Genomic DNA, 195,457 nt, shown 5'->3' with positions numbered 1-195,457 from the left:
GGTCAGGAGAGACACGCAACTGGAACCCTATCGGGACGGTGTATCTGAACCCTGAAAGGGAACTGACCGTGGTAATAAAAATCGCGTAGCGCGACGGTGGACGCGACAACTACCTTGAAAAACGCCGTGATCTTGATCTTGATCTTGATCTGCTTTTGATCTTAGGCGCCCCCCCCCGTTAAACCACGCTGGCCGGAATTCGACAGGGATTTGGGGGGTAAACCGGCAGGGATGCCGGTTTAGCCGCCCCGCGCCATGGATGGCGCGTGGCGGCGGCCCCCCAAATCCCTGGCGGATTACGGGCACACCGAGCCTAGGCGAGGTGCCGAGTGGTGGGGCAAGAGCGTTTTGCTTACTTTTGCGCTTTTCAAAAGTGAGCCGCTGTCAGAGCGGAACCCTAAGTGGCCGTTACCGCAGGAATGGATATGTACTCGGTATAACTGTGTTGATTGTCAGGCCGCCTTCGCGAGCAAGCCCGCTCCCACATTGGGACCGAGGGGCGCCAGGTAGATAGCCGCCGGCTGGCAGGCCGCTATCGCAGGCAAGCCAGCTCCCACAGTGGTTTGTGGCGGGTGGTAGGTGTGGGTATTCAGCCCTTGCCCTTGGTCCGAGTCATATTCGGCCCGCCGTTCTTTTCCAGATGCTGAATGATGATCCCCGCCACATCCTTACCGGTGGTGGTTTCGATCCCTTCCAGGCCTGGCGATGAGTTTACTTCCATCACCAACGGGCCATGGTTGGAGCGCAGGATGTCCACGCCCGCCACGCTCAGCCCCATCACCTTGGCCGCCCGTAGCGCGGTCATGCGTTCTTCAGGGGTGATCTTGATCAGGCTGGCGCTGCCGCCACGGTGCAGGTTGGAGCGGAACTCACCGGGCTTGGCCTGGCGCTTCATGGCCGCAATCACCTTGTCGCCCACCACGAAGCAGCGAATGTCCGCGCCGCCAGCTTCCTTGATGTATTCCTGCACCATGATGTTCTGCTTGAGGCCCATGAACGCTTCAATCACCGACTCCGCTGCCGTTGCTGTTTCACACAGCACCACACCGATGCCCTGGGTGCCTTCCAGCACCTTGATCACCAACGGTGCGCCGTTGACCATCTCGATCAGGTCGGGAATATCATCCGGGGAGTGGGCAAAACCGGTGACCGGGAGGCCGATGCCCCGACGCGACAGCAGTTGCAGGGAGCGCAGCTTGTCCCGCGAGCGCGCAATGGCCACGGATTCATTCAGCGGAAACACGCCCATCATTTCAAACTGGCGCAATACCGCGCAGCCATAGAACGTCACCGAAGCGCCGATACGCGGGATCACCGCATCAAAGCCTTCCAGGGGCTTGCCCCGGTAGTGGATCTGCGGCTTGTGGCTGGCGATGTTCATGTAGGCACGCAACGTGTCGATCACCACCATTTCATGGCCACGTTCAGTGCCGGCCTCGACCAGGCGGCGGGTGGAATACAGACGCGGGTTTCGCGACAGCACAGCGATCTTCATGCAGCACCTGGGGCAGAAATAGTGGAGACCGGGAACACCGGCTTGTCTTGAACGTACTTGAGGCCCGGATTGACCACCAACTGGCCGTCAATCAACGCCTTGGAGCCCAGCAGCAGGCGGTAACGCATGGCTTTGCGACAGGCGAGGGTGAACTCTACCCGCCATACCCGATCACCCAGGGCCAGGGTGGTGCTGATCACGTAGCGCACCTGTGCATGGCCGTTGGAGCTCTTGATGGTTTTCATCGTCACCAGGGGCGCTTCACAGCGCCGGTGACGTAATTGCACCACGCTGCCCAGGTGCGCGGTAAAGCGCACCCACTTTTCACCGTCGCGCTCAAACGGCTCGATATCGGTGGCGTGCAGGCTTGAGGTGCTGGCGCCGGTGTCGATCTTCGCGCGCAGGCCCGCCACTCCCAAGTCGGGAAGTGCCACCCACTCACGCAGACCTACAACGGTCAAATGGTCAAATGTCTTCAATAGGGTTAACCGGTCAATTTGCCCAGGCTTGAGGAGATACCTCAGCCAACGCTTTGAATGCAGGCTTGGCGAACCAGAAACCCTGCATCAGAAATATTCCGCAGTCGGATAGGAAGTCGCGCTCGCCGGCACTTTCGATGCCTTCGGCGATGACAGTAACCCCCAACTGCTCACAGATTGTGACAATCCCCCGGACGATCACTTGACGGACACGATCCTGGTCGACATCGCGAATCAGCGCCATGTCGAGCTTGATCAAGTCAGGTTGGAAATCGGCCAGCAGGTTCAGCCCCGAATAGCCCGCACCGAAGTCGTCGATGGCGGTCTTGAAGCCGAATTCGCGGTATTCACGCAGAATATTCGTCAAATGGCGATAGTTATCTACGTGTTCGCTTTCCAGGGTCTCGAAAATCAGCCGGTCCAGTGGGAAATTGTGCGCCCGGGCGGCCTCCAGCGTGCTGCGGATACACAGCTCCGGGCGATATACGGCATTGGGCATGAAGTTGATGGAAAGATGAGTCTGCATACCCAGGGCGGCGGCACCCGCGATGGCCTTGGTCCGGCAGCGCTGGTCGAAGCGGTAGCGATTGGTTTCGTTGACCTGAGCCAGCACCGACAGAGCGCCTTCTCCCTGGGTACCGCGCACCAAGGCTTCGTGGGCGAATATCGAATGGTCACGCAGGTCTACGATAGGCTGGTAGGCGAACGCAACATCGAACCCCAGCGGCTCGCTTTGCTGGCAACCCACGCACCGCTGGTTGGGCGAGGTGAGTGAAACGGGAAAGTCGGTCACGGCGTATCCTCGCGAAAACAGGGTGCTACCTGGCGTATCTTAGGTGAGCCTTGGGGTTTATGCGTCGAAGGGTTTCAACGGTAAAGTTGCGACATTTTTCAGAGCGAGGAATTCAAGTGGCTCAAAAGCAGGAAGAGCAAGAGAAGGTCCGGTTGGACAAGTGGTTGTGGGCAGCCCGGTTCTACAAGACCCGCGCCCTGGCCAAGGCGGCTATAGAGAGCGGCAAGGTGCACCATCGCGGCGAGCGCTGCAAACCGGGCAAGGAGCCGCGCGTCGGCGACGAGTTTCAGATTCGTACAGGGTTTGATGAAAAAACCATTGTGGTGCAGGCGCTTTCCATTGTGCGCCGCGGCGCGCCTGAAGCGCAGGCACTGTATGTCGAGACCGAAGCCAGCATCGCCAAGCGCGAAAACGCTGCGGCCATGCGCAAGGCGGGCGCTTCAGGCTTGACCACCGATGGCAAGCCGAGCAAGAAGCAGCGCCGCGATCTGTTCAAATTCCGCGGCAGCGGCAATGACGATTGATTACACGAGTCGCCCATGCAAACTCGACCAAATGTGAGAGTAAGCAAGCCCTAATGCCAGCCAGGTATGGCTTTTTTGTAGGAGCGAGCTTGCTCGCGAAAAACTTACAGGCGCCGCGTTCATTCAGCAACACGCGTTATCGTTGACGTTTTTCGCGAGCAAGCTCGCTCCTACAGAAGGCGATGACCGCTTAACTGACTGGCATTAGGGCAAGCCCACTTTTAGCCTTGGGGGGGTTAAAGAGTTGTGCGCATGACACTCAACCGCCCAAGAACGGGCAACTTGCTCAGTAGCCCGAAAAGGGGCGCCGTCATCCGCAACAAGGCGCCCGATACCTTCGCCGCAAACGGCGTGTAATACCCCCACCCCAACGCCAACAGCGCCAGCAGTACGCCACCGATGTAATCGTCCTGGCCCCAGTGCGCGCCGGCCACCAGCCGCGGCATCATGAACAGCAGCGCCAGGCCCCAGATCACCAGCACCTGGCCGATGCGCCGGGCGAAGACGCTCATGAACATCGCCCAGATCAACAGCACCGAAGCATGGTCGCCGGGGAAGCTCTGGCTCGAGCGGTCCTTCAGCTCCCAGGTTTTCTCCAGCCCTGGGAAAAAGTCGCTCATTTGAATCGCGCCGCTGATGACCATCGACGGGCTACTGTGCTGCCAGCCCATGTGCGCCGCGAGTTTGGAGAACAGCATGCGGATAAATAGCAACAACAGCAGAATGCCGAGAAAGCCAAAAAACGCCTGGCGCACCTGCACGGCCTTGAACACCCAGTCGCCGCGAATCAGCAGCGCCAGCAAAATCACGCCGACCACTGCATCAAACGGCCGCAGGCTCGCCACGGCCCATACATGCAACCAGGTCGAGTTCGTGGCCAATGGGCCATTGAGCAGGTGAAACAGCCACTCGTCGAAAATCACACAGAGCATCTGGCCCGTGGGCCACAGCCAAAAACACAGCAGCCCGATAGCGAGTAGATTGCAAAGAGCCCATCGCCGGAGGTTCCAGTTGGCTTGGAACAAACCCGGATTGTTCATAAACTGTCCCTCATCGCTCTATTGTGCTCCTTGAATTCAGGAGAAGTCGCACCAAGATGGTGCTAAAGCGTTTAATTTTATAAACCTTGTAATCATTTTGTCATCACTTCAGATACCCAGACCTATGACTGATCTACCGGATACCGACTTCACCCAACGCTTCATCTTCGATGAGAGCGATGCCCGCGGCGAGATGGTTTCGTTGGAGCTCAGCTATGCCGAAGTCCTTGCCAAACACGCCTATCCGGAGCCGGTCGCGCAATTGCTCGGCGAGTTGATGGCCGCCGCGGCGCTGTTGGTGGGCACCATGAAGTTCGACGGTTTGCTGATCTTGCAGGCTCGCTCCGAAGGGCCGGTGCCCATGTTGATGATCGAGTGCTCCAGCGAGCGCGAGATCCGTGGCCTGGCCCGTTACGACGCTGAGCAGATTGCTGCAGACGCTACCCTGGCCGACCTGATGCCCAACGGCGTCCTGGCACTGACTGTCGACCCGACCGAAGGCCAGCGCTACCAGGGTATTGTCGACCTCGACGGCCAGACCCTGTCGGAATGCTTCACCAACTACTTCGTCATGTCCCAGCAAGTGGGCACCAAGTTCTGGCTTAACGCCGACGGCAAGCGCGCTCGCGGTTTGCTGGTGCAACAACTGCCGGCCGATCGCATCAAGGATGAGGATGACCGTGCCGAAAGCTGGCGGCATATCATCGCCCTGGCCGACACCTTGAAGGCCGAAGAACTGCTGGGCCTGGACAACGAAACCATCCTGCACCGCCTCTACCACGAAGAAGCCGTGCGCCTGTTCGACGCACAAGGCCTGCGCTTCAATTGCAGCTGCTCGCGCGAGCGTTCCGGCAACGCGCTGGTCAGTCTGGGCCTGGAAGATGCGCAAAATCTGGTGGTGGAACATGGCGGCCATATCGAGATCGACTGCCAGTTCTGCAACCAGCGCTACCTGTTCGATGCGGCTGATGTAGCGCAATTGTTCGCTGGCGCAGGCAGCGACACCCCTTCCGACACCCGCCACTAAAACGTTTAAGCACAGGTAAATCACCTGACAAACGCCGGATTAGAGGTGTTCTGACGGGAGGGCCCTACTCTTTTTGGGCTTTTCTGGCATAATCCGGCCCACTTTTTTCGCGGTAGTAGTGCGCAACTTTCTACTACAAAACGTTTGGAGCACTCGGCCATAGGCCGACGGGGAACCTCATGACGCAAGCCAATAACGCCGTATACACCGATCTGAGTGTTGACGATCTGGTCAAAGAAGCCCTGCAGCGCGGTGAAGGCGTGCTTGCCGATACTGGCGCGCTGGTCGTAGAAACCGGTCACCGCACCGGTCGTTCGCCGGTTGACCGTTTCATCGTTGAAGAGCCTTCCACCCAGGACGCCATTGCCTGGGGCCCGATCAACCGCAAGTTCCCAGCCGACAAGTTCGATGCTCTGTGGGCTCGCGTCGAGGCCTTCAACAACGCGCAAGAGCATTTCGTTTCCCATGTTCACGTAGGGGCTGCAGAAGACCACTACCTGGCCGTGAAAATGACCACCCAGACTGCCTGGCAGAACCTGTTCGGTCGTTGCCTGTTCATCAACCCGGCCCAGTACAACCCGGCCGGTCGTGAAGAGTGGCAAGTGCTCAACGTGGCCAACTTCGAGTGCGTGCCAGAGCGTGACGGCACTAACTCCGACGGTTGCGTGATCCTCAACTTCGCCCAGAAAAAAGTACTGATTGCCGGCATGCGTTACGCCGGTGAAATGAAAAAAGCCATGTTCTCGGTGCAGAACTTCCTACTGCCGGCTGCCGACGTGCTGCCAATGCACTGCGCCGCCAACATCGGCGAAGCAGGCGACGTGACCCTGTTCTTCGGCCTGTCCGGCACTGGCAAGACCACCCTGTCGGCCGACGAAAGCCGTTACCTGATCGGTGACGACGAGCACGGCTGGGGCGAAGGCGTGGTGTTCAACATCGAAGGCGGTTGCTATGCCAAGTGCATCGACCTGTCCGAGAAGAACGAGCCGGTGATCTGGAAAGCCATCAAGCATGGCGCGGTGCTGGAAAACGTCGTGATCGACGAGGCCAAGCACGCCGACTACGCCGACGTCAGCCTGACCCAGAACAGCCGTGCCGCCTACCCGCTGGAGCACGTTGCCAAGCGTTCCGAGAAGAACCTGGGCGGCGAGCCAAACGCGGTGATCTTCCTGACCTGCGACCTGACCGGCGTACTGCCGCCTGTGTCGATCCTCAGCGAAGAACAAGCGGCCTACCACTTCCTGTCCGGCTACACCGCTCTGGTGGGTTCCACCGAAATGGGTTCGGGCAGCGGCATCAAGTCGACGTTCTCCACCTGCTTCGGCGCGCCGTTCTTCCCTCGTCCGGCTGGCGAATACGCAGAGCTTCTGATCAAGCGCATCCGTGGTTTCGGCTCCAAGGTCTACCTGGTCAACACCGGCTGGACCGGCGGCGGCTACGGCGTGGGTAAACGCTTCAACATCCCGACCACTCGCGGCGTGATTGCAGCCATCCAGAGCGGCGCGTTGATCGGTGCGCAAACCGAACACCTGGATACTATCAACCTCGACGTGCCATTGGCCGTACCCGGCGTTGAAACCGGCCTGCTGAACCCACGCAACACCTGGGCTGACAAGGCTGCCTACGACGAAGCGGCGAAGGCGCTGGCTGGCCTGTTCATCGAAAACTTCAAGAAGTTTGAAGTGAGTGATGCGATCAAGGCGGCGGGTCCTAAGTTGTAAGATTCTCTGGTTGTAAAAAAGCCGCCTCTTAAGTAGGCGGCTTTTTTATGCGCGAACGATTAGTCGGCGATGTGCAGTACCACTGCACCGACCAGCACCAGCACGACGCCTGCCACCTGCACCGCTGACAATCGTTCCTTGAAAAACACGAACCCCAGAATCGCCGCAATGCCTCCCGACAGCGTACTGATCACGGTCACCACCGACACCGAGCCGGCCATCGCGCCCCACGAAAACGCCGAGAACCCGCCGAGATTCATCAAGCTCGCCCCGGTCAACGTCGCGCAGTTTTTCAGCGGCGGGATCTTCAGGCCATCCTTGATCTTCAGCACCATCACCACCAGCACGCACAGGCCCACCAGGTAACCCAGCCACAACATGGTGATCGGCCCCAACGCCGGCAGTGTGTAGCGGCCTTGCAGCCAGAAACTGGTGCCGTACAAGGTTGCGGCGAACATGGCGTAGGTAATCGACAGGCGCGGGTTGTTGTGGGGCGTACCGTTGTCCTTGTGAATGCTGGACAGCACAACGCCGATCACGCATAAAGCGATGCAGCCCAGTTGTACCAGGCTGATGTGCTCACCGCTGGCCCAGGACAGCAGGGTGGTCACCACTCCATAGGACGTCACCAGCGGCGCGACGATGGCCGCTTTGCCCAAGGCAAAGGCTTTGGACAGTGCAAGGGCGCCCGACACCGTCAGCAGGGCGGCGGCGATACCCAAAAGCCAGACGCTGAATGGCGTATCAAGGGATTTGAAAAGGAAGGCCGGGAAAATGACCAGCAGGAGGGTCATGATCAAAAAGCCGAGGGCTTGGCCGAAATACACCGCGCGTTTAACGCCAACGGCGCGGGCGTTGAGGCCCACCAGAAAGTCCGTGCCACCCCAGAGCAGGGCGGCCAGCAGGCCCATTGTTACGTCCATGTAAGGTCCTTGTTTGTATACCGATCGCCAGCTTGGCGCAGTCTCAATGTGGGAGCGGGCTTGCTCGCGAATGCAATGTATCTGTAACGCAAATATTGGCTGACACGCCGCATTCGCGAGCAAGCCCGCTCCCACATTGTGTGCTCAGTGTTGCTCAGGTCAGCTCAGGTTTTCCAGCGTTTGCGTGTCCCACCTGTGGGTCTTGATCGCCAGGTAGAGCATGCCGATGGTCAACGGTATTTTGTCGCCACGGCCTTTGGCGCGACGCTTCAGGAACACGTCGAACACCGGCGGCTGGAAATAACGATAAGCGTCGTAGTCACCCAGGTCGACCCCGAAATCCTGTTCCAGCGCCTCCATGAATTGCTTGGCCTCAACGCCATCGCAAGCAAGGTCGAAGTTGAGCGAGGTTTGCAGGCTAATGGTCTTGTGTTTCGGCAGACCGATTTCTTCATGTAGCAATTGCAGGAGTTGCTGCATGACAGGGTCTTCGGGGAGGTTGGGGGCCAGGTTCATGGTTGGGGTGCGTAGGAGTGGGTGAGGAGGCCTTTTACGTTGCAGGCGGTATTTGTTTCGCGTGATGAAGAGAGTCAAACCTATCAAAAACAAGGCCAGGGGAAGAAGTTGAATGTTCAGGACAATGGCGATGTGGGGTAGCCAGAACAACAGAAGCAGTCCCGTTACGATGAAGGTAACGGCGAAACGCGTTCTTAACGTGCAGTCAGTGATTTTGTAATACAGCAGCAGATGGAGAGCGAATAATAGCGCTGTTTGTAGGTAAAGCCATTGACTAAAATTCATCTGGAGTACACATGCATTGAGACGCTTGAGCGCTGCGGGCCTATGCCACCGCTGACCTGAGCATCCAGGCCAATGACGATGTCTGCGCTGTGAAAGTTGCGGATCCTGCGAGAAATCAAATCGCTGATAGCGTTCTCGACTATCGACTCTGCTTTGCTGGATATGATCCCGACAGGGGCTGCCACTGCGCCAGAAATGATGTCTTTTATGAGGTTGTTCCGATTGTTCAAGCTATCTGCCTGCTTCCTGGTCAGTGGCTTTGAGACGACCACTGTCATGACGCAGGGTAGATCTCGGGCGAGCATCTTTTCGTACAACTTCTGAAGCCGCAAGCGGACCTCTATCGCTGAAGCTTTTGCTTCCAGCAAGCAAAGTGTGGCTAGCTCTTGTCGATTGTTTGGCATCACGGTGAGTCGAATTACCGTGAAAGTGATGCCATAGTGGCCGATATATTGAGTCCTTTCGATGTTCACGGTTTTTCCGAGACAGTTGATAGGAAGTTATTTTCAGGCGGCTACGCGTAACTGGTATAGAGGGTTGAACGGGTATTTGAAGCAGTTTGGGAAACGGACGACGCGCCGTTTTTTGGTTTCTTACAATGCCTTCCTGCATTTTATGACTTGATACCGATTCTGCCGGCTGAACCGAGCAGATGTGGAAACCGGGCTAGCCCTAAGGCCTTTTGTAGGAGCGAGCTTGCTCGCGAAAAACGTCAACGGTAACGCGTCCTTCCTGGATAAACGCGGTGCCTGTGAGTTTTTCGCGAGCAAGCTCGCTCCTACGGGTATTAGGGCTTGCCCGCGATGGCGGTGTGTCAGGTTTGGAAACGTAGTCCGATACGCCGCCATCGCAGGCAAGCCAGTTCCCACAGGTTTAGCTGTGTAGCGGATTGCTGTGTGGTGGCTGATCGGTCGCTGGTGGCAGTTGTACGTGTTGAGTAGCTTCCAGCAAATCACAGCCGTCCTGAACGAGCAGGTACAGCGCATTGATGATGTGGGATATGTCTTTGAGGTCGGCGTGTTCGAAGGTCAGGCAGGAGAAGGTTTCCAGTAAGTCGCTGGCGGCGCGGATGCGCTGGTGGGCGGCAGATTGGATGTCTTCGGCTGATGCTTGAGTGTCGATGAGAAGCGGGTGAGTGTCGGTGAAGTTGGTGCGTAGCTGACGATAGCGATTGGTGGGAAGGTTCGGCTTTGTCATCACAGTGTTCCAATACAGATTCAAAGAAATACGCCAGAAGAGCTGGCACGTTGTCTCTGCTGTTTTTCGGGTGACCAAGCCCGGTCGCTGAATTGGTAGCGACGAGCCCATCCTTAAAAGTGAGTTTGTTCTCGAGCAATAAACAGATGGTTTAGGCGTTCGAAGTTCGATCAGACACTGAGAGGCCTGCCGATACACCGCTCAAAAATCGCTTCCAATCCCCGATAGTCACACGCCACCGCATCAATATTCGCGGGTATCCAGGCCGCATGTTTTACCAGCCACCAATTCACCGAAAACCCCGCATTCACGATGATCTGTTCAAACAGGATCCGCTGCGCCCGTCCATTTCCCTCGCGGAAGGGATGAATGACATTCAGGTCGCCATAAGCTTCAGCGATTTGACGCACAAGGTCAGCCTGAGTCGCACCGACATACCAATTGGCGTCTTGCATATGCTGGACGATTTTCGCTGCTTCTGGGGGGATACGCTCCGGGGTGCAAAACAGCGTGTCGCCTTTCTGGATGTTGACGCTGCGCAGTTCGCCGGCCCAGTCATAAATGTCACCGAACAGGACGCGGTGAATGTGTTGCAGGCGATCGAGGTCGTAGGGCGGCGGAAAGAGTGGAAGGTTGCCTACGGCGATTTCGGATAATTCCCGCTCGGCCTGATGCAAGCGTGCTTCATCGAGCAAATCGAGGCGGTTGCGCAGGATGCTGCTACCGGGATAGCAGTACGGGTCCTGGCCCACCCCGTATTTGTCGAGCATCAGCGTGAGGTGTTGCGGTACTTGGCAAGGACGGCTTCGCGGGTCGGCAGGGGTTTGTCGACGTCGGTCGGTTGGGTATCGAACCCTTCCAGGCGCAGGCTGGCCAGGTAATTGGAACGGCGGATCTTGTGATAGTGATCCTGTTTTTGCTCAAACGTCAGTTCGCTCATCGCTGCGTCCTCTTGGAAAGCAAGGCTTGATTGTAGCGCAATGCGTAGCTCGGTAGGCGGGATAAAAAACCCGTCACAATCTGTATAAAAAATCTGCCAGCGAGCTCATTTCAGCGTATGTTTCACCGCAAAATCTTGTAGGGCGATTCCGCCCACTACTTAAAGGGAGTTAAGCATGGGTTTGCTTCGTGTCGCCTCGGCGATGTCTTTGTGTGCGGTGGCGTTTTCTGTCCAGGCCGAGCAGTTGCCGATTGAGGTGCTGAGTGCGGTGGTCAAGGACCAGAAAATCGCCGATGCCGAAGTGCTGCTGCAACGTAATGGTGCACAGAACGTGGTGGGCCGTACCAACGCGCAAGGCCAGGTCACGCTGACCAGTGAGGCGGCTGACGATGCCAGCAACCTGCTGATCATCAAGAAGCCTGGCTATTCCAACCTGGTGGTGAAGTGCCCGTGCAAAGGCATGACCTATGCCATCAGCCCGGTGATGGAAAACCTCGACGGCCTGCGTGTGGTGTTGACCTGGGGCAAGGCTCCGCGCGACCTCGACTCCCATATGATCTTCCCCGGCAATAACATCTTCTTCAACAATAAAAAGGGCACCGACGCCGAACTGGACGTGGATGACACCGACAGCTATGGCCCGGAAACCATCACCCTGCAGAAAAAGCACTACGGCGAAAGCTACGTCTATGCCGTGCACGACTATTCCAACAGCGGCTCTCCCACCTCCAGCGAGTTGTCCAACAGTGAGGCCAAGGTGTTCGTGTACATGGGGCAATCCCTGGTACGCACCTACTATGTGCCGCAGAACCGCACCGGCAACCTGTGGACCGTGTTCCGCATGACCGGCAGTGGCGACTTCCAGGACATCAACACCTTCACCGGCGTGAGAGTCGGCGCCGAAGATGTGCTCAACGAGGTCAAGCCGTTGCTGGATGACAGCGTGGCCGTCACCGCCGTGACGGTGAGCTCGTCGGTACAGGCCGATGCGAAAAAGCTGAACCTCAAGGGCGAAGCGGCCTACCAGGCCGGTAACCTGGACCAGGCCATCGACTTCTTCCGTCAAGCCATCGAGCTGGATAACGGCTTCGGCAAGGCTTACGGCAACCTGGGCCTGGCGTATCAGAAAGCCGGTAATACCGCGGAGTCGATCTGGGCCAACCGCAAGGCTATCGCCCTGGCCACCGGTACCAATGCCGCGACCGTGCGTGCCGGTGCTTACTACAACATTGCACGCATCTATGAAGCGGCCGGCCAGTTCCCGGATGCGTTGCGTCATTACCAGTTGGCCAAAGAGCAAAAGGCCAACCCGGTGTACGACACGGCGATTGAGCGGGTGCAGAACCGCTGATTCAGCTGTAGCTCGGTTGTGAAATGTGGGGGAGGGCTCGCCAGCCCCCCACATTTTTAATCTGCTGCTTCCTGTTACGTTCTCAGAAAACTCCCACTTCGGCCCTGGGCCATCCCTCCCCCTGTGTATCATCCTGTCTCTTTTTTCCTTGCGACCTTTCTCGATTCGCCGAACTTACTGGGCTACGTTTTTAAGCCACGTTCAGCGGTCAATGGAGTGACAGCCTTATGCACGACACCCTCCAGCAGGTCTTTGGTTACCCTCACTTTCGCTTGGGCCAGGAAGAGACGGTCAGCGCCGTTCTGGCCGGGCGATCTGCCGCCGCCATTTTCCCTACGGGCTCGGGCAAATCCTTGTGCTATCAGCTGTCGGCCGTGTTGCTGCCGCACCTCACGCTGGTGGTATCGCCTTTGCTGGCATTGATGCAGGACCAGTTGGGTTTTCTGCAACGCCATGGCATTTCGGCGGGCAGTATCGATTCGGCCCAGAGCCGTGATGAGGCCAATGATGTCATGGCCCGTGCGCGATCGGGCGAACTCAAGATCCTGATGATTTCCGTGGAGCGTTTGAAGAACGAGCGTTTCCGTAATTTCCTGAACAGCGTGCAGATCTCGTTGCTGGTGGTGGACGAGGCGCACTGTATTTCCGAGTGGGGCCACAACTTCCGTCCGGATTATTTGAAGCTGCCGGACTACCAGCGCCAGTTCAACATCCCGCAGGCGCTATTGCTGACGGCCACGGCCACACCCAAGGTGATCGCCGACATGCAGGCCAAGTTCGCCATTGCTGCCGGGGATGTAGTGACCACGGGCTTCTATCGGCCCAACCTCAACCTGCTGGTGGAACCGGTCAGCGGCCACGACAAACGCCGCAGGCTGGTGGAGTGGATGAAAGCGCGGGCCAACCAGCCGAGTATCGTCTACGTCACCTTGCAGAAAACCGCCGAACAGATTGCGGAGCATCTGAACCGCCACGGTATTCAGGCCGAGGCTTATCACGCGGGGCTGCCCCATGAAAAGCGCGAGGGTATCCAGCAGCGTTTCATGGGCGGGCGTTCCAATTGCATTGTCGCAACCATCGCGTTTGGCATGGGCATCGACAAGAGTGATATCCGCAATGTCGTGCACTTCGACTTGCCCAAGTCCATCGAGAACTACAGCCAGGAGATCGGCCGCGCCGGGCGTGACGGGCAGCCATCGGATTGCCTGGTGTTGGCCAACCGCGACAGCCTCAATGTGCTGGAAAACTTCGTGTACGGTGACACGCCGGAGCAGGAAGGCATTCGTCGTGTGCTGGAGGAGTTGCAGGCGGCGCGCAGCGAAGGGCAGTGGGAGTTCTTGCTCAGGTCGCTGTCGGACCACAGCAATATTCGCGAGCTGCCGCTCAAGACGCTCTTGGTGCAGTTGGAGCTCAAGGGCGTGATCGCACCGCGCTATGCGTTTTATGCGGAATACCGTTTTAAATACGTAATCGAACCCGAGGCCTTGTTGGCGCGTTTTTCCGGCGAGCGGCAGCAGTTTGTCGCGGCGATCATCCAGGTATGCAAGCGCGCTAAAACCTGGGCGACGGTGGATTTCGACGCGCTTTATCAACAGCACAATGCCGAACGTAGCCGGGTGGTGAAGGCGCTGGATTATTTTCAGGAGCAGGGCCTGATCGAACTCGAAAGCAAGCAGATGACTGAGGTCTACAGTTTGCTCGACACCGATTTTGACCCGCAGGCGCTAAGCGCCGAGTTATACACAGGCTTCAAGCAGCATGAGGTGACGGAGGTCGCGCGGATCCACACTATGCTCGACCTGTTCGCCACTGAGCACTGCCTGGGGCAACGCCTGGCGCGCTACTTTGGTGATGAAAATGCGCCCCAGCGTTGCGGGCATTGTTCGGTGTGCCACGGCCAGGTTGCCCATCTGCCGGCACCGCCGAGCCTGCCGCCGCTTGTGGATAAAAACTTCATGGGGCTGTGCGGTGATTTTATCCACAGGCATCATGAGTACACGGGGCACTTGCCGAATGCGGAGCGTTTGACGCGTTTTCTTGGCGGTATCAGCGTACCGTTGTTTACCAAGTTGAAGGCGCGGGGCATTCCCGGTTTTGCTGCGCTGGAAGACTACCCCTACGCTGAGGTGCGCGACTGGGCCCATGCTCAATTGGATCAACTTTGACGAGACTTGCCGATGCCTGACTCAACGCCTGTGCGCGACGATTACCGCCACTTCCAGCCGATCACCACGCGTTGGCATGACAACGATGCCTACGGCCATGTGAATAATGTCACTTACTACAGCTTCTTCGACACCGCCGTTAATACCTACCTGATCGAACAGGGCGGGTTGGATATTCATGACGGTGAGGTGGTGGGGTTTGTGGTGAGTTCTGCCTGCGATTACTTTGCGTCGATTGCGTTTCCCGAGCGCATTGAAATCGGCCTGCGGGTGGGCAAGCTGGGCAATAGCTCGGTGCAGTATGAGCTGGCGGTTTTCAAGGTGGGTGAGCAGGAGGCGTGTGCGGCGGGGCGCTTTGTCCATGTGTTTGTGGACCGAACGTCGAACCAGCCAGTGCCGATTCCGGGGATGTTGCGCGAGGCGATGCAGCGCTTGGTGGTTTGAGGGCACCTGCAAGCAACCCATACCAAATGTGGGAGCCGGGCTTGCCCGCGATGGCGCAGTATCAGGCAATACGTCTAAACCTGATTCACTGCGATCGCGGGCAAGCCCGGCTCCCACACTGGATGTGCTCGTCAGAGCACGTATTTATCAGTCGCGATAACGATGCTTGTTCTTGCGATGCCCATAGGCATGGCCGCGGCCTGGGTGGCCATCGCGGTAGTAGCGACGATCGTCACGGTCACGATCGCGGTAATGGCGGCTGTCGCGATCACTTTCGTTACCCATGTAGTTGCCCAGCGCACCGCCCGCGCCACCGCCGGCTGCTGAGCCGACCAATGCACCGGTACTACCGCCGACGCTGCGCCCCAAGACGTTGCCGCCGGCTGCGCCGAGTGCGCCACCAATGGCTGCTTCGCCACGGCTACGCTTGTCTGCGCCGACCGCGCTACCGCCAGCGCCGCCCAGGGCCGCGCCGATGGTCGAACCGGTGTTGCCGCCCAGCTGCTGGCCGACAACGGAACCTAGAACCCCACCCAATGCGCCGCCGACACCGGCTTCGGTGGTGCCGCCTGCCATGGCTGCGCCACTGACCAGGCCAAGGGACAACAAGAGAATCGAGGAGAACTTCATTCAGGGAAACCTCAAGGGATGACGGCGCGATCCTGAGGTTGTATCGAGCCGCTGACAATCGAAATCCGACCGGCGGCAGAGGTTGTATACAATTTGCTAAGTTGCTGTTTTGTATAGGGAACTTAAGTCGTTTTTGCAGGTCTTTAGTTACTTCGGAAGGGCCGCTTTTATGCAAAAGCGGCCTTTTTTTGTGCCTGCAGAATGTGCGGTGCTTGTGCTGGCCTCTTCGCGAGCAAGCCCGCTCCCACACTTGGAATGCATTTCAAATGTGGGAGCGGGCTTGCTCGCGAAAGCGGTAGTTCAAACAATAAGATCCCGGGTCAGGCCGAGCGCGCCATGATTAACCCAGTATCACTCGCCGCCTCCAGACGAATCGCAACGAACTTCGATGTTGGCGTGTGGCTACCGTCGCCAGTACTTTCCAATGGCACCAACGGGTTCACTTCCGGATAGTAAGCCGCCGCCTGCCCCGCCGGAATATCAAATGCCAGCAGCGTAAAGCCCTTCACGCGGCGCTCACGACCGTCTTCCCACAGCGACACGATGTCTGCCTTCTGCCCCGGCTTGAAGCCCAGGCGGATGATGTCGGCTTCGTTGACGAACAGCACATCCCGCTGGCCTTTGACCCCGCGATAACGGTCGTCCAGGCCATAGATGGTGGTGTTGTACTGATCATGGGAGCGCATCGACTGCATGATCAGGTCCGGCACCCGGCCCGTGGCGTGGGTGCGTTCGTGAATCAGGTCTTTGGGCAAGATGTTCGGGCGGAAGTTGGCGCGGCCCGACGGTGTGTTCCAGCGGCGTGCGCCGGCGGAGTTGCCCAGGTAGAAGCCACCTGGGTGTTTGATCTTCTCGTTGAAGTCCTTGAAGCCTGGGATGGTGTCGGCGATCAGGTCGCGGATGCGTCCGTAGTCGGCCACCAGCCAGTTCCAATCCACGGGCGTGCTGCCCAGCGTGGCGGCAGCAATGCCTGCCAGAATCGCCGGCTCGGACTTCATCAGTTTCGACAGCGGTTGCAGTTGGCCGTTGGAGCCGTGGACCATGCTGAACGAGTCTTCCACCGTCACCGCTTGCGGGCCGTCGGCCTGGATGTCGATGTCGGTGCGGCCCAGGCACGGCAGGATCAACGCATCTTTACCGTGCATCAGGTGGCTGCGGTTGAGCTTGGTGCTGATCTGCACGGTCAGGTCGCAATTGCGCAGTGCTTCAAAGGTGCGCGTGCTGTCTGGCGTGGCTTGGGCAAAGTTGCCGCCCAGGCCGATAAAGACTTTGGAGCGGCCTTCAAGCATGGCGTGAATCGCTTCCACCACGTTATGGCCATTGTCTCGCGGCACCTGGAACTGGAAACGACGCTCCAGTGCGTCCAGAAACGCCACCGGTGGGCGTTCGTTGATGCCCATGGTGCGGTCGCCCTGCACGTTACTGTGGCCGCGCACCGGGCACAGCCCGGCGCCTGGGCGGCCGATATTGCCGCGCAGCAGCATCAGGTTGGCGATTTCCTGGATGGTCGGCACCGAGTGGCGGTGCTGGGTAATCCCCATCGCCCAGCACATGATCACATTCTTGCCTTTGGCGTACATGCGTGCCGCTTGTTCGATCTCCACCAGGGTCAGGCCGGACTGCTCGACGATCTCCTCCCACGAGGTGTCGTCGATCTGACCCAGGTATTCCAGCACGTTGGTGGTGTGTTCGTTGAGGAAGTCGTGGTCGAACACCGCGTCCTTGCCTTCGGCCAGGGCTTGGCGTTCCCACAGCAGCAGGAATTTGGCCATGCCGCGCAAGATCGCCATATCGCCACCCAGCGCCGGGCGGAAGTAGGCGGTGTTGGTCGGCTTGTCACCGTTGGTGAGCATTTCCAGCGGATGCTGCGGGTGCTGGAAGCGCTCCAGGCCACGCTCTTTCAGTGGGTTGATACACACCACCTGGGCGCCGCGCTTCACTGCTTCGCGCAGCGGTTCAAGCATGCGTGGGTGGTTGGTGCCGGGGTTCTGGCCCCAGACGAAAATGGCATCGGCATGCTCGAAGTCATCAAAGGTCACGGTGCCTTTACCCACGCCCACGCTCTGTGCCAGGGCTACACCGCTGGCTTCGTGGCACATGTTCGAGCAGTCCGGGAAGTTGTTGGTGCCATAGGCGCGTACAAACAGCTGGTACAGGTAGGCGGCTTCGTTGCTGGCGCGGCCCGAGGTGTAGAACTCGGCCATGTTCGGGCTTGGCAATGCGTTGAGATGCTTGCCGACCAGGTCGAAGGCGGCTTCCCAACTGATGGGCGCGTAGCGATCGGTCTGGGCGTCATAGCGCATCGGCTCGGTCAGGCGGCCCTGGTATTCCAGCCAATAGTCGCTTTGCTCCAGCAACGCTGTGACGCTGTGCTTGGCGAAGAAGGCCGCATCGACGCGGCGCTTGGTGGCTTCCCAGTTGACTGCCTTGGCGCCGTTTTCGCAGAACTTGACCATGCCGCTTTCCGGCGAGTCGCCCCAGGCGCAGCCCGGGCAGTCGAAGCCGCCGTTCTGGTTGGTCTTGAGCATCATGCGCAGGTTTTTCAGGGCGTTGTCGCTGGTCAGCCAGGCTTGCGCCACGCTGATCAGGGCGCCCCAGCCACCGGCTGGGCCCTTGTAGGGCTTGTAGCGTGGGGTTGGGGTCTGGTCGGCTTGGTGGTGAAGGCTCATGGCTGGTGCTCCATCGCAGGGCTATAGACCCGTGGCGCGCTTTTTTGCGGCAGGTGGATGAGGTTGAGGTTGTGCCGGCGCGCCCATTGCAGGGCCAGGCCGGTGGGCGACGACAGGCTGACCAGGGTCTGGATGCCCGCGCGCAAAACTTTCTGAATCAATTCCAGGCTGCAGCGGCTGGTAACAATCGCCAGGCCGCCGTCGGTCGGAATCTTTTGGCGGATCAACGCGCCAATCAATTTATCCAGAGCGTTATGCCGACCGATGTCTTCGCGACCCATCAGCAATTCGCCCTGGCTATTCATAAACACTGCCGCATGCACGGCACCGCTGTGTTGGCCCAGGGGTTGGAATGCGCTGATACGTTGGCGCAGGCCATCGAGCCACTGCGCCGGCGGCAAGGGCGCGCCGGGCAGTATCTGGAGGTCGGGCAATGCTTGCTCCACCGCTTCCACGCCACAGAGGCCGCAGCCGCTGGTGCCCGCCAATTGGCGGCGTTGCTGCTTGAGGTTCCAGAACGCGCGGCTGGACACCTGTACCTGAGCATACTGGGCAGCCCCTGAACCGCTGATTTTCAGATCATAAATGTCGTTAACGTCGGTGATAATGCCGCTGCCGAGGCTGAAACCTACAATGAAGTCTTCCAGGTCCGTAGGCGTTACCAGCATCACCGCCTGGCTGATATCGTTATAGGCAATCGCCAACGCCACTTCTTCGGCCAGCGCAGTGCTGGCGACTTCTGTGTGTTCAAGATTGCAATAGTGATAGCTCTGGCTGGCGACGGGCGCGGTCGATTCTAGAGCGGGCGCCGCGCAGTGAGGGCGCTTGGCGTTCATGGGGCAGTACCACCGGCGGATTGATCAGTGTTTAGACTAGGCGCGACAAAGGGTCACGTCTAATCGCCAGTATTGATCTATTGATAGAGGGCGTCGATCAAGGTTCACCGGCGTTTTCGTCGGGCTTATTCCAGGCAGGGGTGATTGGGATACTTTTGAGTCTTTAGCCAGTCTGGAACCCAAGTCGGCAGGACTGGTCTAGTCTTGGGCATCTGGAAATTAAATCCCAAGGAGAGCGCACCATGAGTATTTTTAGCTTTATCAAAGAAGCCGGCGAAAAGATTGTCGACCTGTTGACGCCGGGTAATGCGAACGCCAGTGAGCAGTTGAAGGAGCATGTGAGCAAGGTGGGCCTGGGTAATCCAAACGTGCAGACCACGGTGGATGGCGACAAGGTCACAGTGACCGGTGAAGTGGCCACGCAGGAAGAGAAAGAAAAGATCCTTTTGGCGCTGGGCAACATTGCTGGCGTGGCAAGTGTGGATGACCAGATCACTGTCCCTGGCCCTGCAGTTGCCGCTGCTCGTTTCGTCGTAGTGAAAAAGGGCGATACCCTCAGCGCGATTTCCCTGGCGGTGTACGGTAATGCCAACCAGTACAACAAGATTTTCGAGGCTAACAAGCCACTGTTGTCGCACCCGGACAAGATCTACCCAGGCCAGACACTGCGTATCCCTGAGTAATACGCAGGATAAAATGAGCAAGCTCGCCCTTTTGTAGGAGCGAGCTTGCTCGCGAAAAACTCACAGGCACCGCGTTTATCCAGGAAGTACGCGTTATCGTTGACGTTTTTCGCGAGCAAGCTCGCTCCTACATAAGTCCGGCAATGAGTTCTCGATAGTCCCCGACGGCTAAAAATTCTGCAGTGTCCTTGGGTCCTTTCTTGCTATCAGGCTCTTTCACGGCCAGTAAATGCCCTACTCCGAAATCCCGGGCGCTGCGCAGGATCGGCAAGGTGTCGTCTATAAACAGGCTACGGGCCGGGTCAAAGTGGATATCCGCTTGCAGGGCTTGCCAGAATTGCGGGTTTTCCTTGGGAAAACCGTAGTCGTGAGAGCTGATCAATCGCTCGAAATACGGCGCCAGTTCAATGCGTTCCAACTTCAATGACAGCGAATCACGATGAGCGTTGGTGATCATGATCACGCGCTTGCCGGCCTGTTTGATCGCCGCCAGGAACGTATCGGCATCCGGGCGCAGGGCAATCAGGTGGGCGGTTTCCAGCTTGAGTTCGCGCACCGGGATCTTGAGTTCAGTGCTCCAGAAATCCAGGCAATACCATTGCAACTGTCCCGCGTTACGCTCAAACAGCGGTTGCAGCTCCATTTCGGCCATGGCCTGGCTCACACCGTGCAGTTCGGCGTAGCGCTGGGGCAGGTGCTCCATCCAGAAGTGGTTGTCGTAATGCAGGTCGAGCAGGGTGCCGTCCATGTCCAGCAGGACGGTGTCGATGGCGTGCCAGGGCAGAGAGGGCATGGTGGGGTCTCATGTAAGTAAAGATATCCGACACAGACAATCGGAAAAGCCACGGTATAGTAACCCGATCACGCCAAGGAGCCGTTTATGCGCCAGAAACCCACTGTCCTCGCCCGCGAAATAGTCGCCAGTAGCCGTTTGTTCCGCGTGGAGGAAGTGCAATTGCGCTTTTCCAATGGCGTTGAGCGCACCTACGAGCGTCTTGTCGGGCGTGGCACGGGCTACGGAGCCGTGATGATTGTAGCGATGATCGATGAAGATCATGCATTGCTGGTGGAAGAATACTGCGGCGGCACTGACGAATATGAATTGTCATTACCCAAAGGCTTGATCGAGCCCGGCGAAGACGTGCTGGCGGCGGCAGACCGCGAACTCAAGGAAGAGGCCGGCTATGGCGCACGGCAGTTGGAGCACATCACCGAGCTGTCATTGTCGCCTGGTTATATGAGCCAGAAAATCCAGGTGGTGCTGGCTACCGATCTTTATGAAGAGCGCCTTGAAGGTGATGAGCCCGAGCCGATGCGGGTAGACCGAGTCAACCTGCGTGAGCTATCGGCGTTGGCGCAAAACGAGCAATTCAGCGAAGGTCGCGCCCTGGCGGCGCTGTATCTGGTCAGAGACCTGTTGACCCAGCGTGGAGCGTTCAACGCATGAGCGAACTGTTTTTAGGTCACCCGTTTATCGCCCCGGTCATTGAGCTGGCGCGCCAGGCCGGTGAAGCCATCCTGCCGTACTGGCGTGCCGATGTGGCCGTGACCTCCAAAGCGGACGATTCCCCCGTGACGGCTGCCGACTTGGCTGCCCACCATCTGATTCTCGCAGGCCTCACCGCGCTGGACCCAAGCATTCCAGTGCTGTCTGAAGAGGACGCCGATATCGATCAGAGTGTGCGTGCCGGCTGGCAGCGCTGGTGGTTGGTGGACCCTTTGGATGGCACCAAGGAATTCATTTCCGGCAGTGAAGAATTCACCGTCAATATTGCCTTGATCGAACAGGGCCGCGTGGTGTTCGGCGTGGTGTCGATACCGACCACTGGCCGTTGCTACTTCGGCGGCGCGGGCCTGGGGGCTTGGCGGTCGGACGTCAATGCGGCGCCCAAGCAGATTCAGGTACGCCAGACCAGGGCGGCGGGCGAGGCCTTTACCGTGGTGGCCAGCCGTCGTCATACCAGCCCTGAGCAGGAGCGTCTGTTAGATGGTTTGAGCGAGGGCTTGGGCGAGTTGAAACTGGCCAATATCGGCAGTTCGTTGAAGTTTTGTTTGTTGGCCGAGGGCAGTGCCGATTGTTATCCGCGCCTGGCACCGACCTCGCAGTGGGATACCGCAGCGGCCCAGGGTGTATTGGAAGGAGCGGGGGGTGAAGTGCTGGAGTTGAATGGCAAGCCGTTCAGCTACCCGGCGCGGGAATCGCTGTTAAATCCGTTCTTTCTGGCGTTGCCAGCCAAGGCCGCGTGGCGTGAGCGGCTGTTGACCCTGGCCAGATCTTAAGGCCACTGCGGATTAAAACTGTGGGAGCGGGCTTGCTCGCGAATGCGCAGTGTCAGTCACCGAAGATATCGACTGATATACCGCATTCGCGAGCAAGCCCGCTCCCACATTTGTCTTGTGTAACGACTGCTAGCGATGCAGGACGTACTGGCCGGTAAAGACGACAGCACGCTCCTCACTGCCTTCATTCACAATCCACGTCTGTAGCGCCAATCGCGCCCGCCCATAGCGCTGATAGGTCGCCACAAAGCGTTTCCACACCTTCTCCTGCGGCGCCGCGCAAATGGCTGTCGCGTCTTGCGTCACCGGCAGTGGGTAGCTGATCTGCCCTTCCTGAATCACGATATGCCCGTCTTCAATCCCGGCTTCACGCAGCTTCAGGTGCAGCCAACCCCAACCCGCCAGCACCGCGCCGCAGTAGAGGCTGCCGCCAAACATGGTGCTCTTGTGGTTGATATTGGCCTGCAAGGGCAGGTGCAGTTGCAGTTGGTCGTGTTGCCAGTCGAGCACCTTGAGGCCCATTTCCCGCGTGAGTGGGATGTCATGGTGAAGGATGGATTCCAGGTAACGGCTATCGCGGCTCATGGCGGCCTCTTCGTGGGTAGACGATGTCATTCGTCGTCGGCGCTCTGGCTGGCACTGTCGGCGAAGTTCAGGCCGTGTTTGCGCAGTTTGTCATGCAAGGTTTTGCGCGGCACGCCCAGGGCTTCGGCGAGGCTGCGCACGGAGCTGTGGGGGCGGGTCAGTTCGGCGGCGATCAGGCTTTTTTCGAACTGTTCGACTTGCTCGCTCAGGCCTCCTGGCGTGGAGGTCAGCACGCCGGCGGCGGGATGGTCCTGGGTGTTGTCCAGGGCCAGCTCCAGGCCGAGGGCGAAACGCTCCGCGGCGTTTTGCAGTTCCCGCACATTGCCCGGCCAGCTGTGGCGCAGCAACAGCGCGCGCTGGCCCGGTTGCAGTTCGTGCAAGGGCAGGCCGTGACGGCTGCTGGCCTCATCGGTGAAGTGCTGGAACAGCATCAGCGCATCTTCACCCCGTTCACGTAGCGGTGGTATGCGCAGCGGCGCAACATTGAGGCGGTAATACAAGTCGGCACGGAAACGGCCCTGGTCAGCGGCCTGGCGCAGGTCTTCCTTGGTGGCGGCGATAATGCGGATGTCCAGCGGGATCAGCTGATTGCCACCCAGGCGTTCCACTACGCGCTCCTGTAAAAGGCGCAGCAACTTGACCTGTACATCCAGGCTCATGCTTTCAATTTCATCCAGAAACAGCGTGCCGCCATTGGCAAACTCGAACTTGCCGATGCGGCGCTTTTGCGCCCCGGTAAACGCGCCGGGTTCATGACCGAACAGTTCGCTTTCCACCACCGATTCCGCCAGGGCCCCGGCGTTGATCGCGACAAACGGGCCGCTGCGTCGGCTTGAGAGGTCGTGCAGGGCGCGGGCGACGACCTCCTTGCCCGCCCCGGTTTCGCCGAGGATCAGCACATCGGCCTTGGTCGCGGCCAGTGCACCGATTTGCTCGCGCAGGCGCAACATCTGTGGCGAGTGCCCTACCAGGCGCGTGCTCAGTTGCTGGCGGTCGCTGAGGGCCAGGCGCAGGCTGCGGTTGTCCAGCACCAGCCGGCGCAGGGCCAGGGCACGGCGCACGCTGTCGAGCAGCGCGTCACTGGCGAAGGGTTTTTCCAGGAAGTCATAGGCCCCGGCACGCATGGCCTGCACCGCCAACGGTACATCGCCGTGGCCGGTGATCAGCAGCACCGGCAGGTCTGGGTCCTGGCCGTGCAATTCAGCTAGCAGTTCCAGGCCGTCCATGCCGGGCATGCGGATGTCGCTGACCACCACGCCCGGCCAGTCGCGGGACAGGCGTGCGGTGAGCCCGGTGGCTTCGCCCAGGGGCAGGACTTTCAGGCCGGCCAGGTCCAGGGTCTGGCACAGGGCCTGACGCAGGTGTGGATCGTCGTCGATCAAGACCACCTGAATCGAGTTGTCGATACTCATACACTGCGGTCCTCGGACGGTTGCAGACTGACGCCCGGCGAGCCGGCACGCAATTTCAAGGTTAACAGCGCGCCGCCTTCCTTGTGGTTGGCAAACGACAGTTCGCCGCCAAAGGCGCGCATCAGGGTGTCGCAGATCGCCAGGCCCAGGCCCAGGCCTTGGGTGCGCGTCTTGGTGGTGTAGAAAGGCTCGCTGGCGCGGCCCAGGGCTTCCATGCAAAAGCCCGGGCCGTTGTCGCGAATATACAAGTTGACGCCTTGGGGCGTGGTTTCGGCACTCAGCCACAGTTTGCGTGGCGGGCCTTTTTCGGTGAGGGCGTCCAGAGCATTGGCCAGCAAGTTACCCAGCACCTGGCGCAGGCGAGTTTCACCTGCCTGCACCCACAAGGTCGCCTCTGGCAGGTCGCGGATCAACTCCACCTCCATCGAACGCCGACGCTTGGCCAGCAATGCCAGGGCGTCGTCGAGTGCCGGTTGCAGGGCCACGCTCTCCGGCGCATGCCGGTCGCGGCGGGCGAATGCGCGCAGGTGGGCGATGATCGAGGCCATGCGCCCGGTCAATTCGCTGATCAGCTTGAGGTTGCCGCGGGCATCGTTGGTGCGCTCATGGTCGAGCAGGATTTCGGCGTTTTCGGCATAGCTGCGAATCGCCGCCAGTGGCTGATTCAATTCATGGCTGATACTCGCCGACATGGTGCCCAGCGCCGAGAGTTTACCGGCCTGGACCAAGTCGTCCTGGGCGCGCACCAGTTCTTGCTGGGCATGCTCGCGCTCCAGCACTTCCTGTTTCAGGCGCCGGTTCAGGCCCTCCAGGTCGCTGGTACGCTCGGCCACGCGCATCTCCAACTCGCGGCGGGCCTTGGCTTCGAAGGCGATGCGTTCCAGGTAGTGCCGGCGGCGCTGCATCAGCAACCCCAGCAACAGCATCAGCACCAACAACGTGGCGCCGCCTACGGCGACGACCGTGCGCACCGGACGGTTGATCAGCGAGCGCGGCGCGAGGATTTCCACGTTCCAGCCGGTTTCGGCGATGGCCGTGGATTGGCGCAGCCAAGCGCTGCTGCTGAGGCTCAGTGGCTGCGGGTCGCGGGTGGGGTAGGGCTGGATAGCAATGATGGCCTGGCGTTCTTCGGCGGTCAGTGGCCGCGTGGCGCGGAATCGCCATTGCGGGCGCGAAGTGAGGATCACCACGCCGTTGTGGTCGGTGACCAACAGTTGTTCGGGGGTATTGCCCCACAGGCTTTCAGTGTGGTCCAGGTCGACCTTCACCACCAGCACCCCGATGATAGTATCGCCGTCACGTACCGCTGCTGCGAAGAAGTAGCCGCGCTTGGCCGAGGTGGTGCCCAGGCCGAAGAACCGGCCGAGGCGCCCGGCCATGGCTTCGCTGAAATACGGACGGAAGGAAAAGTTGCGCCCGACAAAGCTGTCTTGTTTGTCCCAGTTGGACGCGGCGAGGGTCTTGCCGGTGGTGTCCATCAAATACATCACCTCTACCCCGGCCTGGGCGGCGACGTCCTTGAGCAACTGGTTGGCACTGACCAGGTGGGTGCTGACGTGGGGCGCGTCCAATGCAGTGCGCAGGGCCGGCAAGTCACCGAGGATCTGCGGCAGTATTTCGTAGCGGTGCAGGGTACCCAACAAGTTGGCGACGTAGAGGTCGAGGGTCTGGCGGTTTTGCCCGGCCAGCTCGCTGCGGTAATAGCGCTCGGCCAAATGCTCCAGCGGCCACAACAGCGGCGCCAGGCACAGAGCCAGCAGAGCTAGGCTGCGCCAGCGGGGTCTTCGCGCAAGGGGTGGGGTCATGGAAGTCGCGCCTGTGGGTACAGGCGCATTATGCCTAGTGCTGCTGCGCAAGACACTCGTGCAATGCGTCCTGCCATTGTGGCTGGCTGACGTGCCATTGCTGTTGCAGGCGTGTGCAGTCCAGGCGCGAGTTCAGCGGGCGCTGGGCGGGGGTCGGGTAGGCGCTGGAAGGGATCGGTTCCAGCTCGGCGCAGGCCTTGCCTTCGGCGCGCAGTTGCTCGCCAATCGCCGCGGCAAAACCGAACCACGAGGTTTCACCCTGGGCGGTGAGGTGGTAAACACCCCAGGCCCCTGCCTTACCGGCCAACCACTGCTCGATCAGCACGCGGGTGCTGTTGGCGATGGTACCGGCCCAGGTCGGCGCGCCGATCTGGTCGGCCACGATGCGCATCTGCGGTTTTTCCTGCAGCAGGCGCTGCATGGTCAGCAGGAAATTCTTGCCATGGCTCGAATAGACCCAGCTGGTGCGCAAGATCAGGTACTGGCCACCTACAGCCGCAATCGCCTGCTCACCCGCCAGCTTGCTCTGGCCGTAGACGCCCAAGGGGTTTGGGGTGTCGTTTTCGGTGTACGGGGCAGGTTTGCTGCCGTCGAACACGTAGTCGGTCGAGTAATGGATCAGCGGGATACCCAGCGCCTTGGCTTCCTCGGCGAGGATGCCGGGGGCGATGGCATTGATGGCGAACGCAGCGTCCGGTTCGCTCTCGGCCAGATCGACGGCGGTGTGGGCCGCCGCGTTGATGATCAGGCCAGGGCGATGGGCGCGCACTTGCTGGCGGATGAGGTCTGCGTCTGCCAGGTCAAGCTGGTCGCGGCCCAGGACGATGAGTTCGCCCAGGTCCTGGAGCCGCTGTTGCAGCTCCTGGGAGACTTGGCCGTGCTGGCCAGTGATGAGGATTTTCATGGGAACAAGTCAGCTTCCATCAGCAGTTTGCCGACCTGATCCTTGGCGGAGAGTTGCGGCGGTTCGGCCAGCTCCCAGTCGATGGCCAGCGTCGGGTCATTCCAGAGAATGCTGCGCTCGGCGCTTGGCTGGTAGTAGTCGGTGGTTTTGTACAGGAATTCTGCGTACTCACTCAATACCACGAAACCATGGGCGAAGCCTTCCGGCACCCAGAGTTGGCGATGGTTCTGTGCCGACAGGCGGACACCCACCCACTGGCCAAAGTTGGGTGAGCTGCGACGGATGTCGACCGCTACGTCCAACACTTCACCGTAGGTGACACGTACCAGTTTTCCTTGAGTGTGTTCAAGCTGATAGTGCAAACCTCGCAGCACGCCTTTTTGCGAGCGTGAGTGATTGTCCTGCACGAAATTACGCTTGAGCCCGGTGGCCGCTTCAAAGGCGCGCGCATTGAAACTTTCGTAGAAGAAACCGCGTTCGTCGCCGAATACCTTTGGCTCGAGGATGAGTACGCCGGGTAGTGTGGTTTCAACTACATTCACTGGGTCTCTCCGGCAAGCGAGTAGAGGTATTGGCCGTAGCCGGTCTTGCCAAAGTACTTGGCGCGCTCCAGCAGATAGTCACGATCGATCCAGCCGTTTTCGTAGGCGATTTCTTCCAGGCAGGCCACTTTCAAGCCTTGGCGGTGCTCGATGGTCTGAACGTAGGTCGAGGCTTCCAACAGGCTGTCATGGGTGCCGGTGTCGAGCCAGGCGAAACCACGACCGAAGCGTTCAACGTGCAGATCGCCACGCTGGAGGTAGGCATTGTTGACGTCGGTGATCTCCAACTCGCCGCGTGGCGACGGCTTGACCGCCTTGGCGATCTTGATCACGTCGTTGTCGTAGAAGTACAGGCCGGTCACCGCGTAGTGGGACTTGGGTTTAGCCGGTTTTTCTTCGATGGACAAGGCGCGGCCTTCGCTATCGAAGTCAATCACACCGAAACGCTCAGGGTCTTTGACCCAGTAGCCGAACACCGTGGCGCCCGAAGGACGCTCGGCGGCGGTGCGCAGTTGATCGCCGAAATGCTGGCCGTGGAAGATGTTGTCCCCCAGGATCAAGCACACAGGGTCATCGCCAATGAACTCTTCACCGATGATAAACGCCTGGGCCAAGCCATCCGGCGAAGGCTGCTCCGCGTAGCTGAAGCGCACACCAAACTGGCTGCCATCGCCCAGCAGGTTCTGGTATTGCGGCAAGTCCACTGGCGTGGAAATCACCAGAATATCCTTGATCCCGGCCAGCATCAGTACCGAGATCGGGTAGTAGATCATCGGCTTGTCATACACCGGCAACAACTGTTTGGACACGCCCAGGGTAATGGGGTGCAAACGCGTGCCGGAACCGCCGGCCAATACAATTCCCTTCATCATGCGATCAAATCCTTCACGTCAGTATTGCCCAGTCGTTCACCTTGATAACTACCGTCTTGGACCCTGCGGCACCATTCCAGGTTATCGAGGTACCACTGCACGGTTTTGCGCAGGCCGGTCTCGAAGGTTTCTTCCGGGACCCAGCCCAGTTCGCGTTCGATTTTGCTGGCATCAATAGCGTAGCGTTGGTCGTGGCCTGGGCGATCCTTGACGAAGGTGATCAGGTCGGTGAATTTCTCCACGCCGGCTGGGCGTTGTGGCGCCAGTTCTTCCAGCAGGGCGCAAATGCCACGTACCACGTCGATGTTTTTCTGTTCGTTGTGGCCGCCGATGTTGTAGGTCTCGCCTACAACCCCAGTCGTCACCACTTTGAGCAGCGCACGGGCGTGATCCTCGACGAACAACCAGTCACGCACCTGCAGGCCATCGCCATACACCGGCAGTGGCTTGCCCGCCAGGGCGTTGAGAATCACCAGCGGGATCAATTTTTCGGGGAAGTGGAACGGCCCGTAATTGTTCGAGCAGTTGGTCAACAGAACCGGCAGGCCATAGGTGCGCTGCCAGGCGCGTACCAGGTGGTCAGACGCTGCCTTGCTCGCGGAATACGGCGAGCTCGGGGCGTAAGGCGTGGTCTCGGTGAAGAGGTCGTCCACGCCGTGCAGGTCGCCATACACCTCGTCAGTGGAGATGTGGTGGAAACGGAATGCGCTTTTTGCCGGCTCTACCAGCTTCTGCCAATAGGCGCGCGTGGCTTCCAGCAGGCTGTAGGTGCCCACGATGTTGGTCTGGATAAAATCCGACGGACCGTCAATGGAGCGGTCCACATGGGACTCGGCCGCCAGGTGCATGATCGCATCGGGTTCGAAGCGTGCGAGCACGGCGCTGACGGTGGCCTGGTCGATGATATCGGCCTGGACAAACTCATAGCGGCTGTTGGACGCGATGCTGGCCAGCGACTCAAGGTTGCCAGCGTAAGTCAGCTTATCCAGGTTGAGCACTTCATGCTCAGTGTGTTGAATCAAGTGCCGGATCAGGGCCGAGCCAATAAATCCGGCACCGCCGGTGATGAGAATGCGCATGTCGAGGGCCTTTTCCTTAGACGGACACTGGGCGAAAGTAGCATAGCTTGAGTTGTGAATCGGGCCGGCGCAAGCACCGTGAACAGAAGGGGTTGATTAACGCCACAGAACAATGGCGATATAGACGCCTGAAAAAACAAAGGTCGTCACAATGTCGTTAGCCACGTTGGCCCACCGTGCCAGCTTGCCTTGCCCACAAGTCACCCCCGAGCAGGCCGCATGCCTGCTCGATCGACACTATGGACTGACGGGCAAATTACGCTCATTGGGCAGCCAACAAGACCTCAACTACAGAATTGACAGCACGCGGGGCCGTTTCGTTCTGAAGATCTGCCGGGGTGACTACGCCGCGGTTGAACTCCAGGCCCAGCACGCAGCCTTCCACAGCCTGGGCACGCACCCCGGCCTGCGCGTGCCCAAGGTCATCCAGACCGTTGAGGGCGAGGAGCTGCTGACGGTCAACGTCGACGGCCAAACCCTGCACCTGCGGCTGTTGGACTACATCGACGGCCAGCCCCTGACGCATTTGCCCCACCTGAGCCGCACCGTGATCGAAGGCTTTGGTGAGCTGTGCGGGCAAATGAGCCATGCGCTGGCAGGTTTCGAACACCCTGGCCTGGAGCGCACCCTGCAATGGGACCCGCGCCACGCCCAGGCATTGATCACCCACCTGCTGGCAACCTTGCCCGATCTGCCGCAGCGTGCCGCTTTGGAACAGGTGGCCAGGCAGGTCGAGGCGCATGTGCAGCCGTTGGCGGCAAGCCTGCCCTGGCAAGCGGTGCACATGGACATCACCGATGACAACGTGGTGTGGCAGCGTGATGCCCAGCGGCACTGGCGTATTCAAGGCGTGATCGATTTTGGCGATCTGGTGCGCACCTGGCGAATTACCGACCTGTCGGTGACCTGCGCGTCGCTGTTGCACCATGCCGACGGTGATCCATTTGCCCTGTTGCCGGCGATCCAGGCCTGTCACGCGGTCACGCCGTTGCAGCGCGAAGAGTTAGAGGTGCTGTGGCCGTTGATCGTCGCTCGCGCGGCGGTGTTGGTGCTCAGCAGTGAGCAGCAGCAACGCCTGGACCCGGATAACGCTTATCTAAAGAAAAACGCCGAACACGAGTGGGAAATCTTCCATATCGCCACGTCGGTGTCCTTTGAACTCATGCAAACGGCGATTCTTAGCAGCGTCGGCGAAACATTACCGCCCGTCGCCATCCAAGACTTCGCGCCTTTATTGCCAAGCTTGGTGGGGCGCGAGTTCGCCCTGATCGACCTGGGCGTACTCAGCCCGCATTTCGAGGCTGGCAATTGGGAGACTCCCGGCATAGATCGGCGCTTGCTGGATGAAGCGGCGACGGCGCATGGGCAGGCGGCCAGTCGTTATGGGCAATACCGCTTGTCGCGCACCCGTCCCGACAGTGCGGTGGAGCCCGAGACATTCCCTCTGCATGTCGAGCTGCATCTGCCCCACGGCACGGTTTTGGAGGCGCCCTTTGCGGGAACGCTGCGCGAGGGCACCGACGGCTTACTGTGTTTGCATAGCAGTGGGCTGAGCCTGCGCCTGTGGGGCGTGCGCACATCACTCAAACCGGGCGCAACGCTGGTCAAAGGGCAGGTGCTGGGCGAGGTTCATGCGCCGTTGACCGTGCAGTTGTGCCGCGCCGACCTTGAGCCACCGCTGTTCTGCACACCTTCCCGGGCGTTGGCATGGCAGGCGTTGTGCCCGTCACCTTCGGCGCTGTTGGGCCTGGCCTGTGATGCGGAGCCGGAATTGGACCCAGAGGCCCTGCTGGCCCGGCGGGATGCCAGCTTTGCGCGCTCTCAGAAGCACTACTACGCCGACCCGCCGCGTATCGAGCGTGGCTGGCGTAACCACCTGATCGATATGCAGGGCCGATCCTACCTGGACATGCTCAACAACGTGGCCGTGCTGGGCCATGGCCACCCGCGCATGGCTGAAGTGGCAGCGCGGCAGTGGTCGTTGCTCAACACCAACTCGCGGTTTCACTATGCGGCAATTGCCGAGTTCTCCGAGCGCCTGCTGGCGTTGGCGCCGGAGGGCATGGACCGGGTGTTCCTGGTCAACAGCGGCACCGAGGCCAATGACCTGGCGATTCGCCTGGCCTGGGCCTACAGCGGCGGGCGCGACATGCTCAGCGTGCTGGAGGCCTATCACGGTTGGTCGGTGGCGGCGGATGCCGTGTCTACCTCGATTGCCGATAACCCCCAGGCCTTGAGCAGCCGCCCGGATTGGGTGCACCCAGTGACCGCGCCCAATACCTACCGCGGTGAGTTCCGTGGGCCAGATAGCGCGCCGGACTATGTACGAAGCGTGGAGCATAACCTGGCGAAAATTGCCGCGAGCCAGCGTCAATTGGCCGGGTTCATCTGTGAGCCGGTGTACGGCAATGCCGGCGGCATCTCCCTGCCAGCGGGTTACCTAAAACAGGTGTATGGCTTGGTCCGTGCCCAGGGTGGCGTGTGCATCGCCGACGAGGTGCAGGTGGGTTACGGCCGCATGGGGCATTTCTTCTGGGGGTTTGAACAGCAGGGAGTGGTGCCCGACATCATCACGATGGCCAAAGGCATGGGCAACGGCCAGCCGTTGGGCGCAGTGATCACCCGCCGAGAAATTGCCGAGGCGCTGGAGGCCGAGGGTTACTTCTTCTCGTCATCCGGAGGCAGCCCGGTCAGCTGCCGGATCGGGATGGCAGTGCTGGACGTGATGGCGGAGGAAAAGCTCTGGGAAAACGCCCAAGTGGTAGGCGGGCATTTCAAGGCACGACTGGAGGAATTGATCGACCGCCATCCACTCGTCGGTGCTGTACACGGTTCGGGATTCTATCTGGGCCTTGAACTGGTGCGTGATCGCCATACCCTCGAACCTGCGACGGCGGAAACCGTCTTGTTGTGTGATCGCCTGCGTGAGTTGGGGATTTTCATGCAGCCTACCGGGGATTACCTGAATATCCTCAAGATCAAGCCGCCGATGGTCACTTCCCGGCGCAGCGTGGATTTCTTTGTGGACATGCTGTCGAAAGTACTGGATGAGCAACTGTGATTTATCGATGGTTATCGGCTATTTTTTGCAATAGAAAGAACCTATCCTTTTTTTAGGCTGTTAAAGCCGATTTTTATCCATTATAAAGTTGCCCTTCACCCCATTCGGAGCCCTGATCGCCATGACCACCTTGCACAGCACACCCCGCGCCGATGGCTTTCACATGCCTGCCGAATGGGCGCCCCAGACCCAGACCTGGATGATCTGGCCCGAGCGCCCAGACAACTGGCGCCTGGGCGGCAAGCCTGCGCAGGCGGCCCATGTGGCGGTGGCCAAGGCCATCGCGCGTTTTGAGCCGGTGACTGTCGCGGTTTCCGCCGGCCAGTATGAAAACGCCCGTGCCCGCCTGGACGCACCCAATATCCGCCTGGTGGAAATGTCCAATGATGACGCCTGGGTTCGCGACACCGGCCCGACTTTCGTGATCAACGGCAGTGGTGAAGTACGGGGTGTGAACTGGGACTTCAACGCCTGGGGTGGTTTTGACGGCGGCCTGTATTCGCCGTGGAACCGTGATTCCCAGGTGGGAGGCAAGATCCTCGAGATGGAGCGCGCACCGCGGTACCGCACTGAAGGCTTTGTGCTTGAAGGCGGTTCGATTCATGTCGACGGCGAAGGCACCCTGATCACCACCGAAGAATGCCTGTTGAACCGCAACCGCAACCCGCACCTTGATCGTGCGGCCATTGAGGCGGTGCTCAGCGATAACCTGGCTGTGGATAAGATCATCTGGTTGCCGGACGGCCTGTTCAACGACGAAACCGACGGCCATGTGGATAACTTCTGCTGCTACGTGCGCCCGGGCGAGGTGCTGTTGGCCTGGACCGATGACCCGCAAGACCCGAACTACCCACGCTGCCACGCAGCCTTGGACGTGCTGCAAAGCAGCACCGATGCCCAGGGCCGCTCGTTCATCGTGCATAAAATGCCGATCCCGGGTCCGCTGTATGCCACCGAAGAGGAATGCGCCGGGGTAGACCTGGTTGACGGCAGCCAGGAGCGTAATCCGACCGTGCGGTTGGCCGGTTCCTACGTCAACTTCCTGATCGTCAACGGCGGCATCATCGCGCCGAGTTTCGATGACCCGTTGGACGGCCAGGCCAAGCAGATTCTGCAGAACCTCTTCCCACAGCATGAAGTGGTGATGGTGCCGGGCCGCGAACTGTTACTGGGTGGGGGCAATATCCATTGCCTGACCCAACAGCAGCCAGCCCCGCAGCGAAAGTGAGTGCAGTTGTAACAGCGCCTTGATGGCGTACGAGCACTGCGCCATTGCAGTGCTCCCCGCAAGCCCGCGACCCAGCCCGGTCGCGGGCTTTTTCATGCCTGTATGCCAATGAACAGGGCACATTGGCATAGCTCTTGTATCGCTGTGGTTACAGTGGCCCAAGGGGGATGACCGCGCAGTTCTGTCACAAACCTTGAGTAAGTTAGCCGCTCACGCAGTAGGAGAGAGCGCTGAAATGAATGCCGATGTCCACCTGATGAACACGCGTACGTTCCACCCTTTGCGGGTCGACGGTGATGCGATCCATGCGTTGGCGCTTTGGTTGAAGGCAAACGGCTCGCGACAGGTCAGGCAAGCGCCTGACTTGCGTAGCGTGATGAGTGAGCGCTACCCGGTGGGGTTGTTCACGGAGGATGAGGTGCAGGCTTTGTGTGATCTGATGTGTAGTTAAGCCGCTCTTTGTAGGAGCGAGCTTGCTCGCGAAAAACTTCTAGGCGCCGCGTTGAGTCAGGAAACACGCGTTATCGTTGACGTTTTTCGCGAGCAAGCTCGCTCCTACACAGTGATTTACGCCTAACGGGCGTTAGAAGCTGTAGGTGCCAGTAACCACCAGACTTCGCGGCTCACCCGGTTGAATCTGCGCCGCACTGGTCGCCGAGGAGTAGTAGTTTTTGTCGGCGATATTGTTCAGTGCTGCCCGCACGTCCCATTCTTTCTGACGGAACCCGGCCAGCGCGTCCCAGCGGCCATAACCCGGCAGCACCACGGTGTTGAGGTTGTCGGCATAACGATCACCCACCAGGGTCAAACCCGTTTCTGCGTACCAGCCCATCTCTGGTTTCCAGGTGATGAACAGGCTGGCGTTGCGCTTGGCCACGTCGCTGATTCGTTTGCCTTCAAAGCCATTGTTGTCTTTCTCGACCTTGGCGTCCTGCAGGCCCACGCCGCCGCGCACATACCAGTTATCGACGATCTTGCCGGTGGCGGTCAGCTCCACGCCGCGTGAGCGTTGTTCGCCAGTAAGCAGGGTAACGGTACGGTCCAGCGGGTCGCTGGTGCGGCGGTTGTAGAGTTCCAGCTCGTACACGGCCAGGGTGGTGCTCAGGCGCTCGTCGAACCAGTCGCTCTTCACGCCGATTTCCTTTTGCTTGGTCAGCTCCGGGCTCAGGTCGTTGACGCTCCCGGCGGCGTTCGGCGTGATGCCGATCAGGCCGCCGCCGGCTGGCGAGAAGGTCTTGCTCCACGAGGCATAGAACGAATGATGCGCCAGCGGCGTCCACACCACGCCGACGCGCGGGCTGGTGCTGTGGCTCTTCACGTTCTCCTGGGTGTTGAGTACCTTGCTGGTGGTGTCCACTTCAAAGCGGTCATAACGCAGCCCGCCCAAAAGTTGCCATTGTTCGTTCAGGCGCAGTTGATCCTGCACGTACAGCGCGCTGCTTTCGACTTCAGTGTGGTTGTAGCTCGACAGTCGCATGCTCCCGGTGTGGCTCAGGCGGCGATTGGGTTGGTTGAGGTCCAGGCTCGGCACTGTCTTGCCATCCCGAGCGGAGTACAGCTTCGGATCGCGGCGCTGGCTGCCCAGCTCGATACCAGTGAGCAGGCGGTGTTCCAGGCCAAAGGTGTCGAAACCGCCTTCCAGCTCCAGGTTGTTGAACACGTTGCGGGTGGTCAGGTCCTGCTGCCAGTGTTGGCGGGTGACGGTGTTGGTTTTCGGCTCATAGCCGGTCTGGTAGGTATTGTCGAAATCACTGTCGAGCTTGAACACGCCGAGGGTGTGGCGCAGTTGCCAGTCGGCGTTGAGCTCGTAGGCGAGTTTGGAGCGCAGGGACTGAGACTTATCGTCGATGTAATCGCCGTGATCAAAGTAAGTGGTGCTGCGGCTCACATCCGCCGGGCGCCCGTTGACGCCCGGAATGCCACGGTCTGGGGTGCGGTTGTAGCGGCTGTATTCGTATTGCACCAGCCAGTTCAGCGCTGGAGTGAGCTGCCAGCTCATCGACGGCGCGAACAACTGGCGGTTGCCGCTGACGCCATCGCGAAAGCTGTTGTTGTCCTGGTTGCCCATGTTCAGGCGCAGGCTGATGTTGTCGGTGGGGTCGGTGCTCAGGTCGGCATACAGGCTGCGCAAATCGTTGCTGCCGCCTTGGGCTTCGATACTGGACTTTTGCCCTGGGGTGGGCATTTTGCTCACCCGGTTGACGATCCCGCCCTGGCCGCCTCGCCCGTAAAGCACGGCGGCCGGCCCCTTGAGCACTTCGATACGCTCGATGTTATGCAGGTCGCGCACGTACTGGCTGTCGTCGCGAATACCGTCCAGATAGAAGTCATTGCTGGCGTCGAAGCCGCGTATGCGCAGGCTGTCGAAGCGTGTATCGGCGCCGCTGCTGACGTTGGGGATACCGCTCAAGGCCTGGCCCAGGTCGTTGGTGCCATAGGAACGCAGGCTTTCGGTTTTGACTGAGTCGATCGCCTGGGGCACATAGCGAACGGCCGTCGCGGTGCGTGTGGCGGTGCTGGTTTCCTTGACCCGGGGGTCGTCTTCATCTGCTTCCACACTGATCGAGGTTTCGGGCAAGACCGTGGCCGCACCGGCAAAACCGGCAGACAGCAGGACAGAGAGCCCAAGGGAGAGGGGCGTCAGGCGAGGGGCAGGCATGGGAGTGTATCCAAATGATGTGGCAGGAAAATTGTGCGCGAATGGTAATGCTTTGCATTTGCGTGCGTTATCTATTCCCTGATGCCTACCCTGTCGGATTTGTTACTTAATGTGTTTCGAGGGGGATTCAAGGCGCTTTTCAGGCTTTCATCCCCGGGCTTCATCGCGCCGCTTAGACGAATATCGCCTAAATACAGACGATTCACGAAATTGACACATAGTTCAACGCCCGCATAGGATTGCGCCCAACGCCTGTGGCTCACCACCATGACTAATCCAATAAAAAAAGGCTCGCGGCAGTTCAGTCGTCCGCGGGCCTTCTTTTTGCCGGCAAAGTCGACACCAGAAAAAGCAATAGGAGCCTGGTGTCACAGCGCGTACTCAACCCGTAATAAGGAATATAAGAAAATGTTGAAGCAACGGATGAGTCTGATCGCTCTGGGGATTTTGAGCGCATCGACAGCAATGGCAAACGACCAGGAGCAATCCAAGGGTTTCGTTGAAGACAGCCACCTGAACATCGCAGCACGTAACGCCTACATCAGCCGTGACTACAAAAACGGCAAGCAGGACAAAGCTGAATGGGGCCAAGGCTTCATCGGCAAGTTCGAGTCCGGCTTCACCCAAGGCACTGTAGGTGTGGGTGTGGATGTGATTGGCCAATACGCTATCCGCCTGGACGGTGGTAAAGGTCGCGCTGGCGCCGGCGGTATCGACTTCTTCAAGCAGGGCAACGGCACTGTTGATGACAACGGCAAGCCAAACCCAGGCTCGGCACCACACGACCTGGCCAAAGGCGGCGCTGCCGTGAAGTTCCGCGTTTCCAACACTGTACTCAAGTACGGTGATCAGTTCCCGGCTGTGCCTGTGCTGCAGTACGACAACTCTCGCCTGTTGTCGGAAACCTACACCGGTACTTCGATCGTCTCTAAAGAGATCGCCGGTCTGCAACTGGACGCGGGTCATTTCACCAAAGAAGCGCGCAAGAGCATGGAAGGCACCGACAGCGGCCGCCTGAAAAGCATCGACTATATCGGTGGTAGCTACAAATTCACCGAAAGCCTATCGGCCGCGCTGTATGCCTCCGACATGCAGGACGTGTTGAAGAAGCAATACGTCAACGTCAACTACGTGCTGGCCTTGCCGCAGCAGCAGTCGCTGACGTTTGACTTCAATGGCTACAAGACCAAGCTGGATCGCAGCTTCGCCTTGGAAAACCAAAAAGACGCGGACGCTCGCGACAACAAAATCTGGAGCCTGGGCGCTACCTGGGCCGTTGGCCCGCACAGCTTCACCATCGCTCACCAGCGTAGCACCGGTGACACCGGCTACCTGTACGGCGGCTACCGCAACGCTGGCGGCATCGGCGACGGCGGCAATACCATCTTGCTGGCCAACTCCTACTGGTCCGACTTCAACGGCAAGGACGAGCGCTCCTGGCAAGCAGGTTACGGCATCGACTTCGCCACCTTCGGCGTACCGGGCCTGACCTACAACATTGCCTACGTGCGCGGTACCAACATCGACGACGGCACCAACCGTGGCGATGGCACCGAGCGTGAAATCTGGAACCAGTTCAAGTACGTGGTACAGAGCGGCCCAGCCAAAGACCTGAGCCTGCGTGCGCGCGCCTCGTGGTTGCGCGTTTCCAACAACGCCAGCGAGTACAACGTAGGCGGTAACGAAATCCGTCTGTTCGCCGACTACCCGATCAACGTTTTCTAATTGATCGAATGTCGTGCCTGATGCCATGCAATAAAAAACCCCGACTGGTTCGGGGTTTTTTATTGCTCGCCGGCTAAGCGGGCGACCTGGAGGTGCACATACGCCACCCGCTTATTATTCGTTCACGGCGCTGTTAAATAGCTGACTGTGCATAAAGTCTATGAAGACTCGCAGCCTCAGTGAAAGGTGTTTGCTGGAAGGCCATACAAGCCGAAAGACTCCGGTATGAACCGTATAGTCCGTCAGCACTTGCACCAATTCGCCGTTCTTGATGGATTGGGTCGTCATGAAATCAGGCAGGCAGGCAACGCCCAAACCTGAACGAGCCACATCGACAATCACTTCAGTCGTGTTGCACACCATTGTTTGAGGCAGCTCGAAATCCGGCTCTCCAGCCGCAACGCGTAAAGGCCAAGGTTCCACTTTTCCCGTCGAAGGAAACTTGTGCAGCAGGCATGAATGCATGGCCAGATCCGCTGGGCGTTTGGGTACTCCATACGCTGCGAGATAGGCTGCAGACGCCACAATCTGCAGCTGGAAGCCCCCCAGCCGTTTAGAGATCAGCCGCGAGTCAGTGGGCTCGCCTGTGCGTAACACGGCGTCAAAACCTTCCTCGATAACGTCGACCATGCGATCAGAAAAGTCGATGTCGAGTTCTATTTCCGGGTAGGTGCGCATGAACTGAATGATTGCCGGCATGACGAGGCCGCTGACGAGAGGCAGGCTGATTCGCAATTTGCCCCTCGGTTTTTCACGCGCGTTGCTCAGCTCCATTTCTGCAGCTTCAAGCTCTGAAAGTATTCGTCGACAGCGTTCAAGAAACAGTGAGCCTTCCAGCGTCAGGGCGATGCTTCGCGTATTGCGCTGGAAAAGACGTACCCCGAGCCTGTCTTCCAGCCGACCAATACTTTTACCGACACCCGACGAAGAGATGCCCAATCGTTTCCCTGCCTCGGTAAAGCTTCGAGTTTCAGCCACCAATACAAATAATGAAATGCTGCCAAGCGACTCCAACGGATGGCCCTCACTGCGGACACCAGAGTCCGATATGTTCGGATTATAGGCCTGTTTTTGTTTGGAGACGCAAGCCCTAACCTTTGGATGGGCCGATCACCGCAGACAACTGTGCGCGAAGGACCGACACCTGCGCATATCAATGAAGGAACCATTCAGATGAACTCAACACACAGCGCTCAGACGGCTCCCCCGTTATTGAAGTGGCTGCAGCTTTTCGCAGCTTGCCTCACAGGCGTACTCATTCCGCTTTGCTTTACCGGGCCAGCCGTAGTGCTTTCTTCCATCAGTGCTGCCATGGGTGGATCTGCTGTAGAGCTCAGTTGGGTGGTCAACGCTTATATCCTCACTTATGGCAGCGCCATGATGGCGGCGGGGAGCCTGACGGATATCTATGGACGCAAGCGGGTATGGCTGGTTGGCCTGGTCATCTTCGTGTTGTCTACCGTCGCTATTCCCTTTTCTTCGACTGTTTTGCAGATCGACATCCTGCGCCTTGTGCAGGGGTTGGGCGGAGCAGCGGCGTTCGCTGGCGCCATGTCGTCATTGGCCCAGGTGTTCCACGGCGCAGAGCGCACCAAAGTATTCAGTCTGCTCGGTACGACGTTCGGCATTGGGCTAGCCTTCGGCCCGCTGGCCGCGGGAGTATTAGTCGACTCGGCTGGTTGGAAGTGGACGTTCCATGCGACTGCATTGATAGGCATCGCGGGCTTCGTGCTCGTGTGCGTGAGTGCGACGGACTCTAAAGATCCGGCTAACAACGGTATGGATTGGCCGGGAGCTCTGAGCTTTACGGCCGCATTGACGTTGTTTACCTATGGCGTCCTTCTCGCGCCAGAGGATGGTTGGGCCAGCCCCATCGTGTTGGGCTGTGTCGCTGGCGCGATCATTCTGTTCATGATTTTCGTGGCGATTGAGCGTCGTGTCAGTAGCCCGATGCTCGACCTTTCATTGTTCAAACAAGCCAAATTCGTAGGCGTGCAGATTCTTGCAGCCAGCCCGGCGTTCTTTTTTGTCGTGCTCATTATCATGCTGCCGGCGCGATTTATCGGGGTCGATGGACTCAGTGCCCTGCAAACCGGAAAAATGATGATTGCGTTGGCTGCACCGTTGTTGTTTGTACCGTTTCTAGCGGCCCAGCTCGCGCGTCACTACACCTCAGGGATGCTCTCGGCAGTCGGGCTGGTGTTGGTGGCTGCCGGGCTATTCTGGCTGGGTGTTGTGCTCGATAGTGGTGCCAGCAATGCAGTGATGCCCATGGCGCTGATCGGTATCGGCATTGGCCTGCCTTGGGGGTTGATGGATGGGATGGCCGTCAGCGTGGTGGAGAAAGAACGTGCGGGAATGGCGACTGGCATTTTCAACGCTGTTCGTGTGTCCGCCGACGGAATAGCGATCGCCATCGCCGGTGCGTTGCTGGCGACGTTCATTCAATGGGGGCTGTTCGACGCCGCTACCCATTTTGCTGTGGATCAGATTATGGGAGCCTCCAGCCGGGCAGCGCTCGGCGATCTGCACAGCGCAGGTAATCAGCTGCCAGGGCAGTCGGAGCTGTTGCGCCTCGAGTATGCGAAAGGGTTTCGGCACCTGCTGTTCATCCTTGGGGCTGGTAGCGTACTGACGGCCATTGCTGTGTACGCAACACTGGGTCGAGTCAGCGCGCATGATCATCAACCGGCGGAAGCAGTCCGCCCGGTGATCGTGGGTGACGGCGAATGATTGGCCAGATGCAAACGAGCGACGATTCCAATCGAACTCACCCTGCGTTTTCACGTGTGTTTGCGCCTGGCCATCTTACGTTTGGGCTGATCGCGCCGCTGGAAGGGTATCCCGATCGCATGGCACCGACCATGCAGGATCATGTTGATCTGGCGCGCCAAGCCGACATCGCGGGTTTCTCCGCGATATGGCTGCGCGACGTGCCCTTGCTGGACCCGGAGTTCGGGGACGCGGGGCAGATGTTCGATCCGCTGGTGTACGCCGCTCACTTAGGCGTGGTTACTCAACGTATCTGCATCGGCACTGCCGGCGTGGTGTTGACGTTGCGCGATCCCTTGATGGTTGCCAAGCAAGCCGCGACCCTTGATGTGTTACTGCAGGGGCGCTTTCTGCTTGGGCTCTCAACGGGTGATCGGCCCAGCGAATACCCAGCGTTCAGCCGGGAGTTCGACAATCGTGCGCAGCGTTTCAGGGAGGGTTGCGAAGTCCTGCGTATAGCGACCCAACAGGCGTTTCCCACGTACGAGTTTTGCCACTATGGCAGGCTCGACGGCACCCTGGATTTGCTTCCAAAGCCCTGGTCTACGGCAATGCCGATGCTTGCCGTTGGCCGTTGTGGTCAAGACATGAAGTGGTTGGCGTCGAATATGGATGGATGGCTCTGGCACCAGAGTGACTTTGGCAGCCTGCCCAATTTGATTGAGCAGTGGCGGTCTTGTTCTGCGCCAGGAACGTTCAAGCCATATGGTTATGCGACATTCTTCAATCTGGAAGAAAATCCCGACGCTCCGTTGAAGGTGGGGCGAGGCATAAGCACCGGACGCAATGCGCTTATTGATTTGTGGGAGCGACAACAAGCGCAAGGTGTTTCACATGTCGCATTGAACCTGAAGCCGTTACGTCGCCCTGCCAAAGATGTCTTACAGGAGCTAGCAGAATATGTGCTGCCGCATTTTCCAGCCCAGGGAGCAAACCTTGTCTGAACAAAACGCGCCGTCAGCTCAGGACTTGTTGAGTCAAAGCATGGTTGTCCCACGCAGTCCGCTACGTATGTGGCTGGCGGGTTGGATGGTGGTGTCGGTGTTTATTCTGTCCAATACCGCGACCCCGCTCTATGTCGTGTGGCAGGGGCAACTCGGGTTTGCATCTTCGACCCTCACGTTAATATTCGCGGCCTATATCCTGGGGCTATTGCTCAGTTTGCTGGTTGCCGGGCAAGTCTCTGACCGCTACGGGCGCAGGGTGGTACTCCTGCCGGGCCTGGTCTGCGCGATGTCGGCTGCATGGTTATTCAAGTCCGCCGAATCGGTGGAGAGTTTGCTGTTCGCAAGGCTGCTTACAGGTATTGCCGTAGGGATCATTGTCTCGGCGGGGATGGCAAGTGTGGTGGATCAAGGAGGTCTATCGCGGCGAAGGTTATCTTCGCTAGTGGCCTCGATGTCAATGGTGCTGGGAGCAGGTCTCGGGCCCTTGCTGGCTGGCAGCTTTGCCACGTTTGCAAGTCAGCCGATCGAAAAGGTGTTTACCTTGGAGCTAGGGATACTTGCACTCGCTTTCCTGATCGCCTGGACGATGCCAGACGAAGCCAATAAGGCCCAGCCAATAGGCCATGCAAAATGGAAGTTCCCTTCGGTCGAGCGACATCATCGCCTTCACATACTGTTAGGAGTCGCGCTGTTCGGTCCTGGTATTACAGCGACCTCATTTGTCTTGTCGTTAGGGCCATCGCTATTGGCAAGTCTGCTTAACATCAAGACGCCGCTGATGGCAGGAGCCACTGCGTTTCTAATGTTCATCTCGGCTTTCGTCGTCCAGATGGCGCTGCGCCGACGCACTGTGGAACATATCTTCTATTTCAGTGCCACTGCGACCTTCTTCTCGATGCTGGGTATCTGCACTGCGATAGCAATTTCCTCTCCCGTCGTCCTGATTATCGCCGCCTTGTTAGCGGGTGCGGGTCAAGGGCTGGGGCAGTTGGGAGGATTGACGTTAATCGCGTTAAGGATATCGGACAGCAAGCGAGCGCAGGCTAACGCATTGCTCAATATGGGGGGCTATGTCCCTGCAGGTCTGCTGCCTGTAGCAACAGGTTTCCTGATCGATCGAACTGACTTGGCCTTCGGCGCTTATACGCTGGCGGGTCTGCTCGCTAGCTGTGCCCTGCTCGCCGCCTGGTTTGTTGCGAGAAATAAGCAAGAAGTTCACCACTACTGACGACCTGGGAGGTCATCATGCGCACGACAAAGTCCACCCCTGTAAAACCTAATCCAATGCGTGTCAGTCGTAACAAGATGCAACTAGGGGTATTTTCTACGAACACCGAGGGCGGCTGTACGGTGACGAATGCGCCCGAGCGGATTCGCGGGGATGACTGGGCGGGCAATCTGGAAATTGCAAAAGACGCGGACCGGGCAGGGTTTGAAGCGTTCATTCCGGTAGGCCGCTGGAAAGGCTTTGGTGGTGCCAACAACACCGGTGGCGTGTGTTACGAAACTTACACTTGGGCGGCGGGCATCGCCGCATTGACCGATCAGATCGCAGTGTTCACCACCTCGCACTTACCCACTGTGCACCCTCTGTTTGCCGCCAAACAGGCGGTTACGATTGACCACATCAGCGGCGGACGCTTTGGCCTGAATATTTTGTGTGGCTGGTACGGCGCTGAGATGAGGATGTTCAGCGGTCACATGATGGAACACGACAAGCGATATGACTACGCTGAGGAATGGTTGCACATCGCGCAGAACGCCTGGCAGCAGCAGACGCCTTTTGATTTCAAAGGTGAGTACTTCACGATCTGCGACGCGATCTCCCAGCCACAGCCACTCAACAAGCCTTACCTTATCAACGCTGGCGGCTCCCCACGTGGAAAAAGGTTTTGTGCAGAACATTGTGATGCGGCGTTCTTGATCATCAAGCATTTGGATGGCGAAGCGGCGGTGCGTGAACAGATCGCGTCCTACAAGGATCTGGCCAAAAATGAGTTCGGCAGAGACCTCAAGATCTGGTGCTATGGCTACGTTGTTCAAAAAGACACTCAGGAAGAAGCTGAGGCGTACCTGGATTATTACGCCAACCAAATGGGCGACGATGAAGGATGCGACATCATCACGACCGAGTTGGGCATTCAGACCGGGATTTTCACTCCCGAGGATGCGGTTCGGTTCCGTTTCCACTTCAAGGCCGGTTTTGCCGGCGTACCGTTAGTGGGCACGCCAGAACAGATTGTAGAGCTCTTCAAGAAATATTCAGACTGGGGCATTGATGGCATTGCGCTCACCTGGTTGGACTACCACCAAGGCATCAAGGACTTCGTAGCGGGCGTTCAACCGCTCATGGAAGCGGCAGGTTTGCGCGAGCCGTTCCTCAGTGATGCATCGCCCGTGCTCAACGAGGCGCGCGAAGCTGTGGAAATGGTGTGATCGCTGGCCCCCAGGCGAATGCACCTGGGGGCCCAACTCCCATTCAGAGCTCCAACATTTTCTGCGGATTGGCAAGGGTCACTTGCACGCGGCGAGCGTTATCCAGCTCAAACGTATCAAACCACCGCTGGCTTTGTTCGAGCCAGTCGTTGACGTCCATCTGGCTCGTTTGGCCCAAATCTGAGCTGTAGACAACATTGGGGACGGTCGATAGCACCTCGCGAAAGTCGTCTTCTTGTTGATAGCCTAAAAGATAGGTGAGGGCGGTCTGCTCAATGAATACGTTAGGAGCCGTGGCGATCTCCAAAAGCTCGGCAGCCTTCAAATCAGTCAATGGATTGGCCGGCTGGTTGAGCATCAGGCGCGGCACGCCCAATCGAACAGATTCATCTACCAGAGCACGTACCTCGCGAGCGTCAGCGTGGCCGGTAGAAATGACCAGGGGGTAATCACACGCCATCTTGAGTATGTCCAGGGCCTGGGGCGTTAAGCGCCCGGCGTCTGTTGTGACGCGCAGAGGCTTGATGGGTTTACTTACCAGCAATGGATGGCTGACATTTCGCGCGAGGGTGCTGGTGTGCTTTCGTCCTGTCACCGTCGGGAAGTGCACAATGAAGCGTCCCGGTTCGTCGCCGCGCATACATAGGCTTCGCTCCACCACCCTGAAGTCCACACCGCCTGCAATCTCATTCAAAACCAAGGAACCACTGACAGGGAAACCCTGTGAGCGCGCTTCCCAGGCCTGTGCGGCAGTGCAGCCCAAGTGGTTTTTCAATACCACCCGGCCGTTGGCCGCTGCGTACAGTTTTCCGGCATCTATTGCGCCGTGGCGGCGAACGAACGCGTCCGGGTTCGCGTGGTAGTGCAGGTCGATAAAGTTCGGGGAATGGCTGGTGTCTTTGAGCGCGTTCATGCCGCGTGTTCCGAGCGAGGTATAAGAAAAGTGTCGATAGCGTTCACAACCGAATCGAGATCGTCAGCCAACGGCCGCATGCCTCCCGCTCTTATGCACAGTGTGCGTTGGTGGGTTCCAGAGGTGCGTACCACGTGCGGTTGGTTGACAAGTTGGGAGCGCTCGCCAAAAACGCTCAGAACCCTTCCTTGGTATGCCAGCAGACTGTGACTGAGATCGATACCGGCTAACAACCCAAAACCACCTGAGAGGCGCTGCCCCTGTATTTCAAGATGAACACTGTTTTGGGTTTCTGGACTTTGCTGGGGGTGTTTGCCTTCGGGTAGGACGAGTGCATCCAGCAGACGCTTGGCCTCTTCAACGTGGCCAAGCTGTGCAAGTTCCGCCATTCTTCCAAGCCTGGCATCCAATATAGCGTCGGCTTTGGCTGGGGAAGAGAGCAGCAACAAAGCTGCCGTTGACGCAAGCGAGGAGGTACGCACCAGTTCCAGCGCCAGCGCGCCGCCCAACGCGACACCGACAAGCACGTCGGGTACGCCCCAGGGTTGCAGCAACTCAGCCCAACGCTCACTGAAAGTGTTCAGCGTCTCACCGCAGGCAACGGGTATCGAGAGCGAATCAAACACCACCACCCGATAGCCTGCGCTGAGAAAATGACCTGTCAGCGGCGCGATAAAGGCGCCCTCGTCCCATGTGGGCATGACGGGTGAAAGTACAAAAACGCACTGTTTTCCTTGCCCATACACTTTGAATTGCACGTCCTGGTTCATTGTTTCGCTCCTGCAGAAATAACAAAGCCTACTTTTACAAGCAGGCTGGTTGTGCCCCGTGAGTCCGATTAGAGGGTGCGTCCCAGCTTGGCGACAGTATCGGCATAGCCCTTGAGAGTGGCCTCGACTATCGAGCGTGCCGGCTGTACGTCCTTGATCAGGTCGGCCACCTCGCCTGCCCAGATCGCTTTAGTTCCTACGTCGTCTGCTGCCAGTGCCCGTTCGTACTGGGGCCGCAACTCATCAAGGGCCAGCGAGAACGCCTGCTCGTTACCAACCCACGACTCGGAAAACTGGTTCGCGATCGCCCGACCGCTGTACTCTGCGGGCCAAGATATTCCGCGCACATCATCAAAGATGCGAGTTCTGACGGTGTCGCTTGCGACGGCGTGGAGCAGCCTGTTTTTCACACGCTCAGAGGGAAGCGCTTCGTCGCAGGCCAGGAATCGCGTTCCCATCATTACCCCATCCATTCCGAGTGCCATGGCGGCGGCCATTCCTCGGCCATCAGCTATCCCACCTGTTCCGATCAGGATTACGCTCTCGCCCACGGCATCGCGAACTGCCGGGAACAAAGGCATGGAGGATCTGCGCAAGCTGTGCCCCCCAGCTTCTGCACCCTGCACGATCAATGCATCGGCACCGGCGTCGAGTGCGTATAACGCCTGGTCAACGTCATGTACTTGCACGATGACTTTGGCGTTCGCTTGATGAATGGGCTCGATAAATGGACGAGCGTCACCAAAGGACAGCGCTACAACCTGCGGGCCGAACTCAAGTGCCAAATGCAGTAGCTCGAAACGTTTCGCCACCGTGAACATGACCAGCCCGACGCCCCAGGGCTTGTCCAAATCCTGCATGAGCGACAACTGTTGAACCATCCAGTCAGGATCTCCGTAGCTTGCTCCCACCAGGCCTAGCCCCCCTGCGTTTGAAACGGCGGCTGCCAGGTGTCCTCCTGATGCACCTCCCATCGGTGCGAGGACCAGTGGGTGCTGGATGCCCAAGAAGGTTGTCAATGCTGAACGGATTGCGGCCATAACTTCTTCCTTGATCGAATATTGAATAGGCTTGGGTATTGCGCAGCGCCAAGCGCTGCGCATGCGATTGCAGTTAGCCGACAGTTTCGCGGGCGGTGGCAGGGGTGATGTAGGTGGCGACGGTGTACAAGTGATATTCCCAGGTACCGGTTTCTTTCAAGCGCGAATAACGTGATAAAAACTCTTCGTCGATAAAAAGCGATTCGAACTGCCCACGATCGCTCCACTGAGCCTGGTTGATGACCGTCTTGCCGTCTGTGCTCTTCATCAAACGGCTCCACTGAAAGGCACTGTACGTTCGCGCAACATAGTTGACCGTGTCCTCCAGTATTTCCACTGCAAGGTCCTGCGCGCCTTCTTCAACATGCACCACATTCACGAGATAAATCGCCGTGTCATCCGAAACAGATTGAGTATCAAACAATTCCATTTTCATGATTATCTTCCAATAGTGAAAAACGAGTGTTCAAGGCATTACAGGTATGGAGCCTGTGGGTTTCCCGTCCTGCCAGAGCAGTGGAGTGATGTCTTGCGCCACGACAAGGTCGTCGACGTGACCGATGATTATTTCGTGGGTTCCATGGCTCATGCGTTGGGCAACGGTGCAGAAAAGAGAAGCCTGGGCACTGGGCAGATACGGTAGGCCGTTGGAGTGTTGCCAGTCGGCTGTCTCGAACCGGGCAGGGCCGGTGACTGCGCCACCAAAAACCTTCACCAAGTCCTCTTGGCCAACCCGAAGCAAGTTCACCGAAAACCTTCCATGACCAATCAGAGGCCTGTACATGCTTGCCCCGTGATTAATGCAGACAAGGATGGAGGAAGGGTCTGTACACACCGACGTTACGGCGGTTGCAGCCATCCCAAAAGGTGCACCCTCATGTTCAGTCGCAATAAGAGTGACCGTGGAGGTCAGGCGACGCATCGCTTTCTTGAACTCTTGAGTGACTGAACCCTTGTCTGTGAAGCAGTGCGGTTTCAACGGCGCGCTCAAGACCCTGGCGCTGGCGGATAGCTCATGCGAAAGGCTCATTGGGCTAACTCCGCTTCTACCTTCTGAGCAGCACCCAACCAAGGCTGGTCGTAGCGGTAGGTCTTGCGAGCCTCCTCTAATGAGGCCCCCGCGGTTATCGCTCCGATAATCTGGCGTTCGGTGTGTTCTACGGCACGCGCACGGCGAATAACTTCGGCCGCTATATGCTGCGCAATGACAAGGCAGCCGCTGCCATCACAGACCAGCAGGTCTCCAGGATTGACGGTGACGCCACCGATCTCAAGCGAGACCTGCACCGCTTTGAGCTGAGTCCGGTTTTTTGCGGACTGCATGAACCGTCCGCGGCTGAACAGGGGATACCCCAGCTTGACGACGGTATCGATGTCCCTGGCCACTCCATCAATTACAGTGCCTTTTATGCCTCTGGCCACGGCGAAGTGCGTCATGATATCGCCCCATACCGTGCAGTCTTGGCGCCCCGCATTGGAGCTGACGATCACGGCTCCAGGCGGGACCTGATCAATATAATTGGCCGCATTTTTGAACCCATGAGAATCTCCGACCGGCTCATACTGCACGGTAAAAGCAATGCCCACGCAGCGACTACCAGGAACTTGGGTGGTGATGCCCAGAAGGCCGCCAGAAACGCCAAGGCTGTCCAGGGCATCGGACAGTGACGCGGTATCCAATTGTTCGCATTCGTCCAGCAATGCTTGAGAGAGTTGGACCGATTCAAAGAGCTTGGGCATGTGTTGCTCCCTGGGGTGAGGTTGAAACGCAAGGTTGTGCCCAGTTCAGCGCGGCCATGGAAACGCATTCTCCAATAATGGCTTCGCCAACCTGCGCGGTGGAGTGCGAACCCCCCATGTCATAGGTGCGCACGCTTGAACGCGCCACCCGGCTGACCGCCGCCGTCACGTATTGTGCTTCCTGCGGATAACCCAGATGCTCGAGCATCAGAGCGATGGTCATGAACATCGCGCTGGGATTGGCTTTGTTGAGCCCTGCATGGGCCGGAGCGCTGCCGTGAACCGGCTCGAAATATGCGCCCAGCTTTCCGAAGTTCCCACTCGGGGCGAAACCCAGGCCACCCATGACGCCTGCGCCGAGATCAGAAAGGATATCGCCGAACATATTCTCAGCCACTACAACGGAGAAACGCTCCGGGCGTTGCACCATCCAAAGCGCTACTGCGTCCACGTTCTCGATTACGCCTTCAATGCCGGGGTATCGCTGGGCGACACTTTCAAATACACCTCGAGTGAAAGCGCTGCTGTGACGAAGTACCATGGGTTTGTCTACGAAGGTGACCCGGTCGAATCCATGCCGGGACGCATAGTCAAATGCGTATTCGAAGATGCGCTCAAGCCCGCTGCGCGTTTGTAGGCGCACGGAAATGGTCGCGTCCTCCTGCCCTTCACGACGCCATGGCGCGCCCAATGCTTCCCGCTCTTGCAGCAAGGGCAGGAATTGATCAGGTATCCGTCCATAATCCAGACCGGCGTACAGCCCTTCAGTGTTTTCCCGGATGACGACAAAACGGAATCGATTTTCGCCCGTGATGTCAGTGACCGGCCGCACGTTTGCGTAAAGATCCAGGTTTTGCCTTAGCTGGATCACCGGGCTTACATAGCGGCGGTTCTGCCCCTGAAGATGAGGGGGCAGCTCTGCTTCTGTTTCGGCAAGGGGTTTGCTAGTGATGGCGCCTAACAAGGTGGCGTCGCACTGATTGATCTTTTCCCAGGTTTCATCCGGAACGGTATTGCCCTCCCGCTTCCAGCATTCCCAACCGATGTCCCCGAACTCGAGATCGAACGGCAGGTTCAAGGCCTTAAGGACTGGCAGTGCGGCCTCCATGACTTCGATGCCAATACCGTCACCGGGAAGCACACAAATACGCTTGCGTGTCAGGTAGTCGCTCATCCAGCTATCTCCTGTGCGGTCATGGTGTCGCGACCGTAAACATTCGCGATGGCTCTGGGTGCAAGGCGTGCGACCTGATCCTGTTGATGCATGATTTCAAGAGCACGATACTCGGACGTCAGTTGAAAGCGCTCGACGGTTTCTCGCATGCGTTTTGTACTGTCGAACGGGAAGTTGTACGCCCCCATAATGATGTCCAGCAGAGGGCTTGGGATGTTGTTGAATGGGATAGACGCTGCGGTCAGGTTCGAAAGTTCAAGAACCTTGACGAGGTCAAATCCATGATTAGTGCCAATGCGCTCGAGATAGGCGACGAGCATGCTCAAGTGCAAGTTGCCGGCCCCTTTCCCCATCCCACAGATGGACGTGTCGATGTACTCGGCGCCCGATTCGATGGCAGCGGCTGCGTTAGCCAGAGCCATTGAAAGATTGTTATGGGCGTGGAAACCCAATGGCACTGCCAGTCGGTTGGAGAGGCGACTGATCAGTCGATCGACATCGCTTGGGAGCATGTGCCCATTAGAGTCTGCGAAACAGATGATGTCTGCACCAGCGCCCTCAGCGCGCACCGAGGTGTCAATGACGGCACTGAGCGTTTGTGCCGTCACATGGGTGACATTTGCACTAACGCTGAAACCGTAATCGCGAGCGAGTGAAAGAGTGGCAAGCCCTTCGGTCAACTGCTCTCGGCGTAAGCAGACTCGGATCATCGAGACGCCCTGCTCCTTGAGCATGGCGAAATCCTCGTTACCCACGTTTTTAGGGTGGACCATCACCGCCAGCTCGATTCGGCCACCGCCAGCCCGGCGAACGCGCTCGATAAATTCAGCATTTATATTGCTTGTCAGTCCATGCTCAACGTTGGGCGCGAACGACCCCCTGCAATAGCCAACTTCACATACATTAATCCCGGCCTCTGCCAAGCTTGATGTTATTACCAGGGCCTGTTCGTCCGTGAAGTTGAAATTATTGCGATATCCTCCGTCACGCAGCGTGACGTCCACAACTTTTACTTTCCCCATGATAATTTCTCCTGCGGTTGATGGCAGTTAAGAGGTGGGCACACATTTGACCGAAGGTAGTTAATCCCCCCCCTTTATTTTTTTTGTAGGGGGTGACCTTCGTTGGGTATATAGAGCCAGCCGAAACTCATTGCAGTTCGGTCTTGCAAACACCTGTTGAGGTGTTCGGTATTGATCCTCGTCAATACGTATAGTTTTGTAAACGTGCGTTAATCACCGGTGCCTGTGAATTTTTTCCCATACTGGATCAATGCCGACTGACACAGGGCGCTTGATCAGTTTGTTGCCTTTAATCATTGTCGTGGAAGCAGGCCTCAACGTAATTCATGGCGGCCTGGATGGAGGGGATCGCACGGAAGTCCTCGTGCACCCCTAGCCAGACGTCCACCATCAACGGGTCTGCAAGCTCAAGCCGGCAAAGCTGTGAGCTATGTTGCACTGCGAAGCTGGGCAGCAGCGCAATGCCCACGCCGGCCTCGGCTGCCCGGACCTGCAGCTCGACCGTTTTTGCTTTGAGGACGCATGGACGATCCCCGACAATTTTTTTTAGCCAGTCATTTTGAGGAAGTGTCATGGCTTCGGCTTCGTAGCCGATGAACTCATATTGCTCGGGAGAACGGTCTTGGAGATAGGTCTTGGCGCCATAGAATGAAAAGGAGGCCGAACCTATCCGGCGCGCGACAATTCCAATTTGGCGAGGCTTGGCGAAGCGAATGCACAGATGTGTCTGGCACTTGGACAGAGATGAATATTGGCTATCGCCTAGAAGACGCAAAACTATGTTCGGATGCGTTGACCGGAAACGTCCCAGGCTGGGTATCAGTTTCTCGGAGGTAACGGAAGGCGGGGCGCTGACCGTCACCTCGACAACTTGCTGGGTTTGCGCGGCCGCGACAGCCAGGCGTTCAATCGCCTCCGTTTGAGTCTCGATCTGTTTTCCCAGGTCTGCGAGTTTGCGCCCGACCGTTGTAAGTTCGTACAGGCGCTTTCTACGATCAACTAATTTTACGCTGAGTGATTTTTCTAGCGCCGCGATACGTCGAGACACGGTAGCATGCTCGACGCCCAAGACACGCGCCGCTCCACTCAAGGAGTTCACTTGGGAGAACGCCACGAAGTAACGAAGGTCTTCCCAGTTTAAATGTGCTGTTTGACAGGATATAGCTGGCTCTGCATTCGACGCGATTCTATTCCTGGATGCTATATTCATTTAATATTTCCTTATATCAATAGCAACGGTAAAAAATGTCGGGCACAACCGACGGCGTAGTAATTATCCAGTCAGGCTCAATGCTGGATAAGTCCTATTGGATCCAATGTGGAAACTGAATCGCATCGATGTTATGTGTTTGCGCAGGGTCTATGTGCGTCGAAAATGTCAGATCACAAAGGACAAAACTGTCCGATATTTTGGTGACTCGCGTTGTGTTTTTTTGGTAGGGAGAGGGCGATGCAATTGGCAGATGTGGAGCGGCGATAGGAGGTTATCGCGTCATCGGGGTGCGCTGAAGTGTAGTGCTTAATTTCCAAACCGCAGAAACCACAAAGCCCCGCATTGCGGGGCTTCGAGATATGGTGCCGGCACCAGGAGTCGAACCCGGGACCTACTGATTACAAGTCAGTTGCTCTACCAACTGAGCTATACCGGCGTGTTAGGGCGACGATTATAGCGATTGGAAAGGTTCTGTAAACCCCTGAATTCTGACTATTTTTGCAAAATCGGAAGTTTCTCTCGATTAGGGCGTTTTCCCTGTGTTTTCACAGGTTGAAAAGGACTTGCATAGTTCGGGTCCAGCTCCAGGTAGCAGACGAACGCCGATAGGTTCAAGCATCGCTTGGGCAGACCTCCCTCCTAACCTGATACTCGTTGCCGAACACGCCAAAACAGCGCGCATAAGGCGCCCGTTATGCGCGTGGCGCCAGATGCTTATGCACAATCGGTTGGTAATAGCTGTCACGAAACAGCCATTTTGTGCAGCAGTTCTCAACACGCTGCAACTGCCTGTTTTGTGTGCACTTTATTTTGTGAACAAAAAATGACCAGATTGGCTTTTGGTGTGAAGGGCCGGTATCTACGGCCTCTGTAAAGAATTCATCAACAGAGTTATCCACAGGTCGCGTGTAGGATTTTTTGCCCTTTATTGGCGCTCGGCCAGTACCATCAAGTTGCGAGGAGTCAACGACGGTTCGCAGAAGCTGCCTACCTCGACGTTGTAGCCCTGGTCCACCATAAACAGCGCCCGATCCAGCACCAACCACAGTTCCAATGGACGTCGAAACAAGCCTCTCACGAGTTCCAGGTTGCGCACCTCGGCCAGGCGCTGCCAGCCGTGGGCTTCCAGGGCCTGCCAGTCCTGTTCGCCTGTGGATAAGCCTTTGAGGCTTGCCAGTTCTTGGCAATAGTCGGCGAAGGGTTTATCTAGCCAACTGGCGGGCAGGGAGGGTGTTGGCAGGTAGTCGTCGCAGCCACGCAGTTGACGTTGCAGTTGGTCAAAGCCCAGGCGCCGGGCCATGGAGGTGTCTCGTTGTTGGCGTACGCGGTTGCCGGCGGTGACGGTTTCGCTCAGGGGCAGGCCGAGGTCGTCAATCGACAGTTGTAGCAGGGAGGCGCGCCCAGCGGCGGAGAGGGCCTGATAACTGTCGGCGGTGATGCGGTTGTAGCAGCAGGGCGCCAGGGCCAGTTGTTTGCAACCGACGGCGCTGGCCAGTTGCAGCAGGCGCACGTGCAGGTCGCCGCAGGCATGCAGGGCGACGGGGGTGTGTTCAGGCTGGATCGCTACATCCGCCATCACGTCTTGGAGGTGATGGGTTGCGGGCAGGCCGTGGCGATCACTCAAGGCTTGGCCGGAGGCGATCAGGGCGGGGTCGTATTCCAGGCAGGTCAGATGTTGGCCGGGTTGCAGCAGGCGGCGGCCTAGGTGGCCTTTGCCGGCGCACCAGTCCAGCCAGTGGGCAGGCGTTTGGGTAAAGGTCAGCGCGGCGCCGAAGGCTTCGATCTGTTGCCATTTGCGCCCGGGCACGTCGACATTCAGGCGATGGCGAGCGGGTTCAAGGGTGTGTGTGGGCAACTTATCCACAGTGCCGAGGCGCAGCGCGTGAGCGGCCAGCTGTGGAAAAGGGGCGGGCGCGGGCAGGTGGTGAGGTTGGTTGTGACTGGCTTCGGCCTCGGCCAGTGAACGCTGGCGCAGCCATTGGGATAACGCAGGGAGCTCGGTTTCCCAGGGCAACTGTAACTGGGTAAAGGGCCGTGGTCGCCACAGCCCTTGGTGTTCAGTCAGGAATGCATCCAGCTCCTGGAAGCGTGCCTCAACGTCCTTGGCACGCATCGACGCGCAGCCATTTTTCCAGCAGTTTGAAGCCGCGCACCAGCACGTAGGCCATCAGCAGGTAGAACAGCCCGGCGGCGAAGAAGATCTCGACCGGCAGGTAGGTGCGGGCAATGATGGTGCGCGCCATGCCGGTCAGTTCCAGCAGGGTCACGGTGCTGGCCAGGGCGCTGGCCTTGAGCATCAGGATCACTTCGTTGCTGTAGGCCGGCAGGCCGATGCGCGAGGCGCGGGGCAGGATGATGTAGAACAGCGTCTTGGGCTTGGACATGCCCAGGGCGCGCGCCGCTTCGATTTCGCCAGGCGGTATGGCCTGGATCGCGCCGCGCAGGATCTCGGCAATGTAGGCGGCGGTGTGCAGGGTCATGGTGGCGGTGGCGCACCAGAACGGGTCGCGCAGGTACGGCCACATGAAGCTGTTGCGCACGGCATCGAACTGCGCCAGGCCGTAATACACCAAAAACAACTGCACCAGCAACGGCGTGCCACGGAAGAAGAAAATGTAGCCATAGGGCAGGGCGCTCACGTACCAGCGGCGCGAAGAGCGGGCGATGCCCAGTGGGATCGCCAGCAGCAGGCCGGCGATCACGGCGATTGCCACCAGCTCCAGGGTCAGTGTGGCGCCCTGGGCCAACTTCGGCAGCCACTTGATGATCACGGCCCAGTTCAGGCCCAGGTCAAAGTGCGATAACCAACTGTAGTCGCCGCTCATTGGGTGCTCCTTGCAAAGCCGCGGGCGGCGCGTTTTTCCAGAAAGTGCATGCTGGTCATCGCCAGTACGGTCAGGCCCAGGTACATGAATGCGGCGACCATGAAGAAGGTGAACGGTTGCTTGGTCACGGTCACGCCGATCTGCGCGTGGCGCATGATTTCTTCCAGGCCGATCACCGACACCAGCGCGGTGTCTTTCATCAGGATCATGAACAGGTTGCCCAGGCCCGGTAGGGCGATGCGCCACATCTGCGGCATGATCAGCCGGGTGAAAATCCGAAACTTCGACAGCCCCAACGCCACACCGGCTTCGCGGTGGCCCTTGGGAATGGCGAGGATCGCGCCGCGGAACACTTCCGTTGCGTAGGCGCCGAAGCACAGGCCCAGGGCGATGACGCCGGCGGCAAAGGCACTCAGCGACAGGTCGGGGTTGCCGAAGAACTCACCGAGCGCACGCATCAGGTTGACGGTGCCGAAGTAAATCAGCAGCACCCACAGCAGCTCGGGAATACCGCGAACGATGGTCGAATACGCGCCGCCCAGCCATTGCAGTGGCTTGTACGGGGAAGTCTTGGCCAAGGCGCCGGCAAGGCCGAGCAGCAGCCCCAGGCACAGGGCCGTGAGCGCCAGTTTGACGGTCATCAGCGCGCCGGCGGCGAGGGCCGGGCCGAATCCGTAGAGATCGAAATTCATGGTGTTTTCATATCGCGGCAGGCATTGCTAAAAGCCAGCGCGCTCACCAGGAGCGCGCTGGGCAGGCCGTTCAGATCATTCGATGCTGAACGGGAAGTACTTGTCGTTGATCTTCTTGTAGGTGCCGTCTGCCTTGATCTCTGCCAGGGCTTTGTTCAGGCGCTCGCGCAGCGGGTCGCCCTTGCGTACGGCGATACCGATCTTGTCGCTTTCTACAACAGGTTCACCTTTGAATTCATATTTGGAGCCGGCTTCGCTTTTGAGCCACTCATACTGCACGTACTTATCCGCCAGGATGCCATCGACACGGCCGGAGGTCAGGTCGAGGTAGGCGTTTTCCTGGGTGTCGTACAGGGTGATCTTGACGTTGTAGTCGTCTTCCATATTGCGGTCGTCCAGCCAGGTACCGGCCAGGGTTGCGCGTTGGGCACCGATGGTCTTGCCGCCGAGATAAGCTTTATCGGTCTTGAAGTCGGTGGTCTTGGGCGCAATGAACTGCAGCTTGTTGGAGTAGTACGGGTCGGTGAAGTCCACTGCCTGCTTGCGTTCGTCGGTGATCGACAGCGAGGACACCAGGAAGTCGAACTTCTTGGCGTTCAGGGCCGGGATGATGCCGTCCCAGTCGGACACATACACTTCGCACTTCTCGACTTTCATCTTGGCGCACAGGGCGTCGCCGATGTCTTTGTCGAAGCCGACAACGTTGCCGCTGGCGTCTTTATTGTTGAATGGCGGGTAGGCCGCTTCGATCCCCATCTTCAAGGTTTCTGCCATGGCTGTGGCGCTGAACGCCATCGAGACGGCCGCGGCCAGAAGGAATTTTTTATAGTTCTGCATGCATGTTGCTCCGTTAGCGGTTGCTGGACATGAATTGTTTGCAGCGCGCCGAAAGCGGGTTTTCAAATACCTGCTGTGGCGATCCTTGCTCCTCGACCAGGCCCTGGTGCAAAAACACCACTTCGCTGGATACCTGACGGGCGAAGCCCATTTCGTGGGTGACCAGCAGCATGGTGCGGCCTTCTTCGGCCAGTGCGCGGATCACATTAAGTACTTCCTGGACCATTTCCGGGTCAAGCGCAGAAGTCGGCTCGTCGAACAGAATGACCTTAGGCTGCATCGCCAGGGTACGCGCAATCGCCGCGCGTTGTTGTTGGCCGCCAGAGAGCTGGGCAGGGTAGGCGTGGCGCTTGTCGGCGATCCCGACCTTGGCCAGCAGGGCCTCGGCCACTTCTATGGCTTCGGCCTTGCTCTGGCCGAGCACGCGGCGAGGGGCCTCGATGATGTTGTCGAGGATGGTCATGTGCGGCCATAGGTTAAAGTTTTGAAACACAAACCCGATTTCGCTGCGCAGGCGGTTGATCTGCTTGCCGTCGGCTGCCATCAGTTCGCCGTTTTTCGCGGCCTTGAGCTTGAGTTCTTCGCCGGCCACCAGGATCTGGCCCTGATGCGGGTTTTCCAGCAGGTTGATGCAGCGCAGGAAGGTGGACTTGCCGGAACCGGAGGAACCCAGGATCGAGATCACATCGCCGTCGCGAGCGGTCAGCGAGATACCTTTGAGTACCTCAAGCTCACCATAGCGTTTATGCAAGTTGCGGATTTCAAGCGCGGGCGTGGCCTGGGCCATGTGCGGTCCTCATTGTGTTCGTTGCGATCTTCGCTGTTGGGCCGCCTTCCTGGCGAGGCGCCAAGCTAGCATAGCGTTTGGACGACAGCCAACAGCGCTGCGGACGGTTAACCGGTGGCCTGCGGCAGGGTGTCGCATCGGCGCAGCAGTGTGTCGCGCCATCAACAACCTACAGACGTTTGACCCGGAAAGATCCACAGGCTTCGCGTAAAAAAGGGCGCGATGGTGCCAGCTTTGGCCGGGTGTTGGAAGGGTTAACCCGGCAAACGGTCCATGTCAGCCCGCTTATGGGGCGTCACGTACTTTTTGTGTGTGTTTTTGGTGCGTCGGTGCGCCGTGAATGTGAGTCGCACGGTAACGCTATAGCGGAATGCCATTGTTCTCAATGACTTGCGATGGGTGGCGAATTGTCCTACAGCCCCCGTCAACTGTGGCTCTGAAATATTTTGGCGCAAATCTTGCGTAAAAAATAAAGAACGCCCTGTTGGATTCTTTTCACGAGAAAGGCTGCAAGCCGGGCGAACCGTTTTCGCAATTCCTCGCAAAGGTGTGTCAATGAGTAGTACGCAAAGCTCCAATGACCTCGAACAGGGGCTCAAACCGCGTCACGTCACCATGCTGTCGATTGCCGGTGTCATCGGCGCCGGTTTGTTTGTCGGCTCCGGCCATGCGATCGCTGCTGCCGGCCCGGCTGTACTGTTGGCCTATGCAGCCGCCGGCACGCTGGTGGTCTTGGTGATGCGCATGCTGGCCGAGATGGCCGTTGCGTCACCGGATACCGGTTCGTTCTCTACCTATGCCGACCGGGCCATCGGCCACTGGGCCGGTTTCACCATCGGCTGGCTGTACTGGTGGTTCTGGGTGCTGGTGATTCCGCTGGAAGCCAACGCGGCGGCGACCATCCTGCACGCCTGGTTCCCCGACGTGGCGATCTGGGTGTTCACCCTGGTGATTACCTTGTTGCTCACCGCAACCAACCTGTTCAGCGTGAAAAACTACGGTGAATTCGAGTTCTGGTTCGCGTTGATCAAAGTCGTGGCCATCGTCGGCTTTGTGATCCTCGGCCTGGCCGCGATCTTCGGCTTCTTGCCTACCAGCCAGGTCAGCGGTGTTTCGCACCTGTTCGATACCCAAGGGTTCATGCCCAACGGCATGGGCGCGGTATTGGCAGCGATCCTGACCACTATGTTCTCGTTCATGGGCACCGAGATTGTCACCATCGCCGCCGCCGAATCGAAGAACCCAGGCCAGCAAATCACCAAGGCCACCAATTCGGTGATCTGGCGGATTGGTTTGTTCTACCTGTTGTCGATCTTCATCGTGGTGTCCCTGGTGCCTTGGAACGATCCGACCCTGGCGGCCGTAGGTTCCTACCAGACTGTGCTGGAACGCATGGGCATTCCGAACGCCAAGCTGATTGTCGACCTGGTGGTGCTGGTTGCCGTAACCAGTTGCCTCAACTCGGCGCTGTACACCGCGTCGCGCATGCTGTTCTCCCTGGGCCGTCGCGGTGACGCACCGGCCGTGGCCAAGCGTACCAACAAGAGCGGCACGCCTTACTGGGCGGTGTTGCTGTCTACCGGTGCTGCGTTCCTGGCGGTATTCGCTAACTACGTCGCCCCGGCGGCGGTGTTCGAATTCCTGCTGGCCAGCTCTGGCGCCATCGCGTTGTTGGTGTACCTGGTGATTGCCGTGTCGCAGCTGCGCATGCGCCAGAAGCGTACGGCGGCGGGCGAGAAGATCGTCTTCAAGATGTGGCTGTTCCCAGGCCTGACGTACGCGGTAATGGTGTTTATCGTCGGTACGTTGACCATCATGCTGTTCCAGGAAGCGCACCGGGTCGAGATCATCGCCACCGGGGTTCTGAGCTTGCTGGTGGTCTTGGCGGGGTTGGTGGTGGCGAGCCGTCGCAAGGCCCAAAGAGTGGGGGCTGCGGCGCTTAACTGATACGCCGCTATTCAAACTGTGGGAGCGGGCTTGCTCGCGAATGCATTCTGACAGTCATTCAATTATTGACTGGTCTAGCGCATTCGCGAGCAAGCCCGCTCCCACATTTTTGTTTGGTGTTAGTCGGGGGCGTTGGCCAGCGCCTGGGACGCCGCCACGTAATCGGCTTGGAACTGCGGCGACTCAATCCACGCCAGCGCGGCGGCTTCGTCATCGCTGTCCGTCGCCCACTGCCGATACTCGATCAGCGCCGCCAGGATAAAGTCGGTCGCTTCCTCTTCGCCTTCCTGCTCCAGCACCAACGCCAGCAACGGGTGGGCCAGGAACACCGCACACAGGGCCTGCTGGCTGATCTCGCCGGCGGTACGCATTTCGACGAACAGTTCAGTCAAATCCACCGACTCAAGGTCGATGCGGCTGTCGTCGCCCGCGAAAGCATCCGGTTTGTGCGCCACGGCGCGCTGGGTGCGGTTTTGCTTGGCCTTGGCTTTTGCCCGATGGGCGCGTTTTTGCTGCTTGTTTGGCGAGGCCATGGGCTCGACGTCCTTGGGGTTTGGGTCTAGAGGGTGTATTGAAGCGCAGGTTGGGGCAAATCCCAAGGGTTTCTCGGGCGGCACCGATTGCTGTAATGCTCGACCTTCTCTGCGCGAGTACTTAGGCTGACAGTCTATTGACCCACCAGAGCCCGCCCATGACCCGCGACACCCTGGAACAGCATCAGGTCCCGATCTACTTCGTTGCCGTCTTTTTGGCCGTCACGTTTGGCCTGCTCTGGCCCTTGTCGGCGCAGGGCCTCAGCCTTTGGGTGACACCTGCCATCGCCGTGCTGATGTATGCGATGTTTTTGCAAATTCCCTTTCTTGAGCTGCGCCAAGCCGTGGGCAATAAGCGTTTCATGGCGGCCTTGCTGTTGGCCAATTTCATCCTGGTGCCCTTGCTGGTTTGGGGGTTGACCCGTGGCCTGGTGGAGCGCCCGGCGTTGCTGGTGGGCGCTCTGCTGGTGTTGCTGACGCCCTGTATCGACTATGTGGTGGTGTTTACCCATATCGGCAAGGGCGATTCGCGGTCGATGCTGGCGGCAACACCGCTGCTGCTGTTGCTGCAACTGCTGTTGTTGCCGGTCTACCTGGGGCTGATGTTGGGCGAGCAATCCAGCGGGGTGGTGGCGGCGGGGCCGTTTGTCGAAGCGTTCGTGGGGCTGATTGTGGTGCCGATACTTCTGGCGGTTGTGACCAGCGCTTTCGCGCGGCGGTCGAGCGCCATTAGCCTTTGGAACAGCGCCTGGGCCTGGTTGCCGGTGCCAGCGATGGCCTTGGTGTTGTTTGTAGTGCTGGCTTCGCACATCACGGCAGTGGTGCGGGATATCAATGTGTTACTGCCAGTCATTCCGGTCTACGTGGCCTTTGTGTTGCTGGCGCCGTTGATGGGCATTGTGGCTGCGCGGCTTTTCGCACTGCCAGCGTTGACGGCGCGGGCGGTGGCCTTCAGTGCGTCGACCCGTAACTCGCTGGTGGTTTTGCCATTGGCGCTGGCCCTGCCGGAGGATGTGCGCGGCTTGGCCGCAACGGTGGTGATCCTGCAGACCCTGATCGAACTGGTTGCCGAATTGCTCTACGTTCGCCTGATCCCGGCAGTGGTGTGGCCCACCAGCCGGTAACTGCGTGAATGTTCAGGTCTGTTCAGGCGCCATTCAGGGGCGCGGTCGGCACCATACGCCAGCGCTTCCCACCTGACAGGTCACCCGATGGATCACCGCAACCGTTTTCGCCTGGCGTCACTGGGTCTTTTCCTGGTCGCTCTCTTGTTATTCACAGTGGGCATCTGGGATCAGCAGCCCCAGGGCTTTGACGGGCGTTGGGCGCTGTTCATGCAGGAAATGTATCGCCATGGCGCGAGTCTTTTCCCCACTACCTACGGCCAGCCCTATGCGGATTACCCCGGCACCGCGACCTTCTTCAGTTATCTATTCGCCCGCTTGTTTGACGCGCCGAACCACTTGGCGAATGTGCTGCCCACGGCGCTCGCGTCGGCGGGGGTGATCGCGCTGATGTACCGCCTGCTGGCGCCCTACAGCCGTGCCTGGGCGCTGCTGACGGTGTTACTGACTCTGCTCACCGCCCAGTTGCTCGAAAAGTCGCGCTCGGTGTGCCTGGATCAGATGGTTGCATTGTTATGCGTGGGCAGTTTCTACCTGCTGCACACCGGCGAGCGCCTCGGGTCGCGGCTGAGGCAACTGGCGGTGTTCCCGCTGTTCATCCTGGGTTTCGCCATACGTGGGCCGCTGGGGTTGATTGAAGTCTGCGCGGTGGTGTGTGTGTATTGGGCGTTGGGCAAGCCGGGGGAGCGTGTCCGGCAGGTGCTGAGCCACGGCGTTGTCGGCCTGGTGCTGCTCGCAGCGTGCTGGTGGCTTCTGATGAAGCTTGCGCGGTTCAGTGGTGGCGCTGCGTTTGCCGATGAGGTCTTCAGGATGCAAGTCGGTGGGCGTCTGGATGAGTCGGGTGAGCCGTTTTACTTTTACTTCCAGCTGAGCTTGTACCGCTACTTCCCGGTGGTACCCCTGGCATTTGCGAGCCTGTTTGCGTTGCGCCATCGCTGGCCCGAGCGTTGGGCCAATGAGCACCTGCAATTGCTGGTGCGCTTGGGGGGCTGCGGCTTAATAATTCTGCTCGGCCTGTCGGTACCGCATTTCAAGCGCGCTTATTACATCCTGCCGATGGTGCCGATGTTTGCGGCTGCCGCTGCCTATGGGCTGCTTCACGCGCAAGGCTGGCTGGTGGGCGTGCGCCGTTGCTATGAATGGCTGGTCGCGGCGCTGCCGACGTTGTGCGTGGTGGTGTTGTTTGTGTGCCGACACGCCTGGCACAAGCAGGGCTACTGGCCGCAGATTTCCTTGCCGTTGTTGATCGGCGCGTTGGTGGTGCTGCAAGCCGCAGCGTTGATTGCCTGGCAGCGAGCATGGCGGTTGGTGTGGCTCAGTCTGATCGCCCTGGCGGCGCAATGGCTGTTGCTGGTGACGGTGATAGAACCGGCCAAGGACCTGCAATTCGACACCCGGCGGTTTGTCAGCCAGGTGGAGGCGTTGCGCGAGGCTCAGCCGGGCCCTTTGGTGTTTGTCGACCTGGCGCGGGACACCTGGGCTGTGCGCTACATGATGAACCTGGATCACGATGAACAGCCGCTGTTTGTCGGGCGTCACGAGCTTGAGAAGCTGGCGGCGCTGCCCCGGCCTTCCTGGGTGATTGTGTCGCGCAAGGAGACTGCGCTGTTGAAGGGGTCGCCGGTGGAGCACCTGGCACCGAGCTATCAAGGGCGTTTGAATGACAACCCGTTGATGGTGTTTTTGCTCAAGTAAGGAGGCCCTTGAGCCAAGGGCCTGCCGAGCAGCTGATTACTTGCAACGGAAGCTTTCAGGCATCGTGACCGTGTAATTGCGCTGCACACGGTCCTGGAAATTCAGGTTCTGCAAACCCTGCTGTACCAGAAAGGCTTCGACCTTGGCGGCTTGGCAATCGTCGTTATAGGACGACGCCCGTAGCAGGTAGACCGCGCGCCTGCTCGCTTCATCGCGAGCGGTGACCCGGAAGGTGGTAAGCGTGGTGTAGCCGGTGCGCTCCGAAGTTCCTACCGGGCCGTAGGAGGTGTTTGGGGTGCTAGTGCAGGTCAGTTGGTCGGTCTTTTTCTTGTTCTTCTTGCATTGGGTGGTGGTGCTGTTTGCCACTTGCCCGTATTCGGTAGCGGTGTAGCGATAAGTCACCTGCTTGCTATCGACATCCAGGGTGACGGTCATTTTGATCGGCGCGTGGTTCTTGGGCAGCGTGGTATCGGTAAAAACATTGCCAAAGCCCTGGTCCTGCATGGCGCGGACCATGTCGCGCAGGTAGTAGCGGGCATTGAGCGAGTTTTCATCGCTGCCGCCCGTGGAGGTCACCAACACGGTTGCCTGTCGGTCAAATTGATAATCGGGATCAGGCGTCGCGTTGATTGCTACGTCCAACTGCGTGGCACACCCACTGAGCAGGGCGGTCAGTATGAATAGGGTGCAAAGCAAGAAGCGGGTCATGAAAAAACCTTACAACTGAGAATTGGGTAAAGGCTGAACGATTGAACCCAGAGAAAAATAACCAGCACGGAGGATAAAAGCCTGATGGCTTTCCTCTGCCAATCGCAGGCACTAGGCCACTAAGGATACAGGGCAGCGGTCCTGGTCGTCATGGCGCCCGTGGTTATTCCGCCTTCTGGGGGGCTGGCAACCATCCACCACCGTCTTCGAATTTCTCGATCAGGAAGTCCACAAAGACCCGCAACTTGGGCACGGCAAACTTGCTCGGCAAGAAAATCGCATGAATGCTGTCGCCGAACGTACCCTCTGCAATGTACTTGGGCAAAATCACGCTAAGGCTGCCCTTGCGCAAATCGTCGGCGATGGAGAACGTGGGCAGCAAGCCTATGCCCACACCTTCCATCACGGCCTGCCTCACCGACTCACTGCTGTTGACACAGAAACGCCCTGATACGCGCACTTCGGTCACTTCGCCGTCGCGAAGAAAACGCCAGGATGCTTCCCGCGCCAGGCCATTGATCAAGCAGTTATGTGCGGCCAAATCACCGAGAGTGGCGATGGGGGAGTGGCTGCTTAAATAACCGGGTGTTGCACATAACACGTAATCGAGTTTGGCCAAGCGTCGCGCTATAAAACTGTCCACGGGCGTACTGGTCAGGCGTATCGCAATATCGAACCCCTCTTCGACAATATCCACATAGCGGTCGCTCAAGGAGAGCGTGACGCTGATATCGGGGTAGGCGTTGAGGAATTGCCCAACCAGGTTGCTCAAGTGGAGATTGCCAAAGGCAACCGATGTGGTGACCCGCAGGTGGCCCCGGGGCGCTGATTGCAAGCTCTCGACCGAGTTGAGTAAGGCGCCGGTTTCCTCGGTAATCCGAACACCGTGCTGATAGGCAAGTTCTCCCGCTTCTGTGAGCGCCAGGCTTCGCGTGGTGCGGTTTAACAACTTGGCCCCGAGCGTTTCCTCAAGCCTGCGCATTTGTTTGCTGACGGTTGAGGTGGTCGAACCGAAGAAACGGGCCGCTTTGGAGAAACTTTTCAGTTCGACAACTTTAACGAAAACAAAGACATCCGAAATATTATCTGAGAAAGATTCCATTGTTTCTCCAGAGGACACAGGCTTGTTCTTTTTGGCCGTATTGTGCGCAGCGGGTGGGTTAAATACTTTGAATTCTCTAGCGGTTAAACCTTGGAGGATTCATGAAAGCCCTGACCAGAAGTTTCAATATTGCCCTGCCCGCCACTCTACTGCCTTTGCTCTTCATCGTCATGTGGAGTTCCGGTTATGTCGTTGGCAAAGTGGCACTCCCCTTTGTGGGGCCCTACACCCTGATCTTCATTCGCTTTGCCAGTGCCGCGCTGATCCTGCTGGGCGTGGCGCTTGCGACTAAAGCCCCGTGGCCGAAAACCCGCGCTCAGTTCGGCCATCTGGTGGTGGTGGGCATCTTGATCCAGGCGCTTCAGTTTGCTGGCCTGTACATGGGGCTGGATCTGGGCGTGTCGGCTGCTGTGGCCGCGCTGATTGTTGGCACGATGCCGGTGTTTACCGCGTTGGGCGCCACTCGGTTTCTTAACGAAAAAGTCAGTCGTGTCGAGTGGCTCGGCTTGGTGGGCGGATTGTTCGGTGTCGCCCTGGTGGTCTATGAACAGCTTGGTGTAAGTGCAACGGCGAGCCTGACAGGTTACTTGTGCGTAGTGCTGGCACTGGTTGGCATCACGGCCGGCAGCCTGTATCAGAAGAAATACTGCACCGGCATGGACTTACGCACGGGTGGTTTTATCCAGTTGGCCACGGCCTCTTTCGTGATGTTCTTTCTCGCCGACCACTTTGAAAATCTAGCGGTTCAGTGGACCCCAACAATGATCTTCGCGTCCGGTTGGTTGTCACTGGTCAACTCTATTGGCGCTATCAGCATCCTCTACATCCTCATGCGCAAAGGTGAGGCGAGCAAAGTAGCAGGCCTGTTCCATCTTATTCCCGCAGTAACAGCCTTAATGGGCTTTGTATTCCTCGGTGAATCGTTCAGTGCAATTAACGCTGTAGGTTTTGCGATTACCGCACTGGCTGTTTATGCGTGCACCCATGTCAAGAAGTGAGCTCAACGTTTAACCACCCCTATCTAACGCCTCTTTATCCAGCGAACAAGGAAGTATCATGCATACCGGACAAATCCTTAAAGATGTACTCAACGCAGTACGCAGCAAAGAAGCCTTGCCGTGGGTGCCCTATACCGCCAATGGCCGAACCAAGACCGATATCGTGCATTTGTACCAAGGCCCGGAAGTGGATGGGCCATCAGCGGCCCTGGTACGTTATCAGCCGGGTGCCCGTACCCAGCGCCACCTTCATCCTGGCTACGAACTGATTTTCGTGCTCGATGGCGTGCTGCATAACGATGCCGGTGCACACCCAGCAGGCACGCTTGAAGTCTGCCCGCCTGACAGTGAGCATGCGCTGTGGAGCGATGAAGGCTGCACCTTCCTGGTAGTGTGGGAAAAGCCCGTGCAGACCGTTTCCCTGCCGCAGGCGCAGGCATGATGGGCGCCCTCAATAGCGGCTTCAACGTCCAGGCTCCCCCGGCGACGCTCGCAGCGGCCTCGTTCGGCAGTGATTATGTGATGGAGCCTAAGCGCGTCATTACCGCCAGCCAGGCGGCGGCCCTGGTACCCGATAATTGCACGATCACCACTGGGGGGTTCGGCAGTTGTGGGCACCCAGACTTGCTCACCGAAGCACTGGCGGCGCGTTTTGCCGCTACCGCACAGCCATCGGACCTGACCCTGGTTTTTGCGGCCGGCCAGGGTGACAAGGCCAGCCGTGGGCTTAATCAACTGGCTGTCAAAGGCCTGCTGAAAAAGGTGATCGGAGGCTACTGGGCGCTTGCACCGTCGATAGGCCAGATGGCACTGCGTGGTGAAATCCAAGCGCACAACTGGCCTCAGGGCGTGATAAGCCACCTGTTCCGCTCAATCGCCGGGGGCAAAAGTGGGGTGCTCTCAGGGATTGGCTTGCACACCTTTATCGACCCCAGGCAGGAGGGGGGCAAAGTCGGCCCGGCTACGACTGAAGAGCTGATCTCAGTGGTAAACGTTGGGGGGCGTGAAGAACTTTTCTATCCGTCGATGCCCATCAATGTCGCCTTTTTGCGCGGAAGCCGAGCAGATGTCGACGGCAATATCAGCATGGAGGACGAAGCCAACTTTCAGGACAGCCTCGCCCAGGCGCAGGCCGTTCACAATTGCGGCGGTATCGTCATCGTGCAAGTGATGGAATTGGTCGACCGTAACTCGCTCGATCCTCAGGCGATCCGTATTCCGGGGATCTTTGTTGATTATCTGGTTTTATCCACACCAGACACACATTGGCAAACCTACGGTGAGGTCAGAAACAACACCTATACCGGGCGGTCGCGCTCCGATACCGCAGTCACGCCGTTACCCCTGTGCGCCAAAAAAATCGTCGCGCGCCGAGCCTTGTATGAAATAGCCCGGTACAACGCGCCGATCGTTAACCTGGGTATTGGCACCCCAGAGTTCATTGCAAGGGTGGCGAGCGAGGAGCGCTGCTCCGCCCATGTGCTTACTGTCGAGTCAGGGGTTATCGGTGGGACGCCTGCGCGCGGGCTGTCATTCGGCGCTTCGAGCAACCCTCAAGCGATCCTCGATCAAGCCAGCCAGTTCGACTTCTATGACGGTGGCGGTATCGATCTGGCCTTCCTCGGGTTTGGTCAGGCCGACAGCGGTGGCAACGTCAACATCAGTCGATTCGGCGGGCGGCTCAACGGCGTCGGTGGTTTTATCAACATTTCGCAAAGCGCCAAGCGCGTAGTGTTTTGTGGAACCTTCACGGCCGGTGGTCTGGAGCTGGGGTTTGAATCCGGGCAGTTAAGCATTGAGCGTGAAGGGGATATCACCAAGTTTATCCAGGCCGTTGAGCACATGAGCTTCAATGCCGCACATGCCCAATCGCGCAACTGCCCGATTCTGTTCATCACCGAACGGGCTGTGCTCGTATTGAAGGACGGCCGCTTGATACTCAAGGAAGTTGCGCCGGGTATCGACATCGAGCGCGATATTCTGGCTCGCAGTACGGCCGATATCATCGTGGCTGACCACGTGGAGTTGATGCCCGCGTCGATTTTTCTCCATCAGCCGCTCTCTGTCACGGACAAGTACTGGCGTTCGCGTGACTAACTCATCATTTCATTGATGGCTCTTCATTCTTCGCACTACGCGTTTTGGAAAACACCATGAAAAAAATAACAATTGCCATAGTGGGCGGTGGTTCTGTCGGCGTTGCATATTTTACGCAACTCATTGATGAAGCTGTTCGTCAGGGGCTGAGTCATCATTTGGATGTGCTGATCTTTGAGTCACAGAAAACACCTGGGCCGGGTTATGCGTACCAGGACGACTTTGAGTGCAACTTGCTCAACACGCGAGCCGACGCCATGTCTGCGGTAGCAGGCGACAAGCGGCATTTTATTCGCTGGCTGGAACAGCATGGCGCAGATCAGGCGGTAGATTTTCCACAAACAGTCATCGACGATCACGCCTTCCTGCCGCGCAGCCTGTTCGGCAGATACCTGGCACATCAGTATGAGCAGACGATGGCCGTGGCCCGCGCCCATGGCATTAAGGTCACTGCAGTGACCTCAACCGTCACAGACTTGATCTCACTGTCTGACCAGCGCCCTTGCATTGATACCGAGAGCGGCGTGGCCTACGTGGCGGATCGGGTTGTCCTCAGCATGGGAAACCTGCCATCGACGCGGTTTACTCAGCTCAATGATGTGGCTGGCTTCGTGCGCACCCCATACCCAACCCGGGACATGGTGCGCAACATACCGGCCAACGCGTCGGTGTGTGTGCTAGGGACCGGGCTGTCGGCCATTGACACTGTGCTCTCACTGACAGAAGCCGGGCACCAGGGGAAAATTGTCATGGCATCGCGCACCGGCCGCCTGCCCAGTGTGCGCGGCACCTTTAATCGGCCTCATACACTGACTCATCTGACCCGGGCCCACATCGATAACTTCTGTGATGCAAATGGTGGTCAGCTCAAGCTGCATGACGTCTTTACGATGTTGCTGCGTGAGATCGAGGAGGTTACCGGTGACGCCGTGGACTTGAAGCGCATCTTGAATTCGGGCGCCGGTGTGTTGGACTACATAACGTCCGAAATCATCCAGGCAGACAATGCCGAGCGTCTGTGGCAGTCGGTCATTTACTCGACCAACTCCATTATCGATTATGTCTGGCATCGCCTGTCTCGCGACGACAAGCAGGTATTTCAGACGACATTCGGCAGTCTCTGGTCTTCTTACCGAGTCTCGGTGCCGGTCAAAAATGCCCATAAGTTGCAGGCGTTGCTGAAGGCTGATCGCATACTGGTGCTCGGCGGCGTCAGGCAAGTCACTTACAACGAGGCTTCAAAGGTCTTTGAGACGCGCATTGACGACCGTCGCAGTGCATTTCGTACCGTCGTCGAGAGTGAGTATGTTATCAACGCCACCGGTTACTCCGTTCAGGTGGAGCAGTCTGACGTGCCGCTCGTGGTGAATTTGCTCCGTCGCAAGTTGGCCAAGCCCAATGAGTTCGGCGGCTTTGAGTTGGACTTCGAGACAGGAAGGTTGGTGGGGGCTGCTGGTGAGGCCTGGCCGCATGTCTCGGTACTGGGCAGCCTGGCCGCTGGCACGTATTTCTGGACGAATGCGATGGACGTCAATGTCAGGTTGGCCCGGCGTCAGGTTGAAGATGCGCTCAGCGTATTGTCAGGCAGCATTTCTCACGCGGCGTTGCCTTCGGCGCGAGCGCCTCGTCGTCGCTCTGTCACTCGAAGAGGTCGTACGGCCTCCGCGTCGGCGAGCACCAGGCAGAGTAGACGCTACGGCCTGAAGGCTGCTCAGGGGAACGCAAGCGTGCTTGGGTCACCCGTGCGAGGGGAACTGGCGTCGCCGACGACTCAGCTGGTCTGAGGGCGCTTTGAGCCTGGCCATTTAAATCAAGCCCGCGCAGATCGTTTCGGCTCCGGGACCTGAAGCCGGTTGAATCGCAGGCAATAAAAAACCCCAAGGAACTGGTTCCTTGGGGTTTCTCGGTATTTTGGTGCCCAGAGACGGAATCGAACCGCCGACACGGGGATTTTCAATCCCCTGCTCTACCGACTGAGCTATCTGGGCAACGGGGCGCATTAAACGGGTTTTTCAGGGGGTCGTCAAGCAAGTTTTCAAAAAATATTTAATTATTACCGTCGCTTACGTGCAGACCCCGGTTTTTGATCAATTATTGAGCAGGTGGGACGTAGCCTTCGGCCTGGGCGTATTCCTCGCCGGAAAAGAACTTGTCCATTTCGCCGGCCAGGTATTTGCGGTCTTCGGCGTTCATCATGTTCAGGCGTTTTTCGTTGATCAGCAGAGTCTGGTGTTTCAACCAGTCGCCCCAGGCTTTGGCCGAGACGTGGTCGTAAATGTCCTGGCCCTTGGCACCTGGGTAAGGAGGGCGTTCCAGGGCTGGCAGTTCTTCTTTGTACTTGCGGCACATAACGGTGCGGGTCATGACGAAACTCCTGCGTTCAATACGTCGGCCGCGCGCTTGAGCAATGTTTTTACCGGGGCGGCAAGGCCCAGGCGCGGCGGGGTGGCGAGGTTATACCAGAGCCAGTCGGCCTCGGCCACGTGATGGGCGGATTCCTCAACCTGGACCAGCCAGGGTTCGATGGCCAGCTGGAAGTGGCTGAAGGTGTGGATCAGCCCCGGCAGTTCCTGATGCTTGCCCAGCGCCAGCGCGTGCTGGTTGGCGAGGTGATCGAGGTCGCCCAGGTCGTCCAGCTCCGGCAAGCTCCACAAGCCGCCCCACAAGCCCGTGGACGGGCGACGGTAAAGCAGGATCGCGCCCTCGGCGTTCGCCAGCATGGGCATCAGCGTGCGCTTTTGCGGGATGGTCTTGCGCGGCTTGGGGATCGGGTAGCGCGTCTCCAGGCCGAGCATGTGGGCTTCGCAGCCTTTTTCCAGCGGGCACAGCAAGCAACTGGGTTTGCTGCGGGTGCACAGGGTGGCGCCCATGTCCATCATGGCCTGGGTGTAGGCGTTGACACGCTCAAAGGGCGTGAAGCGCTCTGCAGTGGCCCACAGCTGCTTGGCCACCTTGGGCTCGCCCGGGTAACCCTCTTGCGCGGTAAAGCGCGCCAGCACGCGTTTGACGTTGCCGTCGAGGATCGGTGCGCGCAGGCCCATGCTCAGGCTGGCAATCGCGCCTGCGGTCGACAGGCCGATACCTGGCAGCTCGGTGAGTTTCTCCACGTCGCGAGGGAATTCGCCGCCGTATTCGGCCACCACGATCTTCGCGGTCTTTTGCAGGTTGCGCGCCCGGGTGTAGTAGCCCAGGCCCGTCCACAGGTGCAGCACTTCATCTTCCGGCGCGGCGGCCAGGGCTTCGACCGTCGGCAAGGAGGCCATGAACCGGTCGAAGTAGTTGAGCACGGTGCTGACCTGGGTCTGTTGCAGCATGATCTCCGACACCCACACCCGGTAAGGGGTGATGCCCTGTTGCCAGGGTAGGTCGTGGCGGCCATGGCGGTCGTACCAGTCCAGCACCGCTTGTGAAAACTGCTCGTTTCTCATCGGTTGAACAAGCCTTTCAATGCGTCTTTGAGCTTGGGGTTAACCTTGTCGAGCTTTTCTTCCAGCTTCTCGTTAAGGCGATTGCCGGCCGCCTTGAGGGCGACCTGGCCCAGGCCGTCCTTGTCCAGGCGGCAGGCCTTGGCGCCCAACTCCAGCGGGCCACGGCAACGCAGCGGCACTTCAATGCCCTGGAAATTGGCGCCGACCTGGCAGGCCGGGTCCGGCACCTCGCGCTTGTCGCCTTCGACGATAATGCCGACGCGGTAGTCCATGCCCAGCACGCGCAAATCCACATCACCGTTGCCGTTGAGCGTCAGGCCGGGGATACGCACTTTCAGGTCGGGGTTGCTGGCCACGCCGTTACGGAACGTGAGGTTGCCGCGCAGCTCCTGGAAGGGTGTGTCCTTGCCGCCTGGGGTGGTGCTCAGGGTCTTGCGGTTGAGCAGGGCGATGCCGGTACACAGTTGCTGCTCGATGTTGGCATTGAGCAGCACACCGTTGTTGATCACGATGCTGGTGGTGCCGTTGAGGCTGTCGATCAGGGCCTTCTGGCTATTGCCACGGCCGCTGAGGTTACTGTCGAGGGTGAGCTGGCCTTTGACCGGCGGTGTTTTCCCTTGGGCCTGCAGGATGCGTTCGACAGGCACCTGCTTGATGTGGCTTTGCAGGGCCAACACTGGCGTGTCCTGGCGCACGTCGAGTGTGCCGTTGGCCTGGAACGTGCCGTTGTAGAGACCGCCGCTAAGGGTTTCGAGCTTGAGTTGCCCGTCAATGCCGGAGGCTTTGAGCACCGCGTTCTGAATGGGTAACTGGCTCAGGGTCAGCTCGCCAAAGGCCAGGTCTGCATTCACGTCCAGGCTGCGCAGGCGGGTCAGCGGCAGCAGTTTGTCATTGCTCCAGGCACCTTTGGTCGGCGCCTCCGGCAATGGCGTGTTGCCGCCTGCCGCCATGGCGCCAGCTTCGCTGCTTTGCACTTCGGCCTGGCGTGCGGCGGTTGCACCTTTGGCGGCTTCGGATTTGGCCGGCAGGTAATTGTCGGCATTGAAAGTATCGCCCTTGAGCTGCACACGCAGGGACTGCTTGGCGAAATCATCCACGGCGACGCGGCCGGTGAAGGTGCTGCCATCGAGCTTCAGGTTCAGGTCTTCCAGGGCGACGCTGGTGGGCGTGCCCTTGAGGCGGCTCACCAGCTCGACCTTGCTCAGGCTACCGGGGGCCATGGCAGGCAACGGATGACCGACGCTTTCAAGAAACTTGGCCAGGTCAAACTGGGCGACCGACAGGGCGCCGCTGATCTGCGGGGTCTTGTCCAGGTCATTGGCCTTCAGTTCGCCCAAGGCGCGCAGTTGGTTGGCCGCCAGTTTCAGGTTGGTCCATTCGGCGACGTTGGCCGCCAGGTCCACCAGCAATTGGCCCTGGGTGGAGAAGCTCACCGTCTTGCCCTGCAACGGCTCACCAGTGGCCTCGCCACTTAAGCGCATGTCTTCGAACTGATAACGCTTGAGCGCACGCTGGATGCGCAGGTTGCCGTTCAGCTCAGTCTTGACCCGCATCAGCGGCTGGTTGCTGCCCAGGAAGGCCGTGAGTTTCAGCGGGATGCTGGCGCCTTCGTGGATGGCACCGGCACTCAGCTGGATGCTTTCGGCACTCAGGTGCTTGCCGGTCTGTTCATCGGTGTATTCGACGCGGGCGTTGTTGATGGTCAGGCTGTCGATGTCCAGGCGGATCGGCTGCGGTGGCTTTTCCGGCTTGGTTTCAGCCACGGGTTCGACCGGCGCGGGAGCGGGGGTGCCTGTGGTTTCGTCGGGCAGGTTCTTGCCGATGTCTTCCCAGTTGCCGTGGCCTTGCTTGTCGCGGTTCAGGCGCAGGTTCAGGCCCTCGACACGCACATCGCTCATCTGCACTTCGCGGCGCAGCAGCGGCAGTACGCGTACCGACAGGCCGAGCATCTGCAAGTCGGCAAAGGGTTGAGTGGGCGCGGTCAGGGTCGCGACGCTGGCTTCGTGAAGCTCCAGGCCCAGCCAGGGGAACAGGCTCCAGCCGATATCGCCATTGAGCGTCAGCTCGATGTGGGCCTTGTCGCGGGCTATCTGGCGAATTTCTTCTTTGTAGTCGTTGGGATCGAAAAGGTGGGTCAGGGCAAAGCCGAGCGCCACAATGATCAGCAACAGCCCGAGAAGTACCAGACCCAGGATTTTGCCGAACGCTTTCATGGGCGAGTCCTTGTATGTCGATTTCAAAATTTAGCCGCAGAGTATAACGCCCGACGGCCCGCGTCAGTTCACGGATCGTTACATTGTATCCATGGGCGCGGAAATAGGATTTTGACGTCAGAAAAGTACAGATAATCCAAAAAAGGTAGTGGCAGTTTGATTTTTCTGTCATCCACTGGTGCTAATCTCTGCACGTTCGTCCGCCTTCTGCGACTTAACGTCGCGCCTAAAAGGGAGCTTCACTCAACGAAACGGCCACGCTTTGCGTGCAAGGCCGAGGGAGAGAGCGCCTGACGGACGCATACCAATAACTGGGGGAAACACCAATGAGCACTAGCACTGTGGCCGGCACTGCCGCCGCACAGCCTGCGTTCCTGTCCAAGGAGCGCATCATCGCCAAGCCGGGCTTCAACCGCTGGCTGGTTCCACCGGCCGCCCTGGCCATCCACCTGTGCATCGGCATGGCCTACGGCTTCTCGGTGTTCTGGCTGCCGTTGTCCAAGGCGCTGGGTATCACCGCGCCGGTGGCTTGCGCGCCGGACATGGGCTTTATCGCTCAAGTCTTCTCGTCTCAATGCGACTGGCCCATTTCCATGCTGGGCTGGATCTACACCCTGTTCTTCATCTTCCTGGGCTGCTCCGCAGCGATCTGGGGCGGCTGGCTGGAACACGCCGGGCCGCGCAAGGCCGGGGTTGTCTCGGCGCTGTGCTGGTGTGGTGGCCTGCTGATCTCGGCCCTGGGTATCTATACCCACCAGATCTGGCTGATGTGGATCGGCTCCGGGGTCATTGGCGGCATTGGCCTGGGCCTGGGCTATATCTCGCCCGTTTCGACCTTGATCAAGTGGTTCCCGGACAAGCGCGGCATGGCGACCGGCATGGCGATCATGGGCTTTGGCGGCGGCGCGATGGTGGGTGCACCTTTGGCCGCGGCGCTGATGGGCCATTTCTCTTCGCCGACCAGCGTCGGTGTATGGCAGAGCTTTGTGGTCATGGCGGCGATTTACTTCGTGTTCATGATTGGTGGCGCCCTGCTGTATCGCGTACCCCCGACCGGCTGGAAGCCTGAGGGCTGGACCGCGCCAGCGAAGAAAGCCAGCAATGCGATGATCACTCACCGCCATGTGCATGTGAATGTTGCGTGGAAAACCCCGCAGTTCCGCCTGGTCTGGCTGGTGCTGTGCCTGAACGTGTCGGCCGGTATCGGCATCCTGGGCATGGCTTCGCCGCTGCTGCAGGAAGTGTTTGGCGGCAAACTCCTGGGTGTCGATGTGCCATTTGGTCAATTGGATGCGGGCCAGTTGGCATCCATTGCAGCCATTGCCGCTGGTTTTACCGGCCTGTTGAGCCTGTTCAACATCGGTGGCCGGTTCTTCTGGGCCTCGTTCTCTGACTACCTGGGGCGTAAAAACACCTACTTCGTGTTCTTCGCCCTGGGCTTTGCCCTGTATGCGCTGATCCCGAACCTGGGGCACCTGGGTAATGTGGCGCTGTTCGTGGCCGCGTTCTGCATCATCCTGTCGATGTACGGCGGTGGTTTTGCCACGGTCCCGGCCTACCTGGCCGACCTGTTCGGCACCCAGATGGTTGGCGCGATCCACGGTCGCCTGTTGACCGCCTGGGCCGCTGCGGGCGTGTTGGGCCCGGTGCTGGTGAACTACCTGCGTGAATACCAGTTGAGCATCGGCGTTGAACGGGCCGCGGCCTACGACATCACCTTGTACATCCTCGCCGGCCTGTTGGTGCTGGGCTTCATCTGCAACCTGCTGGTGCGCCCGGTGGCCGATAAGTACTTCATGACTGATGCAGAACTTGCCGCCGAACAGGCGCTGGGTCATGACAAAGGTGCCGATGCCAGCACCGTGCTGGAGTGGAAAGCCTCCGCCGCCAGCAAGCCGCTGGCGATTGCCGCGTGGCTGGTGGTAGGTATTCCGTTGGCGTGGGGTGTGTGGGTGACCCTGCAGAAGACCGCAGTACTGTTCCACTGATACCGCAATAAGGGTGGGCCCGGCTCCTGTGGGGGCCGGGCTTGTGTGGGAGCTGGCTTGCCTGCGATAGCATCACTGCGGTGTAACTGATACACCGAGGTGTCTGCATCGCAGGCAAGCCAGCTCCCACACAAGCCAGCTCCCACATAAACCCATGCTCACATGTATGCACATGTCTATCCCCGACATTCCTCGCTCCAACTCGTCAGTCTTATCCCCTTCGTTGTTTCTGTTTAGCGCCCGCGCCCCTATAATGGCTGCCTTTTTCGCCCAATGATTTTGCGGAGCTGGTGATGGCCGAACGTAAGGCATCTGTCGAGCGCGACACTCTGGAAACCCAGATCAAAGCCTCGATCAACCTGGATGGCACCGGAAAGGCCCGATTTGATATCGGTGTCCCTTTTCTTGAGCACATGCTGGACCAGATCGCCCGTCACGGGCTGATCGACCTGGATATCGTCGGCAAAGGCGACCTGCACATCGACGACCACCACATGGTGGAAGACGTGGGTATCACCCTCGGCCAGGCGTTTGCCAAGGCCATCGGCGACAAAAAAGGCATCCGTCGCTACGGCCATGCCTATGTCCCGCTGGATGAAGCGCTGTCCCGTGTGGTCATCGACTTCTCCGGTCGCCCGGGTTTGCAGATGCACGTGCCTTACACCCGCGCGAACGTGGGCCGTGGCTTTGACGTCGACCTGTTCCAGGAATTCTTCCAGGGTTTCGTTAACCACGCACTGGTCAGCCTGCACATCGACAACCTGCGCGGCACCAACACTCACCACCAGATCGAAACCGTGTTCAAGGCTTTCGGCCGCGCGTTGCGCATGGCTGTGGAAGTCGATGAGCGCATGGGCGGGCAAATGCCGTCGACCAAGGGCGTCCTGTAATGCAGACGGTCGCGGTTATCGACTACGGCATGGGTAACCTGCACTCGGTGGCCAAGGCCCTTGAGCACGTAGGCGCTGGCAAGGTGCTGATCACCAGCGATGCCAACGTGATTCGCGAAGCCGACCGCGTGGTGTTCCCCGGTGTAGGCGCGATTCGCGATTGCATGGCCGAGATTCGCCGCCTGGGTTTTGACGGCCTGGTGCGCGAAGTCAGCCAGGACCGCCCGTTCCTCGGCATCTGCGTGGGCATGCAAGCCTTGCTCGACAGCAGTGAAGAGAACGGTGGTGTCGACTGCATCGGCCTGTTTCCGGGCCAGGTGAAGTTCTTCGGCAAAGACCTGCATGAAGAGGGCGAGCACCTCAAAGTCCCGCACATGGGCTGGAACGAAGTGCGCCGCACCGTCGACCACCCGCTGTGGCACGACATCCCGGACATGGCGCGTTTCTACTTCGTGCACAGCTACTACATCGCCGCCGGTAACCCGCGCCAGGTGGTGGGTGGCGGGCATTACGGCGTCGACTTCGCCGCCGCGCTGGCCGATGGTTCGCGTTTTGCCGTGCAGTTTCACCCGGAGAAGAGCCATACCCATGGCCTGCAATTGCTGCAGAACTTCGCCGCATGGGATGGTCGCTGGTAAATGGCCAGGAAACCGAAGCAGCCGATCTTGAACCTCACGCCCGAGCAGGAGCGTGCGGCCACCGACAAGATCAAACGTTTCATGGAGGACCGCTTCGAGCTCAAGTTGGGCTCGTTCGAGGTCGCCGAGATTCTTGAGCTGTTCACCACCGAAGTGGCGCCGCATTATTACAACAGGGCGGTTTTCGACACGCAGACGCTCCTTAAGGAAAGGTTCGAAAGCATCGAAAGCGACTTGTGGTCGCTTGAGAAACCCTGATTTCCCAAGCATTGCTGAATATCGAATAAGGTTTGCCAGATGCTGATTATCCCCGCTATCGATCTCAAGGACGGCGCTTGTGTCCGCCTGCGCCAAGGCCGCATGGAAGATTCCACCGTGTTCTCCGATGACCCGGTGAGCATGGCTGCCAAATGGGTAGAAGGGGGCTGCCGTCGTCTGCATCTGGTGGACTTGAACGGCGCCTTCGAAGGCCAGCCGGTCAATGGCGAGGTGGTCACCGCCATCGCCAAGCGCTACCCGAACCTGCCGATCCAGATCGGCGGCGGTATCCGTTCCCTGGAAACCATCGAGCACTACGTCAAAGCGGGCGTGAGCTACGTGATCATCGGCACCAAGGCCGTGAAAGACCCAGCCTTCGTCGCCGAAGCCTGCCGCGCTTTCCCGGGCAAAGTGATCGTAGGCCTGGATGCCAAAGATGGCTTCGTCGCTACCGACGGCTGGGCTGAAATCAGCACCGTGCAGGTGATCGACCTGGCCAAGCAGTTCGAAGCCGACGGCGTGTCTGCCATCGTTTATACCGACATCGCCAAAGACGGCATGATGCAGGGCTGCAACGTACCCTTCACCGCAGCCCTGGCAGCGGCCACCAAGATTCCGGTGATCGCTTCCGGCGGCATTCACAACCTGGGTGACATCAAGTCGCTGCTGGACGCCAAGGCTCCCGGCATTATCGGCGCCATCACCGGCCGTGCGATCTATGAAGGCACCCTGGACGTTGCCGAAGCTCAGGCTTACTGCGACGCCTACAACGGCTGAGGACTGACCATGGCGCTGGCCAAACGCATCATCCCTTGCCTGGACGTCGACAACGGTCGCGTGGTCAAGGGCGTCAAGTTCGAGAACATCCGTGACGCCGGCGACCCGGTGGAAATTGCTCGTCGCTACGATGAGCAAGGTGCCGACGAGATTACCTTTCTCGACATCACTGCCAGCGTCGATGGCCGCGACACCACGCTGCATACCGTCGAGCGCATGGCCAGCCAGGTGTTTATCCCGCTGACCGTGGGCGGTGGCGTGCGCACCGTGCAAGACATCCGCAACCTGCTCAATGCCGGGGCCGACAAGGTCTCGATCAACACCGCAGCGGTGTTCAACCCCGAGTTTGTCGGCGAAGCCGCGCAGCACTTCGGCTCGCAATGCATCGTGGTGGCTATCGACGCCAAGAAGGTGTCCGGCCCGGGCGAAACCCCACGCTGGGAGATCTTCACCCACGGCGGGCGCAAGCCTACCGGGCTGGACGCGGTGGAGTGGGCGATGAAGATGGAAGGCCTGGGCGCCGGTGAGATCCTGCTGACCAGCATGGACCAGGACGGCATGAAAAACGGCTTCGACCTGGGCGTCACCCGCGCCATCAGCGATGCCCTCGGCATTCCGGTGATCGCATCGGGTGGGGTGGGCAGCCTGCAGCACTTGGCCGATGGCGTGCTTGAAGGCCACGCCAGCGCAGTGCTGGCGGCGAGTATTTTCCACTTTGGCGAATACACCGTACCCGAGGCCAAGGCCTACATGGCCGCACGCGGTATCGTCGTGCGCTAAACGCTGCTGGACACCATGGCAGGCTCGCGGCACTCTCTGCGCTTGCCATGGATTCCGGTAGCCTTCATGTTCAAACACCTGCTGCTCGCCCTCGCCAGTTCCTCCATGCTCATGGTGGCTACGGCACGCGCCGAACAACCGTCTGACGCCTCCCTGGTGTTGCTGACAGAAAATTTCCCGCCCTACAACATGGCGAAAAACGGCAAGAACTTCGCCAAGGACGAGAACATCGAAGGCATCGCCGTAGACATCATGCGCGAAACCTTCAAGCGCGCCGGCATTTCCTACAACCTGACCCTGCGTTTCCCTTGGGAGCGAATCTACAAGCTCGCCCTGGAAAAACCCGGTTACGGTGTGTTTGTGATGGCGCGTCTGCCAGACCGTGAAGCCTTGTTCAAATGGGTCGGCCCCATCGGCCCGGACGATTGGGTGCTATTGGCCAAGGCCGACAGCAAGATTCAGCTGGAAAGCCTGGAACAAGCGCGCCGCTACAAGATTGGCGCCTACAAAGGCGACGCTATCGCCGAAAGCCTGGACAAGCAGGGGCTCAAGCCGATTGTTGCCTTGCGTGACCAGGACAATGCGCAAAAGCTCATGGAGGGCCAGATCGACCTGTGGGCCACTGGCGATCCTGCTGGGCGCTACCTGGCGCGGCAGGTGGGGGTGAACGGGCTCAAGACGGTATTGCGCTTCAACAGTGCGCAGCTTTACCTGGCGTTGAACAAGGACGTACCGGATGAGGTGGTGGCCAGGCTCCAGGCCGCGCTGGAGCAGTTGCGTGAAGAAGGCCGTATCGACCAGATCATGGCCAACTACCTGTAGGAGCGAGCTTGCTCGCGAAGGACGTCAACGATGATGCGGGTATCCGGAGTGTACGCGGCGGTCTCAAGTTTTTCGCGAGCAAGCTCGCTCCTACAGGGGGGGCGTCAGCGATAGATGCCGTTCTTGCCATGCCCGGCCATCGCCCGGTTACTGCGCACGCTGATCATCAACTTGATATCGATCCACTCCACGCCCTGCGCCTTGAGCTTGGGCAATTCGCGCTCCAGCACCGCCAGCGTCTGTGGGTAAGGATGCCCGATCATCACCGCCGAACCCTGCTTATGCGCCAGTTTGATCGCGGTCTGCAATTGCGTGGTAATCGCCGCTTCGGTGCGTTCGTCGTCGAGAAAAACATCCCGCGACACATGGGCCAAACCGATCTTCTGCGCCTCGGCGGCGGCGACGGTCTGCGCGCTGGTGCGGCTGTCGACGAAGAACTTGTGGCGCCGTTGCAACTCACCCATCAGCCAGGCCATCGCCACCGGTTGTGCGGTCATGCGGCTGCCCATGTGGTTGTTGATGCCTGCCGTATAGGGCACGGCATCGAACGCGGCATCCAGGCGCTTGCCCAGTTCTTCGATGGACAGCTCCGGGTGCCAGGCGAAGGGGCCGGTGGCCGGGTCCATGGGCATGTGCAGGATCACGATCTTGCCGGCCTTGTGGGCCTCACGGGCGAATTCGGCGGCGTGGGGCGTGTCCGGCATGATGGCGGTGGTCACCGGGCCGGGTAGCGCGAGCACACGACGATCCCGAGGCAGGTTTTGCCCCAGGTCGTCGATGATCAGTGTCAGGTAGGCTTTGTGCGGTTCGCTGGCAGGGGCCGCTTGAGCGACCCCTGCCAGGCTGCACAGCACAGCGATGATCAGGGCAAGGCGCATGATCAACGGCTGCGGGTGATGCTCAAGCCCTTGAGCAGGCTGAGTGCCTGGGCCAGTTGGTAGTCATCGTCCTGCGGCATCGGCTTGGCCTTGGCGCGGCTGCCGGTTGGCTGGTCGGCACCGCCGTTGCCATTGCCCAGGTGACCTTGCAGGTCGGCCTCTTTGTAGTATTCGCTATCGATCTCGTTGGTGATCTTGGCGCGGCGTACTTCGCTGTCCGGCACGATGCCCTGGGCCTGGATCGAGCGGCCGTTGGGCGTGTAATACAGAGCGGTGGTGATCTTCAGCGCACGCTCGTTGTTCAGCGGCAATACGGTCTGCACCGAGCCTTTGCCGAAGCTGGTGGTGCCCATCAGCACCCCGCGCTTGAGGTCTTGCAGGGCACCGGCGACGATTTCCGAGGCCGAGGCGCTGCCACCGTTGATCAAGACCGCCAGTGGCACGTTCTCGCTGAGGTCGTTACCGGTCGCCGAGAAGCGCAACTCGGAGTTGGCGATACGGCCCTTGGTGTAGACGATCAGGCCCTTGGTGACGAAGTGGTCGACCACCTCGACCGCCGACTGCAACACGCCGCCTGGGTTGTTGCGCAGGTCAAGCACGATGCCGTTGAGCTTCTTGCCGTTGTCTTTGCGCAGCTTGGCCAGCGCCTTGGCCACTTCGTCGCCGGTCTTGACCTGGAACTGGGTGATACGGATATAACCGTAGCCCGACTCCAGCAGCTGGCTTTTCACGCTCTTGACCGTGATGGTCGCACGGGCCAGGGTCACGTCAAACGGGTTGCCGCCGTCTCGTACCAGGGTCAGGGTGATCTTCTGGCCGAGCTTGCCACGCATCTTGTCGACGGCTTCGGTCATGGTCTGGCCACGGGTCGGCTGGCCGTTGATCTTCACGATCAGGTCGCCGGCCTGGATACCGGCCTTGGACGCCGGGGTGTCGTCGATAGGCGAGACCACTTTGATCTGGCCGTCTTCGGAGCCCACTTCGATGCCCAGGCCGCCGAACTCACCGCTGGTGCTTTCCTGCAGCTCGGCGAAATCTTCCGGGCCCAGGTAGGCGGAGTGCGGGTCGAGGTTGCTGAGCATGCCCTTGATGGCATTTTCCAGCAGGGCCTTGTCGTCTACGGGTTCGACATACGCTGCCTTGATCCGGTCCATGACCTCGGCAAAGGTGCGCAGCTCGTCCAGCGGCAACGGCGCCTTGGTCGTCGCAGCCATGGCGGGTGCAGCCGGTGCGGCCTGGTCGGCAAAAGCCAGAGGCGCGCCGATCACCAGGGCGATCGTCAGGGCCAGCGAAGTGAGGCGGGACAAATGCAGCATGTCGAACGAACTCCTAATGTAGATGCGACCCTATCCTTGGGACCGGCACCATTGTGCAGGGTCGCTCGGGCGGCCCTGCTGACGAATAGCGAAGTACAGCGCCGGGGTGTCCTGGCCACCACTGTTACCGACAGTGGAGATGGATTCACCGGCTTTTACAACATCACCTGCCGACTTGAGTAATGTCTGATTGTGGCCGTAAAGGCTCAAATAGCCATTACCGTGGTCAAGAATCACCAGCAAGCCGGCGCCCCGCAACCAATCGGCGAACACTACGCGCCCACCATGCACGGCGTGGACCTGGCTGCCGGCAGAGGCGCTGATCATCACGCCATCCCACTTGGCACGGGTGTCATCGCCACGGGTTTCCCCAAAGCGTGCCAGTAATCGACCATCAACCGGCCATGGAAGTTTGCCGCGCGCTGAAGCAAAAGGGCCGCCGAAGGACTCACCACTGCTGGAAACCAGCGGGCCAGGCGCTGCACGCGCCGGTTTGCGCGGGGCTGGAGCGTCGGTGGTGGCAGCCAGTTCGGCCTCACGCTGACGCTTTTTTTCGGCTTCCTGCTGGGCGATCAGCGCTTTTTGCCGCGCTTCTTCGGCCTCGCGTGCCTGGCGGGCCAGGGTTTCTTCAATGGTCTTGAGCACTTTGGCCAGGTCGGCCTGGTCTTGCTCGCGGGCCTGCAACTTGGCGTCGCGGGCTTTGACGTCGCTGTTGAGCTTGGCCAGGGCCTGTTGGCGTTCCTTGCGTACTTTATCGAGCTGGTCGCGCTGGGTGTCCAGGGCGGTTTTCTGGTCGAGCAGCTGCGATTGCTGGTCGGCGATTTCCTGTTCGACATTGGCCAATTGGCGCAGGGTTTCGTTAAACCCCTTCAATTGCGCCAGGCGGGCCTGGCTCAGGTAGTCGTAATAGGTGAGGGTGCGGGCGAATTTTTCCGGGTTCTGCTGGTTGAGCAGCAGCTTGAGGTACTCCTGGCGGCCGCTCTGGTACGCGGCACGGGCCTGGATCGCGATCAGGCGTTGCTGTTCAACGCGTGCGCTCTGGAGTTTTTTTTTCTCAGCGTCGAGTCGCTCCAGTTCCGACTCGCTCTTCTTTAGTTCTTTTTGCAGCTCCTGGACCTGCTTCTCCAGCTTGCCCATCTCGGTTTCCGTGCCGCGCAGGTCTTTCTGCACCCCGGATTTTTCTTCCTGGAGCTTGCCGAGCAGCTTTTTCAGCTCGGTAATGTCCTGACGCGTAGCGTCCAACTGTTGTTGGGTTTGTGCACGCTCATCGGCAAACGCCGGTTGGAGCAGGCAGACAAGAGCAAGGGTTATCAAGGCGCGAAGCATAGAGGCGGGCGACACCAGGGGAAAAGGACGGCCTAGTATGCCCGCCAAGCGCTGCAAAAAAAACGCCCAATTGGGGCTGGCGGTCAAGATAGGCGCCGAGTGGCGATGGTATGGCGAAAAGACATCTACCAAACACCACAAAACCAATGTGGGAGCGGGCTTGCTCGCGAATACGGTGTGTCAGTCGCAGAAGATATTGACTGAACTACCGCATTCGCGAGCAAGCCCGCTCCCACAGGGTTTTGCAGTGATGCGGGGGTCAGACCAGGATCGAGGTGCCGGTCATCTCCTTCGGCTGTTCCAGCCCCATCAGTTTCAGCATGGTCGGCGCCACATCCGCCAGCACGCCACCTTCACGCACTTTCAGGTCACGTTTGCCGACATAGATGAACGGCACCGGCTCGGTGGTGTGCGCGGTGTGCGCCTGGCCGGTGGATTCGTCGGACATCTGCTCGCAGTTGCCGTGGTCGGCGGTGATCAGCGCTTCGCCGCCGACTTTATCCAGCGCGTCGACGATGCGGCCAACGCACAGGTCCAGGCATTCAACCGCTTTGACCGCCGCTTCCAGGTTGCCGCTGTGGCCAACCATGTCGCCGTTGGCGTAGTTGACCACGATTACGTCATAACGCTGGTTTTCAATGGCGTCGACGATCTTGTCGGTGACTTCCGGTGCGCTCATTTCCGGCTGCAGGTCGTAGGTCGCGACTTTTGGCGACGGGATCAGGATGCGCTCTTCGCCAGGGAACGGCTCTTCGCGGCCACCGGAGAAGAAGAACGTCACGTGGGCGTATTTCTCGGTCTCGGCGATGCGCAGCTGGGTCTTGCCGTTCTTGGCCAGATAGTCGCCCAGCACGTTCTCCAGGCTGCCCGGGGCAAAAGCCGACGGGGCCGGGATGTTGGCGGCATATTGGGTGAGCATGACGAACTCGACCTTCGGCTGACGCGCGCGCTCGAAGTCCTTGAAGCCTTCATCGACGAACACATGGCTCAGCTCACGGGCACGGTCGGCGCGGAAGTTCATGAACACCACGGCGTCGCCGTCTTCGACCTTCACCGGCTCGCCGATGGTGGTGGCCTTGACGAATTCATCGCTCTCGCCACGGGCATAGGCCGCTTCCAGGCCTTCCTGGGCGGTGGCTGCGTTGAATTCGGCCTGGCCGTCGACGATCAGGTTGTAGGCCTGGGAGACACGGTCCCAACGGTTGTCGCGGTCCATGGCGAAGTAGCGGCCCACCAGGCTGGCGATGCGGCCTTTGCCCAGGGCAGCGAAGGTGGTGTCCAGCAGTTCGATGGAGGATTGCGCGCTTTTGGGCGGCGTGTCGCGGCCGTCGAGGAAGGCGTGCAGGTAGATTTTGTCAGCGCCGCGCTTGAATGCCAGTTCGGCCATGGCGACCAGGTGATCCTGATGGCTGTGTACGCCGCCGTCCGATAACAGGCCCATGAAGTGCACGGCTTTGCCGGCGGCAACGGCTTTATCGACCGCCGCGCAGATGGTTGGGTTCTCGAAGAACTCGCCATCGCGGATCGCTTTGGTGACACGGGTGAAGTCCTGGTACACCACTCGTCCGGCGCCGAGGTTCATGTGGCCGACTTCCGAGTTGCCCATCTGGCCGTCCGGCAGGCCCACGTCCATGCCGGAACCTGAGATCAAACCGTTGGGAACGGTGGCGGTCAGACGGTCCAGTACCGGCTTGTTGGCCGAGTAAACCGCGTTGTCGTGGTGGCTTTCACTGTGTCCGAAGCCATCGAGAATTATCAGGACCAAAGGTTTAGGCGTGGTAGTCATAGATCCTCTCGCGGCGTTAATAAAGGAAGACAATTGAAAAGGGAGTGGCAGTTTAAAGCGAAGTTCCAACCACGTCACCGCTTTACGGGGGTTGGCCCCCCCTGGCGGCTGTGTATACTTACCGCCATTTTAACGCCCTGGAACCTCCTTGATGGTTGATCACCTGATTGCATTTGCCACTGCCCACTACCTGCTTGTGGGCGCCTTCGTCATCCTGCTGGCGCTGCTGATCGCTCATGAACTGAGCCGCGGTGGTCGCAGCCTGAGCACGTCGGAGCTGACCGCGCTGGTCAACAAGGATGAGGCTGTCGTCGTCGATATTCGCCCGGCCAAGGATTATGCCGCCGGCCATATCGTGGGCGCCCTGAACATTCCCCAGGACAAGCTGATGGCGCGCCTGGGCGAACTGGAAAAGCACAAGGCCAAGACCATCATCCTGGTCGATGCCCAGGGCCAGCACTCCGGCACCCACGCCCGCGAGATGCTCAAGACCGGCTTCACCGCCGCCAAGCTGTCCGGTGGTATCAGCAGCTGGCGTGGCGATAACCTGCCGTTGGTGAAGTGATATGAGCCAGGTTGTCGTGTATTCCAGCGATTATTGCCCTTACTGCATGCGGGCCAAGGCCTTGCTTGAGAAAAAGGGCATTGCCTTCGAAGAGATCAAGGTCGATGGCAAGCCCCAGGTGCGCGCCGAAATGGCCCAGAAGGCTGGCCGCACGTCGGTCCCGCAGATCTGGATCGGCACCCGGCACATCGGTGGTTGCGACGACCTGTTTGCCCTGGAGCGCGCCGGTAAACTTGATGCGCTGCTGTCCGTCTGACTCCTAAACCCTTAAGAACCCAAGATAAAGAAGGATCTGCGATGACTGATCAACAGAACACCGAAGCAGCAGAAGCTCAAGGCCCACAGTTCTCGCTGCAGCGGATCTATGTGCGTGACCTGTCGTTCGAAGCGCCAAAAAGCCCGGCCATCTTCCGTCAGGAATGGACCCCAAGCGTTGCGCTGGACCTGAACACTCGTCAGAAATCCCTGGAAGGTGACTTCCACGAAGTGGTGCTGACCCTGTCGGTCACCGTCAAGAATGGTGAAGAAGTTGCTTTCATCGCTGAAGTGCAACAGGCCGGTATCTTCCTGATCCAGGGCCTGGACGAAGCGTCCATGAGCCACACCCTGGGCGCGTTCTGCCCGAACATCCTGTTCCCGTACGCCCGTGAGACCCTGGACAGCCTGGTCACCCGTGGCTCGTTCCCGGCACTGATGCTGGCGCCGGTGAACTTCGATGCCCTGTATGCCCAAGAGCTGCAGCGCATGCAACAAGAAGGCGCGCCGACCGTTCAGTAATTTGCTGAGCGGCGCCGTTCTAAAATGTGGGAGCGGGCTTGTGTGGGAGCTGGCTTGCCTGCGATAGCATCACTGCGGTGTGACTGACACACCGAGGTGCCTGCATCGCGGGCAAGCCAGCTCCCACACAAGCCCGCTCCCACATTTGTTATGTGGTGTTACTTGAAGCCCAGTTGGCGCCAGCCTTCATAGACGGCGACGGCCACGGTGTTGGACAGGTTCAGGCTGCGGCAGCCTTCACGCATCGGCAAGCGCAGGCGATGGCCATCGGGTAATGCGTCAAGCACCTCGGCCGGCAGGCCGCGGCTCTCGGGGCCGAACAGGAACGCGTCGCCCTCGGCAAAGCTGGCATCGTGAAACGGGCGCGAACCCTTGGTGGTGAACGCGAACAAGCGCGGATGGCCCAGGCTTTCCAGGCAACTGGCCAGGTCGGCGTGACGCTTGAGGGTGGCGTACTCGTGGTAGTCCAGCCCAGCCCGGCGCAGGCGCTTGTCGTCCATGTCAAAGCCTAGAGGCTCGATCAAATGCAGGTGGCAGCCACTGTTGGCGCACAGCCTGATAACGTTGCCGGTATTCGGCGGAATTTCTGGTTGAAAAAGGATGACGTGAAACATGCACGGCTCCGAAGGCAAAGATGCGCTGCATTCTACCCCCGAAGACGACCCGAGACCGAAGCTATTGCCGAGGGTGTTGGGCTCATTGGCAATTGTCGGCTTGATGATTGGCTTGATGATCGGCCGCTTGACTACCCCCGAGCCGCTTGAGCTGCAACAGGTAGAACCTGCGGCGGATGGTTTGGTGGTGTGGTTCAACAACGAACCCAAGCTGCACGGCGAGCATATCGACGGCACCGTGGCGTTGCTGTTTGACGCCCAGGGCAAGGCTGCCAGCGGGCAGCTCAAGGTCAATGACAAGGATGTGAATTGGCGCATACGCAAGACCGATGCTGGCTTGCTGCTGAACCTGGTAGCGGCCCGGCCGTTGCGTGGGGCGTGGAGCGATGCAGAGGTCGATGGCCGCTGGCGGCTGGAGATCCATCTCCAAGAGCAATAAAAGAGGGAGTTCCCGGCCTGCCTGTACCAGGGCTCCCAAAACGGGGTGAAGCCTGAGGCTTCGGTGTTAAAGAGGGGATTCTCGGCCTGCCTGTACCAAGGTCCCCGAAACTGGGTAGTACTGGGGTTATTGCAGGGGGCGTGCCAAAACTTGCAATTGCTGCTTGAAAAAAATGCCAAAAAGCGCAAAGCCCCGGAATACGGGGCTTTGGTTGTTTCTACGGTTATGAACTTCGCAGCGAAAGCGCTCTGTGAGGTTTCGGGTCTGTGCTCAATGGCGGTTCATCGTGCATTGAAGCGGTGCACAACCCCGAGCTTTATGAAGATCCAAATGTGGGAGCGGGCTTGCTCGCGAAGGCGGTAGGCCAGCCAATACATCCGGCGACTGACACACTGCATTCGCGAGCAAGCCCGCTCCCACATTGGATCTTCAGTGGGTTTGGGAAATGTGATCAGGCCTCATCACCCTCATCATCATCCCCACCATCCACCTTCATCCCCAGTTCCTTGATCTTGCGCGTCAGGGTATTGCGACCCCAACCCAGCAGCACGGCGGCATCGCGGCGGCGGCCGGCGGTGTGCTTCAACGCAGTCTCGATCATGATCCGCTCGAACGCCGGCACGGCGCTGTCCAGCAGGTTCGACTGGCCGCGTGCCAGGGCCTGGTCGGCCCATTGGCGCAGCGCCTGTTCCCAGTTGGTCACGGGGGCCGAGTCTTGCGGCAGGCTCAGCAGCTCCGGCGGCAGGTCGCTGATGTGCACTTCGCGCCCGGACGCCATCACGGTGATCCAGCGGCAGGTGTTCTCCAGCTGGCGCACGTTGCCGGGCCACGGCAGGTTCTTGAGGTATTCCTCGGTCTCGCTTTTGAGCAGCTTGGGCTCTACGGCCAGCTCCAGGGCGGCGCGGCTGAGGAAGTGGCGGGCGAGGGTGGGGATGTCTTCGCGACGGTCCGACATGCGCGGGATGTGGATGCGGATCACGTTGAGGCGGTGGAACAAGTCCTCACGGAATTTACCCGCATGCACCAGTGTTTCCAGGTTCTGGTGGGTGGCCGCGATAATGCGCACATCCACCTTGACCGGTGTATGCCCGCCCACACGGTAGAACTCGCCGTCAGCCAGCACGCGCAGCAAGCGAGTCTGGGTATCGGCCGGCATGTCGCCGATCTCATCGAGGAACAGCGTGCCGCCGTCCGCCTGTTCAAAGCGTCCGCGACGCAGGTTGGCTGCCCCAGTGAACGCGCCTTTTTCATGGCCGAACAGCTCGGACTCCCTTAAATCCTTGGGAATCGCCGCCATGTTCAGCGCGATGAACGGCGAGGCCGCCCGTGGGCTGTGGCGGTGCAGGGCGTGGGCCACCAGTTCTTTACCGGTCCCCGATTCGCCGTTGATCAGTACGGTGATGTTGGAGTGGCTCAAGCGCCCGATGGCGCGAAACACTTCCTGCATCGCCGGCGCTTCCCCGATGATTTCCGGGGTGCGGGTCAGGGTCGGCGGGGCTTCCTGGTTCTGTTGTTCCTGGGCGTGCTGGTTGGCGCGCTTGACCAGCGCCACCGCCTCATCCACGTCGAATGGCTTGGGCAGGTATTCAAAGGCGCCGCCCTGGTAGGACGCGACAGCGCTGTCCAGGTCCGAGTGGGCGGTCATGATGATCACCGGCAAACGCGGATGCTGCTCGCGAATGCGCGCCAGCAAGTCCAGGCCACTGGCCCCAGGCATGCGAATGTCGGAAATGATCACGTCCGGCTGCTGGCGTGCCAGGCGACTCATCACCCCATCGGCGCTGTCGAAGCTCTGGGTGGTCATGCCTTCTTGTTGCAAGGCTTTTTCGAGGACCCAGCGGATAGAACGGTCGTCGTCGACGATCCAGACAGTTTCACTACGGCTCATGTCGTGGGGGCTCCTTGTTCCAATGGCAGGAAGATCGAGAACGTGGTGTGGCCAGGGTGGCTCTCACATTCGATCAGGCCCTGGTGCTGGCTGATGATGTTCTGGGTAATGGCCAGGCCCAGCCCGGTACCGTCCGGGCGGCCGCTGACCATGGGAAAGAAGATGGTTTCCTGCAGCTCCGCAGGAATGCCGGGGCCGTTGTCGATGATCTCGACCTTGGTCACCAGGCGATGGCGCACATGGCCGATGGTGAACTGGCGCAGTGCGCGGGTGCGCAGGCTGATGCGGCCCAGGCGCAGCTCGTTCTGGCTGCTGATAGCCTGCATGGCGTTGCGCACGATATTGAGTACCGCCTGGATCATCTGCTCGCGGTCGATCAACACGTCGGGAATGCTTGGGTCGTAGTCGCGCACCAAGGTGATGCAGCCCTGGCTTTCGGCCTCGACCAGTTGGCAGACGCGCTCCAGCACCTCATGCACGTTGGTCATCGCCAGGGACGGCAGCTTGTTGGAGCCCAGCATGCGGTCCACCAGGTTACGCAGGCGGTCGGCTTCTTCGATGATGACGTTGGTGTAGTCCTTGAGGTGCTCGTCCGGCAGCTCGCGGGACAACAACTGTGCCGCGCCGCGAATACCGCCCAGCGGGTTCTTGATCTCATGGGCGAGGCCGCGCACCAGCATCTTGCTGGTTTCCTGCTTGGATAGCTGCGCTTCCTCCTTGGTGATGCGCAGCAGGCGGTCGCGGGGGTGGACTTCGAGCAGCAGCAGGGTCGCGCCATTGCTCAAGATCGGGGTCACGGCGTAGTCGACGGTCAGCGTCTGCCCGGTGAGCGCGGTGAGCATCGCTTCGCGCTTGGTGAACGGGTGTGCCTGCTCCACGGCCTGGCGCAGCGAACTCAAGGCTTCAGCCGACTCGGTGAACAATTCGCTGATGAACTGCCCATGGCTGCGCTGGCCGCTGATGGCCAGGAGCATCTCCGCCGCCGGGTTCATGTACTCAAGGCGCAGGTCGGCATTGAGCAGGATGGTCGCGGTGGTCAGGTTGTCGAGTAACAAACGGTGCAGTGCATCGCTGATGGTCATCGGGACCTCTTTTGGAGCAAGGCGCGGGCTTGAGGCACACGCTGATACAAGGAAAATGCAAAAACCAAACCAAGGCTCCGAAAAGAAGCGCTAATCCCCTGAAATAAGGGGTTCAGGCGCGAAACTGTGGCGTTCTGCCAGCCTCAACGGGAAGTTTCGAACCAAAATGGGCTGGGCAATTGAGAAGGGTGCAGGCTATCGCACCAATATAGTGCGATTTTGTGAAGGTTGTTCAGCAACTGAAGATTTAAGGCAAATCGCAGTCAGTGTGGGAGCTGGCTTGCCTGCGATAGCTGTGGTGCATTCAACATCGTTATCGCATGCAAGCCAGCTCCCACATTTTTAATTGGATTTGCAGTCCTTTTAACCTTTATAGACGCAAAGCTCGGCGGTGGCGCGGATCATCGCCAGTTGGCGCAGCGGATCGTTCAACGGTTCATGCACGGCCTCGGCCAGCCATTGGGGGCATTTGGGGTCGGTGCGCAGGGGCGTGAAGTCGGCCAACTGCAGCAGCAGCCTTTTTTGCAGCTCGTCCAATCGCGGGCGGATCTGCTGGACCAAGTCCGGGCGTGGGTCGTCGGGCGCCTTGCCCTGGAACGGCCAATCGGACAGGTGGGTGTATTGCACCAGTTTGTTGGCTTCGATCTGCGCGGCGAAGAACTGCTCGGCAGCGGCCGGGTCCAGCTTGTAGCTCGGCGCCTGGGCAGTAACGCTGGCGATCACCTCTTGTTCGCGCTTCTTGTCCTCCACGGGCTTGTGGCTGTCCCACTTGCTCAGTGCTACCTGGTCGGCAATTTCCAGGCGTTCGGCGATGCTGTTGAGCAAGGGTTCGAGCGTAGGCGGCGCTGCGTTTGCTGTGGCACTGGCCAATAGCAGGGCAAATACGAGTCGATGTTTCAAGGGCGATCCTCTGTAGGAGCGAGCTTGCTCGCGAAGGTCGCTAACGATAACGCGTCAATGTTGAAAAGAATGCGGTGTCTTGGCGTTTTTCGCGAGCAAGCTCGCTCCTACAGGAAAGGGGAATAATAATTTCAGGCAAAAAAAAGACCTCCCGAAGGAGGCCTTTTTCATCACGCTGCCTCAAGCAGCGCTACCGGATCAGCAGCTGTAGTACAGCTCGTATTCCAGTGGGTGTACGAAGGTGCGTACTTTGATTTCTTCTTCGCTTTTCAGGGCGATGTAAGCGTCGATGAAGTCGTCGCTGAAAACGCCGCCTTTGGTCAGGAACGCACGGCCCTTGTCCAGCTCTTCCAGGGCTTCTTTCAGGCTGCCGCACACTTGTGGGATCTCTTTGGCCTCTTCAGGCGGCAGGTCGTACAAGTTTTTGTCGGCGGCGTCGCCAGGGTGGATCTTGTTCTGGATACCGTCCAGGCCGGCCATCATCAGGGCGGCGAAGGCCAGGTAAGGGTTGGCAGCCGGGTCCGGGAAACGCGCTTCGATACGACGGCCTTTAGGGCTGTTGACGTAAGGAATACGGATCGAAGCGGAGCGGTTGCGTGCCGAGTAGGCCAGCATCACCGGCGCTTCAAAACCTGGGACCAGACGCTTGTAGGAGTTGGTCGACGGGTTGGTGAAGCCGTTCAGGGCCTTACCGTGCTTGATGATGCCGCCGATGAAGTACAGGGCGGTATCGGACAGGCCGGCATAGCCTTCGCCAGCGAAGGTGTTCTTGCCGTCTTTGGAAATCGATACGTGAACGTGCATGCCCGAGCCGTTATCGCCGTACAGCGGCTTAGGCATGAAGGTAGCGGTGCGGCCGTAGGCATCGGCAACGTTGTGCACGCAGTATTTCAGAGTTTGAACTTCGTCAGCCTTCTTCACCAGCGTGTTGAATTTCACGCCGATTTCGTTCTGGCCGGCAGTCGCCACTTCGTGGTGGTGAACTTCAACGGTCTGGCCCATTTCTTCCAGTGCGTTGCACATGGAGGTACGGATTTCGTGGTCGAAGTCGAACGGTGGTACTGGGAAGTAGCCGCCTTTCACGCCTGGACGGTGGCCTTTGTTGCCGCCTTCCACGTCCTGGTCGGACATCCACGAGCCTTGCTCGGAGAAAATCTTGAACATGGAGCCGGAGATGTCGGATTTGAACTTCACCGAGTCGAAGATGAAGAACTCTGGCTCAGGGCCGAAGAAAGCGGTGTCGCCGATACCGGTGGACTTCAGGTATTCCTCGGCACGGTGGGCGATGGCGCGTGGGTCGCGGTCATAGCCTTGCATGGTCGAAGGCTCGATGATGTCGCACACCAGGATCAGGGTTGGCTCTTCGGTGAACGGGTCGAGTACGGCGGTGCTGTCGTCTGGCAGCAGGATCATGTCGGAGGCTTCGATGCCTTTCCAGCCGGCGATGGAGGAACCGTCGAACATCTTGCCGACTTCGAAGAAGTCATCTTCCAGCGCATCGCGAGCCGGCATGGTCACGTGGTGCTGAGTGCCTTTTGTGTCCGTGAAGCGCAGATCAATCCATTTAACGTCATGATCTTTGATGAGTTGAACCGACTTCGACATGGTGTCCTCCGGGTGGCTTCGGGCTTGGGGTAGTGGAGTTAGCCCTTAGAATTTGGGTGATGCCGGCGCGGATACTCCGCCAAGGCAACCTGCCTCACAAGAGAGCAAATTGCATGCCAGTGCGCCAACATGGCCGTTTTGCCTCAAAATGGCCCCTATAACGGTGCAATCGGCAAAAACGGCATAAATCGCGCACTGCAATGTAGCGTTTATTTGGGTAAATGACCCGTTTTGGTGCATTGCGTAGGCAATGCATATTAACTGGTTAAACCTTGAGCGATTTCCGCTATAATCCGCGCCCCCCTTTTTCAGCAGGCCCGGCGCGCGCTGTTTCCATGAAATTAATCGTTAAAGTCTTCCCCGAGATCACCATCAAAAGCCGACCGGTACGGACGCGTTTCATCCGTCAGTTGGCCAAGAACATCCGTGCCGTGCTCCGTGACCTGGACCCGGCTGTGGTGGTGAACGGCGTGTGGGACAACCTCGAGCTGGAAACCCGCATTACCGACGCCAAAGCCTTGAAGGACATGACCGAGCGCCTGAGCTGCATGCCGGGCATCGCGCATTTCCTGCAGGTGGATGAGTACCCACTGGGCGACTTCGACGACATCACCGAAAAGTGCAAGCAGCATTACGGCAGTGCGCTTGAAGGCAAGATTTTTTCGGTGCGTTGCAAGCGTGCCGGCAAGCACCCGTTCAGCTCCATGGACGTCGAAAAATACGTCGGCAGCAAGCTGCGTCGCGAGTGCGGTGCCGCTGGAATTTCCTTGAAAGCGCCACAAATTGAAGTGCGCATGGAAATTCGCGACCAACGGTTGTTTGTGATCCACAGCCAGCACAACAGCATCGGCGGCTACCCGCTGGGCGCCCTGGAACAGACCCTGGTATTGATGTCCGGCGGTTTCGATTCCACGGTGGCGGCCTACCAGATCATGCGTCGCGGCCTGATGAGCCACTTCTGCTTCTTCAACCTGGGCGGGCGTGCACATGAATTGGGCGTGATGGAAGTCGCGCACTTTATCTGGAAGAAATACGGCAGCTCCCAACGCGTGCTATTTGTAAGCGTACCGTTCGAGGAAGTGCTGGGCGAAATTCTCGGCAAAGTCGATAACAGTCATATGGGCGTAGTATTGAAGCGTATGATGTTGCGCGCTGCGTCCCGAATCGCCGATCAATTGCAGATTGACGCCCTGGTGACCGGCGAAGCGATTTCCCAGGTTTCCAGCCAGACGCTGCCTAACCTGTCGATCATTGACTGCGTGACCGAGAAGCTGGTGCTGCGCCCGCTGATCGCCAGCCACAAGCAGGACATCATCGACTTGGCAGAGCAAATCGGCACCGCCGACTTTGCCAAGCATATGCCTGAATACTGCGGGGTCATTTCGGTGAACCCCAAGACCCACGCCAAGCGTCACCGCGTGGAGCATGAAGAAAAAGAATTCGACATGGCGATTCTGGAGCGTGCGCTCGAGAACGCCAAGCTGGTCCCAATCGATCGGGTAATCGACGAGTTGGGCCAGGATGTAAAAATCGAAGAAGTCAGCGAAGCCCTGGCCGGCCAGATCGTCATCGACATCCGTCACCCGGATGCCGCTGAAGACGAGCCGCTTGAAATCGCTGGCATCGACGTGCAAACGCTGCCGTTCTACGCACTGAACGCGCGTTTCAAGGAACTGGATAACAGCCGTCAGTACCTGTTGTATTGCGACAAAGGCGTGATGAGTCGCCTGCATGCCCACCATTTGCTCAGTGAGGGGCATGCCAATGTGCGCGTTTATCGACCGAGCTAAGAGCCCGGGGCTGTTTGCCTGTGGCCTGCGTCACCGGCCCCCCGACTCTGCCGTCAAGCTGTAACGGCAAGGCCTGACTCTACTGTTAATCGCTGCCACGACCTGTCAGCACACCGAATCCTCTGATCGAGATACACAAGTGATCGAAAATCTACGTAACATCGCCATCATTGCTCACGTTGACCATGGTAAAACCACCCTGGTAGACAAACTCCTGCGTCAATCCGGCACCCTGGAGCGCAACGAGCTCAACGACGAGCGCGTGATGGACTCCAACGACCAGGAAAAAGAGCGCGGTATTACCATCCTGGCAAAAAACACCGCTATCAACTGGAACGGCTACCACATCAACATCGTGGATACCCCGGGCCACGCCGACTTCGGCGGCGAAGTAGAACGCGTAATGTCGATGGTTGACTCCGTTCTGCTGCTGGTTGACGCTCAAGACGGCCCTATGCCGCAAACCCGTTTCGTGACCAAGAAGGCTTTCGAAGCCGGCCTGCGTCCGATCGTGTGCATCAACAAGGTTGACCGTCCAGGCGCGCGTCCGGACTGGGTTCTGGACCAGATCTTCGACTTGTTCGACAACCTGGGTGCTACCGAAGAACAGCTGGACTTCCAAGTCATCTACGCCTCCGCCCTGAACGGTATTGCTGGTCTTGACCACACCGACATGGCTGAAGACATGACTCCGCTGTACCAGTCGATCGTCGACAACGTACCAGCACCGAAAGTTGACCGTGAAGGCCCGTTCCAGATGCAAATCTCGGCACTGGACTACAACAGCTTCCTGGGTGTTATCGGCGTTGGCCGTATCGCTCGTGGTAGCGTCAAGCCGAACACCCCGGTTGTCGCTATCGGCGCTGACGGCAAGAAGCGTAACGGTCGTATCCTGAAGCTGATGGGTCACCACGGTCTGCACCGTGTAGACGTTGAAGAAGCTTTCGCTGGCGACATCGTATGCGTGAGCGGTATGGACTCGCTGTTCATCTCCGACACCCTGTGCCAGCCGGACAACGTCGAGGCGATGAAGCCTCTGACCGTTGACGAGCCAACCGTTTCCATGACCTTCCAGGTAAACGACTCGCCTTTCTGCGGTAAAGAAGGCAAGTTCGTGACCTCCCGTAACATCAAGGAACGTCTGGACAAAGAGCTGCTGTACAACGTTGCTCTGCGCGTTGAAGAAGGCGACTCGGCTGACAAGTTCAAGGTCTCCGGCCGTGGTGAGCTGCACCTCTCTGTACTGATCGAAACCATGCGTCGCGAAGGCTTCGAAATGGGTGTTGGTCGTCCGGAAGTGATCATCCGTCAGGTTGAAGGCGTGAAGCAGGAACCGTTCGAAAACGTCACCATCGACACCCCTGAAGAATCCCAGGGCAAGGTCATGGAAGAGATGGGCCTGCGTAAGGGCGACCTGACCAACATGGTGCCGGATGGCAAAGGCCGTGTTCGTCTGGAGTACAACATCCCTGCTCGTGGTCTGATCGGTTTCCGTAACCAGTTCCTGACCCTGACCAACGGTGCTGGCATCCTGACCTCGATCTTCGATCGCTACGACACCATGAAGTCCGGCGACATGTCCGGCCGTCAGAACGGTGTTCTGGTATCGGTAGAAACCGGCAAGGCGCTGACCTACTCCCTGGAAACTCTCCAGGCACGTGGCAAGCTGTTCGTTGAACACGGTCAAGAGATCTACAACGGCCAGATCGTTGGTCTGAACAGCCGTGACAACGACATGGGCGTCAACCCAACCAAAGGCAAGAAGCTCGACAACATGCGTGCTTCGGGCAAAGACGAAACCATCGCTCTGGTTCCACCTGTTCGCTTCACCCTGGAACAGGCCCTGGAATTCATCCAGGACGACGAGCTGTGCGAAGTCACGCCTAAGTCGATCCGCCTGCGTAAGAAGATCCTGGACGAAGGCGAGCGTACCCGCGCTGCCAAGAAAGCCAAGAACTGAGTTAACTCAGGCTGAATGAAAAACGCCCCCGGTCGAAAGGCCGGGGGCGTTTTTTTATGCCCGCAGGTTTTGTGGTGACTGTGCCGGCCTCATCGCGGGCAAGCCCGGCTCCCACATTTTGGATCTGTGAATACATTCAAATGTGGGAGCTGGCTTGCCTGCGATGAGGCCCTTGAGGGCACTACAAAATCCGGATCAGAACTTGTCGAGGGTCTTGAAGTTGGTCTCGCGCACCACTTCCTTGGGCTTATACGCGCAATACCCCGGCCGTGGCCCGATTTTCGGGTGGTTGCGGCAGGTATCCGGGCGCTTGTCATAAATAGTGCAAAAGCGCGTCTTACGATCCAGGTACAGGCAGTCGTTGTTGCTCATGCGCTGCAGGGTGAAAATTTCGGACTTGTTGTTGTACCGCTCGACGATGCCTTCTTTCTGCAAACGCTTGGCGATGTTCTTGGGCGGATCGCCGCGCTCGAACTCATCGACGATGCCAATGCGGATCAGGTCCTTGATCTTCACCTCCACCGGCAGCGTGCAGCAGCTGGACACGCAGCCGCCGCACATATGGGCGGAGTATTTCTGCCAGGTCTCTAGACGGTCGAGTTCCGCGGCGGCGATCAGTTGAGGCTTCATCAAGGTTCCAAGGTGGGGCGTTATCCGGGCGCGCGATCATACCGGGATTGGTGGTTTTTTGAACAATATTTTGCAGGTTTCAGCTCAAAGGTTTGGCCAGGGCCTGATCGGGCACGACCCCTGCATCAAATTCAGCCACAGGCCAATGAGTTAAAAAACTGCCGAACCAGCGCGTCTACCGTCTGTCAGACCGACTAGGCTCTAGCAACTCCTTCAATCTCGCCCGAGGTCGCACCGATGTCTCAGGAACCGCTTGCACGAGAAGCAGAGGTAGCCGCATTCCGCGATGCTGTCTTGACCAAACTCACCTACGCGGTGGGCAAGGACCCGGATCACGCCTTCGACCATGACTGGTTCGAAGCCATTGCCCTGGCCGCCCGCGACCAGATGGTCGACCACTGGATGGACCACACGCGGCGTATTTATCGCAAAGGCCAGAAGCGCGTTTATTACCTTTCGCTGGAATTTCTCATTGGCCGTCTGCTGTACGACAGCCTGAGCAACCTGGGCGTGTTGGAGATCGCCCGTGAAGCGCTGTCGGAGCTGGGCGTGGATCTGGAGCGCATTCGCCTGCTGGAGCCCGACGCGGCGCTTGGCAACGGTGGCCTGGGCCGTCTGGCGGCGTGCTTTATGGAAAGCATGTCGACGCTAGGCGTTGCCGGCCACGGTTACGGCATTCGTTATGAACACGGCTTGTTCCGCCAAGCGATTGTCGACGGTTGGCAGCAGGAACAGACCGAGCGCTGGCTGGATTTCGGTAACCCTTGGGAATTCGAACGCGCCGAGGTGATTTACCCGATTGGCTTTGGCGGCAGCGTCGAAACCGTGGCGGACGCCTCCGGCAAGATGATCCAGGTGTGGTCGCCCAACGAAACCGTGCGCGCCGTGGCCTATGACACGCCGGTCGTCGGCTGGCGCGGCGCCAGCGTCAACACCCTGCGCCTTTGGCGTGCGCGCGCCGTAGAAGACCTGCACCTGGAGCGCTTCAACGCCGGTGACCATTTGGGCGCCGTCGCCGAAGTGGCCCGCGCCGAAAGCATCTCCCGAGTGCTTTACCCGGCCGACAGCACCGAAGCAGGGCAAGAACTTCGCCTGCGCCAAGAGTACTTCTTCGTCTCCGCCTCGCTGCAGGATTTGCTGCGCCGCCACAAGAACATGCACGGTTCGGTACTCAGCCTGGGCGAGCACGCCGCCATCCAGCTCAACGACACCCACCCGTCCATCGCCGTGGCCGAGTTGATGCGCCAGTTGGTCGACCTGCATGACATTCCCTGGGAAGCCGCCTGGGATGTCACCGTCGAGACCCTTTCGTACACCAACCACACCCTGCTGCCCGAGGCGCTGGAAACCTGGCCGGTAGGTTTGATGGAGCGCATGCTGCCGCGGCACATGCAGATCATCTACCTGATCAACGCCCAGCACATTGACTCGCTGCGTGCCAAAGGCATCCATGACTTTGATGTGTTGCGCGCGGTGTCGCTGATCGAAGAAGACAACGGCCGCCGCGTGCGCATGGGCAACCTGGCGTTCCTGGGTTCCCATAGCGTCAACGGCGTGTCCGGTTTGCATACCCAGTTGATGCGCAGCACGGTGTTCTCCGAACTGCACAAGCTCTACCCCGAACGCATCAATAACAAAACCAACGGCATTACCTTCCGTCGCTGGCTGTACCAGGCCAATCCAAAGCTGACCGATATGTTGGTGGAAGCGCTGGGCCCGGACATTCTCGATCAGCCCGAACAGCGCCTGATCGAGTTGGAACCCTTTGCCGAGAAACCGGCCTTTCGCAAAGCATTTGCTGAGCAGCGCCTGCACAGCAAGCGCGCCCTGGCGCAGATCATCCATGAGCGCCTGGGCATTGCGATCAACCCGGCCGCGATGTTCGATGTGCAGGTCAAGCGTATTCACGAGTACAAGCGCCAACTGCTCAACCTGTTGCACACCGTGGCGCTGTACCAGGCGATCCGTGCCGAGCCGGGCATCGACTGGGTGCCTCGGGTCAAGATCTTTGCCGGCAAGGCGGCGGCCAGCTACCACCAGGCCAAGCTGATCATCAAGCTGACCAACGACATCGCCCGCACCGTCAACAACGACCCGACCGTGCGCGGTTTGCTCAAGGTGGTGTTCCTGCCCAACTACAACGTCAGCCTGGCGGAAAGCATCATTCCGGCAGCGGATTTGTCGGAGCAGATTTCCACCGCCGGCTTCGAAGCGTCGGGCACCAGCAACATGAAGTTCGGCCTCAACGGTGCGCTGACCATCGGCACCATGGACGGCGCCAATGTGGAGATGCACGAGCGGGTCGGCGCCGAGCACATGTTTATCTTCGGTCTCAGTGCCCAGCAGGTGGAAGCTCGCAAGCATGCCGGCGAGTTCAGCGCCGGGCCGGACATCGCCGCGTCCCATCGTTTGAACGACGTGCTGCAAGCTATCCGTGGCGGGGTGTTTTCGCCGGATGACCCGGGGCGTTATGTGGGCCTGATCGATGGGCTGATCGACTACGACCGCTTCCTGGTGTGTGCCGACTTTGACGCCTACTGGGACGCCCAGGCACGGGTCGAGGCGCATTGGCATGACTCCAAGGCGTGGTGGCGCTCGGCGGTGCTCAACACGGCGCGCATGGGTTGGTTCAGCTCTGACCGCACCATCCGCGAGTACGCCACCGAGATCTGGAAAGCCCTCGACTGACCCCTGATGCCACTGTAGGAGCGAGCTTGCTCGCGAAGAACGTCAACGATAACGCGTGCTTGCTGAATGAACGCGGCGCGTGTGAGTTTTTCGCGAGCAAGCTCGCTCCTACAGAGGGCTATTGCGTTGGGTCGTGAACTCTATTGGCGTTAAATCCTCTGATTAGAGGAAATCAGCCCCGACTCGCGCTAAACTGCGCGGGTTTTTAGCCCCCCATTCTCCGGAGCCGTCCATGTCCCGCGTTACCTTGAGTCGCTATTTGATCGAGCAGACCCGCAGCAACAACACGCCTGCCGATCTGCGCTTCCTTATCGAAGTGGTGGCGCGTGCTTGCAAGGAAATCAGCCACGCCGTTTCCAAAGGCGCACTGGGCGGTGTCCTGGGCAGCATGGGCACTGAAAACGTGCAGGGCGAAGTGCAGAAGAAGCTGGACGTGCTGTCCAACGAAATCCTGCTCGAAGCCAACGAATGGGGCGGCCACCTGGCTGGCATGGCGTCTGAAGAAATGGACAATGCCTACCAGATCCCAGGTAAATACCCGAAGGGCGCATACCTCTTGGTATTCGACCCACTGGACGGTTCGTCCAACATCGACATCAACGCACCGGTCGGCACCATCTTCTCGGTACTGCGTTGCCCCAACGAATACCTGAGCCAGAACGAAGCCCTGAACGAAAAGGCCTTCCTGCAGCCAGGCACTGAGCAAGTGGCTGCCGGCTACGCGATCTACGGCCCACAGACCATGCTGGTGCTGACCCTGGGTGATGGCGTCAAAGGCTTCACCCTGGACCGTGAAATGGGCAGCTTCGTACTCACCCACGAAGACATTTCGATTCCTGCTTCTACCCAGGAATTTGCCATCAACATGTCCAACCAGCGCCACTGGGAAGAACCGGTGAAGCGCTACGTCAACGAGCTGATGGAAGGCGAAGAAGGCCCGTTGAAGAAGAATTTCAACATGCGCTGGGTAGCCGCGATGGTTGCCGACGTGCACCGCATCCTGACCCGTGGTGGCCTGTTCATGTACCCACGCGACAGCCGCGAGCCGTCCAAGCCGGGCAAACTGCGCCTGATGTACGAAGCCAACCCGATGTCGTTTTTGGTTGAACAGGCAGGCGGTGCGTCTACCGACGGCCACCAGCGCATCCTCGACATCCAGCCAGAAGGCCTGCACCAGCGTGTGGCGGTGTTCCTGGGTTCGAAGGAAGAAGTTGAGCGCGTGACGGCCTATCACAAGTAGGAGCGAGCTTGCTCGCGAAAAGCTGACAGGCAACGCGGGCATCCAGACAGCCCGCGTCATCATTAATGTTCTTCGCGAGCAAGCTCGCTCCTACCCTGGGCCCCGAAACGTTTCAGCGTTTTCGGGGCTTTTTTGTTTTCGCTCGTCGGGAACCAGACACCCCTTTTCCCTTCTAAGCTTCTGGCAGATACCCCAGCTGCTTTGTCTCTCCAGGAGCTTTTCCATGTCTATACGCCGTCTCGCCCTGCTGGCTTTTTGCGTGCTCTTAGCCGCTTGCAGCAAGGTCACCCAAGAAAACTACCAAAAGCTCTCAGCCGGCATGGCCAAGGCCGAGGTGGAGTCGTTGCTGGGCAAGCCAACCGATTGTTCCGGCGCACTGGGCATGTCCAGCTGCACCTGGGGCGATAAAAGCAGCTTTATCAGCGTGCAGTACGCCGGTGACAAAGTTCTGATGTTTTCCGGGCAAGGCCTGAAGTAAACCGGGGCGCGAGCCTGCGGGAGAAGAAGAATGATGCGTTTTGTTTTGTTCCTTTGCGCCAGCCTGTTTTTGGCGGGCTGTGCCAGCCATTCTGGCGATGATCTGCAACCCAAGACGGCGAGCAACGTCAACCTCAAGCGTTACCAGGGCACCTGGTATGAGTTGGCCCGGTTGCCGATGTACTTTCAGCGCAACTGTGCGCAATCCGAAGCCCGCTATACCTTGCTGCCTGATGGTGACATGTCGGTGTTCAACCGCTGCCTGACGCCTGAGTGGAAGTGGCAAGAGGCCAAAGGCACGGCGACGCCGCAGGTACCAGGCAAGACCGACAAGCTGTGGGTGGAATTCAATAACTGGTTTACGTCACTGTTGCCGGGCGTTGCCAAGGGCGACTACTGGGTGCTGTACGTCAGCGATGACTACAAGACCGCCATCGTCGGCAGCCCGAGCCGGCGCTATATGTGGATCCTGTCGCGCACGCTGACGGTGAGTGCCGAGACCCGCGAAGACTTGCTGAGCAGGGCGCGACAGCAAGGGTATGACACCACGCGATTGATCTGGCGTACCTCGGACAAGCAGATGGCAAAGTCCTCTCAGTAATGCTGAGTATCCTCAATCCAATGTGGGAGCTGGCTTGCCTGCGATAGCATCAACCCGGTGTAACTGATGCACCGAGTTGTCTGTATCGCAGGCAAGCCAGCTCCCACAGTTGTTATGGATTGGCCGTTAGTTCAGCAAGTCCTTCAGGACCTGGGTGAATGCCTGGCGGCTGTCTTCTTCGCCAGCATGATGCCCATCTCGCACCACCCACTTGCCATTGACCAGTACATCGCGCACTTGCCGATCACCGCCGGCAAATAGCCAGCGGTTGAGAATCCCATCCTCACTGGCCGTCGCCAGGTACGGATCGCTACCGTCCAGCACAATCCAATCCGCACGCTTACCCACTTGCAGTCGACCAATCGGCTGGCCCAGCGCTTGTGCGCCACCGTCCAGCGCAGCATCGAACAGCGTGCGACCCACCATCGGTTGATCACTGCGGTACAGCCGATTACGCCGCTGATCACGCAGTCGCTGGCCGTATTCCAGCCAACGCAATTCTTCCACCACGCTCAGTGATACATGGCTATCGGAGCCGATACCCATGCGCCCACCTTGGGCGAGGAAGTCCACCGCCGGAAAAATCCCATCGCCCAGGTTGGCTTCGGTGGTCAGGCACAAACCGGCAATCGCTCGGCTGTTGGCCATGCGGGTGACTTCATCGGCATCGGCGTGGGTGGCATGCACCAGGCACCAGCGCTCATCCACCTCGACATTGTCATACAGCCATTGCAACGGGCGCTTGCCGCTCCAGGCCAGGCAGTCGTCGACTTCTTTTTGCTGTTCAGCGATGTGGATATGCACCGGGCAGGCCTTGTCACTGGCGGCCAGCACGGTGTGGATTTGTTCGGGGGTGACGGCGCGCAGGGAATGGAAGCACAGGCCCAGTTGCTGCGCTGGTTGTGCCGCCAGAATGGGCTGCAAGCGGGCTTGCAGGTCCAGGTAGTGTTCTGTGCTGTTGATAAACCGTCGTTGGCCTTCATTTGGCGCCTGGCCACCAAAGCCTGCGTGGGTGTAGAGCACCGGCAGCAAGGTCAGGCCGATCCCGCTGCTGGCGGCCGCCTGGCTGATCTGGCGGGACAGTTCCGTACGGTCGGCATAGGGCTGGCCGCTGAGATCGTGATGCACATAATGAAACTCGGCCACTGAGGTGTAGCCGGCCTTGAGCATTTCGATATACAGCTGGCGCGCGATGACCTGTAACTGCTCGGGGTTGATCTTGCCGACCATGCGGTACATCAAATCGCGCCAAGTCCAAAAGCTGTCATTGGGGTTGCCAGCCACTTCGGCCAAGCCCGCCATGGCGCGCTGGAAGGCATGGGAGTGCAGGTTCGGCATGCCCGCCAACACCGGGCCCCTGAGCCGTTCGGCGCCTTCTGCACTGGCATTGGGCTCAACCTTTGTCAGCAGGCCATCGGCGCTGACTTCAAGACGTACATCATTGGCCCATCCATTAGGCAGCAGTGCGCGTTCGGCAAAGAAAGCGGACATGATCAAGGCACCCCGGTCGTGTGTTTATTTGTATATACATATACAGACGTTTGCCTGCTCGGTAAACTCCGGCAATCTATGCATCTTTTTCCCCCGCAAGGATTCCCTGTGCCGACTCCGCCCGCCAACTCTTCGCTGGCTGCCCACATGGACGAAAGTCCGGCGCCCTTGTATGCCCGCGTCAAACAGATGATCAGCCAGCAGATCCTCAACGGCAACTGGCCGCCCCATTACCGCGTGCCGTCGGAAAGCGAGCTGGTCAGCCAGTTGGGCTTCAGCCGCATGACCATCAACCGCGCCCTGCGCGAGCTGACCGCTGAAGGTTTGCTGGTGCGCATGCAAGGCGTCGGTACGTTCGTGGCTGAGCCTAAAAGCCAGTCAGCCCTGTTTGAAGTGCACAACATCGCCGATGAAATCGCCTCCCGCGGGCATCGGCACACCTGCCAGGTGATCACCCTGGGCGAAGAGGCCGCCGGCTCCGAGCGCGCCGTCGCCTTGGAAATGCGCGAAGGCGGGCGGGTGTTCCACTCGTTGATCGTGCATTACGAGAACGACATTCCCGTGCAAATCGAAGACCGTTTCGTCAACGCCCTGGTCGCGCCGCAATACCTGCAGCAGGACTTCACCCAGCAAACCCCGTATGCCTATTTGAACCTGGTCGCGCCGTTGACTGAGGGCGAGCATGTGGTTGAGGCGATCCTCGCCGATGCCGCCGAGTGCAAGTTGTTGCAGATCGAGCCGAGCGAGCCGTGCCTGTTGATTCGCCGACGCACCTGGTCGGGTCGCCAGCCGGTGACTGCGGCGCGGTTGATCCACCCCGGTTCCCGTCACAGCCTCGAAGGACGCTTCAGTAAATGAGTAAGATCAACGTCTGGCGTGCCGCCGACTACGTGCGCATGCCGTGGAAGAACGGCGGCGGCAGTACCGAAGAAATCAGTCGCGACGCCGGCACCGGCCTGGAGGGCTTTGGCTGGCGTTTGTCGATTGCCGATATCGCCGAGTCGGGTGGGTTTTCCAGCTTTGCCGGTTACCAGCGCGTGATCACGGTGATCAAGGGCGCGGGCATGGTGTTGACCGTAGACGGCGAGGAACAGCGCGGGTTGTTACCGTTGCAGCCGTTCGCGTTCCTGGGTGAAAGCCAGGTTTCGTGCCGCTTGATCACCGGGCCGATCCGCGACTTCAACCTGATCTACTCGCCACAGCGTTACCATGCACGCTTGCAGTGGGTGGATGGTGTGCAGCAGTTTTTCAGCTCCGCGCAGACGGTGCTGGTGTTCAGCGTGGCGGACGAAGTGAAGGTGCTGGGCGAGAAGCTCGGCCACCATGACTGCCTCCAAGTGGACGGTAACACGGGCCTGCTGGATATCTCTGTCACTGGCCGCTGCTGCATCATCGAACTGACCGCGCGCGGTTAAAAACTGTGGGAGCAGGCAAGCCAGCTCCCACATTTGTTTGTGCGCTGTTCCCAAGACCGCGCACCAATTTGTTACCGAACGCCCCAGCGTGACGCAAAGCCACGCTGTCGTGACAAATCCTCTCTGCTGTAAAACGCCTCCGTAAGAAATTTCATCAAGCCGCCAAGCCTTGATTATCAAGGCGTGTGCGCACCTGCGAAAAAAATCTGCAGGGCTCATTTCAAAAGTTGGCCGCTCGATTGCATATGCTTGTACATACAAGTAAAGATGTGTGCGTAAGACCTCGCACCATCCATGTCCGCGCATCGTTCGCCGAGGAGTCCTAGCTGTGACCAAGCCTACAAAATACCGTGACGTCGAAATCCGCGCCGCCCGCGGTAACAAGCTCACCGCCAAAAGCTGGCTGACCGAAGCGCCGCTGCGCATGCTGATGAACAACCTCGACCCCCAAGTGGCCGAGAACCCCAAGGAACTGGTGGTGTACGGCGGTATCGGCCGTGCGGCGCGTAACTGGGAGTGCTACGACCAGATCGTCGAGAGCCTCACCAATCTTAACGACGACGAAACCCTGCTGGTGCAATCCGGTAAGCCGGTCGGCGTGTTCAAGACCCACAGCAACGCCCCGCGCGTGCTGATCGCCAACTCCAACCTGGTGCCGCACTGGGCCAGCTGGGAGCATTTCAACGAACTGGATGCCAAGGGCCTGGCCATGTACGGCCAGATGACCGCCGGCAGTTGGATCTACATCGGCAGCCAAGGCATCGTTCAAGGCACCTACGAAACCTTCGTCGAAGCCGGCCGCCAGCACTACAACAGCGACTTGACCGGCCGTTGGGTGCTCACCGCCGGCCTCGGCGGCATGGGCGGCGCGCAGCCATTGGCCGCGACCCTGGCCGGCGCCTGCTCGCTGAATATCGAGTGCCAGCAAGTCAGCATCGACTTCCGCCTGAACAGCCGTTACGTCGACGAGCAGGCCACCGACCTCGACGACGCCCTGGCGCGCATCGCCAAATACACCAAGGAAGGCAAGGCCATCTCCATCGCGCTGCTGGGCAACGCCGCAGAGATCCTGCCAGAACTGGTCAAGCGTGGCGTGCGCCCGGACATGGTCACCGACCAGACCAGCGCCCACGACCCACTCAATGGTTACCTGCCGGCCGGTTGGACCTGGGACGAATACCGCGCCCGCGCCAAGACCGAGCCAGCCGCCGTGATCAAGGCTGCCAAGCAGTCGATGGCCGTACACGTTAAAGCCATGCTGGAATTCCAGAAGCAAGGCATCCCGACCTTCGACTACGGCAACAACATCCGCCAGATGGCCCAGGAAGAGGGCGTGGAAAATGCGTTCGACTTCCCAGGTTTCGTACCGGCCTACATCCGCCCACTGTTCTGCCGTGGCATCGGCCCGTTCCGCTGGGCGGCGCTGTCCGGTGACCCACAAGACATCTACAAGACCGACGCCAAAGTCAAAGAACTGATCCCGGACGACGCCCACCTGCACAACTGGCTGGACATGGCCCGCGAGCGCATCAGCTTCCAGGGCCTGCCGGCACGTATCTGCTGGGTCGGCCTGGGCCAGCGTGCCAAGTTGGGCCTGGCGTTCAACGAAATGGTGCGCAGCGGCGAGCTGTCCGCGCCGGTCGTGATCGGCCGTGACCACCTGGACTCCGGCTCGGTCGCCAGCCCGAACCGCGAAACCGAAGCCATGCAGGACGGCTCCGACGCTGTGTCCGACTGGCCACTGCTCAACGCCTTGCTCAACACCGCGAGCGGCGCCACCTGGGTCTCGCTGCACCACGGTGGTGGTGTGGGCATGGGCTTCTCCCAGCACTCGGGGATGGTGATTGTCTGCGACGGTACTGACGAAGCGGCCGAGCGGATTGCCCGCGTGCTGCACAACGACCCGGCGACCGGGGTGATGCGCCATGCCGATGCGGGTTATCAGATTGCTATCGACTGCGCCAAGGAGCAGGGCCTGAACCTGCCGATGATCAACGGCTGACGCACCCACTGTAGGAGCGAGCTTGCTCGCGAAGGTATTCCAGGCGCCTCGCTGCGTTGAATGTACATTTTTCGCGAGCAAGCTCGCTCCTACAGAAAAGCATCGAACAATCCATCAGAGGTTGAACAACATGGCTGCAAACGACACCACCCCGTTGATCGAGAAACGTTCGATCGACTACATCCCGGAAGCGGAAAGACATGGTCGTCTATTCAGTCAATTCACCCTGTGGATGGGTGCCAACCTGCAGATCACTGCGATTGTCACCGGGGCGTTGGCCGTGGTGATGGGCGGTGATGTGTTCTGGTCGTTGATCGGCTTGCTCATCGGTCAACTGATCGGCGGTGGCGTCATGGCGCTGCATGCGGCGCAAGGGCCCAAGCTTGGCCTGCCGCAGATGATTTCCAGCCGGGTGCAGTTCGGCGTTTACGGCGCGGCCATTCCGATCGTGCTGGTGTGCTTGATGTACCTGGGCTTCACCGCCACCGGTACCGTGCTGTCGGGCCAGGCGCTGGGCCAGTTGTTCGGGGTCAGCGACAGCGTAGGCATCCTGATCTTCGCCAGTGTCATCGTGCTTGTTACGGTGCTGGGTTACCGGGTGATCCACTTCATCGGCCGTGTCGCGAGCGTCATTGGCGTGATTGCCTTTGTGTACCTGTTCAGCCGCCTGATGAGCCAGACCGACGTTGGCGCGCTCCTGCAAATCCGCCACTTCAGCTGGAGCAGCTTCCTTTTGGCCGTGTCACTTGCGGCCTCCTGGCAGATCGCCTTCGGCCCTTACGTGGCGGACTACTCGCGTTATCTGCCGAGCCGCACGTCATCGGTGAAAACCTTTCTGGCTGCTGGCGCAGGTTCGGTCATCGGTGCCCAAGTGGCGATGGTCCTCGGCGTGTTTGCCGCGGCCATGTCCAACGGGCAGTTTGCCGGCCACGAGGTGGCGTACATCGTGGGCTTGAGCGGCACGGGGGCCACCGCTGCGTTGCTGTATTTCAGCATCGCGTTCGGCAAGGTCACCATCTCGACGCTCAATTCCTACGGCAGCTTCATGTGCATCGCCACTATCATCAGCGGCTTTCGTGGGCGCCTGGAAGTCACGCGGCTGCAGCGTCTGGTGTTCGTGCTGTTGATTGTCGGCACGGCCACGCTGATCGCGTTGCTCGGCCAGCATTCGTTCCTCGGTGCATTTAAGTCGTTCATCTTGTTCCTGCTGGCGTTCTTTACGCCCTGGAGTGCGATCAACCTGGTGGATTACTACTGCATCACCCGCGAGCGTTATGACGTGCCGGCGCTGGCCGACCCGAACGGTCGCTACGGCCGCTGGAACCTGCTGGGCATCAGCGTCTACGTATTCGGCGTGCTGGTGCAGTTGCCGTTCATCTCCACCAAGTTCTACACCGGCCCCCTGGTGGCCGCGCTAGGGGATGTGGATATCTCCTGGATCATCGGCCTGGTACTGCCGGCGGCCCTGTATTACGTGTGTGCGAAAAAATGGCATGGCACGGTACCCGATCACCTGATCCTGCCAAAAGAGCAGGGCGCTTCACCCATAACAAACGAGCTGGCTGCACAAGCCTGATGGGACGTGGACAGGGCAGGACGCCTACTGACTGCCGTAATCCATTTCATGATTGGGAGCGTCACAACAATGACTATGAATAAGACCTTGCTGGCTACTTTGTTCGCCGCTGGCGTGCTGGCAAGTGCCGGCGCCCAGGCGGCCGGCTGGTGTGAATCCGGCAAGCCGGTGAAATTCGCCGGCCTGAATTGGGAAAGCGGCATGTTGCTCACCGACATCCTGCAAACCGTGCTGGAAAAAGGCTACGACTGTAAAACCGACAGCCTGCCGGGCAACTCCATCACCATGGAAAACGCGCTGGGCAGTAACGACATCCAAGTGTTCGCCGAGGAGTGGGTAGGGCGCAGCGAGGTCTGGAACAAAGCCGAGAAGGCCGGCAAAGTCGTGGGCGTCGGGGCTCCGGTGGTCGGCGCGGTCGAAGGCTGGTACGTGCCGCGCTATGTGATCGAAGGCGACGCCAAGCGCAAGCTGGAAGCCAAGGCGCCGGACCTGAAAAACATCGCCGACCTGGCCAAGTACGCCTCGGTGTTCAAGGACCAGGAAGAGCCGTCCAAGGGCCGTTTCTACAACTGCCCGGCCGGCTGGACCTGCGAGCTGGACAACAGCGAAATGCTCAAGAGCTACGGCCTGGAAAGCACCTACACCAACTTCCGCCCGGGCACCGGCCCGGCGCTGGATGCGGCGGTGCTGTCGAGCTACAAGCGCGGCGAGCCGATCCTGTTCTACTACTGGTCACCGACACCGCTGATGGGCCAGGTCGACCTGGTCAAGCTGGAAGAAAAGCCCGGCGTGGATAAAAGCGTGAGCATCAAAGTCGGCCTGTCCAAGACTTTCCACGAGCAAGCCCCGGAACTGGTGGCCGTGCTGGAAAAGGTCAACCTGCCCATCGACCTGCTGAACCAGAACCTGGGCCGCATGGCCAAGGAGCGGATCGAGTCGCCGAAACTGGCGAAAATATTCCTCAAGGAACATCCTGAAGTCTGGCACGCCTGGGTGAGCGAAGACGCAGCCAAGAAAATCGACGCGGCCTTGTAGGTCAAGGGTGCACGGCTACCCTCAAGGGTGGCCGGGCGGCTGGCCACAACCCACTGGATCGAGAGCACGATATGTTTCCTGAGAGTTTTACCTTTTCCATCGCCGACTGGGTCAACGGTTGGGTGGACGCACTGGTCACCAACTACGGCGATGTGTTCCGGCACATCTCCGACACGCTGCTGTGGGCCATCGTCAACCTGGAAGGCCTGCTGCGCGCGGCGCCCTGGTGGCTGATGCTGGCCATCGTCGGCGGTATTGCCTGGCACGCCACCCGCAAGGTGGTGACCACCGCGGTAATTGTCGGCTTGCTGTTCCTGGTGGGCGCGGTTGGCCTGTGGGACAAACTGATGCAAACCCTGGCATTGATGATGGTGGCCACGGTGATCTCGGTGTTGATCGGCATCCCCTTGGGCATCCTGTCGGCGCGCAGTAATCGCCTGCGTTCGGTGCTGATGCCGTTGCTGGACATCATGCAAACCATGCCCAGCTTCGTGTACCTGATCCCGGTGCTGATGCTGTTCGGCCTGGGCAAGGTCCCGGCGATTTTCGCCACGGTGATCTACGCCGCGCCGCCGCTGATCCGCCTCACAGATCTGGGTATTCGCCAGGTCGATGGCGAAGTCATGGAAGCTATCAACGCCTTCGGTGCCAACCGCTGGCAGCAACTGTTCGGCGTGCAATTGCCGCTGGCGCTGCCAAGCATCATGGCCGGTATCAACCAGACCACCATGATGGCGCTATCGATGGTGGTGATCGCCTCGATGATCGGTGCCCGTGGCTTGGGTGAAGACGTGCTCGTCGGCATCCAGACCCTCAACGTCGGCCGTGGCCTTGAAGCCGGGCTGGCGATCGTGATTCTTGCAGTGGTCATCGACCGCATTACCCAGGCTTATGGCCGCCCACGGCATGAGGCGAGCAAATGACGACTGTCAGCAAAATCGAAGTCAAAAACGTCTTCAAGATTTTCGGCGCGCGCGCCCAGGATGCGCTGGCCATGGTCGGCCAGGGCAAGACCAAGGACCAGGTACTGGCCGAGACCGGTTGCGTGGTCGGTGTGAATGACCTGTCCCTGAGCATCGGCACCGGTGAGATCTTTGTGATCATGGGCTTGTCGGGTTCGGGCAAATCCACCCTGGTGCGCCACTTCAACCGGCTGATCGACCCCACCAGCGGCGCGATCCTGGTGGACGGCGAAGACATCCTGCAACTGGACATGGAAGCCCTGCGCCAATTCCGTCGGCACAAGATCAGCATGGTGTTCCAGAGCTTCGGCCTGCTGCCGCACAAGAGCGTGCTCGACAACGTTGCCTACGGCCTGAAAGTGCGTGGCGAGACCAAGCAGGTCTGCGCCGAACGTGCGTTGCACTGGATCGAAACCGTGGGCCTCAAGGGCTACGAAAACAAATACCCGCACCAGCTGTCCGGCGGCATGCGCCAGCGCGTGGGCCTGGCCCGCGCCTTGGCGGCCGACACCGACATCATCCTGATGGACGAAGCCTTCAGCGCCCTCGACCCGTTGATCCGCGCCGAGATGCAGGATCAATTGCTCGAGCTGCAAAAGACCCTGCACAAGACCATCGTATTCATCACCCACGACCTCGACGAGGCTGTGCGCATCGGTAACCGCATTGCGATCCTCAAGGACGGCAAGCTGATCCAGGTCGGCACCCCGCGAGAGATTCTGCACTCGCCGGCGGATGAGTATGTGGACCGCTTTGTTCAGCGGCGGGCGGCGGTGGTCTGATCCGGGCTGTGTGGTGAATCGGCTGGCGCCATCGCAGGCAAGCCAGCTCCCACACTTGATTGGGTTCACATCGGTCAAATGTGGGAGCCGGGCTTGCCCGCGATGAGGCCGGCAATGCTGTAGAGATTATGAAGAGGTCAACGATGTCCCAGGCAACAACAATCATCATCGCCGACACCCCAATGCGCTGGCAGGACGTCACCGCCGTTGCCCGTCACGGCGCCATGCTCGAACTCTCCGGCCACGCCTGGGCGCGCATCGACAATGCCCAAGCCATCGTGCAGCGCATCGTCACCAGCGGTGAGCGCGCCTATGGCGTGAACACCGGCCTGGGCGCGCTGTGCAACGTCTCGCTCAAGACCGAGCAACTGAGCCAACTGTCGCGCAACACGCTGCTGAGCCACGCCTGCGGCGTCGGCCCGGTGCTCAGCGATGAGCAGACCCGCGCGATCATCTGCGCGGCGATCATCAACTACAGCCACGGCAAGTCCGGCCTGCATCCGCAGGTGGTGCACGCGCTGCTGGCGCTGCTCAACCATGGCATCACCCCGCAAGTGCCGTCCCAAGGCTCGGTGGGGTATCTGACCCACATGGCCCATATCGGCGTGGCCCTGCTGGGCGTCGGCAATGTGAGCTACCGCGGCCAGATCGTCACGGCGCAACACGCGTTGCACGCTGAAGGTTTGCAGCCCGTGGTACTCGGCGCCAAGGACGGCCTGTGCCTGGTCAACGGCACGCCGTGCATGACCGGCCTGAGCTGCCTGGCCCTGGCCGATGCGCATCACTTGCTGCAATGGGCCGACGTGATCGGTGCCATGAGTTTCGAAGCCCAGCGCGGCCAGATCGACGCCTTCGACGAAGCCATCATCGCCCTCAAGCCGCACCCGGGCATGCAGCATGTAGGTATCAACCTGCGTGCCCTGCTCGACGGCAGTGAGGTGATTGCCAGCAGTAAAGGTATTCGCACCCAGGACGCCTTGAGCATTCGCTCGATCCCGCAGATCCACGGCGCGGCCCGCGACCAGGTGGAGCACGCCACGCGCCAGATCGAGACCGAACTCAACAGCGCCACCGACAACCCGCTGCTGCTGGGCACGCCGGACAATTACCGCGTGGTGTCCCAGGCCAACCCCCACGGGCAGTCCGTCGCGTTGGCGGCCGACATGCTCGCCATCGCCATGGCCGAGATCGGCTCGGTGGCCGAGCGCCGCCTGGACCGCCTGGTCAACCCGCATGTCAGCGGCCTGCCAGCCTTTCTGGTGAGCAACCCGGGCGTCAACTCCGGAATGATGATCGTGCAGTACGTCGCCGCGTCCTTGTGTGGGCAGAACCGCCAGTTGGCGCAACCTGCGGTGCTGGACAACTTCGTCACCTCGGGCCTGCAGGAAGACCACTTGAGCATGGGCACCAATGCCGCGCTCAAGCTGCACCAAGTGCTGGCCAACGTCACCCAGATTCTTGCCATCGAGTACCTGCTGGCGGCCCAGGCTTTCGAGTTTCTCAAGGACCAGCGCTTCGGCGCCGGTACCGACCGCGCCTGGCGGCTGCTGCGCGAAGTGGTCCCCGCCTATGAACAGGACCGCTGGCTGGCGCCGGATATTGCCGCCGCTGCCCAGTTGCTTAAAGACACTGCATTACCGAATTTGCACTGAACACCTAAGAACAATTCACAAGGAGAATGAATGTGACTGCGCTAAACCTGATTCCAGGCCAACTGAGCCTCGCCCAACTGCGTGCCATCTACCAGCAGCCAGTAACCCTCAGCCTGGATGACAGCGCCTCGGCCCAGATCGAAGCCAGCGTTGCCTGTGTGGAGCAGATTCTCGCCGAGAACCGCACCGCCTATGGCATCAACACCGGTTTTGGCCTGTTGGCCTCGACCCGCATCGCCAGCGAAGACCTGGAAAATCTCCAGCGCTCCCTGGTGCTGTCCCATGCTGCCGGCGTCGGTGAGCCGATCAGCGATGCGCTGGTGCGACTGGTCATGGTGCTCAAGGTCAACAGCCTGAGCCGTGGCTTCTCCGGGATTCGTCGCCAGGTGATCGACGCGCTGATCGCATTGATCAACGCCGAGGTGTACCCGCACATTCCACTTAAAGGTTCGGTCGGCGCCTCCGGTGACCTGGCGCCGTTGGCACACATGTCCTTGGTACTGCTTGGCGAAGGCAAAGCGCGTCACAAGGGCGAATGGCTGGAAGCCACCGAGGCACTGAAAGTCGCCGGCCTCACGCCGCTGACCCTGGCCGCCAAAGAAGGCCTGGCCCTGCTCAATGGCACCCAGGTGTCCACGGCCTATGCCCTGCGTGGCCTGTTCGAAGGCGAAGACCTGTTCGCCGGCGCCCTCGCGTGCGGCGGCCTCACTGTGGAAGCGGTACTGGGTTCGCGCTCGCCGTTCGATGCGCGTATTCATGCGGCGCGTGGCCAGCGCGGCCAGATCGACTCGGCAGCGGCCTATCGCGACCTGCTCGGTGAGAGCAGCCAGGTGTCCCAATCGCACCAGAACTGCGACAAGGTGCAAGACCCGTATTCCCTGCGTTGCCAACCACAGGTCATGGGCGCCTGCCTGACCCAATTGCGCCAGGCCGCCGAGGTGCTGGTGGTAGAAGCCAACGCGGTGTCGGATAACCCGCTGGTCTTTGCTGCCGAGGGCGATGTGATTTCCGGTGGCAACTTCCACGCCGAACCCGTGGCCATGGCTGCCGACAATATGGCGCTGGCCATTGCCGAAATCGGCTCCCTGAGCGAGCGCCGGATCTCGTTGATGATGGACAAGCACATGTCGCAACTGCCGCCGTTTCTGGTGGGCAATGGCGGGGTGAACTCGGGCTTCATGATTGCCCAGGTGACTGCCGCCGCGCTCGCCAGCGAGAACAAGGCGCTGGCCCATCCCCATAGCGTCGATAGCTTGCCGACCTCGGCCAACCAGGAAGACCACGTGTCCATGGCCCCAGCTGCGGGCAAGCGTTTGTGGGAAATGGCCGAGAACACTCGGGGCATCCTCGCGGTGGAATGGCTCGCGGCGTGCCAGGGCCTGGACCTGCGCGACGGCCTGAAGACCTCGCCCAAGCTGGAAAAAGCCCGTGGCATCCTGCGCGGCAAAGTGGCGTTCTATGACAAGGACCGTTTCTTCGCCCCGGACATCAACGCCGCCAGCGAACTGCTCGCCAGCCGCTGCCTGAATGAGCTGGTGCCGGCCAAGTTGCTGCCAAGCCTCTAACACGCCGCCGCCCCCACTGTAGGAGCGAGCTTGCTCGCGAAAATCGCCAACGATAACGCGACGAACCTGATGCCCCTCTGTGCTCTCAGGTTTTTCGCGAGCAAGCTCGCTCCTACATGTGAGGGCGCGTTTTTCTCGGGATAAGAATAATTAGGGAAGAGAAATGCACCAGCCAGAAAAAGGTTTGAAACGCGGGCTCAACGCCCGACATATTCGCTTCATGGCCCTGGGTTCCGCGATCGGCACCGGGCTGTTCTATGGCTCTGCCTCCGCCATCCAGATGGCCGGCCCCGCCGTGCTGCTGGCCTACCTGATCGGCGGCGCCGCCGTCTTCATGGTGATGCGCGCCCTCGGTGAGATGGCCGTGCACAACCCGGTGTCCGGCTCCTTCGGCCACTACGCCAGCACCTACCTGGGGCCGATGGCCGGGTTTATCCTCGGCTGGACCTACGCCTTTGAAATGATCATCGTCTGCCTCGCGGACGTCACCGCGTTCGGCATCTACATGGGCTTCTGGTTTCCCGAAGTGGCCCGTTGGGTCTGGGTGCTGGGCATCGTGTTTTTGATCGGCGGCCTGAACCTGTGCAACGTCAAAGTCTTTGGCGAGATGGAGTTCTGGCTGTCGCTGCTCAAGGTCGGCGCCATTGTGGCGATGATCCTCGGCGGCTTCGGCATCATGTTGTTCGGCATTCACTCGGCAGGCGAAACCCAGGCCAGCGGTCTGAGCAACCTGTGGGCCCACGGTGGCTTCATGCCTAACGGCATCGGCGGGTTGATTGCCTCGTTTGCGGTGGTGATGTTCGCCTTTGGCGGCATCGAAATCATCGGCATCACCGCCGGTGAAGCCAAGGACCCGCAGCGCGTGATCCCCAAGGCGATCAACGCGGTGCCGCTGCGTATCCTGCTGTTCTACGTGCTTACCCTGTTCGTGTTGATGGCGATCTACCCGTGGCCGCAGATCGGCAGCCAGGGCAGCCCGTTCGTGCAGATCTTCAGCAACCTGGGGATTGGCTCGGCGGCGACTATCCTTAACATCGTGGTGATCTCGGCGGCGGTGTCGGCGATCAACAGCGACATCTTCGGCGCCGGGCGCATGATGTACGGCCTGGCTCAACAAGGGCAGGCGCCCAAGGGCTTCGCGCAATTGTCCAAACAGGGCGTACCGTGGATGACCGTGGTGGTCATGGGCGCCGCCTTGCTCGGCGGTGTGGTGCTCAACTACCTGATCCCGGAAAACGTGTTCCTGCTGATCGCCTCGATTGCCACCTTCGCCACCGTGTGGGTCTGGCTGATGATCCTGTTTACCCAGGTCGCCATGCGCCGCTCCATGACCAAGGCACAGGTCGCCGAACTGAAATTCCCGGTGCCGTTCTGGCCCTATGCGCCGGCAGCGGCCATTGTGTTCATGCTGTTTGTGTTTGGTGTACTCGGTTACTTCCCGGACACCCAGGCGGCGTTGATGGTGGGCGCCGTGTGGATCGTGCTGCTGATCATCGCCTACTGGCTGTGGGTCAAGCCTGCCGCCGGGCAAACGGCCAAGGTCGATTACGACCCGGTTTTGTCTCATCGATAACTTAGGGAGGCGTTGATGAAAACGCTTTGGCAACACTGCCACGTCGCAACCATGGCCAACGGCAAATACTCGATCATCGAGGATGCCGCCATGGTGACTGCCGGCTCGCTCATCGAGTGGGTCGGCCCCCGCAGCCAGGCGCCGACGGCGGATTACGCCCAGGTGCATGACCTGCAAGGCGCGTGGGTCACCCCCGGGCTGATCGACTGCCACACCCATGCGGTGTTTGGTGGTAATCGCAGCGGCGAATTCGAGCAGCGCCTCGAAGGCGTCAGCTACGCCGAGATTGCGGCCAAGGGCGGCGGCATTGCCAGTACGGTGCGCGCAACCCGTGCGGCGAGCGAAGATGAGCTGTTCTCGAGTGCCGAAAAGCGCCTGCGCAGTTTGCTGCGTGACGGCGTGACCACCGTGGAGATCAAGTCCGGCTACGGCCTGGACCTGGCCAACGAACGCAAGATGCTGCGCGTGGCCCGGCGTCTGGGTGAAGCACTGCCGGTCAGCGTGCGCGCCACCTGCCTGGCCGCCCACGCGTTGCCGCCGGAGTACAAGGACCGTGCCGACGACTACATTGAGCACATCTGCAAGGAGATGCTGCCGGCGCTGGCAGCAGAAGGGCTGGTGGATGCGGTGGATGCCTTCTGTGAATACTTGGCCTTTTCCCCCGAACAGGTCGAGCGCGTATTCAAGGTTGCCCAACAGCTTGGCTTGCCCGTGAAGCTGCACGCCGAGCAGCTCTCATCGCTGCACGGCTCCAGCCTGGCGGCGCGCTACCACGCGCTGTCGGCCGACCACCTGGAATTCATGACCGAAGAAGACGCCATCGCCATGGCCGCTGCTGGCACCGTCGCCGTGTTGCTGCCGGGCGCTTTTTACTTCCTGCGTGAAACCCAACTGCCGCCCATGGAGGCCCTGCGCAAACACGGCGTGAAGATCGCTATCGCCAGCGACCTCAACCCCGGCACCTCGCCGGCACTGTCGGTGCGGCTGATGCTGAACATGGCCTGCACCCTGTTCCGCATGACCCCGGAAGAAGCCCTGGCCGGCGCCACGCAACACGCGGCCACCGCGTTGGGGCTGGGTGATACCCATGGTTCCCTGGAAGTGGGCAAGGTCGCGGACTTTGTCGCCTGGCAGATCGACCGCCCCGCCGACCTGGCCTACTGGCTGGGTGGCGAACTGGATAAACGCGTCGTGCGCCACGGCGTCGATGTCACTGTTTGAGAGGATGCTGTTGTGGATAAGGTTCTGACATTCAAACAAGGCCGTGTACCGCTGCTGATCAGCATGCCCCACGCCGGCCTGCGCCTCACCCCTGCGGTCCAGGACGGGTTGATCCCCGAGGCGCAAAGCCTGCCGGACACCGACTGGCATATCCCCCTGTTGTATGACTTTGCCGAAGAACTGGGCGCCAGCACCCTGGCTGCGCAGTACTCGCGGTTTGTCATCGACCTCAACCGGCCTTCCGACAACACGCCGCTGTATGCCGGCGCTACTACCGGCCTGTACCCCGAGACGCTGTTCGACGGCGTGCCGTTGTTCCGTGAAGGGCAAACGCCCTCCGACGAAGAGCGGGCCAGCTACCTGCAAAAAATCTGGGGGCCGTACCACCGTCAACTGCAAGAAGAACTGGCACGCCTCAAGGCCGAGTTCGGTTATGCGTTGCTGTTCGACGCGCACTCGATCCGCTCGGTGATCCCGCACCTGTTTGACGGCAAATTGCCGGACTTCAATTTGGGTACCTTCAACGGCGCTGCGTGCGACCCGCAGCTGGCCAGCCAGCTGGAAGCCATCTGCGCCCAGCATCCGCAATACACCCATGTGCTGAATGGGCGCTTCAAGGGCGGCCATATCACCCGTCACTACGGCAACCCGGCGCAGGATATCCATGCGGTGCAGCTGGAGTTGTGCCAGAGCACCTATATGGAGGAGTTCGAGCCGTTCCGTTATCGCCATGATTTGGCCGAGCCGACGCAGGTGGTGTTGAGGCAGTTGCTGGAAGGGCTGTTGGCTTGGGGGCAGAAGCACTACCGGTAATTGTTGGTGCTGCTGCAATAGCTTTCGCGAGCAAGCCCGCTCCCACGCTTGACCGCGCTCTATCATGAGAATGCGCTCCAAATGTGGGAGCTGGCTTGCCTGCGATAACGGTGGTTCAGCAACACTTTTATCAACTGACACACCGCCATCCCGGCAAAGGGCTGGTCCACGGTTGTTTGCGGGCATGCGGCCAGGTGCCGGAGGTGGATCGGTTGTATGACTATCTGCTTGGTTACCTGAGGCGCGAACTGCTGACACAGGTCTAAGTGCTCAAGGACATGCTCATTGCACAATTCGGGTTTATGATGCCAAACGGCAAAATAATAGACGTCCCCCCAGGGATGAACCCGACACCCTACGGAGCACGCAATGCAGACTTGGTACCCGCAGATCAAACCCTACGCCCGGCACGATCTGGCTGTCGATGACACCCACACCCTGTATGTCGATGAAAGTGGCTCCCCCGAAGGCTTGCCTGTCGTGTTCATCCATGGCGGCCCCGGCTCCGGTTGCGACGCCCAGAGCCGCTGCTATTTCGACCCGAACCTCTACCATATTGTCACCTTCGACCAGCGTGGCTGCGGCCGTTCCACGCCGAGGGCGAGCCTGGAGAACAACACCACCTGGGATCTGGTCGCCGACCTTGAACGCATCCGCGAGCACCTGGGCATCGACAAATGGGTGCTGTTCGGCGGGTCCTGGGGCTCGACCCTGGCCCTGGCCTACGCGCAAACCCATCCCGAGCGTGTGCTCGGCCTGATCGTGCGCGGCATCTTCCTCGCCCGCCCCCAGGATATTCGCTGGTTCTACCAGGAGGGCGCGAGCCGTCTGTTCCCGGATTACTGGCAGGACTACGTGGCCCCGATCCCGGTGGAGGAGCGCCACGACATGATCGCCGCTTACCACAAGCGCCTGACCGGCAATGACCAGATCGCCCAGATGCACGCGGCCAAAGCCTGGTCGGGCTGGGAAGGCCGCATGCTGGGCCTGTGCCCGAGCCCACAGCATGTGGAGCGGTTTTCCGAGCCGCAGCGCGCCTTGTCCATCGCACGTATCGAATGCCATTACTTCACCAACAACTCCTTCCTGGAGCCCAACCAGCTGATTCGCGATATGCACAAGATCGCCCATCTGCCTGGCGTCATCATCCATGGCCGCTACGATATGATCTGCACGCTGGATAACGCCTGGGAACTGCATCAGGCCTGGCCCAACAGCGAGTTGCAGGTGATCCGCGAGGCCGGGCATGCGGCATCCGAGCCGGGTATCACTGACGCGCTGGTACGCGCGACCGGCGAAATGGCCCGACGCTTGCTCGACCTGCCGCCTGAAGAAGCATGAAGGGCCTGTTGCAGCGGGTGCGTGGCGCCCGGGTCGAGGTCGCGGGTGAGGTGGTAGGCTCGATCGACCAGGGTTTGCTGGTACTGGTGGCCGTCGAGCCTTCAGATACCCCCGAAAGCGCCGACAAACTGCTGCACAAGCTGCTTAACTATCGGGTGTTCAGTGACGAGGAGGGCAAGATGAACCTGTCCCTCAAGGACATCGGCGGCGGTTTGCTGCTGGTGTCGCAGTTCACCTTGGCGGCGGATACCAAAAGCGGGCTGCGGCCCAGCTTCTCCACAGCGGCTCCACCGGCCCTGGGAGCGGCGCTTTTTGATCACTTGTTGTTACAAGCGCAACAATTGCATGGCAAGGTGGCGTCAGGGCGTTTTGGCGCGGATATGCAGGTGCACTTGGTCAATGATGGCCCTGTGACCTTCCTCTTACAGACATGAATGTATGAAAAACGACGTTAATGCCTAAAAACGCAGGGTTTCGCTACAAATACTTCGCTGCCCCTGATGCGTTGTCTCGCGGGCTACTAGATAATCGCGCGCTACGGGGATCAGCGTTGTTTGGTCCATTTTTGACTTAGGTAGAGCCTTGTCCGACAACCGCGTGGGGAATCATTTTGCCCCAGAGGAGTCGGAACATTGCTCGCCAACCTGGCATATAGATAGCTGGCAGTTGGTTTTTTGATCTGTTTTCGGCGAGGGTTGCTCGTGATTGTTAGTCCCTGTAATGCACCAAAATTGTCTGCCAAACGGTTACGAAACGCACTGGTGACGGGCTCCGCCCTGTTTTGCCTGTTCGGCGCGGGTCAACTGTGGGCGTTCAGTCTGGATGATGTGTCGGCCAAGGCAAAAGAGCTGGCTGGGCAGAAATACGAAGCTCCGCGCAGCAATTTGCCGAACGAATTCCGCGAAATGAAATTCGCTGATTACCAGAAAATTCGTTTCCGCAATGAAAAAGCCGAGTGGGCCGATCAGAACACCCCGTTCAAGCTGTCCTTCTATCACCAGGGGATGCATTTCGACACCCCGGTGAAAATCAACGAAGTCACCGCCGACAGCGTGCATGAAATCAAGTACGACCCGACGCGTTTCGATTTCGGCGATGTGAAATTTGATCCTAAAGCCACCGAACAGTTGGGTTACGCCGGTTTCCGTGTGCTTTTCCCGATCAACAAGGCCGACAAGCAAGACGAAATCATGACCATGCTCGGCGCCAGCTATTTCCGCGTCGTCGGCAAGGACCAGGTGTATGGCCTGTCTGCCCGTGGCATGGCGATCGACACCGCATTGCCGTCTGGCGAAGAATTCCCGCGTTTCACCGAGTTCTGGATCGAGCGTCCAAAGCCGGGTGACAAGCACCTGGTGATCTTTGCGCTGCTGGATTCGCCACGTGCCACTGGCGCTTATCGTCTGATCCTGCGCCCTGGCACCGACACCGTGGTGGACGTCAAATCCCAGATGTTCCTGCGTGACAAGGTCAGCAAGCTGGGCGTTGCGCCGTTGACCTCGATGTTCCTGTTCGGCGCCAACCAGCCGTCCAAGGTCCTCAACTACCGTCGCGAGCTCCACGACTCCAGCGGCCTGTCGATCCACGCCGGCAATGGCGAGTGGATCTGGCGTCCACTGAACAACCCCAAACACCTGTCGGTCAGCAACTTCAGCGTCGAAAACCCGCGTGGGTTCGGCCTGCTGCAACGTGGTCGCAACTTCAGCCACTACGAAGACCTGGACGACAACTACGACAAGCGCCCAAGCGCCTGGATCGAACCTGAAGGCGATTGGGGCAAAGGCTCCGTCGACCTGGTCGAGATCCCGACTGCCGATGAGACCAACGACAACATCGTGGCCTTCTGGAGCCCGGCCGAACTGCCGGAAGTCGGCAAGCCGCTGGACGTGGCCTACCGCCTGCACTGGACATTGGACGACGCGGCTTTCCATTCGCCAGACAGTGCCTGGGTCAAGCAGACCCTGCGCTCCACCGGTGACGTGAAGCAATCCAACCTGATCCGTCAGCCCGATGGCAGCGTGGCCTACCTGGTGGACTTCGAGGGCCCGTCCCTGAAGAAACTGCTGCCGGACGCGCCGGTACGTAGCCAGGTGAGCGTGGGTGATAACGCCGAACTGGTTGAAAACAGCGTGCGTTACAACGAACACACCAAAGGCTGGCGCCTGACCCTGCGTATGAAGATCAAGGACGCAAGCAAGCCGACCGAAATGCGTGCGGCGCTGGTGCAAGATATCGTGCAGCCTGAGCCTGAGTCGGTTTCCAACCATGTGCTCAAGGCCGACAAAGTCGTGGCCAAGCAGCATGAGAAACAGGCCAAGAAAGACGCCAAGGACAAGGAAGCCAAACAGCCTGAGGCTGCCCCAGCCACACCGGAGCCGATCAAGACCGAGCAAGTCCTGACCGAAACCTGGAGCTATCAGTTGCCTGCCGATGAGTAATTCTCAAGTCAAGCCAGAGACTCTGTCCGAGTACCTGGCGCATCTACCCATGACGGCTGAGCAGCGCGCCGAGCTGGCGGGCTGCACGTCCTTCAGCGAGTTGCACGAACGTCTGTCGTCCAAGACCTTCGACGCACCGACCGACGCTGCCCAAGCGTCGGTTGGCCGCCGCTTGACCCTCAACAGCGCCGAAGAGCTGGAAGACGCCGAGATGCTGGCGCTCGATGCCAGCGGTCGCGTGTGCCTGAAGGCCACGCCGCCGATCCGTCGGACCAAAGTGGTGCCCGAGCCTTGGCGCACCAACATCCTGGTGCGCGGTTGGCGCCGGATGACCGGTCGCACCAACCCGCCCAAGCCACCGAAAGATGAGCGGGTACTGCCGGCTGCGCGCTGGCGTACCGTCGGCTCGATCCGTCGTTACATCCTGTTGGTGCTGATGCTGGGACAGACCATCGTGGCCGGCTGGTACATGAAAGGCATCATGCCGTACCAGGGCTGGTCGCTGGTCGACTTCGACGAAATTCGCAACCAGACCCTGCTGCAAACTGCCACCCAGGTACTGCCTTACGCCCTGCAAACCAGCATCCTGATCATGTTCGGGATTCTGTTCTGCTGGGTGTCGGCCGGTTTCTGGACCGCGCTCATGGGCTTCCTGGAACTGCTGACTGGTCACGATAAATACCGTATATCCGGTAAAAGTGCCGGCGACGAGCCGATTCCCAAGGATGCGCGCACCGCGCTTGTGATGCCGATCTGCAACGAAGACGTGCCGCGTGTATTCGCCGGTTTGCGTGCAACGTTCGAATCGGTGGCCGCGACCGGTGACCTGGATCGCTTCGATTTCTTCGTGCTCAGCGACAGTAACGACGCCGACATCTGCATCGCCGAACAGCAAGCCTGGCTCGACGTATGCCGCGAAGCGGGTGGTTTCGGCAAGATCTTCTATCGCCGTCGCCGCCGCCGCGTTAAGCGCAAGAGCGGCAACCTCGACGACTTCTGCCGTCGTTGGGGCGGTGACTACAAGTACATGGTCGTTCTCGACGCCGACAGCGTGATGAGCGGCGAGTGCCTGACCAGCCTGGTGCGCCTGATGGAAGCCACGCCGGATGCCGGGATTATCCAGACCGCGCCGCGTGCGTCGGGCATGGACACCCTGTATGCGCGCATGCAGCAGTTCGCCACTCGCGTGTACGGCCCGCTGTTTACTGCCGGCCTGCACTTCTGGCAGTTGGGTGAATCCCACTATTGGGGCCACAACGCCATTATCCGTATGAAGCCGTTTATCGAGCACTGCGCCCTGGCGCCGTTGCCAGGTAAGGGCGCGTTTGCCGGTGCGATCCTTTCCCACGACTTCGTTGAAGCCGCGCTGATGCGCCGCGCCGGCTGGGGCGTGTGGATTGCCTACGACCTGCCGGGCAGCTACGAAGAACTGCCGCCGAACCTGCTGGATGAACTCAAGCGTGACCGCCGCTGGTGCCACGGTAACCTGATGAACTTCCGCCTGTTCCTGGTCAAAGGCATGCACCCGGTACACCGTGCGGTGTTCCTCACCGGCGTGATGTCCTACCTGTCGGCGCCGTTGTGGTTCTTCTTTCTGGTGCTGTCCACAGCGTTGCTGGCGGTGAATACGCTGATGGAGCCGCAGTACTTCATGGCTCCGCGCCAGTTGTACCCGCTGTGGCCACAATGGCACCCGGACAAGGCGGTAGCGCTGTTCTCCACCACCATCGTGCTGTTGTTCCTGCCTAAACTGCTCAGCATCATCCTGATCTGGGCCAAGGGCGCCAAAGAGTTCGGTGGCAAGTTCAAGGTGACCCTGTCGATGCTGCTGGAGATGCTGTTCTCCATGCTGCTGGCGCCGGTGCGGATGATTTTCCACACCCGTTTCGTCCTCGCTGCGTTCCTCGGCTGGGCCGCTACCTGGAACTCGCCACAACGTGACGACGACTCCACGCCATGGAGCGAGGCGGTCAAGCGCCACGGTCCGCAAACCGTGCTGGGCTTTTTATGGGCGCTGCTGGTGGTGTGGTTGAACCCAAGCTTCCTGTGGTGGCTGGTGCCGATCGTCGGTTCGCTGATGCTGTCGATCCCGGTGTCGGTGATTTCCAGCCGGGTCAAGCTGGGCCTCAAGTCCCGCGACGAGAGCCTGTTCCTGATCCCTGAGGAATACAATCCGCCGCAAGCCCTGCTGTCGACCGAGCAGTACACCCACGAAAACCGTTGGCACGCCCTCAATGACGGCTTTGTGCGTTCGGTGGTCGACCCGCAGCAGAACGCCCTGGCCTGCGCCTTGGCGACCTCGCGGCACCGTGAGGCCGAGCCCATCGAGTACCTGCGCATGGAGCGTGTTCGCCACGCGTTGAAAGTCGGCCCGGCCGGCCTCAACAACAGCGAACGTTTGGCGCTGCTCAGCGATCCGGTGGCTTTGGCTCGCCTGCATGAGCAGGTGTGGAGCGAAGGTCATGCCGAGTGGCTCGGCGCTTGGCGTGCCTCGATCAAGGCCGATCCGCACGCGCCATTGCTGCCCCTGCAACCACAGTCCCCCCAGGCCCAACCGGCCTGATTCAGGCACCCCCGAAGGCTCACTTCGGGGGTGTTTCAAACGTTGGTCCTACAGCGTTTTTAGCCCCTTCCTTTTTATTCCTAACTCCTTGTTATTTCGAAACAAAAGACCTTTGTTCGAAGCGTATTGCCGTGCCTGCGGCTGGGTTAGGATCGCCCCCCACATTGGACTCGCCACGGGGGCATTCATGATCAAAAGGTATTGTTTGGCATTGCTGATGGGCTTTTTCCTGGGGGGACACGCAGGCCTGCTTTACGCGGGCGCGCTGGACAACGCTGTGCGCCGTGGCGTACTTAAAGTCGGCACCACCCCCAATAACGTGCCGTTCGAAATGCTCGATAGGCAGGGACGCATCGTCGGCTTTGAAATTGACTTGCTCCACGCCATGAGTCGCGCGCTGGGTGTAGAGCTGGAGTTGGTGGCGGTGCCCTACACGGAGTTGCTGCCAGGGCTGACGGCAAACAAATTTGATCTGATTGGCAGCGGCATGACGGTCACCCAGGAGCGCAACCTCAAGCTCAACTTCAGTGACTCCTTTATCGTGGTGGGCCAGACGGTGCTGCTGCATCCGCGCCTGGGCGCGAAGGTGTCCAGTATTGAAGAGCTGGACGACGCCAGTTACCGCGTCGTTACCATCCAAGGCACCACCGGCGAAGCCGCTGCGCAGCGCTTTCTCGTATCCGCTCGGCTCAGCAGTGTGGCTGACCCGGAAGAGGGCGTGCGGCAGGTGGTGGAAGGCAAGGCCGATGCTTTTATCCATGATGCGCCCTACAACCTGATCGCAATGAGTCGGCCACAGAACAGTGCCTTGTTGGCACTGGAGCAACCTTTTACCTTTGAGCCCTTGGCGTTTGGCCTGAAAAAAGGTGATTACGACAGCCTCAATTGGATCAACCACTTTCTCAATCAGATCGCCCAAGACGGCACCTACGATCGCCTGCATGACAAGTGGTTAAGGGACACGGCCTGGATCGCCGAGATCGACTGATCGTCATAACTGCTTACACATCAATTCCTAAGCGAGAGGCTGCGCGCAAGCGTCTGCTCCTGCTCTGGGCCTGGCCGCTGTCAGTGTTTTCCGATACACGCCGATAACATTTACCGGTGAAACCTTTGTGGCGGGCAACGAGTGGGTTAGGATCGCCCCCCGAAATGGCGCAGCCCTTTTGTGCGCCAACCTTATAAGAATCGTTCAGGGGTCTTGATGATGAAAAAGTATCTTTCGATGCTGATGCTTGGCGTCACCGCGCTGGTCGCTGCCACCGTGGCACAGGCCGGCGCCATTGATGAGGCGGTCAAGCGCGGCACGTTGAAAGTCGGCATGGACCCCACCTACATGCCGTTCGAAATGACCGACAAGCGCGGTGAAATCATCGGTTTCGAGGTCGACATCCTCAAGGCCATGGCCAAGTCCATGGGCGTCAAGCTGGAGCTGGTGTCCACCGGCTACGACGGCATCATCCCGGCTTTCCTGACCGGCAAGTTCGACATGATCGGCAGCGGCATGACCCTGACCCAGGAACGCAACCTGCGCCTGAACTTCAGCGAACCCTTCATCGTGGTCGGCCAGACGCTGCTGATCCGTAAGGAACTGGAAGGCACCATCAAGTCCTACAAAGACCTGAACGACGAGAAATACCGCCTGACCTCCAAGCTCGGCACCACCGGCGAGATGGTGGCCAAGAAGTTGATCTCCAAAGCCAAGTACCACGGCTACGACAACGAGCAGGAAGGCGTGCTCGACGTGGTCAACGGTAAGGCTGATGCGTTCGTCTACGACGCACCGTACAACGTGGTGGCCGAGAAGAAAGTCGGTAACGGCAAGCTGGTGTTCCTGGACGAACCCTTCACCTTTGAACCCCTGGCGTTCGGTTTGAAGAAAGGCGATTACGACAGCATCAACTTCATCAACAACTTCCTGCACCAGATCCGTAACGACGGCACCTACGATCGCATCCATGACAAGTGGTTCAAGAGCTCCGAGTGGCTCAAGGACATGGAATAAGGCCTCACTGGGCACCGCGTCGCGCCCTTCGCGAGCAAGCCCGCTCCCACATTTTGACCGCATTTTGATGTTACAACTCGGTCAAGTGTGGGAGCGGGCTTGCTCGCGAAGGAGGCATGACAGGCGACAAAAAACTGGAAAGTGAAATGAAACAGAAAAAAGCCCAATGGCCCTGGCACCTGCTCACGGTGGTCGTGCTGGTCGGCCTGGCGGGTGCCTTGTATTACGCCACCTCGTTGATGTCCTACGAATGGCGCTGGAACCGCGTCCCGCAGTACTTCGCTTATCAAGCCGAAACTTCCCAGCGCGCCGCGGATATTTCCACAGTGGTCGAGTTGGTACGCAAAGGCGATACGGCCGAAGTCACCCTGCGCAACGACGCCGGTGTCGAGCAAAAGCTCACCGTTGCCGATAACAGCCTGCAAGTGGCGCGCGGCGACGACGTGGCTGAAGGCGATGTGGTCGGCGTGACCCGGCAATGGGCATTGGGGCCGTTGATGTGGGGCTTGTGGACCACATTGTGGCTGTCGGTAGTGTCCGGCATCCTGGGTTTGGCGATTGGCTTGGCGACCGGGCTGTGCCGGCTGTCGAAAAACCCCACCTTGCGCGACCTGTCGACGATCTACGTCGAATTGGTGCGGGGTACGCCGCTGCTGGTGCAGATCTTCATTTTCTATTTCTTTATCGGCACGGTGCTCAACCTGTCCCGAGAGTTCGCCGGGATCGCCGCGCTGTCGTTGTTCACCGGTGCCTACGTGGCGGAAATCGTGCGCGCTGGCGTGCAGTCCATCACCCGTGGCCAGGACGAAGCGGCGCGCTCCCTGGGCTTGAGCGCCAGCCAGTCGATGCGCCACGTGGTACTGCCGCAGGCGTTCAAGCGCGTGCTGCCGCCCCTGGCCGGGCAATTTATCAGCCTGGTCAAGGACACCTCCCTGGTGTCGGTGATCGCGATTACCGAGTTGCTCAAGAGCGGCCGCGAGGTGATCACCACCTCGTTCTCGCCGTTTGAGATTCTGTTCTGTGTGGCGGGCTTGTACCTGCTGATCAACCTGCCGCTGTCGAAGATGGCCAGCCGGCTTGAGCGGAGGCTCGCCCAAAGTGATTGAAGTGCGCGATCTGGTAAAAGTCTTCGATACCCGTGGGCAAGTGGTGCGCGCGGTGGATCACGTCACCACTCAAGTGGCCAAGGGCGAGGTGCTGGTGGTTATCGGCCCTTCGGGCTCCGGCAAGTCCACTTTCCTGCGCTGCCTTAACGGCTTGGAGGCGTTCGACTCAGGTTCGGTGAGCATCGACGGCCTGCAACTGGCCGACCCCAAGACTGACGTGAATGCCTACCGCCGTGAAGTCGGCATGGTGTTCCAACACTTCAACCTCTTCCCCCACATGACCGTGCTGGAAAACCTGTGCCTGGCGCAAAAGGTCGTGCGCAAGCGTGGCAAGCCAGAGCGCGAGGCCAAGGCCCTGGCGCTGCTGGAAAAGGTCGGTATCGCGCAGAAGGCCCACGAGTTTCCATCGCGCCTGTCTGGCGGCCAGCAGCAACGTGTCGCCATTGCCCGGGCCCTGGCGATGGAGCCCAAGGTGATGCTGTTTGACGAGCCCACCTCGGCCCTCGACCCGGAAATGGTCGGTGAAGTGCTGGACGTGATGAAGACCCTGGCCCTGGAAGGCATGACCATGGTGTGCGTCACCCACGAGATGGGCTTTGCCCGGGAAGTGGCAGACCGGGTGTTGTTTTTCGACCACGGCAAATTGCTGGAAGACGCCGCCCCGGCCGAGTTCTTCAATGCGCCAAAAGACCCCCGCGCCCAAGCCTTCCTGCGCCAGGTGCTATGACTGTAGGAGCGAGCTTGCTCGCGAAAACCTTCAACGATAACGCAGCGCACCCTGAATGAACGCAGCGGCCTTGGGTTTTTTCGCGAGCAAGCTCGCTCCTACAGGGGGGAGGTTCAGAGCTTGAATTTGTCGACCAGCGTTTGCAAATCCAGGCTCAACCGCGTCAACTGAACACTCGCCGCCGCCGTTTCCTCGCTGGCGGCGGCGGTCTTTTCCGACACGTCCCGTACCTTCAACACACTGCGGTTGATCTCCTCGGCCACGGCGCTTTGCTGTTCGGCTGCGGCGGCGATCTGCGGGTTCATTTCCTGGATAATCGTCACCGTGCGGGCAATGGCAATCAGGGCATCACCGGCGTCGCGGGTCAGGGCGACGCTGTTGTCGGTCAGGCTGCGGCTGCTGTCCATGATGTCCGCCACCTGTTGGGTGCCGTTATGCAGGCCGAGGATCAGCCCTTCGATCTCCTCGGCCGATTCCTGAGTGCGTTGGGCCAGGCTGCGCACTTCGTCGGCGACCACCGCAAAGCCTTGGCCGGCAGTGCCCGCACGCGCCGCTTCAATGGCGGCGTTCAGGGCTAGCAGGTTGGTCTGCTGAGACACGGACTTGATCACGTCCAGCACACTGGCGATCTTCTGGCTCTCCTGTTGCAACGCGAGCATCGCACGGCCCGACAGCGCCATTTCACTGGCCAGGTTGCCAATCTGCTCCACGGCCTGGGTGACCACCTGCTCACCGGCGCCGGCCTGCTGGTCGGCTTCATTGGCTGCCACCGAGGCGCGTTCGGCGTGGCGCGCCACTTCCTGGGCAGTGGCGAGCATTTCATTCATTGCCGTCGCCACCTGGTCGGTTTCGTCTTTCTGCTCGTTGAGACCGCTGCGGGTCTGCTCGGTGACCGTGGATAACTGTGTAGCCGCCCCGGCGATCTGCCGGGCACTGTCGCCGATACTGCTGATCAGGCTACGCAGGCTGCGGGTCATTTGCCCGATGCTTTGCTGCAACTGGCCAAGTTCGTCACGACGGTCGACCGCCATGTCATGGCTGAGATCGCCCTCGGCAACGCGGTGCGCGGCGCTAAGGATCTCCCGCAATGGCGCTGCAATCTGCCGGGCGATCCACCAGGCGGCCAGCGCGCCGAGTGCCAGGGCGGCCACTGTCACGCTGATCAGCAACGTACGGGTGTGGTCTGCCTCGTCGTTTCGCTTGGTGTTTTGGCTTTGGCTCAACTGGTTGCTGTTTTCGCGCAGGTCATTGAGTTGCTGTTCGAAGCGGTTTTGCACGGTCTCCACATTGAGCTGGGCTTCCTTGAGCTTGATCAACTGCTCGCGATAGTTAGCCAGGTCGGTCTTGAGCAGTGCTGAGTCCACCGGCAGTGCTGTGACGGCCAGTTGCGCGATCTCCAGAGCGTCCAGCGCCTTGCCGATGGCCTCTGCATACATCGCCAGCGATTGCGCGGCCCAGGCGGGGCTCTGGGCGCGATCTTCGGCCAGCTCCATGGCCTGGCGCAGTTGCTCGATGGCATCGAGGGCCTTCTCGTCGTTCTGGTCAGGCAGGTCACTGGCAAATTGGGCGAGGGTATCGCTGGCTTGCAGAGCGATTTTTTTCAGCGCCGGGCGGATGCGCTCGCGCTGTTCGATCAAGGGCGGCAGTTGCGCCAGTGCCGCCTTGAAGTTGCTTGCAAGGCGCTTGGCTTCTTCAAGTCGCTGCAGGTCGGCTGGCTCTTTCAGGCGGTTTGAAAGGTCGGCCAGGTGCTGGTCGATCCGCTCGATTTTCGCGGCCATTTTGCCCAGGCTATCGCTGTCTGTCAGGGTGCGGTACACGATGCGGTCGGCGCGCATGGCCTCGGCGTCGACCGCCAGTTGCCCCAGGGTCGTCAGGCTGTTGGATCGGTAAAGCACGGCGTTCAAGGCTTGCCAGCCGGTGGCGGCGATCAGGAAACTGAGAATCAGCACTTGGCCAAAACCCAGGGCGAGCTTGAGGCGGACGCTGGCATTGACCAGCACGCGGGTCAGCCGAGGAAACATGGTGAACCTCCGAATCAGAGAAAGCGTTTGGCGACACCTGAAACGCTAATTCGATTCGGGCCCGTGGAGGGCTGATAACTGCGTAGGAAATTTCACAAGATGCGGCGGCTTTGGTAAGCCGCCGCGTAGGGTAATTCAGACCCGGAAGCGCCCGACCAAGGTCTGCAGGTAGATCCCCAGGCGCGCCAGTTCGGCACTGGAGGACGCGGTTTCTTCGCTGGCCGACGAAGTTTGCTCGGAGATATCCCGCACATTCAACACGCTGCGGTTGATCTCTTCAGCCACGGCGCTTTGCTGCTCGGCGGCGGTGGCGATCTGCGAGTTCATCGCCTGGATGGTCGAGACGGTGCGGGTGATATTGCCTAGCGCGTGGCCGGCGCGGCGCGTCAGCTCAACACTGCTCTCGGTCAGCCCGCGGCTGTTGTCCATGATGGTTGCCACCTGCTGGGTACCGCTTTGCAGGCCGACGATCAGCTCTTCGATCTCTTCAGTGGACTTCTGCGTGCGCTGGGCCAGGCTGCGCACCTCGTCGGCCACCACGGCAAAGCCGCGACCGGCTTCACCCGCACGCGCGGCCTCAATGGCGGCGTTAAGGGCCAGCAGGTTGGTTTGCTGGGCCACGGATTTAATCACGTCGAGCACGCTGCCGATCTTGTCGCTTTCGCGCTTGAGCTCACCCATGGCCACTGTGGAATTACCCACTTCGGTGGCCAGGCGCTCGATCTGGGCGATGGCTTCACCCACCACCTGGTCGCCTTCACGGGCTTGCTGGTCGGCGGCCACGGCGGCTTCCGAGGCCTCTTCGGCGTTGCGCGCCACTTCCTGCACGGTGGCCGCCATTTCGTTCATGGCGGTGGCCACCTGGTCGGTCTCGACCTTCTGGCTGTTGACCCCGGCGCTGGTTTGTTCGGTCACGGCCGACAACTGCTCGGCGGCGCTGGCGATCTGGGTGACACCGTCGCTGATCCCGCCGATCAACTCGCGCAGGCCCACGGTCATGCTTTGCATGGCGCGCTGCAATTGGCCCAGTTCGTCCTGGCGGCCCGATTCCAGGTTGTGGCTCAGGTCGCCGGAGGCCACGCGCTCGGCGACTTTGAGGGTCTGGTTCAGCGGGATGACGATCTGGCGGGTAATGGCCCAGGCCGCGAAGACGCCGACGATCAGCGCCAGCACGGTGGCAAGCAGCAACAGGTATTTGGCCTGCGCGGCATCTGCGTCACGCACGGCGGTCTGGGAGACGGTGAGTTTTTCACTGTGGCCCAGCAGGATGTCGCCTTGGGCGATCATGGTTTTCAGCGCTGCGGCGCTGGCGACCTGGGAATCGCGATACTGGCTGACGGCGACGCGGTAGGCTTGCAGTGAAGTCCCGGCTTCTTGCAGGTTGGCCTGGTATTGCGCAGGCAACTGGCCTTGCAGCTCGGTGATTTTCTTCAGGGCGTTGTCGATGGCATCCAGGGCCGGTTGCTCGGCTTCGACCTTGCCGCTGTAGGTGTAGCCGCGTACCTGGAAGCGCGACTGCTGGATCAGCTTGCTCTGCTCAACCACGCTGTTGAACTGGGCGACGCTGTCACCTTGCAACAGGGCTTTTTCGATTTCGTTGATCTTGGCGACGGCATTGTCGGCAGTGTCGCCGAGTTTGCTGCGCGCGCCCTCACGCTTGAGGCCCGCCTGGACCATGGCGGCGAAGGCCTTTTTGTATTGGTTCAGGGCTTCCTGCTGCTGCTCGACCAGGGCTTTATCGTCAGGTTGCTCGATCAGCTCGGCAGCGGTCTTCAGGCCACTGTCGAGGTGGGCGAGCAGGCCGTCGACCTTGTCCGTGCCTTGCTCGCCACGGCGCATATCGAAGTCCAGGCGTGCCAGGCGCAGGTCTTTGGTCAGGCCATTGAGGCTGGAAATAAAGCCCAGCTTGTCACCGCGACTGATCACATCCCCCAGGCCGGTCCAGCCGGTAAAGGTGATCAACAGCGTCAGGAGCAACACCAGGCCAAAGCCCACGCTCAGCTTGCGGTTGACGCTTACATTCCCCAGTTTCTCGGCTAACCAACGATACATGCTGCGAACTCCCCTGGAACAAGGCTTGGACTTATTCACAGGCTATCGGCACGGGGGCAGGATACTGTAGCGATGCACATCTAATGTAGCAGCGAGCTTGCTCGCGAAAAACGTCAACGGTAACGCGTGCTTCCTGAGTAAACGCGGCGTCTGTGAGGTTTTCGCGAGCAAGCTCGCTCCTACAGAAGGCGAGATGATCGCTTGATCTGCGGGGGGTTAGAACAGGCGGGCGAGCAGGGCGGTTACGGCGGTTTCGACGCGCAAAATACGTGCACCCAACTGCACCGGCTGCAACCCGGCCTTGGCCAGCAGGTCCACTTCATAGGGAATCCAGCCGCCTTCCGGGCCGATGGCCAGGGTCACCGGTTCTTCCAGGGCTCGGGGGCAAGCCGGGTAATCGCCCGGATGGCCGATCAGACCCAGGGTGCCAGCCGCCATGGCCGGCAGCCGGTCTTCGACAAACGGCTTGAAGCGTTTCTCGATAATGATCTCGGGCAGTACCGTGTCCCGCGCTTGTTCCAGGCCGAGAATCAGTTGCTCGCGCACCGCTTCAGGCTCCAGGAACGGGGTTTGCCAGAAGCTTTTTTCCACCCGGTAGCTGTTGACCAGTACCACCTTGGGCACGCCCATGGCCGCCACTGTTTGCAGCACCCGGCGTAGCATCTTCGGGCGGGGCAGAGCCAGCAGCAAGGTCACGGGCAGTTTGCTCGGCGGCGGTTGGTCGAAGCTCACTTGCAGTTCGGCTTCGGCGGCTTCCAGGCGCAGCAATTGGGCATTGCCCATCAGCCCGCCAATGCGGCCTACGCGCAGGGTGTCACCGACGGCGGCGCGGTGAACCTCCTGCATATGCACCAGGCGCCGATCACGCAGCACTACGCGGTCGGCCGCGATAAAGTCGGCCTCTTCGAGCAGCAGCAGGTTCACGGCTGGGTCGCTGGCGGCTGGTCGTCGTCGACAGGCGCGTCATCCGGGTGTTCGCCACGCTTGCTGATCAAGCCGCTGAACAGGATGCCCACTTCGAACAGCATCCACATCGGCACCGCCAACAAGGTCTGGGAGAAGATGTCCGGCGGTGTGAGGATCATGCCGACCACGAAGCAGCCAATGATCACGTACGGGCGGATCTTCTTCAGGTACTTGACGTCGACCACGCCGATCCACACCAGCAACACCACCGCCACCGGGATTTCGAATGCCACGCCGAAGGCGAAGAACAGCGTCATCACGAAATCGAGGTAGCTGGTGATATCGGTCATCATTTCCACGCCGGCCGGGGTGGCAGCGGCGAAGAACTTGAAGATCAGCGGGAACACCAGGAAGTAGGCGAAGGCCATGCCGGTGTAGAACAGCAGGATGCTCGACACCAGCAACGGCACGGCGATGCGCTTCTCATGCTTGTACAGGCCCGGCGCGATAAAGCCCCAGATTTGATGCAGGATCACCGGGATCGCCAGGAACAGCGAGACCATCATGGTCAGCTTCAAGGGCGTCAGGAACGGCGACGAGACATCGGTGGCGATCATCGTCGCGCCGGCTGGCAGGTACTGGCGCAGGGGCGTCGAGACGAAGGTGTAGATCTGCTGGGTAAAGGCGAACAGCCCGGCAAAGATGATGAAGATCGCCGCCACGCAACGCAGCAGGCGGGTACGCAGCTCGGTGAGGTGCGAGACCAGCGGCATGTGCTGGTCGTTTTCCGGTTTATCAGCGCTCATGGGGCTCGCGGCGGCAATGTAGGGTCATGGGGGGCGGGCGACGCAACGGGCGTCGGCGCAGGCGTCGTTGGGGCTGGCGCTGCCGGTGCGGCGTCGGCCACAGGGGCTGGCGCGATGCTGTGCTCGGCCACCGGCGTTACCGGCTTGGCCGGCTCTTGCACCGGGGAAAGAATCTTGCGGGCTTCCTGCTCCAACGAGAGGATATGTTCGTTGTGCAATTGCCGGCGGATTTCGTCGGCACCGATTTCCCGTTCAACTTCCTGTTTGATCGCGTTGAAACTGCGCTTGAGGCGCCCGATCCACAAGCCGGCGGTGCGTGCGGCACCGGGCAGGCGTTCCGGCCCCAGTACCAGCAAGGCCACCAGGCCGACGAGCAGCAGTTCAGAGAAGCTGATACCAAACATTAGTCAGTGCTCACGAGTCTTTGCGGGTCGGCTCTTGGACCTTTTCAGCCTGAACGTCGAAGGTACGGCGCTCGGTGATCGGCTGGGTGGCCTGCGGGTGAACAGGCTGGGCCGGTGGCACCGGGTTGGCGCTTGGCTCGGCTGGCTTTTCATCATCGTTCATGGCTTTGCGAAAGCCCTTGATCGACTCGCCCACATCGGTGCCCAGGTTCTTGAGTTTCTTGGTACCGAACACCAATACCACCACCACCAGAATGACGATCCAGTGTTTCCAGTCAAAAATGCCCATGCTTCAAATCCTCAAGTCTTAGTTATTCAGGCGGACGGGCGCGAAGCCTTCTCGGCGTGCCCGGACAAGCCGAAGCGACGGTCCAGTTCATCCAGCACGACCTGTGGGTGCTGCCCCAGTTGGGCGAGCATCACCAGGCTATGGAACCACAAGTCTGCGGTCTCATAGATTACATCGCTGTAATCACCGCTGATTTGCGCGTCCTTGGCCGCAATGATGGTCTCGACGGATTCTTCGCCGAGTTTTTCCAGAATCTTGTTCAGACCCTTGTGGTACAGGCTGGCGACGTAGGAGCTGTCGGCATCCGCGCCTTTGCGGTCTTCCAGCACCTGGGCCACACGGTTCAGGGTATCGCTCATGTTCAGTGTCCTGCTGGGTAGATGGCGTGCGGGTCTTTGAGCACCGGCTCCACAATCTTCCATTCGCCATTCTCGAACACGCGATAGAAGCAACTGTGGCGGCCAGTGTGGCAGGCAATGCCGCCGATCTGTTCGACCTTGAGGATCACCACGTCGGCATCGCAGTCCAGGCGCAGCTCATGCAGGGTCTGCACGTGCCCGGATTCTTCGCCCTTGCGCCACAGTTTGCCACGCGAACGTGACCAGTAGATGGCGCGCTGCTCGGCGGCGGTAAGGCTCAGGGCCTCGCGGTTCATCCAGGCCATCATCAGCACGCGCCCGGTCTTGTAGTCCTGGGCAATGGCCGGCACCAGGCCGTCATTGTCCCATTTGATCTCATCCAGCCAGTCTTTCATGTTCGGCTCCGGCAATTTGCGACAGTGTATAACCGGATTGGCTATCGACGCACGATCAGATAAACACCCACGGCGACCATGATGCCGGCTGGCCAGTGGCCCAGTTGGTTCAATGGCCCACCAATCGCCAGCATCACCCCGCCCACCAGGTGCGCGGCGCCGAGCAGGCGCAGGAACCAATCGTCCTTGCGCTTGCGCCACGGTGGCTCAGGGTCCTTGGCGTGGGGCTGGGACATGCGCTCCAGCAGGTCGCGGGTCATGTTGGCCAGGTGCGGCAGCTGTTCGAACTGGCTGTGCAGGTTGCCCAGCATGGTTTTGGGGCTCATGCGCTCGCGCATCCAGCGTTCCAGGAAGGGTTGCGCGGTGTTCCACAAATCGAGGTCCGGGTACAGCTGGCGGCCCAGGCCTTCGATGTTCAGCAGGGTCTTTTGCAACAGCACCAGTTGCGGCTGCACTTCCATATTGAAGCGCCGCGCGGTCTGGAACAGGCGCATCAGCACCTGGCCGAAGGAAATATCTTTTAACGGTTTTTCGAAGATCGGCTCACACACCGTGCGGATCGCCGCTTCGAATTCATTGAGCTTGGTTTCCGCCGGCACCCAGCCCGAATCAATGTGCAACTGCGCCACACGGCGGTAGTCGCGCTTGAAGAAGGCAAACAGGTTGCGCGCCAGGTAATCCTGGTCTTCAGGGGTGAGGCTGCCGACGATGCCGCAGTCGATGGCGATGTACTGCGGGCTCCACGGGTTGACGGTGCTGACGAAGATGTTGCCCGGGTGCATGTCGGCGTGGAAGAAACTGTCGCGGAACACTTGGGTGAAGAAAATCTCCACGCCGCGCTCGGCCAGCATCTTCATGTCGGTGCGCTGGTCGGCCAGGGTCGCAAGGTCGGTGACCTGCACGCCGTAGATGCGCTCCATCACCAGCACTTTTGGCCGGCACCAGTCCCAATACACTTGCGGCACGTACAGCAATTGCGAACCTTCGAAGTTGCGTCGCAATTGGCTGGCGTTGGCCGCCTCGCGCAGCAGGTCGAGTTCGTCGTAGATGGTTTTTTCGTAGTCGGCGACCACGTCCACCGGGTGCAGCAGGCGCGCATCGGCCGAGAAGCGTTCGGCCGCGCGGGCGAGGACAAACAGCCACGCCAGGTCCTGGCCGATGATCGGCTTGAGGCCTGGGCGAATGACTTTCACCACCACTTCTTCGCCGGTCTTGAGTTGCGCGGCGTGCACTTGCGCCACCGACGCCGAGGCCAGGGGCTCGACGTCGAAGCGGCTGAACACCTCGCTGATCTTCTGGCCCAGCTGTTCTTCGATCAGCGCCATCGACTGCTGCGAGTCGAATGGCGGCACGCGGTCTTGCAGCAGCATCAGCTCGTCGGCGATGTCTTCGGGCAACAGGTCGCGGCGGGTGGAGAGGATCTGCCCGAACTTGATGAAGATCGGCCCCAAGTCCTGCAACGCCAGGCGCAGGCTGGCGCCACGGCTCAACGGCGACGGCTTGCGCGGCAACCAGCGCCACGGCAGCACATAACGCACCGCCAGCAAAAACCACGGCAAGGGCAGGGCAAACAGCAGGTCATCGAGACGGTAGCGGATTACGACGCGCTGGATACGAAACAAACGGCGGACGGCGAGCAGCTTCATGCGTTATCGCTTGGATCAAGGGAACGGCTCAAGCGCTCGAAGCGGGCCTCGAGGCGTTCCAGGTCGATTTTGGCCTTGTCGAGCTCGCGAAAGCGCGCTTGCGCTTCCCGTTGCCCGACCAGGGTGCGCGATTCTTCGCTCAGGTATTCGGCAAGGTTCTGGTTGAGGCTGGCGAACCCTTGCTGATACCAGCGCGAGCGGCTGCGCAGGTGCCCGCTGATCAACTGGGTGGCGACGGGGCCGATCCAGCGCGACAGTTCGTATTCCCAGTCCAGCTCCAGGTCTTGCAGCACGGCGGCCAGGTCCATCAGCACCGCGCTGTCGCCTTCCAGCTCCACCTCGGGGCTGTGGAGGATGGCAGTCTTGTTGCGGCTCAGTGCCAGGTGCAACAGGCTGGAGGCCGGCGCACGCAAGGTGCAATCGGCTTCAGCGGCCCATTGGGTGGCGAGCAGCAGGCCTTCATCGCTGGGCAGGATAAACAGCTGCAAGGTGGGGCTGCGGCAATCGACGGCGATGACTTTGCCGGTCAGGTGCGCGAGCCGCGCCAGGGCGGTGCTGTCCAGGCGCAGTACACGGTTGAGGCCGTGCTCGACGCTGGCGAGAAGACCTTGCAGCAGCATCAGGGCTTGATGCCGCGGTGCAGGGCGACGATGCCGGACGTCATGTTGTGGTAGGTCACGCGGTCGAAACCGGCCTCCACCATCATCGACTTCAGGGTTTCCTGGTCCGGGTGCATGCGGATCGACTCGGCCAGGTAGCGGTAGCTCTCGGCATCGTTGGTGATCAACTTGCCCATCAACGGCATGAAGGCGAAGGAGTACGTGTCGTAGACCTTGGACATCAGCGCGTTGGTCGGCTTGGAGAACTCCAGCACCAGCAGGCGGCCACCCGGCTTGAGCACGCGCAGCATCGAGCGGATCGCGTCTTCCTTGTGGGTCACGTTTCGCAGGCCGAAGGCAATGGTCACGCAGTCGAAATGGTTGTCGGGGAACGGCAGCTTTTCAGCGTCGGCCTGGACGAATTCGATATTGCCGGCCACGCCTTTGTCGAGCAGGCGGTCGCGGCCAACCTTGAGCATCGAGCCGTTGATATCGGCCAATACCACCTGGCCGGTGGGGCCAACCAGCTTGGAGAACTTGGCCGCCAGGTCGCCGGTGCCACCGGCGATGTCCAGCACCCGGTTGCCGGTGCGTACGCCCGACAACTCGATGGTGAAGCGCTTCCACAGGCGGTGCATGCCGCCGGAGAGCACGTCGTTCATCAGGTCGTACTTGGCTGCCACGGAGTGGAACACCTCAGCGACTTTTTCCGCCTTTTGGCTTTCCGGGACGTTCTTGAAGCCGAAGTGAGTGGTGGGTTCGGCATCGCTGCCTTTGCGCTGATCAGTCATATCGCTGTCACCAAAAGAGAATGCGGGACATGATAATCCCCAGGGCCTACTTTGTCTTGGCAAGGCTGCAGGTAAGATAGGCGCTCATCGAGACCTTTTGCCGCATGGCGGGTGTTCTGAGTCGTTATAAAGAGGAGTCATTGCAATGGCCCGTATTACCGTTGAGCGTGAACACACCCTGGGAAAAGAACAGGCGCGGGCCAAGGCTGAGCAATTGGCGCGCAAACTCGAGGATAAATATGGGGTGGAGTCCTCATGGGCTGGCGACACCCTGAAGCTCAAGCGCTCCGGGGTTAAAGGCACGGTATTGGTGGCCGATGATTCGCTGCGCATTGATGTGGAACTTGGCCTGTTGATGTCGGCCATGAGTGGCACGATCAAGTCCGAAATCGAAAAAGCCCTGGATAAGGCCCTGGCCTGATACGCCTGTGCTTAGGGTGCCGATTCTAATTTTAAACCCTACTTTGTGCCCAAGCCCTCAACTCCTGCGGGCTGTCCGCCACCCAATTCTGTGTGAGGTGCACCATGGCCAAAGTTATTTTGAAGAAAAAAATCGACGTTCAGACTACCCCTCTGAGTGAGGTTAAAAGCTATGCCCGCAAGATCTGGCTGGCGGGTCTTGGTGCCTACGCCAAGGTCGGCAGCGAGGGCGGCGAGTACTTCAAGGAACTCGTTAGAAGCGGTCAACGTGTTGAAAGTAAAGGTAAAAAAGTTGTAGTTGAACAACTTGATGCCGCCAACAGTCAGATTGACCAAGTAAAGAGTAACGTCTCCGGCGTCAAAGGCCTGGTTGAAGTTCAACTGGATAAAGTTGAAAAAGCTTTTGATACTCGTGTCGCCAGTGCCTTGAATCGGATCGGCATTGCGTCTAAACATGACGTGGAGACACTCTCTGCTAAGCTCGAAGAGCTGACGGCATTGCTCGAACGTGTCGCGCGTAAACACTAAGGAGACATCGGGATGGCTGTTAAAAAGACTACTCAGAAAGAAGGCAGCTCGTGGGTCGGGAAAGTTGAAGAATATTCCCGCAAAATCTGGCTCGCTGGTTTAGGCGTGTACTCGAAGATCGACAGTGACGGCAGCAAACTCTTCGAGACCCTGGTTAAAGACGGCGAGAAAGCCGAGAAGTTGACCAAGAGCACGGTTGGTAAAAAAGTCGACGCTGCCAAGGCGAGCGCGGGTTCCGCCAAGTCGAGCATTTCGGATACCTGGGGCAAGTTGGAAGAGACTTTCGACAAACGCCTCAACAGTGCTATTTCGCGACTGGGCGTACCGAGCAAGGCGGAGTTGAAGGCGCTGCACAGCAAGGTCGATACCTTGACCAAGCAAATCGAAAAACTCACCGGCGCCAAAGCGGCTCCCGCCAAGACCGCCGCCGCCAAGCCTGCAGCAAAACCGGCGGCCAAACCAGCAGCTAAAACCGCAGCTGCAAAACCCGCCGCCAAAACTGCCGCCAAGCCTCTGGTTAAAGCCGCCGCCAAACCGGCTGCAAAACCTGCTGCAAAAGCGCCAGCCAAAGCTGCTGCAAAACCTGCGGCCAAGCCAGCGGCTAAAACCGCTGCCGCCAAACCTGCAGCCAAGCCTGCCGCTAAGCCAGTGGCCGCTAAAACCGCCGCCAAACCAGCGGCGAAACCGGCTGCCAAACCTGCGGCTAAAACCGCTGCGGCTAAACCTGCTGCCAAGCCCGCCGCTGCGAAACCAGCGGCCAAACCTGCCGCGGCCAAAAAGCCTGCGGTAGCGAAAAAACCGGCAGCCGCCAAGCCCGCCGCAACGGCCAAGCCAGCCACGGCGCCAGCACCGGCCGCTTCTACCGCTAATTCGGTGTCCGCACCGACGCATGCGGCAGCTACCCCGACTGCAACGCCGGCCACCCCGACGCCATCCAGTCAGTCCTGATTTCTACGGGACACAAAAAAACGCCCGGTCTGCGAAGATCGGGCGTTTTTTATGAAGATCCAAGAAACGCCGCATTTCCAATGTGGGAGCGGGCTTGCGCGCGAAGGCGGTGTGTCAGTTGATGCATGTGCAAGCTGATACTCCGCCTTCGCGAGCAAGCCCGCTCCCACACTTCAATCCAGGTCATCCAGATATTTGAGTGCGAACCGCTCGGTCGCCTGCCGCGCCGTTGGCAGCAGATGCGGCGCCACCAGCATCATGATCTGGTACACCACCACCCGCACCTCACCTTCACGGTCCAGGATCCGCTGGTAATCCAGCGAAAACAGCAAAGTCAGGGTGATCTGCTCCACCAGTTGCCCCAACGCCTGGGTATCGCTGACCAGTTGCCCTGCCGCCTTCAGCCGAGCAAGCAATGACGCCAAGGTGCGCTTGAGCGCCGTGAGCAGGTGACGGATCCCCTTGGCCAGCTTGGGCAAGCGCCCGGCCAGGTTCGACAGGTCCTGGAACAGAAACCGGTAGTGGGCCATGCGCTCGACAATCAGGTGCAGGAACAGCCAGTAATCCTCGGCCTCCAGTTGCGCATCGACGGGAGGGTCCAGCAGAGGCGCCAGCTCAGATTGAAAACGCTCGAACAGCCCGAGCACCAGGGGCTCTTTGCCATGGAAGTGGTAGTAGAGGTTGCCGGGGCTGATCCCCATTTCATTGGCCACCTCCATGGTCGACACGTTCGGTTCGCCCTTTTGGTTGAACAACTGCAGGGCACATTCAAGGATACGGTCGCGGGTCTTCATCCAGTCTTCTTAAAGTTGATCGCTGAGCTCAGCGCACTCGCACGTAAGTGCCCGGCGCCGCTTCCATCGGTGGGTAATTCTGGTTGCCCAGGGCGGTGAGGGTTTCGCGTTGTACACCGGAACGTTTTTGCACCCACTCCAGCCACTGCGGCCACCAACTGCCTTCGACGTGCTGGGCGTCGTAATACCAGGCCCGTGGGTCGCTGCTCAGCTTGGGGTTCTCGACGTAGTTGGCCTTGGGGTTGCCCGGTGGGTTGAGGATGCTCTGGATATGCCCGCTGTTGGACAGCACAAAGCGCCGCTCGCCACCCAGCAGTTGCGTGGAGCGATACACCGCATCCCACGGGGTGATGTGGTCGTTGATGCCGGCCACGCTGAAGCTGTCCACCGCGACCTTGCGCAAGTCGATGGGCGTGCCGCATACCTCCAGGCCGCCAGGGTGGCTCAGGGGGTTGTGCTTGAAAAAATCCAGCAGATCGCCGTGCAAGGCCGCAGGCAGGCGCGTGTTGTCGTTGTTCCAGTACAGGATGTCGAATGCCGGCGGTTCCTTGCCCAGCAGGTAATTGTTGATCCAGTAATTCCAGATCAGGTCGTTGGGGCGCATCCAGGCAAACACCTTGGCCATGTCGCGACCATCCAGCACGCCTTGCTGGTAGGAGCGGCGCTTGGCGGCCTCCAGGGTTTGCTCATCGGCGAATAGGGTTGCGGGGCTGTCGATCTGGCTGTCCAGCAGGCTTACCAGGTAACTGGCGCTGGAGATGCGCCGCAACTGGCGCTTGGCTTGCAGGTGGCCTTGCAGCGCGGCGATGGTCAGGCCCCCGGCGCAGGCGCCCATCAGGTTGACCTCGCGGGCGCCGGTGATGGCCCGGCACACGTTGAGCGCTTCTTCCAGCGCCGCCACGTAGGTGGACAGGCCCCATTCGCGATGCCGCACGTCCGGGTTACGCCAGCTGACCATAAAGGTCTGCAGGCCGTTTTTGAGCGCGTATTGCACAAAGCTGTTGGCCGGGCTCAGGTCGAAAATGTAGTACTTGTTGATTTGCGGCGGCACCACCAGCAGTGGCTTGGCGTACTGTTTTTCGCTCATGGGCTTGTATTGGATCAGCTCCAGCAGCTCATTGCGAAACACCACCGAACCGGGCGTGGTCGCCACGGTCTTGCCCACTTCGAAAGCGTGCTTGCTGACCTGGCGCGGCAAACCGTTGTTGTGCAGCAGGTCTTCGAACAAATTACTCACGCCACGCACTACGCTGTTGCCGCCGGAGTTGAGCAACTCCTTGATCGCCAGCGGGTTGAGCAGGGTGTTGGAAGGGGACACGGCATCGTTGAGCAGGGCGAAGGCGAACTGCGCGCGGGCGCGATCATCGTCACTGAGGGCGCTGTCATCGATCCACTGCCGTGTCTGTTTTTGCCAGCTCAGATAGGCTTGCAAGCTGCGGCGGTACAGCGGGTTGAGCTTCCAGGTGGGGTCGCTGAAGCGATGGTCCCTGGGGTTGGGTTCGTGCACGGTCTCACCCAGCAGCACGCGGCCCAGTTGGCCGCCCAGGGCCAGGGCGTGGCGGGCGGTGTGCACCGGGTTGCGCAGGCCATGCGCGGCCACGGTACGCAGGGTCGACAGCAAGTCCCGGCCACGCAGGCCGGTGATCGCATTTTGTGCGTTGATGAACGTAGCGGGGGTGGGCGCCGGGTTCGTCACGGGTCTTTCTCGCATGAGCCAACACTCCTTCGTCAAGACATCAAGCAGGCACGCCAATCCAGAACCATAGTCGGTTCCTGGCAAGTTGCGCGGTGGTGTGTTCCTTCACACCGCCGGTCGCGGATGTATCACGGCGCGTAGGCGCTCCTCTTCGAGAAACTTCATGATGATCGGCGCCACGGCTTCGGCCCGGGTGATCAGGAACAGGTGGCCGTCATCGATGATGTGCAACTGTGCATTGGGGATGCGCCAGGCGAGCAGGCGCATGTTGACCAGCGGGATCAGCGGGTCATCGTCGCCGGCCAGCACCAGGGTGGGCTGGCGGATCTTGTGCAGCCAATGAATGCTGGTCCAGCCCAACCCGGCAAACAACTGCCAGTAGTAACCCAGCTTGCCGGCCGAGCGCACTTTGCTGGCGTGTTCGGCGGCCAGTTTGGAATCACGGCGGAACGAGCCGCCATAAATCATCGGTGCAATGCGCACCACGTGGGACGGCTGGATATAACGCCTGGGGCTTGCCATCAGCCACAAAACCTTCGGTTTGCCCGGCACCATGAAGGCCCCGGCCGCCGTGGCCGCCAGGATCAATTTCTTGCAGCGCTCGGGATAGTCATAGGCAAATTGCTGGGCCAGCGCGCCGCCCCAGGACACGCCCACGGCGTTCACTTGGCCGTAGTCCAGGTAGTCGAGCATGCGCGCGGTGAGCTTGGCCAGGCCGGGGAAACGGTAGGGCCGGTTCGGCGTCGAGGAACCGCCCACGCCGGGCACGTCGAAGGCGATCACTTCCAGGTCCGGGTCCAGGGCCTGGACGAACGGAAACACCAGCTCAAGGTTGGCGCCGATGCCGTTGAAGATCAGCAGGGGCGTCAAGTGCGGCTTGCCCGGACGCACCGCCGTGCGGATGGTCTGGCCATCCAGGTCGATGGTACGGAAGATGAACGGTTGCGGCATGCTCAAGCCCTGTGAAATGGTGCTATTGGACTGTAGGAACTCGGTCAGTGTGGGAGCTGGCTTGCCTGCGATTGCATTCTGTCAGTCAGCGATTAGTTAGCAGGCCCATCGCTATCGCAGGCAAGCCAGCTCCCACATCTGATCTCATTTCAATTACAAAAAATGCCTAGCGTTCATGTACATAGGTACCCGGCGCCGCTTCGGCGGCGGCATAGGTTTTATTGCCTAATATCGTGGGGGCTTTTTTCAGTTTCCCCGCCCGTTCCGCCTGCCACACCTGCCAATGCAGCCACCACGAGTCGGTGTGCTTGGTCGCATTCTCCTGCCACTCCAGCGCACTGCCGGCCAGGCCCTCGCTGGTCTGGTAGCGCGCCTTGGGGTTGCCCGGCGGGTTGAGGATGCTCTGGATATGCCCGCTGCTGGACAGCACAAACTCGACTTTGCCGCCGAACAATTGCGCTGACTTGTAGCAGGACTGCCACGGCGTGATGTGGTCGTTGGTGCCGGCCAGGGAATAGATATCGGCGGTGACCTGCTTGAGGTCGATAGGCGTGCCGCACACTTCCAGAGCGTTGGGGCGTACCAGTGGGTTGTTCTTGAACAGTTCGATCAGGTCGCCATGGAACGCCGCCGGCAAGCGGGTGGTGTCGTTGTTCCAGAACAGGATGTCGAATACCGGCGGCTCGTTGCCCAGCAGGTAGTTGTTGACCCAATAGTTCCAGATCAGGTCGTTGGGGCGCATCCAGGCAAAGACCTTGGCCATGTCACGGCCTTCCAGCACGCCGGCCTGGTAAGAGTGGCGCTTGGCCGCTTCCAGGGTCTGTTCATCCACAAACAGCGCCACCTGGGTGTCCAGGGTGGTATCCAGCACGCTCACCAGCAGGGTCAGGGCGTTGACCTTCTTCTGCCCCAGCGCCGCGTAGTGGCCCAACAGCGCGGTGCAGGTGATGCCGCCGGAGCAGGCGCCGAGCATATTCACGTCTTTGCTGCCGGTAATCGCCGTGACCACCTCGACCGCTTCCTTCAGCGCCTCGATATAGGTGGACAGCCCCCATTCGCGCTGGGCCTTGGTGGGGTTGCGCCAACTGACGATAAAGGTCTGCTGGCCATTGCGCAGGCAGAAGCGCGCCAGGCTTTTATCCGGGCACAGGTCGAAGACGTAGAACTTGTTGATCTGCGGCGGCACCACCAGCAGCGGGCGTTCGTGTACCTGTTCGGTAATGGGCTTGTACTGGATCAGCTCCAGTACATCGTTGCGAAACACCACCGCGCCTTCGCTGGTGCCCAGGGTTTTGCCGACTTCGAAGGCGCCCATGTTGACCTGGCTGGGCATGCCGCCGTTATGCACCATGTCCTTGGCCAGGTGGGACAGGCCGTCGAGCAGGCTTTTGCCGCCGGTTTCAAAGAAGCGTTTGACCGCCGCCGGGTTGGCCGCGCTGTTGGTGGGGGCCATGGCTTCGGTCATCAGGTTGATCACGAAGTGGCCGCGGCTGATGTCTTGTGCCGACAGGTTGCTGTCGTCGATCCAGTCGTGAAGTTCCTTGCGCCACGCCAGGTAAGTCTGCAAATAACGTTTGTAGAGCGGGTTCTGGCTCCAGGCCGGGTCGTTGAAGCGACGGTCGTCGCCCTCGGGCACCAGTGCGGATTTGCCGAACATGACGTTCTTCAATTCGACGCCAAAGTGGGCGACGTGCTTGACGCTGTGCAACGGTTGCTTGATGGCTTGGGTCAGCACCATCTTGGCCGAGGCCAATAAATCCTTTTTGCGTAACGCGATGATCGGGTTCAACCCCAGGGTGTTTTCCGAGGCCTGGCGTTTCAAGTCATCGTTATTCTTGTTACTCATCTACGACGCTCCATTGTCCGAAAGACGAGTACCGGCGATTGCTGCGCACCCAATTTCGATACACGACACCAGCCTGGTACTGCGACTCGGGTGACCGTTGATACCGCATCGTCAAATGCAGGGAACTTGCCAGCTCCATTGGTTACCCGAGTTTATTTTTTTTCGCAAGCGGGCCAATCGTTGGCCACGCGACAGGGCATTCAAGCAGATGAAATTAGAAAATGCGCTCTAAACAGCAAGACCCTTGGGCTAGAGCATCAGCCGCACGACCGACTCACTCGGATCGCGGGTTTTTCCAGCGGCTTTGAGCTCGGCCAGGTAGTCGGCCCACAAAGCGTCCTGACGTACGGCCAACTGATAGAGGTAATCCCAGGTGAACAGTCCGCTGTCATGACCGTCGTCGAAGGTCAATTTCAGTGCGTACTGGCCGGCCGGTTCCAGCTTGATCAACCGGACGTTGAGCTTGCCGAATTGCAGGATGGGTTTGCCGTGGCCCTGGACCTCGGCGGAAGGCGAGTGCACCCGCAGGAATTCGGCGGGCAACTGATAGGTTTCATCCGGCCCGTAGGTCAGGCCGAGGGTGTTGGAGGTTTTATGCAGGTTTACAGCAGTCGGAAACTTGGCCATTGGGGATAATCCTGAAGGAACCGGCTTCAACCCTGTGGGAGCGGGCTTGCTCGCGAAAGCGGTGTGTCAGCCAGCACATCTGGTACTGATATACCGCTTTCGCGAGCAAGCCCGCTCCCACATTGAAGCAACGCGGTTTCGCGTTAAGGCTTACAGGATATAACGAGACAAGTCTTCGTTCTGCGCCAATTCGCCCAGGTGGCTGTTGACGTAATCAGCATCGATCTTGATCGCTTCGCCATTCTGCGCACCGGCCATGTCGCCGGCACTGAAGGACACTTCCTCCAGCAAGCGCTCAAGCAAGGTATGCAGGCGACGGGCACCGATGTTCTCGGTCTTCTCGTTGACCTGCCAGGCGATCTCCGCCAGGCGCTTGATACCGTCTGCCTGGAATTCGATACCCAGCCCTTCGGTTTTCAGCAACTCGCGGTACTGCTCGGTGAGCGAGGCATGCGGCTCGCTGAGGATGCGCTCGAAGTCGCCCGGCGTCAGCGCCTTGAGTTCCACCCGAATTGGCAGGCGGCCTTGCAGCTCGGGCACCAGGTCGCTGGGCTTGCTCAGGTGGAAGGCACCGGAGGCGATAAACAGGATGTGGTCAGTCTTGACCATGCCCAGCTTGGTGTTGACCGTGCAGCCCTCGATCAGCGGCAGCAAATCGCGCTGCACGCCTTCGCGGGACACATCCACGCCGCCGGAGTTGCCGCGCTTGGCCACTTTGTCGATCTCGTCGATAAACACGATGCCATGTTGCTCGACCGCTTCCAGGGCCTTGGCCTTGAGTTCTTCCTCATTGACCAGGCGCCCGGCTTCTTCGTCGCGCACCAGCTTGAGCGCGTCCTTGACCTTGAGCTTGCGGCTTTTCTTCTTGCCCTTGCCCATGTTGGCGAACAGGTTTTGCAACTGGCTGGTCATTTCTTCCATGCCAGGCGGGGCAGAGATATCCACGCCGGACACTTCGGCCACTTCGATCTCGATTTCCTTGTCATCCAACTGGCCTTCACGCAGGCGCTTGCGGAACAGCTGACGGGTGTTGGAATCCGACGAAGGTGCGGCATCTTCGTTGAAACCCATGCGTGCCGGTGGCAACAGGGCGTCGAGGATGCGCTCTTCAGCGGCGTCTTCGGCGCGGTGGCTGACCTTGGTCACTTCCTGTTCGCGCAGCATCTTCAGGGCGGCGTCAGCCAGGTCTCGAATGATCGACTCGACATCGCGGCCCACATAGCCGACTTCGGTGAACTTGGTCGCTTCGACCTTGATGAACGGTGCATTGGCCAGTTTGGCCAGGCGCCGGGCGATCTCGGTTTTACCGACGCCGGTAGGGCCGATCATCAGGATGTTCTTGGGCGTTACTTCAACGCGCAGTTCTTCCGGCAGTTGCATCCGGCGCCAGCGGTTACGCAGCGCAATGGCAACGGCGCGCTTGGCATCGTCCTGGCCGATGATATGGCGGTTGAGTTCATGGACGATTTCGCGGGGAGTCATGGACATAGTGTTTGGCGGCCTCAAGCCTGAATAAGCCCAGGGCTTATTCGGCGAGGTCCTGCTCCTCAATGGTCTGGTTGTGGTTGGTGAACACGCAGATATCGCCAGCGATACCCAAGGCGGTCTCGACGATTTCACGGGCCGACAGGTCGGTTTTCTTCAGCAGCGCGCTGGCCGCAGCCTGGGCGTAGCCGCCGCCGGAACCCATGGCGATCAGGCCATGCTCGGGTTCAACCACGTCGCCGTTGCCGGTGATGATCAGGGAAGCGTCTTTGTTCGCAACCGCGAGCATGGCCTCCAGGCGGCTGAGGGAGCGGTCGGTGCGCCATTCTTTGGCAAGTTCCACAGCGGCGCGCACCAGGTGGCCCTGGTGTTTCTCAAGCTGGCCTTCGAAACGCTCGAACAGGGTAAAGGCGTCGGCGGTTGCGCCTGCGAAGCCGGCAAGCACCTGGCCGTGGTACAGGCGGCGCACTTTCTTGGCGTTGCCTTTCATCACGGTGTTGCCCAGGGAAACCTGGCCGTCGCCGCCCATGACAACTTTGCCGTGGCGACGTACTGAAACGATGGTGGTCAAGGGGAGAGTCTCCACGCAGCGGGGCGAAAATGCCCTGATGGAAACTCATATGGGGGTGGCGAGGGGGATTTCAACCGTAGGAAGGCAGGGCGGACGAGTGGTGTTTATGGGTTCGACACTTACTTGAGCACGCTGCAAACCAAAGTGGGAGCTGGCTTGCCTGCGATAGCGGTGCGTCAGTCACTGAAACATTGACTGTCACACCGCTATCGCAGGCAAGCCAGCTCCCACATTAAAACCGGGTTGGCTGCTGGATCAGCGGCTCTGGCGTTGTTGTAACAACAGGTTGCTAAACCCGGCGCCGGCCAATTGTTTTTGCGCCACGGTCAGCTGTTCACGGTTGCTGAACGGCCCCACCAAGACGCGATACCAGGTCGCGTCCTTCACCGTGCCAGACTCAACCGATACCGACTGGCCCAACAGAATGATCTGTGCGCGTACACGGTCCGCATCCGCCTGTTTCGGGAACGAACCCGCTTGCAGGAAGAACTTGGTCACCGGCGCGGCCTTGGTGGCTGCCACTGGCGGTGCTGGTGGCGGCGTGATGCCGGCCAGCGCGGCCTGGGCGCGTGCGGTGTCGATTTTCGCCGCTTCTGCTGGGGTTACCGGCGTGGTCGGCACCTGTGGCGTCGGCAGGGTTTTTTCCGGCACGGCGTCAGGCGGCACGATCACTTCCGACTCCGGCAGCAGCGTGTAGAAGTCGTACTTGGGCTTTACCGGTGCAGTCGGGCTCGGCGCGGTCTTGTTGGCTTCGGCGATTTTCGTGGCCTTTTGCTGCTCCTGTTTGACGCGCTTGACGTCATCGCCCTGGCCGGGCTCCAGCTTCATCAGAAACACGATAAATGCGCCGACCGTAAGGCCGATGGCCATCCACAGCCAACCCGGAATCGGTTGCTTCGCCGGGGCCTGGTAGCGGCTGGCGCCGCGCTTGGGTGCAGGTTTTTTCTTGGCAGCCAACTTACATACGCTCCAGAGTTTCCAGGCCCAAGAGTTCCAGGCCTTGCTTGAGGGTGCGTCCAGCCAATGCGGCAAGGCGCAGGCGACTTTGTTTCTGGGCTTCGTCGTCGGCGGTCAGGATCGGGCAGTTCTCGTAGAAGCTGGAGAACAGACCGGCCACTTCGTACAAATAGGTGCACAGGATGTGCGGCGTGCCTTTTTCGCCAACGCTGTTGAGCACTTCGCCAAATTGCGCGAGCTTGGCCGCCAGTTCCTGTTCATGGGCGGCGTCCAGCGCAATCTGGCCTTGGACTTCGCTGAAGTCTTTGCCCAGTTTGCGGAATACCCCGGCCACGCGAGTGTAGGCGTACAGCAGGTACGGTGCGGTGTTGCCTTCGAAGTTGAGCATCAGGTCGAAGTTGAAGCTGTAGTCGCTGGTGCGGTGCTTGGACAGGTCGGCGTATTTCACCGCGCCAATGCCCACCACGCGGGCGATGTTGCGCAGGTCGGCCTCGGCCAGCTCCGGGTTCTTTTCCTTCACCAGGTTGTAGGCACGTTCCTGGGCTTCGGTCAGCAGGTCGATCAGCTTCACGGTGCCGCCGTCACGGGTCTTGAATGGGCGGCCATCGGCGCCGTTCATGGTGCCAAAGCCCATGTGCTCCATGTGCATCGGGTGGGTGACGAAACCGGCGCGCCGCGCCACTTCGAACACCTGCTGGAAGTGCAGGGCCTGGCGCTGGTCGACGAAGTACAGCGCACGGTCAGCCTTGAGCACGCCACTGCGGTAACGCACGGCGGCCAGGTCAGTGGTGGCGTAGAGGTAGCCGCCATCGGCCTTGACGATGATCACCGGCAGCGGCTCGCCGTCGGCGGTCTTGAATTCTTCGAGGAACACGCACTGGGCGCCGTTGCTCTCGACCAGCAGGCCCTTGGCCTTGAGGTCGTTGACCACGTTGATCAGGTCGTCGTTATAGGCGCTTTCGCCCATCACGTCGGCCATGGTCAGTTTCACGTTGAGCAGCTCGTAGATTTCCTGGCAGTGAGACAGGGAAATCTCACGGAAGCGGTTCCACAGCGCCAGGCACTCTTGGTCGCCGGCCTGTAGTTTGACCACCAGGCCACGGGCGCGGTCCGCGAACTCTTCAGACTCGTCGAACCGCTTTTTGGCGGCACGGTAGAAGTTTTCCAGGTCGGCCAGTTCGTTGCTGGTGATCGGGTTTTCTTGCAGGTAGGCCATCAGCATGCCGAACTGGGTACCCCAGTCGCCCACGTGGTTCTGGCGGATCACGGTGTCGCCGAGAAACTCCAACACCCGTGCCACGCCGTCGCCAATGATGGTGGAGCGCAGGTGGCCCACGTGCATTTCCTTGGCCAGGTTCGGCGCCGACAGGTCAATGACCACGCGCTGGCTGTCGCCGGCCTTGCGTGCACCGATGCGGGCATCGGCCAGGGCGGCATCCAGGCGCGACGCCAGGGCCTGGGTGTTCTGGAAGAAGTTGATAAAGCCTGGGCCTGCGATTTCGGCCTTGGTGACACTGGCGTCAGCCGGCAGGGCTGCGATGATTTTTTCGGCCAGGTCGCGCGGCTTCATGCCGGCCGGCTTGGACAGCATCATCGCGATGTTGCTGGCGAAGTCGCCGTGGGTCTTGTCGCGGGTGTTCTCCACCTGGATCGCCGGCGACAGGCCTTCAGGCAACACACCTTCGTTGACGAGTTGGGTGAGGGCTTGTTGGATCAGCTGGCGAATGGTGTCTTTCATGGTGTTCTCTTTCGACCGCAAGCGGCGGCGCGCGATGCGCAGGTGGAAAAACTGGGCATTATCCGTGGCGAGGGCGGGCTTGCCAACCGTTCAGACTATATGGCGGACCTGCGGGCCTCTTCGCGGGCAAGCCCGCTCCCACATTTAAGGGTATTCACATTTCATAATGTGGGAGCTGGCTTGCCTGCGATGACGTAATTACCCTCAATACAAATCTACCGGGTCTACATCCAACGACCATCGCACCTGCCGACCGCTGGGCAGTTGCTCCAGCTCAAGCATCCAGCGACTTAATAGCCGATGCAGCGGTGCGCGGGAGGTTGCCTGCAAGAGTAGCTGAGCCCGATAACGTCCGGCGCGTCGCTCCATGGGCGCTGGCACCGGGCCGAGTAATTCGATGCCACTGAGGGCCAGTTCGCCCAATAAACGTTCGGCGGCGCTGCAGGCCTCATCAAGAAAGCCTTCGGCCTGCCCGGGTTTGTGGGCTTCGGCACGCAGCAGCGCCAGGTGTGCAAAGGGCGGCAGGCCGGCGGCGCGGCGTTCGCTCAAGGCTTGCTCGGCGAAGGCAAAGTAGCCTTGTTCCGTCAGTTGAATCAGCAGCGGGTGGTCGGCCAGGTGCGTCTGGATAATCACCCGGCCTGGCTCTTCGGCCCGCCCGGCGCGCCCTGCTACCTGCACGATCAACTGCGCCATGCGCTCGCTGGCGCGAAAATCGCCGGAAAACAGCCCACCGTCGGCATCCAGGATCGACACCAGGGTCACCCGTGGGAAGTGATGCCCTTTGGCGAGCATTTGCGTGCCCACCAGAATGCACGGTTGGCCCTTATGGATGGTGGTGAACAGTTGGTTCATAGCGTCCTTGCGCGACGTGCTGTCGCGGTCGACCCGCAGCACCGGGTAGTCCGGGAACAGAATGCCCAGGCGTTCTTCGGCGCGCTCGGTGCCGGCGCCCACGGGCCGCAGGTCCACCTTGCCGCACTGTGGGCAATGGCGCGGTACCCGTTCCACATGGCCGCAGTGATGGCAGCGCAACTCGCCGTGGCGCTGGTGCACGGTCATGCGCGCATCGCAGCGCTCGCAGCCAGACATCCAGCCGCAGTCATGGCACAGCAGCGTGGGGGCAAAGCCGCGGCGGTTGAGAAACACCAATACCTGCTGGCCGGCGGCGAGGGTTTGGCCGATAGCCTGTTGCATCGGGCCGGAAATGCCGCTGTCCAGCGGGCGGCTTTTCACGTCCAGGCGCAGGAAGCGCGGTTGTTTGGCGCCGCCAGCGCGCTCGTTCAAGCGCAGCAGCCCGTAACGGCCGGTGTAGGCGTTATGCAGGCTTTCCAGGGAAGGCGTGGCCGAGCCCAGCACAATCGGGATGTCTTCCTGGCGTGCGCGCACCAGCGCCAGGTCGCGGGCGTGGTAGCGCAAACCTTCCTGCTGTTTATAGGAGCCGTCGTGCTCCTCGTCGACGATGATCAGCCCGGGGTTTTTCATCGGCGTGAACAGCGCCGAGCGCGTGCCGATAATAATGTCGGCCTCGCCGTCCCGCGCCGCCAGCCACGACTCCAGGCGTTCACGGTCATTGACCGCCGAGTGCACCAGGGCGATACGGGCATTGAAGCGTTGCTCGAAACGCGCCACGGTCTGCGGGCCCAGGTTGATCTCCGGGATCAGCACCAGTGCCTGCTTGCCGGCCTGCAGGGTCTCGCGGATCAGTTGCAAATAGACTTCGGTCTTGCCACTGCCGGTGACACCGGCCAACAGGAACGCGTGGAAACTGTCGAAACCGGCGCGAATCGCCTCATACGCGGCGCGTTGCTCGGGGTTCAGCGGCAACTCCGGTTGGGCCAGCCAGTGTTCGTGGCGCGGGTCCGGGGCGTGCTTGCGGATTTCCACCTGCACCAGGCCCTTGGCCAGCAGCAGGTCGAGGCTGTCTTTGCTCAGCATCAGCTTGCTTAATAGCTGGTGGGCCACGCCGTGGGGATGCTGCGCCAAGGTGGCCAGGGCCTCACGCTGGCGCGGGGCGCGGGCGATGCGCGGGTCATCGAGGCGTGCGCCGGGCACCATCGACCAGAAACGCTCCTGGCGCGCTTCGGCCAGTTCGCCCTGGCGCAGCAGCACAGGCAGCGCCCAGCTCAAGGTATCGCCCAGGCTGTGTTGGTAATACTGCGCGGTCCACAGGCACAGCTTGAACAGTGCGGGCGGCAGCGGCGGCGTGGCGTCGAGCAAGGCAATCGCCGGCTTGAGCTTTTCGGCAGGCACTTCGCTGTGGTCGGCGACTTCCACCAGAATACCGATCAGTTCCCTGCGCCCGAATGGCACGCGCACACGCATGCCCGGTTGCAACTGCGCACGCGACACGCCGGGCGGGGCCCGGTAATCGAACAGGCGGCGCAGGGGCGAGGGCAGGGCTAGGCGCAAAATGGCGTCGGGCACGCGAGGAGTCTCATCTATTAAGGCAAGCGGTGGCGCAGGGGCGCGAGCCTAGCAGACCGGGGGTGTCCCGTCTTCAGTACTGGAACCGGATGTTGTGGGAGCTGGCTTGCCCCAATCGCCTACCGTAGGAGCGGGCTTGCTCGCGAAAAACGTCAACGATAACGCGTGCTTCCTGAATCAACGCGGCGTCTGTGAGGTTTTCGCGAGCAAGCTCGCTCCTACAAAAAGCCCTTGACTGACTGGCATTGGAGCAAGCCCGGCTCCCACATAGATGGCGCAGTGCCAGGGTTTTCTGATGAAAGGTGTTTTTTGGCCATTGCCGTCGCTTGCGCGATTAAAAAGGTCTGGTAGAATCCGCGGCCTAATTACGTGCGGTATTCGACAATAGTGTCGAGTGGCGGCACGCTAGCCTGAGGAAGTGCCATGAAAGCCGATATCCATCCAGCGTACGAAACCATCGTAGTTACCTGCAGCTGCGGCAACAAGTTCGAAACTCGTTCGAACCTGTGCAAGCCACTGGGTACTGACGTATGCAACGAGTGCCACCCGTTCTACACCGGTAAGCAGAAAACTCTGGACACCGGCGGCCGCGTACAGCGCTTCGCAGATCGCTTTGGTGCTTTCGGCAAGAAGCCTGCTACTCCAGCAGAGTAAGGTTCAAGAGCCTTATGGGCTTTTACCCGCTGTTGAAAAAGGCGTCCCTTGTGGGCGCCTTTTTTGTGCCTGGGATTTGGCTGGCGACCGCTCAGGCCCAAGCATTCTGCCCCGCCCCGGCGGCCATCGCCCGGGTCGAGGTGCAGCGTGTGGTGGATGGCGACACGGTGCGGCTCAAGGATGGTCGCAGCGTACGCATGATCGGCTTCAATGCACCGGAAACCGGCAAGAAGGGTCGCCCTGACGAGCCATTTGCCGTCGCCGCGCGCCAGCGCCTGCAGGCGTTGGTCAAGGCCAGTGATGGGCGTGTCGGCCTGGTGCCGGGGCGTGAGGCCAAAGACCATTACGGGCGCACCCTGGCTCACCTCTACGGCGCCAATGGCGAGAACCTGGAGGCGCAACTGCTGGCCGAGGGCCTGGGGTACCAGGTGGGTGTGGCGCCGAATGTGGACCTGGTTGCCTGCCAGCAGGCAGCCGAAAACAGCGCCCGCCAGGCACGGCTCGGTTTGTGGCGCCAATCGCCGGTGCAAAGCGTGGCCAATCTCAAGCGCTCCGGGTTTGCCCTGGTGGCTGGTCGGGTCAGCAAGGTTGAGCGCAATCGCGGCGGAATCTGGATTGAACTGCAGGGTTCACTGGTATTACGCATTGCGCCCGAATTGATCAGCCAATTCGATACGGCCATGCTCAATGGTTTGCAAGGCCGCACCCTGGAGGCGCGTGGCTGGGTGCAGGATCGCGCCCGCCGTGGCAGCCTGAAAAAAGGCCAAGCACGCTGGTTGTTGCCAATAACCGACCCCGGCATGCTGAAATCGACGCTTTGAATAAAAAATTGTAGACATTTTTTATTTCGATTGTGAACAGTTGAGCCCTTGTATCCCGTGGCTCTTGGCCAAAAGTCGTAGCCCAGGGCCCTTGACACCTGTGACTGCCCAGTCTTGTAGGGACTTTACGACACGCGTATCCTCGGCGGTCCGTCGACCAACAGTAAAAGCGGAATGCCGATATGTCTGATTTGAAAACTGCCGCTCTCGAATACCATGCCAATCCTCGTCCAGGAAAGCTGAGTGTAGAGCTCACCAAAGCCACTGCCACTGCCCGCGACCTGTCGCTGGCCTACAGCCCTGGTGTTGCCGAACCCGTACGTGAAATCGCCCGTGACAAAGAGCTGGCGTACAAGTACACCGGCAAAGGCAACCTGGTTGCAGTGATTTCCGATGGCACCGCGATTCTGGGCCTGGGTAACCTCGGCCCATTGGCTTCCAAGCCAGTCATGGAAGGTAAGGGCGTGCTGTTCAAGCGCTTTGCCGGCATCGACGTGTTCGACATCGAAGTCGACTCCGAAAGCCCGCAGGCGTTCATCGACACCGTCAAGCGCATTTCCATCACGTTCGGTGGCATCAACCTGGAAGACATCAAGGCACCTGAGTGCTTCGAGATCGAAAAGGCCCTGATCGAGCAGTGCGACATTCCGGTATTCCACGATGACCAGCACGGCACCGCGATCGTTACCGCAGCCGGCATGATCAACGCCCTGGAAATTGCTGGCAAAACCCTGAGCGAGGCGAAAATCGTCTGCCTGGGCGCCGGTGCCGCGGCCATTTCCTGCATGAAGCTGATCATCAGCATGGGCGCCAAGCTGGAAAACATCTACATGGTCGACAGCAAGGGCGTGATCCAGTCCGAGCGTACCGACCTGAACCAGTACAAGGCGATGTTTGCCCACCCGTCCTCCAAGCGCACCCTGGCTGACGCCCTCGACGGTGCCGACGTGTTCGTTGGCCTGTCCGGCCCGAACCTGCTGAGCGCTGAAGGCCTCAAATCCATGGCGCCGAACCCTATCGTGTTCGCCTGCTCCAACCCGGACCCGGAAATCGCGCCTGAGCTGGCCCACGCCACCCGCAGCGACGTGATCATGGCCACCGGCCGTTCGGACTACCCGAACCAGGTCAACAACGTATTGGGCTTCCCATTCATCTTCCGTGGTGCCCTGGACGTTCGCGCCAAGCGCATCAACGAAGAAATGAAAGTGGCTGCTGCCAACGCCCTGCGTGAACTGGCCAAGCTGCCGGTACCTCAGGACGTGTGCGACGCCTACGGTGGCGCCAAGCTGGAATTCGGTCGTGAGTACATCATTCCCAAACCAATGGACAAGCGCCTGATCACCCTGATCTCCGATGCCGTGGCCAAGGCCGCTATCGAGACCGGTGTGGCCACCCTGCCGTATCCGAAGAACTACCCGCTGCAAAGCGTGGATGATGTGTTCAACGGCTAAGCTGTTGTAGCGCACCAACAAAAAGCCCCGGCTCGAATGAGTCGGGGCTTTTTTGTGGCTGACAAACCCGTTAGAACAAATCGATCGGTGCGCCTTCATCCGCCGGCAGCGGGCTGCCCGGCACTACGCCGTTGCCCAGTTCGTTGACCGACGGTGGCGTGTCTTCGCTCTTGAACAGTTCGAAGTACGCATTCGGCGTGCTCGGCGAAGCCGCGCGGCCACTGATCGGGTCGATGCGCAGGCTGAGGATGCCTTCTGGCTCTGGCTGGGTGTGCAGCGGCTTGTCCTTGAGCGCTGCGCCCATGTAGCTCATCCAGATCGGCAGGGCGACGGTGCCACCAAACTCGCGGCGACCCAGGCTTTCAGGCTGGTCATAGCCGGTCCACACGGTGGTCACGTAGTCGCCGTTGTAGCCGGAGAACCACGCGTCCTTGGACTCGTTGGTGGTACCGGTCTTGCCAGCGATATCCGCACGGCCCAGGGCCAGTGCGCGGCGGCCGGTGCCCTTCTTGATCACGTCTTGCAGGATGCTGTTGAGGATGTAGGTAGTGCGGCCGTCCACGATGCGCTCGGCAACCGCTGGCGCTTGCGGTTCGGCCGGTGCGCTGGCGTTTGCGGCCGCTGGCGTGCCTGGCGTCGGCTCGATGGTGATACCGCCGTTGGTCGGTGCCGCAAGCCCGTCGGTGGCGGCCACGCCATTGACCACATCGCCGGGTACTCGTGGCGGGTTGGCGGTGAACAGGGTGTCGCCATTGCGGCTTTCGATCTTGTCGATCAGGTACGGCGCGATCTTGTAGCCGCCATTGGCAAAGGTGCTCCAGCCGGTGGCGATTTCCATCGGCGTAAGGGTCGCGGTACCCAGGGCCAGGGACAGGTTCGGTGGCAGGTCCGACTTGGCGAAGCCAAAGCGCGTCATGTAGTCGATGGTCTTGCCTACGCCCATCGCCTGCAGCAGGCGGATCGACACCAGGTTGCGCGACTTGTACAGCGCCTCGCGGATACGGATCGGGCCGAGGAAGGTGTTGGTGTCATTCTTCGGGCGCCAGACCTTATCCAGGTATTCATCGACAAACACGATGGGCGCGTCGTTCACCAGGCTGGCAGCGGTGTAGCCGTTGTCCAGCGCGGCACTGTAGACGAATGGCTTGAAGCTGGAGCCCGGCTGGCGCTTGGCCTGGGTAGCGCGGTTGTAGTTGCTCTGCTCGAAGGCAAAGCCGCCGACCAGCGCGCGAATTGCACCGTTCTGCGGGTCCAGGGACACCAGGGCGCCCTGGGCGAGCGGCACCTGGCTGAATTTGAGGCTGTCATCCTTCTGGCGTTGCACGCGGATCAAGTCACCCACCTGGGCCACGTCGGAGGGCTGCTTGGGCATCGGGCCCATGCTGTTGGTGTTCAGGAACGGACGCGCCCACTTCATGCTGTCCCAGGCTACATGGGCTTCGCCAGAGCGGGTCAGCACTTGAATGCCGTCTTTCGATACCTGGGTAACGATGGCCGGGTCCAGGCCGCTGATCGAACGCTGTTTGCCCAATTCGGTGGTCCAGGCACTCAGGGTCTTGCCCGGCAGGCGCGACTCGGGGCCGCGGTAGCCGTGACGCTGGTCATAGGTGATCAGGCCTTCATGTACCGAATGGTTGGCGATTTCCTGCAAGTTGCTCGGCACCGTCGTGGTAACGCGGAAACCTTCGGTGTAGGCCTCGCTGCCATAACGGCCCACCATCTCGGCGCGGGCCATTTCGGCTATATAGGGTGCATTCACTTCCGGCGTCGGCACGTGATAGCTGGCGTTCAGCGGCTCGGCCACGGCGCTTTCATAAGCGGCCTGGTCGATCTTGCCCAGCTTGTACATGCGGCCCAGGATCCAGTCGCGGCGTTCTTTGCTGCGCGCCGGGTTGGCCAGCGGGTTGAAGCGCGACGGTGCCTTGGGCAGGCCGGCAATCATGGCCATCTGCGCCAGGCTGGCGTCACGAATCGACTTGCCGTAGTAAACCTGGGACGCGGCCTCGATGCCGTAAGCGCGGTTGCCCAAATAGATCTTGTTGACGTACAGCTCGAGGATTTCATCCTTGGTTAGCTGGCGTTCGATCTGCAGTGCCAGGAGGATTTCAGTGGCCTTGCGGGAAAAGCTGCGCTCGCTGGTAAGGAAGAAGTTCTTCGCCACCTGCATGGTGATGGTGCTGCCGCCGGATTGAATGTGTCCGCTTTTTACCAATTGCGTGGCTGCACGCACCAGGCTGCTGGGGTCTACGCCGTAGTGGTTGGCGAAATTATCGTCTTCGGCAGACAGCAAAGCGCTGATGAAATTGGGCGGAATGTCGGCAAAACGGATCGGTGTGCGGCGCATTTCGCCGAACTCCGCGATCAGTTTTTCATCGCTGCTGTAGACCCGCAAAGGAATCTGCAACTGGATACTTCTGAGGGCCTCTACGGAGGGCAAACCCGGACTAAGGTAGAGGTAGGCCCCGCTGAATACGAGCAGCAGCCCGCAGACGATGGCGACAATGGAGTACCCGAAAAACTTCAGCAGACGAATCAAGGCTTTTGGATTTCCAGAGAAAAGAAAGAGTTACGCGTCGGGGCATACATGGCAAACGATGGATCGACCCGGGCAGCAGATAAAAAGCGGGAAAAAACGCTGGGCATTAAAGCATTTTTCGGCTTGGGGCGTCATTCGCGAGCCTTGAACAAGCCGACCGAATGCAAGGTGCCTGGCAGCAATCAGGCGAGATGACAGCTGGTATGACAGGGAAAGTTTTGGGGAGTTTTATGGGAAAGGGATTTTTCAGGCGAAAAGTCGACACGGTGTTGGGGGTCGATATCAATGACAGCGGTATCAAGCTGATCGAACTGGGCCGTTCATCCGGCGGTTTCAGCGTCCAGGGCTATGTCACGCAAGTGCTGCCACCCCACGCGGTGGTCGACGGCACCCTGCTGGACCTGGAGTGTGTGGGCCTCGTGCTGCAACAGGCACTGTCGCGCCTGGGGTCCTCTGCCCGCTACGCCGCCGTGGCGGTTGCAGGCCCGTCGGTGATTACCCGGCTGATTGACATGGACGCCGGCCTCAGCGACGAGGAAATGGCCTGGAAGATCCAGATGGAGGCTGACCAGTTCATCCCTTATCCATTGGATGAAGTGGCCATCGACTTTCAGGTTCAAGGGCCATCGGTTCAAGGCCCGCAGTGGGTAGAGGTGATGCTGGCGGCGTGCCTGCGCGAGCAGGTCGAAGCGCGCGAGGCGGTTTTGGCCATGGCGGGGCTGGTGCCGCGAGTGGTCGATGTAGAAGGGTTTGCATTGCAGCGCGCTAGCCTTCAGGATTTTGCCAGCTTCACGCCGGGTCATAGAGTCGATGGTGCACAATGGGCCTTGGATGCCCAAGGGATGGGAGTGGCTTGCGGGCTGGCCCTGAGGAGTTTCGCTGGATGACACGAATCAATCTTTTGCCTTGGCGCCAGGCCCTGGCGCAGCGCAGGCGCAAATACCTGTTGGTGCTATTGCTGGCCTTCGCCTGCGTGGCGCTCGCGGCACTGTGGTTGGCTGATCAAGTGATCGACCAGGCGATAGACCGGCAGGTAAGCCGCAACAGCCGCCTGGAAGAGCACATCGCCACCCAGGACTCGCGCATCAAGACCATCGACGATCTGCAGGAGCGAAGCCAGCAACTGGCCGAACGCATGAAGGTGGTGCAGGACCTGCACGATGCCCGCTCTTCCGGGGCCCGATTGTTCGAGCAATTGGCTCGCTCGGTGCCTGAAGGTGTCCATCTGCATGAGGTGGTTGCGAACGGCGACACCATCAGCATCCGCGGCACAGCTGAAAGCAACCAAGATATCGCCCGTTTGATGCAGCAGCTCAAGCCAGCTCAGGGCTCCAGTTCGACCCGTCTGCAGCGCGTGCAGGCCGAAGGAGCGCGCGGCGAAAGTGAATTCCAGCTGATGGTGCGCCAGGGGGAATCCAGCGAGGCGCAACCATGAGCCTGCCCTGGCTCGATTTTTCCACGCTCTCTGACAACGCTGCTAAATGGTCCCTGCCGGGCAAGGTGCTGCTTGGCTGTGCGCTGGCCGGCCTGGTGCTGGCGATAGGCGAGGTTTCGCATGGGGGGCCGCAGCGGGAGCGATTGCACGGGCTTGAGGCACGGGAGCAGGCGCTGCAGCAGCAACTCACAGAAAAGACCGGCTTGGCCGCCAGCCTTGAGCTGCGCACCCAGCAGGTGCGGAGTATGGAAGACAAGGTTGCCAGCCTTCTCGGGCAATTGCCCGGCGAGTCCGAGGTGCCTGCCGTGCTGGAAGACCTCGCCCGGCTGGAGGCTGCCCATGGGGTGTGGGTCGAAGGCATCAGTGTGCTGGATGAAATACCTCGCCAGCTTTATATCGAACAACCCATGCAGATAAGCGCCTCCGGGGCTTACCACGACCTGGCGACGTTTGTCAGTGCCTTGGGTGGGTTGCCTCGGGTGGTCACCGTGCAGGACGTTACGCTTGGGCATCAGGGCGCCTTGCTGCGTCTGGACATGCTCGCCAAGACCTATCGTAGCCCCCTGCAAAACGGCAAGGCCCGTCAGGTACTCGACCCCGGGCCGCTATTTATCTACGAGCCCTCGTCCCTGCGCGACCCGTTCAAGCCGCCTGCCCTGCAGGCAGCCCATGTGCCTGGCCGGCCCGCTCTTGCACCGGATTTCACCCGGCCACGGGGGCTGTTGGAGGGTATGCGCCTGGAACAGTTCGAAATGGTCGGCACGCTGTCCAGGGGTATGCAGGCTTTCGCCTTGCTGCGCGCTGGAGCCAGGGTGTATCGACTGGCGGTGGGTGATTACCTGGGGCCGGATCATGGCCAGGTCACGGCCATCCAAGATGCGGCTGTCGAGCTGGTGGAGCTGTTTCCCGATGGACAGGGCGCCTGGTTGCAACGCCCGCGAACCCTTGTGCTGAACGTCAACTCATAACGGAATCAAACAATGAAAAGGACCTTCTCGTCCTTCGGTGTGGCGCTATGGATAGCGTTCACGGCACCGATGGCTGCTGCTGTGCCCAATCGCCTGGACCTGATCCAACTGCCGCCGCCCGACGGGGCCTCGTCGGTCAGCTATACAGGCGCCAAACTGACTCTGAACTTCCAGGACATCGACCTGCGCGCGGTATTGCAGCAAATCGCCGATGTCGCCGGGCTCAACCTGGTGACCAGTGATGAGGTGCAGGGCTCGATCACTCTGCGGCTCAAGGATGTGCCCTGGGACCAGGCGCTGGACCTGGTGCTGCAAACCAAGGGCTTGGACAAGCGGGTCAAGGCGGGCGTGTTGCTGGTGGCGCCCGCCGATGAGTTGGCCGCTCGCGAGCTGTTGATGCTGGAGTCGCGCAAGCAGATGGCTGAGCTCGCGCCCTTGCGGCGGGAGCTGCTGCAGGTCAATTACGCCAAGGCCGCCGACCTGGCCAAGCTGTTTCAGTCGGTGACCGGCTTTGAGGGCGCCACCGATGAGCGCGGTTCGGTGGCGGTGGATGACCGCACCAACAACATCATCGCCTACCAGACTGGCGAGCGGCTCGAAGAACTGCGGCGCATCGTGGCGCAGTTGGATATCCCGGTACGCCAGGTCATGATCGAAGCGCGGATTGTGGAGGCCAATGTCGACTACGACAAAAGCCTGGGTGTGCGCTGGGGCGGGCGGCTCACCCGTGGCGGCGGCGGTGTTGGTGGTATTGCCAAGCCGCAGGCAGACGGCGCCGAGCCGCCGCAAAACCTGCCCAGTTCACCCTTTGTCGACTTGGGGTCGCTGGCCGGAACCTCGGGCCTGGGGATCGCCTACATCACCGACAACCTGTTGCTGGACCTTGAGCTGACCGCCATGGAAAAAACCGGCAACGGTGAAATCGTCTCGCAACCCAAGGTCGTCACCTCCGACAAAGAGACTGCACGCATCCTCAAAGGCACCGAGATTCCTTACCAGGAATCCACCTCCCAGGGCGCCACCTCGGTGTCGTTCAAAGAGGCTTCGCTGTCGCTGGAGGTGACGCCGCAAATCACCCCCGACGACCATGTGATCATGGCGGTCAAGGTCACCAAGGATGAGCCCGACTACCTGAACCGCCTCAATGACGTGCCGCCGATCAAGAAAAACGAGGTCAACGCCAAGGTTCTGGTCAGGGATGGCGAGACCATCGTCATTGGCGGGGTTTTCTCCAATACCCAAAGCAAAGTGGTAGATAAAGTGCCATTTTTGGGCGATGTGCCGTATCTTGGCCGCCTTTTCCGGCGCGATGTGCTGGCGGAGAAAAAATCCGAGCTGCTGGTATTCCTGACTCCGCGTATCATGAATAACCAGGCGATTGCTGTGAGTCGTTGATTCTGTGCGAAATTTGATTCTTGTAGGGCCGATGGGGGCTGGAAAAAGCACCATCGGCCGTTTGCTGGCCAAAGAGCTGCGCCTGCCGTTCAAAGATTCCGACAAGGAAATTGAATTGCGCACGGGTGCCAATATCCCATGGATCTTCGATAAAGAAGGCGAGCTGGGCTTTCGTGACCGCGAGCAGGCGATGATTGCCGAGCTGTGCGGCTGCGATGGCGTGGTATTGGCGACTGGCGGTGGCGCCGTCATGCGCGATGAAAACCGTCGGGCGCTGCATGCTGGTGGTCGCGTGGTGTATTTGCACGCATCGGTCGAACAGCAGGTGGGCCGTACCGCCCGTGATCGCAATCGCCCGTTGCTGCGCACCGCTGACCCGGCCAAAACCCTGCGGGACCTGCTGGCGCTGCGCGATCCGCTGTATCGGGAAATCGCCGATCTGGTGGTAGAAACCGATGAGCGGCCACCTCGGATGGTCGTACTCGACATCCTTGAGCGCCTGCAACGGTTGCCACCCCGTTAAAGCCTGGCCCGAAATGCGCTATTCTCGGCGGCGCGCCATCACCTTGTAAGGTATGGCGTAGAGCCACTAGGCGGTGTCGAGATATCGACAGTGCCGGTCGTCACTCCATCTTCAACGCGGGGACACATGCAGACACTTAAGGTCGATCTAGGCGAGCGCAGCTACCCGATCCACATTGGCGCAGGTCTGTTGGACCAGCCCGAACTGCTTGCGCCGCATATTGCCGGCCGGCAGGTGGCGATCATCTCCAACGAAACGGTCGCGCCGCTGTATCTTGAGCGTTTGAGCCGTAGCCTGGCGGCGTACTCGGTGATCTCCGTGGTGTTGCCTGACGGCGAAGCCCACAAAAACTGGGAAACCCTGCAACTGATCTTTGATGGCCTGCTGACCGCGCGCCATGACCGTCGAACCACCGTGGTCGCCCTGGGCGGCGGTGTGATTGGCGATATGGCCGGTTTTGCTGCGGCCTGCTACCAGCGCGGCGTGGACTTTATCCAGGTGCCGACCACCTTGCTGTCCCAGGTCGACTCGTCGGTGGGCGGCAAGACCGGTATCAACCACCCGCTGGGCAAGAACATGGTCGGCGCGTTCTATCAGCCCCAAGCTGTGCTGATCGACACCGCTACCCTCAACACCTTGCCGCCGCGCGAGTTGTCGGCGGGCCTGGCGGAAGTCATCAAGTACGGGCTGATCTGCGATGAGCCGTTCCTGACCTGGCTGGAAGAGCACATGGACGCCTTGCGCGGCCTCGACCAGGTGGCGCTCACCGAAGCGATTTCCCGCTCCTGCGCGGCCAAGGCGCTGGTGGTCAACGCCGACGAGCGCGAGTCCGGCGTGCGGGCCACGCTGAACCTGGGCCACACCTTCGGCCATGCGATCGAAACGCACATGGGCTATGGTGTGTGGTTGCATGGGGAAGCCGTAGCGGCTGGCACGGTGATGGCATTGGACATGTCGCAGCGCCTGGGCTGGATCAGCGCCCAAGAGCGTGATCGCGGTATCCGCCTGTTCCAGCGCGCCGGTTTGCCGGTTGTTCCGCCTGCGGAGATGACCGAGGCGGATTTCCTTGAACATATGGCGATAGACAAGAAAGTGATCGACGGTCGACTTCGACTGGTACTGCTGCGCCACATGGGCGAAGCCGTGGTGACCGACGATTATCCAAAAGAGATTCTACAGGCCACGCTGGGAGCGGATTACCGCGCCCTGGCCCAGCTCAAAGGTTAATAAGACCCGATGACTAGTTTGCATGCCGACGAGGCGTTCCTCGGCCATTACCACTTGAGCCACGACCCCTTCGCTCCACGGGTGCCGGGTTTCAAATTCTTCCCCGCCCAGCGCAAGCCGGTGCTTGGGCAGTTGCATCACCTCGCGCGCTACAGCCAGCTGCTGCTGGTGGTCACCGGCCCTCTGGGCAGCGGCAAGACCTTGCTGCGCCAGGCGCTGGTGGCCAGCACCAACAAGCAATCGGTGCAGAGCGTGGTGGTATCAGCCCGCGGTGCCGGTGATGCGGCCGGCGTACTGCACCAGGTGGCGCAGGCGTTGGACGTCTCCAATGCCGAGCCGAACGCGATTCTCAAGCAGGTGGTGCAGCTGGGCCTCACCGGCCAGGAAGTCTACCTGCTGGTAGACGACGCCGAGCAGCTCGACGAGTCCGCCCTCGAAGCACTGCTGGCGCTGGCGGCGGGTACGCCGGAAGGTCGCCCGCATGTGTTCCTGTTCGGTGAGTCGTCGTTGATCGCCGATCTGGAGCAGATCAGTGGTGAGCAGGAGCTGTTTCACGTCATCGAGTTGCAGCCGTACGAAGAGGAAGAAACCCGCGAATACCTGGCACAACGCCTTGAAGGCGCCGGGGCGGGTATCGAACTTTTCACCGCTGCGCAGATCTCTGATATTCACGAAAGCTCCGATGGCTGGCCTGGAAACATCAACCAGGTTGCCCGCGATGCCATGATCGAAGCCATGATTGCCAGCCGCTCTGCGGTCAAGCGTCCAAAGATGGGGTTCACTATGCCTAAGAAGCACGTATTGGCTATTTCCGCCGTTGTCGTGGTCGCTGTTGCCGCCGCCTGGTTGATCCCGGGCCGCAACAAAGCACCGACAACCACCGGCGCGCCAACCGAACAGGCGCAGTTGCCACTGGGCAAACCCACGCCAAACGTCGAATTTGCCAACTCCGGCCAACCGACCAACCTGCCGATGGTCGGCCAACCTGTGATGCGCGGCCCTCTGGCCGAAGAAGCCGGTGGCATCTCCGAAGGCGACGACGGTGTGCCGGTGGAAGGCTCCAGCGCTACGCCGCCGACCGTGACCACCACCGCGCCACCTGCAGGCGTACCGGCCGGTGTGCCAGCGACGCCGGTTGCTCCGGTCGCCAAGCCTGCTCCGACGCCGGCGCCGACTGTTGCTACCGCCAAGCCTGCTCCGGTGACCAAGCCTGTTGCACCGGCGCCAGCCGCCAAACCAGCCCCGGCTGCCAAGCCTGCGGAAAAACCAGCCGCCACCGTTGCCAAGGCCGGCGCTGCTGGCAGCAGCTGGTACAGCAGCCAGCCTACCGGCAACTATGTGGTACAGATCCTCGGCACCAGCTCCGAAGCCAACGCCCAGGCGTTCGTCAAAGAGCAGGGCGGCCAGTACCGTTATTTCAAGAAAGTGCTCAACGGCAAGCCTCTCTACGTGATCACCTACGGCAGCTTCCCAAGCCGCGCCGCAGCCGATTCTGCCATCAAAGCCTTGCCAGCGAAGGTTCAGGCTGGTAAACCTTGGCCTCGCACTGTTGCCAGCGTTCAACAAGAACTGGCAGCAACTCGCTGAAGATCCGGCGGCCTTACCCAGGCCGCCCTCCCGGCACCTCAAAAAAATCCGCAAGTGCGTGCTGCCCTTACAGGCCGCGCGCTTTGTGGTGTCTGCGCCACAGTAGCTTTTGAGTCGTAGCGGTCAGAATTAAAAAAGTTTTGACTAGCACAGCATATCGCTTTAAACCTTTCATAAATGCGACATAGATTTGCGACATTTCGTCGCTAAATTTGTGAGCGTCTGTGTCGGTGTGTACAATGACCTCCCTTTTGCCCCCGCTAAGCCGGCGTACGTTCGGCGTGGAAGGTAACCGGTTGAATTGAAAAGAAATTTGCCTCGGTAAAAGAGGCAGCCTGGTGAGAAAGTGTCTATGAAAGCAGGTCTGTACCAACCCGATGAATTCAAGGATAACTGCGGTTTCGGCCTGATAGCCCACATGCAGGGCGAGCCCAGTCATACCCTTTTGCAAACGGCCATCGAGGCCCTGACCTGCATGACCCACCGCGGTGGGATCAACGCCGACGGCAAGACCGGTGACGGCTGTGGCTTGCTGATTCAAAAGCCCGACCAGTTCCTGCGCGCTGTCGCCCAAGAGCAATTTGCGGTCGAACTGCCCAAGCAGTACGCCGTGGGCATGGTGTTTTTCAACCAGGACCCGGTAAAGGCCCAAGCCGCTCGCGAGAACATGAACCGCGAGATCGCCGCCGCCGGCCTGCACATCGTCGGCTGGCGCAAAGTGCCCATCGACACCAGCGTGCTCGGCCGCCTGGCCCTGGAGCGCCTGCCGCAGATCGAACAAGTGTTCATCGCAGGCGATGGCCTGAGCGACCAAGACATGGCGATCAAGCTGTTCACGTCCCGTCGTCGTTCGTCGGTGCTCAACGCCGCCGACACCGACCACTACATCTGCAGCTTTTCCCACAAGACCATCATTTATAAAGGCCTGATGATGCCGGCGGACCTCACCGCCTTCTATCCAGACCTGAGCGATGAGCGCCTGCAAACCGCGATCTGCGTGTTCCACCAGCGCTTCTCCACGAACACCCTGCCGAAATGGCCGCTGGCCCAGCCATTCCGCTTCCTCGCCCACAACGGCGAGATCAACACCATCACCGGCAACCGCAACTGGGCCCAGGCTCGTCGCACCAAGTTCGCCAACGATTTGATGGACCTGGAAGAGCTCGGCCCGCTGGTCAACCGCGTGGGTTCCGACTCCTCCAGCATGGACAACATGCTCGAGCTGATGGTTACCGGCGGCATCGACCTGTTCCGTGGCGTGCGCATGATCATTCCGCCTGCGTGGCAGAACGTCGAGACCATGGACCCGGACCTGCGTGCGTTCTACGAGTACAACTCGATGCACATGGAGCCGTGGGACGGCCCGGCCGGCGTGGTCATGACCGACGGCCGCTACGCGGTGTGCCTGCTCGACCGTAACGGCCTGCGCCCGGCGCGTTGGGTGACCACCACCAACGGTTTCATCACCCTCGCTTCGGAAATCGGCGTGTGGGACTACAAGCCGGAAGACGTGATCGCCAAAGGCCGTGTCGGCCCTGGCCAGATCCTGGCCGTGGACACCGAAACCGGGCAGATCCTCGACACCGACGCCATCGACAACCGTTTGAAGTCGCGTCACCCGTACAAGCAATGGCTGCGCAAGAACGCCCTGCGCATCCAGGCGACCATGGAAGACAACGACCACGGTTCGGCTTTCTACGACGTCGACCAGCTCAAGCAATACATGAAGATGTACCAGGTCACGTTCGAAGAGCGCGACCAGGTGCTGCGCCCGCTTGGTGAGCAAGGCTACGAGGCCGTCGGCTCCATGGGCGATGACACGCCAATGGCCGTGCTGTCCCAGCGCGTGCGCACGCCGTACGACTATTTCCGCCAGCAGTTCGCCCAGGTGACCAACCCACCGATCGACCCGCTGCGTGAAGCCATCGTGATGTCCCTGGAAGTGTGCCTCGGCGCCGAGCGCAACATCTTCCAGGAATCGCCTGAGCATGCCTCGCGCGTGATCCTCAGCTCGCCGGTCGTTTCCCCGGCCAAATGGCGTTCGCTGATGACCCTGGAGCGTCCAGGCTTCGACCGCCAGATCATCGACCTGAACTACGACGAGAGCCTGGGCCTTGAAGCCGCGGTGCGTAACGTTGCTGACCAGGCTGAAGAGGCCGTGCGCGCCGGTCGTACCCAGATCGTACTGACCGACCGCCACATTGCGCCTGGCAAGTTGCCGATCCACGCGTCCCTGGCGACCGGTGCGGTGCACCACCGCTTGACCGAAAAAGGCCTGCGTTGCGACTCCAACATCCTCGTGGAAACCGCCACCGCCCGCGACCCGCATCACTTTGCGGTGCTGATCGGTTTCGGCGCCTCGGCGGTGTACCCGTTCCTCGCGTACGAAGTGCTGGGTGACCTGATCCGTACCGGTGAAGTGCTGGGCGACCTCTACGAGGTGTTCAAGAACTACCGCAAGGGCATCACCAAGGGCCTGCTGAAGATCCTGTCGAAGATGGGTATCTCCACCGTCACCTCGTACCGTGGCGCGCAGTTGTTCGAAGCCATCGGCTTGTCCGAAGAAGTCTGCGAGCTGAGTTTCCGTGGCGTACCGAGCCGCATCAAGGGTGCGCGTTTCGTCGACATCGAAGCCGAGCAGAAAGCCCTGGCGGCCGAAGCGTGGAGCGCGCGCAAGCCGATCCAGCAAGGTGGCCTGCTCAAGTTCGTGCACGGTGGCGAATACCACGCCTACAACCCGGACGTGGTCAACACCCTGCAAGCCGCTGTGCAACAGGGCGACTACGCCAAGTTCAAGGAATACACGAGCCTGGTGGATAACCGCCCGGTGTCGATGATCCGTGACCTGTTCAAGGTGAAAACCCTGGACACGCCGATGGACATCAGCCAGGTCGAGCCGCTGGAGTCGATCCTCAAGCGCTTTGACTCCGCTGGTATTTCCCTGGGCGCCTTGTCGCCGGAAGCTCACGAGGCCCTGGCCGAAGCCATGAACCGCCTGGGTGCGCGTTCCAACTCCGGCGAAGGCGGCGAAGACCCGGCGCGCTACGGCACGCTCAAAAGCTCGAAGATCAAGCAGGTGGCCACCGGCCGTTTCGGTGTGACTCCGGAGTATCTGGTCAACGCCGAAGTGCTGCAGATCAAGGTGGCCCAAGGCGCCAAGCCGGGTGAGGGCGGGCAACTGCCAGGCGGCAAAGTCAACGGCCTGATCGCCAAGCTGCGTTACGCCGTACCGGGCGTGACCCTGATTTCGCCACCGCCGCACCACGACATCTACTCGATTGAAGACTTGTCGCAGCTGATCTTCGACCTCAAACAAGTCAACCCGCAGGCCCTGGTCTCGGTGAAGCTGGTGGCAGAAGCCGGCGTCGGCACCATCGCAGCCGGTGTGGCCAAGGCCTATGCCGACCTGATCACCATCTCCGGCTACGACGGTGGCACCGGCGCTTCGCCGCTGACCTCGATCAAGTACGCTGGCGCACCCTGGGAGCTCGGCCTGGCCGAAACCCACCAGACCCTGCGCGGTAACGACCTGCGCGGCAAGGTGCGGGTACAGACCGACGGTGGCCTGAAAACCGGCCTCGACGTGATCAAGGCCGCAATCCTCGGCGCCGAGAGCTTCGGTTTCGGCACCGCGCCGATGATCGCCCTGGGCTGCAAATACCTGCGCATTTGCCACCTGAACAACTGCGCCACCGGCGTGGCGACTCAGAACGAAAAACTGCGCAAGGATCACTACATCGGCACCGTCGACATGGTGGTGAATTTCTTCACCTACGTCGCCGAAGAGACCCGTGAGTGGCTGGCCAAGCTGGGTGTACGCTCGCTGGAAGAGCTGATCGGTCGCACCGACCTGCTGGACATCCTCGAAGGCCAGACCGCCAAGCAACAGCATCTGGACCTCACGCCGCTGTTGGGCAGCGATCACATCCCGGCAGACAAGCCACAGTTCTGCCAAGTGGACCGCAACCCACCGTTCGACAAAGGCCTGCTGGCCGAGAAAATGGTCGAAATGGCCGGCTCCTCGATCAACGACGCCAGCGGTGGCGAATTTGCCCTGGATATCTGCAACTGCGACCGTTCCATCGGCGCACGCATCTCCGGCGAAATCGCGCGCAAGCACGGCAACCAGGGCATGGCGAAAGCGCCGATTACCTTCCGCTTCAAGGGCACTGCGGGCCAGAGCTTCGGCGTGTGGAACGCCGGTGGCCTGCACATGTACCTGGAAGGCGACGCCAACGACTACGTGGGCAAGGGCATGACCGGCGGCAAGCTGGTCATCGTCCCGCCGGCTGGCAGCGTGTACAAGACCCAGGACAGTGCCATCATCGGCAACACCTGCTTGTACGGCGCCACCGGTGGCAAGCTGTTTGCCGCAGGTACTGCCGGTGAGCGTTTCGCCGTGCGTAACTCCGGTGCCCACACCGTGGTGGAAGGCACTGGCGATCACTGCTGCGAGTACATGACCGGAGGCTTTGTCGCAGTACTGGGCAAGACCGGTTACAACTTCGGTTCGGGCATGACCGGCGGTTTCGCCTACGTGCTCGACCAGGACAACACCTTCGTCGACAAGGTCAACCACGAGTTGGTCGAGATCCAGCGCATCAGCGGCGAAGCCATGGAATCCTACCGGAACCACTTGCAGCACGTGCTGGACGAGTACGTCGAGGAAACCGGCAGCGAATGGGGTCGCAACCTCGCCGAAAACCTCGATGATTACCTGCGTCGTTTCTGGCTGGTCAAGCCCAAGGCTGCCAACCTGAAATCGTTGCTTTCCAGCATCCGTGCCAACCCGCAGTGATATGCGTCTGAACAGTTTGATGAGGTTTTAACATGGCTGAACGTCTGAATAACGACTTCCAGTTCATCGATGTCGGGCGCAAAGATCCGAAGAAGAAACTGTTGCGTCAACGCAAGAAAGAGTTCGTGGAGATCTACGAACCCTTCAAACCCCAACACTCGGCCGACCAGGCCCACCGCTGCCTGGGGTGCGGTAACCCGTATTGCGAATGGAAGTGCCCGGTGCACAACTTCATTCCCAACTGGCTCAAACTGGTGGCCGAGGGCAACATCCTCGCCGCCGCCGAGTTGTCGCACCAGACCAACACCCTGCCGGAAGTCTGCGGCCGGGTGTGCCCGCAAGACCGCTTGTGTGAAGGGGCCTGCACCCTCAACGACGGTTTCGGCGCGGTAACCATCGGCTCGGTGGAGAAGTACATCACCGATACGGCGTTCGCCATGGGCTGGCGCCCGGACATGTCCAAGGTCAAGCCGACTGGCAAGCGCGTCGCGATCATCGGCGCAGGCCCGGCGGGCCTTGGGTGTGCTGACGTGTTGGTGCGTGGCGGCGTGACCCCGGTGGTGTTCGACAAGAACCCGGAAATCGGTGGCCTGCTGACCTTCGGTATCCCCGAGTTCAAGCTGGAAAAAACCGTACTGAGCCACCGTCGTGAAGTGTTCACCGGCATGGGTATCGAGTTCCGCCTCAATACCGAAATCGGCAAAGACATCACCATGGAGCAACTGCTCGCCGAATACGATGCGGTGTTCATGGGCATGGGCACCTACACCTACATGAAGGGCGGCTTTGCCGGTGAGGACTTGCCGGGCGTGTATGACGCGCTCGACTTCCTGATCGCCAACGTCAACCGCAACCTGGGCTTTGAAAAGTCGCCGGAAGATTTCGTCGACATGAAGGGCAAAAAGGTCGTGGTGCTGGGCGGTGGTGACACCGCGATGGACTGCAACCGCACGTCGATCCGCCAAGGCGCCAAGTCGGTGACCTGTGCTTATCGCCGTGACGAAGCCAACATGCCCGGCTCGCGCAAAGAGGTGAAGAACGCCAAGGAAGAAGGCGTGAAATTCCTCTACAACCGCCAGCCGATCGCTATTGTCGGTGAAGACCGTGTGGAAGGTGTGAAGGTGGTCGAGACCCGTCTCGGCGAACCGGATGCCCGTGGGCGTCGCAGCCCCGAGCCGATCCCAGGTTCCGAAGAGATCATCCCGGCCGACGCCGTGGTCATCGCCTTCGGCTTCCGCCCAAGCCCGGCGCCGTGGTTTGAGCAGTTCGAAATCCAGACCGACAGCCAGGGCCGCGTTGTAGCCCCGGAACAAGGCCAGTACAAGCACCAGACCAGCAACCCGAAGATCTTCGCCGGTGGCGACATGGTGCGCGGGTCTGACCTGGTGGTCACCGCGATCTTCGAAGGCCGTAACGCCGCCGAAGGCATCCTGGACTACCTGCAAGTCTGATCCCGATCCCCAGTTGAAATGGGGATCAAAAATGTGGGAGCGGGCTTGCTCGCGAATGCGGTATATCAGTCACCAGATGTTTCGACTGGGCCACCGATTTCGCGAGCAAGCCCGCTCCCACATTTGTTTTGCGTTCTGTTCATGTCCGCGACAAATTGACCCGATAGACAAAAGGCACGGTGCATTCCGTGCCTTTTGCGTCGCGCTCTGAGAAAATGCCCGCACTTTTTTTGCGGATGCCGACATGACTGCCCTCAAGAACGACCGTTTCCTTCGTGCCCTGCTCAAGCAACCCGTAGACGTCACCCCGGTGTGGATGATGCGTCAAGCGGGTCGCTACCTGCCGGAATACCGCGCCAGTCGCGCCAATGCGGGCGATTTCATGAGCCTGTGCATGAACCCGGAGTTCGCCTGCGAAGTCACGATGCAGCCGCTGGACCGCTACCCACAACTGGACGCGGCCATCCTCTTCTCCGATATCCTCACCATCCCCGACGCCATGGGCCAAGGCCTGTACTTCGAAACCGGCGAAGGCCCGCGTTTCAAGAAGGTCGTCAGCACCCTGGCCGATATCGAAGCCCTGCCGATCCCTGATCCACACAAAGACCTGGGCTACGTGATGGACGCTGTCAGCACCATCCGCCGCGAGCTCAACGGCCGCGTGCCGCTGATCGGCTTTTCTGGCAGCCCATGGACCCTGGCCACCTACATGGTCGAAGGCGGCTCGTCGAAAGACTTCCGCAAGACCAAGGCCATGCTCTACGACAACCCGCAAGCCATGCACCTGTTGCTGGACAAGCTGGCGCAGTCGGTCACCTCCTACCTCAACGGCCAGATCATGGCGGGCGCCCAAGCGGTACAGATTTTCGACACCTGGGGCGGCAACCTGTCGGCGGCGGCGTACCAGGAATTCTCCCTGGCCTACATGCGCAAGATCGTCAGCGGCCTGATCCGTGAACACGAAGGCCGCAAGGTGCCGGTGATCATGTTCACCAAGGGCGGCGGCCTGTGGCTGGAAAGCATCGCCGACGCGGGCGCCGATGCACTGGGCCTGGACTGGACCTGTGACCTCGGCGAAGCGCGCCGTCGCGTCGGCAACCAGGTGGCCCTGCAAGGCAACATGGACCCGACCGTGCTGTACGCCAAGCCAGAAGCGATCCGTGCCGAAGTCGGGCGCATCCTGGCCAGCTACGGCAAAGGCAGTGGCCACGTGTTCAACCTTGGCCATGGCATCACCCCGGAAGTGAACCCGGAGCACGCGGGTGCGTTCTTGCGCGCAGTGCACGAACTGTCGGCGCAGTATCACGAATGACGAAAAAGCCCGGCTTGAAGCCGGGCTTTTTCATGGGTAAACACAAAACAAATGTGGGAGCGGGCTTGCCCGCGAATGCGCAGTGTCAGTCGACAAATTCGTCACTAGACCACCGCATTCGCGAGCAAGCCCGCTCCCACATAAAGCCAATCGCGTCAGGTCTGCATATTTCCCAGTGGCGGCAACTTCGCCAGCTTCAACGCCACCAGCAACGCGCCAATCAGCAGCGCGACGATAAATCCGCCAATCCCGTTCCACCCGGCAAAGTGCCAGAAGAACCCGCCCGCCGTCCCGGCAATGCTCGACCCCACGTAGTAGCAGAACAGGTACAGCGACGACGCCTGCCCCTTGGCTTTCACTGCGCGGCGGCCGATCCAGCTGCTGGCGACCGAGTGGGCGCCGAAGAAGCCGAAGGTGAACACCAGCATGCCTGGCACCACCAACCACAGCGGGGTGAACAGCGTCAGGGCCATGCCGGCGAGCATCAGCACGATGGTGGCCCACAGCACCCGACGGCGGCCGAGGCGGTCGGCCAGGGAGCCGATCTTGGCCGAGCTGTAGATGCCCGACAGGTACACCACTGACAACAGGCCCACCACCGCCTGGCTCAGCTCATAGGGTGAGGCCAGCAGGCGATAGCCGATGTAGTTGAACATCGTCACGAAGGCGCCCATCAGCAGGAAGGCTTCAAGGAACAGCCACGGTAGGCCGGCGTCCTTGAAGTGCATGACGAAGCCGTCCACCAGGCTGCGCGGCTTGAGGCTGCTGGCGCGGAAGTTGCGCGATTCGGGGAGGATCTTCCAGAACACCGTGGCTGCGATCAACGCCAGAGCGCCGATGATCAGCATTGCGGTGTGCCAGCTGACAAAATCGATCAACACGCCGATGATCAGGCGCCCGCTCATGCCGCCAATCGCGTTGCCGCCGATATACAGGCCCATGGCCAGGCCGATGTGCTGCGGGTGGATCTCTTCGCTGAGGTAGGTCATGGCCACGGCGGCGAGGCCGCTCAAGGACAGGCCCACCAGCGCGCGCATCAGCAGGATGCCCTCCCAGCTCGGCATCAAGCCGCTGGCGATGGTGGCCAGCGCCGCACAGAACAACGCGGCAACCATCACCGGCTTGCGCCCCAGCCTGTCGGAGATCGGCCCGGTGATCAGCAGGCCGCAGGCGAGCATTGCCGTCGCAACGGAAAGAATCAGGCTGCTTTGCGCGGCATTGATAGAGAACTCGTGGGACAGCGCCGGCATCATCGGCTGCACGCAATACAGCAAGGCAAACGTGGCGAAGCCGCCGGAGAACAGCGCCAGCACCGTGCGCATGAACATCGGCGTGCCCTTTTCGATGTACGCGTCGTTGAGCTGCGCCACCACCTCATCGAGGGCTGAGGGCGGGGTGTGTTGGGCAAGTGGAGCAACAGCAGGATTCACGGGGGACCTCGGGGAGGAAAGTCTGCCAGGACTGACAATACGAAAAAGAATATAGCTGGCTAATGATTCTTTCCAATATATTGTTCGACCTGTTTGATAGGTTTTACGACCTAATGAGGTGTGCATGGAATTACGTCACCTGCGGTACTTCATCGCCGTCGCTGAAGAACTGCACTTTGGCCGCGCCGCGCAGGTGTTGGGCATCTCGCAGCCGCCCCTGAGCCAGCAGATCCAGGCACTGGAGCAAGAGGTGGGGGCGCGGTTATTTGAGCGTACCAATCGTCGGGTCGAGCTGAGCGAGGCCGGGCGCTTGTTCTTGCAAGAGGCACGGCTGGTGCTGGCCCAAGTCGACAAGGCGGCAGATGTGGCGCGGCGTGCGCAGTTGGGCGAGCTGGGTGAGTTGAAGATCGGCTTCACCTCGTCTGCGCCGTTCAACGCCAGCATTCCCCAGGCGATCTTTGCCTTCCGCCAGGCATTTCCGGCAGTGCATCTGAACCTGCAAGAAATGAGCAGCACCCAAGTGGCCGAGTCGCTGGTGGATGAGTCGATTCAGGTGGGGCTGATGCGGCCTTTGCCCTTGCCCGACTCACTGAACGTGATCGAGTTGATGCGCGAGCCATTAGTCGCGGTACTGAGCGCCGGCCATCCTTTGGCCCAAGGCAGCGAGCGCGGCTTGCACCTGGAGCAATTGGCCGAGGAGCCTTTTGTGTTCTTCCCGCGCAGTTACGGCAGCGGCCTGTACGCACAATTGCTCAACCTGGCCCGCGATGCCGGGTTCAGCCCGCACTTTGCCCAAGAGGCAGGGGAAGCAATGACCATCATTGGGCTGGTGGCGGCGGGGTTGGGGGTGTCGGTGCTGCCGGCGTCCTACCAACGCATCCGCATTGATGGCGTGGTCTATCGCACCTTGCTCGACCCGCAGGCGGTGACGGCGGTGTGGCTGGTGCAGCGCAAGGGCGCGCAAACACCGATGGCGAAGGGGTTTGTGGAGTTGTTGACGCGTAAGGCCGCTCAATAACCTGTGGCGAGGGAGCAAGCTCCCTCGCCACAAGGGGGTCAGTTTTGGGGTGAAGTATTTGCTTGATTCACGCTGTAAGTACGCAACCCCGCCAAAATATCCCGATCCAGCATGCTCACCCAACGGTTGTAGTTGCGATGGATCTTGCCGTCCTTGTAGCCCAGGTCGCGGCTGTCGCGGTAGGTGATGGCGTAGCTGTTGCGGGTGTAGCGGATGTCGATGGCGGCGAAGAACTGGCCGCGTACGGTGATCTCGGCCTGCACCAGTCGCGGGCTCAGGCGTTGTACCGTCCACTCGCGTTTTTGCAGGGCGGCGACGATCACCTGTTTCATTTTTTCCTCGCTGACCAAGCTCGTGGCCGGCAACTCGTGCTGGGTGTTGAGCACCGGTTTGCTGGTGCAGCCAGCCGTGGTCAGCAGGGCCAGGGTGATCAGGGTAGCGCGTAGCAGGGAAGACATTCCGTTTTCTCCAGTCGATTAAAAAGTCAGCTCCAGCGGCGGAAGATCAACGAGGTGTTGACGCCGCCGAAGGCAAAGTTGTTGTTCATCACGTAGTCGTTGTGCATCTGGCGAAAGCCACCTTGCAGGTAGTCCAGCTCGCCGCATTGCGGGTCGACCGCGTCCAGGTTGAAGGTATGCACGTACTGGTCGCGGTTCATCATCTCGATGCTGAACCACGACTCCAACGCCCCGCACGCACCCAGGGTGTGCCCCAGGAAACTCTTCTGCGAACTGATCGGCATGCGGCTGCCAAACAGGCTGCTGGTGGCCAGGGTTTCGGCGATGTCGCCCTGATCGGTAGCCGTGCCATGGCCGTTCACGTAGCCGATGGCGGACGGTTCAAGACCTGCGTCTTCCAGGGCCAGCTCCATGGCGCGGCGCATGGTTTTCTGTTCCGGGCGGGTGGTGTGCTGGCCGTCGGCGTTGCTGCCGAAGCCAACCAGTTCAGCGTGAATATGCGCGCCTCGCGCCAACGCGTGCTCCAACTCTTCGAGCACCAACATGCCGCCACCTTCACCGATCACCAGGCCATCGCGGCCGCTGTCGTAGGGGCGCGGGCTGGTTTGCGGCGCATCGTTTTTCAGGCTGGTGGCGTACAACGCATCGAACACCATGGCTTCGGTGGGGCACAGCTCTTCCGCGCCGCCTGCGAGCATCAACGGCAGGCGCCCGAACTTGATCGCCTCATAGGCGTAGCCAATGCCCTGGCTGCCGCTGGTGCAGGCGCTGGAGGTGGGAATCAGCCGGCCCGTGAGGCCAAAGAAGATGCTGATATTCGCTGCCGTGGTGTGGGGCATCATGCGCACATAGGAGTTGGCATTGAGCCCCTCGGCCACCGAGTTGAGCAGCATATTGCCGAACGCCTTGATCTCATCGGTGCTGCCGGTGGACGAACCACAGGCCACGCCCATGCGCCCGTCCTTGATCGACTCGTCACCCAGCAGGCCGGCGTCCCGCAAGGCCTGCTCCGCCGCCCACACGGCCAGGCGCGAGACGCGGCCCATGCTGCGCAGCTGCTTGCGCGTCCAGTGAGCGGGCACGACGAAATCGTCGATAGGGCCGGCCAGGCGCGTATTCAATTCGGTGAAACGGTCCCACTCATCCATGCGCCGGATGCCGCTGCGGTTGGCGCGAAAGTTGGCGGCGATGGTGTCCCAGTCGCTGCCCAGGGAGGTCACGCCGGCCATGCCGGTAACGACAACGCGCTTCATCAGCACAGGCCCCCGTTCACGGCCAGCACCTGGCGCGTGATATAGCCGGCTTCGGCGGACATCAGGAAATTCACTGCGCCAGCGACTTCTTCCGGCGTGCCCATGCGTTGGGCCGGGATCATTTTCATCAGTTCTTCTACCGGCACGTTTTCATCCAGCATCGCGGTGTCGATCAGGCCCGGCGCCACGCAGTTGACGGTGATCTTGCGCTTGCCCAGCTCGATGGCCAGCGCCTTGGCTGCGCCGATCAAGCCGGCTTTGGACGCGCTGTAGTTGACCTGGCCGCGGTTGCCGATCAAGCCGGACACCGAGGTGATGCACACGATACGCCCGGCGGCGCGGCGCCGAATCATCGGCATCATCACCGGGTGCAGCACGTTGTAGAAACCATCCAGGTTGGTGCGCATCACCACATCCCAATCGTCTTCCGACAGAGCAGGAAAGGCGCCGTCGCGGGTCAGGCCGGCATTGAGCACCACACCGTAATAGGCGCCATGCTGCTCCACATCGGCCTCAAGGATCTCTTTGCACGCAGCGCGATCCGCCACGTCGAACTGCAGCACCCGCGCCTTGCGCCCCAGGGCTTGGACCTCGAGCTGTACCGCGTCGGCTTCGGCACGGCCGCTGCGGCAATGCAGCACGATGTCATGGCCGGCCTGGGCCAGGCGCAGGGCAATGGCGCGGCCGATGCCACGGCTGGAGCCGGTGACCAGTACGGATTCAGTCATGGCGTTTCGTCCTTCGATTCAGCTAAATAGTTGGCCGCCTGGGGCGGTCGAAATACGTTCAAGCGCGCGCTGGCCTGGATGCCTTCGCCGGTGAGGTGGCATTCGAACACACCCATGCCGTTGTCGTCTTCCAGGGAGCGCAGGCCGTGGATGTTCAGTTCGGCGCCGGCCGCAAAGTGCTCCACGTTGCACTCGAACTTACGCGTGCCCAACAGGAAACCCAGCTCCACGGCCTTGCCTTGCTGGCGTGCATGGCAACCGGCATAGGCGGCGACGCTTTGCGCCATCAGCTCGATGCCGACCCAGGCCGGCAGGCTGCCGTCCGCACGGTTGAACAGGCCACCGGGCTTGACGGTGACGCGGGTGTGGATCTGCTCTTCATCGAACGACAGCACCTGGTCGATCAGGATCATGTCGCCCGCATGGGGCAGCAGTTCGGCAAGTGGCCAATCGATCATGGGGCCTCTGCGATTATCAGGCTGACATTGTTACCGCCGAAGGCAAACGAGTTGCTCATCAGGCAGGGCTTTTTCAGGGTATCGCCGCTGCGCACCCATTGCAGCGCGGGCAGCGCCGGGTCGGGGTGCCCGTCCCATACGTGGGGTGGCAGCAGGCGATGGGTCAGGCTCAGCCAGCAGAACGCGGCTTCCAGGGCCCCGGCCGCGCCGAGGGTGTGGCCGGTCATGGGCTTGGTCGATGAGCAAGCGACGCCGCCGGGAAACAGACTGGCGACGGCCAGGCTTTCCATGGCGTCGTTGTGTTGGGTCGCGGTGCCGTGCAGGTTCAGGTAGCCGATCTGCTCGGACGAAAGTTTTGCACTGGCCAGGGCCTTGCGCATGGCCAGCACCGCGCCCTTGCCGCTGGGCTCGGGCGCGGAGATATGGTGTGCGTCGCAACTGGCACCGCTGCCCAGCAGGGCAACCGGTGCCGGTTCTCGGCTCATCAGGAACAGCACCGCCGCTTCACCGATATTGATGCCGTTGCGGTTCACCGAGAACGGATTGCAGCGCTCGGCAGACACCGCCTCCAGCGCGGTAAACCCGTTCAGCGTCAGCTTGCACAGGCTGTCCACGCCGCCGCAGATCACCGCATCGCACACCCCCAGGTCCAACAGGCGCTGGGCACTCATCAACGCACGGGCGCTGGAGGTGCAGGCGGTGGAAATCACATAGGCCGGGCCGCTCACGTTCAGCCAGTCGGCGAGGAAGTTGGCCGGGGCGCTGAGTTCCTGTTGCTGGTAATCGTAGTCCGCGGGGAACTGCGTGTTTTGCAGGTAATGGGCAATGCCACGGCTGGCTTCGTCGATACCCGAGGTGCTGGTGCCGAGCACAACCCCGACCCGACCAGGACCGTAGGCTTGAATCGCCTGACGGATCTGATCTTCAATCTGCAACGCCGCTTCCAGCAGCAGCTGGTTATTGCGACTGCTTTGCTGGGCCAGTTCCGAGGGCAGGCTCGCCAGTTCACCGTGTACGGCGGCCACCGGCACTGCGCGCTCCGGCACCCAGCCGCTTTCGGCGCGCATGCCCGAACAGTCGCCGGCAAACAGGTTGCGGCTGACTTGCGCCTGGCCACGGCCAAGGGCGCAGATCACGCCTAGGGCATTGAGGTAGGCCGTCATCGGCTCACACCCAGCGGGCTGATGCGATAACTCAATGGCGGGTCGGCCATGTTCACGCTGAACACCTCGGAAGACTGATAGACGATCTGCCAGTGGCCCGGCAGCGTGCGCGTCAGGTCCATGGCCTGGGCCGTGGGATACAACGCCGGTACGTCACCGGGCGCGGTGAGGGCAAACAGCAGCGCGGCAAACAGCGTGCGCGACTGGGGGTTGGGCGGCAGCAAGCCGTCTGCCTGCCACTGCCCATCGAGGCGTTTTTGCCGGGCCAGGGGAATGCCCAGCGGGTCCATCATCGACCAGCGAAGCGCTTGGCCTTCGCGCTGGATCACCAGCAGCCAGTCCTGGCTCTGGCCGTCCGCCAGGCGCTGCACATGCAGTTGCATCGGCAAGGCCAGGGCCGGGATTGTTTCCGGCAACGGTGCCTGGCTGGCGCAGGCGCCGAGCAGCAGCAGGCAACTTATCAACAGCAGGCGCATCATGGGGCCGCATTCTCCACAGGTTTACGCGCTACGCAGTTGACCAGGGTTTCCTCGCGCTGGCCCACCGGCGGCGCCTTGCGCAGGCCCCAGCGCTCCAGCAGGCCGAAGTCACTGGAGCGGCTCCACCACAAGTAAGGGTACGAAATGTTCTGTGCGCCGAACTCAAAGCCCTGCTCGCGCAGCATCTGCAAGTACTCTTCGGCGCTCTTTTGCACATGCATCGGGTGGCGGAACAACCAGCGAATCACCCAGGTGTCGATGTAGGCTTCGGTGGATTCGGCAAACAGCAGATAGCCGCCCGGCTTGAGCACCCGATAGAACTCCTTGAGTGCGCGATGTTGCTCCACCAGATGGTGGAAGGTCTGGTGGCAGAACAGGATATCGACACTGGCATCCGGCACGTTGAGGTTCGCGCAGTCGCTGCCGATCAGCTCGACGTCCAGCCCCAGGCGCGCGGCTTCTTCGCGGCTCAGTGCCAGGCTGTGGGGGTCGGCATCCAGGCCGATCAGGCGCGAAGGTGCAAACACCTGATGCAGTAACTGGAAGGATTTGCCCTGGCCGCAACCGGCATCCAACAACACCGGCGCCACCGGTAGCGGCTCGCTGAACAGGCTGCGCAGGTCATTGATCGCCACGCGCAACACGTGATGCTGCCAGGTATGGCTGCGCAGGAACCAGAAACCGAACTTGGTTTCTTCGACGTAGTTTTGACTCAGGTAGTTTTTTTCAACGCCTGGGCTGCTCATACCGGCTCACTCGCACAAATTTCCGACAACATCCGCAAGCGCCGCTTGGGCTCGCTGACAAATGGGTTGCGCTCATCCCAGGCGTAACCGGCCAGGATCGAGCTGATCATGCGGCGAATCTCCGGTGAACTGCCAGGATGGAAAATCACGTCCTGGAACGTGCCCGCATACCAGCCTTCGACGTAGCAACGGAAGGTATCGACACCGCGTTTGAGCGGTTCGGCAAATTCGGTTTGCCAGTCCACCGTTTCGCCGCTCAATTGGCGGTGCAGCACCCCTGCGGCCATGCTCGCTGAGCGCATGGCAATGGTCACGCCGGAGGAGAACACCGGGTCGAGGAATTCTGCCGCATTGCCCAGCAGCGCAAAGCCTGGGCCGTGCAGGGTTTTGACGTTGGCCGAGTAGCCGCCGATGGTGCGCGCCGGGGTGTCCCACACGGTATTTTGCAGCACGCCGGACAGGCTTGGGGTTTGCTCGATAAAGCCGCGCAGGCAGGCGTCGAGGTCGCTGCCCGTGGCCTCAAAATGCTCCTTGGCCGCGACCACGCCCACCGAGCAGCGGCCGTTACTGAACGGGATGGTCCAGAACCAGATGTCGCGCTTGGTCGGGTGAGTGGTCACCAGGATTTTGCTGCGGTCAAAGCCTGGGTGTTCGATACGGTCTTCGACGTGGGTGAACACGGCCTGGCGCAGCGGGAAATTCGACGGTGCTTCCAGGTCCAGCAGGCGTGGCAACACGCGGCCATAGCCGCTGGCATCGAGCACGAACCTGGCCTTGAGGTGGTACTCGCTGCCATTCTCGCGGCGCACATGCAGGTACCGGCTCTCGGCAGAAAAATCCACGCCGACGATGGTTTGGCCATAGCGGATTTCCACGCCTTGCAACGCGGCCTGGTCGGCCAGCAACTTGTCGAACTCGCCGCGCTGCACCTGGAAGGTGGTGGGCTTGCCGTTGCTGAAGGTGTCGCTGAAATCAAAAGCACTATAGCGCTCGCCCCAGGCGAAGGCCGCGCCGGTTTTGACCTGGAAGCCTGCCGCTTGCACAGCGTCGAGCATGCCGGCTTCTTCGATAAAATCGATGCAGTGTGACAGCAGGCTTTCGCCAATCGAGAAGCGCGGGAAATGCTCGCGCTCGATGATCAATACATCATGCCCTTTGCGCTTTAACAGCGCGGCCGCGATGGCACCGGAAGGCCCGGCACCGATCACCACCACCTGGCGACGTTCCATTTCAACTGTGGGCACGAGGGCTCCTTGCCGCATGGGCGCTAATCACATTCATAAGGCGTGTTTCTGCCGGCCGGCCCAGGGTGCCAGCATAAAGCTGAACGCCAGGCCCAGGCTGACCGACAAGCCGAAATTGCTCACGGCCGGTGTACTGGAGACCGCCAGCAGGCCGAACGACAACCAGGTCGTCAGTGCCGCCAGCAGTGTTCCCAACAGGCTGACGGCAGGGCCGCCGATCTGCTCGCGCATCAAAATCGCATAGTCGACGCTGATGGCCGTGACCAGCAGCAGGCCAAACAGGCTGAACAACGTCAGCGGCTGGCCCAGCCAACCGAGGCTGGCCAGGCTGCACAGCGCGGCCAGCAGCGGCAGGGCGACGATACGCAAGGCGCCGCCAAAGCCGAAGGGCGCAATCAGCAATAGCACGATCAGCACGCAAGACAGCAACTTCAATTCGGCAGCGCTGATCTGCGTGTCGGCAAACACCCGGTTCAAGTCACCCAGGCGATCCACCAGCTGCACGCCGGGCAAGTCCAGCGCCTGCACCCGCAGCAGCGCCGGGTTGTTCAAGCCTTGCAGGCTGACCATGGCCGCCACGCCGCCGTCCACAGGGCCGAGCCACAGCGTGCGCCAGGGCTCGGCCAGCGGGCCTTGCAGCGCGGCGTCGATGTCTGCGGTGGGCAGCGCCTGCAACTGCGTCACTTCGGCTTGCAGGGCACTCAGGGGCACGCCGAGGTCCAGCAGCGGTTGCCAGTGTGGCGCCAGGTTGTTCAGCGCCTCGCGCAGCTGTTGTTGCTCATCGGGGAGGTTGACCAGTTGATTGAGCGCCAGGTAGCCCTGGAGTTTGTCCATCTGCACCAACTGATCCAAGCGTTTGCCCAGGGCGGCCTGGCGTTCCAGCAACTGCTGCTGATTGCTCGCCCGCACCAGGAAAAACTGGCTGGTGGGCTGGAACCCGGTGATGCGCGCCACGGCCTGGGCCTCTTGCAGCAACTGCGGCGGCGCTCCGATCCATTGGCGGATATCGTTCTTCGTGTTCAGTTGCCACAGGCCCGCCGCGCAGAACAGCAGCACCCACACCAGCAGTACCGAACTGGGCACGCGTTTGAGCAGGGCCGTGCGTAGCTGCCATAAGCTTTGGGCGACACGCAGCGGCCATTGCGCCGGGCGCAGTTCCACGCCCTTGAGCAGCGCGGGCAACAGGCACACGGCGCACAAATAGGCACCGACCAGGCCGGCAGCCGAGAACACCGCAATCTGGGTCAGCGCCGGGAACGGCGTCCAGGCCAGCGCCAGATAACCGATAGCGCTGGTGGCCAGGCTCAGGCTCAGCCCCGGCAGGGTCAGGCGCAACGCCGGCCAACTGCGCCACGGTTGCAGGCTCCAGCTTTTGGACAGGTAATGCAGCGGGTAATCCACCGCCACGCCGATCAGGCTGGAACCCAGCACCAGGGTCATCACATGCATATGCCCAAACAGCGCCACACACGCCACTGCGCCAAACAGCATGCCCACCAGCACCGGCACGAACGCCAGCAATACCCGCCAGCGTCGGAACGCCAGCAGCAGCAACAACAGGATGCCCAGGGTGGCGCCGCCGCCGACCCAGGTCATTTCCCGCGTGGCCTGCTGCTGCCCGTTGGCCGCGTAGAGCAAACCGCTGGCGGCGAGCAGTTGCGCGCCGTGTGCGCCGGCTTGCTCGCGGCTGGCTTTTAGCAAGTCTGCCACCTGCAGCGGCAGCTTCATGTCGAAGGCGTTGCCGGTGGTGCGCGCCCGCAGCAGCACCCAGCTCTTGCCGTCGGCATCGGCGATCAAGGCGCCGCTGCCGATGTCCATTTGCACCGCGCCGTGCTGCGGTTGGCTGTTCTGGATGCGCCCGGTGAGGCCGAGCCAATCGTCCTGGCTGGGCACCAGGCTGAAGCCGGTGAAGGGGTCGAACAGCGATTGCACGCGTTGCTGGATGAACGCGTCCGGCTGTTGGATCAGTTGCTCGCGGTCTTTGGCTGAGAGCATCGACAAGCGCCCGCGCAGCAGTTGTTCGCGCAACGCTGGCAAGTCGGCTTGCAGGTTCCACTGCACCTTTTCAAACAGGCCGCTGGCCTGCCAGCGCTCACCCAGTTGCTGCGCCACGGCCACCGCTTGCTGGCGGTCGGCATGCCCCACCAGCACCAGCATTTCGCGGTTGAGCGGCTCTTGCATGCGCTGTTCGGCTTGCAGTTCCAAGGCGTCCGGCGTGCTGCCGGGCACCAGCTCCATCAGGTTGGCCGACAACGGCGCGCCATCACGCCACTGCCAGCCAGCCAAGGCCAGCACGGCCACCAGCAGGGTCAGGAACAGGCGCGGCAGCAGGCGCTCACTGGGCAAAGTCGTGTTGCTCCGCATCGCTCAACGGCTGGTCGGCGGTACTGTCCTGCATGCGCAGCAGCGTGCTGTCGCCTTGGGTTTCCAGCAGTTCAATGCTGTGCACCAGCGCGCCGCCGTCGATAGTGATCTGGGTGAACACTTGCTTGAGCAGCAGCGAGCGTGGGGTCAGCGTGAGCTTCCACTGTTGGGCCTCACCTTGCAGTTGCAGGTCGAAGTCGCGTTGCAGGCCACTGCTGTCGCCCTGCAGTACCGCCAGGAACAAACGATTCTGTTCGGCGCCGGCACTCTTGTTTGGCAGTAGTTGCCAGCCATTGGCGTCGCGGCGGGCAATGCCTTGAGCTGTAATGCGGTAGTCCTGTTGCAGCGGGGTTTTCAGCAGCCACAGCAGGCCGTGATCCTTGGCGAGCACGAAGGTGCCTTTGCTCACTAGCGGCTGGGGCAGGGCGCGCAGGTGTTTTTCCTGGGTGAAGTGGCCGTGGATGACGGAGGGTTTGCCAAGCTGATCGCTCAACTGCTGCAGGTCGAAGGCGTGGGCACTGAAGCTCAGCAACAACGCCGCCCCTGTAGGAGCGAGCTTGCTCGCGAAAAACCTGAGGGCGCCACGGGGTGTCAGGTGGCCCGCGTTATCGTTGGCGATCTTCGCGAGCAAGCTCGCTCCTACAGGGGGGCTCATTTCAGGGCTCTCTCTACGGCGTCGGTGAAGACTTTGGGCGAGGCCAGTTGCATCTCGCGGCTGGCGATTTGCACCGCCACTTGCACGGTGCTGGCGCGGGTCAAGCGCTCGCCGCTGGCCAGGTCGGTAATCAGGTAGTTCACCTTCAAACGGTTCTCCCATTCCACCAGGCTGGCGCGCACGTTGATCGTCTGGCCGAAGGTCGCGCCGCGCACATAGCGTAGCTGCATGTCGATCACCGGCCACGCGTAGCCGGCTTCGAGCATCGCCGTGTAGTTATGGCCGATCTTGTCCAGTAACGCACAGCGTGCCACTTCCAGGTATTTCACGTAATGCCCGTGCCACACCACGTTCATGGTGTCGATGTCGAAAAACGGCACGAGGATTTCAGTGTCGCTGTGCAATACGCCGGGGCTACGCATGCAGCCTCCAGTGTTGCGCGGCGATGCGTTGCAGGCACAGGCGCAGTTCGCCTTCCAGGGCGCGGTCTTCGATGACCGGCGCAAAGTCCTGGGCCAACTCCGCGTGCATCGCCGCCAGTGCTGGTGGCAGTGGCCGGGCATCCTCGGCCTGGGCGCGCAGCCACACGCCCTGGTTGGCGGCGAGCAAGGTGGCGGCGGCGACCTGTTCGGTCAGCTCCAGCACGCGGATCGCATCGCGGGCGGCGATGGTGCCCATGCTCACTTTGTCCTGGTTGTGGCACTCGGTGGAGCGCGAGAACACGCTGGCCGGCATGGTGTTTTTCAGTGCTTCGGCGGTCCAGGCGCTGGTGCCGATCTGCACGGCCTTGAAGCCGTGGTTGATCATCGCGCGGTCAGCCGGAGCGCCCGACAGGTTGCTCGGCAGGCCATGGTTGTAGCGCACGTCCACCAGCAGTGCGAGCTGGCGGTCGAGCAGGTCGGCCACGTTGGCGACCAGGGTCTTGAGGCTGTCCATGGCGAAGGCGATATGCCCGCCGTAGAAGTGCCCGCCGTGCAGCACACGTTCTTCTTCGGCATCGATGATCGGGTTGTCGTTGGCGCTGTTCAGTTCGATCTCGATGAACGAGCGCAGCCAGTTCAGGCTGTCCGCCAATACGCCGAGCACATGGGGCGCGCAGCGCAGCGAGTAGCGGTCTTGCAGGCGATGCAGCGGTGCGGTGGGTGCGTCGATGGCCAGGTCCTTGCGCAGCCATGCGGCCACTTGCATCTGCCCAGGGTGCGGCTTGGCGGCGAACAGGCGTTCGTCGAAGTGTTCCGGGTTGCCTTGCAGCGCCACCACGTTGAGCGCGGTGATGCGCGTGGCCAGTTGCAACAGGTAGTCGGCGCGGGCAAAGGCCAGGCAGGCCAGGCCGGTCATCACGGCGGTGCCGTTCATCAGTGCCAGGGCTTCCTTGGGTCGCAGTACCAGCGGTTCCCAGCCCAGTTCACGGTGTACGTCGGCTGCCGGGCGGCGTTCGCCACGGAACAGCACTTCACGTTCGCCGGACAAGGTCGCGGCCACGTAGGACAGCGGCGTCAGATCACCGCTGGCGCCTACCGAGCCTTCTTCCGGGATGAGTGGCAGCACATCGTTTTCGAGGAAGGCGTGCAGGCGTTCCAGCAGTTCCACACGCACCCCGGACACGCCATGGCACAGCGACTGCAAACGCGCCGCCAGTACGGCGCGGGTAGCCTGGGCGTCGAGCAACTTGCCCAGGCCGCAACCGTGAAAGGTGTACAGGTGACGCGGCAACGCTTCGACGTGTTCCAGCGGCACCGCCACCACGCAGGAGTCGCCGTAGCCGGTGGTCACGCCGTAGATCACGCCTTCCTTGTCCAGCAGCGAGTCGAGGAACTGCGCGCCCTTGGCGATGCGCTGGCGGTACGCGGCGTCGTCCTGCAGACGAGTGGGCACCTGGCGGTTGGCCAGGGCCAGCACGTCTTCGATGCGCAGGGGGCGTTCACCAAAGGTGATGGGCTCAAGAGGCGTGGTCATCGGTCTTCCAGAAAGGGTAAAAGTTGAACCATTGTTGGGGCGCTTGCAGGCAGAACTGGCCCAGGCGTGCGGCGTAGCGGGCGGCCCACACAGCGATGACCTGCTCGCGGGTGCTGCGCTTCCATTCGATCAAATCGGCAAAGGGCTCGATAGTCAGGCGATAGCGACCCTGGTGCTTGAGGCACATCAGCAGATTGACCGGGCATTTGAGCAAGCCCGCCAGCAGCCATGGGCCTTGGGGGAACGCCGCCGTGTGTCCGAGGAAATCCACCCGCACCGTGCGCCCGCCGTGCAGCGGGATGCGGTCGCCGGCAATCGCCAGCCACTCGCCATCGTCCAGGCGCTGGCTGAGCAGCAGCATGGTCGCCGGGTCCAGCTCGCTGACCTGGATCAGGCGCAAATGGGTAGCGCCAGCCTCGCCCAGCAGGCGGTTGAAGCGCTCGGCGTGCTTGGTGTGCACCAGTACATTCATGGTGACCTGCTCACCAATCTCCGCCAGGGCGCGGCACACTTCCAGGTTGCCCAGGTGTGCGCCCACCAGCATCTGCCCGCGCTCGCCACGCAGTTGGCTGCGTAACTGCGCCGGGTCATTGATCTCGATTTGCTCCAGGCGCAGCTTGCCGTTCCACACGTCGAGCTTGTCCAGCAGCGAGTCGGCGAAGGCCATGAACTGGGCAAAGACGGTGCGGTGGCTCGGCAGCAGGTCATCGCGCCCGCTCCACTGCGCCAGGCGCTGCTGGTATTGCCAGGCGCTGTGCCGCGCGGTGCGGCCGAACAGGAAGAAGTAAAACACGATGCTGTAGAGCAACGGGCTCAACAGTCGACGGCCGAGGACTTTGACCGCGACCGCAGTGAATTTCATCAGCCAGAAGCTGCCGCGTTCTTCGCGGTCGGCCCAGTGCTTGGTGCTGTCGTTCATGCTTGCCACCGCCGCCACAGGATCATCGGCGCGCGCACCAGCATGCCGAAGAACAACCGCGTGTGCATGGCGCTGATGCGCAGGTTGTCGCGCAACAAACGAAAGTGCGACAGGCCGTCGGCGGGGTAGTGCACCTGGGTGGGCAGCCAGCGCATGGGCTGGTTGCGCCAGGCCAGACGCACCAGGATGTCCGAGTCAAAATCCATGCGCGTGCCGATGTAGGCCGAGTCCATCAGTGCCAGGGTCGGCGCCAGCGGGTACACGCGAAAGCCGCACATCGAGTCGCGAATCTCAAGCGACAGGGTGTTGATCCACACCCACACGTGGGTCAGGTAACGTGCGTACAGGCGACCCTTGGGCACGCTCTCATCGTATTCGGGGTAGCCGCAGATGACGGCGTCGGGGTGCTGGCGTGAGGTGTGGATAAAGGTCTCGACTTCGCGCAGGTCGTGCTGGCCATCGGCGTCCACTTGCAGGGCGTGGGTATAGCCCAGGCGCGCCGCTTCGCGGAAACCGGCCATCACGGCGCCGCCCTTGCCCTGGTTGCTGGGCAGGGTCAGCAGGGTGACGTTGTCCAACGTCGCCAACTGCGCCAACACCGCTGCGCAGGCGGGGCTGCTGCCATCGTCGACCAAGAGGCAGGGCAGGCCGCTTTTCAGCACACTGTGGACCACGGCCGGCACGGCGGCTTCGTGGTTGTACACCGGGATTAAAGCGCAGGGGTTATGCATGATGGGGGCACCTGAGGGGACCGAGTCGCCTGCTTCGCGAGCAAGCCCGCTCCCACATGTGATCTGCGCTGTGCATGAAATTTATGCTTGGCACCCAACCCATGTGGGAGCGGGCTTGCTCGCGAATGAGCGCGAAGCGCTCAAATGGCCTACGCATGCGCGGCCTCCAGCACTATCCGGCCACTGGAGCACGCTGCCACCCCATTGCGATAGGCGAAGTACAGCTTGCTACGCTCCCGATCAAAGCGCAGGTGCAGTTCGATGTGATCGCCGGGGCGCACCAGTTGCTGGAACTTGAGCACTTCCATGCCGGCGAACTTGGTGGGCAGGTCGAGCAATTGTTGGCCCAGGTTGAACGCCCATTCCACCTGCACCACCCCTGGCAGTACCGGGGTGACCGGGAAGTGCCCGCTGAAATAGGCCAGGTCCGGTGGGATGCTCAGTTGCAAGGTCCATTCACCTTCGGTTTCGACTTGCGCCAACACCTCAGGCCCTTTCGGGCGAGGCGCCAGCAACAAGGCTTCGATATCGGCCTGGGGCAGCTTGCCCTGGCTGTTCAGCGGCAATTGGCGCAGCACACGCCAGCGGCGCGGCAAGGCCAGGGCTTCGCAATGTTGGCTCAGGTGCTGGCGCAGGGTTTGGGTGAGGGCGCGGCGCCCCTGGTTGCGCAGGGCATGCAGCCCCGCGTCGCTGAGCACCACCACGGCGCCCAGGGACGCGCGGTTTTCCTGCACCACGCCCAGGCGGGTGTCGGCCACCCATTCATGGGCGATCAGCGCCTGTTCCAACATCGGCAGGGAGATGCGTTTTTCTTCCAGCTTGACGATGCGGTCCAGGCGGCCCAGCAGTTCAAACCGGCCATCGGCATGGATGCGTGCGGCGTCGGCGGTTTGTTCGATATGCCCTGCGGGCAGGTATGGCGAGGCGATGCGCAGTGCTCCTTCAGCATCCTGGCTCAGTTGCACATCGGCAAACGGCTGCCAGGGTTGCGCGCCCTGGCGCCAGGCGATACCGCCGGTTTCCGAGCTGCCGAGGATTTCTGTGGGCCATTGCTGCAAGCGGTCGTAGAGGCTGCCGGCCGCGTCAACCGGCAACGCGCCACCGGAGGAAAACACCCGTGCCACCTGGCTCAGTGCCGGCCAGTCGAGGTTGTCGCCCATGCGCTTGAGCAGTGCGGGGCTGGCCACCCAGGCAAACTGTGGGTGCTCACGGCTGGCGCGCTGCATGTCTTCAGGGAACGCCAGTTGCTTGCGCACAAAGGTGCGGCCGGCGCACAGCGGCCACAACACGCGAAACAGCAAGCCGTAGATGTGCTGGGTGGCGACGCTGCCGATGATGCACGCGCCTTTGAGGTCTGCGCCCCACAGCGCTTCCAAGGCCTCTACTTCATTGGCCAGCTGGCGCAGGGACTTGTCGATGCGCTTGGGCTCGCCGCTGGAGCCGGAGGTGCACAGGCTCAGTTGGCAGCTGTCCAGGTCGAGGGCGGCGGCGCTCAAGGGCGCTTGATACAGCGCGTCCAGGTCGCTGGCGTCCACCAGCCAGGCATCCACGGCAGCGGCCCAGCGTTGGCGCGTCTGGGGTTGCAGGTCGGCGGGCAGCAGCACGCTCGCACCGGCCCGCCAGGCGGCCAGCAGCGCAATCGCCAGCAGCCCGGCGTCTTCCAGGTGCACGGCCAGGCGCCGGATGCCCCGGGCCTGCAAGCCTGCGGCGAGGCTCAAGGAGCGCTCGCACAGTTGCGCGTGATTCATGGCGGGCTCGGTAGTCACCCCACGATCCTGCAGTGGCTCAAGCAGCAAGTGCTCAAGTTTCAACCCTTTCATACGCGGCCTCGAACCCTTTGTCGTACCAGCCATTCCACGGCAAACAACAGGCCCATCAACCCGTAGGCGATCAGACCGTTGTACAACGTCCACCAGCTCAGCGGCGCCCACAGGGTGAGCGCGGCGGCGAGCAGGCCATTACAGAGAAAAAACACACTCCACACCAGGGTGACCTGGCGGGTATACACCACCGCGTGGGGCGGCAGGTGCGGGTCGGTCATGCGCGCCAGGCGCTCGACCATCGGCGGGCCGTACTTCAGGCTCAGGCCGAACAACGCCAGCATGAACCCGCTGACCAGGCTCGGGTACCAGCGCAGCCACTGCGGGTTATCGAACCAGGCCAGCGCCAGGCAAAACACGATGACCACCACCGCCATCCACCGGCTGCCCGGGCGCTGCGCAGCGGTGAGCGCGCGCAACAGCCACAGGCTGCCCAGCAATAAGCCGAACTGCCAGGGTGCAAAGTGCTCGGTGCCGTAATACACCGCGAAGGGGTACAGCAGCCCCGCCAATAACAGGCCAAGGCCGATCAGCCGGCTCATGCGGCGGGCTGGACCAGACGGTACACCGCCTCTACCACGTCGTTCACCGTGCGTACCGCCTTGAATTCTTCGGCGGCAATTTTCTTGCCGGTCTGACGCTTGATGTGGTCGATCAGGTCCACGGCGTCGATGCTGTCGATTTCCAGGTCCTGGTACAGGTTGGCGTCCAGGGTGACGCGTTCCGGGGGCAGTTCAAACAGTTCCACCAAGGCGTCGCGCAGGGTGTTGAAAATATCGTCACGAGTTTGCATGGTACGGTCTCAAGCTGCCTGTCGGGCCGTGACGAACGCCGCAAGGCTGGCCACGTTGGTGAAGTGATTGCGGGTGTCCTTGGCGTCGGCATCAATTTTGATGCCGTAGGTTTTCTGGATCGCCAGGCCCAATTCCAGGGCATCGACCGAGTCAAGGCCCAGGCCGTCGCCAAACAGGGTCTGGTCGCTGCCAATATCCTCGGCGCTGATGTCTTCCAGGCCCAGGGCCTCGATGATCAGTAGCTTTATGTCGTGCTCAAGGCGGTGTTGGTCGCTCATCTTCGGCGAGCTCCTTAATGAAATAGTGATGCAGGTGATCGTTGAGCTTGCGTGAAGCCTGGGGCGCGGGCCCGACGGCGGCAAACGCTTGTGGCTCTATATCGGCGCCCACGCGCAAACTGAAGTGAAATCGACGGTGGGGGATGCGATACCAGGGTTCGGCCTTGGTCAGGGTGGTGGGGCTGACCTTGATCACCACCGGGGTGATGATTGTCGCACCCCGCAGGGCAATGGCCGCGCCGCCGCGATGAAAGGCCGGCGCGGCGCCGGGCGTGGTGCGGGTGCCTTCGGGAAAGATGATCAGCGTTTGGCCGGCGCGCAGGGCGTCGGCTGCGGCATCGAGCATGTCGGCGCTGCCGTCGTTGCTGATGTAGCCGGCATCGCGCACCGGGCTGCGGGTGAACGGGTTCTGGAACAGGCTCTGCTTGACCACGCAGTTGGTCTGGCGCATCAGGCCGATCAGGAACACCACGTCGATCAGCGACGGGTGGTTGGCGACGATCATCTGGCCAGGGCGGCCAAGGTTTTCGGCACCCTCGACGCTGTACGTGAGAATGCCCAGGCCCTTCATCAAGCGAATAAAAAACCAGAACAGGCAACTGATGGTGTGGCGTGCACGCCGTTGGTGCTGGCTGGCGTCGCCCGGCAGGCAACTGAGCAGTGGAAACACCAGCAAACGCAGGCACAGCCCGCCGATGCCAAACAGGCAAAAGCTGAGGGCCGTGGCGAACAGGCGCCAGTAATAGGCCTGCCGTGGCTTGTGGGTCAGGGCTTGCGTTGCCAGTTCCATACTCGGTTCTTCCAGGCATGTTGGCAGGCGCCCTGATCGGTCAGCAGGGTGCGCAGCAGGTTCAGGGCGTGGGGCCACTGGGTTTGAGTGAGTTGGACAGTGCCGGTGGTGAGTTCCAGTTGCCACTCGTCGCCCGGCGTGAGCAACAGGCCGAGGGCGTAGGGGAAGGGGACATCCGTGATCCAGCTGGCATAGGCTTGGGGCGGTTGTTCTTCGGTGATCACCAGCAACACGGCGGGTGCGCCTTCGTTGAGCAACGCGGCGGCTTCGAGCAGGCCGTGTTCGAGGCCATCGCCGGCGGCGGCGAGGGCGGTCATCTCGCTGGTTTCATTACGCAGGATCGACCACAGGCCGATCACCGCGTTATGCACCGACAGGCTGAACTGAGTGGGCGACAGCGGCTGCTCGTTGGCCAGGTCGCTGAGGATGTCCAGGGTGCGCGGGGTTTCGCCGTGGCGGGAAATGAACACCAGCGGCAGGTCTTCCAGGCCCTCGGCCAGCGGCCAGCCGACGCTGAACGCCATGCGCGCCAGCCGGCTCAAGCGGCGGCGCTGCATCGCTGGCAAAAATGACACATCGGGGGACGCTTCGCTGGCAGGCAGCAACACCGGGTCCCGGCACCAGGCGTGCCAGTCGTCCGCACTCTCAAGGCCAGGAGCCCAGGCGCGCCATTGGGCGATGTTGAAGTTGATCACTGAGAAGTTATCCCGCCCCTGCGGGCTTCCATGTGCGGCCAATGGCCCCGGATTCCGGGACAGGGAGCAATGGCCGAATGGCGCGCATTATCCCGGTGCCGTGGAGTTCTAGCAAATAGTGGTGAAAATTTGTTCACTGTTGATCACAAATAAGTTGGAAGAACTTACAGATTGTTGGTCATGGCTGATCGACCGTGGAATAGGCGCACTCCTATTTGTTTGTTAGCCAGATGCGGCGCCCGGATGAACGAGGTAGCTAATGGGCGCTTTTGCGCTCTACACTCGGGCATTCATTGATACACGGAGGTTTTTCCATGCGGCGCGTGGTGTTCAATCAAAAAGGCGGTGTGGGCAAGTCCAGCATCGCCTGCAACCTGGCGGCGGTCAGCGCCAGCGAAGGTTATCGAACCCTGTTGGTGGACCTCGATGCACAGGCCAACTCCACCCAGTACCTCACCGGGCTGACGGGTGACGACATTCCCATGGGGATCGCGGATTTTTTCAAGCAAACCCTGTCGACGGGGCCGTTTTCGAAGAAGAACAGGGTGGATATCTACGAAACGCCCTTCGACAACCTGCACGTGATCACCGCCACCCCGGAACTGGCCGACCTGCAGCCCAAGCTTGAGGCCAAGCACAAGATCAACAAGCTGCGAAAGCTGCTGGATGAATTGAGCGAGGATTACGACCGCATCTACCTGGATACGCCTCCAGCGCTGAACTTTTATGCGGTTTCGGCGCTGATTGCGGCTGATCGAGTGCTGATCCCCTTTGATTGCGACAGTTTCTCGCGCCAGGCGCTGTATGGCCTGCTGGCTGAGATCGAAGAGTTGAAGGACGACCATAACGAAGGCCTGGAAGTGGAAGGCATTGTGGTCAACCAATTTCAGGCTCGTGCGAGTTTGCCGCAGCAGATTCTCGATGAGTTGATTGCCGAAGGGCTGCCGGTACTGCCGGTGTACCTGGCCAGTTCGGTGCGTATGCGTGAGTCGCACCAGGAGAGCAAGCCGCTGATTCATCTGGACCCACGGCATAAGCTGACGCAGCAGTTTGTGGACCTGCATAACTTGCTGGAAAACGCCTGACCTCGAGCACTGTGGGGGCCGGGCTTGCCCGTGACCGCTGACCTTGATCTAGCTGAGGCACCGCGACCCAAATGTGGGAGCTGGCTTGCCTGCGATGACGGCCTGCCAGCCGACACTTCTCTACCTGACACCCCACAATCCAACTGTGGGAGCGGGCTTGCTCGCGAAGGCGGCCTGGCAGTCAACACAGTTGGATTGGGTACATATCCATTCCTGCGGTAACGGCCACCTAGGGTTCCGCTCTGACAGCGGGTCACTTTTGGAAGGACCCAAAAGTAACCAAAAGGTCCTCGCCCCACCACTCGGCACCTCGCTTAGGCTCGGTGTGCCCGTAATCCGCCAGTGATTTGGGGGGCCGCCGCCACGCGCCATCCATGGCGCGGGGCGGCTAAACCGGCATCCCTGCCGGTTTACCCCCCAAATCCCTGTCGAATTCCGGCCAGCGTGGTTTAACGGGGCGCCTAAGATCAAGAGCGACTCGCTTCGCATCGTAGAGTGGGTGGTCGGGCGCGGTTAATTGTGGGGGGGGCATTTCGGCAGGTGAGTTGGATTTGTCCCACAGGGTCTGTAGGACGGGTCTGGCAATTGGGCTTGTGCCTTGTAACCTTGCCTACAGCTACGCCAGAATCCGCCGGCTTGTGCGTCTGGATGGGCGTCTCTAAGGTTTGCCGGTCGCTGAATGTTCAGTGATCGGGTTTAGTAGCCCACTCAGACGAAAGCATGTGCACCGCTCCCAAAGCATGGCGTTTCTTGCCTATCTGATGGTGGCTGTGCGCAGGGCACCTTAGGGTGCGCCGGGTTTTGCTTTCGTTCTACCGGTCTACTAACCTGCGTACAGCTGCCGCCCCTTGTTTAGTAGCAAGCAGGCGATGGCCCCAGCAGAGAACGAAAATATGAATTTATTCACCGTTTCACCCAACCTCCCCACCGAAACCCTCGTGCTCAACAGCTACGAAACCTTCTCCTCGGTGCGCACCTTGCTGCTTAACCTGTCCAACGATCTCACCGGCGAACACCGCGACGTAGCGCTGGCCATCCACCAGTTAAGCGAACTGGGCGTCATGCTGGTCAGCCAGATGATGGACCGCGAAGCCCCGCTGACCTAAAGCTGAAATGC

At 60.4% G+C, this 195,457-nt stretch carries 175 protein-coding genes, 2 tRNA genes and 4 pseudogenes; 81 read left to right on the top strand and 100 right to left on the bottom strand.

What is annotated here, in order from left to right:
* Positions 1 to 589: 589 nt before the first annotated feature.
* The 3 genes from rimK to rimA are packed head-to-tail and all read right to left on the bottom strand — an operon-like array spanning position 590 to position 2,767.
* A complete protein-coding gene (rimK, locus tag MF6394_RS09590; protein ID WP_003187674.1) occupies positions 590 to 1,495 on the bottom strand; it encodes a 30S ribosomal protein S6--L-glutamate ligase in 906 nt (301 codons plus the stop codon).
* Entirely contained in the window at positions 1,492 to 1,974 is a 483-nt protein-coding gene (gene rimB, locus MF6394_RS09585; RefSeq protein ID WP_003187676.1) for a retropepsin-like aspartic endopeptidase RimB, read from the bottom strand. Before rimB ends, rimK begins: the two co-directional genes overlap by 4 nt.
* Before the next feature lie 13 nt (positions 1,975 to 1,987).
* Positions 1,988 to 2,767 carry a S6 modification regulatory phosphodiesterase RimA gene (gene rimA, locus MF6394_RS09580; RefSeq protein WP_078466565.1) on the bottom strand — a complete coding sequence of 260 codons (780 nt, stop codon included), beginning with the start codon at positions 2,765 to 2,767 and terminating at the stop codon, positions 1,988 to 1,990.
* A 116-nt stretch (positions 2,768 to 2,883) separates the two neighbouring features.
* On the opposite strand from rimA, the gene MF6394_RS09575 reads away from it, so the two are divergent.
* Positions 2,884 to 3,291 (top strand): RNA-binding S4 domain-containing protein, encoded by a 408-nt coding sequence (locus MF6394_RS09575; protein ID WP_032894118.1) that lies wholly within the window; start codon positions 2,884 to 2,886, stop codon positions 3,289 to 3,291.
* A 236-nt stretch (positions 3,292 to 3,527) separates the two neighbouring features.
* Here MF6394_RS09575 and MF6394_RS09570 read toward each other — a convergent pair whose 3' ends face one another.
* On the bottom strand, positions 3,528 to 4,331 hold the full coding sequence (locus MF6394_RS09570; RefSeq protein WP_044270530.1) for a phosphatase PAP2 family protein: 804 nt from the start codon (positions 4,329 to 4,331) through the stop codon (positions 3,528 to 3,530).
* A 124-nt stretch (positions 4,332 to 4,455) separates the two neighbouring features.
* Here MF6394_RS09570 and hslO point away from each other — a divergent pair, with 124 nt between their 5' ends.
* Positions 4,456 to 5,358: an Hsp33 family molecular chaperone HslO gene (gene hslO / locus MF6394_RS09565; RefSeq protein ID WP_003187686.1), complete on the top strand. Its 903-nt coding sequence runs from the start codon at positions 4,456 to 4,458 to the stop codon at positions 5,356 to 5,358.
* Positions 5,359 to 5,537: 179 nt separating this feature from the next.
* Positions 5,538 to 7,079, top strand: a complete 1,542-nt coding sequence (locus MF6394_RS09560; protein WP_005783824.1) for a phosphoenolpyruvate carboxykinase — start codon at positions 5,538 to 5,540, stop codon at positions 7,077 to 7,079.
* A 59-nt stretch (positions 7,080 to 7,138) separates the two neighbouring features.
* Here MF6394_RS09560 and MF6394_RS09555 read toward each other — a convergent pair whose 3' ends face one another.
* From MF6394_RS09555 to MF6394_RS09530, 6 genes are all read right to left on the bottom strand, one after another.
* Entirely contained in the window at positions 7,139 to 8,002 is an 864-nt protein-coding gene (locus MF6394_RS09555; RefSeq protein WP_238597282.1) for an EamA family transporter, read from the bottom strand.
* 159 nt (positions 8,003 to 8,161) lie between these two features.
* Positions 8,162 to 8,518, bottom strand: a complete 357-nt coding sequence (locus MF6394_RS09550) for a DUF1493 family protein (RefSeq protein ID WP_078466563.1) — start codon at positions 8,516 to 8,518, stop codon at positions 8,162 to 8,164.
* A 281-nt stretch (positions 8,519 to 8,799) separates the two neighbouring features.
* On the bottom strand, positions 8,800 to 9,276 hold the full coding sequence (locus tag MF6394_RS09545; RefSeq protein WP_078466562.1) for a hypothetical protein: 477 nt from the start codon (positions 9,274 to 9,276) through the stop codon (positions 8,800 to 8,802).
* A 400-nt stretch (positions 9,277 to 9,676) separates the two neighbouring features.
* Positions 9,677 to 10,000 carry a hypothetical protein gene (locus MF6394_RS09540; RefSeq protein ID WP_044270537.1) on the bottom strand — a complete coding sequence of 108 codons (324 nt, stop codon included), beginning with the start codon at positions 9,998 to 10,000 and terminating at the stop codon, positions 9,677 to 9,679.
* A gap of 170 nt (positions 10,001 to 10,170) precedes the next feature.
* Complete coding sequence (locus tag MF6394_RS09535) at positions 10,171 to 10,770, bottom strand: putative adenosine monophosphate-protein transferase Fic (RefSeq protein ID WP_078466561.1); 600 nt, start codon at positions 10,768 to 10,770, stop codon at positions 10,171 to 10,173.
* Positions 10,770 to 10,940 carry a YhfG family protein gene (locus tag MF6394_RS09530; RefSeq protein ID WP_003187692.1) on the bottom strand — a complete coding sequence of 57 codons (171 nt, stop codon included), beginning with the start codon at positions 10,938 to 10,940 and terminating at the stop codon, positions 10,770 to 10,772. Before MF6394_RS09530 ends, MF6394_RS09535 begins: the two co-directional genes overlap by 1 nt.
* Positions 10,941 to 11,115: 175 nt before the next feature.
* Here MF6394_RS09530 and MF6394_RS09525 point away from each other — a divergent pair, with 175 nt between their 5' ends.
* From MF6394_RS09525 to MF6394_RS09515, 3 genes are all read left to right on the top strand, one after another.
* Complete coding sequence (locus MF6394_RS09525) at positions 11,116 to 12,291, top strand: tetratricopeptide repeat protein (protein WP_044270540.1); 1,176 nt, start codon at positions 11,116 to 11,118, stop codon at positions 12,289 to 12,291.
* Between the two features lie 227 nt (positions 12,292 to 12,518).
* Positions 12,519 to 14,456 (top strand): RecQ family ATP-dependent DNA helicase, encoded by a 1,938-nt coding sequence (locus MF6394_RS09520; protein ID WP_078466560.1) that lies wholly within the window; start codon positions 12,519 to 12,521, stop codon positions 14,454 to 14,456.
* Between the two features lie 12 nt (positions 14,457 to 14,468).
* On the top strand, positions 14,469 to 14,900 hold the full coding sequence (locus MF6394_RS09515) for an acyl-CoA thioesterase (protein WP_047712346.1): 432 nt from the start codon (positions 14,469 to 14,471) through the stop codon (positions 14,898 to 14,900).
* A 147-nt stretch (positions 14,901 to 15,047) separates the two neighbouring features.
* Here the strand turns inward: MF6394_RS09515 and MF6394_RS09510 are convergent, their stop codons facing one another.
* The 3 genes from MF6394_RS09510 to fdhD form a co-directional block, all read right to left on the bottom strand.
* Positions 15,048 to 15,530: a glycine zipper domain-containing protein gene (locus tag MF6394_RS09510; RefSeq protein ID WP_003187699.1), complete on the bottom strand. Its 483-nt coding sequence runs from the start codon at positions 15,528 to 15,530 to the stop codon at positions 15,048 to 15,050.
* A gap of 320 nt (positions 15,531 to 15,850) precedes the next feature.
* On the bottom strand, positions 15,851 to 18,199 hold the full coding sequence (locus MF6394_RS09505) for an FdhF/YdeP family oxidoreductase (RefSeq protein WP_044270544.1): 2,349 nt from the start codon (positions 18,197 to 18,199) through the stop codon (positions 15,851 to 15,853).
* Positions 18,196 to 19,035 carry a formate dehydrogenase accessory sulfurtransferase FdhD gene (gene fdhD, locus MF6394_RS09500; RefSeq protein WP_047712348.1) on the bottom strand — a complete coding sequence of 280 codons (840 nt, stop codon included), beginning with the start codon at positions 19,033 to 19,035 and terminating at the stop codon, positions 18,196 to 18,198. The genes MF6394_RS09505 and fdhD overlap by 4 nt, the downstream gene beginning before the upstream one ends.
* Positions 19,036 to 19,277: 242 nt before the next feature.
* On the opposite strand from fdhD, the gene lysM reads away from it, so the two are divergent.
* Positions 19,278 to 19,718, top strand: coding sequence for a peptidoglycan-binding protein LysM (gene lysM, locus MF6394_RS09495; protein ID WP_047712349.1), 441 nt, complete (start codon positions 19,278 to 19,280; stop codon positions 19,716 to 19,718).
* A gap of 127 nt (positions 19,719 to 19,845) precedes the next feature.
* Here the strand turns inward: lysM and yrfG are convergent, their stop codons facing one another.
* Complete coding sequence (gene yrfG, locus MF6394_RS09490) at positions 19,846 to 20,511, bottom strand: GMP/IMP nucleotidase (protein ID WP_044270546.1); 666 nt, start codon at positions 20,509 to 20,511, stop codon at positions 19,846 to 19,848.
* A gap of 87 nt (positions 20,512 to 20,598) precedes the next feature.
* Between yrfG and nudE the strand changes: the two genes are divergently transcribed.
* Both nudE and cysQ read left to right on the top strand, forming a co-directional pair.
* A complete protein-coding gene (gene nudE, locus MF6394_RS09485; RefSeq protein WP_032894100.1) occupies positions 20,599 to 21,165 on the top strand; it encodes an ADP compounds hydrolase NudE in 567 nt (188 codons plus the stop codon).
* Positions 21,162 to 21,998 (top strand): 3'(2'),5'-bisphosphate nucleotidase CysQ, encoded by an 837-nt coding sequence (gene cysQ / locus MF6394_RS09480; RefSeq protein ID WP_044270548.1) that lies wholly within the window; start codon positions 21,162 to 21,164, stop codon positions 21,996 to 21,998. Before nudE ends, cysQ begins: the two co-directional genes overlap by 4 nt.
* 129 nt (positions 21,999 to 22,127) lie before the next feature.
* Here the strand turns inward: cysQ and MF6394_RS09475 are convergent, their stop codons facing one another.
* From MF6394_RS09475 to rfbB, 7 genes are read right to left on the bottom strand one after another with little or no spacing between them, the layout of a single operon-like run.
* The gene (locus MF6394_RS09475; protein ID WP_069556668.1) at positions 22,128 to 22,583 is read right to left on the bottom strand and encodes a thioesterase domain-containing protein; all 456 of its coding nucleotides are present in this window, start codon (positions 22,581 to 22,583) and stop codon (positions 22,128 to 22,130) included.
* A gap of 26 nt (positions 22,584 to 22,609) precedes the next feature.
* Positions 22,610 to 23,995: a sigma-54-dependent transcriptional regulator gene (locus MF6394_RS09470; RefSeq protein WP_078466559.1), complete on the bottom strand. Its 1,386-nt coding sequence runs from the start codon at positions 23,993 to 23,995 to the stop codon at positions 22,610 to 22,612.
* Positions 23,992 to 25,800 (bottom strand): sensor histidine kinase, encoded by a 1,809-nt coding sequence (locus tag MF6394_RS09465; RefSeq protein WP_034134664.1) that lies wholly within the window; start codon positions 25,798 to 25,800, stop codon positions 23,992 to 23,994. Before MF6394_RS09465 ends, MF6394_RS09470 begins: the two co-directional genes overlap by 4 nt.
* 34 nt (positions 25,801 to 25,834) lie before the next feature.
* Complete coding sequence (rfbD, locus tag MF6394_RS09460) at positions 25,835 to 26,704, bottom strand: dTDP-4-dehydrorhamnose reductase (protein ID WP_078466558.1); 870 nt, start codon at positions 26,702 to 26,704, stop codon at positions 25,835 to 25,837.
* A complete protein-coding gene (gene rfbC / locus MF6394_RS09455) occupies positions 26,701 to 27,246 on the bottom strand; it encodes a dTDP-4-dehydrorhamnose 3,5-epimerase (RefSeq protein WP_047712353.1) in 546 nt (181 codons plus the stop codon). Before rfbC ends, rfbD begins: the two co-directional genes overlap by 4 nt.
* Positions 27,243 to 28,118 carry a glucose-1-phosphate thymidylyltransferase RfbA gene (gene rfbA / locus MF6394_RS09450; protein ID WP_078466557.1) on the bottom strand — a complete coding sequence of 292 codons (876 nt, stop codon included), beginning with the start codon at positions 28,116 to 28,118 and terminating at the stop codon, positions 27,243 to 27,245. Before rfbA ends, rfbC begins: the two co-directional genes overlap by 4 nt.
* The gene (gene rfbB, locus MF6394_RS09445) at positions 28,115 to 29,197 is read right to left on the bottom strand and encodes a dTDP-glucose 4,6-dehydratase (RefSeq protein ID WP_078466556.1); all 1,083 of its coding nucleotides are present in this window, start codon (positions 29,195 to 29,197) and stop codon (positions 28,115 to 28,117) included. Before rfbB ends, rfbA begins: the two co-directional genes overlap by 4 nt.
* Positions 29,198 to 29,348: 151 nt before the next feature.
* Here rfbB and MF6394_RS09440 point away from each other — a divergent pair, with 151 nt between their 5' ends.
* The 3 genes from MF6394_RS09440 (at position 29,349) to MF6394_RS09430 (ending at position 33,937) form a co-directional block, all read left to right on the top strand.
* Positions 29,349 to 32,258, top strand: coding sequence for an aminotransferase (locus tag MF6394_RS09440; protein WP_078466555.1), 2,910 nt, complete (start codon positions 29,349 to 29,351; stop codon positions 32,256 to 32,258).
* A 121-nt stretch (positions 32,259 to 32,379) separates the two neighbouring features.
* On the top strand, positions 32,380 to 33,486 hold the full coding sequence (gene aguA, locus MF6394_RS09435) for an agmatine deiminase (RefSeq protein ID WP_078466554.1): 1,107 nt from the start codon (positions 32,380 to 32,382) through the stop codon (positions 33,484 to 33,486).
* A 235-nt stretch (positions 33,487 to 33,721) separates the two neighbouring features.
* Positions 33,722 to 33,937 (top strand): hypothetical protein, encoded by a 216-nt coding sequence (locus tag MF6394_RS09430; RefSeq protein ID WP_069556676.1) that lies wholly within the window; start codon positions 33,722 to 33,724, stop codon positions 33,935 to 33,937.
* 132 nt (positions 33,938 to 34,069) lie between these two features.
* Here the strand turns inward: MF6394_RS09430 and MF6394_RS09425 are convergent, their stop codons facing one another.
* The gene (locus MF6394_RS09425; protein WP_078466553.1) at positions 34,070 to 36,145 is read right to left on the bottom strand and encodes a TonB-dependent receptor; all 2,076 of its coding nucleotides are present in this window, start codon (positions 36,143 to 36,145) and stop codon (positions 34,070 to 34,072) included.
* A 408-nt stretch (positions 36,146 to 36,553) separates the two neighbouring features.
* On the opposite strand from MF6394_RS09425, the gene MF6394_RS09420 reads away from it, so the two are divergent.
* Entirely contained in the window at positions 36,554 to 37,870 is a 1,317-nt protein-coding gene (locus tag MF6394_RS09420) for an OprD family porin (RefSeq protein WP_044270569.1), read from the top strand.
* Between the two features lie 114 nt (positions 37,871 to 37,984).
* Here the strand turns inward: MF6394_RS09420 and MF6394_RS09415 are convergent, their stop codons facing one another.
* The gene (locus MF6394_RS09415) at positions 37,985 to 38,884 is read right to left on the bottom strand and encodes a LysR substrate-binding domain-containing protein (protein ID WP_047712358.1); all 900 of its coding nucleotides are present in this window, start codon (positions 38,882 to 38,884) and stop codon (positions 37,985 to 37,987) included.
* A 159-nt stretch (positions 38,885 to 39,043) separates the two neighbouring features.
* Between MF6394_RS09415 and MF6394_RS09410 the strand changes: the two genes are divergently transcribed.
* From MF6394_RS09410 to MF6394_RS09395, 4 genes are read left to right on the top strand one after another with little or no spacing between them, the layout of a single operon-like run.
* The gene (locus MF6394_RS09410; protein ID WP_044270572.1) at positions 39,044 to 40,603 is read left to right on the top strand and encodes an MFS transporter; all 1,560 of its coding nucleotides are present in this window, start codon (positions 39,044 to 39,046) and stop codon (positions 40,601 to 40,603) included.
* A gap of 8 nt (positions 40,604 to 40,611) precedes the next feature.
* On the top strand, positions 40,612 to 41,586 hold the full coding sequence (locus tag MF6394_RS09405; RefSeq protein WP_047712359.1) for an LLM class oxidoreductase: 975 nt from the start codon (positions 40,612 to 40,614) through the stop codon (positions 41,584 to 41,586).
* Positions 41,579 to 42,817, top strand: a complete 1,239-nt coding sequence (locus MF6394_RS09400) for an MFS transporter (RefSeq protein WP_238597281.1) — start codon at positions 41,579 to 41,581, stop codon at positions 42,815 to 42,817. The genes MF6394_RS09405 and MF6394_RS09400 overlap by 8 nt, the downstream gene beginning before the upstream one ends.
* Positions 42,818 to 42,834: 17 nt before the next feature.
* The gene (locus tag MF6394_RS09395) at positions 42,835 to 44,025 is read left to right on the top strand and encodes an LLM class flavin-dependent oxidoreductase (protein WP_003187734.1); all 1,191 of its coding nucleotides are present in this window, start codon (positions 42,835 to 42,837) and stop codon (positions 44,023 to 44,025) included.
* 43 nt (positions 44,026 to 44,068) lie between these two features.
* On the opposite strand, the gene MF6394_RS09390 is transcribed toward MF6394_RS09395, so the two are convergent.
* From MF6394_RS09390 to MF6394_RS09320, 15 genes are all read right to left on the bottom strand, one after another.
* Positions 44,069 to 44,938 carry a DUF6282 family protein gene (locus MF6394_RS09390; protein WP_044270579.1) on the bottom strand — a complete coding sequence of 290 codons (870 nt, stop codon included), beginning with the start codon at positions 44,936 to 44,938 and terminating at the stop codon, positions 44,069 to 44,071.
* The gene (locus MF6394_RS09385) at positions 44,935 to 45,708 is read right to left on the bottom strand and encodes a hypothetical protein (RefSeq protein ID WP_044270581.1); all 774 of its coding nucleotides are present in this window, start codon (positions 45,706 to 45,708) and stop codon (positions 44,935 to 44,937) included. Before MF6394_RS09385 ends, MF6394_RS09390 begins: the two co-directional genes overlap by 4 nt.
* Positions 45,709 to 45,776: 68 nt before the next feature.
* Positions 45,777 to 46,748 carry an NAD(P)H-dependent flavin oxidoreductase gene (locus tag MF6394_RS09380; protein WP_044270583.1) on the bottom strand — a complete coding sequence of 324 codons (972 nt, stop codon included), beginning with the start codon at positions 46,746 to 46,748 and terminating at the stop codon, positions 45,777 to 45,779.
* A gap of 73 nt (positions 46,749 to 46,821) precedes the next feature.
* Positions 46,822 to 47,184, bottom strand: coding sequence for an antibiotic biosynthesis monooxygenase (locus MF6394_RS09375; RefSeq protein ID WP_078466552.1), 363 nt, complete (start codon positions 47,182 to 47,184; stop codon positions 46,822 to 46,824).
* 30 nt (positions 47,185 to 47,214) lie between these two features.
* Positions 47,215 to 47,778, bottom strand: a complete 564-nt coding sequence (locus MF6394_RS09370) for a flavin reductase family protein (protein ID WP_003187740.1) — start codon at positions 47,776 to 47,778, stop codon at positions 47,215 to 47,217.
* Entirely contained in the window at positions 47,775 to 48,488 is a 714-nt protein-coding gene (locus MF6394_RS09365) for an RraA family protein (RefSeq protein WP_003187741.1), read from the bottom strand. Before MF6394_RS09365 ends, MF6394_RS09370 begins: the two co-directional genes overlap by 4 nt.
* Positions 48,472 to 49,662, bottom strand: a complete 1,191-nt coding sequence (locus MF6394_RS09360; protein ID WP_044270587.1) for an isocitrate/isopropylmalate dehydrogenase family protein — start codon at positions 49,660 to 49,662, stop codon at positions 48,472 to 48,474. The genes MF6394_RS09365 and MF6394_RS09360 overlap by 17 nt, the downstream gene beginning before the upstream one ends.
* Positions 49,659 to 50,684, bottom strand: a complete 1,026-nt coding sequence (locus MF6394_RS09355; RefSeq protein WP_044270588.1) for a nucleoid-structuring protein H-NS — start codon at positions 50,682 to 50,684, stop codon at positions 49,659 to 49,661. Before MF6394_RS09355 ends, MF6394_RS09360 begins: the two co-directional genes overlap by 4 nt.
* A gap of 289 nt (positions 50,685 to 50,973) precedes the next feature.
* Positions 50,974 to 51,894 (bottom strand): LysR family transcriptional regulator, encoded by a 921-nt coding sequence (locus MF6394_RS09350; protein ID WP_102047764.1) that lies wholly within the window; start codon positions 51,892 to 51,894, stop codon positions 50,974 to 50,976.
* 363 nt (positions 51,895 to 52,257) lie between these two features.
* A tRNA-Thr gene (locus tag MF6394_RS09345) sits at positions 52,258 to 52,333 on the bottom strand.
* Positions 52,334 to 52,822: 489 nt separating this feature from the next.
* Positions 52,823 to 54,010, bottom strand: a complete 1,188-nt coding sequence (locus tag MF6394_RS09340; RefSeq protein WP_078466551.1) for a methyltransferase — start codon at positions 54,008 to 54,010, stop codon at positions 52,823 to 52,825.
* A complete protein-coding gene (locus MF6394_RS09335; RefSeq protein WP_032803763.1) occupies positions 53,991 to 54,680 on the bottom strand; it encodes an ABC transporter permease in 690 nt (229 codons plus the stop codon). Before MF6394_RS09335 ends, MF6394_RS09340 begins: the two co-directional genes overlap by 20 nt.
* Before the next feature lie 38 nt (positions 54,681 to 54,718).
* Positions 54,719 to 55,414, bottom strand: coding sequence for an ABC transporter permease (locus tag MF6394_RS09330; RefSeq protein WP_044270592.1), 696 nt, complete (start codon positions 55,412 to 55,414; stop codon positions 54,719 to 54,721).
* A 75-nt stretch (positions 55,415 to 55,489) separates the two neighbouring features.
* On the bottom strand, positions 55,490 to 56,251 hold the full coding sequence (locus MF6394_RS09325; protein ID WP_047712361.1) for a transporter substrate-binding domain-containing protein: 762 nt from the start codon (positions 56,249 to 56,251) through the stop codon (positions 55,490 to 55,492).
* Between the two features lie 13 nt (positions 56,252 to 56,264).
* Positions 56,265 to 57,038, bottom strand: a complete 774-nt coding sequence (locus MF6394_RS09320) for an ABC transporter ATP-binding protein (RefSeq protein ID WP_044270596.1) — start codon at positions 57,036 to 57,038, stop codon at positions 56,265 to 56,267.
* A 555-nt stretch (positions 57,039 to 57,593) separates the two neighbouring features.
* Between MF6394_RS09320 and gabP the strand changes: the two genes are divergently transcribed.
* On the top strand, positions 57,594 to 58,985 hold the full coding sequence (gene gabP / locus MF6394_RS09315) for a GABA permease (RefSeq protein ID WP_003187762.1): 1,392 nt from the start codon (positions 57,594 to 57,596) through the stop codon (positions 58,983 to 58,985).
* Positions 58,986 to 59,104: 119 nt separating this feature from the next.
* On the opposite strand, the gene MF6394_RS09310 is transcribed toward gabP, so the two are convergent.
* Positions 59,105 to 59,518 carry a hypothetical protein gene (locus tag MF6394_RS09310; RefSeq protein ID WP_014716505.1) on the bottom strand — a complete coding sequence of 138 codons (414 nt, stop codon included), beginning with the start codon at positions 59,516 to 59,518 and terminating at the stop codon, positions 59,105 to 59,107.
* Between the two features lie 158 nt (positions 59,519 to 59,676).
* Here MF6394_RS09310 and MF6394_RS09305 point away from each other — a divergent pair, with 158 nt between their 5' ends.
* Positions 59,677 to 60,642: a bile acid:sodium symporter gene (locus MF6394_RS09305; RefSeq protein WP_078466550.1), complete on the top strand. Its 966-nt coding sequence runs from the start codon at positions 59,677 to 59,679 to the stop codon at positions 60,640 to 60,642.
* Between the two features lie 87 nt (positions 60,643 to 60,729).
* A complete protein-coding gene (locus tag MF6394_RS09300; protein ID WP_078466549.1) occupies positions 60,730 to 62,337 on the top strand; it encodes a glycosyltransferase family 39 protein in 1,608 nt (535 codons plus the stop codon).
* 36 nt (positions 62,338 to 62,373) lie between these two features.
* Here MF6394_RS09300 and MF6394_RS09295 read toward each other — a convergent pair whose 3' ends face one another.
* Both MF6394_RS09295 and MF6394_RS09290 read right to left on the bottom strand, forming a co-directional pair.
* Entirely contained in the window at positions 62,374 to 63,045 is a 672-nt protein-coding gene (locus MF6394_RS09295; RefSeq protein WP_044270606.1) for a hypothetical protein, read from the bottom strand.
* Between the two features lie 163 nt (positions 63,046 to 63,208).
* Positions 63,209 to 64,147, bottom strand: a complete 939-nt coding sequence (locus tag MF6394_RS09290; protein ID WP_044270607.1) for a LysR family transcriptional regulator — start codon at positions 64,145 to 64,147, stop codon at positions 63,209 to 63,211.
* Positions 64,148 to 64,248: 101 nt separating this feature from the next.
* Here MF6394_RS09290 and MF6394_RS09285 point away from each other — a divergent pair, with 101 nt between their 5' ends.
* From MF6394_RS09285 to MF6394_RS09270, 4 genes are read left to right on the top strand one after another with little or no spacing between them, the layout of a single operon-like run.
* Positions 64,249 to 65,145: a DMT family transporter gene (locus MF6394_RS09285; RefSeq protein WP_044270608.1), complete on the top strand. Its 897-nt coding sequence runs from the start codon at positions 64,249 to 64,251 to the stop codon at positions 65,143 to 65,145.
* A gap of 58 nt (positions 65,146 to 65,203) precedes the next feature.
* A complete protein-coding gene (locus MF6394_RS09280; RefSeq protein ID WP_078466548.1) occupies positions 65,204 to 65,587 on the top strand; it encodes a cupin domain-containing protein in 384 nt (127 codons plus the stop codon).
* Positions 65,584 to 67,242, top strand: a complete 1,659-nt coding sequence (locus MF6394_RS09275; protein ID WP_078466547.1) for an acyl CoA:acetate/3-ketoacid CoA transferase — start codon at positions 65,584 to 65,586, stop codon at positions 67,240 to 67,242. The genes MF6394_RS09280 and MF6394_RS09275 overlap by 4 nt, the downstream gene beginning before the upstream one ends.
* 56 nt (positions 67,243 to 67,298) lie before the next feature.
* A complete protein-coding gene (locus MF6394_RS09270; RefSeq protein WP_078466546.1) occupies positions 67,299 to 69,026 on the top strand; it encodes an FAD/NAD(P)-binding protein in 1,728 nt (575 codons plus the stop codon).
* Positions 69,027 to 69,154: 128 nt separating this feature from the next.
* On the opposite strand, the gene MF6394_RS09265 is transcribed toward MF6394_RS09270, so the two are convergent.
* The 4 genes from MF6394_RS09265 to MF6394_RS09250 form a co-directional block, all read right to left on the bottom strand.
* Positions 69,155 to 69,230, bottom strand: a tRNA-Phe gene (locus MF6394_RS09265).
* Between the two features lie 103 nt (positions 69,231 to 69,333).
* The gene (locus tag MF6394_RS09260; RefSeq protein ID WP_017529562.1) at positions 69,334 to 69,606 is read right to left on the bottom strand and encodes an oxidative damage protection protein; all 273 of its coding nucleotides are present in this window, start codon (positions 69,604 to 69,606) and stop codon (positions 69,334 to 69,336) included.
* A complete protein-coding gene (gene mutY, locus MF6394_RS09255; RefSeq protein WP_078466545.1) occupies positions 69,603 to 70,670 on the bottom strand; it encodes an A/G-specific adenine glycosylase in 1,068 nt (355 codons plus the stop codon). Before mutY ends, MF6394_RS09260 begins: the two co-directional genes overlap by 4 nt.
* On the bottom strand, positions 70,667 to 72,883 hold the full coding sequence (locus MF6394_RS09250) for an AsmA family protein (protein ID WP_078466544.1): 2,217 nt from the start codon (positions 72,881 to 72,883) through the stop codon (positions 70,667 to 70,669). The genes mutY and MF6394_RS09250 overlap by 4 nt, the downstream gene beginning before the upstream one ends.
* A 326-nt stretch (positions 72,884 to 73,209) precedes the next feature.
* Between MF6394_RS09250 and MF6394_RS09245 the strand changes: the two genes are divergently transcribed.
* The 7 genes from MF6394_RS09245 (at position 73,210) to MF6394_RS09215 (ending at position 79,036) form a co-directional block, all read left to right on the top strand.
* Positions 73,210 to 74,871 (top strand): OFA family MFS transporter, encoded by a 1,662-nt coding sequence (locus MF6394_RS09245; RefSeq protein WP_047712368.1) that lies wholly within the window; start codon positions 73,210 to 73,212, stop codon positions 74,869 to 74,871.
* 293 nt (positions 74,872 to 75,164) lie between these two features.
* Complete coding sequence (hisB, locus tag MF6394_RS09240; RefSeq protein ID WP_003187781.1) at positions 75,165 to 75,761, top strand: imidazoleglycerol-phosphate dehydratase HisB; 597 nt, start codon at positions 75,165 to 75,167, stop codon at positions 75,759 to 75,761.
* Complete coding sequence (gene hisH / locus MF6394_RS09235) at positions 75,761 to 76,399, top strand: imidazole glycerol phosphate synthase subunit HisH (RefSeq protein WP_078466543.1); 639 nt, start codon at positions 75,761 to 75,763, stop codon at positions 76,397 to 76,399. The genes hisB and hisH overlap by 1 nt, the downstream gene beginning before the upstream one ends.
* Entirely contained in the window at positions 76,400 to 76,657 is a 258-nt protein-coding gene (locus MF6394_RS09230; protein ID WP_044270642.1) for a DUF2164 domain-containing protein, read from the top strand.
* A gap of 39 nt (positions 76,658 to 76,696) precedes the next feature.
* The gene (gene hisA, locus MF6394_RS09225) at positions 76,697 to 77,434 is read left to right on the top strand and encodes a 1-(5-phosphoribosyl)-5-[(5-phosphoribosylamino)methylideneamino]imidazole-4-carboxamide isomerase (RefSeq protein WP_003187784.1); all 738 of its coding nucleotides are present in this window, start codon (positions 76,697 to 76,699) and stop codon (positions 77,432 to 77,434) included.
* Positions 77,435 to 77,443: 9 nt separating this feature from the next.
* A complete protein-coding gene (gene hisF, locus MF6394_RS09220; RefSeq protein ID WP_047712369.1) occupies positions 77,444 to 78,214 on the top strand; it encodes an imidazole glycerol phosphate synthase subunit HisF in 771 nt (256 codons plus the stop codon).
* Positions 78,215 to 78,280: 66 nt separating this feature from the next.
* Positions 78,281 to 79,036, top strand: a complete 756-nt coding sequence (locus tag MF6394_RS09215; RefSeq protein WP_078466542.1) for a substrate-binding periplasmic protein — start codon at positions 78,281 to 78,283, stop codon at positions 79,034 to 79,036.
* Positions 79,037 to 79,140: 104 nt separating this feature from the next.
* Here the strand turns inward: MF6394_RS09215 and MF6394_RS09210 are convergent, their stop codons facing one another.
* From MF6394_RS09210 to gpmI, 4 genes are all read right to left on the bottom strand, one after another.
* Positions 79,141 to 79,914: a divergent polysaccharide deacetylase family protein gene (locus tag MF6394_RS09210; protein ID WP_047712371.1), complete on the bottom strand. Its 774-nt coding sequence runs from the start codon at positions 79,912 to 79,914 to the stop codon at positions 79,141 to 79,143.
* 2 nt (positions 79,915 to 79,916) lie between these two features.
* Positions 79,917 to 81,230 carry a S41 family peptidase gene (locus MF6394_RS09205; protein WP_078466541.1) on the bottom strand — a complete coding sequence of 438 codons (1,314 nt, stop codon included), beginning with the start codon at positions 81,228 to 81,230 and terminating at the stop codon, positions 79,917 to 79,919.
* A gap of 30 nt (positions 81,231 to 81,260) precedes the next feature.
* Positions 81,261 to 82,556 carry a murein hydrolase activator EnvC family protein gene (locus tag MF6394_RS09200; protein ID WP_003187792.1) on the bottom strand — a complete coding sequence of 432 codons (1,296 nt, stop codon included), beginning with the start codon at positions 82,554 to 82,556 and terminating at the stop codon, positions 81,261 to 81,263.
* A 259-nt stretch (positions 82,557 to 82,815) separates the two neighbouring features.
* Positions 82,816 to 84,342: a 2,3-bisphosphoglycerate-independent phosphoglycerate mutase gene (gpmI, locus tag MF6394_RS09195; RefSeq protein ID WP_069556698.1), complete on the bottom strand. Its 1,527-nt coding sequence runs from the start codon at positions 84,340 to 84,342 to the stop codon at positions 82,816 to 82,818.
* Between the two features lie 151 nt (positions 84,343 to 84,493).
* Between gpmI and MF6394_RS09190 the strand changes: the two genes are divergently transcribed.
* The 3 genes from MF6394_RS09190 to secB are packed head-to-tail and all read left to right on the top strand — an operon-like array spanning position 84,494 to position 85,684.
* Entirely contained in the window at positions 84,494 to 84,907 is a 414-nt protein-coding gene (locus MF6394_RS09190; RefSeq protein WP_032894019.1) for a rhodanese-like domain-containing protein, read from the top strand.
* Between the two features lies 1 nt (position 84,908).
* Positions 84,909 to 85,163, top strand: coding sequence for a glutaredoxin 3 (gene grxC / locus MF6394_RS09185; protein WP_078466540.1), 255 nt, complete (start codon positions 84,909 to 84,911; stop codon positions 85,161 to 85,163).
* A 41-nt stretch (positions 85,164 to 85,204) separates the two neighbouring features.
* Positions 85,205 to 85,684, top strand: a complete 480-nt coding sequence (secB, locus tag MF6394_RS09180) for a protein-export chaperone SecB (RefSeq protein WP_032894017.1) — start codon at positions 85,205 to 85,207, stop codon at positions 85,682 to 85,684.
* Positions 85,685 to 85,842: 158 nt separating this feature from the next.
* Here the strand turns inward: secB and MF6394_RS09175 are convergent, their stop codons facing one another.
* A complete protein-coding gene (locus tag MF6394_RS09175; RefSeq protein ID WP_003171120.1) occupies positions 85,843 to 86,298 on the bottom strand; it encodes a tRNA (cytidine(34)-2'-O)-methyltransferase in 456 nt (151 codons plus the stop codon).
* Between MF6394_RS09175 and MF6394_RS09170 the strand changes: the two genes are divergently transcribed.
* Complete coding sequence (locus MF6394_RS09170; protein WP_069556699.1) at positions 86,297 to 86,737, top strand: hypothetical protein; 441 nt, start codon at positions 86,297 to 86,299, stop codon at positions 86,735 to 86,737. The genes MF6394_RS09175 and MF6394_RS09170 overlap by 2 nt on opposite strands.
* A gap of 451 nt (positions 86,738 to 87,188) precedes the next feature.
* Here MF6394_RS09170 and ntrC read toward each other — a convergent pair whose 3' ends face one another.
* The 4 genes from ntrC to glnA all read right to left on the bottom strand — a co-directional run bounded on the left by ntrC (position 87,189) and on the right by glnA (position 92,212).
* Positions 87,189 to 88,625 carry a nitrogen regulation protein NR(I) gene (ntrC, locus tag MF6394_RS09160; RefSeq protein WP_078466538.1) on the bottom strand — a complete coding sequence of 479 codons (1,437 nt, stop codon included), beginning with the start codon at positions 88,623 to 88,625 and terminating at the stop codon, positions 87,189 to 87,191.
* Positions 88,622 to 89,707 carry a nitrogen regulation protein NR(II) gene (glnL, locus tag MF6394_RS09155; RefSeq protein ID WP_014716523.1) on the bottom strand — a complete coding sequence of 362 codons (1,086 nt, stop codon included), beginning with the start codon at positions 89,705 to 89,707 and terminating at the stop codon, positions 88,622 to 88,624. Before glnL ends, ntrC begins: the two co-directional genes overlap by 4 nt.
* 363 nt (positions 89,708 to 90,070) lie before the next feature.
* A complete protein-coding gene (locus MF6394_RS09150; protein WP_078466537.1) occupies positions 90,071 to 90,607 on the bottom strand; it encodes a chorismate mutase in 537 nt (178 codons plus the stop codon).
* Positions 90,608 to 90,805: 198 nt separating this feature from the next.
* The gene (gene glnA, locus MF6394_RS09145) at positions 90,806 to 92,212 is read right to left on the bottom strand and encodes a type I glutamate--ammonia ligase (protein WP_003187811.1); all 1,407 of its coding nucleotides are present in this window, start codon (positions 92,210 to 92,212) and stop codon (positions 90,806 to 90,808) included.
* 335 nt (positions 92,213 to 92,547) lie between these two features.
* On the opposite strand from glnA, the gene thiI reads away from it, so the two are divergent.
* Positions 92,548 to 94,002: a tRNA uracil 4-sulfurtransferase ThiI gene (gene thiI, locus MF6394_RS09135; protein ID WP_032894010.1), complete on the top strand. Its 1,455-nt coding sequence runs from the start codon at positions 92,548 to 92,550 to the stop codon at positions 94,000 to 94,002.
* A gap of 139 nt (positions 94,003 to 94,141) precedes the next feature.
* The gene (typA, locus tag MF6394_RS09130; protein ID WP_078466536.1) at positions 94,142 to 95,962 is read left to right on the top strand and encodes a translational GTPase TypA; all 1,821 of its coding nucleotides are present in this window, start codon (positions 94,142 to 94,144) and stop codon (positions 95,960 to 95,962) included.
* 195 nt (positions 95,963 to 96,157) lie between these two features.
* Here typA and MF6394_RS09125 read toward each other — a convergent pair whose 3' ends face one another.
* Complete coding sequence (locus tag MF6394_RS09125) at positions 96,158 to 96,592, bottom strand: YkgJ family cysteine cluster protein (protein ID WP_003187815.1); 435 nt, start codon at positions 96,590 to 96,592, stop codon at positions 96,158 to 96,160.
* A gap of 237 nt (positions 96,593 to 96,829) precedes the next feature.
* On the opposite strand from MF6394_RS09125, the gene MF6394_RS09120 reads away from it, so the two are divergent.
* From MF6394_RS09120 to MF6394_RS09105, 4 genes are all read left to right on the top strand, one after another.
* Positions 96,830 to 99,280, top strand: coding sequence for a glycogen/starch/alpha-glucan phosphorylase (locus tag MF6394_RS09120; protein WP_044270658.1), 2,451 nt, complete (start codon positions 96,830 to 96,832; stop codon positions 99,278 to 99,280).
* 232 nt (positions 99,281 to 99,512) lie between these two features.
* Positions 99,513 to 100,520: a class 1 fructose-bisphosphatase gene (locus tag MF6394_RS09115; protein ID WP_032894007.1), complete on the top strand. Its 1,008-nt coding sequence runs from the start codon at positions 99,513 to 99,515 to the stop codon at positions 100,518 to 100,520.
* Between the two features lie 223 nt (positions 100,521 to 100,743).
* Positions 100,744 to 100,998 (top strand): lipoprotein, encoded by a 255-nt coding sequence (locus tag MF6394_RS09110; RefSeq protein WP_044270662.1) that lies wholly within the window; start codon positions 100,744 to 100,746, stop codon positions 100,996 to 100,998.
* Positions 100,999 to 101,028: 30 nt separating this feature from the next.
* Positions 101,029 to 101,598: a lipocalin family protein gene (locus tag MF6394_RS09105; RefSeq protein ID WP_078466535.1), complete on the top strand. Its 570-nt coding sequence runs from the start codon at positions 101,029 to 101,031 to the stop codon at positions 101,596 to 101,598.
* Positions 101,599 to 101,724: 126 nt separating this feature from the next.
* On the opposite strand, the gene MF6394_RS09100 is transcribed toward MF6394_RS09105, so the two are convergent.
* A complete protein-coding gene (locus tag MF6394_RS09100; protein ID WP_078466534.1) occupies positions 101,725 to 103,089 on the bottom strand; it encodes a formimidoylglutamate deiminase in 1,365 nt (454 codons plus the stop codon).
* A gap of 147 nt (positions 103,090 to 103,236) precedes the next feature.
* Between MF6394_RS09100 and hutC the strand changes: the two genes are divergently transcribed.
* The 21 genes and pseudogenes from hutC to MF6394_RS09000 all read left to right on the top strand — a co-directional run bounded on the left by hutC (position 103,237) and on the right by MF6394_RS09000 (position 127,865).
* On the top strand, positions 103,237 to 103,947 hold the full coding sequence (gene hutC, locus MF6394_RS09095) for a histidine utilization repressor (protein ID WP_238597283.1): 711 nt from the start codon (positions 103,237 to 103,239) through the stop codon (positions 103,945 to 103,947).
* Positions 103,944 to 104,504: a HutD/Ves family protein gene (locus MF6394_RS09090; RefSeq protein WP_044270667.1), complete on the top strand. Its 561-nt coding sequence runs from the start codon at positions 103,944 to 103,946 to the stop codon at positions 104,502 to 104,504. Before hutC ends, MF6394_RS09090 begins: the two co-directional genes overlap by 4 nt.
* A gap of 328 nt (positions 104,505 to 104,832) precedes the next feature.
* Positions 104,833 to 106,506: a urocanate hydratase gene (gene hutU / locus MF6394_RS09085; protein ID WP_078466532.1), complete on the top strand. Its 1,674-nt coding sequence runs from the start codon at positions 104,833 to 104,835 to the stop codon at positions 106,504 to 106,506.
* 130 nt (positions 106,507 to 106,636) lie between these two features.
* Positions 106,637 to 108,082 (top strand): purine-cytosine permease family protein, encoded by a 1,446-nt coding sequence (locus MF6394_RS09080; protein ID WP_078466531.1) that lies wholly within the window; start codon positions 106,637 to 106,639, stop codon positions 108,080 to 108,082.
* 69 nt (positions 108,083 to 108,151) lie between these two features.
* Positions 108,152 to 109,117 carry an ABC transporter substrate-binding protein gene (locus MF6394_RS09075; RefSeq protein WP_047712379.1) on the top strand — a complete coding sequence of 322 codons (966 nt, stop codon included), beginning with the start codon at positions 108,152 to 108,154 and terminating at the stop codon, positions 109,115 to 109,117.
* 71 nt (positions 109,118 to 109,188) lie between these two features.
* Positions 109,189 to 110,040 (top strand): ABC transporter permease, encoded by an 852-nt coding sequence (locus MF6394_RS09070; protein ID WP_003187838.1) that lies wholly within the window; start codon positions 109,189 to 109,191, stop codon positions 110,038 to 110,040.
* Positions 110,037 to 110,861 carry a quaternary amine ABC transporter ATP-binding protein gene (locus MF6394_RS09065; protein WP_003187840.1) on the top strand — a complete coding sequence of 275 codons (825 nt, stop codon included), beginning with the start codon at positions 110,037 to 110,039 and terminating at the stop codon, positions 110,859 to 110,861. The genes MF6394_RS09070 and MF6394_RS09065 overlap by 4 nt, the downstream gene beginning before the upstream one ends.
* A 143-nt stretch (positions 110,862 to 111,004) precedes the next feature.
* Entirely contained in the window at positions 111,005 to 112,513 is a 1,509-nt protein-coding gene (hutH, locus tag MF6394_RS09060; RefSeq protein ID WP_078466530.1) for a histidine ammonia-lyase, read from the top strand.
* A 26-nt stretch (positions 112,514 to 112,539) separates the two neighbouring features.
* Positions 112,540 to 114,078: a histidine ammonia-lyase gene (gene hutH, locus MF6394_RS09055; RefSeq protein WP_102047763.1), complete on the top strand. Its 1,539-nt coding sequence runs from the start codon at positions 112,540 to 112,542 to the stop codon at positions 114,076 to 114,078.
* A gap of 163 nt (positions 114,079 to 114,241) precedes the next feature.
* The gene (locus MF6394_RS09050) at positions 114,242 to 115,651 is read left to right on the top strand and encodes an amino acid permease (protein ID WP_014716540.1); all 1,410 of its coding nucleotides are present in this window, start codon (positions 114,242 to 114,244) and stop codon (positions 115,649 to 115,651) included.
* 15 nt (positions 115,652 to 115,666) lie between these two features.
* On the top strand, positions 115,667 to 116,872 hold the full coding sequence (hutI, locus tag MF6394_RS09045; protein WP_078466529.1) for an imidazolonepropionase: 1,206 nt from the start codon (positions 115,667 to 115,669) through the stop codon (positions 116,870 to 116,872).
* Between the two features lie 12 nt (positions 116,873 to 116,884).
* Positions 116,885 to 117,685 carry an N-formylglutamate deformylase gene (gene hutG, locus MF6394_RS09040; RefSeq protein ID WP_047712382.1) on the top strand — a complete coding sequence of 267 codons (801 nt, stop codon included), beginning with the start codon at positions 116,885 to 116,887 and terminating at the stop codon, positions 117,683 to 117,685.
* 146 nt (positions 117,686 to 117,831) lie between these two features.
* Positions 117,832 to 117,951, top strand: a pseudogene (locus MF6394_RS34530) (alpha/beta hydrolase); the annotation flags it as partial.
* A gap of 103 nt (positions 117,952 to 118,054) precedes the next feature.
* Positions 118,055 to 119,026 (top strand): prolyl aminopeptidase, encoded by a 972-nt coding sequence (pip, locus tag MF6394_RS09035; RefSeq protein WP_014716544.1) that lies wholly within the window; start codon positions 118,055 to 118,057, stop codon positions 119,024 to 119,026.
* Positions 119,023 to 119,460 carry a D-aminoacyl-tRNA deacylase gene (gene dtd, locus MF6394_RS09030; protein ID WP_003187854.1) on the top strand — a complete coding sequence of 146 codons (438 nt, stop codon included), beginning with the start codon at positions 119,023 to 119,025 and terminating at the stop codon, positions 119,458 to 119,460. The genes pip and dtd overlap by 4 nt, the downstream gene beginning before the upstream one ends.
* Positions 119,461 to 119,727: 267 nt before the next feature.
* The gene (locus MF6394_RS09025) at positions 119,728 to 121,464 is read left to right on the top strand and encodes a glucan biosynthesis protein G (RefSeq protein WP_032897635.1); all 1,737 of its coding nucleotides are present in this window, start codon (positions 119,728 to 119,730) and stop codon (positions 121,462 to 121,464) included.
* A pseudogene (mdoH, locus tag MF6394_RS09020) lies at positions 121,457 to 124,035 on the top strand (glucans biosynthesis glucosyltransferase MdoH); the annotation flags it as partial. The gene MF6394_RS09025 and the pseudogene mdoH, both read left to right, overlap by 8 nt.
* A 179-nt stretch (positions 124,036 to 124,214) precedes the next feature.
* Positions 124,215 to 125,015 (top strand): transporter substrate-binding domain-containing protein, encoded by an 801-nt coding sequence (locus tag MF6394_RS09015; protein ID WP_047712385.1) that lies wholly within the window; start codon positions 124,215 to 124,217, stop codon positions 125,013 to 125,015.
* A 219-nt stretch (positions 125,016 to 125,234) separates the two neighbouring features.
* Positions 125,235 to 126,032 (top strand): transporter substrate-binding domain-containing protein, encoded by a 798-nt coding sequence (locus MF6394_RS09010; protein WP_032893985.1) that lies wholly within the window; start codon positions 125,235 to 125,237, stop codon positions 126,030 to 126,032.
* Between the two features lie 146 nt (positions 126,033 to 126,178).
* Complete coding sequence (locus MF6394_RS09005) at positions 126,179 to 127,138, top strand: amino acid ABC transporter permease (RefSeq protein ID WP_032893984.1); 960 nt, start codon at positions 126,179 to 126,181, stop codon at positions 127,136 to 127,138.
* Positions 127,131 to 127,865: an amino acid ABC transporter ATP-binding protein gene (locus MF6394_RS09000; protein ID WP_044270688.1), complete on the top strand. Its 735-nt coding sequence runs from the start codon at positions 127,131 to 127,133 to the stop codon at positions 127,863 to 127,865. Before MF6394_RS09005 ends, MF6394_RS09000 begins: the two co-directional genes overlap by 8 nt.
* A gap of 113 nt (positions 127,866 to 127,978) precedes the next feature.
* On the opposite strand, the gene MF6394_RS08995 is transcribed toward MF6394_RS09000, so the two are convergent.
* From MF6394_RS08995 to ubiE, 12 genes and pseudogenes are all read right to left on the bottom strand, one after another.
* The gene (locus tag MF6394_RS08995) at positions 127,979 to 129,886 is read right to left on the bottom strand and encodes a methyl-accepting chemotaxis protein (protein WP_078466528.1); all 1,908 of its coding nucleotides are present in this window, start codon (positions 129,884 to 129,886) and stop codon (positions 127,979 to 127,981) included.
* Positions 129,887 to 130,021: 135 nt separating this feature from the next.
* Positions 130,022 to 130,735, bottom strand: a complete 714-nt coding sequence (locus MF6394_RS35170; RefSeq protein ID WP_370712509.1) for a methyl-accepting chemotaxis protein — start codon at positions 130,733 to 130,735, stop codon at positions 130,022 to 130,024.
* A gap of 144 nt (positions 130,736 to 130,879) precedes the next feature.
* Positions 130,880 to 131,938, bottom strand: a pseudogene (locus MF6394_RS35165) (methyl-accepting chemotaxis protein); the annotation flags it as partial.
* A gap of 216 nt (positions 131,939 to 132,154) precedes the next feature.
* Positions 132,155 to 132,862, bottom strand: coding sequence for a 16S rRNA (uracil(1498)-N(3))-methyltransferase (locus tag MF6394_RS08985; RefSeq protein WP_047712388.1), 708 nt, complete (start codon positions 132,860 to 132,862; stop codon positions 132,155 to 132,157).
* Positions 132,859 to 133,650 carry a twin-arginine translocase subunit TatC gene (gene tatC, locus MF6394_RS08980; RefSeq protein ID WP_003187874.1) on the bottom strand — a complete coding sequence of 264 codons (792 nt, stop codon included), beginning with the start codon at positions 133,648 to 133,650 and terminating at the stop codon, positions 132,859 to 132,861. Before tatC ends, MF6394_RS08985 begins: the two co-directional genes overlap by 4 nt.
* The gene (gene tatB, locus MF6394_RS08975; RefSeq protein WP_003187876.1) at positions 133,647 to 134,054 is read right to left on the bottom strand and encodes a Sec-independent protein translocase protein TatB; all 408 of its coding nucleotides are present in this window, start codon (positions 134,052 to 134,054) and stop codon (positions 133,647 to 133,649) included. The genes tatC and tatB overlap by 4 nt, the downstream gene beginning before the upstream one ends.
* Positions 134,055 to 134,064: 10 nt before the next feature.
* Positions 134,065 to 134,343 carry a twin-arginine translocase TatA/TatE family subunit gene (locus MF6394_RS08970; protein ID WP_003187877.1) on the bottom strand — a complete coding sequence of 93 codons (279 nt, stop codon included), beginning with the start codon at positions 134,341 to 134,343 and terminating at the stop codon, positions 134,065 to 134,067.
* A 26-nt stretch (positions 134,344 to 134,369) separates the two neighbouring features.
* On the bottom strand, positions 134,370 to 134,702 hold the full coding sequence (locus MF6394_RS08965) for a phosphoribosyl-ATP diphosphatase (protein WP_078466527.1): 333 nt from the start codon (positions 134,700 to 134,702) through the stop codon (positions 134,370 to 134,372).
* A 2-nt stretch (positions 134,703 to 134,704) separates the two neighbouring features.
* Positions 134,705 to 135,097 carry a phosphoribosyl-AMP cyclohydrolase gene (gene hisI, locus MF6394_RS08960; protein WP_044270698.1) on the bottom strand — a complete coding sequence of 131 codons (393 nt, stop codon included), beginning with the start codon at positions 135,095 to 135,097 and terminating at the stop codon, positions 134,705 to 134,707.
* A 41-nt stretch (positions 135,098 to 135,138) separates the two neighbouring features.
* Positions 135,139 to 136,743: a ubiquinone biosynthesis regulatory protein kinase UbiB gene (ubiB, locus tag MF6394_RS08955; protein WP_032893976.1), complete on the bottom strand. Its 1,605-nt coding sequence runs from the start codon at positions 136,741 to 136,743 to the stop codon at positions 135,139 to 135,141.
* Entirely contained in the window at positions 136,740 to 137,363 is a 624-nt protein-coding gene (locus MF6394_RS08950; RefSeq protein WP_078466526.1) for a ubiquinone biosynthesis accessory factor UbiJ, read from the bottom strand. The genes ubiB and MF6394_RS08950 overlap by 4 nt, the downstream gene beginning before the upstream one ends.
* Complete coding sequence (gene ubiE, locus MF6394_RS08945; protein WP_003171186.1) at positions 137,363 to 138,133, bottom strand: bifunctional demethylmenaquinone methyltransferase/2-methoxy-6-polyprenyl-1,4-benzoquinol methylase UbiE; 771 nt, start codon at positions 138,131 to 138,133, stop codon at positions 137,363 to 137,365. Before ubiE ends, MF6394_RS08950 begins: the two co-directional genes overlap by 1 nt.
* A 145-nt stretch (positions 138,134 to 138,278) precedes the next feature.
* Here ubiE and MF6394_RS08940 point away from each other — a divergent pair, with 145 nt between their 5' ends.
* The 3 genes from MF6394_RS08940 (at position 138,279) to MF6394_RS08930 (ending at position 140,029) form a co-directional block, all read left to right on the top strand.
* A complete protein-coding gene (locus MF6394_RS08940) occupies positions 138,279 to 138,554 on the top strand; it encodes a polyhydroxyalkanoic acid system family protein (RefSeq protein WP_034125562.1) in 276 nt (91 codons plus the stop codon).
* 104 nt (positions 138,555 to 138,658) lie between these two features.
* The gene (locus MF6394_RS08935; protein ID WP_032893974.1) at positions 138,659 to 139,081 is read left to right on the top strand and encodes a phasin family protein; all 423 of its coding nucleotides are present in this window, start codon (positions 138,659 to 138,661) and stop codon (positions 139,079 to 139,081) included.
* A 12-nt stretch (positions 139,082 to 139,093) separates the two neighbouring features.
* Positions 139,094 to 140,029 carry a phasin family protein gene (locus tag MF6394_RS08930; RefSeq protein ID WP_044270701.1) on the top strand — a complete coding sequence of 312 codons (936 nt, stop codon included), beginning with the start codon at positions 139,094 to 139,096 and terminating at the stop codon, positions 140,027 to 140,029.
* 173 nt (positions 140,030 to 140,202) lie between these two features.
* On the opposite strand, the gene MF6394_RS08925 is transcribed toward MF6394_RS08930, so the two are convergent.
* The 10 genes from MF6394_RS08925 to MF6394_RS08880 form a co-directional block, all read right to left on the bottom strand.
* Positions 140,203 to 140,823, bottom strand: coding sequence for a TetR/AcrR family transcriptional regulator (locus MF6394_RS08925; protein WP_044270704.1), 621 nt, complete (start codon positions 140,821 to 140,823; stop codon positions 140,203 to 140,205).
* A 28-nt stretch (positions 140,824 to 140,851) separates the two neighbouring features.
* Positions 140,852 to 142,534, bottom strand: a complete 1,683-nt coding sequence (phaC, locus tag MF6394_RS08920) for a class II poly(R)-hydroxyalkanoic acid synthase (RefSeq protein WP_047712391.1) — start codon at positions 142,532 to 142,534, stop codon at positions 140,852 to 140,854.
* A 90-nt stretch (positions 142,535 to 142,624) separates the two neighbouring features.
* Positions 142,625 to 143,470, bottom strand: coding sequence for a poly(3-hydroxyalkanoate) depolymerase (gene phaZ / locus MF6394_RS08915; protein WP_003187895.1), 846 nt, complete (start codon positions 143,468 to 143,470; stop codon positions 142,625 to 142,627).
* Between the two features lie 166 nt (positions 143,471 to 143,636).
* On the bottom strand, positions 143,637 to 145,316 hold the full coding sequence (gene phaC / locus MF6394_RS08910; protein WP_044270709.1) for a class II poly(R)-hydroxyalkanoic acid synthase: 1,680 nt from the start codon (positions 145,314 to 145,316) through the stop codon (positions 143,637 to 143,639).
* A 249-nt stretch (positions 145,317 to 145,565) separates the two neighbouring features.
* Positions 145,566 to 145,943 (bottom strand): gamma-butyrobetaine hydroxylase-like domain-containing protein, encoded by a 378-nt coding sequence (locus MF6394_RS08905; protein ID WP_032893968.1) that lies wholly within the window; start codon positions 145,941 to 145,943, stop codon positions 145,566 to 145,568.
* A gap of 150 nt (positions 145,944 to 146,093) precedes the next feature.
* Entirely contained in the window at positions 146,094 to 147,431 is a 1,338-nt protein-coding gene (gene hslU, locus MF6394_RS08900) for an ATP-dependent protease ATPase subunit HslU (RefSeq protein ID WP_044270712.1), read from the bottom strand.
* 37 nt (positions 147,432 to 147,468) lie between these two features.
* Complete coding sequence (gene hslV, locus MF6394_RS08895) at positions 147,469 to 147,999, bottom strand: ATP-dependent protease subunit HslV (protein WP_003171209.1); 531 nt, start codon at positions 147,997 to 147,999, stop codon at positions 147,469 to 147,471.
* A 255-nt stretch (positions 148,000 to 148,254) separates the two neighbouring features.
* The gene (locus MF6394_RS08890) at positions 148,255 to 148,956 is read right to left on the bottom strand and encodes an SPOR domain-containing protein (protein ID WP_003187899.1); all 702 of its coding nucleotides are present in this window, start codon (positions 148,954 to 148,956) and stop codon (positions 148,255 to 148,257) included.
* Between the two features lies 1 nt (position 148,957).
* Positions 148,958 to 150,694 (bottom strand): arginine--tRNA ligase, encoded by a 1,737-nt coding sequence (argS, locus tag MF6394_RS08885; protein ID WP_044270713.1) that lies wholly within the window; start codon positions 150,692 to 150,694, stop codon positions 148,958 to 148,960.
* A gap of 204 nt (positions 150,695 to 150,898) precedes the next feature.
* The gene (locus MF6394_RS08880) at positions 150,899 to 153,118 is read right to left on the bottom strand and encodes a primosomal protein N' (RefSeq protein ID WP_044270715.1); all 2,220 of its coding nucleotides are present in this window, start codon (positions 153,116 to 153,118) and stop codon (positions 150,899 to 150,901) included.
* Positions 153,119 to 153,541: 423 nt separating this feature from the next.
* Between MF6394_RS08880 and rpmE the strand changes: the two genes are divergently transcribed.
* The 3 genes from rpmE (at position 153,542) to MF6394_RS08865 (ending at position 156,044) form a co-directional block, all read left to right on the top strand.
* A complete protein-coding gene (gene rpmE / locus MF6394_RS08875) occupies positions 153,542 to 153,772 on the top strand; it encodes a 50S ribosomal protein L31 (RefSeq protein WP_003187904.1) in 231 nt (76 codons plus the stop codon).
* Positions 153,773 to 153,786: 14 nt separating this feature from the next.
* Positions 153,787 to 154,593, top strand: a complete 807-nt coding sequence (locus MF6394_RS08870; protein WP_078466525.1) for a thermonuclease family protein — start codon at positions 153,787 to 153,789, stop codon at positions 154,591 to 154,593.
* 182 nt (positions 154,594 to 154,775) lie between these two features.
* Positions 154,776 to 156,044 carry a malic enzyme-like NAD(P)-binding protein gene (locus MF6394_RS08865; protein WP_047712395.1) on the top strand — a complete coding sequence of 423 codons (1,269 nt, stop codon included), beginning with the start codon at positions 154,776 to 154,778 and terminating at the stop codon, positions 156,042 to 156,044.
* A gap of 70 nt (positions 156,045 to 156,114) precedes the next feature.
* Here MF6394_RS08865 and MF6394_RS08860 read toward each other — a convergent pair whose 3' ends face one another.
* Positions 156,115 to 158,577: a penicillin-binding protein 1A gene (locus tag MF6394_RS08860; protein ID WP_376753086.1), complete on the bottom strand. Its 2,463-nt coding sequence runs from the start codon at positions 158,575 to 158,577 to the stop codon at positions 156,115 to 156,117.
* A 233-nt stretch (positions 158,578 to 158,810) separates the two neighbouring features.
* Between MF6394_RS08860 and pilM the strand changes: the two genes are divergently transcribed.
* From pilM to hemE, 10 genes and pseudogenes are all read left to right on the top strand, one after another.
* Positions 158,811 to 159,467 (top strand): type IV pilus assembly protein PilM, encoded by a 657-nt coding sequence (pilM, locus tag MF6394_RS08855; protein WP_044270723.1) that lies wholly within the window; start codon positions 158,811 to 158,813, stop codon positions 159,465 to 159,467.
* Complete coding sequence (locus MF6394_RS08850; protein WP_044270725.1) at positions 159,464 to 160,015, top strand: PilN domain-containing protein; 552 nt, start codon at positions 159,464 to 159,466, stop codon at positions 160,013 to 160,015. The genes pilM and MF6394_RS08850 overlap by 4 nt, the downstream gene beginning before the upstream one ends.
* Entirely contained in the window at positions 160,012 to 160,983 is a 972-nt protein-coding gene (locus MF6394_RS08845; RefSeq protein WP_078466523.1) for a pilus assembly protein PilP, read from the top strand. Before MF6394_RS08850 ends, MF6394_RS08845 begins: the two co-directional genes overlap by 4 nt.
* A gap of 138 nt (positions 160,984 to 161,121) precedes the next feature.
* Positions 161,122 to 162,378: pseudogene (locus MF6394_RS08840) on the top strand (type IV pilus secretin PilQ); the annotation flags it as partial.
* Between the two features lie 4 nt (positions 162,379 to 162,382).
* Positions 162,383 to 162,901, top strand: a complete 519-nt coding sequence (gene aroK / locus MF6394_RS08835; protein ID WP_003187914.1) for a shikimate kinase AroK — start codon at positions 162,383 to 162,385, stop codon at positions 162,899 to 162,901.
* Positions 162,902 to 163,027: 126 nt separating this feature from the next.
* Positions 163,028 to 164,128, top strand: a complete 1,101-nt coding sequence (aroB, locus tag MF6394_RS08830; protein WP_069556714.1) for a 3-dehydroquinate synthase — start codon at positions 163,028 to 163,030, stop codon at positions 164,126 to 164,128.
* Between the two features lie 9 nt (positions 164,129 to 164,137).
* A complete protein-coding gene (locus tag MF6394_RS08825) occupies positions 164,138 to 165,715 on the top strand; it encodes an SPOR domain-containing protein (RefSeq protein WP_078466521.1) in 1,578 nt (525 codons plus the stop codon).
* A 352-nt stretch (positions 165,716 to 166,067) separates the two neighbouring features.
* Positions 166,068 to 170,513: a glutamate synthase large subunit gene (gene gltB, locus MF6394_RS08815; RefSeq protein ID WP_078466520.1), complete on the top strand. Its 4,446-nt coding sequence runs from the start codon at positions 166,068 to 166,070 to the stop codon at positions 170,511 to 170,513.
* A gap of 32 nt (positions 170,514 to 170,545) precedes the next feature.
* Positions 170,546 to 171,964 (top strand): FAD-dependent oxidoreductase, encoded by a 1,419-nt coding sequence (locus MF6394_RS08810; protein WP_003187920.1) that lies wholly within the window; start codon positions 170,546 to 170,548, stop codon positions 171,962 to 171,964.
* A gap of 244 nt (positions 171,965 to 172,208) precedes the next feature.
* Positions 172,209 to 173,276 (top strand): uroporphyrinogen decarboxylase, encoded by a 1,068-nt coding sequence (hemE, locus tag MF6394_RS08805; protein ID WP_003187922.1) that lies wholly within the window; start codon positions 172,209 to 172,211, stop codon positions 173,274 to 173,276.
* Positions 173,277 to 173,431: 155 nt separating this feature from the next.
* On the opposite strand, the gene MF6394_RS08800 is transcribed toward hemE, so the two are convergent.
* Positions 173,432 to 174,649 (bottom strand): MFS transporter, encoded by a 1,218-nt coding sequence (locus MF6394_RS08800; RefSeq protein WP_372870583.1) that lies wholly within the window; start codon positions 174,647 to 174,649, stop codon positions 173,432 to 173,434.
* A 181-nt stretch (positions 174,650 to 174,830) separates the two neighbouring features.
* On the opposite strand from MF6394_RS08800, the gene MF6394_RS08795 reads away from it, so the two are divergent.
* The gene (locus MF6394_RS08795; protein ID WP_078466519.1) at positions 174,831 to 175,724 is read left to right on the top strand and encodes a LysR family transcriptional regulator; all 894 of its coding nucleotides are present in this window, start codon (positions 174,831 to 174,833) and stop codon (positions 175,722 to 175,724) included.
* A gap of 38 nt (positions 175,725 to 175,762) precedes the next feature.
* Here the strand turns inward: MF6394_RS08795 and MF6394_RS08790 are convergent, their stop codons facing one another.
* The 20 genes from MF6394_RS08790 to MF6394_RS08695 all read right to left on the bottom strand — a co-directional run bounded on the left by MF6394_RS08790 (position 175,763) and on the right by MF6394_RS08695 (position 193,255).
* Positions 175,763 to 176,182: a hypothetical protein gene (locus MF6394_RS08790; protein ID WP_078466518.1), complete on the bottom strand. Its 420-nt coding sequence runs from the start codon at positions 176,180 to 176,182 to the stop codon at positions 175,763 to 175,765.
* A 26-nt stretch (positions 176,183 to 176,208) separates the two neighbouring features.
* On the bottom strand, positions 176,209 to 177,435 hold the full coding sequence (locus tag MF6394_RS08785; protein WP_078466517.1) for a beta-ketoacyl-ACP synthase: 1,227 nt from the start codon (positions 177,433 to 177,435) through the stop codon (positions 176,209 to 176,211).
* Positions 177,435 to 178,163 (bottom strand): 3-oxoacyl-ACP reductase FabG, encoded by a 729-nt coding sequence (fabG, locus tag MF6394_RS08780; RefSeq protein ID WP_032893932.1) that lies wholly within the window; start codon positions 178,161 to 178,163, stop codon positions 177,435 to 177,437. Before fabG ends, MF6394_RS08785 begins: the two co-directional genes overlap by 1 nt.
* Entirely contained in the window at positions 178,160 to 178,621 is a 462-nt protein-coding gene (locus MF6394_RS08775) for a hotdog family protein (protein WP_078466516.1), read from the bottom strand. The genes fabG and MF6394_RS08775 overlap by 4 nt, the downstream gene beginning before the upstream one ends.
* The gene (locus MF6394_RS08770) at positions 178,618 to 179,784 is read right to left on the bottom strand and encodes a beta-ketoacyl-[acyl-carrier-protein] synthase family protein (protein WP_078466515.1); all 1,167 of its coding nucleotides are present in this window, start codon (positions 179,782 to 179,784) and stop codon (positions 178,618 to 178,620) included. The genes MF6394_RS08775 and MF6394_RS08770 overlap by 4 nt, the downstream gene beginning before the upstream one ends.
* A complete protein-coding gene (locus tag MF6394_RS08765) occupies positions 179,781 to 180,263 on the bottom strand; it encodes a hypothetical protein (RefSeq protein ID WP_078466514.1) in 483 nt (160 codons plus the stop codon). The genes MF6394_RS08770 and MF6394_RS08765 overlap by 4 nt, the downstream gene beginning before the upstream one ends.
* Entirely contained in the window at positions 180,260 to 181,009 is a 750-nt protein-coding gene (locus MF6394_RS08760) for a class I SAM-dependent methyltransferase (protein ID WP_078466513.1), read from the bottom strand. The genes MF6394_RS08765 and MF6394_RS08760 overlap by 4 nt, the downstream gene beginning before the upstream one ends.
* Positions 181,006 to 182,253 carry an NAD(P)/FAD-dependent oxidoreductase gene (locus MF6394_RS08755; protein WP_078466512.1) on the bottom strand — a complete coding sequence of 416 codons (1,248 nt, stop codon included), beginning with the start codon at positions 182,251 to 182,253 and terminating at the stop codon, positions 181,006 to 181,008. Before MF6394_RS08755 ends, MF6394_RS08760 begins: the two co-directional genes overlap by 4 nt.
* Positions 182,254 to 182,286: 33 nt before the next feature.
* Positions 182,287 to 184,617 carry an MMPL family transporter gene (locus tag MF6394_RS08750; RefSeq protein ID WP_078466511.1) on the bottom strand — a complete coding sequence of 777 codons (2,331 nt, stop codon included), beginning with the start codon at positions 184,615 to 184,617 and terminating at the stop codon, positions 182,287 to 182,289.
* Positions 184,589 to 185,272: an outer membrane lipoprotein carrier protein LolA gene (locus MF6394_RS08745; protein ID WP_050516301.1), complete on the bottom strand. Its 684-nt coding sequence runs from the start codon at positions 185,270 to 185,272 to the stop codon at positions 184,589 to 184,591. Before MF6394_RS08745 ends, MF6394_RS08750 begins: the two co-directional genes overlap by 29 nt.
* A complete protein-coding gene (locus MF6394_RS08740; protein ID WP_054896218.1) occupies positions 185,269 to 185,694 on the bottom strand; it encodes an acyl-CoA thioesterase in 426 nt (141 codons plus the stop codon). Before MF6394_RS08740 ends, MF6394_RS08745 begins: the two co-directional genes overlap by 4 nt.
* Complete coding sequence (locus tag MF6394_RS08735) at positions 185,687 to 187,228, bottom strand: HAL/PAL/TAL family ammonia-lyase (RefSeq protein WP_032893923.1); 1,542 nt, start codon at positions 187,226 to 187,228, stop codon at positions 185,687 to 185,689. The genes MF6394_RS08740 and MF6394_RS08735 overlap by 8 nt, the downstream gene beginning before the upstream one ends.
* A complete protein-coding gene (locus MF6394_RS08730) occupies positions 187,212 to 188,147 on the bottom strand; it encodes an LpxL/LpxP family acyltransferase (protein ID WP_044270755.1) in 936 nt (311 codons plus the stop codon). Before MF6394_RS08730 ends, MF6394_RS08735 begins: the two co-directional genes overlap by 17 nt.
* Positions 188,144 to 188,878, bottom strand: coding sequence for a glycosyltransferase family 2 protein (locus MF6394_RS08725; RefSeq protein ID WP_078466510.1), 735 nt, complete (start codon positions 188,876 to 188,878; stop codon positions 188,144 to 188,146). Before MF6394_RS08725 ends, MF6394_RS08730 begins: the two co-directional genes overlap by 4 nt.
* A 149-nt stretch (positions 188,879 to 189,027) precedes the next feature.
* The gene (locus MF6394_RS08720) at positions 189,028 to 190,698 is read right to left on the bottom strand and encodes an ApeI family dehydratase (RefSeq protein WP_078466509.1); all 1,671 of its coding nucleotides are present in this window, start codon (positions 190,696 to 190,698) and stop codon (positions 189,028 to 189,030) included.
* Positions 190,695 to 191,240, bottom strand: coding sequence for a membrane protein (locus tag MF6394_RS08715; protein WP_032893920.1), 546 nt, complete (start codon positions 191,238 to 191,240; stop codon positions 190,695 to 190,697). Before MF6394_RS08715 ends, MF6394_RS08720 begins: the two co-directional genes overlap by 4 nt.
* Positions 191,237 to 191,491 carry an acyl carrier protein gene (locus MF6394_RS08710; RefSeq protein ID WP_003187949.1) on the bottom strand — a complete coding sequence of 85 codons (255 nt, stop codon included), beginning with the start codon at positions 191,489 to 191,491 and terminating at the stop codon, positions 191,237 to 191,239. The genes MF6394_RS08715 and MF6394_RS08710 overlap by 4 nt, the downstream gene beginning before the upstream one ends.
* 9 nt (positions 191,492 to 191,500) lie before the next feature.
* A complete protein-coding gene (locus tag MF6394_RS08705; protein WP_047712414.1) occupies positions 191,501 to 191,770 on the bottom strand; it encodes a phosphopantetheine-binding protein in 270 nt (89 codons plus the stop codon).
* Complete coding sequence (locus MF6394_RS08700) at positions 191,748 to 192,560, bottom strand: lysophospholipid acyltransferase family protein (protein ID WP_047712415.1); 813 nt, start codon at positions 192,558 to 192,560, stop codon at positions 191,748 to 191,750. The genes MF6394_RS08705 and MF6394_RS08700 overlap by 23 nt, the downstream gene beginning before the upstream one ends.
* Positions 192,536 to 193,255, bottom strand: coding sequence for a beta-ketoacyl synthase chain length factor (locus tag MF6394_RS08695; protein WP_003187954.1), 720 nt, complete (start codon positions 193,253 to 193,255; stop codon positions 192,536 to 192,538). The genes MF6394_RS08700 and MF6394_RS08695 overlap by 25 nt, the downstream gene beginning before the upstream one ends.
* A 314-nt stretch (positions 193,256 to 193,569) precedes the next feature.
* Between MF6394_RS08695 and MF6394_RS08690 the strand changes: the two genes are divergently transcribed.
* Both MF6394_RS08690 and MF6394_RS08685 read left to right on the top strand, forming a co-directional pair.
* Positions 193,570 to 194,340 (top strand): ParA family protein, encoded by a 771-nt coding sequence (locus MF6394_RS08690; RefSeq protein ID WP_034125599.1) that lies wholly within the window; start codon positions 193,570 to 193,572, stop codon positions 194,338 to 194,340.
* Between the two features lie 893 nt (positions 194,341 to 195,233).
* On the top strand, positions 195,234 to 195,446 hold the full coding sequence (locus MF6394_RS08685) for a DUF6124 family protein (RefSeq protein WP_032893916.1): 213 nt from the start codon (positions 195,234 to 195,236) through the stop codon (positions 195,444 to 195,446).
* The last annotated feature ends 11 nt before the right edge of the window (positions 195,447 to 195,457 follow it).

The sequence above is a fragment of the Pseudomonas sp. MF6394 genome, from assembly GCF_002018845.1.
In the GTDB taxonomy this organism is placed as follows: Bacteria; Pseudomonadota; Gammaproteobacteria; order Pseudomonadales; family Pseudomonadaceae; genus Aquipseudomonas; species Aquipseudomonas lactis.
This window is presented reverse-complemented; position numbering and strand designations above follow the sequence as displayed.

Bases quoted from the DNA above. Each gene is read 5' to 3' on its own strand.
- rimK (WP_003187674.1), bottom strand. From the start codon at position 1,495: ATGAAGATCGCTGTGCTGTCGCGAAACCCGCGTCTGTATTCCACCCGC.
- MF6394_RS09570 (WP_044270530.1), bottom strand. From the start codon at position 4,331: ATGAACAATCCGGGTTTGTTCCAAGCCAACTGGAACCTCCGGCGATGG.
- hslO (WP_003187686.1), top strand. From the start codon at position 4,456: ATGACTGATCTACCGGATACCGACTTCACCCAACGCTTCATCTTCGAT.
- MF6394_RS09560 (WP_005783824.1), top strand. From the start codon at position 5,538: ATGACGCAAGCCAATAACGCCGTATACACCGATCTGAGTGTTGACGAT.
- MF6394_RS09555 (WP_238597282.1), bottom strand. From the start codon at position 8,002: ATGGACGTAACAATGGGCCTGCTGGCCGCCCTGCTCTGGGGTGGCACG.
- MF6394_RS09550 (WP_078466563.1), bottom strand. From the start codon at position 8,518: ATGAACCTGGCCCCCAACCTCCCCGAAGACCCTGTCATGCAGCAACTC.
- MF6394_RS09540 (WP_044270537.1), bottom strand. From the start codon at position 10,000: ATGACAAAGCCGAACCTTCCCACCAATCGCTATCGTCAGCTACGCACC.
- MF6394_RS09535 (WP_078466561.1), bottom strand. From the start codon at position 10,770: ATGCTCGACAAATACGGGGTGGGCCAGGACCCGTACTGCTATCCCGGT.
- MF6394_RS09530 (WP_003187692.1), bottom strand. From the start codon at position 10,940: ATGAGCGAACTGACGTTTGAGCAAAAACAGGATCACTATCACAAGATC.
- MF6394_RS09525 (WP_044270540.1), top strand. From the start codon at position 11,116: ATGGGTTTGCTTCGTGTCGCCTCGGCGATGTCTTTGTGTGCGGTGGCG.
- MF6394_RS09520 (WP_078466560.1), top strand. From the start codon at position 12,519: ATGCACGACACCCTCCAGCAGGTCTTTGGTTACCCTCACTTTCGCTTG.
- MF6394_RS09515 (WP_047712346.1), top strand. From the start codon at position 14,469: ATGCCTGACTCAACGCCTGTGCGCGACGATTACCGCCACTTCCAGCCG.
- MF6394_RS09510 (WP_003187699.1), bottom strand. From the start codon at position 15,530: ATGAAGTTCTCCTCGATTCTCTTGTTGTCCCTTGGCCTGGTCAGTGGC.
- MF6394_RS09505 (WP_044270544.1), bottom strand. From the start codon at position 18,199: ATGAGCCTTCACCACCAAGCCGACCAGACCCCAACCCCACGCTACAAG.
- fdhD (WP_047712348.1), bottom strand. From the start codon at position 19,035: ATGAACGCCAAGCGCCCTCACTGCGCGGCGCCCGCTCTAGAATCGACC.
- lysM (WP_047712349.1), top strand. From the start codon at position 19,278: ATGAGTATTTTTAGCTTTATCAAAGAAGCCGGCGAAAAGATTGTCGAC.
- yrfG (WP_044270546.1), bottom strand. From the start codon at position 20,511: ATGCCCTCTCTGCCCTGGCACGCCATCGACACCGTCCTGCTGGACATG.
- nudE (WP_032894100.1), top strand. From the start codon at position 20,599: ATGCGCCAGAAACCCACTGTCCTCGCCCGCGAAATAGTCGCCAGTAGC.
- cysQ (WP_044270548.1), top strand. From the start codon at position 21,162: ATGAGCGAACTGTTTTTAGGTCACCCGTTTATCGCCCCGGTCATTGAG.
- MF6394_RS09475 (WP_069556668.1), bottom strand. From the start codon at position 22,583: ATGAGCCGCGATAGCCGTTACCTGGAATCCATCCTTCACCATGACATC.
- MF6394_RS09470 (WP_078466559.1), bottom strand. From the start codon at position 23,995: ATGAGTATCGACAACTCGATTCAGGTGGTCTTGATCGACGACGATCCA.
- MF6394_RS09465 (WP_034134664.1), bottom strand. From the start codon at position 25,800: ATGACCCCACCCCTTGCGCGAAGACCCCGCTGGCGCAGCCTAGCTCTG.
- rfbD (WP_078466558.1), bottom strand. From the start codon at position 26,704: ATGAAAATCCTCATCACTGGCCAGCACGGCCAAGTCTCCCAGGAGCTG.
- rfbA (WP_078466557.1), bottom strand. From the start codon at position 28,118: ATGATGAAGGGAATTGTATTGGCCGGCGGTTCCGGCACGCGTTTGCAC.
- rfbB (WP_078466556.1), bottom strand. From the start codon at position 29,197: ATGCGCATTCTCATCACCGGCGGTGCCGGATTTATTGGCTCGGCCCTG.
- MF6394_RS09440 (WP_078466555.1), top strand. From the start codon at position 29,349: ATGTCGTTAGCCACGTTGGCCCACCGTGCCAGCTTGCCTTGCCCACAA.
- aguA (WP_078466554.1), top strand. From the start codon at position 32,380: ATGACCACCTTGCACAGCACACCCCGCGCCGATGGCTTTCACATGCCT.
- MF6394_RS09430 (WP_069556676.1), top strand. From the start codon at position 33,722: ATGAATGCCGATGTCCACCTGATGAACACGCGTACGTTCCACCCTTTG.
- MF6394_RS09425 (WP_078466553.1), bottom strand. From the start codon at position 36,145: ATGCCTGCCCCTCGCCTGACGCCCCTCTCCCTTGGGCTCTCTGTCCTG.
- MF6394_RS09420 (WP_044270569.1), top strand. From the start codon at position 36,554: ATGTTGAAGCAACGGATGAGTCTGATCGCTCTGGGGATTTTGAGCGCA.
- MF6394_RS09410 (WP_044270572.1), top strand. From the start codon at position 39,044: ATGAACTCAACACACAGCGCTCAGACGGCTCCCCCGTTATTGAAGTGG.
- MF6394_RS09405 (WP_047712359.1), top strand. From the start codon at position 40,612: ATGCAAACGAGCGACGATTCCAATCGAACTCACCCTGCGTTTTCACGT.
- MF6394_RS09395 (WP_003187734.1), top strand. From the start codon at position 42,835: ATGCGCACGACAAAGTCCACCCCTGTAAAACCTAATCCAATGCGTGTC.
- MF6394_RS09390 (WP_044270579.1), bottom strand. From the start codon at position 44,938: ATGAACGCGCTCAAAGACACCAGCCATTCCCCGAACTTTATCGACCTG.
- MF6394_RS09385 (WP_044270581.1), bottom strand. From the start codon at position 45,708: ATGAACCAGGACGTGCAATTCAAAGTGTATGGGCAAGGAAAACAGTGC.
- MF6394_RS09380 (WP_044270583.1), bottom strand. From the start codon at position 46,748: ATGGCCGCAATCCGTTCAGCATTGACAACCTTCTTGGGCATCCAGCAC.
- MF6394_RS09375 (WP_078466552.1), bottom strand. From the start codon at position 47,184: ATGAAAATGGAATTGTTTGATACTCAATCTGTTTCGGATGACACGGCG.
- MF6394_RS09370 (WP_003187740.1), bottom strand. From the start codon at position 47,778: ATGAGCCTTTCGCATGAGCTATCCGCCAGCGCCAGGGTCTTGAGCGCG.
- MF6394_RS09365 (WP_003187741.1), bottom strand. From the start codon at position 48,488: ATGCCCAAGCTCTTTGAATCGGTCCAACTCTCTCAAGCATTGCTGGAC.
- MF6394_RS09360 (WP_044270587.1), bottom strand. From the start codon at position 49,662: ATGAGCGACTACCTGACACGCAAGCGTATTTGTGTGCTTCCCGGTGAC.
- MF6394_RS09355 (WP_044270588.1), bottom strand. From the start codon at position 50,684: ATGGGGAAAGTAAAAGTTGTGGACGTCACGCTGCGTGACGGAGGATAT.
- MF6394_RS09350 (WP_102047764.1), bottom strand. From the start codon at position 51,894: ATGAATATAGCATCCAGGAATAGAATCGCGTCGAATGCAGAGCCAGCT.
- MF6394_RS09340 (WP_078466551.1), bottom strand. From the start codon at position 54,010: ATGCGTGCCAAGGACGTTGAGGCACGCTTCCAGGAGCTGGATGCATTC.
- MF6394_RS09330 (WP_044270592.1), bottom strand. From the start codon at position 55,414: ATGAATTTCGATCTCTACGGATTCGGCCCGGCCCTCGCCGCCGGCGCG.
- MF6394_RS09325 (WP_047712361.1), bottom strand. From the start codon at position 56,251: ATGCAGAACTATAAAAAATTCCTTCTGGCCGCGGCCGTCTCGATGGCG.
- MF6394_RS09320 (WP_044270596.1), bottom strand. From the start codon at position 57,038: ATGGCCCAGGCCACGCCCGCGCTTGAAATCCGCAACTTGCATAAACGC.
- gabP (WP_003187762.1), top strand. From the start codon at position 57,594: ATGAGTAGTACGCAAAGCTCCAATGACCTCGAACAGGGGCTCAAACCG.
- MF6394_RS09310 (WP_014716505.1), bottom strand. From the start codon at position 59,518: ATGGCCTCGCCAAACAAGCAGCAAAAACGCGCCCATCGGGCAAAAGCC.
- MF6394_RS09305 (WP_078466550.1), top strand. From the start codon at position 59,677: ATGACCCGCGACACCCTGGAACAGCATCAGGTCCCGATCTACTTCGTT.
- MF6394_RS09300 (WP_078466549.1), top strand. From the start codon at position 60,730: ATGGATCACCGCAACCGTTTTCGCCTGGCGTCACTGGGTCTTTTCCTG.
- MF6394_RS09295 (WP_044270606.1), bottom strand. From the start codon at position 63,045: ATGACCCGCTTCTTGCTTTGCACCCTATTCATACTGACCGCCCTGCTC.
- MF6394_RS09290 (WP_044270607.1), bottom strand. From the start codon at position 64,147: ATGGAATCTTTCTCAGATAATATTTCGGATGTCTTTGTTTTCGTTAAA.
- MF6394_RS09285 (WP_044270608.1), top strand. From the start codon at position 64,249: ATGAAAGCCCTGACCAGAAGTTTCAATATTGCCCTGCCCGCCACTCTA.
- MF6394_RS09280 (WP_078466548.1), top strand. From the start codon at position 65,204: ATGCATACCGGACAAATCCTTAAAGATGTACTCAACGCAGTACGCAGC.
- MF6394_RS09275 (WP_078466547.1), top strand. From the start codon at position 65,584: ATGATGGGCGCCCTCAATAGCGGCTTCAACGTCCAGGCTCCCCCGGCG.
- MF6394_RS09270 (WP_078466546.1), top strand. From the start codon at position 67,299: ATGAAAAAAATAACAATTGCCATAGTGGGCGGTGGTTCTGTCGGCGTT.
- MF6394_RS09260 (WP_017529562.1), bottom strand. From the start codon at position 69,606: ATGACCCGCACCGTTATGTGCCGCAAGTACAAAGAAGAACTGCCAGCC.
- mutY (WP_078466545.1), bottom strand. From the start codon at position 70,670: ATGAGAAACGAGCAGTTTTCACAAGCGGTGCTGGACTGGTACGACCGC.
- MF6394_RS09250 (WP_078466544.1), bottom strand. From the start codon at position 72,883: ATGAAAGCGTTCGGCAAAATCCTGGGTCTGGTACTTCTCGGGCTGTTG.
- MF6394_RS09245 (WP_047712368.1), top strand. From the start codon at position 73,210: ATGAGCACTAGCACTGTGGCCGGCACTGCCGCCGCACAGCCTGCGTTC.
- hisB (WP_003187781.1), top strand. From the start codon at position 75,165: ATGGCCGAACGTAAGGCATCTGTCGAGCGCGACACTCTGGAAACCCAG.
- hisH (WP_078466543.1), top strand. From the start codon at position 75,761: ATGCAGACGGTCGCGGTTATCGACTACGGCATGGGTAACCTGCACTCG.
- MF6394_RS09230 (WP_044270642.1), top strand. From the start codon at position 76,400: ATGGCCAGGAAACCGAAGCAGCCGATCTTGAACCTCACGCCCGAGCAG.
- hisA (WP_003187784.1), top strand. From the start codon at position 76,697: ATGCTGATTATCCCCGCTATCGATCTCAAGGACGGCGCTTGTGTCCGC.
- hisF (WP_047712369.1), top strand. From the start codon at position 77,444: ATGGCGCTGGCCAAACGCATCATCCCTTGCCTGGACGTCGACAACGGT.
- MF6394_RS09215 (WP_078466542.1), top strand. From the start codon at position 78,281: ATGTTCAAACACCTGCTGCTCGCCCTCGCCAGTTCCTCCATGCTCATG.
- MF6394_RS09210 (WP_047712371.1), bottom strand. From the start codon at position 79,914: ATGCGCCTTGCCCTGATCATCGCTGTGCTGTGCAGCCTGGCAGGGGTC.
- MF6394_RS09205 (WP_078466541.1), bottom strand. From the start codon at position 81,230: ATGCTGCATTTGTCCCGCCTCACTTCGCTGGCCCTGACGATCGCCCTG.
- MF6394_RS09200 (WP_003187792.1), bottom strand. From the start codon at position 82,556: ATGCTTCGCGCCTTGATAACCCTTGCTCTTGTCTGCCTGCTCCAACCG.
- gpmI (WP_069556698.1), bottom strand. From the start codon at position 84,342: ATGACTACCACGCCTAAACCTTTGGTCCTGATAATTCTCGATGGCTTC.
- MF6394_RS09190 (WP_032894019.1), top strand. From the start codon at position 84,494: ATGGTTGATCACCTGATTGCATTTGCCACTGCCCACTACCTGCTTGTG.
- grxC (WP_078466540.1), top strand. From the start codon at position 84,909: ATGAGCCAGGTTGTCGTGTATTCCAGCGATTATTGCCCTTACTGCATG.
- secB (WP_032894017.1), top strand. From the start codon at position 85,205: ATGACTGATCAACAGAACACCGAAGCAGCAGAAGCTCAAGGCCCACAG.
- MF6394_RS09170 (WP_069556699.1), top strand. From the start codon at position 86,297: ATGCACGGCTCCGAAGGCAAAGATGCGCTGCATTCTACCCCCGAAGAC.
- MF6394_RS09175 (WP_003171120.1), bottom strand. From the start codon at position 86,298: ATGTTTCACGTCATCCTTTTTCAACCAGAAATTCCGCCGAATACCGGC.
- ntrC (WP_078466538.1), bottom strand. From the start codon at position 88,625: ATGAGCCGTAGTGAAACTGTCTGGATCGTCGACGACGACCGTTCTATC.
- glnL (WP_014716523.1), bottom strand. From the start codon at position 89,707: ATGACCATCAGCGATGCACTGCACCGTTTGTTACTCGACAACCTGACC.
- glnA (WP_003187811.1), bottom strand. From the start codon at position 92,212: ATGTCGAAGTCGGTTCAACTCATCAAAGATCATGACGTTAAATGGATT.
- thiI (WP_032894010.1), top strand. From the start codon at position 92,548: ATGAAATTAATCGTTAAAGTCTTCCCCGAGATCACCATCAAAAGCCGA.
- MF6394_RS09125 (WP_003187815.1), bottom strand. From the start codon at position 96,592: ATGAAGCCTCAACTGATCGCCGCCGCGGAACTCGACCGTCTAGAGACC.
- MF6394_RS09120 (WP_044270658.1), top strand. From the start codon at position 96,830: ATGTCTCAGGAACCGCTTGCACGAGAAGCAGAGGTAGCCGCATTCCGC.
- MF6394_RS09115 (WP_032894007.1), top strand. From the start codon at position 99,513: ATGTCCCGCGTTACCTTGAGTCGCTATTTGATCGAGCAGACCCGCAGC.
- MF6394_RS09110 (WP_044270662.1), top strand. From the start codon at position 100,744: ATGTCTATACGCCGTCTCGCCCTGCTGGCTTTTTGCGTGCTCTTAGCC.
- MF6394_RS09105 (WP_078466535.1), top strand. From the start codon at position 101,029: ATGATGCGTTTTGTTTTGTTCCTTTGCGCCAGCCTGTTTTTGGCGGGC.
- MF6394_RS09100 (WP_078466534.1), bottom strand. From the start codon at position 103,089: ATGTCCGCTTTCTTTGCCGAACGCGCACTGCTGCCTAATGGATGGGCC.
- hutC (WP_238597283.1), top strand. From the start codon at position 103,237: ATGGACGAAAGTCCGGCGCCCTTGTATGCCCGCGTCAAACAGATGATC.
- MF6394_RS09090 (WP_044270667.1), top strand. From the start codon at position 103,944: ATGAGTAAGATCAACGTCTGGCGTGCCGCCGACTACGTGCGCATGCCG.
- MF6394_RS09080 (WP_078466531.1), top strand. From the start codon at position 106,637: ATGGCTGCAAACGACACCACCCCGTTGATCGAGAAACGTTCGATCGAC.
- MF6394_RS09075 (WP_047712379.1), top strand. From the start codon at position 108,152: ATGACTATGAATAAGACCTTGCTGGCTACTTTGTTCGCCGCTGGCGTG.
- MF6394_RS09070 (WP_003187838.1), top strand. From the start codon at position 109,189: ATGTTTCCTGAGAGTTTTACCTTTTCCATCGCCGACTGGGTCAACGGT.
- MF6394_RS09065 (WP_003187840.1), top strand. From the start codon at position 110,037: ATGACGACTGTCAGCAAAATCGAAGTCAAAAACGTCTTCAAGATTTTC.
- hutH (WP_078466530.1), top strand. From the start codon at position 111,005: ATGTCCCAGGCAACAACAATCATCATCGCCGACACCCCAATGCGCTGG.
- hutH (WP_102047763.1), top strand. From the start codon at position 112,540: ATGAATGTGACTGCGCTAAACCTGATTCCAGGCCAACTGAGCCTCGCC.
- MF6394_RS09050 (WP_014716540.1), top strand. From the start codon at position 114,242: ATGCACCAGCCAGAAAAAGGTTTGAAACGCGGGCTCAACGCCCGACAT.
- hutI (WP_078466529.1), top strand. From the start codon at position 115,667: ATGAAAACGCTTTGGCAACACTGCCACGTCGCAACCATGGCCAACGGC.
- pip (WP_014716544.1), top strand. From the start codon at position 118,055: ATGCAGACTTGGTACCCGCAGATCAAACCCTACGCCCGGCACGATCTG.
- dtd (WP_003187854.1), top strand. From the start codon at position 119,023: ATGAAGGGCCTGTTGCAGCGGGTGCGTGGCGCCCGGGTCGAGGTCGCG.
- MF6394_RS09015 (WP_047712385.1), top strand. From the start codon at position 124,215: ATGATCAAAAGGTATTGTTTGGCATTGCTGATGGGCTTTTTCCTGGGG.
- MF6394_RS09010 (WP_032893985.1), top strand. From the start codon at position 125,235: ATGAAAAAGTATCTTTCGATGCTGATGCTTGGCGTCACCGCGCTGGTC.
- MF6394_RS09005 (WP_032893984.1), top strand. From the start codon at position 126,179: ATGAAACAGAAAAAAGCCCAATGGCCCTGGCACCTGCTCACGGTGGTC.
- MF6394_RS08995 (WP_078466528.1), bottom strand. From the start codon at position 129,886: ATGTTTCCTCGGCTGACCCGCGTGCTGGTCAATGCCAGCGTCCGCCTC.
- MF6394_RS35170 (WP_370712509.1), bottom strand. From the start codon at position 130,735: ATGAACGAAATGGCGGCCACCGTGCAGGAAGTGGCGCGCAACGCCGAA.
- tatC (WP_003187874.1), bottom strand. From the start codon at position 133,650: ATGAGCGCTGATAAACCGGAAAACGACCAGCACATGCCGCTGGTCTCG.
- tatB (WP_003187876.1), bottom strand. From the start codon at position 134,054: ATGTTTGGTATCAGCTTCTCTGAACTGCTGCTCGTCGGCCTGGTGGCC.
- MF6394_RS08970 (WP_003187877.1), bottom strand. From the start codon at position 134,343: ATGGGCATTTTTGACTGGAAACACTGGATCGTCATTCTGGTGGTGGTG.
- MF6394_RS08965 (WP_078466527.1), bottom strand. From the start codon at position 134,702: ATGAGCGATACCCTGAACCGTGTGGCCCAGGTGCTGGAAGACCGCAAA.
- hisI (WP_044270698.1), bottom strand. From the start codon at position 135,097: ATGAAAGACTGGCTGGATGAGATCAAATGGGACAATGACGGCCTGGTG.
- ubiB (WP_032893976.1), bottom strand. From the start codon at position 136,743: ATGAAGCTGCTCGCCGTCCGCCGTTTGTTTCGTATCCAGCGCGTCGTA.
- MF6394_RS08950 (WP_078466526.1), bottom strand. From the start codon at position 137,363: ATGCTGCTGCAAGGTCTTCTCGCCAGCGTCGAGCACGGCCTCAACCGT.
- ubiE (WP_003171186.1), bottom strand. From the start codon at position 138,133: ATGACTGATCAGCGCAAAGGCAGCGATGCCGAACCCACCACTCACTTC.
- MF6394_RS08940 (WP_034125562.1), top strand. From the start codon at position 138,279: ATGGCCCGTATTACCGTTGAGCGTGAACACACCCTGGGAAAAGAACAG.
- MF6394_RS08935 (WP_032893974.1), top strand. From the start codon at position 138,659: ATGGCCAAAGTTATTTTGAAGAAAAAAATCGACGTTCAGACTACCCCT.
- MF6394_RS08930 (WP_044270701.1), top strand. From the start codon at position 139,094: ATGGCTGTTAAAAAGACTACTCAGAAAGAAGGCAGCTCGTGGGTCGGG.
- MF6394_RS08925 (WP_044270704.1), bottom strand. From the start codon at position 140,823: ATGAAGACCCGCGACCGTATCCTTGAATGTGCCCTGCAGTTGTTCAAC.
- phaC (WP_047712391.1), bottom strand. From the start codon at position 142,534: ATGCGAGAAAGACCCGTGACGAACCCGGCGCCCACCCCCGCTACGTTC.
- phaZ (WP_003187895.1), bottom strand. From the start codon at position 143,470: ATGCCGCAACCGTTCATCTTCCGTACCATCGACCTGGATGGCCAGACC.
- phaC (WP_044270709.1), bottom strand. From the start codon at position 145,316: ATGAGTAACAAGAATAACGATGACTTGAAACGCCAGGCCTCGGAAAAC.
- MF6394_RS08905 (WP_032893968.1), bottom strand. From the start codon at position 145,943: ATGGCCAAGTTTCCGACTGCTGTAAACCTGCATAAAACCTCCAACACC.
- hslU (WP_044270712.1), bottom strand. From the start codon at position 147,431: ATGTCCATGACTCCCCGCGAAATCGTCCATGAACTCAACCGCCATATC.
- argS (WP_044270713.1), bottom strand. From the start codon at position 150,694: ATGAAAGACACCATTCGCCAGCTGATCCAACAAGCCCTCACCCAACTC.
- rpmE (WP_003187904.1), top strand. From the start codon at position 153,542: ATGAAAGCCGATATCCATCCAGCGTACGAAACCATCGTAGTTACCTGC.
- MF6394_RS08870 (WP_078466525.1), top strand. From the start codon at position 153,787: ATGGGCTTTTACCCGCTGTTGAAAAAGGCGTCCCTTGTGGGCGCCTTT.
- MF6394_RS08865 (WP_047712395.1), top strand. From the start codon at position 154,776: ATGTCTGATTTGAAAACTGCCGCTCTCGAATACCATGCCAATCCTCGT.
- pilM (WP_044270723.1), top strand. From the start codon at position 158,811: ATGGGAAAGGGATTTTTCAGGCGAAAAGTCGACACGGTGTTGGGGGTC.
- MF6394_RS08850 (WP_044270725.1), top strand. From the start codon at position 159,464: ATGACACGAATCAATCTTTTGCCTTGGCGCCAGGCCCTGGCGCAGCGC.
- MF6394_RS08845 (WP_078466523.1), top strand. From the start codon at position 160,012: ATGAGCCTGCCCTGGCTCGATTTTTCCACGCTCTCTGACAACGCTGCT.
- aroB (WP_069556714.1), top strand. From the start codon at position 163,028: ATGCAGACACTTAAGGTCGATCTAGGCGAGCGCAGCTACCCGATCCAC.
- MF6394_RS08825 (WP_078466521.1), top strand. From the start codon at position 164,138: ATGACTAGTTTGCATGCCGACGAGGCGTTCCTCGGCCATTACCACTTG.
- gltB (WP_078466520.1), top strand. From the start codon at position 166,068: ATGAAAGCAGGTCTGTACCAACCCGATGAATTCAAGGATAACTGCGGT.
- MF6394_RS08810 (WP_003187920.1), top strand. From the start codon at position 170,546: ATGGCTGAACGTCTGAATAACGACTTCCAGTTCATCGATGTCGGGCGC.
- hemE (WP_003187922.1), top strand. From the start codon at position 172,209: ATGACTGCCCTCAAGAACGACCGTTTCCTTCGTGCCCTGCTCAAGCAA.
- MF6394_RS08795 (WP_078466519.1), top strand. From the start codon at position 174,831: ATGGAATTACGTCACCTGCGGTACTTCATCGCCGTCGCTGAAGAACTG.
- MF6394_RS08790 (WP_078466518.1), bottom strand. From the start codon at position 176,182: ATGTCTTCCCTGCTACGCGCTACCCTGATCACCCTGGCCCTGCTGACC.
- MF6394_RS08785 (WP_078466517.1), bottom strand. From the start codon at position 177,435: ATGAAGCGCGTTGTCGTTACCGGCATGGCCGGCGTGACCTCCCTGGGC.
- fabG (WP_032893932.1), bottom strand. From the start codon at position 178,163: ATGACTGAATCCGTACTGGTCACCGGCTCCAGCCGTGGCATCGGCCGC.
- MF6394_RS08775 (WP_078466516.1), bottom strand. From the start codon at position 178,621: ATGATCGATTGGCCACTTGCCGAACTGCTGCCCCATGCGGGCGACATG.
- MF6394_RS08770 (WP_078466515.1), bottom strand. From the start codon at position 179,784: ATGACGGCCTACCTCAATGCCCTAGGCGTGATCTGCGCCCTTGGCCGT.
- MF6394_RS08765 (WP_078466514.1), bottom strand. From the start codon at position 180,263: ATGATGCGCCTGCTGTTGATAAGTTGCCTGCTGCTGCTCGGCGCCTGC.
- MF6394_RS08760 (WP_078466513.1), bottom strand. From the start codon at position 181,009: ATGAGCAGCCCAGGCGTTGAAAAAAACTACCTGAGTCAAAACTACGTC.
- MF6394_RS08750 (WP_078466511.1), bottom strand. From the start codon at position 184,617: ATGCGGAGCAACACGACTTTGCCCAGTGAGCGCCTGCTGCCGCGCCTG.
- MF6394_RS08745 (WP_050516301.1), bottom strand. From the start codon at position 185,272: ATGAGCCCCCCTGTAGGAGCGAGCTTGCTCGCGAAGATCGCCAACGAT.
- MF6394_RS08740 (WP_054896218.1), bottom strand. From the start codon at position 185,694: ATGCGTAGCCCCGGCGTATTGCACAGCGACACTGAAATCCTCGTGCCG.
- MF6394_RS08735 (WP_032893923.1), bottom strand. From the start codon at position 187,228: ATGACCACGCCTCTTGAGCCCATCACCTTTGGTGAACGCCCCCTGCGC.
- MF6394_RS08730 (WP_044270755.1), bottom strand. From the start codon at position 188,147: ATGAACGACAGCACCAAGCACTGGGCCGACCGCGAAGAACGCGGCAGC.
- MF6394_RS08725 (WP_078466510.1), bottom strand. From the start codon at position 188,878: ATGCATAACCCCTGCGCTTTAATCCCGGTGTACAACCACGAAGCCGCC.
- MF6394_RS08720 (WP_078466509.1), bottom strand. From the start codon at position 190,698: ATGAAAGGGTTGAAACTTGAGCACTTGCTGCTTGAGCCACTGCAGGAT.
- MF6394_RS08715 (WP_032893920.1), bottom strand. From the start codon at position 191,240: ATGAGCCGGCTGATCGGCCTTGGCCTGTTATTGGCGGGGCTGCTGTAC.
- MF6394_RS08710 (WP_003187949.1), bottom strand. From the start codon at position 191,491: ATGCAAACTCGTGACGATATTTTCAACACCCTGCGCGACGCCTTGGTG.
- MF6394_RS08705 (WP_047712414.1), bottom strand. From the start codon at position 191,770: ATGAGCGACCAACACCGCCTTGAGCACGACATAAAGCTACTGATCATC.
- MF6394_RS08700 (WP_047712415.1), bottom strand. From the start codon at position 192,560: ATGGAACTGGCAACGCAAGCCCTGACCCACAAGCCACGGCAGGCCTAT.
- MF6394_RS08690 (WP_034125599.1), top strand. From the start codon at position 193,570: ATGCGGCGCGTGGTGTTCAATCAAAAAGGCGGTGTGGGCAAGTCCAGC.
- MF6394_RS08685 (WP_032893916.1), top strand. From the start codon at position 195,234: ATGAATTTATTCACCGTTTCACCCAACCTCCCCACCGAAACCCTCGTG.